At 39.1% G+C, this 230,686-nt stretch carries 169 protein-coding genes, 1 tRNA gene, 6 pseudogenes and 2 CRISPR repeat arrays (2 of these 178 running past the window's edge); of the genes and pseudogenes, 85 read left to right on the top strand and 91 right to left on the bottom strand.

The window, feature by feature from the left end; translation table 11 throughout:
- From H6G59_RS01920 to dndC, 5 genes are all read right to left on the bottom strand, one after another.
- On the bottom strand, window positions 1-941 hold the 5' portion of the coding sequence (locus H6G59_RS01920; RefSeq protein ID WP_190711476.1) for an AmpG family muropeptide MFS transporter. 352 nt of this gene lie to the left of the window's left edge; 941 of the gene's 1,293 nt are visible here — the first part of the coding sequence; it begins with the start codon at window positions 939-941; its stop codon lies beyond the left edge, outside the window.
- 94 nt (window positions 942-1,035) lie between these two features.
- Complete coding sequence (gene dndE, locus H6G59_RS01915) at window positions 1,036-1,431, bottom strand: DNA sulfur modification protein DndE (RefSeq protein ID WP_190711475.1); 396 nt, start codon at window positions 1,429-1,431, stop codon at window positions 1,036-1,038.
- Between the two features lie 59 nt (window positions 1,432-1,490).
- On the bottom strand, window positions 1,491-1,865 hold the full coding sequence (locus tag H6G59_RS01910) for a four helix bundle protein (RefSeq protein ID WP_190711474.1): 375 nt from the start codon (window positions 1,863-1,865) through the stop codon (window positions 1,491-1,493).
- 53 nt (window positions 1,866-1,918) lie between these two features.
- Complete coding sequence (gene dndD, locus H6G59_RS01905) at window positions 1,919-3,907, bottom strand: DNA sulfur modification protein DndD (RefSeq protein WP_190711473.1); 1,989 nt, start codon at window positions 3,905-3,907, stop codon at window positions 1,919-1,921.
- Between the two features lie 150 nt (window positions 3,908-4,057).
- Complete coding sequence (gene dndC, locus H6G59_RS01900) at window positions 4,058-5,674, bottom strand: DNA phosphorothioation system sulfurtransferase DndC (RefSeq protein WP_190711472.1); 1,617 nt, start codon at window positions 5,672-5,674, stop codon at window positions 4,058-4,060.
- Window positions 5,675-5,971: 297 nt separating this feature from the next.
- Here dndC and H6G59_RS01895 point away from each other — a divergent pair, with 297 nt between their 5' ends.
- Both H6G59_RS01895 and H6G59_RS01890 read left to right on the top strand, forming a co-directional pair.
- Window positions 5,972-7,573, top strand: a complete 1,602-nt coding sequence (locus H6G59_RS01895; RefSeq protein ID WP_190711471.1) for a DGQHR domain-containing protein — start codon at window positions 5,972-5,974, stop codon at window positions 7,571-7,573.
- A gap of 102 nt (window positions 7,574-7,675) precedes the next feature.
- Entirely contained in the window at window positions 7,676-8,881 is a 1,206-nt protein-coding gene (locus H6G59_RS01890; protein WP_190711470.1) for a DNA sulfur modification protein DndB, read from the top strand.
- A 12-nt stretch (window positions 8,882-8,893) separates the two neighbouring features.
- On the opposite strand, the gene H6G59_RS01885 is transcribed toward H6G59_RS01890, so the two are convergent.
- The 8 genes from H6G59_RS01885 to argF all read right to left on the bottom strand — a co-directional run bounded on the left by H6G59_RS01885 (window position 8,894) and on the right by argF (window position 18,113).
- Window positions 8,894-9,367: a DNA phosphorothioation-associated protein 4 gene (locus tag H6G59_RS01885; protein ID WP_190711469.1), complete on the bottom strand. Its 474-nt coding sequence runs from the start codon at window positions 9,365-9,367 to the stop codon at window positions 8,894-8,896.
- Between the two features lie 103 nt (window positions 9,368-9,470).
- A complete protein-coding gene (locus H6G59_RS01880) occupies window positions 9,471-11,369 on the bottom strand; it encodes a DUF3370 family protein (RefSeq protein ID WP_190711468.1) in 1,899 nt (632 codons plus the stop codon).
- 113 nt (window positions 11,370-11,482) lie between these two features.
- Complete coding sequence (locus H6G59_RS01875; protein WP_190711467.1) at window positions 11,483-12,124, bottom strand: Uma2 family endonuclease; 642 nt, start codon at window positions 12,122-12,124, stop codon at window positions 11,483-11,485.
- Between the two features lie 5 nt (window positions 12,125-12,129).
- Window positions 12,130-14,205, bottom strand: coding sequence for an AAA family ATPase (locus H6G59_RS01870; RefSeq protein WP_190711466.1), 2,076 nt, complete (start codon window positions 14,203-14,205; stop codon window positions 12,130-12,132).
- On the bottom strand, window positions 14,202-14,375 hold the full coding sequence (locus H6G59_RS01865; protein WP_190711465.1) for a hypothetical protein: 174 nt from the start codon (window positions 14,373-14,375) through the stop codon (window positions 14,202-14,204). The genes H6G59_RS01870 and H6G59_RS01865 overlap by 4 nt, the downstream gene beginning before the upstream one ends.
- A 268-nt stretch (window positions 14,376-14,643) precedes the next feature.
- Entirely contained in the window at window positions 14,644-16,116 is a 1,473-nt protein-coding gene (locus tag H6G59_RS01860; RefSeq protein ID WP_190711464.1) for a DNA phosphorothioation system restriction enzyme, read from the bottom strand.
- Window positions 16,117-16,414: 298 nt separating this feature from the next.
- Window positions 16,415-17,020, bottom strand: a complete 606-nt coding sequence (gene lexA / locus H6G59_RS01855; RefSeq protein WP_190711463.1) for a transcriptional repressor LexA — start codon at window positions 17,018-17,020, stop codon at window positions 16,415-16,417.
- Between the two features lie 172 nt (window positions 17,021-17,192).
- Entirely contained in the window at window positions 17,193-18,113 is a 921-nt protein-coding gene (gene argF, locus H6G59_RS01850) for an ornithine carbamoyltransferase (protein WP_190711462.1), read from the bottom strand.
- 310 nt (window positions 18,114-18,423) lie between these two features.
- On the opposite strand from argF, the gene H6G59_RS01845 reads away from it, so the two are divergent.
- Window positions 18,424-18,495 (top strand) — tRNA-Thr (locus H6G59_RS01845).
- A gap of 395 nt (window positions 18,496-18,890) precedes the next feature.
- A CRISPR array of direct repeats spans window positions 18,891-19,362; the repeat unit is 37 nt; unit sequence CTTTCAACCCACCCCTAGTCGGGATGGTAGTTGAAAC.
- Between the two features lie 501 nt (window positions 19,363-19,863).
- Here the strand turns inward: H6G59_RS01845 and cas12k are convergent.
- Window positions 19,864-21,774, bottom strand: coding sequence for a type V CRISPR-associated protein Cas12k (gene cas12k, locus H6G59_RS01840; protein ID WP_190711461.1), 1,911 nt, complete (start codon window positions 21,772-21,774; stop codon window positions 19,864-19,866).
- 163 nt (window positions 21,775-21,937) lie between these two features.
- On the opposite strand from cas12k, the gene H6G59_RS01835 reads away from it, so the two are divergent.
- Genes H6G59_RS01835 through H6G59_RS01825 form a run of 3 tightly spaced genes read left to right on the top strand, consistent with a single transcriptional unit; the run spans window position 21,938 to window position 24,885 of the window.
- A complete protein-coding gene (locus H6G59_RS01835) occupies window positions 21,938-22,111 on the top strand; it encodes a hypothetical protein (RefSeq protein WP_190711460.1) in 174 nt (57 codons plus the stop codon).
- A gap of 60 nt (window positions 22,112-22,171) precedes the next feature.
- On the top strand, window positions 22,172-23,692 hold the full coding sequence (locus tag H6G59_RS01830) for a class I SAM-dependent DNA methyltransferase (RefSeq protein ID WP_190711459.1): 1,521 nt from the start codon (window positions 22,172-22,174) through the stop codon (window positions 23,690-23,692).
- Window positions 23,683-24,885, top strand: coding sequence for a restriction endonuclease subunit S (locus H6G59_RS01825; RefSeq protein ID WP_190711458.1), 1,203 nt, complete (start codon window positions 23,683-23,685; stop codon window positions 24,883-24,885). Before H6G59_RS01830 ends, H6G59_RS01825 begins: the two co-directional genes overlap by 10 nt.
- Before the next feature lie 30 nt (window positions 24,886-24,915).
- Here the strand turns inward: H6G59_RS01825 and H6G59_RS01820 are convergent, their stop codons facing one another.
- Entirely contained in the window at window positions 24,916-26,124 is a 1,209-nt protein-coding gene (locus H6G59_RS01820) for a DUF6575 domain-containing protein (RefSeq protein ID WP_190711457.1), read from the bottom strand.
- Window positions 26,125-26,149: 25 nt separating this feature from the next.
- Window positions 26,150-26,566 (bottom strand): hypothetical protein, encoded by a 417-nt coding sequence (locus H6G59_RS01815; protein WP_199331883.1) that lies wholly within the window; start codon window positions 26,564-26,566, stop codon window positions 26,150-26,152.
- A 232-nt stretch (window positions 26,567-26,798) separates the two neighbouring features.
- Between H6G59_RS01815 and hsdR the strand changes: the two genes are divergently transcribed.
- Window positions 26,799-29,153 (top strand): EcoAI/FtnUII family type I restriction enzme subunit R, encoded by a 2,355-nt coding sequence (gene hsdR / locus H6G59_RS01810; RefSeq protein WP_190711550.1) that lies wholly within the window; start codon window positions 26,799-26,801, stop codon window positions 29,151-29,153.
- Between the two features lie 37 nt (window positions 29,154-29,190).
- On the opposite strand, the gene H6G59_RS01805 is transcribed toward hsdR, so the two are convergent.
- The 6 genes from H6G59_RS01805 to H6G59_RS01780 all read right to left on the bottom strand — a co-directional run bounded on the left by H6G59_RS01805 (window position 29,191) and on the right by H6G59_RS01780 (window position 34,571).
- Window positions 29,191-29,715: a TniQ family protein gene (locus tag H6G59_RS01805; protein WP_190711456.1), complete on the bottom strand. Its 525-nt coding sequence runs from the start codon at window positions 29,713-29,715 to the stop codon at window positions 29,191-29,193.
- Entirely contained in the window at window positions 29,715-30,551 is an 837-nt protein-coding gene (locus tag H6G59_RS01800) for a TniB family NTP-binding protein (protein ID WP_190711455.1), read from the bottom strand. Before H6G59_RS01800 ends, H6G59_RS01805 begins: the two co-directional genes overlap by 1 nt.
- A 56-nt stretch (window positions 30,552-30,607) precedes the next feature.
- Window positions 30,608-32,359, bottom strand: coding sequence for a Mu transposase C-terminal domain-containing protein (locus H6G59_RS01795; protein ID WP_190711454.1), 1,752 nt, complete (start codon window positions 32,357-32,359; stop codon window positions 30,608-30,610).
- A 572-nt stretch (window positions 32,360-32,931) separates the two neighbouring features.
- The gene (locus H6G59_RS01790) at window positions 32,932-33,297 is read right to left on the bottom strand and encodes a hypothetical protein (protein WP_190711453.1); all 366 of its coding nucleotides are present in this window, start codon (window positions 33,295-33,297) and stop codon (window positions 32,932-32,934) included.
- A gap of 3 nt (window positions 33,298-33,300) precedes the next feature.
- On the bottom strand, window positions 33,301-33,930 hold the full coding sequence (locus H6G59_RS01785; RefSeq protein WP_190711452.1) for a hypothetical protein: 630 nt from the start codon (window positions 33,928-33,930) through the stop codon (window positions 33,301-33,303).
- A complete protein-coding gene (locus tag H6G59_RS01780; protein ID WP_190711451.1) occupies window positions 33,927-34,571 on the bottom strand; it encodes a hypothetical protein in 645 nt (214 codons plus the stop codon). Before H6G59_RS01780 ends, H6G59_RS01785 begins: the two co-directional genes overlap by 4 nt.
- Window positions 34,572-35,294: 723 nt before the next feature.
- Between H6G59_RS01780 and H6G59_RS01775 the strand changes: the two genes are divergently transcribed.
- Together H6G59_RS01775 and H6G59_RS01770 are read left to right on the top strand one after the other, a co-directional pair.
- Complete coding sequence (locus tag H6G59_RS01775; protein WP_190711450.1) at window positions 35,295-36,404, top strand: EamA family transporter; 1,110 nt, start codon at window positions 35,295-35,297, stop codon at window positions 36,402-36,404.
- A 76-nt stretch (window positions 36,405-36,480) separates the two neighbouring features.
- Window positions 36,481-37,545 (top strand): Rieske 2Fe-2S domain-containing protein, encoded by a 1,065-nt coding sequence (locus H6G59_RS01770; protein ID WP_190711449.1) that lies wholly within the window; start codon window positions 36,481-36,483, stop codon window positions 37,543-37,545.
- 110 nt (window positions 37,546-37,655) lie between these two features.
- Here the strand turns inward: H6G59_RS01770 and H6G59_RS27795 are convergent, their stop codons facing one another.
- From H6G59_RS27795 to H6G59_RS01755, 4 genes and pseudogenes are all read right to left on the bottom strand, one after another.
- The gene (locus tag H6G59_RS27795) at window positions 37,656-37,757 is read right to left on the bottom strand and encodes a DUF6887 family protein (RefSeq protein ID WP_422601649.1); all 102 of its coding nucleotides are present in this window, start codon (window positions 37,755-37,757) and stop codon (window positions 37,656-37,658) included.
- A 417-nt stretch (window positions 37,758-38,174) separates the two neighbouring features.
- Window positions 38,175-39,650, bottom strand: coding sequence for an alpha-amylase (locus H6G59_RS01765; protein ID WP_190711448.1), 1,476 nt, complete (start codon window positions 39,648-39,650; stop codon window positions 38,175-38,177).
- Between the two features lie 151 nt (window positions 39,651-39,801).
- Window positions 39,802-41,391: an NCS2 family permease gene (locus H6G59_RS01760; protein WP_190711447.1), complete on the bottom strand. Its 1,590-nt coding sequence runs from the start codon at window positions 41,389-41,391 to the stop codon at window positions 39,802-39,804.
- A gap of 534 nt (window positions 41,392-41,925) precedes the next feature.
- Window positions 41,926-42,190: pseudogene (locus H6G59_RS01755) on the bottom strand (Uma2 family endonuclease); the annotation flags it as partial.
- A 171-nt stretch (window positions 42,191-42,361) separates the two neighbouring features.
- Between H6G59_RS01755 and H6G59_RS01750 the strand changes: the two are divergent.
- Both H6G59_RS01750 and H6G59_RS01745 read left to right on the top strand, forming a co-directional pair.
- Window positions 42,362-43,602 (top strand): annotated as a pseudogene (locus tag H6G59_RS01750) (ISL3 family transposase).
- A 15-nt stretch (window positions 43,603-43,617) separates the two neighbouring features.
- A pseudogene (locus H6G59_RS01745) lies at window positions 43,618-44,361 on the top strand (Rpn family recombination-promoting nuclease/putative transposase); the annotation flags it as partial.
- Between the two features lie 135 nt (window positions 44,362-44,496).
- On the opposite strand, the gene H6G59_RS01740 reads toward H6G59_RS01745, so the two are convergent.
- Window positions 44,497-45,633 carry a cob(I)yrinic acid a,c-diamide adenosyltransferase gene (locus H6G59_RS01740; protein ID WP_190711446.1) on the bottom strand — a complete coding sequence of 379 codons (1,137 nt, stop codon included), beginning with the start codon at window positions 45,631-45,633 and terminating at the stop codon, window positions 44,497-44,499.
- A gap of 592 nt (window positions 45,634-46,225) precedes the next feature.
- Between H6G59_RS01740 and fraC the strand changes: the two genes are divergently transcribed.
- From fraC to H6G59_RS01725, 3 genes are all read left to right on the top strand, one after another.
- The gene (gene fraC, locus H6G59_RS01735; protein WP_190711445.1) at window positions 46,226-46,783 is read left to right on the top strand and encodes a filament integrity protein FraC; all 558 of its coding nucleotides are present in this window, start codon (window positions 46,226-46,228) and stop codon (window positions 46,781-46,783) included.
- A gap of 57 nt (window positions 46,784-46,840) precedes the next feature.
- Window positions 46,841-47,851 (top strand): septal junction protein FraD, encoded by a 1,011-nt coding sequence (gene fraD, locus H6G59_RS01730; protein ID WP_190711444.1) that lies wholly within the window; start codon window positions 46,841-46,843, stop codon window positions 47,849-47,851.
- A 75-nt stretch (window positions 47,852-47,926) separates the two neighbouring features.
- Window positions 47,927-48,706 carry an ABC transporter permease gene (locus H6G59_RS01725; protein WP_190711443.1) on the top strand — a complete coding sequence of 260 codons (780 nt, stop codon included), beginning with the start codon at window positions 47,927-47,929 and terminating at the stop codon, window positions 48,704-48,706.
- On the opposite strand, the gene H6G59_RS01720 is transcribed toward H6G59_RS01725, so the two are convergent.
- Complete coding sequence (locus H6G59_RS01720) at window positions 48,689-48,910, bottom strand: isopentenyl pyrophosphate isomerase (protein ID WP_190711442.1); 222 nt, start codon at window positions 48,908-48,910, stop codon at window positions 48,689-48,691. The genes H6G59_RS01725 and H6G59_RS01720 overlap by 18 nt on opposite strands.
- Window positions 48,894-49,790, bottom strand: coding sequence for a carbohydrate ABC transporter permease (locus tag H6G59_RS01715; RefSeq protein ID WP_190711441.1), 897 nt, complete (start codon window positions 49,788-49,790; stop codon window positions 48,894-48,896). Before H6G59_RS01715 ends, H6G59_RS01720 begins: the two co-directional genes overlap by 17 nt.
- Before the next feature lie 49 nt (window positions 49,791-49,839).
- On the opposite strand from H6G59_RS01715, the gene purN reads away from it, so the two are divergent.
- The 5 genes from purN (at window position 49,840) to H6G59_RS01690 (ending at window position 54,657) form a co-directional block, all read left to right on the top strand.
- Window positions 49,840-50,490 (top strand): phosphoribosylglycinamide formyltransferase, encoded by a 651-nt coding sequence (purN, locus tag H6G59_RS01710; RefSeq protein ID WP_190711440.1) that lies wholly within the window; start codon window positions 49,840-49,842, stop codon window positions 50,488-50,490.
- A gap of 69 nt (window positions 50,491-50,559) precedes the next feature.
- Complete coding sequence (locus tag H6G59_RS01705; RefSeq protein WP_190711439.1) at window positions 50,560-52,002, top strand: phosphoglucomutase/phosphomannomutase family protein; 1,443 nt, start codon at window positions 50,560-50,562, stop codon at window positions 52,000-52,002.
- Window positions 52,003-52,277: 275 nt separating this feature from the next.
- The gene (gene rdgB, locus H6G59_RS01700) at window positions 52,278-52,856 is read left to right on the top strand and encodes an RdgB/HAM1 family non-canonical purine NTP pyrophosphatase (RefSeq protein ID WP_190711438.1); all 579 of its coding nucleotides are present in this window, start codon (window positions 52,278-52,280) and stop codon (window positions 52,854-52,856) included.
- Between the two features lie 453 nt (window positions 52,857-53,309).
- The gene (locus tag H6G59_RS01695) at window positions 53,310-53,564 is read left to right on the top strand and encodes a PleD family two-component system response regulator (RefSeq protein WP_190711437.1); all 255 of its coding nucleotides are present in this window, start codon (window positions 53,310-53,312) and stop codon (window positions 53,562-53,564) included.
- Between the two features lie 43 nt (window positions 53,565-53,607).
- Window positions 53,608-54,657 carry an AI-2E family transporter gene (locus H6G59_RS01690; RefSeq protein WP_190711436.1) on the top strand — a complete coding sequence of 350 codons (1,050 nt, stop codon included), beginning with the start codon at window positions 53,608-53,610 and terminating at the stop codon, window positions 54,655-54,657.
- Between the two features lie 172 nt (window positions 54,658-54,829).
- Here H6G59_RS01690 and H6G59_RS01685 read toward each other — a convergent pair whose 3' ends face one another.
- Together H6G59_RS01685 and hetF are read right to left on the bottom strand one after the other, a co-directional pair.
- Entirely contained in the window at window positions 54,830-55,168 is a 339-nt protein-coding gene (locus H6G59_RS01685; protein WP_016953382.1) for a P-II family nitrogen regulator, read from the bottom strand.
- Window positions 55,169-55,861: 693 nt separating this feature from the next.
- Complete coding sequence (hetF, locus tag H6G59_RS01680) at window positions 55,862-58,342, bottom strand: cell division protein HetF (RefSeq protein ID WP_190711435.1); 2,481 nt, start codon at window positions 58,340-58,342, stop codon at window positions 55,862-55,864.
- A gap of 1,538 nt (window positions 58,343-59,880) precedes the next feature.
- Here hetF and H6G59_RS01675 point away from each other — a divergent pair.
- Window positions 59,881-60,207, top strand: coding sequence for a thioredoxin family protein (locus H6G59_RS01675; protein ID WP_190711434.1), 327 nt, complete (start codon window positions 59,881-59,883; stop codon window positions 60,205-60,207).
- On the opposite strand, the gene H6G59_RS01670 is transcribed toward H6G59_RS01675, so the two are convergent.
- The 3 genes from H6G59_RS01670 to H6G59_RS01660 form a co-directional block, all read right to left on the bottom strand.
- Window positions 60,194-60,427, bottom strand: coding sequence for a hypothetical protein (locus H6G59_RS01670; RefSeq protein ID WP_190711433.1), 234 nt, complete (start codon window positions 60,425-60,427; stop codon window positions 60,194-60,196). The two genes, H6G59_RS01675 and H6G59_RS01670, sit on opposite strands and share 14 nt — an antisense overlap.
- A gap of 74 nt (window positions 60,428-60,501) precedes the next feature.
- Complete coding sequence (locus H6G59_RS01665) at window positions 60,502-62,328, bottom strand: S8 family peptidase (RefSeq protein WP_190711432.1); 1,827 nt, start codon at window positions 62,326-62,328, stop codon at window positions 60,502-60,504.
- Window positions 62,329-62,396: 68 nt separating this feature from the next.
- Window positions 62,397-62,840, bottom strand: a complete 444-nt coding sequence (locus H6G59_RS01660; protein ID WP_199331882.1) for a BLUF domain-containing protein — start codon at window positions 62,838-62,840, stop codon at window positions 62,397-62,399.
- A gap of 445 nt (window positions 62,841-63,285) precedes the next feature.
- Between H6G59_RS01660 and H6G59_RS01655 the strand changes: the two genes are divergently transcribed.
- Window positions 63,286-63,702, top strand: a complete 417-nt coding sequence (locus H6G59_RS01655) for a hypothetical protein (protein ID WP_190711431.1) — start codon at window positions 63,286-63,288, stop codon at window positions 63,700-63,702.
- 197 nt (window positions 63,703-63,899) lie between these two features.
- Here the strand turns inward: H6G59_RS01655 and H6G59_RS01650 are convergent, their stop codons facing one another.
- Entirely contained in the window at window positions 63,900-65,735 is a 1,836-nt protein-coding gene (locus H6G59_RS01650) for a PAS domain-containing sensor histidine kinase (protein ID WP_190711430.1), read from the bottom strand.
- Between the two features lie 200 nt (window positions 65,736-65,935).
- On the opposite strand from H6G59_RS01650, the gene thiD reads away from it, so the two are divergent.
- Window positions 65,936-66,766, top strand: a complete 831-nt coding sequence (gene thiD / locus H6G59_RS01645) for a bifunctional hydroxymethylpyrimidine kinase/phosphomethylpyrimidine kinase (RefSeq protein WP_190711429.1) — start codon at window positions 65,936-65,938, stop codon at window positions 66,764-66,766.
- A 117-nt stretch (window positions 66,767-66,883) separates the two neighbouring features.
- Window positions 66,884-67,507, top strand: coding sequence for a hypothetical protein (locus H6G59_RS01640; protein ID WP_190711428.1), 624 nt, complete (start codon window positions 66,884-66,886; stop codon window positions 67,505-67,507).
- 144 nt (window positions 67,508-67,651) lie between these two features.
- Here H6G59_RS01640 and H6G59_RS01635 read toward each other — a convergent pair whose 3' ends face one another.
- Complete coding sequence (locus H6G59_RS01635; protein ID WP_190711427.1) at window positions 67,652-68,578, bottom strand: hypothetical protein; 927 nt, start codon at window positions 68,576-68,578, stop codon at window positions 67,652-67,654.
- A gap of 119 nt (window positions 68,579-68,697) precedes the next feature.
- Entirely contained in the window at window positions 68,698-69,492 is a 795-nt protein-coding gene (locus H6G59_RS01630) for a type 1 glutamine amidotransferase (RefSeq protein WP_190711548.1), read from the bottom strand.
- A gap of 207 nt (window positions 69,493-69,699) precedes the next feature.
- On the opposite strand from H6G59_RS01630, the gene H6G59_RS01625 reads away from it, so the two are divergent.
- Window positions 69,700-70,110, top strand: coding sequence for a hypothetical protein (locus H6G59_RS01625; RefSeq protein WP_190711426.1), 411 nt, complete (start codon window positions 69,700-69,702; stop codon window positions 70,108-70,110).
- Window positions 70,111-70,198: 88 nt separating this feature from the next.
- On the opposite strand, the gene H6G59_RS01620 is transcribed toward H6G59_RS01625, so the two are convergent.
- Both H6G59_RS01620 and lepB read right to left on the bottom strand, forming a co-directional pair.
- Window positions 70,199-70,984 carry an MOSC domain-containing protein gene (locus tag H6G59_RS01620; RefSeq protein ID WP_190711425.1) on the bottom strand — a complete coding sequence of 262 codons (786 nt, stop codon included), beginning with the start codon at window positions 70,982-70,984 and terminating at the stop codon, window positions 70,199-70,201.
- A 390-nt stretch (window positions 70,985-71,374) separates the two neighbouring features.
- Window positions 71,375-72,028: a signal peptidase I gene (gene lepB / locus H6G59_RS01615; RefSeq protein ID WP_190711424.1), complete on the bottom strand. Its 654-nt coding sequence runs from the start codon at window positions 72,026-72,028 to the stop codon at window positions 71,375-71,377.
- A gap of 247 nt (window positions 72,029-72,275) precedes the next feature.
- Between lepB and H6G59_RS01610 the strand changes: the two genes are divergently transcribed.
- A complete protein-coding gene (locus tag H6G59_RS01610; RefSeq protein WP_190711423.1) occupies window positions 72,276-73,595 on the top strand; it encodes a dihydroorotase in 1,320 nt (439 codons plus the stop codon).
- Here H6G59_RS01610 and tsaE read toward each other — a convergent pair.
- Window positions 73,581-74,036: a tRNA (adenosine(37)-N6)-threonylcarbamoyltransferase complex ATPase subunit type 1 TsaE gene (tsaE, locus tag H6G59_RS01605; RefSeq protein WP_190711422.1), complete on the bottom strand. Its 456-nt coding sequence runs from the start codon at window positions 74,034-74,036 to the stop codon at window positions 73,581-73,583. The genes H6G59_RS01610 and tsaE overlap by 15 nt on opposite strands.
- Here tsaE and H6G59_RS01600 point away from each other — a divergent pair.
- Window positions 74,036-74,221 carry a hypothetical protein gene (locus H6G59_RS01600; RefSeq protein WP_190711421.1) on the top strand — a complete coding sequence of 62 codons (186 nt, stop codon included), beginning with the start codon at window positions 74,036-74,038 and terminating at the stop codon, window positions 74,219-74,221. The two genes, tsaE and H6G59_RS01600, sit on opposite strands and share 1 nt — an antisense overlap.
- Here the strand turns inward: H6G59_RS01600 and H6G59_RS01595 are convergent.
- Window positions 74,183-75,556, bottom strand: coding sequence for a gluconeogenesis factor YvcK family protein (locus tag H6G59_RS01595; protein ID WP_190711420.1), 1,374 nt, complete (start codon window positions 75,554-75,556; stop codon window positions 74,183-74,185). The two genes, H6G59_RS01600 and H6G59_RS01595, sit on opposite strands and share 39 nt — an antisense overlap.
- A gap of 268 nt (window positions 75,557-75,824) precedes the next feature.
- Between H6G59_RS01595 and ruvC the strand changes: the two genes are divergently transcribed.
- Window positions 75,825-76,352, top strand: a complete 528-nt coding sequence (gene ruvC, locus H6G59_RS01590; RefSeq protein WP_190711419.1) for a crossover junction endodeoxyribonuclease RuvC — start codon at window positions 75,825-75,827, stop codon at window positions 76,350-76,352.
- Between the two features lie 241 nt (window positions 76,353-76,593).
- Here ruvC and mads8 read toward each other — a convergent pair whose 3' ends face one another.
- The 8 genes from mads8 to H6G59_RS01550 all read right to left on the bottom strand — a co-directional run bounded on the left by mads8 (window position 76,594) and on the right by H6G59_RS01550 (window position 93,704).
- The gene (gene mads8, locus H6G59_RS01585) at window positions 76,594-82,098 is read right to left on the bottom strand and encodes a methylation-associated defense system ATP-binding protein MAD8 (protein WP_190711418.1); all 5,505 of its coding nucleotides are present in this window, start codon (window positions 82,096-82,098) and stop codon (window positions 76,594-76,596) included.
- Between the two features lie 3 nt (window positions 82,099-82,101).
- Window positions 82,102-83,772 (bottom strand): methylation-associated defense system protein MAD7, encoded by a 1,671-nt coding sequence (mads7, locus tag H6G59_RS01580; protein WP_190711417.1) that lies wholly within the window; start codon window positions 83,770-83,772, stop codon window positions 82,102-82,104.
- A complete protein-coding gene (gene mads6 / locus H6G59_RS01575) occupies window positions 83,772-87,911 on the bottom strand; it encodes a methylation-associated defense system protein kinase MAD6 (RefSeq protein ID WP_190711416.1) in 4,140 nt (1,379 codons plus the stop codon). Before mads6 ends, mads7 begins: the two co-directional genes overlap by 1 nt.
- The gene (mads5, locus tag H6G59_RS01570; protein ID WP_190711415.1) at window positions 87,911-89,332 is read right to left on the bottom strand and encodes a methylation-associated defense system restriction endonuclease subunit S MAD5; all 1,422 of its coding nucleotides are present in this window, start codon (window positions 89,330-89,332) and stop codon (window positions 87,911-87,913) included. The genes mads6 and mads5 overlap by 1 nt, the downstream gene beginning before the upstream one ends.
- A complete protein-coding gene (gene mads4, locus H6G59_RS01565) occupies window positions 89,329-89,970 on the bottom strand; it encodes a methylation-associated defense system protein MAD4 (RefSeq protein ID WP_190711414.1) in 642 nt (213 codons plus the stop codon). The genes mads5 and mads4 overlap by 4 nt, the downstream gene beginning before the upstream one ends.
- Complete coding sequence (gene mads3 / locus H6G59_RS01560; protein WP_190711413.1) at window positions 89,967-91,235, bottom strand: methylation-associated defense system AAA family ATPase MAD3; 1,269 nt, start codon at window positions 91,233-91,235, stop codon at window positions 89,967-89,969. Before mads3 ends, mads4 begins: the two co-directional genes overlap by 4 nt.
- Window positions 91,232-93,262 carry a methylation-associated defense system DNA methyltransferase MAD2 gene (mads2, locus tag H6G59_RS01555; RefSeq protein WP_190711412.1) on the bottom strand — a complete coding sequence of 677 codons (2,031 nt, stop codon included), beginning with the start codon at window positions 93,260-93,262 and terminating at the stop codon, window positions 91,232-91,234. The genes mads3 and mads2 overlap by 4 nt, the downstream gene beginning before the upstream one ends.
- A 61-nt stretch (window positions 93,263-93,323) precedes the next feature.
- A complete protein-coding gene (locus H6G59_RS01550) occupies window positions 93,324-93,704 on the bottom strand; it encodes a helix-turn-helix domain-containing protein (protein WP_190711411.1) in 381 nt (126 codons plus the stop codon).
- A 169-nt stretch (window positions 93,705-93,873) separates the two neighbouring features.
- Between H6G59_RS01550 and H6G59_RS01545 the strand changes: the two genes are divergently transcribed.
- The 6 genes from H6G59_RS01545 to H6G59_RS01520 all read left to right on the top strand — a co-directional run bounded on the left by H6G59_RS01545 (window position 93,874) and on the right by H6G59_RS01520 (window position 103,250).
- A complete protein-coding gene (locus H6G59_RS01545) occupies window positions 93,874-94,584 on the top strand; it encodes a hypothetical protein (protein WP_190711410.1) in 711 nt (236 codons plus the stop codon).
- Window positions 94,585-94,693: 109 nt separating this feature from the next.
- Window positions 94,694-95,539: a TnsA endonuclease N-terminal domain-containing protein gene (locus H6G59_RS01540; protein ID WP_190711409.1), complete on the top strand. Its 846-nt coding sequence runs from the start codon at window positions 94,694-94,696 to the stop codon at window positions 95,537-95,539.
- Complete coding sequence (locus tag H6G59_RS01535; protein WP_190711408.1) at window positions 95,536-97,728, top strand: Mu transposase C-terminal domain-containing protein; 2,193 nt, start codon at window positions 95,536-95,538, stop codon at window positions 97,726-97,728. The genes H6G59_RS01540 and H6G59_RS01535 overlap by 4 nt, the downstream gene beginning before the upstream one ends.
- On the top strand, window positions 97,721-99,319 hold the full coding sequence (locus H6G59_RS01530; protein WP_190711407.1) for an ATP-binding protein: 1,599 nt from the start codon (window positions 97,721-97,723) through the stop codon (window positions 99,317-99,319). Before H6G59_RS01535 ends, H6G59_RS01530 begins: the two co-directional genes overlap by 8 nt.
- A complete protein-coding gene (locus H6G59_RS01525; protein WP_190711406.1) occupies window positions 99,316-101,244 on the top strand; it encodes a TnsD family Tn7-like transposition protein in 1,929 nt (642 codons plus the stop codon). The genes H6G59_RS01530 and H6G59_RS01525 overlap by 4 nt, the downstream gene beginning before the upstream one ends.
- 32 nt (window positions 101,245-101,276) lie before the next feature.
- Window positions 101,277-103,250 (top strand): TnsD family Tn7-like transposition protein, encoded by a 1,974-nt coding sequence (locus H6G59_RS01520; protein WP_190711405.1) that lies wholly within the window; start codon window positions 101,277-101,279, stop codon window positions 103,248-103,250.
- A gap of 616 nt (window positions 103,251-103,866) precedes the next feature.
- On the opposite strand, the gene H6G59_RS01515 is transcribed toward H6G59_RS01520, so the two are convergent.
- Complete coding sequence (locus H6G59_RS01515) at window positions 103,867-104,406, bottom strand: hypothetical protein (RefSeq protein ID WP_190711404.1); 540 nt, start codon at window positions 104,404-104,406, stop codon at window positions 103,867-103,869.
- 242 nt (window positions 104,407-104,648) lie between these two features.
- Here H6G59_RS01515 and H6G59_RS01510 point away from each other — a divergent pair, with 242 nt between their 5' ends.
- From H6G59_RS01510 to H6G59_RS01500, 3 genes are all read left to right on the top strand, one after another.
- Window positions 104,649-105,242: a cytochrome b/b6 domain-containing protein gene (locus tag H6G59_RS01510; protein WP_190711403.1), complete on the top strand. Its 594-nt coding sequence runs from the start codon at window positions 104,649-104,651 to the stop codon at window positions 105,240-105,242.
- 88 nt (window positions 105,243-105,330) lie between these two features.
- A complete protein-coding gene (locus H6G59_RS01505) occupies window positions 105,331-106,071 on the top strand; it encodes a molybdopterin-dependent oxidoreductase (protein ID WP_190711402.1) in 741 nt (246 codons plus the stop codon).
- 157 nt (window positions 106,072-106,228) lie between these two features.
- Window positions 106,229-107,668 (top strand): bifunctional orotidine-5'-phosphate decarboxylase/orotate phosphoribosyltransferase, encoded by a 1,440-nt coding sequence (locus H6G59_RS01500; protein WP_190711401.1) that lies wholly within the window; start codon window positions 106,229-106,231, stop codon window positions 107,666-107,668.
- Between the two features lie 53 nt (window positions 107,669-107,721).
- Here H6G59_RS01500 and H6G59_RS01495 read toward each other — a convergent pair whose 3' ends face one another.
- Window positions 107,722-109,701, bottom strand: coding sequence for a transglycosylase domain-containing protein (locus H6G59_RS01495; RefSeq protein WP_190711400.1), 1,980 nt, complete (start codon window positions 109,699-109,701; stop codon window positions 107,722-107,724).
- Between the two features lie 892 nt (window positions 109,702-110,593).
- Here H6G59_RS01495 and H6G59_RS01490 point away from each other — a divergent pair.
- On the top strand, window positions 110,594-110,848 hold the full coding sequence (locus H6G59_RS01490; protein ID WP_127052907.1) for a hypothetical protein: 255 nt from the start codon (window positions 110,594-110,596) through the stop codon (window positions 110,846-110,848).
- Between the two features lie 159 nt (window positions 110,849-111,007).
- Here H6G59_RS01490 and H6G59_RS01485 read toward each other — a convergent pair whose 3' ends face one another.
- On the bottom strand, window positions 111,008-111,154 hold the full coding sequence (locus tag H6G59_RS01485) for a hypothetical protein (RefSeq protein ID WP_190711399.1): 147 nt from the start codon (window positions 111,152-111,154) through the stop codon (window positions 111,008-111,010).
- A gap of 159 nt (window positions 111,155-111,313) precedes the next feature.
- Here H6G59_RS01485 and H6G59_RS01480 point away from each other — a divergent pair, with 159 nt between their 5' ends.
- The 5 genes from H6G59_RS01480 to H6G59_RS01460 all read left to right on the top strand — a co-directional run bounded on the left by H6G59_RS01480 (window position 111,314) and on the right by H6G59_RS01460 (window position 115,651).
- On the top strand, window positions 111,314-111,553 hold the full coding sequence (locus tag H6G59_RS01480; protein WP_190711398.1) for a hypothetical protein: 240 nt from the start codon (window positions 111,314-111,316) through the stop codon (window positions 111,551-111,553).
- Window positions 111,554-111,784: 231 nt separating this feature from the next.
- Window positions 111,785-112,546 (top strand): bifunctional 2-polyprenyl-6-hydroxyphenol methylase/3-demethylubiquinol 3-O-methyltransferase UbiG, encoded by a 762-nt coding sequence (ubiG, locus tag H6G59_RS01475; protein WP_190711397.1) that lies wholly within the window; start codon window positions 111,785-111,787, stop codon window positions 112,544-112,546.
- A 460-nt stretch (window positions 112,547-113,006) separates the two neighbouring features.
- Complete coding sequence (locus H6G59_RS01470; protein WP_190711396.1) at window positions 113,007-113,537, top strand: DUF3122 domain-containing protein; 531 nt, start codon at window positions 113,007-113,009, stop codon at window positions 113,535-113,537.
- An 89-nt stretch (window positions 113,538-113,626) separates the two neighbouring features.
- Window positions 113,627-114,241 (top strand): CP12 domain-containing protein, encoded by a 615-nt coding sequence (locus H6G59_RS01465; protein ID WP_190711395.1) that lies wholly within the window; start codon window positions 113,627-113,629, stop codon window positions 114,239-114,241.
- Window positions 114,242-114,790: 549 nt separating this feature from the next.
- Window positions 114,791-115,651, top strand: a complete 861-nt coding sequence (locus H6G59_RS01460; RefSeq protein ID WP_190711394.1) for a rhodanese-like domain-containing protein — start codon at window positions 114,791-114,793, stop codon at window positions 115,649-115,651.
- A gap of 9 nt (window positions 115,652-115,660) precedes the next feature.
- Here the strand turns inward: H6G59_RS01460 and H6G59_RS01455 are convergent.
- A pseudogene (locus H6G59_RS01455) lies at window positions 115,661-116,072 on the bottom strand (Alr5209 family pentapeptide repeat protein).
- A gap of 223 nt (window positions 116,073-116,295) precedes the next feature.
- A complete protein-coding gene (locus H6G59_RS27550; protein ID WP_277924613.1) occupies window positions 116,296-116,421 on the bottom strand; it encodes a hypothetical protein in 126 nt (41 codons plus the stop codon).
- On the opposite strand from H6G59_RS27550, the gene H6G59_RS01450 reads away from it, so the two are divergent.
- A complete protein-coding gene (locus tag H6G59_RS01450) occupies window positions 116,408-116,923 on the top strand; it encodes a tetratricopeptide repeat protein (protein ID WP_242038750.1) in 516 nt (171 codons plus the stop codon). The two genes, H6G59_RS27550 and H6G59_RS01450, sit on opposite strands and share 14 nt — an antisense overlap.
- Before the next feature lie 209 nt (window positions 116,924-117,132).
- Here H6G59_RS01450 and H6G59_RS01445 read toward each other — a convergent pair whose 3' ends face one another.
- Window positions 117,133-117,870 carry a phytochelatin synthase family protein gene (locus H6G59_RS01445; protein ID WP_190711392.1) on the bottom strand — a complete coding sequence of 246 codons (738 nt, stop codon included), beginning with the start codon at window positions 117,868-117,870 and terminating at the stop codon, window positions 117,133-117,135.
- Between the two features lie 83 nt (window positions 117,871-117,953).
- On the opposite strand from H6G59_RS01445, the gene modB reads away from it, so the two are divergent.
- The gene (modB, locus tag H6G59_RS01440) at window positions 117,954-119,756 is read left to right on the top strand and encodes a molybdate ABC transporter permease subunit (RefSeq protein ID WP_190711391.1); all 1,803 of its coding nucleotides are present in this window, start codon (window positions 117,954-117,956) and stop codon (window positions 119,754-119,756) included.
- 96 nt (window positions 119,757-119,852) lie between these two features.
- On the opposite strand, the gene H6G59_RS01435 is transcribed toward modB, so the two are convergent.
- The 3 genes from H6G59_RS01435 to H6G59_RS01425 form a co-directional block, all read right to left on the bottom strand.
- Window positions 119,853-120,641, bottom strand: coding sequence for a DUF362 domain-containing protein (locus H6G59_RS01435; RefSeq protein ID WP_190711390.1), 789 nt, complete (start codon window positions 120,639-120,641; stop codon window positions 119,853-119,855).
- A 27-nt stretch (window positions 120,642-120,668) separates the two neighbouring features.
- Window positions 120,669-120,923 (bottom strand): TIGR03643 family protein, encoded by a 255-nt coding sequence (locus H6G59_RS01430; protein ID WP_190711389.1) that lies wholly within the window; start codon window positions 120,921-120,923, stop codon window positions 120,669-120,671.
- A gap of 172 nt (window positions 120,924-121,095) precedes the next feature.
- Complete coding sequence (locus tag H6G59_RS01425) at window positions 121,096-121,875, bottom strand: ABC transporter ATP-binding protein (RefSeq protein WP_190711388.1); 780 nt, start codon at window positions 121,873-121,875, stop codon at window positions 121,096-121,098.
- A gap of 225 nt (window positions 121,876-122,100) precedes the next feature.
- Here H6G59_RS01425 and H6G59_RS01420 point away from each other — a divergent pair, with 225 nt between their 5' ends.
- Together H6G59_RS01420 and H6G59_RS01415 are read left to right on the top strand one after the other, a co-directional pair.
- The gene (locus H6G59_RS01420; RefSeq protein ID WP_190711387.1) at window positions 122,101-122,424 is read left to right on the top strand and encodes a hypothetical protein; all 324 of its coding nucleotides are present in this window, start codon (window positions 122,101-122,103) and stop codon (window positions 122,422-122,424) included.
- Window positions 122,425-122,619: 195 nt separating this feature from the next.
- Window positions 122,620-123,213: a Spy/CpxP family protein refolding chaperone gene (locus tag H6G59_RS01415; protein ID WP_190711386.1), complete on the top strand. Its 594-nt coding sequence runs from the start codon at window positions 122,620-122,622 to the stop codon at window positions 123,211-123,213.
- Between the two features lie 127 nt (window positions 123,214-123,340).
- Here H6G59_RS01415 and H6G59_RS01410 read toward each other — a convergent pair whose 3' ends face one another.
- On the bottom strand, window positions 123,341-124,345 hold the full coding sequence (locus H6G59_RS01410) for a FecCD family ABC transporter permease (RefSeq protein ID WP_190711385.1): 1,005 nt from the start codon (window positions 124,343-124,345) through the stop codon (window positions 123,341-123,343).
- Window positions 124,346-124,597: 252 nt separating this feature from the next.
- Here H6G59_RS01410 and H6G59_RS01405 point away from each other — a divergent pair, with 252 nt between their 5' ends.
- Entirely contained in the window at window positions 124,598-126,073 is a 1,476-nt protein-coding gene (locus H6G59_RS01405; RefSeq protein WP_190711384.1) for a tetratricopeptide repeat protein, read from the top strand.
- Window positions 126,074-126,365: 292 nt separating this feature from the next.
- On the opposite strand, the gene H6G59_RS01400 is transcribed toward H6G59_RS01405, so the two are convergent.
- Entirely contained in the window at window positions 126,366-127,865 is a 1,500-nt protein-coding gene (locus tag H6G59_RS01400; RefSeq protein WP_190711383.1) for a phytoene desaturase family protein, read from the bottom strand.
- Between the two features lie 77 nt (window positions 127,866-127,942).
- Between H6G59_RS01400 and H6G59_RS01395 the strand changes: the two genes are divergently transcribed.
- Both H6G59_RS01395 and H6G59_RS01390 read left to right on the top strand, forming a co-directional pair.
- A complete protein-coding gene (locus H6G59_RS01395) occupies window positions 127,943-128,746 on the top strand; it encodes an ABC transporter ATP-binding protein (RefSeq protein ID WP_190711382.1) in 804 nt (267 codons plus the stop codon).
- Between the two features lie 108 nt (window positions 128,747-128,854).
- Window positions 128,855-130,396, top strand: coding sequence for an MlaD family protein (locus tag H6G59_RS01390; protein WP_190711381.1), 1,542 nt, complete (start codon window positions 128,855-128,857; stop codon window positions 130,394-130,396).
- Window positions 130,397-130,666: 270 nt separating this feature from the next.
- On the opposite strand, the gene H6G59_RS01385 is transcribed toward H6G59_RS01390, so the two are convergent.
- A complete protein-coding gene (locus tag H6G59_RS01385; RefSeq protein ID WP_190711380.1) occupies window positions 130,667-130,963 on the bottom strand; it encodes a DUF3288 family protein in 297 nt (98 codons plus the stop codon).
- 333 nt (window positions 130,964-131,296) lie between these two features.
- Here H6G59_RS01385 and H6G59_RS01380 point away from each other — a divergent pair, with 333 nt between their 5' ends.
- Entirely contained in the window at window positions 131,297-133,741 is a 2,445-nt protein-coding gene (locus tag H6G59_RS01380) for an ATP-dependent Clp protease ATP-binding subunit (RefSeq protein ID WP_190711379.1), read from the top strand.
- 234 nt (window positions 133,742-133,975) lie between these two features.
- Here H6G59_RS01380 and mtnB read toward each other — a convergent pair whose 3' ends face one another.
- The 17 genes and pseudogenes from mtnB to H6G59_RS01295 form a co-directional block, all read right to left on the bottom strand.
- A complete protein-coding gene (gene mtnB / locus H6G59_RS01375) occupies window positions 133,976-134,599 on the bottom strand; it encodes a methylthioribulose 1-phosphate dehydratase (protein WP_190711378.1) in 624 nt (207 codons plus the stop codon).
- A gap of 5 nt (window positions 134,600-134,604) precedes the next feature.
- Window positions 134,605-135,186, bottom strand: coding sequence for a 1,2-dihydroxy-3-keto-5-methylthiopentene dioxygenase (locus H6G59_RS01370; RefSeq protein WP_190711377.1), 582 nt, complete (start codon window positions 135,184-135,186; stop codon window positions 134,605-134,607).
- A gap of 33 nt (window positions 135,187-135,219) precedes the next feature.
- Window positions 135,220-136,101: an alpha/beta fold hydrolase gene (locus tag H6G59_RS01365; protein WP_190711376.1), complete on the bottom strand. Its 882-nt coding sequence runs from the start codon at window positions 136,099-136,101 to the stop codon at window positions 135,220-135,222.
- Between the two features lie 127 nt (window positions 136,102-136,228).
- Window positions 136,229-136,705, bottom strand: coding sequence for a DUF3237 domain-containing protein (locus H6G59_RS01360; RefSeq protein ID WP_190711375.1), 477 nt, complete (start codon window positions 136,703-136,705; stop codon window positions 136,229-136,231).
- Window positions 136,706-137,135: 430 nt separating this feature from the next.
- Window positions 137,136-137,900, bottom strand: coding sequence for a Coq4 family protein (locus H6G59_RS01355; RefSeq protein WP_190711374.1), 765 nt, complete (start codon window positions 137,898-137,900; stop codon window positions 137,136-137,138).
- Between the two features lie 99 nt (window positions 137,901-137,999).
- Window positions 138,000-138,677 (bottom strand): methyltransferase family protein, encoded by a 678-nt coding sequence (locus H6G59_RS01350; RefSeq protein WP_190711373.1) that lies wholly within the window; start codon window positions 138,675-138,677, stop codon window positions 138,000-138,002.
- Between the two features lie 142 nt (window positions 138,678-138,819).
- On the bottom strand, window positions 138,820-138,969 hold the full coding sequence (locus H6G59_RS01345; RefSeq protein ID WP_190711372.1) for a hypothetical protein: 150 nt from the start codon (window positions 138,967-138,969) through the stop codon (window positions 138,820-138,822).
- Between the two features lie 138 nt (window positions 138,970-139,107).
- Window positions 139,108-139,977: a class I SAM-dependent methyltransferase gene (locus H6G59_RS01340; RefSeq protein ID WP_190711371.1), complete on the bottom strand. Its 870-nt coding sequence runs from the start codon at window positions 139,975-139,977 to the stop codon at window positions 139,108-139,110.
- An 89-nt stretch (window positions 139,978-140,066) separates the two neighbouring features.
- Window positions 140,067-141,473, bottom strand: coding sequence for a cytochrome P450 (locus tag H6G59_RS01335; RefSeq protein ID WP_199331880.1), 1,407 nt, complete (start codon window positions 141,471-141,473; stop codon window positions 140,067-140,069).
- 1 nt (window position 141,474) lies between these two features.
- A pseudogene (locus H6G59_RS27190) lies at window positions 141,475-141,633 on the bottom strand (IS4 family transposase); the annotation flags it as partial.
- A gap of 163 nt (window positions 141,634-141,796) precedes the next feature.
- Window positions 141,797-143,260: an NAD(P)-binding domain-containing protein gene (locus H6G59_RS01325; protein WP_190711369.1), complete on the bottom strand. Its 1,464-nt coding sequence runs from the start codon at window positions 143,258-143,260 to the stop codon at window positions 141,797-141,799.
- Between the two features lie 99 nt (window positions 143,261-143,359).
- Window positions 143,360-145,978: an aminotransferase class III-fold pyridoxal phosphate-dependent enzyme gene (locus H6G59_RS01320; RefSeq protein ID WP_190711368.1), complete on the bottom strand. Its 2,619-nt coding sequence runs from the start codon at window positions 145,976-145,978 to the stop codon at window positions 143,360-143,362.
- Between the two features lie 93 nt (window positions 145,979-146,071).
- Window positions 146,072-147,115 (bottom strand): 3-oxoacyl-[acyl-carrier-protein] synthase III C-terminal domain-containing protein, encoded by a 1,044-nt coding sequence (locus tag H6G59_RS01315; RefSeq protein WP_190711367.1) that lies wholly within the window; start codon window positions 147,113-147,115, stop codon window positions 146,072-146,074.
- Between the two features lie 127 nt (window positions 147,116-147,242).
- Window positions 147,243-149,270, bottom strand: a complete 2,028-nt coding sequence (locus tag H6G59_RS01310; RefSeq protein WP_242038749.1) for an AMP-binding protein — start codon at window positions 149,268-149,270, stop codon at window positions 147,243-147,245.
- A 126-nt stretch (window positions 149,271-149,396) separates the two neighbouring features.
- Window positions 149,397-150,518, bottom strand: coding sequence for an acyl-CoA dehydrogenase family protein (locus tag H6G59_RS01305; RefSeq protein ID WP_190711365.1), 1,122 nt, complete (start codon window positions 150,516-150,518; stop codon window positions 149,397-149,399).
- A 57-nt stretch (window positions 150,519-150,575) separates the two neighbouring features.
- Window positions 150,576-151,559, bottom strand: coding sequence for a Rieske 2Fe-2S domain-containing protein (locus H6G59_RS01300; RefSeq protein WP_190711364.1), 984 nt, complete (start codon window positions 151,557-151,559; stop codon window positions 150,576-150,578).
- Window positions 151,560-151,596: 37 nt separating this feature from the next.
- Window positions 151,597-152,739: a DUF3419 family protein gene (locus tag H6G59_RS01295; protein WP_190711363.1), complete on the bottom strand. Its 1,143-nt coding sequence runs from the start codon at window positions 152,737-152,739 to the stop codon at window positions 151,597-151,599.
- A 942-nt stretch (window positions 152,740-153,681) separates the two neighbouring features.
- Between H6G59_RS01295 and H6G59_RS01290 the strand changes: the two genes are divergently transcribed.
- From H6G59_RS01290 to H6G59_RS01220, 10 genes are all read left to right on the top strand, one after another.
- The gene (locus H6G59_RS01290; protein WP_190711362.1) at window positions 153,682-155,565 is read left to right on the top strand and encodes a fatty acyl-AMP ligase; all 1,884 of its coding nucleotides are present in this window, start codon (window positions 153,682-153,684) and stop codon (window positions 155,563-155,565) included.
- Complete coding sequence (locus H6G59_RS01285) at window positions 155,552-157,159, top strand: acyl-CoA dehydrogenase family protein (protein ID WP_190711361.1); 1,608 nt, start codon at window positions 155,552-155,554, stop codon at window positions 157,157-157,159. The genes H6G59_RS01290 and H6G59_RS01285 overlap by 14 nt, the downstream gene beginning before the upstream one ends.
- Before the next feature lie 140 nt (window positions 157,160-157,299).
- Entirely contained in the window at window positions 157,300-157,578 is a 279-nt protein-coding gene (locus H6G59_RS01280) for a phosphopantetheine-binding protein (RefSeq protein ID WP_190711360.1), read from the top strand.
- Between the two features lie 275 nt (window positions 157,579-157,853).
- On the top strand, window positions 157,854-159,182 hold the full coding sequence (locus tag H6G59_RS01275; protein WP_190711359.1) for a hypothetical protein: 1,329 nt from the start codon (window positions 157,854-157,856) through the stop codon (window positions 159,180-159,182).
- 3 nt (window positions 159,183-159,185) lie between these two features.
- Entirely contained in the window at window positions 159,186-162,071 is a 2,886-nt protein-coding gene (locus H6G59_RS01270; RefSeq protein ID WP_190711358.1) for a type I polyketide synthase, read from the top strand.
- Window positions 162,068-169,000 (top strand): SDR family NAD(P)-dependent oxidoreductase, encoded by a 6,933-nt coding sequence (locus H6G59_RS01265; RefSeq protein WP_190711357.1) that lies wholly within the window; start codon window positions 162,068-162,070, stop codon window positions 168,998-169,000. Before H6G59_RS01270 ends, H6G59_RS01265 begins: the two co-directional genes overlap by 4 nt.
- Before the next feature lie 76 nt (window positions 169,001-169,076).
- Window positions 169,077-170,372 (top strand): lipase family protein, encoded by a 1,296-nt coding sequence (locus tag H6G59_RS01260; RefSeq protein WP_190711356.1) that lies wholly within the window; start codon window positions 169,077-169,079, stop codon window positions 170,370-170,372.
- 466 nt (window positions 170,373-170,838) lie between these two features.
- Window positions 170,839-176,448: a LamG-like jellyroll fold domain-containing protein gene (locus tag H6G59_RS27020; protein WP_199331879.1), complete on the top strand. Its 5,610-nt coding sequence runs from the start codon at window positions 170,839-170,841 to the stop codon at window positions 176,446-176,448.
- Window positions 176,449-176,725: 277 nt separating this feature from the next.
- Window positions 176,726-178,516 carry an ABC1 kinase family protein gene (locus H6G59_RS01225; RefSeq protein ID WP_190711355.1) on the top strand — a complete coding sequence of 597 codons (1,791 nt, stop codon included), beginning with the start codon at window positions 176,726-176,728 and terminating at the stop codon, window positions 178,514-178,516.
- Between the two features lie 175 nt (window positions 178,517-178,691).
- Window positions 178,692-180,536, top strand: a complete 1,845-nt coding sequence (locus tag H6G59_RS01220; RefSeq protein WP_190711354.1) for a tetratricopeptide repeat protein — start codon at window positions 178,692-178,694, stop codon at window positions 180,534-180,536.
- A gap of 183 nt (window positions 180,537-180,719) precedes the next feature.
- On the opposite strand, the gene H6G59_RS01215 is transcribed toward H6G59_RS01220, so the two are convergent.
- On the bottom strand, window positions 180,720-181,043 hold the full coding sequence (locus H6G59_RS01215) for a YnfA family protein (protein WP_190711353.1): 324 nt from the start codon (window positions 181,041-181,043) through the stop codon (window positions 180,720-180,722).
- A gap of 456 nt (window positions 181,044-181,499) precedes the next feature.
- Here H6G59_RS01215 and H6G59_RS01210 point away from each other — a divergent pair, with 456 nt between their 5' ends.
- Entirely contained in the window at window positions 181,500-183,347 is a 1,848-nt protein-coding gene (locus H6G59_RS01210) for a porin (RefSeq protein WP_190711352.1), read from the top strand.
- 196 nt (window positions 183,348-183,543) lie between these two features.
- On the opposite strand, the gene H6G59_RS01205 is transcribed toward H6G59_RS01210, so the two are convergent.
- Entirely contained in the window at window positions 183,544-184,425 is an 882-nt protein-coding gene (locus H6G59_RS01205; protein ID WP_190711351.1) for a succinate--CoA ligase subunit alpha, read from the bottom strand.
- A 12-nt stretch (window positions 184,426-184,437) separates the two neighbouring features.
- Here H6G59_RS01205 and H6G59_RS27545 point away from each other — a divergent pair, with 12 nt between their 5' ends.
- Window positions 184,438-184,566, top strand: coding sequence for a hypothetical protein (locus tag H6G59_RS27545; protein ID WP_277924612.1), 129 nt, complete (start codon window positions 184,438-184,440; stop codon window positions 184,564-184,566).
- A 170-nt stretch (window positions 184,567-184,736) separates the two neighbouring features.
- Here H6G59_RS27545 and H6G59_RS01200 read toward each other — a convergent pair whose 3' ends face one another.
- Entirely contained in the window at window positions 184,737-185,960 is a 1,224-nt protein-coding gene (locus H6G59_RS01200) for a succinate--CoA ligase subunit beta (protein ID WP_190711350.1), read from the bottom strand.
- Window positions 185,961-186,681: 721 nt separating this feature from the next.
- Between H6G59_RS01200 and H6G59_RS01195 the strand changes: the two genes are divergently transcribed.
- Both H6G59_RS01195 and H6G59_RS01190 read left to right on the top strand, forming a co-directional pair.
- Window positions 186,682-188,718: a hypothetical protein gene (locus H6G59_RS01195; protein WP_190711349.1), complete on the top strand. Its 2,037-nt coding sequence runs from the start codon at window positions 186,682-186,684 to the stop codon at window positions 188,716-188,718.
- Window positions 188,719-188,811: 93 nt separating this feature from the next.
- The gene (locus H6G59_RS01190; protein ID WP_190711348.1) at window positions 188,812-188,997 is read left to right on the top strand and encodes a hypothetical protein; all 186 of its coding nucleotides are present in this window, start codon (window positions 188,812-188,814) and stop codon (window positions 188,995-188,997) included.
- Here H6G59_RS01190 and H6G59_RS01185 read toward each other — a convergent pair.
- From H6G59_RS01185 to H6G59_RS01175, 3 genes are all read right to left on the bottom strand, one after another.
- Entirely contained in the window at window positions 188,982-189,878 is an 897-nt protein-coding gene (locus tag H6G59_RS01185) for a shikimate dehydrogenase (protein ID WP_190711347.1), read from the bottom strand. The two genes, H6G59_RS01190 and H6G59_RS01185, sit on opposite strands and share 16 nt — an antisense overlap.
- Window positions 189,879-190,112: 234 nt before the next feature.
- Complete coding sequence (locus H6G59_RS01180) at window positions 190,113-191,234, bottom strand: RNA-guided endonuclease InsQ/TnpB family protein (RefSeq protein ID WP_190711545.1); 1,122 nt, start codon at window positions 191,232-191,234, stop codon at window positions 190,113-190,115.
- Between the two features lie 326 nt (window positions 191,235-191,560).
- Complete coding sequence (locus H6G59_RS01175) at window positions 191,561-192,007, bottom strand: Hsp20/alpha crystallin family protein (protein ID WP_190711346.1); 447 nt, start codon at window positions 192,005-192,007, stop codon at window positions 191,561-191,563.
- 494 nt (window positions 192,008-192,501) lie between these two features.
- Here H6G59_RS01175 and H6G59_RS01170 point away from each other — a divergent pair, with 494 nt between their 5' ends.
- A complete protein-coding gene (locus tag H6G59_RS01170) occupies window positions 192,502-193,416 on the top strand; it encodes an alpha/beta fold hydrolase (RefSeq protein WP_190711345.1) in 915 nt (304 codons plus the stop codon).
- Between the two features lie 66 nt (window positions 193,417-193,482).
- Here H6G59_RS01170 and H6G59_RS01165 read toward each other — a convergent pair whose 3' ends face one another.
- Window positions 193,483-194,196 carry a hypothetical protein gene (locus H6G59_RS01165; protein ID WP_190711344.1) on the bottom strand — a complete coding sequence of 238 codons (714 nt, stop codon included), beginning with the start codon at window positions 194,194-194,196 and terminating at the stop codon, window positions 193,483-193,485.
- Window positions 194,197-194,873: 677 nt separating this feature from the next.
- Window positions 194,874-195,833, bottom strand: coding sequence for an aldo/keto reductase (locus tag H6G59_RS01160; protein WP_190711343.1), 960 nt, complete (start codon window positions 195,831-195,833; stop codon window positions 194,874-194,876).
- A gap of 167 nt (window positions 195,834-196,000) precedes the next feature.
- Between H6G59_RS01160 and mtnC the strand changes: the two genes are divergently transcribed.
- From mtnC to H6G59_RS01125, 8 genes and pseudogenes are all read left to right on the top strand, one after another.
- Entirely contained in the window at window positions 196,001-196,708 is a 708-nt protein-coding gene (mtnC, locus tag H6G59_RS01155; RefSeq protein WP_190711342.1) for an acireductone synthase, read from the top strand.
- Window positions 196,709-196,885: 177 nt separating this feature from the next.
- Complete coding sequence (locus tag H6G59_RS01150) at window positions 196,886-197,905, top strand: tRNA dihydrouridine synthase (protein ID WP_190711341.1); 1,020 nt, start codon at window positions 196,886-196,888, stop codon at window positions 197,903-197,905.
- 52 nt (window positions 197,906-197,957) lie between these two features.
- Window positions 197,958-198,053 (top strand): annotated as a pseudogene (locus H6G59_RS27180) (IS5/IS1182 family transposase); the annotation flags it as partial.
- 206 nt (window positions 198,054-198,259) lie between these two features.
- The gene (locus H6G59_RS01145) at window positions 198,260-198,481 is read left to right on the top strand and encodes a DUF4327 family protein (RefSeq protein WP_190711340.1); all 222 of its coding nucleotides are present in this window, start codon (window positions 198,260-198,262) and stop codon (window positions 198,479-198,481) included.
- Between the two features lie 582 nt (window positions 198,482-199,063).
- On the top strand, window positions 199,064-200,419 hold the full coding sequence (locus H6G59_RS01140; RefSeq protein WP_190711339.1) for a diguanylate cyclase domain-containing protein: 1,356 nt from the start codon (window positions 199,064-199,066) through the stop codon (window positions 200,417-200,419).
- A gap of 1,116 nt (window positions 200,420-201,535) precedes the next feature.
- Complete coding sequence (gene ppsA / locus H6G59_RS01135) at window positions 201,536-205,168, top strand: phosphoenolpyruvate synthase (RefSeq protein WP_190711338.1); 3,633 nt, start codon at window positions 201,536-201,538, stop codon at window positions 205,166-205,168.
- A gap of 721 nt (window positions 205,169-205,889) precedes the next feature.
- A complete protein-coding gene (locus H6G59_RS01130) occupies window positions 205,890-208,430 on the top strand; it encodes a PAS domain S-box protein (protein ID WP_190711337.1) in 2,541 nt (846 codons plus the stop codon).
- 164 nt (window positions 208,431-208,594) lie between these two features.
- Window positions 208,595-208,744 carry a hypothetical protein gene (locus H6G59_RS01125; RefSeq protein WP_190711336.1) on the top strand — a complete coding sequence of 50 codons (150 nt, stop codon included), beginning with the start codon at window positions 208,595-208,597 and terminating at the stop codon, window positions 208,742-208,744.
- A 187-nt stretch (window positions 208,745-208,931) separates the two neighbouring features.
- Here H6G59_RS01125 and cas6 (H6G59_RS01120) read toward each other — a convergent pair whose 3' ends face one another.
- Together cas6 (H6G59_RS01120) and H6G59_RS01115 are read right to left on the bottom strand one after the other, a co-directional pair.
- Window positions 208,932-210,065 carry a CRISPR-associated endoribonuclease Cas6 gene (cas6, locus tag H6G59_RS01120; protein WP_190711335.1) on the bottom strand — a complete coding sequence of 378 codons (1,134 nt, stop codon included), beginning with the start codon at window positions 210,063-210,065 and terminating at the stop codon, window positions 208,932-208,934.
- 43 nt (window positions 210,066-210,108) lie between these two features.
- A CRISPR array of direct repeats spans window positions 210,109-210,966; the repeat unit is 37 nt; unit sequence GTTTCAGTCCCCTTGCGGGGATTAGTTATGTGGAAAC.
- A 277-nt stretch (window positions 210,967-211,243) separates the two neighbouring features.
- The gene (locus tag H6G59_RS01115) at window positions 211,244-212,572 is read right to left on the bottom strand and encodes a TIGR03985 family CRISPR-associated protein (RefSeq protein ID WP_190711334.1); all 1,329 of its coding nucleotides are present in this window, start codon (window positions 212,570-212,572) and stop codon (window positions 211,244-211,246) included.
- A gap of 216 nt (window positions 212,573-212,788) precedes the next feature.
- Between H6G59_RS01115 and H6G59_RS01110 the strand changes: the two genes are divergently transcribed.
- From H6G59_RS01110 to H6G59_RS01060, 11 genes are all read left to right on the top strand, one after another.
- The gene (locus tag H6G59_RS01110; RefSeq protein WP_190711333.1) at window positions 212,789-213,094 is read left to right on the top strand and encodes a CRISPR-associated protein Csx3; all 306 of its coding nucleotides are present in this window, start codon (window positions 212,789-212,791) and stop codon (window positions 213,092-213,094) included.
- Window positions 213,095-213,155: 61 nt separating this feature from the next.
- Entirely contained in the window at window positions 213,156-214,073 is a 918-nt protein-coding gene (locus H6G59_RS01105; protein WP_190711332.1) for a CRISPR-associated protein Csx3, read from the top strand.
- 12 nt (window positions 214,074-214,085) lie between these two features.
- Window positions 214,086-216,401 carry a type III-A CRISPR-associated protein Cas10/Csm1 gene (gene cas10, locus H6G59_RS01100; protein WP_199331878.1) on the top strand — a complete coding sequence of 772 codons (2,316 nt, stop codon included), beginning with the start codon at window positions 214,086-214,088 and terminating at the stop codon, window positions 216,399-216,401.
- Window positions 216,398-216,961 (top strand): type III-A CRISPR-associated protein Csm2, encoded by a 564-nt coding sequence (csm2, locus tag H6G59_RS01095; RefSeq protein ID WP_190711331.1) that lies wholly within the window; start codon window positions 216,398-216,400, stop codon window positions 216,959-216,961. The genes cas10 and csm2 overlap by 4 nt, the downstream gene beginning before the upstream one ends.
- 2 nt (window positions 216,962-216,963) lie before the next feature.
- Entirely contained in the window at window positions 216,964-217,953 is a 990-nt protein-coding gene (csm3, locus tag H6G59_RS01090; protein ID WP_190711330.1) for a type III-A CRISPR-associated RAMP protein Csm3, read from the top strand.
- Complete coding sequence (csm4, locus tag H6G59_RS01085) at window positions 217,950-219,023, top strand: type III-A CRISPR-associated RAMP protein Csm4 (protein ID WP_190711329.1); 1,074 nt, start codon at window positions 217,950-217,952, stop codon at window positions 219,021-219,023. The genes csm3 and csm4 overlap by 4 nt, the downstream gene beginning before the upstream one ends.
- Window positions 219,007-220,371 (top strand): type III-A CRISPR-associated RAMP protein Csm5, encoded by a 1,365-nt coding sequence (gene csm5 / locus H6G59_RS01080; protein ID WP_190711328.1) that lies wholly within the window; start codon window positions 219,007-219,009, stop codon window positions 220,369-220,371. Before csm4 ends, csm5 begins: the two co-directional genes overlap by 17 nt.
- Window positions 220,365-221,129: a CRISPR system precrRNA processing endoribonuclease RAMP protein Cas6 gene (gene cas6, locus H6G59_RS01075; RefSeq protein ID WP_190711327.1), complete on the top strand. Its 765-nt coding sequence runs from the start codon at window positions 220,365-220,367 to the stop codon at window positions 221,127-221,129. The genes csm5 and cas6 (H6G59_RS01075) overlap by 7 nt, the downstream gene beginning before the upstream one ends.
- A 39-nt stretch (window positions 221,130-221,168) precedes the next feature.
- Entirely contained in the window at window positions 221,169-222,302 is a 1,134-nt protein-coding gene (locus tag H6G59_RS01070; protein WP_190711326.1) for a putative CRISPR-associated protein, read from the top strand.
- A 319-nt stretch (window positions 222,303-222,621) separates the two neighbouring features.
- Window positions 222,622-222,771 (top strand): hypothetical protein, encoded by a 150-nt coding sequence (locus tag H6G59_RS01065; RefSeq protein ID WP_190711325.1) that lies wholly within the window; start codon window positions 222,622-222,624, stop codon window positions 222,769-222,771.
- Between the two features lie 183 nt (window positions 222,772-222,954).
- Window positions 222,955-227,598 (top strand): GAF domain-containing protein, encoded by a 4,644-nt coding sequence (locus tag H6G59_RS01060; protein WP_190711324.1) that lies wholly within the window; start codon window positions 222,955-222,957, stop codon window positions 227,596-227,598.
- Here the strand turns inward: H6G59_RS01060 and H6G59_RS01055 are convergent.
- Window positions 227,592-228,008 carry an ATP-binding protein gene (locus tag H6G59_RS01055; protein WP_190711323.1) on the bottom strand — a complete coding sequence of 139 codons (417 nt, stop codon included), beginning with the start codon at window positions 228,006-228,008 and terminating at the stop codon, window positions 227,592-227,594. The genes H6G59_RS01060 and H6G59_RS01055 overlap by 7 nt on opposite strands.
- A 633-nt stretch (window positions 228,009-228,641) precedes the next feature.
- Between H6G59_RS01055 and H6G59_RS01050 the strand changes: the two genes are divergently transcribed.
- Complete coding sequence (locus H6G59_RS01050; protein ID WP_190711322.1) at window positions 228,642-229,844, top strand: SpoIIE family protein phosphatase; 1,203 nt, start codon at window positions 228,642-228,644, stop codon at window positions 229,842-229,844.
- A 4-nt stretch (window positions 229,845-229,848) separates the two neighbouring features.
- Here the strand turns inward: H6G59_RS01050 and H6G59_RS01045 are convergent, their stop codons facing one another.
- Both H6G59_RS01045 and H6G59_RS01040 read right to left on the bottom strand, forming a co-directional pair.
- Window positions 229,849-230,175, bottom strand: coding sequence for an STAS domain-containing protein (locus H6G59_RS01045; protein ID WP_190711321.1), 327 nt, complete (start codon window positions 230,173-230,175; stop codon window positions 229,849-229,851).
- Between the two features lie 280 nt (window positions 230,176-230,455).
- On the bottom strand, window positions 230,456-230,686 hold the final stretch of the coding sequence (locus tag H6G59_RS01040; protein ID WP_190711320.1) for a glycosyltransferase. The gene runs 1,803 nt beyond the window's last position; the window shows 231 of its 2,034 coding nt (coding positions 1,804-2,034); the start codon falls outside the window, past its right edge; it ends in the stop codon at window positions 230,456-230,458.

The raw sequence follows: 230,686 nt of genomic DNA, 5'->3' as shown, positions 1-230,686 counted from the left end.
ACTTGTGCAAGTACAAGATAAGCTAAGTTGCTGACTGCTTGCAATGCTCCAAATACCCAAAGTGAGCGATTCAGACCAATTTTACTCAAAAATGCTCCACCTGCCAGTGTGCCAACAATGGTGGCTATCAATCCCATGCCGCCTTGAATTGCGCCAATGTCAGTTTGGGTGAAGCCTGTTTGTAGTAAAAACGGCGTGGACATATTGTTGACAAAGGAGTCGCCTAGTTTATAGAGGACGATAAATAGCAGGGTTAGTAAGGCTTGGAGGATTCCTTGACGCTGGATAAATTCCCCAAAGGGTAAGATGACAGCTGCGGTTAAGGATTCTGGGGGACTGATTTGTTTGGGTTCTGGTGCAAATAAGGTGGCTATGATGCCTATTCCCATGCCTATTGACATCAATAAGTATACTGTTGACCAGGGGATGTTATCGGCGAGAATTAGGGCTAAAGAGCCTGTGAGTAATAGGGCGATGCGATAACCTAAGACGAATACTGCTGCACCTGCACCCATTTCTAGTTGTTCGAGAACGTCGGTGCGGTAAGCGTCAGCGGCGATGTCTTGGGTGGCACTGAGGAATGCGATCGCAACGGCGTTGATGGCTAACAGTTGTAGGGCTTGTTTGGGCTGTTGTAATGCCATGCAAGCGATCGCTATTAATAACCCAATTTGAATTGCAATTAACCAACCCCGTCGTCTTCCTAAAAATGGCAACGTAAACCAGTCTAACAGAGGCGACCAGAGAAATTTTAATGAATATGGCACACCTACCAGGCTAAATAAGCCGATGGCGGTTAAATCTACGTTTTCAACTGTCATCCAAGCTTGTAAGGTCTTGCTGGTCAAAAACAAGGGCAAGCCGGATGAAAAACCGAGTAGTATCAAGGCAGCCATTTTCCGGCTACCGAAAACTTGCAGTAGCGATTTGACTGGATTCATTAGTTTAAATTGCCTTCTCACCTGAGAGAGTTGCAGCTATCTTGCCATATTGGCTATGTCTTTTCTTGCCTACACGCCAATTAACATTGCAAATTCAGGATTGTACTTTCTTTGTGGCTAGTTGAATTAAATCTTCAATTTTCTTGATGTTCTGATCCCCTGCTAGATAACCAATTCCACGATGTAAATGTAGGCGAAATTGCGTAATTAAGGTTTCTCTATCTGTATCTAATCCGTCGTTATAGCAGCGTTGTTTCAGGGCTAAAAGTAGAATATCAGATATTTCTCCACCAAAGACGCGCCATGTCATTTCGACGTTGCTATCTTGGGGTATAGGTACGGGTGAGGGTGGGGTTGTTTCTGCGAGGGAACGACAAAACGCCCACCGACATAATATGTTCCATTGGTCGATTTTTGTGCTGCGTTTAAGTTTGAGAAGTTGTTCTTTGGCTGTTTGGGAAAGTTTAATTCTTTCTATTGGTGATTCCATAATTTTGGTGATTGGTGATTGGTGATTGGTAATGGGTGATTGGTGATTGGACAGGAAAACTATTTATTACTATTTCCATTTCCCAATGAGTTTAAGTAAGCATTTAGCTTGGGAGAAAGTTCATCTATTAACGGTTTTAGAATATTTACTTGTTCAACTGTTAATAATTTACGAACATAAGAAAGCCGCATCCAATGAATTGTTTCATTTAGAGAATCTCTAGCTATTTTAATAAAACGCTTATTGTCTTGAATGTTGTAACGTCCTCTACCTTCTGGTATATTTGCTCCAATGCTATCTGCTGAACGAACAATCTGCTTACCAATAGTATCTTTAGCAAAATTATCCCATCCCATAACTACTTTCCAAATTTCATTTGCTAATTTTTCTGATAACTTATAAACTTGTAACTCTTCAAAATCCGGTCTTCCCATATATTTTATTTCACCCAATCACCAATCACCAATCACCAATCACCAATCACCAATTACCAAAAATAACCAGGTTTAATTGTTGTTTCTCTTTTACCAGAGTTGTATTGAAGTAGGTATTCGCGGGCTATGGCTTCGGTTTCTTGCAGGTTTTGATATTCTTTTTTGCCGATTTCGGTGTCGGTGGAAAGGAGGATGACTTGATGACTGGCTGAGGGAAAGTATCTTTCTACGAGGTTGTTACGGTGGGAGGAGTCGAGTCTTCCTAGCGGTGTATCAATAGCTACTGGTAAACGTCTTCCTGATACTTTGGCTAATCCCCACAAAAATGCGATCGCTAATAATTGTTTTTCACCAGCGGAAAGTCGATGTTTGGGAACTGGTTTACCATTTAAATCATATAAAGATAATCCAAATGTTTTACTATCAATAGCAATGCGATGTACTAAATCAGATTTATGTAATAAATATAGAAAACAGTTTTTTACTTCTTCTTCTAATTTATTCAGTTTTCTCAGAGTCAATCTTTCTCGAAACACTTTTAATGTTTGTTGAACTCTTGCAGCCGAATCAATAATGTGTTCACTATTTTGAAATTTAATATTTTCTACAGTGTATTCATTTAATTCTTGCCTCAATTTTTTTATTTCTGTATCTAATTCTATCACTTTCTGAGTCATTGTTTGTGACTGAGATTGAATTTTATTAAATTCGTTTTGTGCCTCTTTTACCGCTTTTTGCAATTTTGTATATTCTTCTGGTGCAGCCGCAGTTTGTACTTGTCTTTCTAAAGTGAGTATTTGTTCTTCATAATTATTTAATTCATCTAACTGCTTTTGGGCTGTACTTTCGGCAGCTTGCAAACGATAAGTTATATTGTCAAGTAAACTTAAACTTTCTTCATCTCCATTTAACCAAGTGTTTTCTGTTGAGACATTATTTGTATATAAATTATTGATATCTTCAGCTAAAAAACATTGAATGTTAGTAACTTTATTAGATTCTAGATTTAATTGTTGCAACCAATTAATTAATCTTTCATCTCTGGCAATTAATACATCTTTAGCTAATTGGATTTGTTGATTTTTCAGTTCTTTTTCTCCCTGTCGTTGGACTTGTGATAATAAAGGACTAATTAAGGCTAAAGGTAAAACATCAGATGCTAGTTCACATAAGGATTCACGAACGTTATTTGCAACTTTGATTTTCTCTGCCCTTTGTTGTTCTAATTGGCTACGTTCAGCGGCAATTTTACCACCTTCATTCACAAATTTATCTAAAGCTTCTTCATGAATTTTTTCTAATTCTGTAACTTCAATATTTAGATTTGCTAATTTTATCTGATTGTTTTCGTATTCTGCCTGTTTTTCATGGAGTCGGGTTTCAATTTCTTCTAACTTAGCTAAATCTTTGGTATCGGCAAATTCTCGTTTTTTGCGATTTACTAAAATCTCTAAATCAATTGCTAATTTATCTGCTAATTCTAAACCCAACAGTCCGTTAATAGCATCAACAACTATGGGCGGAGGTATTTCTTGTTCAGCAAGTTCTTTAACTTGTTCACCGTCAAAGAGGAATAAATTAGAAATCCCTAAAGGTAAAATATTTTCTATATATTCATCCCAGATATTAGCTAATGAATCAATTGGCCAAGTTTCATCATCACCTAAAATGCCTAAATGATCTTTACCGTCTTTAGGATTTTTTTCCCAAGTCCGCACAATACGATATCTGACAGGTTTATCTTCTTCGATATGTTCAAAAACTAATTCAATTCTGGTTTTTTCTGTAGGGGTACTTTTACTATTAACACATTGGGTTAAAAAATCACTATAACTGATATTTCCCCTGGTTGAACATTGAGCGCGTTGTCCATATAATGCCAGACGAATGGCATCCATGAGGGTGGTTTTTCCGCCACCATTCATGCCTCCGAAAAGGATAATTGGGCGTACATTATCCTCATCAATTTGGGGGTTGAGGTTGATGACTTGCTTACCGGAGTATGGACCGAAGTTTTGTAATACTAATTCAAGGAATATCATTATGCGATTTTGGATTTTAGATTAATCTCGTTCCCTGACTCTGACAGGGAATGCTTTCAAGAGGCTCTGCCTCTGTTATAATTAGTTGAGTGAGGTAGAACCTCAAGATTGGCATTCCCAGCCAGAACCGCCCCTTATTCTAATCACCCGTTATTCCCCATTATTATCCTTTTGTGCATATTTGAAGTTAGCCCAAGTTTGTGGTTTACTCTCTTCTTTTTCCGGGGCATCTCCTAAACTTAATTGCTTGAATTTTTCCCGAATTGTGGCAACATCACCATCTAAAGCTGCTTGTCGTAAATCCCGTTTTAAATGAGCATTTTCAATAGCTTTTTCTGGAGAACGGGAACTTGTATCAAAGCATTTTTCTAGGCTTTCGTAGATACCCACACGGCGCATTTTTTTCTTAAATTGGCGTTCTGTATCTAATAGTCTTGCCATTAATTCTAAGTGCATTCCGTCACCGTCACAGATTTCTTCTAATACTCCCCATTCATCACTTCCCAGGATGCTTTGGTCAGCACCAGGACGCGGATCTTTAAATACTTCTCCCGTAACCTCTTGATATATGCGGGGTAAGCTATCATCAAATTCGTGTCTTTCTTCTAACCATATTCGGCGAATTTCACTCAATTCTTCTATAGTAAGTAGGGTGATGTCGCGCATATTTTCTGGTGCTGTTTGACGAATTTGCTTTTCAACTGTTAGCAGCTTTCTTAACCAATCTTCCCGCGCTTCTTTAAGATATGGACCAGGAATAGGTTCAATAGATACTTCACCGTCTAAATTACGCTCATATAGTTGGATACCTCCACGTCTACGGCGAAAATCTCTCCGGTCACGATTTTCTTCTAAATCTAATTCTTTGCGAAAATCTAATAATGGTTGCATCCATTCTTTTTCTTCATCATTTTGAATCATTGCTGTTAATGATTTATCTTGACTAACAAGGGTACAAACCCAGCAACCAAAACGAGAACTTCCACAACTAGGAGTAGTTGTATCAACAACTAAAGGACATTCATTATCAGCAGATGCACCTCGATAAATAGCAAATAATTCCTTATTACTGTATTTCCAAGGATTTTCCCATTGCATTAAATAAATCCATACATCATCATTTTGCCAATCTTCAATAGGACTATAAACCAGAGAGTTTGGTAAATTCATGTTAGGACTGAGGTGATCTCTCACTCTCTGAGTTTCTAATTTTTTCATTCTATTGGCACGTTTTACGCTTTCAGCTTTGCGAGTTCCCAATACAACAATTGCTTCTCCATTGTTGCGAATAACATCACGAATAAAGCGATTAGAAGGATTAATTTTAAGACGTTCTGTACACCAACGAAATTTTCCTCTTGGGGCTGGATAACCTTTACCAATTAAACCTACCCAGAATGTTTCTTTAAAATCTGGTCTTAATAGATGGGGTTCCAATGGTAATCCTTGCGCTTGCGACTCAGATTTCATTTGTTCTAGAGAATTACGTACCCAAGCAGCAATAATAGGATTTTCTACCAGTGTGTCTGTAGTAATGACAGATATTTTTTTCGTTCGCTTTTCTGGTGGGAGTTGTGCGATCGCATTCCACACAAGCTGTAAGGTAGCAGTGCTGTCTTTTCCACCCGAATAGCCTACAACCCAAGGTATCTGATCTAAACAATACAATTCTTGAATTTCTGTAGTCAGAACTTGAATATCTTCAATTAAATCTGCTACAGTATGGCTTTGCTGATTTTCATTTTCTGGCTGTTTTGCTGTATTCATGGTTTTCATTCCTTGCTGAGATGCATATTTTTATCAATTCATTTGTTACTCTATTTAATTTACAAGCACCTTTGAGAACAAAATTTGTTGGCACACAAACAGAGTCCGCAGAAGCGGACTCCAATAATCATATTTGTATAATAGATAACTATGTATAACCACGACCTACAGTTGGTTTTGGTTAGGTGATCAACTTCCTAATATAACATTTTTTAAGACTTTTTAAAAAATGAATCATCATACCGAATGTTTTAAACAAGATAAGCTGTTTTATATACTCTAGTTTTCAAAAATTATATGACTGACAGTACAAACGAGCTAAATAGTCAACTCGCTAACGAGTATCTAGAACGAGAAAATAAGGATAAACAGGTACTAGCTTTATTGCTAGAGAGGTTTTTAGAGAAAAAAGACCAAATTCTTGTCCAAAAGACAGAAATGGGTGGGACTGAGGCTTATGTAGGTTCTGTGACACTGGAATGGTTCGCGGGACGGGTACATTTTGCGTCTGGTTTACCCCTGCTGCAAAAAAAGTACAACCCAGAGACAGAGAATATTGAAATTGATGCTGATAGTATTGATGAAATTCAACAACGCCCTGTTGATTGGTCGCGTCAAGCACCGTTAGTACAGTATTTAGCAGCGAGAAAAAATCATAAATTTCCGGCTGTGTTGGTGGTAATTAATCAACCTTGGGTAGATAACCCCAAAGCAGCGGAGTGGGATAGTCAAGGACGGGCTAAAAAAGCGACTACTGATTTTATACCTTTAGATAAAGATGGTAAAGTCGGTTTGCTGAATATTTCCGAAGACAATGTGACAATTTATGCTTTAGATGGTCAGCATAGATTAATGGGTGTACAAGGTTTAATGGAGTTAATTAAATCTGGTAAACTCCAACGTTATAAAAAGGATAAAACTGCTGATGATAGTTTTATTACTTTGTCAGATTTGATTGAGAAATATCAAGTTGAACCTGCTTATTTACAAAATTTACGTCAAGAAAAGATTGGAATTGAGTTTATTTGTGCGGTGAATACTGGGGAAACTCACACGGAGGCTAAACGACGGGTAAGATCAATTTTTGTTCATGTCAATTTAATGGCTGCACCTTTAACTAAAGGTCAGTTAGCACAATTAAATGAAGATGATGGTTTTGCTATTGTAGCGCGAAAAATTGCGGTGACACATCCACTATTAGAACAAAAACCAAATCGAAATCCCCGTGTTAATTGGAATAGTGCTACAGTAGCGGCTAATTCTACAGTTTTAACGACTCTGCAAGCTTTACAAGATATGTCGGAAAGGTATTTGGGGCAAAAGTTCCCTCACTGGAAACCTTTGGAAAAAGGGTTAATTCCCATGCGTCCAGAAAATGAAGAAATTCAGGAAGGAATTGCAGATTTTAGACTACTTTTTGATAATTTAGCTAATCTTCCCAGCTATAAAGTATTGGAACACGAAGAGACAACTGTTTTGCGTCGCTTCTATTTTGAAAAAGATGGTGGTGAGGGAAATATGTTATTTCGTCCAGTTTCTCAAGTTGCTTTAGCGCAAGCTTTGGGAACTTTGGTATTTAAAAAAGGTTTTGCTTTGACGGATATTTTTAAGAAATTGGAGAAATTTGACCGTCAAGGGGGTTTTAGTGGTATGGAATATCCTCAATCTTTATGGTATGGGGTTCTCTATGACCCCAATAAAAAGCGGGTACAGGTAGTAGGAAAAGATTTAGCTGTGAAGTTATTTATTTATATGTTGGGAGGAATGACTGAAAAAATGGAAGTTACTGCTTTACGCAAGGCTTTAGCTAATGCTAGGACTATTGAAGAACAAACTATAGGTTTTGATGGTAAGCTTGTCAAGCCGCAGGATGTAGGGCTTCCAGTTATACTGAGTTAGATAAATTAGTGAGTAATATCACCCTGTAGTTTTTACGGATGTTAAAAACCACTGAAGTTGTTTACTATGTTTTTTGACATCGCTAAGTGTATCAGCATTTATATGACTCTATTTAACGAAGACGACAACAACGATATTACTCCTGAAGTGAAAGCTCAGTTTAGCTCATTTATAGAGCCATTCTTTTCTAAATACCATCGTGAACGCTGTTATCCAGGTTTGATTTTTCGTCACGGTAAGCGAAAAATGCTACAAATTAATATACCACCTGGAGATTTTCCTGCGCTTTTAGTTATAAAACCTGCTACTGAGAATGATCCTGATTCAGGTAGACAACGCCCAGAAGTACCAGGCCATGCTGATGAGATCAAAAATTATATTATCGAGCAAGCACAAAAAGGAAAACCTTGGATTTTGGGAACATTGACAGCAAATGTAGCTCTAGGAAAAATAAATATTCTCGAATTTGGTAGAGGTATTTGTTTAGTTGTAATTCCTCGTGGAGTAAAGTTAGAGATTACAGATGGTCAACATCGTAAGAGTGCTATTCAAAAATTGATTGAAGGTGATACAAGTGACTTAATTAGTGATGATGATTTTCCAATTACGCTGGTTTTAGAAGAAGACCTTGATCAGTGTAAAAAAGATTTTCTAGATATGGCTCAAACGAAACAACTAGATAAAGCTTTGCTATTGTCATTTGGTGTATCTGAAGGTCGTATTGGTATTACTAAAAAATTGGTAGAACAAGTACACATCTTTCATAATAAGACAGATAAAGTTCATGACAATCCCCGTGTCACAAAGGGATTTATTTACACAAATAACTATATAGCCAGGGCTGTGAGTTGTGCTTTTACTAATAATCCTGAAGCAGAACTTAGCGACTATGATGTAGCTATATCATCTAATTCCCTGGCTAATTGTCTCAATGAGTTTTTCTACGAATGTAGTAATACTAGATATGTTTCTGTAAAAAAAGCAGAAGATTTAACTGTTGCTGAGATCAGGAAATTTAAGGATGAATGTCTATTGGGTGTGAGTGTTGGTCTGGAAGTTCTGGCTAGATTACTACATTTAACTTACAATAAAGACAGCAATTATTTTGATGAAACAAAAGTTTCTCAACTCGCAAAGATAGGTTGGACAAGAGATAATGAGATTTGGGAAAATACTTTAATTAGAATAGATCCTAATCCTAAAAATCCGAATAAGCGTTATAAACTATCTACAGGTGCAAATGCAGTAACGGATGCAGTTAAAAAGATTAAATATGAATTAGGATGGACAGATAACTCTTCCTATTAAATATACTCTAACTCAACTGAGGAATTTACTTAAATCAAATTCCTCGTCTTCTTTTATATTATTTGTTCTTTCATAACTGAGAAATAGTAAAATTCGTTCAGAATAATCTACTGCACCTCTTAACTCATTTTGTAATATTTCTAGTCCACCATTAGCGTATTCTTCAAAAATTTCATTGCGTTGTTTTTCGTATTCTTCCTCATGAGGAGATAAAATTATAATATCCTGAGTTTCTGTAATTCCTAGTAATTTAATTAATATATCATGTCCCATTGTGGCAAAATATTCTAACCGAATCGGTGCTGGTTCACGTTTAGAAATTTCCTCCAAAGGAACACGCTTTTTATACTTAGCACCCAAAGCAGCAGCAAAAACAATCACATCAGCGAAAGTTTGAAAAGGTCCAGTTCCGCCATCAGCAGAAGTTAAACTTTTCACCAAATCAGCTTTATCCTTAGCAACCCTGATTCTACCAGTTTCCGGCATAATATAAATATCTACACCCTTAACATATCAAAACAAACCTCATTTACTAATACTACACTCTTGCACTCCTCTCTGCGCCTCTGCGTCTCTGCGTGAGACAAAATTACCCCTCAGTTTTCACAGTCAAAACCTGCGGAGGAGTAGAATCAGGAGGATACAAAAAATCAACCTGAACTTGTCTTTTTTCACCCCCCGCTAACCGCAACCTTACCAAAACTTCCCCAGGTTGTCCCCGTCGCTGTACCAAATGCAGATAGCGCGTTTTTTCCCCACCATTATCATCCGTATAACGCACCCGCACAGTACCCCGGAAAAATATTTGTTCCACTTGTGGCTTCAAAAACAACAATCTATCAGTACCACCTTCATCCTTAACAGGTGTTTGGATTGATACAGATACAGTTCGAGATTGACTGCTAGAATTATATAAAGGTAAGGTCAGATTATATTCTACACCGTAGTTGCTATGGGCAAAATAAGCCGTATCACCATAGCGTCTTAACATTTCCGCACTCTGTATTTGTCCTGTGCTGAGTGTAATTAAATGAACTGTTCCTAAAGGATAAGAAAAAGCCTTTCCCGGTTGAGGTAAAGTTAAATTAGCGACATTTGCATTATCTGTAATATTTGCTTCCCATTTTGTCCCTTGGGAAACACCAGCAACGCGACTAAATACCGTTGGTTCTCTGGGAGGGTCTAAAGGAGTGGGAATGGGGTCACGCTTTCCTGCTAAACTGCCAGTATCTAATAGCTGTAACCATTCTGCTAGACTGGGAGAGCGATCGCTCCTCTTTGCTAAGTTTGCCATAAAAATCGGTTTATTGCTACTCAACCGCATCATCACCGTGCGACCATTAGAAGAAGGTGCTTGCACAGAAATAGGTAAACTAGCTAATATTTGACTTTCACCCGGCTTTATCACCACTTTTACAGGAAATATCTCTTGCTTAACCCCTCGCAGCACATCACTCATAGTCCGACTACCAGGGCCAGCATAAACCGTACCTTGGGCATTATCCACTATATCCGGCAGATTAATAAACGGTGCTTCCCGTGAAAGGTAACTAGCAGCTTGTAAAACTTCCAAAGTCACCGCTTCATTACCTGGATTATAAACAATAATTCCCTGATAAACAGTACGATTTTGAGAAGTAGTTTCTGCTCGAACAATGTGATGAGAAAACACATCAAATCTACCTTGAAAAGGATAATTTAAATGTGCTTCCTGGCTTTTTTTCCCTTCTGGAGAAAAAGTAGAAAGTAAAATTCCATCCGTATCCACAAGTTCAGGACTATTACTATTAAAAGTAGGAATAGAATCTAATTTTCCTGGTAAAGCGCGTACCTCTTGCGGTTGTACTTCCACACCAGCAATATATTGAGGAGGGACAGCATAAATATTTAACGCTCGACACATTAAAGCAGCAACTTCACCTCTCGTAGCAGTTGCTTGAGGTTTTAACTTTTTAACATCAGGATAATTAACAACAATACTATTAATAGTTCCCGCAGCTATAGCACTTTGAGCATAACTAGGAATTAACTTAGCATCTTCAAAATAACGTTGTAATATCTGATTTGGATTAGATACAGAATTATAATTTTTCCCCCCAGCAACAACCCCAATAATTTGCGCTCTAGGAATTGCTTGATTAGGTTGAAAAATATTCCCTGGATAACCAGAAAAAAAGCCTTTCTGATAAGCAGTATTAATTGCTTTATATCCCCAATAACTAGGAGATACATCGTTAAATATAACCGAATCCCGTCTTATTGGTGCATTAGGAAAAGCATTTAACATTAAAACCGCTGCTTCTGCGCGGGTAACAATTGCATTAGGACGAAAACTACCATCAGGATAACCAGTAAGTAAATTCCTTTCTCCTAATTGTTGAATACAATCTTTCCCCCAATAGCTTTGAGTATCAGAAAAAGCCAAAACACGAGAAGGTAAAAAACTTAAAGCCAAAGTAATTATAAACAAATAATTTCTAACTAACACTCGTTGCACCCTATAATTAATAATTAACCGCTGATAAACATAGATAATATTATCACATACAAATTAACAAACATTGCTTCTTTTTGCCTCTCTGCGACTCTGCATGAGACATATCAACTAAAAATTCCCAACAACCAACGATTCACCTCACCATCATCTTGAGTTAAACTGCGTTGAATAGCTTCTTTAACAGTAGCTATTTGTAAACCTGGTAAAACCTTTGACTCCTCAATTCTCCTACTTCCACCATCAGATATTTCAAAAGCAATAATATCATTATTATTAGCATCCATCACCCAATATTCCTTTACACCTAATCTTTCATAAAGTAACCGCTTAAACCCTAAGTCATCATTTACAGAAGAAGCAGCAATTTCTACTACTAAAGTCGGTGCTGCTAACTCATTAATATTGACAGGAGAATTAGTCAAAGGGGGAAATATTATCTTATCCCCAATATAAAAAGCTAAATCAGGTTGACATTCTCCTTCACTTGTTCTGCGAAAACTGGTATTTACCCATCCTTTAATTTTAATATTTTTCAATGTCGCATACAGATTAACAGCATTCGCAACAACATTATTATTGTTTCCATGAATTGAACCAACAGGTGACATTTCTACCCTCATGTAATTTTGATAAAAATAAAATTTTCCTTGCTGATAATCAGGATGTTTAGCAATTTCCAGAAATTCATCCCAATTTACGTTGAACCAGGTATCTGTAACGATATTTGGTAAATTAGCAATAACCATGAAATCTACCTCTCTCTTTCTACTTCAACAATTTCCGTGTATTCAAAACCATTCAAACTCTGTCGAACCAAAGCATATCTTTCTCTCCCCAACTCAATAAAATCCTGTTCACAATTAGGCTTAGAAGAATAATAAACTAAAACATATTCCTTCCCAATTTTATCAGCAATTTCCTCCTCAACCTCCACTCTCCACTGAGTCTTAGTCACCAACACAATTAACTGATTTGCTAACTTAGGAATAGTTCTCGCAATGTGACGACGGGAATTAGCATCTAAACTTCCAAAAGGAGAATCCATCACAATCGGAAAAGTGCTACTATCAGGAACCATCATCATTTTTCGCTTCTCACTCCAGTCGCGCACCTTATCAATAATACTAGCGATAAAAGATAAACTGAGAACTTGATTTTCTCCCGTAGAAGCTGCAACAGGTGCTTCAATTCCCGTCGTATTTTCCACCAAACTCAATTCATACTTTTCGCTAATCTTGGGAACGTAGGGAGTAAAAGAAATTTCTGAGAAAATTTCCTGTACTCGCTGTTCCAATTGCAGACGAAACTGATTTTCTTGACGGTTTTTAACTTCCGCTAACCTTTCAATAGCATCTTGAGTAGCGTTAATGCGACGCTGTGCTAAAGATTGCTTTTCTTCATTTTGCTTTTGCTTAGAAATTTGTTTTATCAAAGCATCAATATCTGTTTTGAGATGAGAAACTTCCTGTTGATTTGCACCTTGTTCTCGATTTAATTCATCAATTTTGGCTTCAATTTCATCAAGACGTTTTTGTAAACTGCTAATTTCTTCATTGGGATCTTTTCGCAGTTGTTCTTGAATACCATCTAATTCTAGTTCAACTTGGGATAAATTTTCCTTTAACTGCTTAATTCGTGCTTGTTCCCTATCCGCTTCCTCCCAAAATGAAATTGCTTGTTTATCAATTTCATCAACTTGTGCGCTCATTCTGATTGCGGTTTCTTCCACAGTTGAAGAACCTGCTTTTTTCATTAAGTTCTTGACATGAAAATGAGTATGAGTTCCTTCCTTTAAATCAGCACCACAAATACAACGTCCAGTATTGAGTAAATCATTGACAAATTCCCGCGAAATTCCCGCTGTTAATTCACCTTTTTGTTTTAAATCTGTGAATATTTCCCGAAATTTAGCGGTTGTTTCTGATAATAGAACTGTATAGCCTCGTGCGGAAATCACTTTTTTCAAATTTTCCCGTGTTTTCTTCAATTCTTCCCGCAAACTATCTCTTTGAGATTCTAAATTTTGCTTTCTTTCCTGTAATTCTTTAACAGCACTCAATTCTCGTAATTTATTACTTACTTCTTTTTTAAATGTCTGTTGATGTGCTAATTCTTGATTTATTTCCGTTTGTCGTTTATTGATAATTTCAATTTCCAGTTCTTGCTTCTCTTGCTGAGTCAACAACTGTTTGGTTTCAGCGTCGCCAATATTTTTTAACTCAGTTTCTAAACTCTTTTTAGCATCTTTCAGGTGTTTAATAGAAAGTTCAATTACTTCCACACCTAAAAAAGTTCTAATTGCTTCTGCAATTTCTGCTTTATTATCAGAACGAACAATTTCTTCAATGCGTTCACCGTCAAAGAAAAAATATTGATGTAAACTTGCTGGTAAAATCTGGGTGATGATTTCCTCTGGTAACTGATTGGGAATTTTCCATTGGCCATCATCTCCACCTAACCACATAGTTAACTGAGTTTTACCGGCTTCAATGATATCACTTTGATTTTTATAAACCCGACAACCACGTTTAGCGCGGTAGCGGATACTTTCATGTTCCCAACCAATTTCTACTGAACATTCTACAGGTTGACTCGGTTGAGATTCCGCAATTGCGCGTTTATTTACTAACTGTTCTGTTGACGCAAATGCAGCACTAAATTTTTCATATAATACCCAGGTAAATGCATTCAAAATACTGGTTTTACCCGCTCCATTACTACCATAAATCATCGTAGTATTTCTAACATCTCCACCAGCTAAAATTATCTCTGGAGTTTTCCCATAAAAAGAACGAAAATTACATAATTTAATTGAAGTTAGCTTCATTGCACTGCTTCCTTCACAATAGTGAGAATATCATCATTAATATGACCTTTACTCTTTCTATCTAATCGACTTTTTTCTAATCTCCATACCTTCTCAATAATTTGTTTTACCTCTGGTGGTGCGCTGCTGATTGGTTCTTGAACATCATCAATATTTGCTTCTGGTATCATCTCAAGTTTGCAATAGATTTTTCTCCTATTTTAACCAGTTTTGATACTATGAATACAACTGTAAATTTACGTTTAATTGCAAAAAAATTCCTTTTTTTTGGGTTACAGGGGGTTGACTTGCGGCGCTAGGAGTGATATTTTTATAATGGAAATGCGTGCTTTTGTAAAAATTTTGCTTAAGCTCCATTATATTAATATAGCACATTGCCGACTGCTTTTAGCAATACCTTTCCAGAATTTTTTGCGCCGCCGATAAATCATCTGCGTTTTAAATATCCAATAACCCATAACGCTTTTGTAAAGCCAGTAATTTCATCCTTGCTTCTCCAGCATTGTCAGCCAAATCAGCAAACTCAACAAAACGCCGCAATTCTTTCCTTAACAAATTCCGTTCCACCTCAATAGTTTCTCGATCCAAATCAGGAGGTAAAACAATCATATCAAAAATCGTCGCTCTATCCTTACCAGGATGAGGACGTAAAACCCTTCCTCGACGTTGGATAAATTGACGGGGATTGCCTGAACTTGATAAAATTACCGCAGTTTGAATAGCGGGAATATCCACACCTTCATCTAAACAACGAATCGCTACTAAACCTTGTAATTCTCCACTTTCAAATTGACAGCGTAAAGTTTCTCGTTCTTCTAAAGAAGTTTGTGCGGTGTAGGTGCTGACTTTATAACCTAATTCTACCCCCAAAATTTTAGAAACAGCTTTAAGTTGACGCAAAGATGAACGCTGTCCCGTATCTTGAGAACCATCACTACAATAAAATAGAGTATGGCTTGTGTCTTTGCGAGTTTCCATTAATTCCCGCAAAGCTGTTAACTTATTTTCTGCTGTACCAATTAACCTTGCGCGTTGTATTAATAAGGATTTTATATCTTCGTTGTCTTCAAAATCTCCATTATCTCGTTCTCGATATAATAATGAGCGGCCGATTTTTTTTGTTAACTTAAGATAGGCAATACTTTCAGCCTCTGTCAATTCTACCAAAACGGGATAATAAAGATAATGTACCAAAGCCCCTTGTGCGATCGCATCCTGTAAACTAAACTCAGGTTGGAGAACAGAACCGAAATAATCTAATAAAGATTCTGTTCCCCCATCATCAAAATACCTTTCCGGAGTCGCAGATAAAGCCAGTCGCAAACCTATCTTCCGGGGTAAACTTTCCTCTAACTTAGGTGCGCCCAAATTATGGGCTTCATCACCAATAATTAGAGTTTTAGCAGGAAAATATTTAAGTTGCGACTGAAACCCATCACCAATTAAAGTCGAGTTAGTGGTAATTACCGTCACAAAACCTTGAGAACCAGAACGCAGATTATAAATTTGCGTTGATAATTGACTTTGCCAACTACGTAAATTCTCGAAAGCCAAAATCGGCTCCAAGTTAAATTTCTCACATTCCCTAGCCCATTGGCTAACAAGATGACGATAGGGACACACCACCAACAAGACTTGTAACCCGATCTGCTGATACAATTCACAACCAATAGCCAGTGCCGTAATAGTCTTACCACTACCAGTAGCCATTTTTAAAGTCCCCCTGCCATTATTAGCAAACCAGCTAGTAATAGCTTCACGCTGATATCCCCGCAATTGCAGAGATAAAGGCATTTTTGGACATCCCGGTAATGGCTGCTTAACGTGATAACTGCCCTTTTTCTCCCCCACATAAGGTAACTTGAGAGAGAAAGAAGGCAATTTCTGCACTGGTTTTTGCGTCAGGTACATAAGGTGACAGGTGATAGGTGACAGGTGACAGTGAAGAAGATGGTAGTTAACAAGTGACAGTAAAGAAGGTTATATAGGCATCCGATTTGATTCTTGAATAGATCTAAGCATTTGTAGGGTGGGCAATGCCCACCGTATCATGGTTTTGGTGGGCAATGCCCACCCTACGTATATTTCAAAAATCAAATAGTAGTCCTATAGTTGATAAGTGACAGTGAAGAAGAATTTTGTATGATCTTTTTCCTCTTACCTCTTCCGTCTGTAACCTTTCACCTGTTAAGAGTCACCTTTTTTATTCCTAGTGATAATCCCGCCAAACACCTATTAGAGAACCTTGTACCTGTACTTGCATTGCTGGTACTTCAATGGGATTGTACTTAGGATTTGCCGGTTTGAGAGTCACAAGATCATCGTGACGATAAAAACGTTTTAATGTTGTACCGTGTCCGTCCACTCTCGCCGCCACAATAGTCCCATTTTTTAACTGATTGGGTTCTACTACCGGACGCAAAAATACCACATCACCATCAGCAATCAAATCTTCAATCATGCTATCACCAGCAACCCGCAAAGCATAACTATGGGCAGGTAATGATAAGTTAGCCAAGTCTAAATGTTCAACAGCATCCGTAAAAGGTTCAATTAATCCCCCAGCAGCAATAGTACCTAAAATCGGCACACCGAGCTTAACAGAACGCAAAACCCGAATCGTTCGCGCCTTACCTTCCTTCCATTCAATATATCCCTTATTGCGTAAATGCTCCAAACGGCTTTGAATGGGCGCTGGTGACTTCAGGTTCATACCTTGCATCATTTGGCGGATAGAAGGCGAATGCTGATTCATTCGGATATATTCTGTCAACCATTCGTATAATTCTTGTTGAGCTTCTGTTAGCCTTTCCATAATTTTTTCGGGAAGTAATTACAAATGTCTCTAGAACATTAGTACTACAAAAATCTTCCCTTAACAAGATAGAAGCAAAGATTAATCATAATTGGGGAGGAGGTAATTGGTAATAAATAATTGGTAATTGTTATTTCTCTTACCCATTACCTATTACCCATTACGGAGAAGGCTATTTAGCCCCTAAAATACTAGCCAGTAAAGCTTTTTGAGCGTGTAATCGGTTTTCCGCCTGATCCCAAACTTTTGATTGAGAACCTTCGATTACTTCCTCAGTAATTTCTTCACCGCGATGGGCTGGTAAACAGTGTAAAACAATTGCCGCAGGATCTGCAAGACTTAATAACTGCTCAGAAATTTGATAAGGCTGGAAAATAGGGAAACGGTTATCAGCTTCCGCCTCTTGTCCCATACTTGCCCAAACATCAGTGTAAAGTACAGATGCACCTTTAGCAGCTGCTTCTGGATCATGAGTGAGAACAACTTCAGTTTTATTATTAGCTATTGTCCTCGCTTTTTCCACAATTTCTGCATCTGGTGCATATCCCGAAGGAAAAGCCACCCGCACATTCATTCCCACCAAAGCACAACCCAACATCAGAGAATTAGCGACATTATTTCCATCACCCACATAAGTCAAAGTTAAACCAGCCAAAGTCCCAAAACATTCTTGAATTGTCAATAAATCAGCTAAAATCTGGCAAGGATGTTCTAAATCTGTCAGTGCATTAATTACAGGACTTTCGGCATAGTTGGCAAAAGTTTCCAAATCCTGTTGGGCAAAAGTACGAATTGCAAAAATATCCAGATAACGATCTAACACCCTTGCAGTATCCTGAAGAGGCTCCCCACGACTCACCTGAGTCACATTAGGATTGAGATCGATTACCTGTCCACCCAGTTGGTACATGGCCACTGTAAAGCTCACTCTCGTGCGAGTTGAAGCTTTAGAGAATAACAAACCCAACACTTTATTACACTGCAACTTTAGCTGTTGCGACTTCAGCAGAGTTGCCAATTCCAGAAGTTCTTGCAGTTCTGTGGAACTAAGATCCGCCAGACCTAATAAATCTCGTCCGATCAATGCTGCCATGCTGATGATGTTTAAATAATAATGATCTGTGTCTGTGCCTTCACTCAGCCGCCTCAAAAGGGATACAGTCTTAAAACTGTACCAAATATTGTTACTTTGAGCTACAGAATGGAAGTCAGCTTTGGTGATGAATAATATTAGGACTCATAGCAAATTCCCCCTGTTTGCTTACGCGTTCCCGCATCCTTGTGCTTTTGCTCAGGAAGTAGCTATAGTGGGGCGGGAAATTTTTTATTTTAGACTCTAGACAAATTTCAGATTTATGATATGATTGTTAATCAGTGAGTGCTTAAAGCTTACTTCCCAAAACGCCAGCATAGCACAGTGGTAGTGCATCCGACTTGTAATCGGAAGGTCGCGAGTTCAAATCCCGCTGCTGGCTCTTGTCGAATAACTAATTATTTGTCGCCGTTAACAGATTAATGTCGTTATTAACAAATTAATGTCTCCGTTAACGAATTAGTGTCGTCAAATCATTATCGGATACTGTTAACAAATTAATGTCGCCGATTTGATTTGGTGTTGACTCCACTACACTTCTAGTATACGGAAAAACTTGAACAATTTGAGCGCAGTGCCTACCTAAGTCGAAGTTTAAGGTAGTGTACATTCGCAAATATATTTAAGGACTATTTTTGCAAAGCCCAATTGTTACATTTTAATCATCGTGATAAATGATATATATGTTTCGTTCTATGCTTGTAGGTTTTAATACGTTTACAAGTCGGATGCACCTTTCAACCCTCTCCTCTGTCACAAAATTCGTGTAAACCAAAGACATAAACCCACCCCTAGTCGGGATGGTAGTTGAAACCTTTCTAACCTTTTCATCGCATCCAATGCGGATTTAGTCTATCAACCCACCCCTAGTCGGGATGGTAGTTGAAACCCCAAATCAAATGCGATCGCCCAACGTATCCCGCATTCTTTCAACCCACCCCTAGTCGGGATGGTAGTTGAAACAGCACTAGTAAAGGAATAGCCTACTTTAGTAGAATGCTTTCAACCCACCCCTAGTCGGGATGGTAGTTGAAACTTTTTGCAAGATGAGAGAAATCCAAATATTATTCTTTCAACCCACCCCTAGTCGGGATGGTAGTTGAAACTTTTTGATAAAGGAGAATAGAGACTAATGCTATCTTTCAACCCACCCCTAGTCGGGATGGTAGTTGAAACATTATGTCGTCAGGGGTATGGATTAAATATTAAGACCTTTCAACCCACCCCTAGTCGGGATGGTAGTTGAAACCGCGCCCGTCTAGACCCTTGCCAATACAGGTTTCCAGATGCGATTTTGGCAAACCTGTTAAAAAATCTGTTTTTTTGCTCTCAATGGAGGATATTCATCACTCTTCAAATGAGTCAAATTAATACTGGACAAGGGATTCAAGGTTTTGGCAGATCCCCAGGGTTTTTGCCCCCGCTTATGGTTTGCCAAAAAAAAAGATTTGGGAGGATTCCCCCGACGAAGGGGGTGATTCAGTAGCCACCACTGTGGAAATCCACACCGTTATAAAAACGACTACGGCTAAACGCCTTACTCCTTATTACTGGGAGCGCACCTATCCCATCTATAGAATCCTACAGATGGCAGCATCAGAAGCGGGCAGCTACCAGGGTCAGAAAGCATGACAGTCTTCCAACTGCCAAACTAACCCAGATTTTTCACAGTACAGAGGCTCAAAAGAACATGAACTGCGGCGCTATTCTATCCATATTATATTTTCAAGGTTCGAATTCGTAAACTAAGTTAGACTGGTTTGATAGTTTGACGTTCTTGGTAAGCTAAAACACCTAAATCTCGCGCTTTTTCCTGTGGACTGCCTCTGATTGGTTGTGTCCCAATTTCAATGGAGATTCCAGCTTGTACAGCTTGTGATTTGATACTTTCAATTAATCTTCCATAACTCCAACGATGAATGTTAATTCGATATTCTTTAGCGTATTTTTGTTGGCCTTCTTTGTAACCAGGACATCTGTTCTCTGCTCTGGATTGAATTTCACTGCTGATTTGCTCCCGCATATCGCGGAGTTTTGGTAAAACTATACTGCCAGCTTGATATTTTTTAGCGATCGCAATTATCGCATCAGCCAACAATCTATCCACATATTGCCCTAATTCTGATTCACCAAAAGAGTTGGGTGCATTTTGTTTTTGGGCTTTGTGGCGTTCGTGAGATAGGCGTTGCTGTTGTTGTCGCTGACGATTTAGTAAATTATAGTTTTCCCCAAGTAGTTGTTTGACACTGCGATAAGCCATAACTTCATTTTTAATAACATCTACCACCGCTACTGTGACTGGTTTTTCTAGTCCAAAACTCACACCTATGAGGATAGAAGATTTACCTTGATAATTAGGTTTGCTGGGACGAGGAAAAGGGTTATTAATTCGAGTTAGTGTTGATTGCTGACGAGTAATAAATGCTTGTTGTTTATCGTTGAGTTCATCTTTCTGTTTTGCTTTATTTAAAATTTCGGTAATTGCTGTAACTTTCTCGTGAACTACCTGTTTAGTTCCTTCACAAGTCATCATTCGAGTATCTAAATAACAATAAAAATTTAGTTGATTTACTTTCCAATCTTCACCTTTTTCTTCACCTGGCAACCAAGAAATTCTTCCTGAGCGTAAAGTAAACAAACTACTTGAGTGCTGCCTTTTACTATTGCGTAGAATTTCTTGATCCTCTAAAAAGCGTTGGAAGTAGTGCAAATGACGTTTATCGCAGTAAATCTCAAAAGTAAGTTTTCCCAAGCCATTGAACCGCACAAAGAGACGATTCTTATCATTTTTTAACCATGTCATATCCTCGTTAGATTCATAAGCTACAGGAAAGGGAACTTCAGCAGTTTTTCTTAAAAGTGCTGCTTGCCATGCTTTTGCTTCATTTTCATTTTGCGGAACATTGAAGGTAGCAATTTCTAAGGTTTTTAACCATTCTTCTCCTGTTAAATCTCTACCTTTGGGAATGCGACTTTGGAGTTGATCTTTTAATCGCTCAATTTCTATTTCTTTTCTGCGCTTATTTCTGGTAAATTCTTCTAGGTTTTCATCCACTTCACTAATTTGACAGTTATTTTTGAGTAGATATGCAAGAGCGCAACGAGTAAGAATATCTTCTGTTTCTTCGTAAGTATTTAAAAGAATTTTGAAAATTGAAGATGTTTTGGATTTTGTGGCTTTTTTAGTCTTTTTTCCCTTTTTCTGGTTGTCATTTTGATCGGACTGAGGGGTAAATTTGGTAAAAAGTTCAGTGGCTTTAGTACGGATTACTTCTAAACTAGATTGACTTTCTTGTTCTAGTTCTTGATCACTTTTGAGCATTTTTAGCCAACGCTGTTTCCCTTCTATTTGCTGCTTTCTGCGTTTCTGTAAGGCAAACCAGGATTTATACAGATAATCAACTAAGGTAATCGCTGAGGTGTAAAAACGTCCAGGCTGTCCAGTAAAAGGTTCTTGAGTTTTGAGGGAATTACCCAGTTTTTTAAGTAATTCAGCAGGTATTCTCCCTTTTTCTAGCCAGGTTTCAAATTCTGGGTGTTTTCCTATCTGTAGCAAAATTTCATTGATGAATGGTGTATTTTTTTCAGTCATCAATTCCCATAGTTGACGGAGGCTGTCTTCTTCAGCAACCAAGCGACATTGAATTGTAATAACGCTCATGGTGTCTTTGATTTTGTGGATTTGAGAAACGTGACATGATTGTTGATTATTTTTTTACTTCCCCTAATTATAGCGCAATGACGCAATAGCGCAATAGCGCAAAAGTTTTTTTTCTCAAATACTGTGCAAAAATAGAAGCCGCAAGCTTGAGCTTCAAATAAGGATGGCAGAAGAAACTAGAGAGGTGAGGGGAAGAATCCCCAAAGAGTTAAAAATTGCGTTTGAAGTTGCCTGTGCGCGTCTGGAAGTGACGCAAACTGCGGCTTTAGAGGAGGCGATCAGAGATTGGTTACAAAAAAAAGATTCCCCTGCGGGTGACAAGTCACAGAGGAGTTAAATAGCTATGCTAAAAATTAATGAAGTATTCGTAAAATATAATTCCTGAGATTAAACCTAAATGTTTGAGCAAACTTTTAAAAATATTGATGATGTTCTCTGGAAAGAGGCGGGGTGTACTACGGAGTTAGATTACACTGAACAAACTTCATGGTTATTGTTTTTGAAGTATTTGGATGATTTAGAACAGGAACGATTTGAAAAAGCGGAATTAAGTGGCGAATCCTATACGTTTATTATTGATCAAAAACATCGTTGGTCAGTTTGGGCAGCACCAAAAGATAAAAATGGTAAGTTAGATCATGATCATGCTTTGACTGGTGATGATTTGATTGATTATGTAAATGATCAGTTATTCCCTTATTTACGGAGTTTTAAAGAACGGTCTAGCGGTTCAGATACGATAGAATATAAGATTGGCGAGATTTTTAGCGAGATTAAAAATAGGTTTCAAAGTGGTTATAGTTTGCGGGATGCACTGGAATATATTGACGAATTAAGATTTAGATCCCAGCAGGAAAAACACGAGTTATCCCATCTCTATGAAGCGAAAATCAGAAATATGGGAAATGCGGGGCGTAATGGTGGAGAATATTATACCCCACGTCCTTTAATTCGGGCAATAATTCAGGTGATCAAGCCGAAAATCGGGGAAAAAATTTATGATGGTGCTTGTGGTTCGGCGGGTTTTTTATGTGAGAGTTACGATTATTTAAGACAGGGTAAGTTAACTACTAAACAACTGGAAATACTGCAAAAAAATACTTTTACAGGGAAAGAAAAGAAAAGTTTAGCTTATGTTATTGGCATCATGAATATGATTTTACATGGGATTGATGCCCCGAATATTATTCATACTAATACTTTGACGGAAAATCTAAGCGATGTTCAAGATAAAGATCGTTTTGATGTGATTTTAGCTAATCCTCCTTTTGGGGGGAAGGAACGAAAGGAAGTACAGAACAATTTTAATATTAAAACTGGAGAAACAGCGTTTCTGTTTTTGCAGCATTTTATCAAAATGTTGAAGGTTGGTGGTAGGGCGGCGGTAGTGATTAAAAATACGTTTCTTTCTAATTCTGATAATGCTTCCCGTGCTTTGCGTCAAGAGCTTTTGAGTAGTTGTAATTTACATACTATTTTAGATTGTCCTGGGGGGACTTTTATCGGGGCGGGGGTGAAAACTGTTGTTTTATTTTTTGAAAAAGCAGAACCTTTAGACGCTATTCAGACAACACCGATTTTTAATCAAGGGAAGTCTATAAATGAACAAATGGCGACTAAAAAGATTTGGTATTATCAATTAGATCCGGGGCGAAGTTTGGGGAAAACTAATCCTTTAAATGATGATGATTTACGGGAGTTTGTGGAGTTACAAGCTACTTTTGCAGAGTCGGAAAAGTCTTGGTTATTGGATGTTGCTGATATTGATCAGGAGTCGTTTGATTTATCGGTGAAGAATCCGAATAAGGGGGAGGAAGTGAGGTTAAGAGAACCGCAGGATATTTTGGATGAAATTGCAGTTTTGGATCTGGAAAGTGCGGAGATTTTAGAAAGTATTGGGGGAATAATATGCAGTTGACAGTTGATAGTGGACAGTTGCCAGTTGGTTGGAATGTAAAATATTTAGATGAACTTTGTGAAAACCTAGATAGTAAAAGAATACCTATAACAAAATCTTCAAGAAAATCTGGCAACATTCCCTATTATGGTGCTTCAGGTATTGTTGATTACGTTGCTGATTATATCTTTAATGAAGATTTACTTTTAGTATCTGAAGATGGAGCAAATCTTTTAGCTAGAACTTATCCAATAGCATTTTCTATTACAGGTAAAACTTGGGTAAATAATCATGCTCATGTACTTCGATTTAAGGAAAACATAACACAGATTTTCGTTGAATTTTATTTAAACTCTATCTCTCTTGAGTCTTATGTAAGTGGTATGGCTCAACCAAAACTTAATCAAAAATCACTTAATTCTATTCCTATTCCTATTCCCCCACTTCCAGAACAAAAGAGAATTGTAGCGATATTGGATGAGGCATTTGAGGGGATTGATAGAGCAATAAGCAACACTGAAAAAAACCTGAGCAATGCACGGGAACTATTTGAAAGTTATCTAAATTCTATTTTTAGTCCAAAAGGTGAAGGTTGGGAAGAGAAGAAGTTAGAGGATATTTGCAGTATTACATCTAAACTCGTTGATCCTCGACAACCAGAGTTTATTGATTTACCACATATTGGCGCAGGTAATATGATTTCTATTACTGGGGAACTAATAGAGGTTAAAACTGCCAGACAAGAACAACTAATATCTGGAAAATTTCTTTTTGATGAAACTATGGTTCTCTATAGTAAAATTCGTCCTTACTTGATGAAAGCTTGTAGACCTGAATTTAGTGGGCTTTGTAGTGCAGATGTTTATCCACTACTTCCTAATAATGAAGAATTAAACAGAGATTTTTTATTTTATATTCTTATGAGTCGAGATTTTACAAATTATGCAATTTCAGGTTCAGACCGAGCAGCAATGCCGAAGGTAAACCGAGATCATCTTTTTAGATATAGTACATGGATTCCTAGTATTTCAGAGCAAATAAATATTGCACAAAAAATTGATGACTTATTTACTGAAACCCAACGCCTTGAAAATATCTACCGTCAAAAAATCGCTGCATTAAAAGAATTAAAACAATCCATCTTGCAAAAAGCATTTACAGGGGAATTAACAGCAGACAACCCGAAAACCGCAAAGGGGAAAATTGCAGCATGAGCGATTATTTAACGCAATCACGTAATCATCTCAAACTTGTGTATTTTCTGATTCTGCCTCTAACTTTAAACTTAATAATTCATACTCGTGCTTTTCCTTATTAAGAACAGTAGAGACAATTGCATACTCTTGAATAGTTGCAACATAAACTGAATCTTCTTCAATAGATTTTACATCTTTAATAGCAGAATCAGCTATAGAACATTTATATTTTTTTCGAGAACTTACCTCTTGCAAAGTAGTGGTTCTAGTATTGTAATTAATCTGAGTTAATTTCACTTTGACACAAATTTCTGTTTCTGCTCTTAGTTTAGTATTGTTAATGACATCAATCACCTTAGATATAGTTTCTTGCTCTATTTCTCCCACTTGTACCTTTTGACCAGGGGAAGCCCAATTTATTTGTAATTTACTTATGCCAATCCTGGTTAAAGCCATTAACAACTCAGTATATTTAAAGGCAGTTTTCTTTTTGAGAATATTTAGTTTAGCTGGTAATTCTTCTGAATTTGCTCCTAAATTTATTAGTTGTATAAATTCTTTTAAGCATTGTCCCAAAAAAGATTCTCCTAAACCTAAACTATCTTCCTCATACACAGTACCTTCTAAACGCATTCCAAATGATCCACTAAATACACCGGACATGACAACTTGAGTCTTTTGCTTGACTTCAAACGGTATAATGTGACTTTCCGATTTTCCTGATTTTATTTGTCCTATCGCATCAATTGTTTCTTGCAATGAAGATAAAATTGACCCCAGATCACCCACAGGAGCTTCCTGAATATCTTTATCTGGAAATTTTAAAACAAAATCTATAATTTCTCTTCTTTTCTGCGTAGAAACTACTTCAATATTTTCACTATTCTGAAATTCAGATTGAATAAATTGTCCTAATTCTGGTAAATAATCATCTGGTATTTCATCACATTCAACATTTTTAACGATGACATTTATTTCATCTTCATAAGGAATTTCTACTTGATAGACAAAAGCATCTTCTGTCTCAGCAAATATATGTCTAAGCTCTACTTCACCTTTAATTACACTCTGAAAACGAGATGAAGATACAGGAGCATATAGCCATACTTCAGCTAAATCTGAACTATCTACACAAACTACAATAAAAGTTAATCCTGATTTATTTTTGCAAGAAAACAATACAGGTTTATCATAAAAGTCATAAACTTCTATGATTGCAAGTTGTCCTAATATTGTCCTTTCCGGCAAAAAACTCATGGCTATAAATGTAGTTATCAGTTAATTATGTTTTACTAGAGTCTTCTTTATTTATATCAATTAATTCAAAAAATTGATCAGGTGCAGTATTCTCAGGTATCCACCAAGTATGATGGGATTTTCCATTTTTTGATGGAGTGGGTTTAATTTGTCCTAGTTCTTCATTCAAAATTCCCTTAGAAATGTTCATACTCTTAAAACGTGGAATACGACTAGAGAGGTTTTTAGCATCATCCAAGGATGAATAAACTGATACTCCACAGGTTTGACATTCGGATGCGCCCGGAGGACATTCCTTATTTGGATTTTCTTGCCGCCAAGATAAAAAATCTTCTGGTAGGGGTTTTGGATGAGCCTTTTTAATAAATCTGTAGAATTCTCCTGATGCAGTATTGGATTCTGATGGAGGACATTGATCTGGGAAGTTTTTTGGATATATCATCCTTTCGTTTTCAAGTATAATAACAAGTCTATTTATAATTTATTTACTAGACTGACTACCATGAATCTACTACAAAGTGACATATAATATCTATGAAGTTTTGAACAATTTATTTTTGCTTATAAATAATCAATAAGATTATAGGATTTAAAATTAGTATTTATTATTACTCAAGTTATATTCGTGTATAAATAGGTCTTAATAGAAAGTCATATTTTAGATACGAGCCATGATGAACGAAGCCGAAACCCGCGCCGAATTAATTGACCCTGCCTTAACTGCTGCTGGTTGGGGAGTAATTGAAAATAGTCGCATCCGTCGAGAAGTCATCGCCCCTGGTCGCTTAATTGGCAACGGTAAACGGGCTAAAGCAGACATCGCTGATTATGTATTAGTTTATCGTGGTGAAAAACTCGCAGTTATTGAGGCTAAAAAACGCGATTTACCGGATACGGAAGGTTTAGCACAGGCGAAAAAATACGCCGAAAAATTAAAAACTCGCTTTGCTTATTCTACCAATGGTGTTGGCATTTACCAAGTAGATATGCACACGGGTAAAGAAGGTTATATTAACAAATATCCCACTCCCGATGAACTATGGGAAGCTACCTGGCTGTTGAGCGAAGTCGAAACCAGTGAAGCGAATACATGGCGTGATCTTTTTGCAACTATTCCCTTTGAAGATAAAAGCGGTACGTGGGAAGCCCGATACTATCAACATAATGCTATCAAATATGTTTTAGAGGCGATCGCTCAAGGACAAAACCGAATTTTATTAACAATGGCCACTGGTACAGGTAAAACTTTTATCGCTTTCCAACTGGCCTGGAAACTCTTCCAAAGCCGATGGAACTTGAGCTATAAGCCCACACGCCGCCCCAGAATACTATTTTTAGCAGATCGTAATATTCTCGCAGACCAAGCCTTTAACGCCTTTTCTGCCTTTGCTGATGATGCCCTAGTTCGCATAGATCCCGAAACCATCAAAAAACGGGGTCGAGTTCCCAAAAATGGTAGTATCTTTTTTACAATTTTCCAAACCTTCATGACAGGAAAAGATGAAGAAGGTAAACCCACCCCCAAATTTAATGACTATCCCCCCAACTTTTTCGACTTTATTATTATTGATGAATGTCACCGAGGGGGAGCAAGTGACGAAAGCACCTGGAGAGGAATTTTAGAATACTTTTCACCTGCGGTACAATTAGGACTTACTGCCACACCCAAACGTCAAAATAATGCTGATACCTACGCTTATTTTGGCGAACCAGTTTATACTTATGCCTTGAAAGATGGGATTAATGATGGGTTTTTAACTCCCTTTAAAGTGAGGGAAATAGAAACTACTTTAGATGAATATATTTACAGCCCTGATGATGATGTCATAGAAGGGGCGATAGATGATGAAAAAACCTATACAGAAACAGACTTTAACCGCATTATTGAAATTGAAGAACGGGAACGCTACCGAGTGCAACTATTCATGGAGGAAATAGATCAAAATCAAAAAACTATTGTATTTTGTGCTAACCAAGATCATGCCCTAGCGGTAAGAAATTTAATCAATCAAATGAAGATTAATAATAATTCTAATTATTGTCATCGAGTGACAGCTAATGATGGCAAATTAGGAGAACAACACCTGAAGAATTTTCAAGATAATGAAAAAAATATTCCTACAATTTTAACCACTTCGCAAAAACTTTCCACCGGGGTTGATGCTCGCAATGTGCGGAATATAGTCTTAATGCGTCCTATTAATTCCATGATTGAATTTAAACAAATTATCGGTCGTGGTACTCGGTTATATGATGGGAAAGATTATTTTACTATTTATGATTTTGTGAAAGCCTACGAACATTTTAACGATCCAGAATGGGATGGTGAACCCCAAGAACCTGTAAAAGTTACCAACAGAAAAGCAAGAGAATTACCACCAAATACAGATCAGAATACCCCAAAAGAGAGAACAGAAAAAACAGAAGATACCACACCTAAAATAATTAAAGTTAAATTAGGAGATGGTAAAGAAAGAACTATTCAACATCAAATATCTACCAGCTTTTGGAGTGTAGACGGTAAACCCATTACCGCCGCAGAATTTATAGAAAAGCTCTTTGGTGAAATTCCCGAATTGTTTAAAAATGAAACTGAATTAAGAACTATTTGGAGTCGTCCAGATACTAGAAAAGCCCTATTAGAAGGATTATCAGAAAAGGGTTATGATGCAGAACAATTAACAGAAATTAGCCGTTTAATTAATGCTGAAAAAAGTGATTTATATGATATTTTAGCCTATATTGCTTATGCTGCTGTACCTATTAGCCGTCGAGAAAGGGTTTTGGCTCATAAATCCTTAATTTTCTCTAAATATGTAGGTAAACAACAGGAATTTCTTGATTTTGTGTTAGATCAATATATTAAAGATGGAGTCGAAGAACTGGATCGATCTAAGTTACCCCAATTATTAGAGTTGAAATATCATACTATTCATGATGCCATTAAAGAATTAGGTAGCGTTGCTAATATCAGTGAAGTATTTATAGGATTTCAGCAGTATTTGTATTCACATGATATAGCAGCTTAATTGGGCAGGTTGCTACAATTAAGCACTTTTGTAATGTTTAATCACGTTTTTGCCGTTTAGCCATCGTTGGAAAAGGCAGGAAACAATGAGAACATTCCCCTTGTACCCAATCTGCGGGAATAGGGAAAGGGGTTTCACAATTAGTACATTTTATTAGTAAACGTAAATTGTGGCGATGCCTTTGGCCGGCGTAGCCATCGCACCTGATTTTATCCTTTAACTGCCACTCAACCCGATGACAAGGAGATTCTGCATAACAAGCAGCACATAACCTAATTGGTCTAGGCTTCATCGTCATTCCCTGAGAGGGGAGCATTTCCATTAATCTATCAGCATTAATTCCCACTACAGAGGACAAAGCCTCCAACTCCTGTCGAGTAGGAAAGGGATTAAAATACAACTTTTCCCAACGTAAAATAACTGCACCGAGTCCAGTCAATTTACCTAACTGGGTAGAGGTTAAATAATTTTCTCGACGAAAGCGACCTAAGAAATGACTTAAACTTTCTCCATCCAGGGGTTCTACCTCAAAAAAACGAGGTTCATCCGCAGCAATTTCCATTATTCAAACCAATCTAAAACTTCAGTTAAAGTCTCTTTATCTATTTTCTTCAATCCTTTTCTCAAGGCTAAAATTGAAGCTCTTCTCAATACCCGATCTACTAAACCAATTTTTCCACTTGTTTTTTGATACAAAGGTAATAAAGTTTCATTTCTTGTGAGATTAGAAGGGAGAGGCAAACATAAAACTTCTTCTTCCCAAATTTTTACTAATTCAGAAAATCTTTTCTCTGATACTAATGGTAATCTATAACATTCTATAAATCGATCATGAATGTAAGGCTCTTTTTTAATTAGATTATCCAAACCATCCGTACCTACAAGAACAATGGAAATTCTCAGCAAGTCGTAAATTCGGGCAATTTCACTAAAAGTATTCAACTTGAGAAAATTTGCTTCATCAATAATTAGCATTTCCACTTTAGATTCTTTGAGTAGTCTTTGTACCCGTCTTCTGATATCAGTAAGTTTTCCCGTAGTTGACTCATATTTTAAACTTTCCAGAATCAGAACTAATAATTCACCCGATGAGCAATCTCCTGGAACTTGCATATACAAAACAGGTACAATATCTTTTTTCCCTCCTCTTTTTTGTGGCTTATTTAATAGTCTATATACATCACAAGTAACCGACTTACCTGCTCGTGGAGGTGCAACAATGCGACCACATTGTTTAGAAAGACGCAAACCATCTAACCAATCATGTATTTTTTGTATATGCTCTAATTCCACAATACTGGGAGTCAGGAGACGTTCAATTTCTGGCTGTAATTCCTCTGGAATTGGTTCATCTCCCCATAAATTTTGTACCCATTTCTGCCAATAATCGTCTTTCATAATTTGTGTTGTTTGGATAGGTATTAATAGAATTAATCTGTGAATTGAATTAAAAACTACTCATCATAGTCTTGACGTAGTTGTTCATAGTTGAAAACTCTAGGTCTTCGAGATTGTGGTGCTTGGGTTTTAGGCGTTTCTTCTGGAGTTTCTACTAGTTCTGTATCACTGAGATTGATGGGTTTATAAACAGGATAAACTTGAGCCTGTTCTTCTTTTTTGCGTTCCTTCTGAGTCTTTTTCTTTTGCTTGATGAAAGTATCTCTATCGTGTATCTCTGCCAAAATGGATTTATTGCTGAGTGTTTTACCCACAGAACGCACTTTTCGACTAGCAGCTTTCGCCTCTTCTAAAGATAACTGCTCTGTTTCCCAATCCAACGCATGAGCAGCAGAAAGAAGCTCTTCCTTACCTTTATCTATTCGATAAACCCAAACAGTTGTAATATCCCTGGGATCATATCTGAGTACAACACTTTCCCCAGCGTAAGCTGCTAGGTAATCTCCTCGATACATAATATTTTCAAAGCTGAGATATCCGCCTTTGTAAATACTGCGTCGAGTTTTTTTCATCAAACAGACATCTAATTCGCGCTCCTTCACCATTTTGGGTAGAGCAGGTAATCCTGCTTCCCATCTTTGAAACCTTGATTGCTCTTTTGTACGTGCATCAAGACGCTGATTATAGTTGTCAATAATGTAGCGAGCTAACAATAGGTGCAGTTCCCGTAAAGTCAAGCAAGCTTCTTCTTCTGCCGTCTTAGGGCGTTCCTGAATATTAGAGCCTAAATAGCCATAGAAACCAGAGAGAAATTCTGTATTGATAGTGCCAAAACTACGTTCTTCAATACCACCTTCACTGGGGCGATCGCGTAAATGACACTCAAAACCTAATTGGAAACCAATCTGTTTTAAGTGGTCTGAGCGAAAATCTCTGCCACCATCAGTGAAAAGATTTTCAGGTACACCATAAGTTGCCCATTCACAATGAAGTTTGTATTCTGTACTATACTGCTTTGGCAAAATAGCATGGCGTAATGCTAGGGCTACCACTTGAGAGCTTGGTGCATCAAAGCCCAAATGAATACCCATGATACAACGAGAGTAACTGTCTGTAATTTTGGTGAACCAAGGGCGAGACAAAGGCTCACCATATTGATCCACCAACATGACATCTAATTTTGTATGGTCACACTGCCAAACATGATTACTATGATGTACATCTAAGGTTTGCCCATCACGAGTTTGATGAGATACTCGTGACCCCCGCCATCCAACATTCCGTACTTTCTGTTTTTGCTCTTTCCGCTCAATAATAGGGTTAAGAACTCTGTAAACTGTCATGTGACTGGGGTAATCTTCTAAACCTAGCTGTCCTGCTCTGACTTGTACTCTGATTGCTACTTGAGCCGGAGTCATTTTTTTACTACCCTTATTACCTTCTTTAAAAGTGCTGATAATAAATTTTTGCCACTCAGGATCTATCCGATAACTGCCTTTATCATTTCTCTCAGTGTCAACAATTGCAGATAGACCGTCTTGTTGATACTTCTTGACTAGACGCTGAACTGTTCTGACAGTCTTACCCAGTTTTTCTGCTGCTACTCTTAATTTCTGACCATAGGTTTTGCGATCGCATGGTTCAAGTAGACCTTGGATCACTTCCATCTTGAGTTTTGCTTCAGCCGAAAGTTCGGTAATAATTACGTTTGTTTCTTCTGGTTCATCATCCTGAATTTCTTCTAAATCATTGTTGTCATCAAACGGCAGATATTCTTCGTCTTGATTAAAGATAGGTATTTCATCCATAGTGGGACTCAGACAAAATAGTAATTCGCTATTGTGCGGTTATATGCAATCTTCCTGGGGTCATTGACTTATCAATGACAGTAAAGGAGGTATTTGCTAATACTATTGTACTAACATTTGACTATGATATCACCTCTTACCCTAAAAAGCGACAGTTAATTTGTTATGAGACTAAAAAAAATTTAGAATTAGGAAAAACTGAAAAAGCGACACACAATATGTTATTATTCTAGACGACGACAATTAAAATGTTAAGTATCCAAGTAAATGTTTCAATAATAAAAACGCTGTAAACACTTATGTGGTAATAATTTCAGCGTTTTTAACTTTAACGACATTATTTTGTTATAACGACAAATAATTTGTTACTCGACAATTGTCCAACGCGTCTACCCATCCCTAGATGAAGGTAATGCTATGGTTTCCGTGTGGTTGGATGCGATTTATCATATGCAACGTCTTCTTTTGCAAGAAAATACGAAAATTGCCAGAATAATAGTGATTTAACTCACAAGTTGCCTTCAATTCAATACAAAGTCTTTATAGGTTAACTTTAAATATGAGAGTAACAATTAACTAGGCTGATCTTTGGACGGATAAATTTCTACCTCACAGTTAGTAGCTAAAAATTTAGCAATTGATTTAGTCTTCTTTCCTAAAATTATACCATGAGCATCATTACCATCAACAGGATCATGTTTTACCTCTAGACCTTTCTCTATAACTAATTCCGCAGGTATAGAAACTACTGCATTTTTACCTATTTTTTTGGCTCTATCATAACTTTCTTCTATCGTTGTTAAACACAATATATCAACAGACATTTCATCATCTTTAAAAGCTGCTGATGTTGGTCTTTTTTCATCCCAATCAAATTGACCAGGATGAAGCCATCTCAACAGCTTGTCAGAAGAGTTAACTTGATGAAGTTTAGCCATTTATCAATAATCAAAATTAAATAGCCAATCTAGTATAGGATACAACTCATCTAAATTGAACTCTCCTTCAACTTCTGAATCACCTTCAGTCTTCAAAAATTCAAAAGGATACTCTGCTGAAATAGGAACATAAAGTTCTAATTGCTTGTTTGAAAAGCGTTTACCAGACCATTCAAATAAAATCATACCATCCGAGCAAGGAGCAACAAATGGCTCAATCTTGTCAAAATCAATGTTTCTATCAATACAATAGCTGCGAAGGTGGGAGTAAAGAGTCAGGGATAAATCAACCTGCTGCTTAGAAAACTTAGAGGCATTATAACCATCCCATTTATCATCTAAATCTGATAAATGAATAATTCTTTGATAAGCATTTTTATTTTTTCTCCAATCAAATTCTTCTTGTTTGCGTGAATCAATAAATAATGAGGCATTATTTATTGCATAAACGCCACTAAAAGATAGATATTTTACTAAAGCAGCTTTTGCAGCAGGTGAAATCTGAGGAATGCCAGCATTTTTAAATGTAACAGAATAAATAATAGGAATCTGTCTGCCAATGCTGCGGATGGAAGCGGTATCAGGCTGTTGTGTGTTTTTAATGTAGGTGTTGTCCCAAGTGCTTGTGTTCATAATTGTTCCTGGAAGTCAACTAAAAAATTTTCTTCAATGAAACAAATAAATTTATTTAAATCAGACTGATATGATTGTATAACTTTTTTGAGATGTGTGGTTTTTTCTTGAAGATTAATACCTATTAATTGTCGGTGGAAATTAGCCGCAAAAGTCATAATCGCTGTTTGCTCATTATTAGGTAGATTTTGCATTAAAGCTTCCTGAATAGCAATAGTGAAATTACTGTCTTCAAATTGATAAACAAACTGAACAACTGTATTAGGAGATTTTCCTTGAAAATTTTTCCATTTACCAGCAGCTATCAATTTAGTTAAAACAATATCTTGTTCTTTATCTTTTTGTTCAATCAAAATATGAGCATTAACATTAATGCCTATTGCTTGATAATTAAGATTAGGAACTACATCCACAAATTTACTACTAATTTCTGGTATTTTATAAATTTTTTCAGTATCAATAAACTCCCCAAATGAAATTTTTTCTGGTTGAGCTACAATATTAACTCCATTTTTATAAACAACTTGAGACACAGGAGGAGTACAGATTGGTGGCATTGCTAACTCCCAGTCATTAGGTACAATATGGTTGTACTTCAAAAAGTCAGGATTTAAAATAGATGGGTTAGCGTTTTCTGCCACCAATACCATTGAAAAGTCTCGAACCTCCACATTTTTACTGAGCATTAGATAACCCAACCTCACTATAAGCCAAGGACGCTAAAGCAGAGCTATACTATCCCTTCCTATCAAGCAGTTGTGCCAACACTACTCAAGCATAGGAAAAAATCTCGGCTACTGCCTCAATGCTATATCTATATCATCCTAAGAATGCACCATTTTGCGGAAAAATTGCAACGAATTTTAAATACATATTAAACAAGGGCTTGATGCTTTGGCAATTCCCCATAAGTCTGAAATGGCTGTAATAATAGACTTATAGACCTAATATCGCTAGTTTTTAATCTTAATCTAGCATATCAAAATTTCCATATCTACAGGAGAGGGCAAGCGATATCTACAGGGGAAACGCTAACGCTTTCAATATCCTACATTTTCTTCTGATGTTCTACCATCTCCCCAAACGGAGTAAAACACCGCTGACACCACGCATCAACCCACACGCCCGAATCTTAAACCCAGCCCCACAACCTTAGCCAAAGCCTCCGAGTGTTTGCTGAGTGCGATCGCTCTGGAAACATTCACCTAAACAAACCTGGTCAACTCCCACAGTATTTTTCTTCTCAAGAAGTTGTAATGTTGTACAGTCTCAGCATAATTTCAGTTTTCTATAACCATAATTTAATCAGCACAGCCGAGAATAGTATTGATAATTAAAAGTATTTTCCTTACAGTGGTGTTATTGTGACCAGACAGAGAAGAAAATATCCTTTTATCCCCAAAATTCCAGGTCAAATCTATCTCTGGCTGGCAATTCTGATTTTTGGAGCCTCTAGTGCAGTTACCCGCAAACTAACGCAAATCGGCGCTCAACACTTCATCGATGGTCGAAATCCGATTTCTCTGTGTAATGTTTTATTCGTAGGTAATCTCTGCGCTTTAATAGTTTTTTTACTAATTTATGGACGACAGTGGAATAAAGCGACTTTGCAGCAGCTGTCAAAAAAAGATTGGTACTTACTAACAACGGTAGCTATTTTATCTGGAGCCATTATTCCCGGCTTAGTTTTTCAGGCATTAGCAATAACAAGAGTCAACAATATCATTTTGATTGGCCGCTTGGAACCACCTTTAACTATGGCTTTATCAGTGTGGTTACTGCGGGAACGAGTGAATCGTTGGGACATTATGGGAGCCTTAGCTGCATTTATTGGTGTCACCCTCACTATTCTCCTTCAACCACCAGGAGCAGCAATGATGAATATGGAAGATTTAGGAGTGGGTATTGGCGAAATATTAGTAACATTTGCTGCCTTGATTTCTGTAGTTTCCACAATAATTGTCAAAGGCTGGCTTGCCCATATCCCCCTAGGAATCTTCAGTATCTTTCGTACTGCTCTAGGAACTGTAGTATTTTTCTTGATTGCTTTAATTCTCTATGGTAGCGACCATTTCAAAGATGTATTCTCACCTTTTCTGTGGCAGTGGATGCTTGTTTATGGTGCGGTAATTGTCGTGCTAGGTCAATCATTTTGGCTCAAAGGCTTGAGAGCTTCTACAGTGTCAGAGGCTTCCTTAGCCGGCTCTTTTACACCTATTGTGGGTATTCTAGCAGCTTATTTTGTCCTGGGAGAAGCCCCTACCGTAGCTCAATATATCGGTGGTAGCTTGGTTTTAGTTGGCATATTGTTGAGCCACATTGGTATCAGACTTCAGAGCGATCTGCTTGCAGCAGCGCTGAGTCCCAAGGGGACACGCTTACGCGAACGCTATCGCAAAACTGCACCTAAAAAAGTAAATTCTCTTCCAGCAGAACAAGAAGTAGAAACTGGGATGGGATTTAAAGGAATATAGAATTTATCTGCAAAGAATACTTGTTGTCTATTACTATTGTCAGATATATTGCCTTTAGTTATACGTTTTTTCTATTGTGATAGATAACAACAACCTTTTACTACGTAATCTTTGGTACTATGCCCTACCTAGTTATCTCCTGAAACCAGGTAAAATGGTGGCTCGGATTTTCTTAGGAGAACCAGTGCTACTGATGAGAAGCCAAGATGGCAAGGTTTCTGCTGTGCGCGATATTTGTCCTCATCGGGCTGTACCCTTAAGTTGTGGTCGATTCGATGGGCAAGAAGTAGAATGCTGTTACCACGGTTGGCGCTTTAATCCTGCTGGAAACTGTGTAGCGATTCCATCTTTATTGCCAGAGCAAGATACGAATTTGAGTCGCTTCGATGTGCAATCATATCCTATCCATGAGACTCAAGGCAATATTTGGATATACATGACAGATGGGGATAAATCTCAACCCAGTGCTTCAGAAATGGAAGTTCCCATAGTTCCAGGTTTTGCGGAACAACAACCCCAACTAGTTGAGGTAATGCGGTTTCCTTGTTTTATTGATCATGCGGTGACAGGTTTAATGGACCCTGCTCATTCTCCTTATGTACATCGGGTCTGGTGGTGGAGAAGCGGGAAATTACATGAAGAAGTCAAACAATTTGATCCTTCACCTTACGGGTTTACAGTCCGACGACATAAGTTGTCAGAGAATATGGAGAATATGAGCCGATTATATTGGTTAGTCGGTGGTGGTATTCCCGAAGTAGAAATTTCTTTTCGTTTACCAGGTGTGAGAATAGAAGAAATTACCTTTGGTAAACATCGACTTTGTAATTTGACAGCGGTTACACCGATTTCTGATACAGAAACTGAGGTAACTTTTGTTCTTTATGGGATGCCTAGTTGGTTAACTGTATTCAAACCTTTGATTCATGTATTAGCGCGGAAATTTCTAGATCAAGACCGAACAGTGGTAGAAAAGCAGCAAATTGGACTCAAATATGATCCAGTGCTACGATTAATTAAAGATTCGGATATGCAAGCCCAATGGTATTACCAGTTAAAGAGGGAGTTTGCTCGCGCAACTTCTGAAAAACGGGAATTTGTCAATCCTGTTAAGAGTGTTTTACTACGATGGCTTGCTTGAAGAACAATTAAAAATTAAGCATCTTGAATATCAATTTTTTCTAGCTTTTCTGCAATTAATTGGTTAAATTGCTCTATAAAATTTATATCAATTCCTGGCTCTATTTGTAGTTAGTCCATATAGATATAAAAAGCCCCTTGGTCTTTAGGATGCATTTTTAGATATTTCCTTAACTGTTCTATAGTCATTGTATTAAAGTTAATATTTGTCATAATTACTAAGAATATATTTTCAAAATTCCTCATAATCAAATCCATTATCGTTTCTTATTCCCATACTCAGAATTCCAGAAGGCTCTGCCTTCCTTGTAACAGCAGAGTCAGAGACGCTATGATAGCATTCCCAGTCAGAGACTGGGAACGAGATAAATCCGCTGTAAATAGACTAGTACCGCTTTCTCGGAATTAAAAATTAACAATTAAAAATTTAAAAAGTAGATTAAACAGGCTTTTTCAGTATTTTTAATGATTGCTTAACTTACGCCGTGTTGTACTAGTATTGTAATAGTAATAGTAGGGGTTTAGCAATGCTAAACCCCTACCTTATGTAATCAAACGATTAAACATTTTTGAAAAAGTTAATTTTTTAAGGTGAGTATTTACCCTGGTTATGTGGGTGAATAACTATTATCAATCTTGAATCCACACCGAAACTGAGCCACCTTGACAAGGGAACTCAGCCCAACCCTCTTCATTCGTATAAACAGGTTCTTGAATATGTTCTGTCAAGTCGTAAAATTTGGTATTAGGTTTACCAACTTCCATCCATTTACTACCACCAGATCCATTACTCATAACTACAGCCAGCCCTTTGGGATGTTCTGCATCTCCTAGTCTTGTCCAGCCGATGACATTTTGGTCATCAAAATAGTCATATTGTGGACCATAGGCAAGATTCTGACGAGCATAGAGAAATTTGTCAATTAGCCCACGATGAGAAGGAATAACAATGTTGTAATCGTTGCCGTCTCTGCCCTTGTCTTCATATTCTGCACCATAATAGTCAGCATAGAATACGCAAGGATAGCCTTCGGCACGGAGGAGAATCAACGCATAAGCCAAAGGTTTAAACCAAGGTTCAACAGGCGATTCTAAAGCTTGTAATGGTTGGGAGTCGTGGTTTTCAACAAAAGTGACAGCTTGGGTGGGTCGTTCCTGCATTAATGTCCCATCCAGAATACTCCGCATATCATAATCACCACCTGCTTTACTAGCACGGTGGAAATTGAAGTGGAGGGGAACATCAAACAAGGACATTTTGTTCTCAACAGTATCGAGATACCAGTGCAATGAGGTGATATCGTCCTCCCAATATTCACCCACTGCAAATAAATCTTTACCCACATATTGCTTGAGTTGATCCAACCATTGGGGAAAGAACCAAGCAGAAATATGTTTAACGGCATCAATACGGAAACCATCGACTCCCGTAGTATCAAGATACCATTCACCCCAACGAGTTATTTCTTCTCTGACTTCCTGGGATTGAAAGTCTACATCACATCCCATCAAATAGGCAAAGTTACCTTTTTCTAAGGCAACATAATCATCAAATTTTTTACCATCAAATAAATAGATAGTATTTTGCTCTTGGGAATAATCATCATAATCTACAGCATCAAAGTGCCACCAATGCCACTGAAAGTCAGAATATTTCCCTTGACGACCGGGAAATGTGTAATGGGTGTAAGCATTGATCTCTCGTTGCTCACCTTGAGGATGAAGCCGATTATGATCGGAAAATGGTGTCGCTTTAGCTACTTCGCTCTTGTCCCCTCCCATTCTGTGGTTGAGGACAGTGTCTGCGTAGACTTGTAAACCCTGTTTTTGAAGTGCTTGAATAGCATCTAAATACTGTTGGCGATCGCCATATTTAGTTCTAATTGTCCCTTTTTGATCAAATTCGCCCAAGTCGTACATATCATATACGCCATATCCCACATCATAACCACCTCCTATTCCTTTATAGGCTGGTGGTAGCCACAAAGCCGTAAAACCTGCATGAGCTAATTCTTGAGCTTTGTTTTTCAGATCATTCCACAGGATTAAATCAGGATCGATATACCAGTGGAAATACTGCATCATTGTGCTGTTGATTTGGGACATTTAGCTGATTTCCTCAAATTGTTCACAAAATAATGGCGAAATATGAAAAGCTCATTCATTCAGTGTTTTGGATAGTCTGAGCTTTTTAATTACTCCAATAGTTACTTGCTGTTTTACGGGAAATCGCTATTTTTTTGGAAAAATTTTAGGATTATTCGTGTTTATGTCTTGTTTGCCAAGAGACATAGAAAAACAAAATAGCCAGCAAAACATAACCTACAGCCCAACTACTACCTGTTCCCCAACCCAAATTAACAACCGTATCTGCGATCGCCCACTTATAGCTGTGCATTAAACCTACCCAAGATAATACAGCACCTCCCAATGACCAATAAGCAGCTTGACGAAAATCTCGTTCAATAATAAAAACAGTGATAGCGGCTAATATCATCGCTGAAAAAATAAACCCCTGTTCTAAAGCAAAAGCCCCATGAATATAGGTATCACTCAATTTAAACTGCTCAATTAAAGCTGGTGTAAATGGCTTTTCTGGAGTGCCTAAACCCGCCGCCCGCAGGGCATTTTTAGCTATTAAAGCCCCCCACCCGGCAATACCTGGTAACAAGCCCACAACGACGGCTGGGGCGTGGTGAGAGGGTGTAGCAGTGAAACTTTGGGCAACTATCACAATCCCAATCCAGAGGACAATTGCCATACCTGCCTCAATGGGGACAAAATAGGCAAATAGGGCGATCGTGCCACTTAAACACAGAATGCCCATAATGACACCGTTAGCGATCGAATAACCCACTCTTGCCCCTAAAGCCTTCCATCCAGGATGACCGATATAGATAGTTGTGGGGAAACAAGAACCGAAAACCGCAGCCACAATAGTACCAATACCGTTAGCAGCTAAAGATGGTACAGCTGGAAAAACATCTCCCGCAGCTTCAGCACTTTCTAAATTTTGAATACTTCCAACGAGGTTAAAGAGTCCCATTGGTAAGATGATGCTGAGGTATTCTACTAAGACTGTGCGACTTTCCCAAAGTTGTCCTAAATATAAACTGGGGAAATAAAAACCAATGGGTGCGATCGCATCTGTAAATTTAGCATGATCCCAACTCACTAAACCTGTTCCCCATGCTAGGGTAATTCCTAACAACACAGCTAATAAACCTCCTGGTATGGGAAAACGCACTTTACCGAAGTAAGTAACGAGGATGACACCCAGGGGAACTAAACCGACGACTGGGTTAGCAAAGGTGCGAAATAAAAAGCCAATAGCAATAAACGTAATAGCGATACCACTGAGGGTAGAAAGCATAGCTGCACGGGGAGCAATGCGACGCAGGGGGTTGACGATAAAAGCACCTAAAAGTTCAATTAAACCTGAACCTAAACAAGCTACAATACCTGCTTGCCAAGCTAATTCTGACGCTTGTTCAGGAGAGACTCCTTTGGCTATTGCTGCTAACCTCACAGGTAACATGACTAGAAAAATATAGGCAAACAGACTTACGGTGTTGATACCATAAGGAAGGGCGGTAATATCATCACGTTGTTCTTTGGTGCCTTGTTCTTTTGCTAACCAAGCATAATAAAAGTTACCAACAATTAAACTAAAAGCTACACCGGGTAAAATGCGTCCGTAGACTAGGGAAGGTGGGAAACCTAATACACCTTGACATAAACTGACAATTAATAATATTTGAATAAAGTTATCAAGTACCAGTCCAAATAAACCATCTATATCTCTGCGAACAAACCAACGCGGGGTTTTTGGTGTTGGGGTTTCCATGTTTTGTAAATTTTGCTGTTTCTGGGTTTAAGGATATCAGGAAATGGATGTTGTCTGAATCAGGATTTAAGGATTTACAGGATTTACAGGATTTTTTTTGGCATAATGGAAATAAAGAAACTGTGAATGCATAATGATTACTCAATTAATGGTTCAACCCTCATCCCTAATATCTTCTGGTATTAGGAAAGAAAACTAAAAGAAAGGTTGATAAAACAGTTAAATGTGGCGGATGTAGAATCTGATTTTGGTTAATAATAAATAATTTTTATATCATTTTTGAAATTATTGGTTTATTTAAGAAGAACTGTGTATGATACAGTTACCAGCAGTTTGCCTATACAGGTAAGTTACACAAAATTTAAAACGCAATAATCCTATGAATATCAAATTTTTTCATGCAGATGATTCATCTTATTTTTTTCTTGATCGGTTGCTTATAGTACCGTTTGGGTATAATTATGTTAATAAAAAACCAAGTCCTAAGGAAAGATTGATAGAACAGTTAAGAAAGCTGGGTGTAGAACCTGATATTTAATAGACAATTGGTAGCATTTCAGCTACCACAATTTCTAAATCAGAAAAATCTAAAGGAGATATTTTTTGATGTTCTGTGATAATTTCTTGATTTTGATAACCTTCAGGTGTGGGATTTCTAAATACAATTAATTCGCGTTTGACTACATCTAACACCCAATAATCTTTAATTCCTGCTTGAGAATAAGCTTTAGCTTTGATTTCTTTCTGTATCTAGTTTTAAACTACTATCTGCAACTTCGATAATTAAATAAATTTGGTTCTTTCGGATATTTTATGGTAAAAACTAAAATAAACAGAAATTAATGTCTAAAATTTGTAAGCATGGAAGCCCAGAATTGAGTAGATACAAAGATTCATAGATTTTCATATATGTTTAAAAACTGAAATGATATAATTATATATATCAAAAACAAAAGTTGTGGCGATAGTTATGAAATTTCCTGTAGAGAAAATCCTGAATCTTCCAGAGATGAAAGTGTTAGATTGCCTTCGCGTAGCGTCTCGCAGAGAAGAAGTGGAAGGAGCAGGAATAATCATCACAATAGAAAAAGCCGACAACGATTGTACCTGCCCTAATTGTGGACAGACTACTTACAGTATACACCAAAATCATTGGCGAATGATTCATGATTTACCGTGGGGTGAAAAATCTGTTTTATTAAAAATAAATCGTCGTCAATTTAAATGTCATAAGTGCAAAAAGGTATTTAGTGAAAACTTGGACTTTGTAGAAAAAAGTAAAGGATATACGAAAAGATTAGCCACTAACATTGTAGAACAAGTATTGAATAGCAACATTCAGAGTGTCGCCAAAAGAAACGACCTCAGTGATGAAGAAGTGGAATCAATGTTAAAAAGGCAAGTATCGCAAATACTGAATATAAATTTAAGTCAGGTCAAAAGGTTAGGTATAGATGAAATTGCATTAGTGAAAGGGCAAGGAAATTATTTGGCATGTTAGTAGATTTGGATACTCGCAAACCCATAGAAATAGTGAAGTCAAGACGGATAGAAGAAATACGTGAAGTCATTGTAAATTGGGGAGTTCAGGTACTTGAACAAATCGTTGAAGTCAGTATTGATCTCTGGTCGCCTTATAAAAGTTTAGTAGAAGAATTAATGCCTAATGCTAATATAACGGCTGATAGATTTCATGTTATGAAACAGGTAAATGATGAATTAGATAATATGCGTAAAAATGAAAAGAAAGCAGCAATGTCTTTAGAGGATAAATCAGAAAGACAAAGAATATTAGCAGGATTAAATAAAAGCAAATATAGTCTGATTAAAAATGAATATTCCTTAAACGAACAACAACAGGGAAGATTAAAATCTGTTCAGGAAGTATCGCCCACTCTCAAAAAAATGCACTCCTTGAAAGAAGAATTTAGAGAAATATTTGAATCTTCTCAATCTTGGGGAGACAGTATTATTAATTTATTAGATTGGATGCACGATGCACTATCATTCTTTCCTAAAACTATAGGGACAATGATTAGATGGTTTGGAGAAATAGTTGGTTATTTTGATGGCAAAACTACCAGTGTTACTGTCGAAGGTATTAATAATAAACTCAAGTTGATTAAACGACTTGGATATGGCTTTCGCAACTTTAGCAATTTTCGATTACGTAGTTTATTAAACTGGCACTTTAGTATTAATTCTCCATAAAAGAGACGCAAGAACCAAACAATTAAAGTCTTAAAAACCGAATTGAGTATAGAACCAATTCGCGCTGATTTTGTCACCTTCTTACAAACAGAAAATCGCATTTTACATATTGAATTTCAAACCAAACCACAATCTAAACCTCCCATTCCTTTTAGAGAGTTAGACTATTCAGTGAGATTAATCCGTACATATCAAGTTCCGGTTACTCAAGTCGTGATTTTCTTACAAGAAACAGATGATCCAATTGTTTTTACTGAAGAATATGTTAACGAAACAACACGACACCGTTACCGTGTAATCAGAATGTGGGAAGAAGAACCAGAATTATTTTTGCATAATCTGGCTTTATTACCATTAGCACCATTAACTCGGACAAATTCACCCCAAGGTTTATTATCCCAAATTGCCAATAATGTTGCTAAAATTGCAGATAGGGAGACTAAACAGGATATTGCAGCTTACACAGAGATTTTAGCAGGTTTGCGGTTTGAAAAAGATTTTATTCGTCAATTATTGAGTGAGGATCTTATGCAAGAATCAGTAATTTATCAGGATATTTTGCAGAAGGGAGAAGGAAAAGAAGCAGTTAAATTTTGTCTGATGTTACTTAATCAACGTTTTGGAGAACTTGATTCTGAAATAGTGGAAAGAGTTAAAATCCTACCTGTGGAACAGTTAGAAAATTTAGGTGCAGCGTTGTTTAATATCTCTGAAGTTGCGGATTTAGTAAGTTGGTTAAATCAAGAAGAACATCATTAATAGTGATTTTACAATTCGGGGTTTAGCACTGCTAAACCCCTACACATCTGGGTTTTTTGTAATTTTACGAAAGTCCATTTTCCACCCGCGCTTAGTAGAAATACAATGGAGGGCGCCGGGTCGGCGCCCCTACAGTTAAAAATCAACTCCTCGCTTCAGTTCTACACCTTGATTTGCATAGTGTTTGTGACAATAAACCTCAGAGTGAATACTGGCTAAATCAAAATATGCAGGTTGATTTTGACAGCGACCGGTAATAATAACTTCCGTGTCTCTTGGTTTACGCAATAAAGCTTGAACAATGGGATCAACAGGAAGTAATTCTAAATCAACAGTAGGGTTGAGTTCATCGAGAATGATGGTTTTATAGATTCCAGATGCGATCGCAGTTTTGGCAATTTCCCAACCTCTCTGGGCTTCTATATAGTCTAATTCTTGCCGAGAATTACGCCAAACAATCGCATCACGTCCACAGCGTAAATGATCCACCACTTCAGGATAAGATTGCTGCAAAGCTGCGATCGCTGCATCTTCAGTATAACCACTACCACCCTTCAACCACTGCATAATTAATACACGGTTAGAACCGGGATGATTAATTCCTCTCCCAATCGCTTTTAAAGCCTTACCCAAAGCACTAGTTGACTTACCTTTACCCGCACCAGTATAAATTTCAATTCCTTCAATTAACAATTCTGCTGCTGTCGGGTGATGGTGAGGTTTCATTTCCGAGTGCAAATCCGCAATATCCAGTAATTCTTGTGGTGTCGCTCGTCCAGTAGCAATGATTTCCAATTCCTGGGGTTTAAATTTTAAAGTTTTTACTACCTCATCGACAGGAAGCAAACCCAAATCCAAAACCGGGTTAATTTCATCTAAAACCACAACCGAGTATAACCCTGATGCGATCGCACCTTTAGCCACATCCCAACCCCGCAAAGCTTCCTCTCTGTCAAAAGGGGTAATCTCATCATGTCCAAAAAACTCGGCTCTACCCGTGCGAACCTGATCAATCAAATGGGGAAAACCACGCTGTAAAGCTGCGATCGCTCCATCTTCATCATAATCCCGTTCTGGGCCTTTGAGAAACCGCAGCAGTAGAACGCGATTTGAATCACTCGGTGCATTGATTCCCAACCCAATCGAGCGCAAAACCACCCCTAAAGCCGCTTGGGACTTACCTTTGCCAATACCATCATAGACGTGAATTTGGCCAATGAGCCGTTCAGAACGCACTTGTGCTGTGCGAATACCGATGCCATTTCTTGTCATTTCTGGAAAAGCTGTAACGTCGCAGTCTCCTATTTTACCTAAACTAGCACTGCTTCGCGGAATTAAAGCAGAATTCAGGAGTCAGGAGACGCTTCGCAGACCTCCGGTTCAGGAGGAGGCAGTGCGGTGGACGGGTTCCCCGGCATAAAGCAACTGCCGTTCAGGAGTAAAACTGGCTTGGTGTATAGGTTTCAATTTTGATTCTGTACCTCATTGATCTGCAATCTGCTGTAAAAATTAAAAATTAAAAAAGCTTATTGCAAATACTTTTCAGAAATTTTGTAGCTGGCTTCTCCGTAAGTGCTTAGTCGCTTTGTTGACAGTATGTTGTCCTAGTGTGTAGATAAAACTATTGCCTGTTCCCTATTCCCTTCTTTGATGAGATAATTGCCACCAACATCCGTATCATCTCAGTTATACTCTACATTTAACCCAGACTCTTGACAAATGCTACATTTTAGATTTAGGTTGCTCAGTTAATCCTTTAAGCCTGATCAGCGAAACAAATCTTTAATTCAACATCTCTAAATTCTCATCCTTTCGTGGGTGGCTTCAATCCCAAATCCCAAATTTATTGAACTTATTGAACTTTATGCCTGAAGAATTATCACTTCCCCGAATTTTACCCATTGGTGCAATTGTGTTTGAAACTTTGTTCTTATTAATGGCCATTCCCATAGAAGGATACATTCTCCATCTCTGGCTAAAATTTGACAAAAAAACTAGCATCTTTTATGCCATTGCCATGAATGTTTTTTCCAGCGTCATTGGCTGGAATATATTTTTCCTAGTAGAGCCAATATTACCCGTACCAATTAAGTCAGAATTAATTAGCTATGTGTTTTTTAATAATTTCAAAAATCTCGGCACTCAAAGCTATCTAGTCATCACTGGTTTTATTATATTTTTTAGTACTTTTTTAATTAAGTTTTTTTTATTAAAAACCTTAATTGTTTCTTTGGGTGAATTTACCAATACCAAAAATGAAGACAATACACTACTCTCTCAACGCCAAAGATTAAAATTAACTAACAAAGCCAAATTACGAAACACCAATTTAATTACTACTACTTTAATAGCAAATTCTCTTAGCTATAGTGCGATCACTATAGTTATATTGATTCGCACCTACTCTGGAGGATTTAAGTAATTAAGGAGTTACAAAAAAGCCATCAAAAAGCTTAGATTTATAAATTAGAGGTAAAACATGAATTCATCATTGTTTAAAGAAGTCATTATTCTCTTTAAATTTGTTCAAGACTTCTTCTTAGGAATCCAAAAACTTTTAACGCCTCCCAAGGCTTTTTCTTGGCAAACACTAATCTATTTAAGTGTTTTTTCTTGGGTAATGTCATATTTTTCTCTAGGCTATATAAGAGATATAATTGCATTTTCAGGTTGGGTCTTCTTAATGGCAGGTACAGCCTGGTATACCACCGACGATCCCTTAAGAGTTCCCGGAACTTTTATGCCAGTAGGAGCATTGATAACTGGATTCTTAGTCAGTGTATTTGCTTTTAGACAGGATCTGAATTTAGTTACACCTAAAACCATAGTTTTTTGGCCAACAATTTCTGCAATCATTACCGCAATACCAGAATTTTTTGTAGGCACAGGTACAAAATCAAAAGCTACTCTTCCTAAACAGCAAGACCGCCAAAAAATAATCATTTTGATTGCTTGGTCAATGCTAATAAGTTGTTGGCTTCAGTTTTACTTTGTCATGGATAAATGGTTAAAAGAATATCCCACTTTACTAGTAGATAATTTTCAACGTAGCACCTTTGTAATTAAACTAGAGCCAAAAGCCAAAACGCCCCAAAATGGAGCGATGATTTTGAATAAAATTCAGCCTTTAATAGAAGAACAAATAGTGACGCGACCTTGGTCAGAAGTAGAGAGATGGCTATTAGAAGCAAACCAGCAAGTAGGAAACTTGGGTAAAAGAATGATCGACAAAAACCTGGTAAAATATGAAGAACAAGAACTATGGCGGGTTGAACCCCGTGTAGTCAATGTCGATTCGGGATATAGATTAGATATCCTCAGTATCTGGACAGGGCCTAGTGCAAATGCACGGGGTTTTTATCTCCAAAAATCCTGTCGTATCCAACCAATTGCAGCCGTCAAGCAACCAGAGAATAAAAACGCAGTTGCAGGAATTGAATGCGATCGCACCAGCAAATTTTTCCTCGGCGCACCACCACCACAGCAGTAGAGGAGATGGGGGTGATGGGAAGGCAGGGGGAGAATTACACTATTATCAATTACCAATTACCAATTACCAATTACCATGAATATAACTAGAACCTTTGTGATGTCAAAAAATGTGTTTCAGGAAGTGATACGCGATCGCATCCTGTACATCATTGGTTTTTATGCACTCATACTTGCTATCGCTAACCGGGCAATTTTTGAATTTGCAGCCACAACCCAAGACAAAATATTTTTAGACTTTGGTTTAGCAACAATGAACGTAATCGGTTTAATTGTTGTTGTTTTTATAGGTACAGGATTAGTTAATAAAGAAATTGAAAAGCGCACTATTTTAATGTTAATTGCCAAACCCATAAGTCGTAGTGAATTTATCACTAGTAAATACTTAGGTTTATCCGCAGTTCTAGCTGTAATAGTTGCCGCTATGACAGCCATTTATCTGGGATTTTTACAAGTTGGTAAAATGTCTTATCCAATTTTCAGTATTTTGATTGCTGCATTTTTCTTGTTTTTGCAGTTAACCTTAATTACAGCAGTAGCTATCACATTAGGAGTTTTTACCAGTTCTCTCATAGCCACAGCTTTAACATTTGCCGTCTATTTAATGGGGAATATTACCCAAGATTTAGTCGCACTTGGTCGTTTGAGTCAAAACCCAGGTGTAGAACGCTTCACACAAGGTTTATATCTTATACTCCCAGATTTATCTCGTTTAGATTTGAAAAATGATGCTGTCTATGGATTGCAAGCAATACCTGACACAATGACATTAATTGGTAATGCAGGCTATGGCTTGATGTACAGTTTCATGCTACTAGCAATTGCCATCTTAATCTTCTTACGACGAGAGTTTTAAATAATTCGTAATTCGTAATTCGTAATTCCTCCTCATCTCCGTGTCTCCGCGTCTCTGTGTCTCCGCGTCTCTGTGTCTCCCCATCTCCCCATCTCCCCATCTCCCCATCTCCCCATCTCCCCATCTCCCCATCTCCCCATCTCCCCATCTCCCCATCTCCCCATCTCCCCATCTCCGCGTCACCGCGTCACCGCGTCTCTTCATCTCTCCAAGTTCTTAACTGCAAATAAACTAGTAACAAAGTAACAATTAATAACACCGTGGCCGCAGCTGCGGCATAACCAAAATCAAATTGACCAAAAGCTTCTTGGTAAGTGTAATAAACCAGCAAATTAGTAGAATTTAAAGGGCCACCACCCGTAATCACATAAACAGGCTCAAAACTTCGTAATGTAAAAATAGCAGTCGTAACAGTGGCAAAAATTAAAGTCGGTTGCAGTCCGGGTAAAGTAATATGCCAAAATTGTTGCCAAGCATTAGCTCCATCTAATTCTGCTGCTTCATAACGACTCAGAGGAATTGCTTGCAACCCAGCCAAAAAAACCACCATATTGAAACCTATTTGTTTCCAAATACTAAATAAAATGATGACTGGCATTGCCCAAAAAGTATCTCCTAACCAAGATATTTCTGGAATAGAAAATATCTTTAAAAGCTCATTTACAGGCCCCGTATTTTGAAACAACCAGCGAAATCCCAAACCAGCGGCCACAAGAGAGGTAATTGAAGGTAGAAAATAAGCACTTCGTAAAATTAAGAGCCAAGCTAGGGAGCGATTTAATAACACTGCTATTCCCAAGGGAATTACCAAACTGGGAACAAGGCTACCAAGAGTAAAATAAACTGTGTTAAAAATAACTTGCCAAAAGTCAGAGTTTAGTAACAAACGCCAATAGTTTTTGAAGCCAACCCAATGAATGCCATTAGAAGTGAAAATACCCGCAGTAAAACTGAGATAAAACAAATAAGCAATTGGCCAAATTATAAACACTCCTAACAAAATCAGTGCGGGTGTTAGAAAAACCCACGCAGCAACTGTATCATTATCTAGTAGTTGCAAACGGGAAGAACGGAATGTTTTCATGTCAATATTGGTGATTAAATGTTTATCTATGTGATTTTATCTACATTTTATGAGTCAAGATTCTCCCATTGATGCTGCTAGTCTGATTTCTCCTGATATTTCTAGCCAACAAATACAACTAGGCACTCCCTTGAAACTGGGGATTATGGCTTCTGGAAATGGCAGCAATTTTGAAATAGTTGCCCAAGCTATCGAGGAAGGAAAATTAAACGCCCAAATTCCAGTTTTAATTTACAATAATCCCGACGCTAAGGTAGCAGCAAGGGCAGCAAATCTAGGTGTGGAAGCTGTACTTTTAAATCACCGAGACTACAAAAACCGCAAAGACTTGGACAGGAAAATTGTGCAGACATTGCGGCAGTATGATGTAGATTTGGTAATTATGGCAGGCTGGATGCGTCTGGTGACAGAAGTATTAATTGATGCTTTTGCTCACAAAATTATCAATATTCATCCCAGCTTATTACCTAGTTTTAAGGGGGTTCGGGCTGTAGAACAAGCTTTAGAAGCTAGGGTAAAAATTACTGGTTGTACTGTGCATCTCCTGTGTTTAGAAATGGACAGTGGTCCGATTTTGATGCAAGCAGCAGTACCTGTACTCCCAGATGATACAGCAGAAACACTTCACGCTAGAATTCAAGTTCAGGAACATCGAATTTTACCATTAGGGATTGCCCTAGCTGCTCAAACTCATTTGTAATTAACATCTTAATTACGTAATACCTTGTATAAATGCTAAAATCCTCAGTTATAAATTTAGGATATCTCCATGCCAGTTTTAACTAATCCAATCAAGTTTGGTACAGATGGCTGGCGAGGCGTGATTGGCGAAGAATTTACCTTTGAACGCCTAGCCTTAGCAGCAACTGTTGCCGCCAAAGTGTTACATAACACTTATTTTTCTACGGTTGGTAGTCGTACAATCATTGTCGGTTACGATCGCCGCTTTATGGCTGAAGAATTTGCCCGTGTGGTTGTTGATTCTGTTACGGCTGCTGGCTTTGATGTACTATTTAGCGCAACTTTTGCCCCAACTCCAGCATTTAGTTGGGCTGCTAAAGAACTCAATGCTTTAGGGGCGCTAGTGATTACAGCCAGTCATAATCCTGGTGCATATTTAGGACTAAAAGTTAAAAGTGCTTTTGGCGGTTCCGTACCACCGGAAGTTACTAAGGAAATAGAAGGGTTGTTAATGGAGGAAGTTCCACTTGCAGCTACCCCAGGGAAGGAAGAGAAGTTTGATCCCTGGCCAAGTTATTGTCGAGCATTAGAAGGTAAAGTTGATATTGACAAAATTAGGCAAGCAATAAAATCTGACAAATTAACATTATTTGTCGATGTTATGCACGGCGCAGCGGCTGGGGGACTAGCAAGACTATTAGGGGAACAAGTAAAAGAAATCAACAGCAACCGTGATCCCCTATTTGAAGGTGGTGCGCCAGAGCCTTTACCTAAATACCTTTCTCGGTTATTGACAGTAATTAAAAATTATGGGGAAACCAATAAATCAGGTTTAACTGTGGGGTTGGTATTTGATGGAGATTGCGATCGCATTGCCGCAGTAGATAAAGACGCAAATTTCCTCAGTTCCCAAATATTAATCCCCATATTAATTGACCACCTCACCCGCAGGCGTAACTTTACCGGCGAAATCGTCAAAACAGTTAGCGGTTCTGACTTAATTCCCCTTGTTGCTAAATTACTGAATTTGTCTGTATTTGAAACCGCAGTTGGTTATAAATACATTGCTGACCGAATGTTAGCTACAGAGGTATTACTAGGTGGTGAAGAATCCGGTGGCATAGGCTACGGTAGCCATATTCCCGAACGAGATGCCCTACTATCAGCATTGTATGTGTTAGAGGCTGTTGTAGAATCCGGTTTGGATTTAGGTGAATATTATCGCCTCTTACAACAACAAACTAATTTTAGTTCAACCTATGATCGCATAGATTTACCCTTAGCCAATATGGACGTGCGAGGACGGTTATTGCAACAATTGCAAAGCCAACCTTTAACAGAAATTGCTGGTAAAGCAGTAATTGATTGCAAAACAATTGACGGTTATAAATTCCGCCTCGCTGATCAAAGTTGGTTAATGATTCGCTTTAGTGGAACTGAACCAGTTTTACGTCTCTACTGCGAAGCACCCACATTAGAACAAGTCCATCAAACCCTTGCTTGGGCAAAAACTTGGGCTGAATCTAATTAATGAGTAATGGGTAATGGGTAATAGAATCAACAAACAATTACCCCTTACTAATGACTAATAACGTAAGAATTCAGGAGTCAGGAGTCAGGAGACGCTACGCAGACCTATGGCTTACGCCACGCTGCGCTATCGGTTCAGAAAGCTTATGAAATGAAGAATAGAGAGAAGCAAGATTTTATCAAAATCATTAAATTTGACTCGAAAAGTCTTTATTCTCCTGACTTAGAGAAGTCTCTATCCTGAATACTTACCTAATAACTAATAACTAATGACTAATGACTAAATTACTCGTAGTAGCCACAGGAAATCCCGGTAAGTTAAAAGAAATGCAAGCTTATTTAGCTGATTCGGGTTGGGAATTAACTCTCAAACCCGAAGATTTGGACGTGGAAGAAACAGGGGAAACTTTTGCAGCAAATGCTTGTCTCAAAGCCTCTGAGGTTGCTATAGCTACGGGAAATTGGGCGATCGCAGATGATTCTGGTTTAAAGGTAGATGCCCTCAATGGTTCACCAGGTGTATATTCTGCCCGTTATGGTAAAACAGATGCGGAACGGATTTCTCGGTTATTACGGGAATTAGGCGATACACAAAATCGTCAAGCACAGTTTGTCTGTGCAGTCGCAGTTGCAAATCCTCAAGGGGAAATAGTTTTGCAATCTCAGGGTATTTGTAAAGGTGAAATTCTTTATTCAACCCGTGGTGATGGTGGTTTTGGTTATGATCCCATTTTTTATGTCCCAGAAAAACAATTGACTTTTGCCGAAATGTCACCGGAGTTGAAAAAGTCAATTAGTCATCGTGGTAATGCTTTGAAAAGTTTAGTTCCGCAGTTGGTGAAGTTGGTGGGGTGAGGGTTTTTTGGGGTTATTCGTTTTCTATCGGGGATGTTTTTAACGAACCGCGTATCCCTGTTAAGTAGGTGGACGGGGAAAAACAGAAATATGTAACGAAAAGTAAAATTGGCTCAAAACCTCTTCCCTGTTCCCTTGTCATAACGACAATTTTCAACGCCAACCTACTTAACATGAGCTAATTGTTTTAATTCATAGCTCTAATTTACTATGTTAAAAATTTAGTTTTGTCAGTCCAATTCATTATTATAATTTATCGTAATAACCGATTGTGACAGTTAAGGGTGCGGAATGTGGGTTACTAAGATAGCTTAGACGGAGCGAATTTATTACCTAAACCTTGCCTTTGATAGATGCCATATAAAACTCAAAAGGGCATAACCTTAAGTTAGAGAAATTTGATCGCAGCGCTTAGTGTTTCTTTTACAAGCAAACATTTTCATGAGAATTCTGATGGTTGAAGACGATAATTTGCTTGCTCAAGCTGTAGCAACGGCTCTTGTCAAACAAAATTATGTGGTTGGACTTTGTCAGGTAGTACGTAACCATCCGTACAGGAAATTCCTGCCAGTGCTGTTCCTGGTTGATAATTTATCAGCAGATATTGTTGAGCAAATATTTGCGAGCGGTGCTGATGATTGTGCGAACAAAATTATTAAACAATCACAACTAATCACTCGAACATTGAACCGTATAAAGCGAAGATAACTATTTAAAAACATAGATTTAGTAAATAAAAATAACCAAATATATGAATAAACCTGCAAAACAGCCAACTAAAAAAACTTTTTGGAGTAAGTTTAGTACAAATACACTAGTTCGCTTCTTACTATTTACTGCTTGTGGTTGGGTATTAGTAAAAGTTTTCTGGTATTTCAAAAATGTAGTTTTTATATTTACCTTTGCGACAATTTTAGCACTCATTCTTAACTATCCTGTGCGCTACTTAGAAAGGTTTGTGAGGCGAGGTTTTGCCTTGGGTACAGTCATGGTTATCAGTTTATTAACAATAATTTTCCTATTTGTATTTGTTGGTAATACTTTGGTTACGCAAATACAAGAATTAGCAGGTTTACTATTACAAATTATTAATTCTAACAACAATCCTGTTAATGAATTACAAAGTGCATTAGCCGCTCGAAATATTCAAATAAATTTAGAGGCAGTAGAAACACAAATTCGCAACTGGGTTGTGTCTGGTATAAACATTACGTTAGGCTTTTTGCCCAATTTATTAGAAAGTTATGTCGGATTTATCATTATTATTGTAGTTGCCTTTTTTATGCTGACTGATGGAGAAGAAATCTGGCAACTGATTCTTAATAAGATTCCCGATAATCAACGCGAACGCTTTGCAACAGCTATTCAAAAAAACTTCATTGGTTTTTTGCGAGGTCAATTGCTAATATCATTTATTCTTAGTATTGCCACTTTTTTAGTTTTTGCACTTTTTCTTGTTCCATTCCCATTCTTGCTAGCTTTGACTGTGGGAGTTTTTGACCTGATTCCCGGTATCGGAGCTACGCTAGGAGTTAGCTTAGTTTCTCTAGTTATCTTAGTACAAAGCGGTTGGATTCTTAGTATAAAAGTCTTAATAACTTGCATAGTTTTGCAACAAATTCAAGATAATTTGATTGCACCTCGTGTAATGCAAAGCACAGTTCACTTAAATCCCATAGTGGTATTTTTTGCTCTTTTAGTTGGTAGAGAAATAGCTGGTTTATTAGGAGTATTTCTTTCTATCCCCATTGCTGGAGTAATTGTGAGTTTGTTAGAAATTGAGGAATTACAAGCTAATTAAAAAAATAAAATTTTCGATTACGTGAGATGCCTGAATTATTATGCGCGAAACCTCAGAAGTTAGCTATCACAATCAAACCACAAAAGGCGCTGCTGATGTTAGAGATGAAGAAAAATCTTGACGATACCTCATCCCCTAATTCAACAACGCCTACTCTCTAACAATTCAACGCTTACACGGCTTCCGTGTTCTTTTCCCCAGTCCGAATCCGTACAACTTGCTCAACAGGGGAGATAAAAATCTTACCATCACCGATTTCACCAGTCCGGGCTGCGGCGATAATTTTATCAACCACCATATCTACTTGGTGATCTTCAACGACGATTTCCACCTTCAGTTTTTGCAGAAACTCAACGGTGTATTCCGAACCACGATAGCGTTCAGTTTGACCTTTTTGTCGTCCAAAACCACGGACTTCAGAAATAGTCATCCCCACGATTCCCGCATTAACTAGGGCAATTTTCACCTCATCCAGCTTAAATGGACGGATAATAGCTTCGACTTTTCTCATTTTTTCAATTCCTAACTTCTAAGAGCATCGTTTATAGAAAAACTCGGTAAGTGTAAAACTCAGTCCCTTTAGGGCTGAAATCTAAGCAACACTTCGGCAGTCTCAGTGACCACTCGTGAGACTTTAGTCTCAGTGATATCAAATCCGTTTGAACAACCACGCTAAAAATAAGCTATAAACATTTTGTTACAGGATTGAAACTATGTGCATTTTACCGGATTTGTATCACTCGTGATATAATCATCCTGTCAAGGTGTAACTCCTTTAGCATCGTGAAACAGTTAAGACATACTTTCAGCTAAGAATTCCAGATTAGTTGTCTAAAGCTGTAAGTAGGGCTTGCTGTTCGTGGAGCGTGCCGTTAGGCATATAAAGATAGAACCTAGATTAATCAAGGGATTGAGGTTGGAAAAAGGGAAACAAGGTGCAAGGAATAGACATCAAACCCATCAAAAACTGGTCACTTTTGTCCCAAAACAACTATTTAAAAGCTGTTTCTAATTCTGACTCCTGAACCGATAGCGCAGCGTGGCGTAAGCCATAGGTCTGCGAAGCGTCTCCTGACTCCTAATCCCTAACGAAAAGACTTTTATGCCTACGGCACGCTACGCGAACAGCAAGCCCTAACTATAGAGCTACTTGTTTAACTTGAGGTTGATGTATTGTATTTCACCACTGCTCAGGTGTCTAGACTCACTGACTCTGTTCTTGAAGGAGCGATCGCCAATCTGTAATGGCTTGTTCCGTCCACAGCCAATTCTGAGCCAATTTATCGATCGTAAAGTTGACTGGTTCGTTCTCAATCACAGTTTGACGCAGCTTAATGGCTTCTTTAATATATTGCCCTTGTTTGGCAGCAGATTGGTTATTTGCAGATTTATACAAACCCAAGGCTAACCCCGCATAGGAAGTTAAAGCCTCCTGGGGCATAACTAGATTGGGAGATGGTGTTGCTGTCGAAGTGGGATTCTGGGACTTGAGGGCTAAATTCAAAGCCTTGAACCAAGCATCATTAGCCCGATTGAGATTTCCCTCCGCATAGTAAGCAAATCCCAAAGCATTGTTATATAAAACCGAATCTGGCTGATCCCGCACGGCAATTTCCCAGTAACGACGGGCATCATCAATGCTATATTTTTTATCGCTTGTTTGGGCAAATTGCCAAGCTAATCGACCACGTAAAAAGTTGACAGATGGCTCATCAATTTGTTTAGCGGGAATCAGCGCCAAAGCAGTTTCTGCTGAAGCTAAAGCGCCACGATTCAGTAGTTCATCTACAGCATCCAGCCCAGGTTGTAAATTCCCTTGACTCAATTGTTCTGTAGCCGTAGCTGTGACAATTCCCGTAGGTGACTTTGTTAAGTCAATGGGTACTTGTTTACCCTTAACAAAAGTCTGAGTAGGAATAGGTGGGATTTCCGAAACTACCGACCTGCGATGATACCACCACCAATTTAAACCAATAATCAGTGCGATCGCACTTGCACCCACAATGCCCAAAATTGGCCACAACCGACGCTGACGGCGACGTAGTTGCTGCATTGGTGGTAATGTGGGTGGTAGCTGAGAATTTCCTTGATTCCCTACCACAATTGGAGCATTTGGCACAATTTCACTAGGCTTATCTACTAGCCAGGCCTCTAAATCCTCATTCACCTGTGAAGACTGGCTGGCAGGGCTATGATTGTCCCGTACTGGTGGCTCTAGTTCCTCAGTTATGGAAGTTTCTTCAGTTGAGGCTTGGGGATTACCTATCTGACGAAACAAATCAGCAACAATTGCCGAATCCTCATCATAACCAGGGTTATCATACTCAATCTCATCCAAAAGATCCCCCCACGTATCATCCCCTAGCCAATCTAACTCAGAAGCATCCCGTCCTAAACCAGAGGGCATGATATCCTCCATAGCTAAAGGCATTTGGGGATCATCTGTCACCCCCGAATACATCGAATTAGCAGATGTTCCCAGGGATGACTGATATTCATTGAGTACCTCAGAACTGGCAAACAAACCAATTTGCGGGGTAAGAAAGCCTTCAAATTCCCGCTGGAGATACAACATCGGTAAAGCCCAGTACATCTGGTGAGAACCATAGGCAGAAATTAAGCCCTGACGCACCCTACTCACACACAAATCCAAGGGATAGCCTTGGCTTAAATTGCGGTAAAACAATTGTGTTAAAGTCAGCGCCACTTCATCAGGAATCCGTTCTGACATAGCCAAAACGCTCCTTAGACCTCTTTTCACCAAGCTTTCAGTTAGGTTGCGTTCTCCCGTCTCCCCAGAGGTATCAGACTTAGCTCTGTATGCTCCCAAGCAGGAGTTAAACACTGCCATTTGAATATTATTATTCACCAGCAAGCCGGCTAAATCATCACCGCTGAGGGTTTCTGTTAAGCCAGTTCTGCGACTGACTAGATAAATTTCCCCCCCATTAGCCCCCAAGTTACTATGACCAGAGTAGTGCAGAACATGATATCGTCCCTGTTCTAGGGCTTGGGTTAACTCTTCTCTTCCTGGTTGATCGAGGATAGTCAGTTCAATTTCTGGGACATAATTGCCATTTTCCGTCCGGGAGCTTTGGCGATGAAGTTCTGCTTGCAGGTCAATTGCTTCTTGTTTGAGCAAATCAAGACGCACTTGATCAGTGGGGGAAGAAATGATCATCAATACTTTCACTCCACTTTCTTCCTGTGGGGTGGGAAGGTTGCGTGTTGGGAGTCGTGATGTGGAGTGAATTCCGCTTTGATAACGCGAAAAAGTGATATAAGGCCCAGTAGCTAAAGGACGATCGCCTGCGTGCATCACTTCCCAAGGTAAACGCGCTAACCTAGTATCTTTGAGTCCCAAACGCAAACGCAGTACCTGCTGCTGATTCTGGGCAATTCCTTGGGCAGTAATCCAACTATCTCTCAGAGTTCCTTGAAATAGTGCATTATACAATTGCTGACCCAGCGCCACCAAGTTCACAGAGTTCCTAGCAATGACATCACCCTGTAACACTAACTGTAATGGGTCATTCATCAAATGTCCTGCTGCCGCTAACCACTCAGCGACCGGCCAAGTCACCAGTTCTTCTGCCAATGGCACCCCAGGCGCGACTTGTTCCGTCCGCACCAAGTAGTCATTTTGCCCTACTGGAGTTACGGAAATGTGAAATTCCTGGGTCACAACTTCTCCTGTTTGCCTCCTAAATCCACTTTAAACTGCGAAAGTCTCTAGTCTGGGTTTTCCGCTTGCTGATAATCTAGATGCTTATTGTCACAGAATGTTTCTGATTCGGCGTGGTTTCGCTTGTTTTGCTGATAGAACTTTATCCGGATGGGATTACTTCAGACTAGAACACTTTATTGGTAGATGCACCTTGATCTTCAACTCCCCTGGTAGGCTAACACCCGCCTAGGGGTTTTTTTAATTTTGGCAAAAAAAGTAATCTCTGACCCAAGAATTTCTTCTCACACAATAGTAGTTTCAAATCCTGATAACTAACTCCCCTAACCAGCTAACAACGACAGGAATTTTTTCCGTAAGTGCCATACAGCGACATTTGGGCAAATTCATCCGGAGCATAGTGGTTCAACTCAGAACGTTTAATTGGTAGATGCACCCTGATAACTAATCTCCCCTAGCTGGCTAACACCTCTGGGGGTTTTTTCTTGAGTTCACACACAACAAATAACGAAGATACAACCCAATTGATCCGGAGCATGATATTAAACTCAGAACATTTAATTAGTAGATGCACCCTGATAACTAATCTCCCCTAGCTGGCTAACACCTCTGGGGGTTTTTTCTTGAGTTCACACGCAACACCCATGATGCACTTTAATTGTTCCGGAGCATGACATTAAACTCAGAACATTTAATTGGTAGATGCACCCTGATAACTAACCTCCCCTAGCTGGCTAACACCACTAGGGGTTTTTTGTGGTTAATATCAATCATACTACCGCTCAATCAAATCTAGATTAATCTCCAAATTATTGTTTGTAATGGGTCTAGCACTACAGAAATCAACGGTAATTGATCAGGATTGAAAATCCAGAATCCAGGATAAATAATAATTTATCTATACTTTATCTGAAGTAATTCCACCTTAAAACCAGTAAGCCAAGTTAGATTTGTATAGATTTAGAGGTGGCTTTTTTACACCTTAATTCTTAAAAACTTTATCCGGATATTGTCAGTTAAACCAAGAACATTGAATTGGTAGATGCACCCTGATTACTAACTCCCCTAGCTGGCTAAGACTAACTGGGGGTTTTTTCTTAATAAATAAAAACCAACTGACTGGGGAAAAATTATCCGGAGGATTGTGCCACACCTGAGAACATTTAATTGGTAGATGCACCCTGATAACTAAGCTCCCCTAGATGGCTAACACCTACTGGGGGTTTTTTCTGGATAAAAGCTGGTTTTGGATACCATCTGATTCACACTGGGCTGTAGCAATATTATTTTTTTAGTTGCTACTTGCTCTGTTTCCCCCAGTCTAACCCTGTTTTGTGCTAAAGGTAAAGCCCCGTTTCTTTCCTGCTTTCATTCTATTTTGATCCGAAGCTATGACTCTAGAATGATCGCCGCGATATATAATAGGACTCTTAATTATTTTTATAGAATTAATGTCTTTGTGTTGTATCTTGCCATCTGTTATCATTTTATGACATTACAAGAAATTTTGACAAGAAAGCTAGAGATTCTAGAGCGATATGAGTTTATCTGTGATTAAGTTCTCTTCAGAAGAATGCGGCATCTGCCACAAGATGTCTTTTTATGACAAAAAAGTAGTTGAGGAACTGGGTTTGCTATTTATCGATGTGAAAATGCAGGATACGGCGACTTATCGCCAATACCGCCAGATTTTGTTACGCCAGTATCCTGATAAGTCACAAATGGGATGGCCTACCTATATTATCTGTGATTCACCTGAAGCCGAATTTCAGATTATCGGTGAGGTTAAAGGGGGACATCCTAAAGGGGAATTCAGAAGTCGGATTCAAGAACTGTTAGATTCTACTGCTGCTAATCAGAACTAATTACTTCAAAGGATTTTACCTCTAAAACAGGGCCAATCATGGCAATTGTCATGACATCTTCCCGTACCTGTCCTGTAACTTTGGCTTTTTGTCCTGATTTGAGTAAGCTTTTATCAGCACCTTTGAGTATTTCGTAGGTAACGCCTTCGTCTGTAAATAACGCCCATGCGCCCATACCAATATTACGACGTTCGATAGTACCTGTAACTGTAATAGTCATTTGTTATTTGTTAGAGAATAGGGAATAGGGAATAGGCAAGAGTAAGCAATTACCTCTTACCCATTACCCATTATTTAAGCTGTTTGTTTCTCGTCTTTCAATGCTAAACGTACCAGTCCGTAACAAAGTAGGGCATTAACGATGAGGAAAATACGGGCTAATTTACCATCTCCTAATCCCCAAACTGCGGGATCATAAATGGCACTGACTGTTAAACAGGCGGCTATTCCCAAGCTTGAACCAATGGCAAACCATTTCCAATTGGGATGTCCTAACAGTAATACTATCAACGTTAGGGGAATTAGCACGGAAGCAAAGATGGGATTTAAAGCACCTGTTCCCTGTATACTGTTGCCTAGTTCAGGAATGGAACTACCCAAAACGCGGAAAGGCCATTGGGGAAGATCAAAGATATAAATTCCTTTGAGGAAGAATAACCCAGAACTACCAAAAATTAACCCACTGGATAAAGGCCAACTCCAACTGAAGGGGAAGTAAACCCGTAAGAACCAAGCGAGGAGATAAGAACCTACTACCATGAATATTTTAGGTAATAGTGCGATCGCTCCGCCATCTATCCAAAAACCGGGGTTGATATAGCCGTTATCCCGTAACCACCGGAAGAAATCAGGAAAACTGATTTGTCCTTGGGTTGCTAGTTTAACTGCGGCTTCGGCGTTAAGTTGTCCAGCGCCATAATAGTTCAAACCGTCATCTTGAATAACTCTGGCTGATTGTTGGAGAACTTTTAAAATTTCATCTGTGTCTGTAACTCCCGCTGCTTTAATTAATGCTGCCACACCGGCAACGTGAGGGGAAGCCATGCTGGTTCCTTGGAGTCCTAAAAATACACCTTCGCCATTTTCGTCAATAGTTTCTTGGAGAATTGAGCCGGTTTCACTCCCCCCAGGGGCTGAGATATCTACGCCAGCACCATAGTTGGAATATTCAGCTTTTTCTCCATCTGGGCCAAAGGCGGAAACGCCGATTACATGGGGGTAACGGGCTGGATAACTAGCGCCATTAGTGCTTTCATTTCCGGCAGCGGCAATGATGACTACACCTTTTCTGTGGGCATATTCGATGGCTTCTTTCATCAGTTGGCTTTCACCACCACCACCTAGACTCATGTTAATCACGTCTGCGCCTTTATCGGCGGCAAATTTGATGGCTTCGGCAATATCGGCAACTGTTCCTGAACCATAGGCATTTAGCACTTTTAAGGGCATGAGGCTGGCTTCGTAAGCCACTCCAGCTACACCATAGTTGTTATTGGTGGCTTGGGCTACTGTACCCGCTACATGGGTTCCATGTCCGTTGTCGTCGTTGGCTACTTCGGTGTCGTTGACAAAGTCGTAGCCTTTGACGAATTTTGTCTCGGCTAAGTCGCGGACTTGGGTAATGCCGGTGTCAATAACCGCAACTTTAATACCACTACCTTTGGTTAGATTCCACGCGCCTTCTATGCCAATTTTGTGCAGGTTCCACTGTTTGCTGTAATATTGGTCGTTGGGACCAATTAATGAAGGATTGACTGGTTCGTTTTCTAAGGCTGTGGCTTTACCTTCGGGAACTGTTTTATAAATGTAATTTGGCTCGATGAATTCTGTGGCTTTAGCAAAGGGAGATTTTCTGAGGTTTTGCAACCGTTGGCCATCGCCTTTGATAATATACACATTGTCCGCTGCTGAATATTTATTATCCAGTTGCGGTGTAACATTATATTGTTGTGCGATCGCTTCTAAATCCTTTTGAATGACGGTTTCTCCAATATCTTCCCGAAAATCTAGCAAAATTGTCTCAAAGTCACCTTTAGCTGCCAGTCCCTGAAAATTCAGAAACCCAAATACAGCAGCAGTCAGTCCGATGACAAACAAGCACAATAATATAAGTTTTTTCATCACCGCTTCTTGTCAGTTTGCTCACTACGATAACTCATAATAGGAAGTATTAGGGATCATCCCTGGCATTAAAACGAGGCAGCTTTGTCATACACTGTAACCAGTGCTTGCATAAGGTTAAGACACTGCTGTGAAGTCATGGTGTGTGGTTGTAAGGTAGTAGATGTAGAATACTTTAAAATCAAATTTCTCACTTCCTGAGAGTTTAAATTGCTAAAATTTACTGCTTTCATAGACCAAATACCAAAAAGACGACTTTCGATGGGGATACATTCAATCAATTCAGGTGTATGATGGCGGGTGTCAAGGGCAATGCGATGGTAAGTTTTACTCACTATTTTGCGATCGCCTTCCAATATCTGCAAAAATATTGAATCACCATAACAAAGCAGTCCTGTAATCCCGTCTGATTGGTTGTTTCTCTCGGATTTCTCCATGATATCTTTGAGATCGTGATATCCGAGATCAGGTTTTGCATAACTACTATAAATTAGGCGGTATAAATTCATCATTGCTCCTAGTTGTTTTGTATAATAGCTTTATTGTCTATTAACTTGGCATTACATCCCTCTCAATACCAATATTATTGATTAAATTTTGAGTCTTGAGTTACTTGTAATTACTGAATTTCCTAGTATCTAATCCATTAGAGTTGTTGGCTATATTAATATTGCATATAGCGGTAGCCAAGTGAGTGAAATCCGAAATAATTCTTGAAATCATTTTCCACTCAGGACTTTGGTGTTCTGATCTAATCAAGAACAGTTATAATTTCAAAGGATTGGTCTATTTATGCCAAACTATATTTTTCAATTGGTGTTTGGCAGATTTTAGAGCCTGAGTATTGATTGGGAAGATGGGAGAGATGACGATAAACTCTACCCTTTTGCCTGTTTTCTAATTAGAAATTACGAATTACGTTGGCGTAGCCTGCTGTAAGCACTATTACGAATTATTATGGAACGTGGTCTTTTATGGTTGCCTTTGTTAGTAATATTTTTCTGGTTAGCTTGGCAAGGTTCACAGGAATATCAGAAACTTGAAGCTTATCGAATTTGGGCAGAACAATTTGAACGCTCTAAATATGATATTTATGCAGTATTAGCTCAAAAAGATAATGATATCACTTGGGGAAAACCTACAACGAAAGGACCAATTGCATTAGAAACTTTTTCTTTATTGGATGTTCAAGAAATCCGCTTTTTAGTAAATGGTAATACAGTAGATATAGAAAATCCACCCCAAAAAGGTCGTCAAATTGAATTAGAGTTTTTATTGAATACTACTAAATCAATTCGTGTGCCGTTTACAGAAATTCCCCTGGCAGCAGAATGGGGTAAGTTTTTGCAAAAGTATCCGGCAAAATTCATTTGATACCAATTTTATCTGAGGCTGCACATAATTCTGAAATCTATGGATTTATCTGTCTTTATCCGCGTTTATCTGCATGCATCCGCGTACCCTACGGGAAGCAAGCCACAATTATTCTAAGCAGCTTCATATTAATCTAGTATGACAGACTACTAGGGTAATAAGAAACATTAGCTGATCAAGCTTAAAGTGAAACGGTATTAAGATTTAGACTTGTTTTGATGTACGGGAATCAAAATCATAAACTCCGTTCCTTGTCCAAGAGAAGAAATACAATTTAATGTTCCCCTATGTCGCTCTGTAATAATCTGATAGCTGATAGATAAACCTAAGCCTGTACCTTTACCTATCTCTTTGGTCGTGTAAAAAGGGTCAAACAACCTTTTCTGAATTTTTTCTGATATACCCACACCATTATCAGCAACGCGGATCATTACTTGTAGGGAATTTGCCATTTCCGTGGAAATACGAATCTGAGGACGAGATGGAGTATGTGTTGATTCTTCTGTGGTTTTAGTCTTAACAATTGAATCTTCTAATGCATCAATAGCATTAGCTAAGATGTTCATAAATACTTGGTTAAGTTGTCCAGGATAACACTCGACTAAAGGCAGATTCCCATATTCTTTAATCACCATGATTTTTGGTAAATTAGCTTTAGCTTTGAGCCGATGTTCCAATATCATTAATGTACTGTCAATACCTTGATGGATATTAGTAAGCTTTAATTCAGCTTCATCAAGACGGGAGAAGGTGCGTAAGGAAGCAATTATTTCACGGATACGTTCTGCACCAACCTTCATAGAAGAGATCAGATTTGGTAGGTCTTCCATCAAAAAGTCAAGGTCAATATGTTCTATTTGTTCTTGAATTTCTGAGATAGGATCAGGGTAGTGGATTTGATAAAGCTGTATTAACTTCAACAATTCTTGGGTATATTCATTAGCATGGACGATGTTGCCATAAATAAAGTTAACTGGGTTATTGATTTCATGAGCAACTCCAGCTACTAATTGACCCAAAGAAGACATCTTTTCACTCTGGATAAGTTGGGTTTGGGTGTGTTTAAGTTCTTGCAGCGTTTCCTCTAATTCCAGTTTTTGCTGTCTGAGTAGAGCTTGTGATTGCTGCTGTGCTTCCTCTGCCAGTTTACGTTCGCTAATGTCTCTTGTAATACCTTGCAATTCTACAACTTTACCATCAGCATTAAGTATAGGTGAGCTATTGGAGAGAATCCAACGGTAACTACCATCCTTGCATTTGGTTCGTAGCTCAAGTCCAGCTTGCTTTTTACCTGTTTGCACAATTTTATCAAAAAAGGCTGAACAGACTTCTAGATCATCAGGATGAATTAGGGGTGTGAACGGCTTACCAATGAATTCTGAGACTTCATACCCAAAAATATCCGTGAAGTTGGGGGAAAGATATGTCAGTGTGCCATCTGGTAAAAATGAGTAAATCACATCATTGGCATTTTCTACCATACTGCGGAACTGAGCCTCACTTTTTGCTAAGGCAGTTTTTGCTTCTTGATAAGGGGTAAAATCTTCAACTATTAACAGGAAACCCGTGAGCTTACCATTGGAATCAGTCAAAGGGGTGTTGTACCACTTACAGGTAATAATTCTACCTTCTTTGGTAATATTTATGTTGGTAGAGCGATTTCCCCTCGGTTGCTGTAATAAAGCTGATAAAATTTGATTGACTAACTCTCTGGCACTTTCTGGTACTATCAATTCTACCACATTGCGATTGAGTACCTCTTGTTGAGTATAACCAAAGATAGCTTCAGCCGCAGGATTCCACCGGGTTACTTCAAAAGCTGTATTCAAGTAAATCACTCCCAATGGATTACGCTCAAATAAAATAGATAACTCTTCTTGTGATTCTTTGAGTTCTGCTTTAGTGCGCTGAAAGTTAACCCAGAGCTTATACTGCTGTTTGATGGAACGACTGGAAAGGGAGAGGGCTGTTTCTAGTCGCTCAACATAATTACGTAAGTTAGTTAATTCTTCTTGCAGTACTTGTGTAGACATACTGAAGTGTTAATTCCTATTAATATTTTAAGATGGTAATTTAAACCTTGTTTTTATTTTTGTAGCCAAGCTATTTTTTTAAACATCGATTAATTGTGAAAATACCCAGATAATTAGAGGATACAACAATTAATTTCTAATTATTTCTAATAATTTCTAAATTTTACTAATAGACCTGTCCGAAAAAGTGGAAAATTTTTATGAATACAGTCGAAATCTTAACAGTACCGGTTGCTTTAACTATTGCTGGTTCTGATAGTGGTGGGGGTGCGGGAATTCAAACTGATTTAAGAACTTTTGCCTTTCACTGTGTTCACGGTACGAGTGCTATTACTTGTATTACAGCCCAAAATACCGTAGGTGTGAAGCGAGTTGATGCGATCGCTTCTGAGGCAGTTGTAGCTCAAATTCAGGCGGTGGTAGAAGATATTGGTGTGCAAGCTGCAAAGACGGGAATGTTGCTGAATCAGGAAATTATCTCGGCTGTAGCCCAGCAAATAACAGCGTACAAAATTGATAATTTAGTAGTTGACCCTGTGATGGTATCACGCACAGGAGTGCAATTAATTGATGATGATGCGGTGCAAACCCTGCGGAATACTCTGATTCCCCAAGCAGCTATTATTACACCAAATCGCTATGAAGCGCAGATTTTAAGCGGGTTAGAAATTGCTTCATTAGAAGATATGCAAGCAGCAGCAGAAATTATGCACAGGGAATTAGGAGTAAAGGCTGTTTTAGTCAAAGGTGGGGGAATGTCTGGGAATTTGCGGGGGGTAGATGTGTGGTTTGATGGGGAAAGGTGGGAAACTTTAACAACCAAGCAAGTAGAGACAAAAAATACTCATGGTACTGGTTGTACTTTATCAGCTGCGATCGCTGCTAATTTAGCTTTAGGAAAAGACCTGTGGACAGCAGTGCAACAAGCGAAAGACTATGTGACAACTGCACTCACTTACTCCCTAAATATTGGCAAAGGCCAGGGACCTGTAGGACACTTTTTCCCGTTGTTGCAAATTCATGGTATCTAGTACAAGGAAGCAGATTGGATGTGTAACAACTTATTCTGGGGTATAGCCTCCGGGATAACTTTACTCTGATAGTATATTTTGTTAATCTAAAGACCTTATTTTGATACGAATATTGAGATGCGAACAACTACAGGTCATGTTCACAGTCAACCACCTACCCCCAGCTACTCCACCTCTGTACCCCTTTATGTGTACCGGGAATTGGCAACCGAGTTACAAACAGTACAGAACAAATTAGATGTAGTCACCACTCATAATCAGAAATTAGCCCAAGAAAATCAAATCTTGCGTCAAGAAATTCATAAAGTTGTTCAGTCTTGTTTAGAACTGCAAAAGTTGGTGGCATCTTCTGCTACATCTGCTTCTCAACCAGCCCCCCGCAAGACAGAAGTAAAATCTACACCCAATTCTCAACAAGTAAGCCGTACTAATACAGAGAGAAAATCTGCACCTAAGCCCCCAGTTGCAGCCGCACCGCCACATCAGTCCGTTTCTCCTCCAGCTAAAAAAAGCCGACGTGAGGTTTTCTCTGTACCGATGATGGATATGAATTTCCCCGTATCAGAAGCAGTATTTATAGAAGAACAGGAAGTGCGCTATTATGCCACTCCAGAATCACAGTCAAAAGGACTAAATAGCTGGTGGTTAGTGATAACTATTGTTTTAATTATGGTGACTGGTTTTGGTGCTGGGTATTTAGTTGTGCGTCCTATGTTGCAAAACCAGAATCAGACTCGTTAGCTATCTGAAATATTGGCAATATGATTAAAGCTGTTGTTGGGTAGCGCGATCGCTTAACCCAACGTACAATGTTGCTAAATGAAAAAAGACTTTTAAAACATCCTCTGAACACAATCAGGTTTAATTTACATTAAAACGCTCCGGCTATTTGTCTATTTCTCCTTCAACGGCTGGGGAAGTTTTTTTCAGAATTGGTTTTTGAGGAGGATTGCTAGTAGTAGGCTCCTGTCGATTATCCTTTTTAGATACTGGCATTACTGTAGGTTTATCCTTTCTGGATGCTTGTAATGCTGTAGCTTTATCCTTTTTAGACGCTTTGAGAAATTTTGGTGCAGTTTCTTGGGGTAAAGCTAACAGCGCCACAAAACCGAAGACATTCCGTTGGGGTAAAAATTTGGCCTTCAGGGAGACAAAAACTGGTCTTCCTTGGTCTTGACTTTTATCTGCTTTAGGATTAAATCTAAACGGCCGGACTGGTGCATCTTTCCACAACAAAGGCAGATGGCTGGATTTCATAAATTTCACCTTTTTGGCTGGTTCTGCCTGTTTGATATATTCCAGCCTTTCACGAGTAAAGTTACGGAAAACAGAGATACACGGAGTAGGACAGACAGGAATAAACTGCCATAGTCCTGAGAATTTGAACTCTAGATCTTCCAACTCCCCAGAAATTGTGTGTTCTTCTTTACCTGTATCAAAGCCAACCAGTTGAAAAGCGATGCTGTGGGGTTGCTCCTTTTTGGGGAAATGAATTACCTTGGGATAAACAACCAATCTGTAAGTATGGTTGCCAGTATTTTCTATTTCTTTGGTAAGAGCATCAAATACTCTCCGTTTTTGGGGAATATAGAAAAGTTGGTATTCGGAGCGACCGATGGTAATTGTGTTTTTGCCATCAGCATTTAAGTTGACTTCCCCAACAATTATCCCAATAGCTTGAAATATCGCTCCCGAATCTTCAATATCTTGCTGTTGCTCGGTATCAAGGTTGACTGGTTCCTGGTCAGATGGGGCTTGAGGTTCAGGAATAGGAAGGGTAGGCTCATTAGGTTCAGGGTTGTTAGATGCCATAATTTTTATTCTTTTGACAGATGGAGAATTCTTTGAGCCGTAAGTATTTGACACGCTGATCTGAATTCTACAGGCGCGATCTTATCACACTCCAAATTTGGAAGCACTGCAACAAGCATTTAACAACTCACTTTCAACCGCTTGAACATAGCTAACCGTCCTTGCATCGCCAAGGTATCATCTAAGGATGTAAGTTGAATTTCTTGTTGATACTTTAACCGCAGGGCTGTTTGAATTAACCAGTCAGCAACAAAGGGATTCTTGGGCAACAAAGGCCCGTGGGAATAGGTAGCAATAGCATTTTGATAAAATGCGCCTTCTGTTCCATCTTCACCATTATTACCCAAACCGTAGACTACACGCCCCAAAGCTTCAACTTTCCCTAGTTTAGTGCGTCCACCGTGATTTTCAAAACCGACTAAATAGGGTTTGGTTCCAGTCATGGCTTCCAGTTCTTGTGCTAGACGAGAGGCTGTAACTTCTATGACTAAGTTACCAATGCAACGTTTGCTATTTTCTCCAGGATGAATAGAAACTAAATCTAATATTCCTAAACCTTCAATTCTCTGTCCCAACCCTGGTTCGTAATAATGTCCTAGAAGTTGGGGAGAACCACAGGTAAAGACTCCTGGTGTGCCATTTTCGATTTTTTCCCGCATGGCATCAGCTTTTGCCCCTTGTAAGTCGCGCATGACTATTTCTTGCTGACGGTCTTGTGCGCCTCCACCGACGATCACATCTACTGATTTTATATCTTCTGCGGTGGAGTTTTGGTCTAGGGGTAAAACAGTGACATTGTATCCCCGCCATTGGGCGCGGCGTTCTATAGTGATCACATTTCCGCGATCGCCATAGGTACTCATTAATTTGGGATATAGCCAACCAATAATAATTTCCATCTGTGCAGAATTGATAAAATTAATGTGGGTTCAATGTTACCTTATTTTTTCTATTTCCCCAGACTTTTAGCTATTTTGTATTGTAGGCAACAGTTTTTTTGTTACTTTGTCCTGATAATATTTAAGGGTTTCAGCAAAAAGTCGCCCTGTTTCTGTTGAGATTACAGAAAGCATCAGATTTGTTCAACAACCAAATAAATTAATTAATCAACTAATAAATATATGGATTGTAAAACCGCTACTTTAGTTTATCAAACGGAAAATCATCTAGAAAAAATTAGGGAGATTTTTCCTGAAGCTTGGCAATTTTTAGAAGCACAAGCTTTTGCTTATGTGCAAGGTAAAGCACACGATTTTGATTCCGCAGTTAAAGCTTTAGTTGGGAAAACCAATTTTAAGTTTAGAATGGTTCACCGTGATGATCAAGACCAATTAACTAAAGATCTGGGTGAGTTATTGGGTGATATCACTTCTCGCTTATTGCTAGAAAAGCATTTTTCGGAAGTTGTTGGTCAGAGGGTTTTCTTTAGTACAATTTGCTGTAGTAGTCATCTTACTACCGACCACGAATTAAGTTTGGAGGAAGTTTTACCTCTCCAACGTGCCGCAGTAAAATTGCAGTTAACCAATTAAGATGCAGCTGTATAGAATAAAATTTTCAGCACAATTACCACAGATTACCGCAGATAAATACAGATGAATTAATGCGTTTAATTCTAAATTACTGCGGCAAAATTTGGACTTTACTACCAACTTGCAAAGTTTTCCCAACTTCTGATGTAGGTACTTTAGTATTCACACTCAATCTGTAAAAATGATTAAATCGGGATGCAGCTACCCACGGGGGCATAGTTGCTTGCCGTTTTTGCACAAATATTTTTTGAAAGTTGGGGTAAACTGCTCCTAAGTAAGAATTGCGAGTGGGGACTATACAACGTTGACAAGAGTTTACCCCACAAAAAAGCACATCTCCCACTTGAAAAGAGACAGTTTCTTCGTCAGCAGTAAACAACCGATCTTCCCAAAACGCAGGTACACCGTCAATTTCTATATTGGCACGCATCCGGCGACGCATTTCATCTACACTCACACCAGGAAACCAAGAAGCTACTTCTATCAAGGTTGCTGTACTAATCACAGTTGCACCTGGTGACTCTGTATCATCGGGAAAACCCAGATTGGTGTTTTGCTTTAAGGTGACAGCAAAGCCGAAAAAATCGCTTAAAGTTGCTTCTATTCTTTCCTGTTCCTCATCAAGATGAAAAACTTGTGGTGAATTGCTACCGGGGATTTGTAGGTGAACAAATCCGTCTTCTAGAGAAAATTCTGCCCGTAATGAATGGATTTTAGCATGGCGCTTGCCATTGACAAATTTGTTTTGTTCGTCAAAGATGGCAAACTCGCGGTCATACTGAAGTGCGCCACTAGGTAGAACCGTCGCTGCTTCTACTTCCACACCATCCAATGACTTAATTGGATACAGTAAAATCTTTGCTAAGTGTGACATAGAAATAATTCGTAATTCGTAATTCGTAATTCGTAATTAGGGTTTGCTGAAAAAATGCAAAACGCAGATAAATCAAAAGTTTGAGGCTGATAAATAGGAAAAAAGTGCAAGGGTTTTGAAGGGTATACGTGAAAAAGTGTGCATTTTTTGGTATTTCGAGAGATGGGAAAGGAATTTTCAAACCTCCTCCTGACTCCTGACTCCTGACTCCTGACTCCTGACTCCTATCCCCTCACGGAAAGACTTTTATGCCTACGGCACGCTACGCGAACAGCAACCCCTAATTAAGTTTTGTAACGGAGATTTAGCGCCAAATCGGAGCGCCAGAAATCGGTAAAAATTATCACATTCACCGCCATAGTAGAAGACTATGGCGGAAGTATCTATAATTTAAGGATTTGCAGAAGGGTATAAGGGCGACTTATCCAGAGTTCCAATATGATTCAGAGGCCAGAAACGAACTATGGCACGACCAATAATATTTTTCTGAGGAACCAGACCCCAACAACGTCCATCATAACTACTAGCACGGTTATCACCTAAGACTAAGTAGGCATCAGATGGGATAGTTTGGGGTGTAGCTAAGTAAGGCGGTTGCTGACCTGATGTGCAAACATCAGTAACTGTAGCCTGAGAAGAGGATAGGTAATTATTTTCCTGGAGAGCTTTGTTGTTAATATAGACTTTGCCATCTTTGATTTCTACTTTTTCTCCAGGTAAGCCGATGATACGTTTAATGAAGGCATCATGATATTGTTCTTTTTGTAGTTCCTCCGTTGGAGAAAATACTACTATATCTCCTCGTTCTGGCTTAGTAAATTTATACTTCACCTTATCGACAATAATCTTGTCTGCTTCCCACTGGTTTGGTGTACCATGCAGTGTTGGTTCCATGGAACCAGAAGGAATCCAACGTGCTTCGGCAACAAAGGTACGAATTCCCAAGGCGAGAAAGACACTCAAGATAATCGTTTTACCTAGCTCTACGATCCAGGAATTATCGGGTTGTTGGCTAGAGTTGTTATCAGACACTTGATTTTGCATGAAATTACTTAAGTTTAAAGGTAACAGGCAATTACTTAACTCATCGAGGGAGACTTTATTTATTAATCTTAACGAGAGAAGCTTGTTTTCCTAACAAGATGACATGGAGACAAAATGATTCATAAATATGAAAATAAACTTTTTTTCACCGATAGTGCAGATTGACTATTGCCTGGGCAACTGGGTTTATCTTAAAAAGAAAGTTATCTATCATCAATAAAGCTCTCTACTTAACGCTGGTAAATCCATGTCATCTCCAAAAAGTTTACTAATTCGCCAAGCACGCTTGATTCTACCCAATGGTGAGTTGATGATTGGGGATGTGCTGACTCAGGGGCGGCAAATCGTCGAGGTAGCTTCAAAAATAGCTCCTACGACACCTACCCAAGAGATTGACGCACAGGGGTTAACTTTGTTGCCAGGGGTAATTGATCCGCAGGTGCATTTCCGGGAACCGGGACTTGAATATAAGGAAGATTTGTTTACTGCTAGTTGTGCTTGCGCGAAAGGAGGTGTTACTTCCTTTTTAGAAATGCCCAATACACGACCTTTGACCATTACACAGCAAGCTTTAGATGACAAACTAGAACGTGCCTCAAATAAGTGCTTGGTTAATTATGGCTTTTTTATTGGCGCTACGGCTGAGAATTTACCAGATTTACTTTTGGCAAAGCCGACACCGGGAATTAAAATTTTTATGGGGTCGATGCATGGTGACTTGCTGCTGGACGAAGAGGAGGCACTGGAAGCGATTTTTGCCCAAGGAAACCGCTTAATTGCTGTTCATGCTGAAGATCAACAAAGAATCAAGCAACGTCGTCAAGAATTTGCTGGGATTGATAATCCGGCGGTGCATTCTCAAATTCAAGATAATCAGGCTGCGCTATTAGCAACGCAATTGGCCTTAAAACTTTCTAAAAAATACCAACGTCGATTACATATTCTGCATATGTCTACGGCAGAAGAAGCCGAGTTATTGCGTCAGGATAAACCAAGTTGGGTAACGGCGGAAGTAACGCCACAACATTTGTTGTTGAATACCAGTGCTTATGAAAAGATTGGGACATTGGCGCAGATGAATCCACCATTGCGATCGCTCCACGATAATGAAATACTCTGGCAAGCTTTGAAAGATGGGGTAATTGATTTTATTGCCACTGACCATGCACCACATACCTTAGAAGAAAAGGCGCAAACTTACCCTAACACCCCTTCCGGAATGCCCGGTGTAGAAACGTCCCTGCCTTTAATGTTAACTGAGGCCATGGCAGGACGGTGTACTGTTGCCCAAGTAACTAATTGGATGTCCAAAGCTGTAGCTGTAGCTTATGGTATTCCTAATAAGGGAGAAATTACCCCTGGTTACGATGCTGATTTAGTGCTGGTAAATTTAAACAATTACCGCCCAGTTAAGCGAGAAGAACTTTTAAGCAAGTGTGGTTGGAGTCCTTTTGAGGGGTGGAACCTGACTGGCTGGCCTGTTACCACCATTGTCGGCGGTGAAATTGTCTATGACAAAGGCCAAGTAAACACGCAAATTCGCGGTCAGGCTTTAACTTTCTTGTAAGAAATTTATCTGACAATTAACTGTAGTAATTTCTGCTTGACGAGTGCCTTCTTGCCCATAAATCAAACGCACAATCAGATAACTATCGGGCTTGTAGGGCATTCGTTCTGCCCACTCAATAGCGACAATTCCTGGTGTGACTTCCATCCCTTCCCAGTAGCTTTCTAAGTTCAAACCTGTAACTTCTTGAGGTTCTAGGCGATATAAATCCAGATGATAAAGGGGGATGCGTCCTTCTGTGTATTCATTAATCAGGGTAAAAGTAGGACTAACAATAGAGTCACTGATACCTAAACCCTTGCCAATCCCTTGCACCAAGGTAGTTTTGCCAGCACCTAAATCACCTTCTAGTAAAATCACACTTCCAGCAGCTAGGGTTTCCCCCAAGGTAATACCTAACTGCTGTGTGTCCTCTTTATCAGCAAGAAAAATTTTAGTCATTGGTCATTGGTCATTGGTCATTGGTCATTGGTCATTGGTCATTGGTCATTGGTCATTGGTCATTGGTCATTGGTCATTGGTCATTGGTCATTGGTCATTGGAAACTCTTAATTTTCTCCGCGTCACCCCATCTCCCCGTCTCCCCATTACTTCCCATGCTGCGCTCCACTGTACCACTTCAATAAAACCTTAGCTAGTCTTTGCGGGTCGTGGCGGACAAAACCAGTTTCATCTTCATACAATATGTTAGCTGGTACAATCCTGCGTCCTAGCTGGGTGACAAGTTCTCTATCTAAGAAGACGGGATGGGAATTTTGTTGGGCGTAGCGAATCAGGGCTTGGGCGGAAGGTGTTTTTTTATGAACTAGTACAGCATCAAAAAGCCTTCTGTTACCGCAAGCAGCATCGATGGCTTGAATATGTTGACCAACAGTGTAGCCATCAGTTTCTCCCGGTTGGGTCATGATATTGCAGATATAGATGCGAGGTACTTTTGTGGCTGCGATCGCATCGGCAATTTCTGGAACTAACATATTTGGTATTAAGCTAGTGTAAAGACTACCCGGCCCAATAACAATATAATCAGCTTCTTTAATTGCCTTAATTGCTGAGGGTAAAGCTGGCGGATTTTCAGGAATACAGCCAATTTTCACAATTTTTCCCCCTGCTTTGGGAATGCTAGACTCACCCTCAATGCGGCGGCCATCTGTTAATTCTGCCCAGAGGCGGACATCGCTGAGGGTTGCAGGTAAAACTTGTCCTCTCACAGCCAGCACTTTAGAACTAGCAGCAACTGCCCTTTCTAAGTCTCCAGTAATATCAGTCATGGCAGTTAAAAACAAATTACCAAAACTGTGACCTGTCAACCCGTCCCCCGCCCGAAAGCGATATTGAAACAATTCTGTTAATAACTTTTCTTCATCTGCTAATGCAGCCAAACAGTTACGAATATCCCCAGGAGGTAAAACGCCAAATTCCTGACGCAAACGCCCAGAAGAACCACCGTCATCAGCTACAGTCACAATAGCTGTAATATTAGCACTGTAAGTTTTTAAACCTCTAAGTAAAGTCGAAAGTCCAGTACCACCACCAATTACCACAATTTTTGGACCCCGGTACAAGCGGCGATGGGCTAGTAGCACATCTATGAGTTCTTCATCATCGCCTTCAGGTCTTAAGACTTGAGTAATTGAACTGACAGTGCGGGATTGTCCCCAAAGTACTAACAGCACGCCGCACAGCAAGACTAAAGGTCCGCTGATGTAGTTGGGTAAAATGTTGGCGAGGAATCCCAGAAAACCCCTCAGCAATTCTATCGCCCAAAAAATGGGGGTTAGCTTAATCCAAATAGCCAACCCCAAACTCGCCAAGAAAACCCCCCCAACACTGATTAGTAACCAGCGTTTTACCGATAGTCCGGGGGATAACCACTTGAACCACTGGTTAACCCGATGGGAAGTGCGGCTATGGGACTGTTGTTGTAGGGCGTTGAGGGCTTGTCTAAGAAAACCGATTGACATACCTAATAGGGAACAGTGGGACAAACAATGTTTAACAGAAACTCTACACCACCTGGTTTGAAGACCAAGGCTGGAAGCATGAGATTTTTCAATTCCTTTATATTTGGAGCCAGTCCTTAAAGTTACCAGTATTCCCAGTTATACCAATGTAAGATTTGAGATTTTGGCTTGATAATACTCATTGTGGCAATGTTCCATCTATGAGCAACAATACCATTTTTGATTATCACGTATTAAACAACACCCTGGTTGGCTGAAAACGAATTTTATGGAAAAGCGAATTTTAGGATTAGATCCTGGACTGGCAATTTTGGGATTTGGGGCAATTAGTTGGACACAAAGTCAAGGTAAAGTACAAAACACAACGGTAAAGATGCTTGATTTTGGCGTGATTCGGACTTCAGCAGATACGGAGATGACAGAACGCCTATGTACTTTATTTGACGATTTACACACCCTGATGGAGGAGTTGCAACCTGATTTAGTAGCAATTGAAAAATTATTCTTCTATCGTATGGCAAATACTATCGTTGTTGCACAGGCTAGGGGTGTGCTGATGTTAGTTTTGGGACAGCGCAAGCTTCCTTATGTGGAATTTACCCCGGCTCAAATTAAACAAGCTTTAACAAATTATGGCAATGCTGATAAGGCGGAAGTGCAAGATGCGGTGATGCGGGAGTTGGATTTAGATGAGATTCCAAAGCCTGATGATGCGGCCGATGCTTTAGCGGTGGCGTTAACGGCTTCGTTTCAGTTGTTGTTGTGTAAAACGAGAATAAAGTCGGAAACTGAATAATAAAGTTGGAAACTAGAGAATAAAATTGGAAACTCACTGTTAAATAGAGCTTGCTGAAAGACAGCAAAAGTATTGCCAGATAAGGATTTACGATGATTTTGAACCCACGAAGTGCAAGATTATTGAACTCAGATGTCTAAAACCCTTGCATTTTTACCCGAAATAACGGTATAAATTTCAGAATTCATCAACCAAACCTTCATTTTGCAATCCCGGTGACATCTAGATTCAATTTCTAGAATTATTCAGCAAGTTTTAACTGGAGATTAACGGCTGTTTTTGTGCTGCCACCATGTTGGGTTACTCTAGGACGACACCGAATTTTAATCGCTCCTTTGGAAAAGGCATCATCACTAGCCTTACCCGACCAAATATAAGCTTCCCCAGCACCAAGATGACTCATATTTTCTGAAGTTAGAGAATTAAGTGCGACATTAGCTTTTTGAATATGTTTCAGCCAAGCAGGTGAGTTAAATCGGTGCATTATTATATGCGAGGATAACTCAATGAGGGATACAGGAACTGATGGTGGGTCTTGTGAGGCAACCATTATGCTAGTACCCTTGTGCCTCATTTCTCTAACTACCTCTATTAATCCATCTACAAGGTCTGGACTTTCTATATATTTGTGAGCCTCATCAAAAACAACAAGCTTATTAAATTGCTGTCCGTTATTAGTTGCCTCTGAAAGAATTTGCAACAACACAACGAAGAGTCCCAACGCTTCGTCTTTTTCAATAAAATCATCTCGTAAATCCACGATTATTAAGCGACCGGGAAGAATAGTATCAGTCAGCCGACGGCTATCATCAATATATTCAGCTGCAAATTCTAATCTAGTTCTTGCTAAATCTTTTAAATGATCTGATAGAGAAGAGTTTTCTACGCCTTGGAGAATTTCTTGAAGAGTTATTTGGTCGCGTAATCTTCTCATAATTTGGTTGATTTGACGCAAATACATACTTTGGCTACCAACAGCACCCATCAAAAATTTCCAGTGTGTAGCTTTTAGTTCTGATGCAGCAAAGGTAAGAGGAAGAACTTCTATATTTGGGTACTCAGCTTTTCTTTCTTCAAGTTTTGCAGAGGGAACAAGAATTACGACATCGTTAAGCGCGGCTGGTTCTGCCCCAAATCTTTCCCTTAACAGAGCTACCTGAGCAGACTCGGAGTTGGGAGAAACCATTGAGGTAAACTCTGGTTTGTAATCTTGGGTTTGACTGTAATGGAAAATTACAGTTGCTAAAGGACTTGGTAAAATATTGATATTTGAAATGGGCATACAAGCCATTTCAACAATGCTCCCTAATGTATAACTTTTTCCTGCTCCCTGAACTCCAAAAAGGCTGATGGTATGAGTTTGATTCAAGTCTAAGGCAACCTTACGCCCAGACGTTTCTCCTAAAATTCCATACTGGGGTGTTGGAGATTGAACACCAAGCATTATGTCATAAGTCAGTTCAGTTTGACGTGTATCATCAGTCTCTATATCTGGTGGTAAAGGTAAAACAATATTTTCTGGTGATTTAATAATCTCAACACGTTGGGAGATATCTTGCTGTTCTTTTTGTATTTCAGGTTCTACTTTGTAAGCTTCGATTTCTCTATCCAAATTTGAGGATACTTCAAGAGAATTTTCTGTTGATCTAACTAATAGAGTGGATATTTCAGGCTGTTCTTGTTTTGGGGAAATATTTTGTTCTTTATCCTTTGTAAAATCATCACAAGTTGTAGAGCGTTCCCTTGATGGGACAAGAAAAGCGGCTGAAACTAGACGGGGTATTGAGTCTGTAACTTCTCTTTGTTTTAACTCATGTTGAATTTCTTCTTGCTCAGAGTGTTGAGTGATTTGTGTGAGGGCTGGTTCTGCTAAAGCAACCAATTCTTCAATTAAATCAATACCGATGCGATGAAATTCAATTCCTCGGTCATACTCTGGTGGTTCAGTTCCCGGTTTTTGAAAATCAAAAATTAGCGCACTTTGAGTAAATTGCAACGTATAACCATCTTCTAAAGTTGTTAGTAGACTTCTAGCTTCATTGGCAGCATCTTTATCGATTACTCCATATCGTAAAGATCGGTCTAAGTAAAATTCCAATATAGTTGCAAACTCACGAATTTTTAGTAGAAAGTCTGGTCTTTCTTGTAGTTCAAAGTGTAGACATAAAACATTTTTAGATTGATTAATTTGTTCTGAAATTTCATCTTTCAATCGATTGAAATCACTAACACTTCCCACTTGTGCATAGCATTTTACCTCAACCAAATTACAAACTATAGTTCGAGTTGTGATATTTAGATCGAAAAGTGCTAAATCTGTCCTTTGAAGGGTAACTGAGTTACCCAAAGCTTCTGCTTGGTGCTTTGCTTTTTGAAATAGTTCTATATGGGCATCAAGCGGTAGTATAATTTGGTTTGATAATGCTCCTTGATACTGCAAAAATAGACGAGCTAAAGCTAACCCAAGTGCCTCTGTTTGCTGGTTAGCAGATGAAATTAGTTTTAATGCTAGTCGTCCAGAAAGCGATCGCATCTGCTCAAGGATAAGCTGCGTATTCCTTTCTTTTGCTTTTAATCCGTGTCGCTCTAGTACCTGGGACAATACTGATTCCAGTTCTGATAAAGAGCGCGAGGTAATGACCAATCGATGTCCAACACTAGCAGTAGAATCAGGAACATAGTCAACCAAGTAAGGCGGGCGATCGCTCTGACCACCATGATCAAAAAATTCAATGCCGATATTACGATCAATGGTGAAGACCCAATCACAGACATTATGAATATGGTGCAATAATTCCCGTTGTTCTGCATTTAGACCCAACGTTACCACCGGACGATTTTCAAAAGCTGGTATCCCTGTAGCAACAGTAGCAGTTGCGCCGGATATTATTTTCGGTAACTCAGCCAGTAAATCAATCAAGCTTTCTGCACCAGGAAGAGGAAGTGCTTCTCCATGAGAGGGTTGTCGCCGCCAGAAAGTGCCGCTTTCATCATCTTGGAATTTAATAACAAAGTCTTGAATTAGACCATGTAGTGATGCGATTTCTTTTGATTGGAAGGGTGGTGCTGAACCAATTTCTTTTGCAGCAAATAAATCTATCAGTATGCTGATGTGGGCTTGGTATTTATTTTCTGATTTTGGGTTACGAAAATCATTAACGGAATGAACTGCCAAACTTAACTTTGGAAATAAATAACTTCCACTAGATGTAGAAAAAGCATCAACTACTTCTGAAGTTATGTTGGCAGTTGGTGTAAGGAGTTGTTCTATGGCTTCACCAACTCCTGGTGCTTCTGGGTCAGGGACAAATAAGCGAATTTCGTACCGTAAATCGCGAAATGCTTCACGCTTTTGCAATAAAATAATGGCATCTGCAAGGATGGTGGCACGACCTGAGTTAAAGGCATTAATAGTGAGTGTGCGGATATAAGGGTTTTGTGCCAAATACCTTTCAATCCGAGAAGCTAAAACCTCAGCATTCACCGCAGCACCAATGGTAGGTTCTGGTAGTCCAAAAGCTGCACAGACTTCACCTAACAAGCCGCGTGTGTTTTCTTCGGTTGATGAGGCATATAGCGACCAAAAGAAATTAATATTATCAACGGTAATAAAAACTCTGCCATCAGTTAGGGGTAAACTTGGGGGTACATTTAAAGGTACAAACCCCCGGAAAATACTATCTCGCGCAGAAGTCACATATTCTTCTTGCCCATTGTAGGCAGCAGTAATCCAGGATTGTGCAACTTGACTCCATGTAGTTAGCCATAAGGCACGTAACGGATGGTTTGGACCCAGTAATATAGCTTCCCGTGTTTTTCCCCGGAAGTCTATAACTTCTAAGCGCACGGTATCTACCAAAAGTAGTTTTTTCAAATCACTTAGAGACTGCCCGTCTGAACCATTGCTTTTTTCTACTTTACGGCACAAGTCAACTAATATTTCTCTGTATGCAGCAGCGTACTCATAACAAGAGTCTTTCAAAGCAACAAAATTAACTGCCTGAGAAATAAGGTTCTTATTTCCTGAAAGAATGGCGGCGAAATAATCAGCGCGGGTTGATAAAAAACTTGATGCTAATGCTGATTTTGGAAAATCAATAATATCTTGTGAGGGAGAACTAATTTGACCCATTTTGACCTGTAATTTCCAACTTACAGGACTTTGTGGAAATGTTAATATTGCCAGTTCTAAATCCTTTAAGCAAGGTGCTATGGGGATACGAAATTTGCCATCCCGACCAAATTTAACTTCTAAAGCTTCTTGGGCTGTGCTGCGAGTTTTGCTAGTTTTTTCTGCCCAAACTACATCTTTAAGAGTAACTGCTTTGGGATCACGATGCTCGGAAATAGCTGCAAACTGAAGTTTCAGTTTAGCGTGTTCTAGGCTTGTTTCTTCAGAAAACTTTATTTCTGGTGGTTCTGCATCAATTTCAGCATTGGGAAGTACATAAAATAATTCACTTTCATAAGGCTTGATCTGGACAAGAGTTGAACTATTATCTGGTTCAGCTAAAGGTATTGGATCATCATTCTCTGTCCAAGGTAAAATCCTAATAAAATGCCAGCCTTCTTCAAATTCAAATTTATCGAGTTTATCAAAAGTAACACTTTTATTTTGGCTTTTTGTTGTCCATACTTTAACTTTTTTAGCACTTCCAACAGTACAACCATCTTGTGTCATAATTTGAATGCTAAAATGAGCTAGCCCTTCTATTTGTCGAGGGTGAGGATCTACCTTAAATTCCACTTTAAATTTTTTCTGCTCTTTGGGAACTAATACTTGTTGACCAATTAGGCTTTGTAAATTTTGATTAGTTTCACTATCTTGAACAAATCTTAGCCCAATATCTTGAACTTCTATCGATACTTTATCAGGACTAACTTCTTCCTGAAATTTCCATTTATCAAAAGAAATATCCCAATTTTTTGGATTTACTACAACTTGCTTAGTCCAGATACGAGGGTCTTCTAAACCTACTTCTACTAAAAATTCAGTTAATCTATTTTGAAGTATTTTGTCTGTTAACTCTAAATCTAAAACTCTACCTCGAATCGATTTGTCAAAATTTAAGGTAAGTTTTTGCATCGATTCTAAATTCTTGCGAATTTTAAAAGTGGTAGTTGTAGGTTCATCAAACAAATGAAAATCTGGAACCAAGCCCAATTCATATAATGCAGCACCAAGGGTATCTCCATCTATTCCATTAATCGCTGCTGTTTGTAAAAAACGCGCTTGTGTTACTGCGTTAGTCCAACGCCATTTTTCTTGGGTTAAATACCTCAAAATTTCTCTAACATAACCTTGTAGAGGTGCCGGAACTTGCTGAATTAGTTTTTGAACCAGTTGCTGATAAACATCAGCTAGAGGAATTTCTTCAAACGATGCAACATTGAAGGAATCTTCTGCATTTGTTTGCAGATTAGCTGGTAAAAAAATAAGTAATGGTGGTCGCAATGACCCATCAGGTAAAGGGTTGCGTAGTTCGATTAACTTGGTAGATGAAATATATAAATCTGCATCGTCAATATTTTGACCGTTACCATTCAAAATAAAAATCTGTGCTTCTGGAACTTCTTGGCGCAAGCTGCGTGTCAGTACCATCATTAGATGTGAGTCTAAATCTGCGACTCGCATACAATGACCTTCGCTGCGTGAAGTAAGAATATCTCTCAGGCACGGCAGTAATAATGATTCTAAGGCTTGAGTTAATTCATTATCCTGAAGTTCCTGAAAACCTTTACTCATTTGTTACCTCCCTGAGTTCTCAGTAGTTATCGTATAACGAGGAGTCACTGTTTGGGTAACATAGGCATCCGAGAGGTCTTGGAAAAATCCAATTTCCCGCAGACGAGTTTTAAAAGCTGTAACATTTTTTCGCAGTGCCTGTTGATCTACAATGCTGGGTTGTCCGAAGCCATCACTAGGGGGTAAGCGGTCAATGTAGAGTCCGTAGCGATCGCGTAGCAATGTTAGCAGTTCATCAACTCTAATTTCACGGGTCACAAAGCTTGTTCCTTGAGGCTCTAAAACAGCAATTTGTAATAATACTTCAAGTAATCGACTTCCCAGAGCAAACCAGCGTGGGCTACCTTTGGCACGAGATTGACGTAGTAAACCTAAATCACTATTTTTTAATAAAAAAGCATCTAAGCATTTGATAATCGCCTCACGATGGTAACTACCTCGAAGAGCTAATATTATTTCTATATAAGTATCAAATTCTCCTAAATTCATATTAATAATGCGCTGTACTTCTGGAGGAATAGAAAATTCTTCTCCTTGCTTATACCTTTCTATCAGAGGCGTGACTCTTGATTTAAAATAATCCTGTCGCTCTTTATTTTTAGAAGAATGTAAAAGTTGTAAAACTTCTCCAACAGAGAAATAATTGCCAGCAGGTGATAACTTATTTCTTGTTTTTAAATATTCAGCCATTTCATCCAATTTTTTAGTAATGAAATGAGCTTCAATATAGCCAGGTATGCGGCGGTAATGAGTATCTGCACTATGACGAGCCAACTCAGTCATGTGGGGATTGCTGGGGTCGCCCATATCAACTACTAGTCCAACACGGTGTGGACAATCACCATGCGGTGAAGATATTCTAGGGTTTACCGGACAGCGATCGCACGTTGGGTCACTTCCACGCCGCTTTACTAACGCGGGTAAAAGTTTCATCAGGCGCAAATGGTAAAGGGCTAAGTGGAAAGACAACAGCGTTTTCAGGTAATCCACCAGAACTGACCGAGGCATATAATTTTCATAGGTCAGCAAACGAAGAATATCATCTACGAGTAAGTCTGCTTGACCAATACAAAGGGGCGAATATCTTTCAGGCTCTCTGGAACGGTCTTCAGCATCTTTTTTCACCTGATTATCAAAATGTAGAATTGCCTGAGTTTCTACGTCAATTCTCTGGTCTGAAAGCAGAATGCGGTCAGTTTGTTGGTCAAGTCCAGCAAATAGAAAATCCTTCAAAGCATCCCTGGCAGCTTGACCCAAACCTTGACGGGCGTGATAAATCATCCAATAAATTTGTTCAGATGAACCATAATCTCTAGCGTGTTTAGTATTTCTATATTTATAAGCATTGCCATGTAGTGGTCGAGGTGATACAACAGCTTGGTTAGGTTTGCCTCGATTAACTAAATCCAATAAATCAGTTTCTAGCCATTTATAAACAATATCCTTATAGTCAGAAAAGCCAACAAATTTATTATGATTTTCTTCTTCTATAAATTCTTCTAAAAATTTATCTATAGTCAATATAATGCTAGAACTTCTAACTCTACCTGGATAGCCATCAAATTTCAATCGGGGAAAAAAGTTGAGTAAAGCTCTGTCGATTTCAATATGCTTGTAGTCAACATAAGTTATTTTGCCAAGTGCAAAAGCTTTGTCTTTTTTATCGAGTCCCATTAAATTCCCTCTTGGACTTGTGACAGCGATAAATTACCAGCTTCATCGCGGCTGATATTATAAAAATCTTGTCCAGTTTCTGTGAGCAGAACTTCTCTATAAGGGGCTGAAGCCAAGACGTTCTTGAATACCGCTAAACTCCGGTAAAACCCCTGCTGTTCCTCAACACTGGGACGATAGCCATCATCAAGTCTTTTGAGCATTTCATATATATCCAAGTTTATACTTAACTCTGCATTATAGCTCATCAAAGAATGATACTGAAGGAAGAAGGCTTGTGGTAAAAATTCTATGAAAGCAGTAATTCCTCCAGCTTCACATAGTTGGAGGCTAAAACTTTGACTATCAAATACACGGTAACTGCGAATAGTACCGTTATTGACTTGGCGGACTCTTAGGGCTAGTTTATTCCCAAGACGAGATGGGTTTCTCAGACCTTCACCCCTGTTGATAGCGCGTAAAAGTGGTTGCACTTCCTTGGTTGGGTCTTCCTGTTTTGTGACTAACTTCAAAAAATATTCAAAATGACGGTAGGGTAGCATTTGTTGCCATCTTGAATCACGACGCTCAAAGTATTGCCGCCGTCGTAGCATAGCAATATATTGCTTGTATGCTTTTTGACCATTTTCTTCGATTTTACTTCGATAGTCACGGGGTAATTCCTCAAAAGCCCTTTTTAACAAATGGTCATCATTACGGCTGCGATCTGAGAAATTAAACCGTCCCATGTCTTTAGCACCAGGTTCTAAAAAGGCAAAACTGCGGTCAAGGTTGGGATTGCTGGTTTCTCCAATATCAATTTCTCGCAGTAGGGAAATTAGGCGATCGCCTGAACCTCCCATACCTCCCATCCAAGAATTAAAATAAAAACCATCAAGGATGTGTTGTCGTGCTTCAGGAGTGCTTTGGCGATACAATTCGTGAACTTTGTCGCAATCCCTTGTTCCCGCCAGCATAAAGGCTAAAGCTGAACGTAAATCACGCAAGGTAATGTGTAAGCGTCCCCGCAGGTGGGTAATGGTATATAAAGTTTTGAGCCTTTCAATCACCTTGGGACTAGCTTTCTCATCCATGAAGGTTTGGGCATTGTGATAGATATAACACCTTTCTTTCAAGTCGCAATTACCACAAGCTTGCCAGAAGCGTGATTCAGTCATGCGGCGGATTAATCTATCAAAAATTGAGTTATTTTCTTCACCCAAGTTTGCAACTACTGAGCGAAGATTAAGGTTGATGACCGCAACGCCTTCTTCTGGATCTGCACCTTTTATCCCATTCTTGACGATTTTAGTGAGTTGGGGAAAGCGGTTTTCATGTTCAGATAAAAAGTCAACTAAGCGACCTTCATTAATTGCAATTAATCGTGTTTCGTTGGTTTGCCAAACTTGTGTATTTGACCCTTGGAATGGGGCTAAAAATTCTAACAGTACCTCGTTATTAACTTTATCGCCTTCATCTTGGCTACCATCGTAATTGGTAAAGAAAGTTCGTCCTCCTATTTGGAACTTGGAACCGTTTAGTCCTCGTTGCAATTGAGCGTTTTCTTTCTCTGCTTGCTTTTCTAATTGTTGAATAAAGGCGGTTTTACCATCACCCGCATTACCGGAAACAATCACCAAGTTAAATTCACCTGCTAGAATGGCAGGTTGTAATGCTTTATCTAAAAGTGTGGGTACATAAGTTAGTTCGCCTATTTTATCCAATCCTCTTGTTCCAGCATTGGTTCGTTGACTCTGGCTGTACAAGGTAAGCAGATGGCTAACAAAGGGATTGAAATTAGGTTTAGAAGTATCTGTTAAGGTCTCTGGTAGAGATTCAGTTGTTAGTTGGGTAGGTTGAGACACCTTTCTAGGGTGTTTAATTGCATCTAACGCCTCAGCGAATTCCTTAGCAGAAGAAAATCTATCAACCCTGTGCGGTGCGATCGCTTTCATCAAAAATTGCACTAATTCATCACTCAAATCCTTACAAGTAGTAAAACTACGGGGATCACGGGGTTGCTTGTCTCTCCTTAGCCTGGGGTCTTGGTCGTCGAAAGGATATTTACCTGTAATGCACTCATAGAAAGTAATTCCCAGTGCGTAAATGTCGCGGTCAATTTTTTGGGCTTGATCAATTTGGTCTAAATCTAGAGTCAAGTCAAAATCTGGTGGGATATATGCCCTAGTTCCGCCGCCTGTGGTGACTTCATCTCGTTCTGAGACAGCAACGTTAAAATCAATGATGCGAACTCCCTTATCTGTCCAAAGCAAGTTGGAAGGCTTGATGTCTTGATGATAAACACCATTTTTGTGCAGATGTGCTAATCCTGCGGCAGTTTGCAGCGCAATTGTTACTGCATCTTTCAAGGAAAGGGCTTCTGTTTCTAAGAGTTTTTCGACATCTTCACCATCAATATAATCAAATAGGATGTACGGTGTATCATCTGGCAATTTATGAGCAATAATAACTTTTACAATATAAGGATGTTCGGGAATATGTACGAGTGTTTTGTATTCTCGCGCTAAACGTTGGTAAATTGATTGCTTGTCACGGGTGATAAGTTTCATTACTAAATCCCTATCACCCATCGAATCAAATACTTTGTAGGCTACACCAAATCCACCTTGACCGAGACGCTTTTGAATAATAAATAGCTCGTCAAGAATATAATCTGCGGGTAAATTCTGCAAGTCTATTTCAGCTAAAGATTTAGGTTTTTCTTCCGTGTTGGGCTGAGGTATCACTGGTGATTTGGGTGTAATGATATTGTTGAGTTCCACCAGTGTAACTGCTGCACTTATAAACCGTTCTTCAGGGTCAAAAGCGCAAAGTTTCTGCAACCATTCATCAATACCTGTTGGGAGGTCTGGTTTATAGGTGGATGGTTTCTCTGGAAAAATACCATCACAGTCAAAAACTTGAGAAATATTCTCAAAAGCTGTTTGTCCAGTTAATAATTCGTAAAAGACCAACCCAGCCGAGAATAAATCTGAGGCGATACTGGCTTGGCTGGGGTCGCGGTAACATTCAGGTGCTTGGTAGTTATAGTCAAGCTCATCTACAATATCTTCTGCAATTGTACTGCTGCGGTTTTTTGTCACCCTGGCATAGTCGAAACCAGTCAGCCGCGCATTCCCATCAGGTGTAACTAATATAGCATCTAGTGTCAAGTTGCGGTGAATAACTTCGTATTTGTGAGCGTGGTCAAGGGCTGAGAGAATATCTTGGATGATGCCAATTTTTTGATCAAAAGTAAGTGCTAAATTGGGTTTTTTAATGTGTTGGCTGAGGGGTTCTGCGGCTATATCTTCTATAACTAAAATGAATTTATCTTCTGCTTCGGTAGGGAAAAATTCTGTTAATTTTAAGATGTTTGGATGTCCAGGCATCAGTCGTATCGAACGGTAAGCATTACTAATCAGATTGCGTTGGCGATCGCGGATGCTTTGTTCTTGGTAGGGGTCAACTTCATAAACACGCAGTCGGGCTATTCCGCCGCGTTTACCGAGAAAAATATGCTTGGCGCGGTATTCTGTATATTTATCTGGGGTTCCTCCTAGTTCCTCTTCTATTTGCCATTCACGGTAAATAGGAGGGGCAGATTTGGGACGGGCTTTACCGACAATTGCTTGTTCAATTTCAGTATGAAATGAACGAATATCCTGCAAACGATGGCTAGGAATATGACCTTTGCCTTTGAAGTAAGTCAGGCATTTTTGATTGAGGTAAGTGATATCATCCTCATCAGAACTCCCATGAGCCTCGACATGAGAGTTAGAGGCTGTCATTAAAATTGCGGCGTGGACATGAATTTGTTTGAGGTTTGTTTTTGTGGGATGAGCATCGCAAATTAAATCCTTAATTACCTTAGCATTGTGTCTGTACTTTGCTAATGGTGCGCCAATATGGTCGCGTCCTTGTGGATACCATTTTGAATTATAAATATCAATTAGTCCGGGGATACCTTTGACATCAACTATAAATATGCTATGGGGGGCAATTATGGCTAGGTCAATTTCATATTTTTCTTTGCCTTGAGGGATTTCAAAGTTATGAATTATTGTGTAGGTATCGGGTAAATTATCACGAAGGAATTTAATAGCTTGCCGTTCAGAATCGTTGACAGATTGACCAATAGCGATGACTTTAGTAACCATCAAGCACCTCCATCACGTATGGCATTATCTACTATTGCTCTAGCTTCATTTTCTAAATCACACGCCTCGTCACGAAGTTCTATTGCCTGTAAAACTTTCCTGCCTAACAATTTGCGTGTTTCATTATCTGTCCAGGGAATTTGTATTTTTCTAATACGCTTTTCATCTAAATGAGGAATACTTGAACCAGTTGCTTCTCTTGTAAGCAATCTAATACCATATTCAGTATTTAACACTGCAAAAATATATCCTTGGTCAAGTTTTGAGTGAGGAACAATTCTCACCATATTATTTGTACAAGCAAAGCCAGATAAATATCTACCAACTGCGACAGGACGACCAATTAAACCTCCAATTTGACCAGAATCTTGAACCAAAATCATGCCATCGCGGAGAACTAATTTATCAATGTCTGGCAATTTTTTTGATAAATAACGGTTAGAAGTAGGTGCGAGAACATAAATATCTGCACCCGTGAGATACGCATAACCAAATTTAGGATCTTCAGCATAAAATCTCTTGAATATATTAGGTATGTATAAATCTTCTGTAATATCACCAATAGTCACTAATTGTGCTGGTGGCAATTTACTAAATTCTTGGTATGCCTCTTCATTCCACTTAGCGTAGTAATAAGCATCAATGCGTTCTAGCATTGAAAAAGAAGATGCAGAAGTTATGCTAGGACTACTATACTTATATCGTGGTGTGGGAATTTTTAATTTAAAATGAGCAATAACATCTTCACTAGCTTCGGCTAGTAATTTAGATGCTAAAACTCTATTACTTGCAGCTTTATTAACTAAATTATGTGCTTTTTCTTCAATATCTTTGTCTAATCTCGGTACTGGTAAATCAGCTAAATGCTGAGGTTCAATACTTTGAATAATTGAACCGTAAGTTCCTGAGATAACAAGAGGAACTCCAAATTTACTACTGAGATAAGCATATAAGTAACCTGGCAAAATTTTATTAACGTCAGGGGCAACTCTCATAGCGTGTTCAGTACAAGCCATTCCTGCCATATCTGATCGTACATAGACCATTCTGCCAATAGTTCCAGAACGGGTGATGAGAGTCCATCCTTCCTGAATAGCAAAATTTGGATTAGCTGCTACTTGCTTTTTTGACAAAAGAGATAGAGAAGAAAGATCAGCAGCAAGAATATCTGTACTCCCCAGGAAAGGAACACCATAAGCTGGATCATCTACATATTGACGACGCTCACGACCAGCATGAAAAATTCCGTTTAGACCTCCCTTTGTAACTGCATGCAAAGGTTGTAAGGATTCAGGTGGCAGCTTTTTAAGTATTACCTTCGCTTCAAACGCCCCAGAAAGATACGGTGTACAATCCAAACGCCGCCCGTTATTTTCCATCCAAGAAGACATGACAGGAAAGTCAAGCTTTGTAACTCTCATCCTTGACCCTCCTCCAATGGAAACCATTGCTGCATTTTACTACACAACATTTGAAATGCTGTATCTGTACATCCTCTAACAGAAACTTTGCTAGTTATATTTTTATATATTGCTGATGAACGAGGTTTTTTTGAGAATCTCAAAGCATCTTCAACAGCTTTCTTCGGATCAGCAGGTTTCAACGCAGCAGCATTCCATAAACCTTTTTGTTCTAACCAGTTTCTTAAAGAGATATTTTGTCTAAACCCAAATTCCTCTTCTACATTGGGATTATCCTGTAGTATCCAAATCTCTAATTCTGGGTCAATTACAATTACCACACAATTCTTTTCATCCCAACCCGTCTCAATCAAATTCGCCATGATATTATCAGAAATTCTTTCTACTCCTGGTGAGCCATCCCAAGCATTATCTAACACTACAACAGCATAGCGATGAGTTTTTTGATAAGGGCGAATTAATTCATGAGCGCGGGTATAAACACCTGGGTCGCTACCAGGTTCGACAATAATGTCTTGTTGTGGGTCGAATTCAAACTGCCGAATTCCCAAACTTCTATGGAATTGCGCTCTGGTAAAAAAACCAGTAAAAGCCGCCTCCATATTTTTATCAGCAAGCAGGAAAATACAATCTCTCATCCCAGTACCCCTGCTGCAAACAGGGAACCAAGGTCGATACTTCCCTGCCAATCTTGTAAACGTGGATGTTTATTTCCGGGAATAGCTTCTGCACCATTTTCTCTACTACTTCGCATCGCAATCACAGATTCTAATTCAGTATATGCCAATACGACAGGAGAATGGGTAGATACCCAAACTTGAGAATCATACACCGAACTCAAAGACTGCAATATTATCTCAATTGCTCTAGGGTGAATACCATTTTCTGGTTCTTCCAAGAAAATGAGACGATGTGGTTGGGGTAGATAGGGCAAAATAGTCAGTGCCAAAATATGCAGGGTTCCGTAAGATAATCCAGAAGAAGTAACAACATGATCACCCCAATACGATAATTTGAGGTAGGCGTGATAATCTTCTTCACGTTGAATGGCTTCTATTGCCACAATATTAGGCAAAGCCATTTTGACGTGTTCTACCCAAGACTCAAAGAACTCTGGCTGTTCCTGCTGCAAATTCATCACTAACCAAGGTAGATTAGCACCATCTGAACGCAAGGTTTTAGGCTGACCCGGCGGACAAGCTCTCCGCAGCACTGACCAACTTGGTTCATAACGCATTACGCCTTTTTCTAAAAGATTTCTAAACCAAATAGACGCAGAAAATTTATCGAGATCACGGGGTAAATTTGCTAAAGCTAATTCTTGGGGTTCCAGTCGCAAACTAATCTTAGTGTTACTTCGGTCTTCTTGTTTCAGAATTGTTGCTAAACCAGATTCTCGCTCAATAATTGTTTGCCAGTAACGAGGACGTTTACCTCCTATTCCCCAGCCTTCTTTGGGTTCAGAAACCTTCTGCGGAACAATATATAAAAATTCATCAGTTACATGAAGCTCAATATTATTAAAAATTTGAAACCGAATTTCATATCTAATACTTCGAGGATGTCTATTTTTATCTTTTAGAACCGTGGGTGGTGCATCTGCGAGCAATTTAATAATAATTTCTTCAGGTAAATCAGCTTCTATGGCAAAACCAAAATAATTCCCTCTGCCATAATGCAGCAACTCTTGTAAATTTTGCGCTCTCGGACTGCCACCAATAGAAGGAGATTCTAAAAAAGCTGGGATTAATCCCTGTGAGAGAATTTCGCCCAACAATAAAGGAATATCAAGCAGCGTACTTTTACCCGTGCCATTTGCACCAGCCAAAACATGATATTGACCGAGTTTAATATCAAGTCGGTCAAAGCAGCGATATTTAAATGCTTCTATTCGAGAAATCATATACCTGGAGTTGGGTATTGTTGACGGAACTCTCGATATTTTTCGGCAATTACAGGCAAGTCATCATCGAGTATCTTTCTTTTTCTTTTTAAAGAACGTTCAATAATACGTTCTCCCTTCCGATATCTTTCTATTTCCTCTTTTAGCTCCACAATTTCTTCACCATCAGGAGTCCGTTTATAAAGCGTATTTCCTCGACGGTCAAATCCTACCTTCTCTGCTACTGCCATAAATACAGGATAGTCCGTCTTACCTCCTAAATCCTCAGCCCTAATTTCCTCTTTGGTTTTCTTCTTCAGAAACAGCAAACTTGTGAGAATATTTACATTCGCTTCTACAATAAATGCTTCCACTGGAATATCCACACTAGCTAAGACCCAAGAATGACGCAGAATCCACCACCGAATATATTCGGCTCCAGGATTGCCCAAAATGCCATCTGGTAAAACAATCCCCATCCTTCCCCCCGGTTTTAGCCAGTTCAGACAACGCTCAATAAACAATACTTCCGGCGCAACACTCCCCTGAAGTCTGCCAGTTCTGCGAAAACTACCATCCTCCGTCCGTTCCCAAGCGTAAGCTAATTCAAACTGCTTGAGTGTATTTTGATCCGTAATCGGAATATCAGAACCAAAAGGCGGATTAGTCAACAACACATCAATTGATTCTAGGGGAATTTCTTTTTTAGCTGGTTCTAACCCGTCTAAATGCCCGTTGGGAAAATCCACAGAATTGATGTGATAAAGATGACCCCTGCCATCTCCCGCCATTACCATATTCATCTGGCAAGCTTTAATTAGAAACGGGTCAAAATCCGCACCAAACACTTGTTTCTCGGCAAACTGGCGCAGGCGTTGATTGACAGATAGAAATTCCTCTGTAGTCTCTAATCCTACTGGCACATTCGCTTCTTCCCGAAACTTCTTGACCATATATCCCAGCACTGCCACCAAAAATCCCCCAGTTCCACAGGCTGGGTCTAAAATTCGCTCATTTTCCTTGGGGTCAAGCATCTCCACTGCCAGCTTGATAATACCCCGTGGCGTGAAGTATTGGCCGCGATCGCCCCGTAAATTCGCACCAACTATTTCTTGATAAGCTCCACCCTTGGCATCCACATCAGTGCGTGTAAAGTCATACTTTGCCAATTCAGAAACCATAAAAGCAAGGGCGCGGTCAGAAAGAGTAATTTCCTCATTTCCCCGGAAAAGATTGCTGTAATTCTTTTTCACCTCTTCAAACAGAGGTATAAGCCGCTTGCGGATTTCTTTACGCCCCTCAGTATCGAACTGCTCCTTCGGCCCTGCCCAAAATCGCCGTTGACCGCGAGGTGATTTCTGCTCATCGTGCATTTTACAGAAAATCAGGTATAGGAACTGCCAGAATGCTGCATCCTTGGGCATTCCCTCATTTCCGTGAATGAAATTATGACATCGCCGGAAAGCTACTCGTAGCATCTTTGGATCAGCCTTACGGGTACGCGCATTAGACACTACTTCCTGTGTGTCCAAAGACTCATCAGCAGGTGGCCAATCTCCTATCGGCTCAAACCTATCTTCAAACCTTGTTCTTTGCTTCTCTAAATAAAAGAACTCTAAACCATTCGTCCACAAACCATACTTACAGGAGTTAATATGCTCCATGATGGTTTCTAATTCTTCTAAATCCTTGGCTGCTTGATCGTAATCTCGAATCCTAACCGCATTTCTGCCCACCTTCGGTTCTGGGCGACAAACCACCACCCGACTTAAATTTTGAACTGTATGCTCCTGGTCGTGGTGAAAAATAGCAATATCCAGCTTTTTCCGCTTCCCGTTAATAGAAACCGGAAAATCAGCCGCCATATCTTCCACCGAAATTCCATACTCATGAAACAACGCCCGTGCAATCCGTTGACGCACCTGTTCTTTTGGCGTATCCTTGAGACTTTTCTCACCACTAATAAAGTCAAGGATATAACCATCAGAAATAGTGGAATCTTCTGTATTATCTTCCAAATCAGGAATCGGCAACTGTTTTGCTTTCATGTGCTAATAAAAATTCTCCTCGTATTCCTCCTCACTTACGGCGGGGAGAGCTAGGCTTGAGTTACTCAGATACAGTGAGTATTGTATCCGAGGAAGTTTCTCCTAATATATCTCGCTTAATAAAATGCTCAACTTTACCAAGCTGCTCGTCAGAAAGTTCCTGAACCATAACCAAACGAACTAATTCTAGTACCTTTGGTCTTTCCTTCAGCAAAGTCACTACATCTGGGTCTGTGGAAGGACAAAGCCGAAATAGTACATCAGGATCAGCCGCTAAACCTTTTGCTAATGCTTTTATAACCTCCGGCTTTGGCGGATGCTCCTTACCCCGCTCAATGCGACTTAAGTAAGCAGGCGAGATACCTACCATAGTAGCCGTTTCCCGAAGTCCCAGATTTTGAGCCTCTCGAAGCTGCCTGATTGTTTCACCAAACTTGCTCATCCCTCCAATCCTTGTTGTCTGTTATGTAACACTAAACATTTTTAGCATCAGCCGTCAACGGTATTTGATTAGGTAGCAATTAAGAAACTAGCAAAGCGATCGTATATTTCTGGCTATTGCGAAGATAAGAAGATAAAAAGAACATCCTCAAAAAATAGCAAAATTCCCAATGTCCAAAAGAACGGATTTAGACAAAAATCAAATCATCACATTACTTCGTTCAGCACTTGTTGAAGGAGTTACAGAACTTAATAGTATTCCAGAACTACTTCAGCCGATTCTTGAAGAAGAGTTATGGCAAGAACAAATTCTCCCAGATACTGGAGAAGTTGTGACAATGAATTCTTTTGTTGATTTCATAAAAACTCCTCCACCAGCAGGACTAGGAACAAATTTTGAAACGCTTTGGCAACTGTGTTCCCATAACCCATTACTTCTGGATCTCCTAGACCGCGCCGTACAGAGACCAGCAGGATCACCTGAAAAAAGTCAAAGACTTGTTGGTCAAAAAATAATTGTTGATAATATACACAATTTTGGTAAGATAGAAAGACCGACTGGTACTAGCAAACAAGCTGGACTTCGCCAGCTTCGTAAGAAAAATCCAGAATTACACGCTAAAGTTCTGGCTGGTGAGTTAACTGTTAATGCTGCTATGGTTCAAGCCGGATTAAGAACTAACCAAGTAACAGTTTTTGTACATCCTCGTCGGGCAGTGACAAAGCTTAAAAAAATCTTTCAAGAGGAGGATTTCATCGAACTAGTAGCATTACTTATGTCTGTCTTACCGGAACAAAAGGATATAGTGGCAGAAAAATTTAAACAAGTTCTGGATGAAAAGCAACTCGCAAAAATTAAAGATTTTTTAGCTTCTCTTTGAACTAACCATTAAGTAGCCTTCCATTTCAGACAGAACTTGTATACAGGCAAAGTGCTTTTGATATGACGTACAAACTGAAGAAAACCGCAATTTAACTGGGGGCAATTGAATGGCTAAAAGAAAGAGAACAAAAACTGAGGCTGTCATTGATAGACATATCAGCGAAGGTCGTGGGCAAGGCAGAGGTTATGAGTACAAACCCTGGCTACTGGTTCAAGATGTAGCATCCCAAGGTCTTGCCAGCAGGATAAAGGGTTGGAAAACCAATCGAGTCCACCATCTACTCAGCAACCTTGAACTTAATTATTTCTACATACTAGAATGGTCGCCCATTATCTGTGACATCCGGGAGCAATATCCCCTACTACCTCTAGAAGAAACATTAGCGATCGCTGAAAAGAACGGTATACCCCATCCTAAAGACCCCAAAACTCAAGATCCAATGGTGATGACTACGGATTTTCTTATTACTGTGCGTCAAAAAATAGGAGTTATTGAACAGGTACGTACGCTTAAATTAGCTAAAGATTTGCAATCAGAGCGTACACTACAAAAATTAGAAATTGAGCGTCAATACTGGCAGTCTAGAGATATAAATTGGGGAATTGTCACAGAACATGAAATTCCTGAAAGATTGGCTAGAAATATTGATTGGGTACACCCTTTCTTCAGTATTGAAGACTGTTCCTCCATATCGGAATCTGAGATTCGTCGAATTACAACAGCACTTACTTTGAGAGTAGTCGAAGAGCATGACTCTCTAGCAAGTATAGCTGCTGATTGTGACGACCAACTTGGATTTAAACCAGGTATAGGACTCTCTGTTGCTCGCCATTTGATTGCTAACCGATGGTGGTTGGTTGACATGAATAAATCAATTAACCCTAGTGAGCCATTAGTTCTCCTAGCAAACCCATTGGTACAGCTACACCAAAAATTAGGGGGTGTGGGATGAACCTTTATGTAAATATGCTGCTGGAGTGGGAAAACACCGATACTGAAATTTATATTGAGCGTGTACTTTGGATTGATTCATCTGGTACGGATGTCGTAACAATTGAGATTAGTAACTCAAAAGCTCTCCCAAAATGGCAAAAATCCAAGGAATTGGAAACAGCGATCGCATCTCAAGAAATTCGTATCCTCAAGATTGACCCTTATATGGGGTTACTTCGTCCTGAAAATACAATTTCAGATAAACACTGCCAACGTAGAGACCGAGCATGGGAAGTGATTGCCCCACTGGTTGAGGGTGACATTGAGCTAATTTTTAATGCCCGCGATCGCGGTCAACTTATAGAAGCTACAGTCGAACGCACAGGTTGTATAAAAAAGACGATTTATAATTATCTACGGCGTTATTGGCAAGGTGGACAAACCAAAAATGCCCTTCTTCCTCTGTTTGATAGGTGTGGTGCAAAAGGTAAGGAAAGAAAGGTTTCTAACTGTAAGCGTGGTCGTCCCAGTAAACTCTCAAAAGTAACTGATATACCCCTTGGTATCAACGTTAATGACGATATTCGGAAATACTTTTCCCGTGGTATCGCCTTATTTTACGAAACACAACAAGGAAGAACTTTAAAAGATGCTTTTCAGAAAACCTTGGAAAAGTTTTTTCATCAAGGTTATGAAATGCAAAATGGGGTATTAGTTCCTGTACTACCTCCTGCCAGTGAACTACCCACATTTGCTCAGTTTCGATATTGGTATGAAAAGGAACGAGATATTAGTCAGCAAAAAATCTCCCGTGAAGGCAAGCGTAGATTCAATTTACGTCATAGGGCAGTGCTTGGAGATTCAACGCAAATGGCATTTGGTCCAGGTTCAATTTACCAAATAGACGCTACTATCGGCGATATTTATCTAGTCAGTTCCTTAGACCGAAACCGTATTATTGGTCGCCCTGTGATTTACTTTGTTATTGATACTTTTAGCAGACTGATCACAGGCTTTAGTGTCAGTTTAGAAGGTCCGAGTTGGTTGGGTGCAATGTTGGCTCTGGAAAATGTAGCCACCAACAAAGTAGCTTTTTGTGCTGAATATGGCATTGAAATTGATGAAGCTGATTGGCCTAGCCATCACCTTCCTGAAGCTATCCTGGCAGACAGAGGCGAACTAGAAGGTTACAATGCCGATAATTTAGTAAATGCTTTAAATATCCGAGTATCGAATACACCTCCATACCGAGCAGATTGGAAAGGTATTGTAGAAAGAAATTTTCGTTTAAGTAACGACAAGATGATTCGTTGGATGCCAGGGGCAGTCAATCGAGTAAGAGAGAGAGGTGATAAGGACTATAGGCTTGATGCAATTCTTGATCTCCAAGAATTTAGAAAACTTATTATTTTATCCATTCTTGACCATAACAAACTCCATCGGATGAATTGGTATCGAATGAATGAATTTATGATTCAGGACTACGTTGAACCATACCCAATTGAACTTTGGAATTGGGGAATTCAAAATCGAGTTGGTCACTTACGCCAAATTGCACCTGAAATTGTTCGTTTGAATTTGTTACCTTCTGCGGAAGCTTCAGTTACTCCTCAAGGTATTTACTATCAGGGCTTAAATTACACTTGTGAACTTGCTATACGAGAACAGTGGTTTGTTAAGGCTAGAGTAAATGGCAGATGGAAGATTCCCATAGCTTATGATCCACGCAGACTTGACATTATCTATTTGCGTCGTGATGACACGAGAATATTAGAACCTTGCCAATTAAGCGAAACTCAGAAAACATTTCGAGAACGGGATTGGTTTGAAGTTATTGATTACTTCGAGCTACAAAAACAATCACAAGAAGCAGCTTCTACTCGTCAACAACAGCGAAAAGCAACATTTAATGCTCAGGTAGATAATATTGTTACAAAAGCTAAAGAAAAGACTGAAAAAGCACTTACTGGTCAAAGTAACCGATCGCGTGTTCAAGGTATTCGGGAAAATCGCAAGTTAGAACGTGAACATGAACGTGAAACTCAAGCCTGGAAATTAGGAACAGAAGAAACTCCGGCTCAACTAGGGGAAGTAATTCCCATGCCTCTAGCTACCGAACTTGAAGAAAATGATGGTGGGTATGTAGCTCCACCAAAGCCCATTGATAAGCTACGTAGATTAAGGGAGAAAAACTGGAATAATGACTAACAGTGATATGACACCATCTGTCTTGGTTGGTAAAGGGTCAGTTGTCAAAGCCTCATACCGCGACCCGTTAATTGCTAGTTACCGGAATAATCCTTTAATTGAGGCGCTACCAGCAATTCTTGCGGAAGAAGAAGCGATGGGGCTTCTAGCACGTTACCCAAGTTATAACAAAGAAGAGCGATTATTGCCCAATCATTTACGTTTACATTTAGTCCAAAATGCAATTCAATTTGTTGAACCACTACCAATTCATTTAGATTTGGAACAACGTTTTTCGCGCATGATTCGCTCAGGCTATCAGGCACGTAATCCATTAACAGCAGAGTTTAAGCGAGATTTTCAAAAACGAATTGATGCTCTGAGTTCTACAGAAATTACTCCAACTCATCTGCGTTCAACAGCCACAGGTTTCACAATTATTGGTATTAGCGGTGTCGGCAAAACAACTGCTGTAGAAGCCATTTTATCGCTCTATCCCCAAATTATTATTCATAGCCACTATCAAGGACAAAATTTCACATTGATGCAAATTGTTTGGCTAAAGCTTGATTGTCCTTTTGATGGCTCGATTAAAGGTTTGTGTTTAAATTTTTTCCAAGCAGTTGATGATCTTTTGGGAACTAACTACTCGAAAAACTATGGTGGAAAACGTTTTACAGTCGATCAATTGATACCATACATTGCTCGTGTAGCTTCACTACACTGCATTGGGGTATTGGTAATTGATGAAATTCAACACCTGAGCGAAGCTAAAAGCGGTGGCTCTCGCAAAATGCTCAATTTCTTTGTTCAACTTGTCAACACAATTGGCATTCCTGTTGTTCTCGTAGGAACTTATAAAGCGATGTCTGTTTTGAGTGGTGAGTTTCGTCAAATCCGTCGCGGTAGTGGTCAGGGCGATTTGGTTTGGGATAGGATGGCAGAGGATGATGTTTGGGAGCTATTTGTTGAATCACTTTGGCGATATCAGTATCTCCAAAAGGTATGCCCGCTTAAACCAGAGCTATGCCATGCCCTCTATGAAGTCACTCAGGGAATTACTGATTTTGCGGTTAAAGTTTATATGTTAGCTCAAATTAGGGCGATCGCTACAGAGAAAGAGAGCATCACCGAAAGTATTATTCGATCTGTTGCTAAGGATAGTCTTCGATTGGCACAACCTATTCTGTCAGCCTTGAAAACAGGTGATATTAAATTCCTCCAAAGTGTTGAGGATGTATACCCAATTGACCTCGCTTCTTTTGTTCAAGAGGCCAGCAAAAGTACAAAAGTTGTCGGTAAAATTCGTTCTTCACCCGTAATTCAAAAAAATCTGGTAGACGATCAAGAAGATATCAGCATTAATGCTCAAAATCTAGCTGTTGACTCTTCCATGCCAGAATCGGCAAACATAACAGATGTTGCTACTCCTACCCACACAGAAACGAATAAGAAGCAGAGGAAATCTCGTAACACAACTTCAGAAATTGATGGCTTAGTCAAAGTTGTAGCTCTTGGTGCAAAAAAAAGAATTACTGCTTATGAAGCTCTTAAGCTAGAAGGTTATATCCGACCTGCTACTGAATATCTTAAGGAGGAAATGGTAGGATGATTGGTTTTTTCCCAGATCCTTATCCAGATGAATTGTTATATAGCGTCTGTGGACGTTATCAAAATTATTTACAATATTCTAGTCAAAAGAACTTAATGCAAGACCTGTTTGCAAGTGTACACGCAAGAGCAATAATTGATTTACCTACTCACATTGGCTATCTAGTTGATTCCCTTCCAACAGGAAATAATTACACTGTTGATAAGATTATAGATGGTTTAACATTATTTCCTTTTTATAGACCTTTCATATCCCATGCAAATATTCAACAGTTTCGAGAGCAAATGAAAGGTGATGGAAATGGACTTCACTACCGTCTAGGTCTTACAGCAAGTACGATTCGTCCACCAAAATATTTACAATTTTGTCCAATATGCGTCTTAGAAGATAGAAAAAATTTTGGTGAGTGCTACTGGCATCGACTTCACCAAATACCAGGTGTACAAGTATGCCCTACTCATATGGTTTTTTTGGAAAAAAGTAGTGTTTGTATTAGTGGACAAAATAATCATCAAACTTTTATTGATGCTCAACAAACTATTATACATACACAAACATTACAATCCCTAGATTTATTAAACATTCAACATCAACAACTTCTTAAAATATCTCAAGATGCGGATTGGCTTCTAAAACAGAATGCTGTAGTTTCAGATATTCATAAAATTAAGAATCGTTATCTTTATTTACTGGCTGAACAAGAATTAGCTACTTATGGTGGTAAAGTTCATATTGCTCAACTACTTGACGCATTTAAAAGCTATTATTCCCCAGAAATATTAAAAATGCTTCAATGTGAAGTTGATGAGCAGAGTCATGGAAATTGGTTATCTAGGCTAGTTAGACTACCAAAGGGTAGCCAACATCCATTGCGGCATTTATTATTAATACAATTTTTTGGGTACACAGTAGAAAGTTTCTTCCAATTGCCTAGTGATTTTCAACCCTTTGGCGAAGGACCTTGGCTTTGTGTAAATCCTGTTTGTACTCACTTTCAAAAACCATACATTCAATCATGCCAGGTTTATTACTCCAATAACGATGGGACTCCTATAGGTTTATTTAGCTGCGAATGTGGCTTTGCTTATACTAGGAAAGATTTTCAGAAATCAGTTAAAGATAAATTTAGAGTCAGTACAGTTAAGTCTTACGGGTATTTATGGGAAAATACTTTAGCAAATCTTTGGGCAGATACATCACTTTCTGTTACTGCAATTGCTAACAAATTGAAAGTAAGTACAGAAACTATTAAGCATCATGCTGTTAGATTGGGGCTTTCATTTCCACGATTAGGTGCTAAAAGAGAGACAAACATAGGCTCGAAGCAGTTTTCAGATAGCCAAGAAGAAAAGTTCAATGAACCAAACAAATCAGAGCTTTACCGAAAAGAGTGGCTTACTCTATTAAATAACAATCCTAATTCAGATCGCGTATCTTTACGCAATCAATGTTGGCGAGTTTACTCATGGTTAAGGAAAAATGATTCTGAGTGGTTAGAAGCTCATCTACCACCTCGTAGAAGAAACAATGGTTCCATTTATGTCAATTGGGAAATCAAAGATATTCAACTTGCAGAGGCTGTAAGACAATCAGCTGAACGGATGAAAAATAGTCCATCGCGTCCTGTGAGAATAACAGCAAGGATGATTGGTAAAGACATCAATCAACTTTCAGCAATCCATAACAAAATTGATAAATTGCCACTGACAGCGAAGGCTTTATCTGAAGTAGTAGAGACAAGAGAAGCGTATACTGTTCGCCGCGTTTGGTGGGCAGCAGAATACTTTCTTCAGGAAAATAAATTACCAACTAGATCGCAATTAGAACATTTGGCAGGTATACGTCACGGCAACGAACTAACTGACTTACCAAAAGTACAAGAAGCCATTGAAGCAGCATTGGATTCTTTCCCTTCCAGCCTTTAATAATTCTTAAAATTTTAGAGTAAAAGAATATAATGCTTGGTTACTTCCCTGAAGCATATCCTGATGAGTTGTTCTACAGTATCTGCGCTCGATTTCAAGATCGGGTAAGATACCCCAGTCAAAAAGCAACTGTGGAAGACTTATTCCAAACAAAAAATGCGATCGCTATTTTTGATTTCCCTAGCAGGTTGAAAAGGCTTGTTGATACCTTACCCCCACAATCAGGTTATACCGTTGACTATTTCATTAACAATCATACTCTCTTACCTTTTTACAGTCCTTTCCTACCACCAGAGCGAGATCAACTAATTCGTGATGATATGAGTGGTGATAATGGGGCAAAAATTCACGCTCGTTTGGGAATTGTTGCGGGATACGTGGAAATGCCTTCTCACCTACGCTTCTGTCCTTTGTGTGTAGAGGATGATAAAAAGCGTTTTGGCGAATCTTATTGGCATCGTCTCCATCAAGTTCCAGGTGTTGAAGTTTGTCCCACTCATTCAGTGTTTCTAGAGAACAGTGATGTATTAACTCATAATCGCAGACTTGCATACGAATTCCTGGCAGCAGAACAGGCAATCCAAAAAGCAGTTCCTCGTCCAATAGAACCTTTAGATCCTGTTCACAAAATTTTGCTCAACATTGCCAAAGATATAGAGTGGCTTCTCAATGATTGCCGTTTTGTACCAGGGTTAGAAGATTTATATCAAAAATACCTGTCTTTGGTTAAGAATAATCCAGAATTAGTAACTCATGCAGGTAGGATTCGGGTTCAAGAGTTATTGAGACTATTCCAAAATCACTACCCTGCTGAGGTGTTAGAACTGCTTCAATGTCCACTTGATGAGCAGATTCGTGATCATTGGCTCGCTCAGTTGGTTCGCTTTCCGAGAAGAGTTCACCATCCCCTACGCCATCTTTTGTTGATTCAGTTTTTAGGATATTCTGCCCAAGAATTTTTTGAGTTACAAGAAGCCAAGAAACCTTTTGGTAATGCACCTTGGCCATGTCTAAATCCTGTTTGCCAATATTTTCAACAGCCCAAAATTCACGAATGTCAAATCACGTATAACCAGGAAAATCACAAACTTACAGGCACATTTTCTTGTATCTGTGGTTTTGTTTACTGTCGAAATGCACCAGAACAATCTTTAGAGGATCGTATTCAATATTCAAGAATCAAGGTTTATGGTTCTGTTTGGGAAGAATCATTAAGACTTCTTTGGCATGACCCATCACTTACTCTCAAAGAGATAAGACCATCACTTACTCTCAAAGAGATAGGACAGCGTTTAGGAGTAAGTGTGAAGACGGTGCTTCGTCAAGCAGATAAATTGAAGCTTACTTTCCCCCGACCTAATACTACGGCAAGAGCAAAAAATTTGTGTCCATCTCTCAAGCTTCGTGCAACAACTTATGAAGTGGCAACAGATGTGATTGAATCATGCCGTCAAAAGTGGCTAGATTTAATGGCAGTAAATCCTGATTTGGGAAGAACGCAATTAAGAAGTAAAGCACCAGCAGTTTATGGTCAGTTGTACAAATATGATAGGGATTGGCTAAATGAACATCTACCACCACTACAAAAAAAGAATGGTACTCCAGATGTGGATTGGGAGATTAGAGACATTCAAGCAATGGCAGCAGTGAAAGTTGCTGCTGAGAACCTCAAGGAAGATTCTGGTCGTCCGGTTTGGATTAGTCGAACTGCGATCGCTAACTCTCTAGAACATCCTATTAGTGCTTGGGTGAAAAGACACCTTCAGAGATTGCCACTAACGGCAAAGGTTTTAGGGGAAGTGGCTGAAAGTAGGGAAGAGTTTGCAGTAAGAAGAGTGAAGTGGACAGCAGATAGATTTCGTCAAGAACACCTGTGTCCTCAAGAGTGGGAGTTAGTACGTCGTGCTGGGTTACGTCCAGAGGTACGACAGTTACCTGTAGTCAAGGAAGCAATAGCTACTGCTCTGAAAAATCTAAACTTGTTAGTAAGCAATATTGAAACTTAGGGTAAATCTACAGACCATTACCAATCAGGATAAAGGGAGATCAATAGTAAGGATGACTGAAGTTACGGGAGATAGATCCAGGATGACCAAAGACTATTTCAGAATATCGGCTCTTGGCGAGGATTTTGGCAGTTTCCAACTTTATTATTCGGCATAAAAAGCGGATGCCATATCAGTTATCCTCCAGTTTCCAACTTTATTTTTCAGACCATGCCTCATATAGAACGAAAACTCAGGGCTTTTACACAATCTGAGTTTCCAACTTTATTCTCGTTGTACAACTAGTGAGACTTAGACAAATATCGAAGAAGTAAGGATTCCTGTCTAAACTGGAGGTATTAAAGAACTTGAACAGGTAAAATAGCGCCGCCTAGAGATACAGCGGATTCTTTTGTTATCAGGTACATCATAGCCCCCTCATCGCTTGCTCTTAGGGGGTTGGGGGTGGGGTTCTTGTACCTCATGAGACTGGGAAGTGCTGTAAATCGTGCGTTCATTCATCTTAAAACCTCGCGTTTCGCTTATCTTGAAGCTAAGATATGTGATGGCAAGATTATACCGCTAACCTACTTAATCAATAAAAATATTTCCCCAAAGATGGGGAGATTAAGAACTCTTAGCTTTTCTTAGCCACTGAATTACAAGATTTCCACATTAATTCAGCTTCAGATTGTGAGAAAATTTGACTTTTGCTATTTTCACAAATGAGCCTAGTTTTATCCAACTCTTTGTATACATATAGATGAAATTCAGGACTAGTAGATATCACACTACTCTCATATAAAATACTTGTGGGTGTTTCGATGAGAACTCTTTTTAAGACGTTAACATCATTAGCCCTGACTTCTTTTTTCAATTCTGCAACTGAGTTACGATTAAATATGCTTTCATCTGATATCGATAATTCAATTTCAAATTTATTATCTGCTTGAATTTTTATATTACCCCAAGATCCTTTCATTACCTTTGCTCCTTGAGGTGCTAGTAAGGTAAATTTAGTATTCTCGTCCATAACCTCTAAAAGTTGCATTTGAGGGTTATTTGTTTGTGCGATAGCTGAGGGACTGGGTTGTTGAATGTTTAGTCCAATGGTCAGATTTGATACAAAGCTGGTTAAAAAGGCGACTCCAAACAGCAATGGATTGATTTTGTGCATTTTTCCTGGCTGTAAATTGTGGTGATCGAGGTAAGTTGTGTAAGTTAAAGGCAAAGTATTTTTTTGTACACATTACATTATTCCAAAAAATGGATAAGAATTGCACTGGAGGCGATTTTTTCTTTAGTGAGTAAGGTTGTTAATGCACCGCTCATTATAGTAATATAACTAAATATTGTAGTTTTTTTAAAATTTTTAATTTCTTAAGTAAATCATTCTCAAAATAGCGAAACATATCTGATATGAATTCTCCTGCAAAACCTCAAAAATTACCAACTCAAGCCATAGGCGCTAAAATATTTCACTCTGTTAATATTATTAGTCTCTTCCTTATGCTTACCAGTGGACTACAAATTTACAATGCTAATCCTGTATTTGGTGGACGTGCAGGTTTACAAATTCCCCCCATTTTCACTTTAGGTGCTTGGTTAGCAGGAGGTAGACACTGGCATTTTGCCGCTATGTGGATATTTTCACTCAATCTTTTATGGTATGGAATTTATATTTTAATTACCCGACGTTGGCGACATAGATTTGTAGGCAACAATGATATTAAAGCTTTACAAAAGACTCAAAATCCTCAACGTCTAACTTATGCTTGGCATCGTATCGTTTACACATCTATTATTCCTATATTGTTGTTGGCGATATTAACAGGAATAGGAATGTATAAACCTGCTCAATTCCCTTGGATAGTTGATATATTTGGAGATTGGCAAGCATTAAGAATTGTGCATTTTGCTTCTGTACCATTGGTAATAATATTTGTAATAATTCATTGGCGTTTAGGACAAAAAGCGGGAGGAGATAAATTGATTGAATCTATGTTTTGGTAACTCAAAAAATACTTTTATCTAATTTTCTTCTTTCTCTCTGCGTTCTCTGCGCCTCTGCGGTTCGTATAAAAAAACCAGAATCAAAACTGTGAAAAATACCAACAAAAAACAACTAATTCATATCCCTACACCCCAACTAACACGTCGTAAATTCCTACAAATATCAGGAATTTCTAGTCTAGGTGGTTTACTTAGTGGCTGTGGTACACCTGCACTTGAGGATTTAGTAGGTAAACTTTCAGAACCGATAAATCAGAAAGTTGAAAAATTAATCTTTCAGCCGCAAAAACTTGTTCCAGAATTTTCAGCTAGTCAAATTGAACCAGAAGCTTTAATAATTAATAGTTTTCGCAATACACCAATTATTGATTTAGACAAATTTCGTTTAATTATCGACGGTGAGGTAAATAATCCCCTCAGCCTCAGCATGGCAGAAATTCAAGCTTTACCTTTGACTTCTATGATTATTCGTCATGTTTGTGTCGAAGGTTGGGCTGCAATCGTACAATGGGGAGGTATACGCTTACGTGATATTATTACTTTAGCTCAACCGCAGGCAAATGTTAAATATGCTTTTTTTGAATCAGCCGATGGTTATTATGAAAGCTGGGATATAGCTTCAACTACACATCCTCAAACTTTGTTAGCTTATCAAAAAAATGGTGAAAAATTGCCTGTAGAAAATGGTGCGCCTTTGCGTCTAGCTGCTCCAATTAAACTAGGTTATAAACAAAGTAAATGGGTAACACGAATTACTTTAACTAGCCATTTATCAGCTTTTAAAGGTTATTGGGAAGATCAGGGTTATGAATGGTTTGCTGGATTATAAGTAGTAAGACTGAATCAAAGAAAAGTTAGTAGTAAGGGCTTTAGCCCTATCAAATCTAGCAAGAGATTCCTAACGTACTTCGTACTTCGCTAAAGCGTAAAACTCAATTCATTCTACCATTTTCTAACGCAAAATCAAATTTATTAGGCAATTTAAAATGTTTTTTGTTGATAAATTAAATTGGAATATTTGCGAAAATCAAAGCTTACTATTTGTAGGACTTGATCCCAATCCAGAAATGCTCCCTGCGCGTTATCAATCACTGGAGATTATCGCAGGTTTGGAGAATTGGTTACAATTTATAATTGCAGAAACGGCTGATTTTGTCTGTGCTTATAAACCAACTTTGGGATTTTATGAAGCTTTGGATGTTCCTGGTTTAGAATTATTAATCAAAACTTTAGCCTCTATACCAGCCCACATTCCTATTATTTTAGATGCTAAACATAGTGATTTAAATACTAGTAGTATTTTTGCCAATACAGTATTTACAAAATGGCAGGTAGATGCTATTACTCTCACTCCTTATACTGGACAAGATCACGTAGCTCCCTTTTTGGTTTATCCTGATAAAGCTGTGTTTATTTTATGTTGTACTTCTAACCCAGGTGCCGCAACTTTACAACAATATCCTCACAATAAATCACCTCTTTATTTGCAGGTAGTGCAGGAATCAAAAAACTGGGGAACTCCAGAACAATTAGGCTTGGAAGTAGGAACTACAAATGCTGAAATTTTAAAATCTATTCGCTCAATTGCTCCCGAAAGAATAATTATGGCGCGTAGTATTTGGGCTGAGGATGGGAATCTGAAACAAATTTTAGCAGCGGGTTTAAATAGTAACGGCGATGGTTTGTTGATTCCTGTTCCTCAAGATATGTTGGGTAGAGAAAATTTATCTGAGGAAGTTCAATCTTTACGGACAGAAATTAATCAATTCAGAAGTGAATTTATCCAAGATGCTTCTACTTGTGATGTGTGGCTATCTGATATTGATGTTAAAGATAAACATCCTCATCAAGATTTGATTTTACAACTTTTTGATATTGGCTGCATTATGTTTGGGGAATTTGTTCAAGCTTCGGGTACTACTTTCCCTTATTACATTGACTTACGCAAAATCATTTCTAATCCTCAAGTTTTTACTCAAGTTCTCAGTGCTTATGAGGAAATTTTAAAAAATCTCACTTTCGATAGAATAGCTGGTATTCCCTATGGTTCTTTACCAACAGCAACTGGTTTATCTTTACGTCTTCATTGTCCGATGATTTTTCCTCGTAAAGAGGTGAAAGCCCATGGTACACGGAGAGTAATTGAAGGTAACTTTCATCCTGGGGAAACCGTTGCAGTCGTTGATGATATTCTCATCAGTGGTAAAAGTGTAATGGAAGGTGCAGAAAAGTTAAAATCAGCAGGATTAAACATTAATGATATTGTGGTTTTTATTGACCATGAGCAAGGTGTAAAAGATAGATTAAAAGAAAATGGTTATTGTGGTCATTCTGTTTTAACTATTTCGGAAATTGTGAATATTCTGCACGAAGTAGGAAGGATAAATGATGAGCAATTGTTAGCTTTTAGGGAAAGTGAGTATTAATGAAGTAGGAAGAAAATGCCCAACCAAATTAACTAGGTTTGATGAGGTTTAGGTCAGGTTTTCGGAGCAGACAGCCGCTTTCTTAATCGACGTGGTTTAGTATTTTTAATTGGCTGAGGACGAGAAAACTTAGAAACTGGCTGGAAGTTTTCTACTGGCACATTTTGAAGTGCCTTTTCCATAAAATCTCGCCAAATAGGAGCAACCATACCTCCACCTGTAGCACGACGAGCTAACTGTTTATTATCATCTCTTCCTACCCAAATTGCAGTTGTTAACTGGGGTACTGTACCAATAAACCAAATATCCTTTTCTGAGGAAGTTGTGCCTGTTTTTCCCGCAGATGGGCGGTTGATAATAGCGCCTGTACCAGTTCCTTCTTTAACTGCCGATTGCAACACATCTAAAATTGCAGCTGATGCCCAAGGATTAAGAACTAGCTGAGGCTTTGGGGTATTATCGAGTAAAATATTGCCAGTACTATCACTGACACGAGCGATGAGGGTTGGAGGCGATTTCCAGCCATAGTTAGCAAAAGTCGCATAAGCACTAGCCATTTCCAGTGGTGTGACACCAATTGCACCTAATGGCAAAGAAGTTACAGGTTCCATCGGACTGTGAATTCCCAATGTACGGCAAGTTTCGATAACTTTATTGATTCCTATCTCTTTGCCAAGTTTAACCGCAGGGACATTACGAGACAGTGCTAAAGCATTACGAATTGGTATTGCACCCTTAAAAGTATTATCGTAGTTGCGCGGAGAATAGACACCTCCTTCAACATCTGGGTAGCTGATTGGGGAATCGAATACTGTTGTCTCTGGTGTAAATTTACCACTAGCAAAGGCAGTGTAGTAAACAAATGGTTTAAAAGCAGAACCAGGCTGACGCAGTGCTTGAGTTACTCGGTTAAATTCGCTGGATTTTGAGTCTACACCACCTACCAATGCTTTGATAAATTGAGTGCGTGGATCAATTGCAACTAAAGCCATTTGATTTTTTTTCAAACCTTGGCTTTCAAGAGTTTTATGCCATTTATTGATAGTTTCTTCTGCCTTTATTTGTAAATCTGATGATACTGTGGTTTGCACACGCATTCCACCTTTAAGAACAGCATCATGCCCAAACTTTTTAATTAATTCCTGCGTTACAGTATTGGTGACATCAGGAAAAATACTAGCTTGAAATGACTTGATTTGACCAAGTTTAATTTTCTCTTGGAGACCATCATCATATTCTTGCTGGCTAATCCATCTTAATTCCCGCATCCTTCCTAATACTTGCCTTTGTTTTTGTTTGGCCAAATTCATGTTTACAAAAGGGCTAAATTGTTCTGGAGCCTGAATTAAACCAGCCATCATTGCTGACTCACTCAAAGTCAAATTCTCTGATGATTTATCAAAGTATGTCTGTGCTGCTGTTTCTACACCATAGTTGTTATGTCCCCAATAAACTTGATTGAGATACATTTCTAAAATCCGGTCTTTATTGATAATTTGCTCTAAGCGAATTGCTAACATCGCTTCTGCAATTTTGCGACTTAAAGCACGCTCCCTAGATAAAAAGATATTTTTCACCAACTGCATGGTGATTGTAGAACCTCCTTCTTTGACACCACCTGCTACCCAGTTGACTAATGCAGCACGTCCGATACCTCCGGGGTCAATACCGTGGTGGTTGTAGAAATAACTATCTTCACTGGCTAATACTGCTCGTTTTAAATTTGGAGAAATTTTATCTAGCGATACAACTTTTCTATTAGCTTCCCCATGTATACCCACTAATAACTTGCCTTCGATGTCATAAATGTAAGTTGTTTCTGCTGGTAAATAATTTTGTAATTGTTTGACATTTGGTAAATTGCGAGAACTCAATAATAAACCAACCAGTCCTCCAGCAATAACAGAACTTGCCAGCATACCGATTGAAAATAAAGTACCACCTGTGATCAGACCTACTCTTCTCCAAAACTCGAATTTAGGTGAAGTCTGAAATTGTGGCTGTTCCTGTTTAAAAGTTTCTGATGAAGACATATCGCAATCAGATTTGATTTATAAATTTTTCGTTGGGGCAGGGAATAGGGAATAGAATTCGATAAGATTTAGGTGTACTGAGTTTTTAAGCGCAAAGGGCAGGCTGCATCAACAAAAACGCCAACAAAAATCAAATAGGAGTTCTAAAGCACCCTACAAATACTTAGATTTTTTCAAAAATCAAATATTATTCCTATATAATTACTTGTTGTGTGTGAACAATTGTAATTACTTATATTTTCATCACTCTTAAAACATTAACATCTGACAAAAGTTATAAAAAATAGAGTATAAAAAATAGATTCAAAGGTTAGCTTGTAGGGATTAGATGTTTGAACTCTTTTGACAAAAAATATACAGCCTTAATTTGCCATCAAAGTATTATTTAAGTAAATTTATAAGTCTTAGATTAATCGGAGTGTTGATTTCTTTACTGTTCGGAACTTATATTGCTTTTAGGTTTGTTAATTGCTGTACCTGTGGCGGGTGTGATCAAAAACACGATAGATGCGGTATCTGGTGAGGTTGGCATCTAATTAACGGATATTATTTTGCTTATATATATCACTAGAAAAACTAATAGCTGGATTTGCAGTTATTTGCCAAAATCGTAGTTATTGCTACATACAATCGTAAAAACCGTAGATAACATTAGAAAAATATCGCACTAGAAGAAAACATTTGAGACAACCATTTTTGTTCTCTGTTTATCTTCATATCTTGCGGAGAACCGCATATAGGAGTCTATCTTCTTCAGAAATTTACCTGAGTTTAATAGTCTTAAATTCTTCTGGCCTGATCTTTTAGGCTATAAATTACCCCACAAGATTGAGACAGGTATTGACAAAACCCTGTTATTATGCCATATAAGCTAAACGCAAAGGAGTTTACCATGCATCGACAAATGTGCTGGTTATCTAAGTCTGGCAGTGATGGAGAAAAAATATTGCATTTGCAGACTTCACCTGGACAACCTTGGCGGCCTTACACAGCATTTGGGCAATTTTCAGTTCCAGATTATCAAATACCCGGTGGTTCTAAAGGTTGGGCAACTTATCAAAAATTGTTAAAAGCAGGCTGGACATTGGTGCATAGCGCACGGGCTAACGAGTTCAGCAGCAATACAGAGTCAATAGTGCAGAATTAATAGCCGCTGGGGTAGCCATGCACGGTTATGAGCCGCGCCTTCTAGAGTACCATCTTCTGGAAGTGCGATACCTTCGGTGAGCGTAGCTATCGCTCGCATTACCATTTCCCCAAGGTGAGGTTTCTTTAATTAAGCACTAAAGTGCTGACTATGAATCTATCAATCGCGAAATACTGCTGGCATATCTGCCGACTCAACTGTATGGACAATACCGCCATTGCAGATAATTTGAGTTGCAGCCAAATCTGATAACTCTTCATCGTTGGGTTCTCCCTGGGAATGCACCTGAACTGTTTGAGTATCCAAGTCATAAGTAACCTACTGCTGCTGGTTGAGGGTTAATTAACTTATCAACCCTTCCCTAATAACCCTCTTCTATCACTCCAAGCCCTATCAGAGGATAGAACACTTACGAGAAATTAAAAGCTAGTGTTATGGAATCACCTGCTCAGAAGGTACAAATCCATGACATCAAAAACCCCTCCAGACAATCGGCAAGATGATGCTAAGTATGACCCTGAAGATAATCCTGGAACCGAAACCACTGTACCAACTACGGAAGAGGGCGATACTCCTCTCGATGAAAGATATCGCATGACTGGTCAAGAATCAGGTACTGATGTTCGTCCTGGTGCTGAACCTGAAGCGGCTGGTGGTACTGTCACAAGACCTGGTCTTCCCAATCAAGGGACAGAGTCTCGGTGAAAGAGAAGCAGGGAGGGGAGTGTTACGGCTCCCCTAAAATTTTGAGCATATTGTGTCAATCGACCGAAACAGTAAAGCCAAGGTTTTGACTCAACAAGTGCGTGCAATGGCTTCTCTTCGAGAGGCTCCCTCGACTTGGGGAAGCAGATGTCTGCAATTATGTTATTTATTAGGAGGGCGCGACTCCTCCCCGACCAAAAAGATACCGGGTTTCCGTTGCGCTATTGTTTTATGAAAAAGAATGACTTAGACTACTATGATTTAAATGCAGATAAATGGTGGAAAGAAGGTGAAACTTTATATCTATCCGACCATCTCAATAACTATAGGTTTGAGTTTTTCTCAAGATATGTCAGCAATTGGCAGGGAATAGAAGTTTTAGATATTGGTTGTGGAGGTGGATTAGCTTGTGAATTTTTAGCAAAACAAGATGCTACAGTATCTGGTATTGATTTATCTTTAAATTCTATTAAAATTGCTCAAGACCATGCTCAAAAAAATCACCTGGAAATAGATTATTGCTGGGGAGTTGCGGAAGAACTTCCCTTTGAGCAAAATAAATTTGATGTTGTTTTGTGCTGTGATGTTTTAGAGCATGTTACCGATTGGAAGAAAGTTGTTTTTGAGGCTTACAGAGTTTTAAACCCCAAGGGTTTATTTTTATTTGATACAATCAATAAAACTTATAAGTCTAAGTTGATAATGATTTGGCTTTTGGAATACATTTTCCAGCAATTACCACAAGGAATGCACGACTGGAATAAGTTTATTAAACCTTATGAATTAATTAATTTCATGAACAATACTGGCTTTGCAGATATTGTAATTAAAGGATTTGATATGACTGGAGGTGGAAGCTTGAAAACACTTATAAATATCTTTTTAAGAGGTTTAACTAGTAAACAAGCTCAAAAATCATCAGCATTATTTGATATCCAAATCAATCAAGATAGCTCTGTATGGTATATAGGCAAAGCAGTGAAAGTTCGGTAAAAGTCTACATAAAATTAGACATTACCCCGAAATATAAAGCTTTTCTCTGCATCCTGGAGCGTGATGAAATCATAGCATCATCCAGCAGTACCGAAAATTCACCTAAGTTTCCTCACAAGTTTCTCAAATTCTTCTTCTAACATTTTAAATGTGGGACTCGAAATTAATTGGCTCTCGTGAGGACGAAACTATTCTACAAGCAGCGCAGGATGCAGAAATTCACATTCCGATTTAAGGTTCAAGTGTTGCTGAAATGAAACATAATCGCGGCAAAATTGACTTTTTATTATAGCAGGAGTCAGGAATAAAACCCTCTTGTAGTGAGAGTTTCATTATCAATTGATGTCCTAACCACCCTGGCCACGGCTATAACTGCACGCAATAAAAAATAATGAATGAATTTTTTAGTCATTCTCAACCAATATCTAAACCATAAATGACTCACCAATAAATAACTCTTATGTTACACCATGTTCGACATTTCTTTTGGCAAATTATCATAGTGGTAATACTAACAATATTGATATTACTAGGTTTAGTAAATTTATCAACTGAAAAAGTAATTGCTGCTGTTACTCAGTTAGAAAACCCACCAGGAGAGGTTATTTATCGCTCACAAGTAAAATTAGATGATCAATCAGGAAAAGTTTGGCAAGTTGTCTTATTTAAACAAGTTTATTCTGATCAGCAATTTCAGACAAATCTTCGCTTAATTGGTTTTCCTGGTTCTACTGATTTAATTCATCCCCAACCTTTAAAAATTACCTCGACCACAGGTAAAGTTTGGAATGCTGTTGATGTATTTTTAGATGAAGCCCCAGCACCAACTATTGGTCAATATGATTTGACTCAGATATTGCCCCAATTACCTTCAGAATCTTTAACTTTATCAATACCTCTTCCCGGTGCCAAATTCATTAATATCTCAGTTCCTGATTTTGTAGTTAAAGAATGGCAATCATTAATAACAATTGAAAAGGCAAAAATATGACTCGGTTAAAATTAGCAACGATTTGGCAATGATTAAGTTTGGTTAATACCATTTTCAATTTTTTATTTTCAATTATTTTGAGGTGACTTATGTTAACAGCAGCAGATATGATGACTAAAGATGTGGCGATGATTCGCAGTTCTGCAACAGTAAAAGAGGCAGTTGATTTAATGCGAGCTAGAGACTGGAGAGCATTAATTGTAGATCGTCGCCACGAACAAGATGCTTATGGAATTATTACAGAAAGCGATATTGTTTATCAGGTAATTGCTTATAGTAAAGACCCGAACAAAGTCCGTGTTTATGAAATTATGACTAAACCTTGCATTGTTGTTAATCCAGAATTAGGTTTAGAATATGTAGCTAGATTATTTGCTAATCATCATCTTCGTTGTGCGCCTGTCATTAGTGGCGAACTATTAGGAATAATCTCACTTACTGACATCCTAGCGCAGAGTAATTGTCTAGAAGAACCTCGCTCAATTTTGTTAGAACAAGAATTGCAAGATGAAATTAAAAAAGCTCGTCTTGTTTGTGCAGAAAAAGGCATAAATTCCACAGAATGTTCATCAGCTTGGGATGTGGTGGAAGAAATACAAGCAGAAATTGCCCACCAACGCGCCGAAAAACCTCTCAAAACTGCCTTTGAAGATTACTGTGATGAATATCCAGAAGTCGCAGAATCTAGAGTTTATGATTTGTAATTCGTAATTCTGAATTACTAAACACCAAAAAATGAATGATGACCAGGATTAATGTTCAAAATTACAGCAGATTGCAGATCAATGAGGTACAGAATCAAAATTTAAACCTAGACACCAAGCCAGTTTTACTCCTGACTCCTGACTTCTGAATTCTGCTGTATCTAATAAATCCTGCTATATCACGTTCTGATGATGGATTACTTGACATTTTCGTTCGCGGAGTGTGCCGTAGGCAAATAACCCCAAAGAGTCAAAGCTGTGCTTTATCTCCCCTCCCTGCTTGCGGGGTGGGGTGTTAGGATATGTGGGTATATGATAACTATTTAACGGGACTTGATATTAATCTTTTAATCCTAAAATCCTGAGCCAATTAACTATGAAAAAAAAGTTTGGCGAGAGTAATCTATTCTGAATTCTTGCTTAAAAATAACGCAGCCACAAAAGTTATCTCGTAACATTTAACTTTCATTCTTCTGTGATTTGCATTTCAAAACGCAAATCTGCCGGGGGCGATAATGCCTAATAGTACAAGAACAGAAGCATGAAAGCGTGAATACAAAACTCCTCATTTCTCTCCAAGAAGTCACGTCACTTTTAGCAGAAAAGTCATCACAGACTGTCATTATCGATACGCGAAGTCAAGAAGATTATGCTATTTCTCATATTCCTCAATCTATAAATATTAGAGATTTTTTCACCTATCTTTTAGACAATTCCTCACCAGCAGGATTAAAGGAATTGCAAGAGTATTTTGCAGAAATTATGAGCAGGGTAGGAATATCTGGTGCGGAACGGTTAATTGTTTATGAAGATGCTTTAAATAAAGGTTATGGTCAATCTTGTCGAGCCGCTTTTTTACTGAAGTATTTGGGTTGCGAGCAGGTATCTATTTTACATGGAGGATATAAAGCATGGCTCAAGGCTGGATTCACGACTACCGATGAATTACCATTACGTGAAAGCAGCATATTTAGATTGCATCCCAACGCTGACATAATGGTGACTACTGCCGAGATGTTGGAAGCAATTGACAATCCAGCAATTATTAAATTAGATGTGCGCGACAGTTCAGAATGGCTTGGGCTGAGTTCTTCTCCCTACCATCCTGACTTTTGTCCCCGCAAAGGTAGAATCCCTAACGCAGTATGGTTAGAATGGCATCAGCTGATGAATTCTGAATCGGAAATCCCCACGTTTCGATCGCCAGATGAAATCCGAGAAATTTGTCAGTCAGTAGGTATTACTTCAGAGTCTATTGTGTACATTTACTGCTTTAAGGGTTCAAGGGCTGCTAATACTTTGATAGCCCTAGAACAGGTAGGAATTTCTGCTAGAAATTATTTTGGCTCTTGGAATGAATGGTCTCGTGACTTTTCACTACCAATTGATAGCAGAGTAATGACTGTGTAGTCTGTGCTTCTACGCTTCTTTAATTTGTAATCCCACTTGTAAGGGATCAAAATTTTGAGGAAAATGAGTGGTGCGTTGGCGTAGCCTACCGTAGGTAATCGCAATCGGCTTTTTCCATTTTCGCTCCCTTAAGATCAGCTTGACGGAGATCGGCCGAAAATAATAAGGCTCCCCGAAGATCAACATCTTGCAAATTAGCTTGACTAAGATTGGCAAAACTGAGGTCACAGCCTCTCAGGTTAGCACCATTGAGATTAGCTTCACTCAAGTCAGCGTAACTTAAATCAGACCCTTTGAGATCAACACCTTGCAAGTCGGCATTGCCCAAATTCGCGCCACTAAAATTGCGTTTCCCTTTTGCATAGCTCTCGATGAGAGTCTCGGCAGTATTAATGATCTGTTGAGAATTTGTTTCAGACATAGAAGCGCCTCACAGCTTGTCTCATGATTACCGTAGTCGAAACTCATGAATGATGTTTTCCACCACACCTATTAATGATATAGGAATCCGGAATGTTATTGTTGACATGATGCGGTCACTTTTGTGAAAGCGGCAAACTGTTAACACTATTTCTACTTTACTGAAAATACGTTTGGGATTATATAATTATGAAATTTGCTTTTTCTAGATCTTCTTTATTAGCTTATGCATCATCTATTTTACTCTTAGGTTTTTGGATAACATTAGTTGCACGAATACCAGCTTCTAATGCCTCTACTGAGTGCCAAACTCTTATGCCACCATATCTTAATACAATGGACGATTTCATAGGCATGGGACACTTTCAAGAGGACTGCCAAAAAGACTCACTCGCTGCGGTTTCTTCTTTCACGCAGGCAATTCGACTAAATCCTAAAGCTGAAGAACCCTACTATCATCGTGCCAATGCTTACCATAACGTTGGGAATTACAAAGCAGCAGTAGCAGACTATACGGAAGTAATTAGGCAAAATACAGGTAGATTCGGTTTTAGTAGTGGCGCATACTGGAACAGGGCTAGGGCTTACGAAAAGTTAGGCGAAAAGCACAAAGCAATTTCAGATTTGAATCAAGTAATTAGTAAAAGTGCTTCTTCTGCTGATGCATACTCTTTGAGAGGGAATATGTATCGGGATTTAGGAAATAAACAAAGTGCGATCGCAGATTATAAAGCAGCCGAAAACCTTTTACAGCAATATTTAAGTGGGGCTTTCGGAAGTGGTCTCCAAGATCCTCTATATCAAGAAATGCTGGAGAAAGTCAGATTTGAATTATCACAGCTAAATTCTTAACCAGAATAGACTATTGGTTATGGTAATTATACCATGATTAATTTGTACAGTGCTTAAGTCCTAGAGATATAGCCGTGGACAGGGTGGTTAGGACATCAATTGATAATGAAACTCCCACGACAAGAGGGTTTTACTCCTGAACCGGAGGTCTGCGAAGCGTCTCCTGACTCCTGACTCCTGAATTCTGCTGTATCTATGAAAAACCATAATTATTTACTCACAAATACAAAACCTCTAGTCTTCCCAGAAGCTACGTCAACTGTACTCATCGCTTTCCACAAATCTGCTGTTTTTACCCAAACAGGTGGATATTTATAGCGAGAAACATCCATAATCAAAAATCTATCTGTGACTTCATTATATGCGGCTAAAGGGGAAATATGACCGCCTCTTTCTTGCCCGATTTCTTTACGTAAATAATTAACTAAAACAAAATTATTTGGTTGTTTTAAGTTCTCGGCTGCTAATTTACGAAACTCTTCTAAACTGCTATTACTTCCATAATAAACTTGGACTTTTACACCATCATAACTTGATAATAATCCTCCTAACTGTTGTAAATTCATTCCACTCCAGGCAACTTTTTTTTGTTCTATGACTTGTTGAGTTTTTTCATTACTAAAAAAGTTATCTTGGGTAAATACTTTAAATTCTCTATACTCTGGAGTTTCCGGTGCAGGAATTTTTAAACTGTTTAACACCATCACAATACTTGCAACTCCACAATAAGCAAGATTATCTTGAGTGACAAACTGCATACTTAAAGGGAAAAAATCAGCCCGCGATTTACTTTCAATTAACAATTTTTCACCTTCAGGAGTATCAAACCCAATTAATTTTTCTGGAACAACTAAGGTTTGTGCGACAATATTCTCCCCAGATATGCATAATCCGATGATCAAAGCCGCAAGGTAAGTGTGAATGGTTAAATGTTTGTGAATTTTCATATTTGTCTGATTCTAAAAAAACGGTAACAGGCTTTTTCTCTGGTTTAGGTTATAATACCAACTAAGTTGGAAATACATAAACTATGCCACAGGATTTATCACCCCTCTGGATATCGCTGAAAACCTCATTATTAGCGACCTTTATCACTTTCTTTTTGGGTATCGGTGCTGCTTACTGGATGTTGGGATATCGCGGTAAAGGGAAATCTGTAATCGAGGGTATATTCGTCGCACCGCTAATTTTACCACCTACGGTTGTTGGTTTTTTGCTGCTGCTATTTTTTGGTAAAAATGGACCAGTTGGTAAATTGATGGAACCATTTGATGTCACCATCGTGTTTACTTGGTATGGTGCAGCCATTGCCGCAACCGTGGTTTCTTTTCCATTAATGTATAAAACTGCATTGGGAGCTTTTCAACAAATTGATGCTAATTTATTGCGGGTAGCGAGGACATTAGGTGCTAAAGAATCAACAATATTTTGGCGCATTAGTTTACCTTTAGCATTTCCTGGGATTGTGGCAGCGACTACCTTAGCTTTTGCCCGTGCTTTGGGTGAATTTGGTGCAACCTTGATGTTAGCGGGTAACATTCCTGGACAAACCCAGACGATACCAATGGCGATATATTTTGCTGTAGAAGCCGGTGCAATGAATGAAGCTTGGTTTTGGGCAATTGCTATTATGGTAATTTCTCTATCAGGAATTATTGTGGCTAACTTATGGCAAGAATTCCAGCACAAAAGCAAACCCCAGGAAAAATCAGAAACAGGAGAATTAGAGAATCAATCTTTATCTTCACCTATAAAATATTCTACATCTGGTTTATTTCTAGATATCGAAAAAAGACTAGCAAGTTTTCATCTTCAAATTGCTTTTAATACCGATGATGAACCTTTAGGATTATTAGGAGGTTCTGGTGCGGGTAAAAGTATGATTTTGCGCTGTATTGCCGGAATAGAAACACCAACAAAAGGGCGGATATTGTTGAATGATCGAGTATTATTTGATTCGGAAAAAGGTATTAATATTCCTAGCCGCGACCGCCATATTGGTTTTTTATTCCAGAATTATGCCCTTTTTCCACACATGACTGTAGCGCAAAATATTGGTTTTGGTTTACCCAAGGGATTATCTAATGGCAATATAAGGTTGGAGGTAGAAAAGCAATTATCAGCAATGCGATTACAAGGATTAGGCGATCGCTATCCGCACCAACTTTCAGGAGGACAACAACAACGAGTAGCCTTAGCTAGAGCTTTAGCAAGTCAACCAGAAGCATTACTTTTAGATGAGCCATTTTCTGCCCTAGATACACATTTACGTAGTCAGTTAGAACAACAAATGACAGAAACTTTAGCTGATTATTCGGGTGTAACTTTATTTGTTACTCACAACATGGAAGAAGCATATCGGCTTTGTCCTAATTTATTAGTATTAGAACAGGGAAAAGAAGCTCATCATGGTTCTAAATATGAAATTTTTCAGCATCCTGCTAGTATGAGTGTTGCTCAAATTACTGGGTGTAAAAACTTTTCTCATGCTGTGGCGCTATCACCACAAAAAGTAGAAGCAATTGATTGGGGTTGTACTCTCAAAGTTACAGAAACAATTCCTAACAAATTATCTCACATTGGTATTCGCGCTCATCAAATTACCTTTAGCAACAACCCTAATCAAGAAAATACTTTTCCTTGTTGGATAGCAAGAATCAGCGAAACACCTCACCGAATGACTTTATTTTTAAAGCTACATTCACCTGCTAATCATGCTCATGATTACCACTTACAAGCTGAAGTTTATAAGGAAAAATGGGTGACAATTAAAGACCAATCTTTTCCTTGGTATGTACATTTAAATCCCTTACAGTTGATGTTGATGGAGTAAATATAAGTTTAAAAACCTGATTATTTAGTAGGGTGGGCATTCCAACCATGATTGAGAAGATGCAAGATGTAAATGAATATAGTAAAAAGCGATTACTTAACCTCTGAGACTTTCAATAGCATCCAAATAATCTGCTATTGTTTCTCCACCAATTTCACAAGCAACACGGTCAACTGTCAGCATATCTTCACCAGCAAATACCTTACCTAATTCTATAGATTTACCTTTATCTGGTTTCCAATCAGCACTAACAAACTTGAGATTACCATCCACAACCGCACCATTAAATAAATGTCCAATAGTGAAATAAACATCTTGCAAAATTAAAGGAACAGAAGGACGGTGTAATTGTCCTCGTGATTTTGGACTTCTGGCTTTATAACGACTGCGAGGAAACAACCCATACAAGTTTTTTAAAGAAGCTGAAATTAAAGGTTTGTCATTAATATATGTGCGTTTGAAAGCACTTACCGAAATTCTACAATCTACTTCCTCTAAAATTGCAGGAGCCAGCATTGTTTTAAACCGAACTGGTTGAGGAGAAAGATTGGGATATTCCTTCAATGGTAATTCATCTGCATCTAATAATTGCATTCCTGCATCTAGCAATGAATATAAACCATTACGACTGGCTATTTCTGGTAGAGAAACTGGTGAACATACACCTTCAACAATTACAATTTCTGCATGAGGATTGCAGGAACGTAAACCTTGAAGTACCGCAGCTAATACTTTCATGCTGACAGTTACAGGAGGTGCAACTGGATAACCCAAATTAGGTTTTACTAAGATCCGTTTAGCATTAATAGCCGCAGTCGGTGGTTGATATATAAATTCATTGGTATCTGTGACTTGAACAGGAAAATTTAATAATTTAGTATTCATGAATTGACTCAGATAAGAAGATTAAGATTAAGTTTTTTGATTATCGGATTTAAAAGTACCCGCAATAAAATCTCGCTTTTTCAAATGCTTAGTCTTCCGCTGAGTTACACGCTCCCTCCACATTCTAAAACTTGATTCTTTCATCTCCCGACGCATTAAAGCAATCACTTGTTTTTCCAGTAGCCCAAATTGAATTTCAATCGCATCAAAAGGGGTTCTGTCTTCCCATGCCATTTCTACAATTCTGTCTATTGTTGCTTGTTCAAGTTCTGGTAATTTCATATTTGAGAAAAAAAGTATAGTTATTAGGACTTACTCACTATCCAAATTAATCATGGTTTTGGTGGGCATTGCCCACCCTACAACTACTTAGATTTATTCAAAAATCAAATTGGATTCCTATATTTATTTTACAATGATGATGATAAATCGGCAATGACTTTGAAAACATCTTCTAAACAACAGCAGAAATAGCACAAACTTGTAACCCGACAGGTGTGTTAATAATTATAGATTCTACCCCAAAAACTTGAGCAATATTAGTTGGTGTTAGCACTGCTTCCGGTGTACCCACTTCCCAAAGATGACCTTGTTTTAATAAAGCAATCCGAGAACTATAGCGTGCGGCTAAATTTAATTCATGTAAAACTGTGACTATGGTTAAATTTTGCTGCTGATTGAGATTTTTTAATAATTCTAATAATTGCAATTGATAATTTATATCTAAATAAGTAGTTGGTTCATCTAATAATAACACCTTCGGTTCTTGAGCTAAAGCTAAAGCCAAAAAAGCCCGTTGTCTTTCACCACCTGATAATTCTTCAATCAAGCGATTGCTAAATTTTTCTAATTGGGTTTTTTTAATTGCTGCTTCAACCTTTTGTCTATCTTCAGAACTTAATTCCCATTGCCACCAAGATTGATGAGGTGTTCTTCCTAAACTCACTAATTGACGTACTGTTAAACCGACAGGAACTGTTTGTTGTTGGGGTAAAAGCGCCAACTTTTGAGCAATTAGATTGGGAGGTTGTGAATGAATTGCTTTCCCATCTAATAATATGACTCCCTGCTGTGGTGAAAGAATTCTACTAATTAATTTGAGTAGAGTAGATTTACCAGAACCATTAGCACCAACTAAACTTAACCATTCTCCAGTTTGCAAAGAAAGATTAATATCTTGAATAATTGGCGAAACAGTATAACCACCTGTGAGATTTTGTAATTCGAGAGGCATTTATTTTAAAATATAAAAAAACAATTGATAGGCTATTCTATTTCTAGCAGAATACAGGAGTTTTTGCAATATAATTACTAGTTAAGAATATTAGATAAACATGACTAAAGTCATGAACAGATTAGTGACTTTTTACCTATATCGCCATGCAACTCTAATTTTATGCTTTAAGTAGGTTGGAATAAAACAACCCTAAAACTAATTTCATTCTGAAGAAAACTCACTATGAATTTACACAAATCTCTTATCTTACTTGGTACACTTGGTTTAATAACACTAGGTAGTGTAGGCATATCTCCAGCATTAGCTGCTAATCCAAACAATTATAGAAATCAGCGGCAAGAAATTCGTCATAGACGAGACAATAATCACAGAAGAGACGATAATTACAGACGAGACAATAATCACAGACGAGACGATAATTACAGAAGAGACGATAATTACAGAAGAGACGATAATTACAGACGAGACAATAATCACAGACAAGAAACTCGTAGAGAAAGAGAATTTCGCTACCAAAACGAATTTCGTCGAGAACGTCGATATTAAGGTAGACTATCGTTCCTAATATTTTTACTAATTATTGTTATTACCATCTCATATCGACTTTATTTAAGTAGATAGAGATGGTACTTTTTTAAAGTTGTTAAACGCAGCTATAATTTTTGGAGCTAACCCAAAAATAACTGATATAAAAAGAGTATGCCTCTATTAGATTGAGATGTATTTATGGAGTATCAATTCATGAACTATAAACGGATGTTGAGTATTTTTGCTATGCCCGCAGCGGTTTTATCCATCGCTATTTTGACTACAGGATGTCAATTATCTTCTCCTAATCGAACTTCTTTTCCTAATGATTCTACGGGAAATGGCAGAAATTATCGCTCATCTGAAAATGGCACAAATGATAACTCATTTGAAAATGGTACAAATGATAACTCATCTGAAAATGACACAAATAATAACTCATCTGAAAATGGCAGAAATTATCGCTCATCCCAAAGAGATATAAATAGATATCCAGAGCAAATATCAGAACTCAACTTAACTGACAATCAAAAAGCACAAATAAGACGAATTAGAACGCAAAATGAAGCGAAAGTAGTTGCACTCCTATCTCCCGAACAGCAAGAGGAATTTGAATCTGCTGATAATAGTAGTGATAAATTGTCAATGAGTAGACTGCGATCGCTAAATCTGTCAGCAAATCAAAAAAAGGCAGTTAATCAAATTATACGCAATCAACGAAAACAAATTCAAGCCGTTTTGACTACAGAACAGCGAGAAATGATGAAACAAAGACGTATGTCTCCCAGAGAAAATACATCTTACTAAGAGTTACATCAGATTGACCGTGTAATTATCCGGGATTAATTTTTGATTTTCATTGCGTGTAATTGCTGATTAAATAATCTCTGCGTCCATCCTCATCCTCATCATAAATATTCAATGAAACTGAATATTAAAACTTGTTAACATCACCCGAACGACGATACAGCAACCAAATAAACAACGGTGAACCCAACAAAGCAGTCACCGAACCGACAGGAAGTTCTACCGCACCTAGTCGAGAAAGTAAATCTGCAAACATCAATAACCATGCACCTGCTAAAGCTGAAAGTGGTAAAACAAAACGGTGATCTGTTCCCACAATTAAACGTACACCGTGAGGAACAACCAACCCCACAAAACCGATTAAACCACCGATACTAACAGCACCTGCGGCTAATAAAGTAGCAATACCACCAATTAATAAACGCGATCGCATTAACGAAACCCCCAACCCTACAGTCAAATCGTCACCCAAAGCCAAGACATTGAGCGATCGCGCCAACAAACATCCGCACAATAAAGCCACAATAATATAAGGACTAGCTGTAGAAATTTCCGTCCAACCACGACCATTTAAACTACCCACTAACCAACTTAACGCAATTTGTATCTGTCCATCTTCCGCCATTAATAACAACGTACTTTGTACAGAACCAAACAAAGCACTAACAGCAACCCCTCCTAAAATCAATCTTTCCACCGAAATTCCCCCACCAGCGCGACCGAGGAAAATAACAATAGCAGAAGTCAAAATTGCCCCCAACCAAGCTGCTAAAGGAATCGCTATAGGGAAAACTTGCAAAACAATCATAATAATGACAATTAGTCCTGCACCAGCAGAAATTCCCAATATAAACGGGTCAGCCAAACTATTACGTAACATTCCTTGTAAAAGTGCGCCAGACATTCCCAAAGCCGCACCCACAATTAACGCCGCCACAATGCGAGGTAGCCGTAAATCCCAAAGAATAGTTTGCTTAATTGGGTCGCCTTGGCGTAGAATTGCTTGATAAAATTCCGATAAATTTAAAGGAACTGCACCTTGAGAAAGAGAAACTAATAACGTTATTACCAAGGCGCTAATCAGAAGTAAAATTGCCCAGAATAGGCGATATTTTGTGAAAATTGTCTGCATTTTTTATTTGCAGTAGAGAGTGTAACATTCAATAAATTGAAAAATAGATTCTGTTTCAGGATGAAAAAAGATGTAAATCATGATTTGACCATCTTTCATTTCCGAAAATCACATTTATATTCTAATACAGTTTAGGTGTTGCCAGAAAAATAATGAAGGTAGCCGAATTTAACAAATATTAGATATTTTTGCTTCTGGATGGGGAATACTAAAATTAGATTCCTTCTGACATTCCAGCAAATTTATACCGATATGGACTGGACAACACCACTCAAAGCCCAACAGACTGATTTTATTCAAAGACTGAAATCTAGTGACTTCCTGCATTGTGACAAACAAGGCCAGCATAGTGAACTAACTGTCATATCTGGAGAGAGGTTAAAGCAATTACGGGATTTTTGCTGGGAGATGGTGAGGAAGTATAAACCCAATGACCCGAAAAATTACTTTATTAACAACATGAAGGGAAAACTGGGTGAGGAAGTTGTCAAAACCCGGTTAGGTAATTTTGTCACAGAAGTTGACTATGAAAAGCGCGTTGGTGGTGATGGAAAAGTTGATTTTACCTTGGCTTCAGACCCAGAAGTGGGTATTCAGGTAAAAGCTCGTAATGGTAAATTTGATGAAATTAAATGGACAATTAGCCAAGAAGAAATTGAAAAAAATGCGGTTCTAGTTTGTATTTTAATTCAAGAAGAAGTGAGCGAGGCGCAGAATGAATACAATTTGATTTTGGCAGGATTTTTACCAACTAAGATGATTACATCTATTGATGGTAAAGCCTTGGTAGGGATAGATGAGTTGCTTTACTCTGGAGGTTTACGCTGCTATTTAAAGAGTTTGGCATCTTCTGAAGCTGATGAATATATGCGCTTAGGTAATGAGTGTCGTGACAGAGAAGATTATCGAGGTGCTGTTAATTATTATTCTCAAGTATTGCAACTGCAACCAAATAATGTAGATGCTTACAACCAACGGGGACGTGCCATGTATTATTTAGGAGATACGCAGGGTGGAATTGAAGATTTTAACCAAGCTATTAGGATTAATCCTAATTATGCTCATTCTTATTACAGACGAGGTGTTGTTCGTTCTGAATTAGGAGATAAACAGAGTGCAATTGAAGATTACACTCAGGCTATTAAAATTGATCCTAACTTTGCTTATGCTTACTACGTCCGAGGAATTGCCCATTCTAAATTAGGAGATAGACAGAGTGCAATTGAAGATTACACTCAGACTATCAAAATTGATCCTAACTTTGCTTATGCTTACTACAAAAGAGGAGTTGCCCGTAATGAATTAGGAGATAAACAGCGTGCAATTGAAGATTACACTCAGGCTATCAAAATTGATCCTAACTCTACTGATGCTTACTACAACCGAGGAATTGCACGTTATCAATTAGGAGATAAACAGAATGCAATTGAAGATTACACTCAGGCTATCAATATTAATCCTAACTTTGCTTATGCTTACTACGCCCGAGGAATTGCACGTTATCAATTAGGAGATAAACAGCGTGCAATTGAAGATTACACTCAGGCTATCAATATTAATCCTAACTTTGCTTTAGCATACAACAACCGAGGAATTGCCCGTTCTAATTTAGGAAATAAACAGAGTGCAATTCATGATTTCCAAAAAGCAGCAGATATATATAAAAGAGAAGGTAAGGAAAAAAACTATCAAGATGCTATGGAGCGAATCAGAAAGTTGCGCCAATAATTAATTGATGTCAACAGTTTAGTAATAAAAAATGTAGGTTAGTTTAGGCAGTCGTAACCCAACAAAAAATAATCAATGTTGGTTTTCATGTCTTCAACCCAACCTACATTACAGCAGTTTTCACATCATTACACCAAACTCTTAATTACTCTCCGCGCCTCTGCGTCTCTGCGTGAGAAAAATAACCCATCATCACCCACCCAAAATCTCTCTAAAACTCTCTTCCCTTCGCTTCCTTCGTGTCTATCTCTTCGGGACGTTCCGCGTCCGCGAACGTGGTTCGTTTAAAACCCTACAAAACCTCCAACATCTGCAACACACTCACCAACGTATTCGCACACAAAATCCCCGACGCAGCGACAGCAGGAACACCGATTCCTGGTAAAGTACTATCTCCCACCCGATATAAACCCTTGATCGGCGTATGTGTCCCAGGAAACATCCCCTTACCCGCAGCAATAGCTGGGCCATAGGTTCCCTGATAGCGTCGCAAATAATGAGCATGAGTTAAAGGTGTACCAATAAGTTCCAACACCACACGCTCACGAATATCCGGTATAATTCGCTCTAGAGCGCGGTATAAAGATTGCGCTTTTTCCCGTTTCTGGTTTTCATAATCATCATTGCGTTCCCAACCCTCATAAGGTTCCAAGGTATAAGCATGAACCACATGATTTCCTGCTGGTGCTAAAGAAGCATCCCAAACACTAGGAATGGAAATCATGCAAGTATTCCCAGCCACAGTAATATCTTGATGAGAATCATGAACCACCACATGATGTCCTGTTAAATTCTCCAACCCTTCCGCCTTGATGCCTAAGTGTAAATGCATAAAGCTTTCAACTGCTGGTGTATCTAAAGCCGCTTGACGATAACTTGCGGGTAAATCTTCAGGATGTAACAGGTGATTGTAAGTATCCCAAAGAGTAGCGTTAGAAATTACTATTGGTGCTTTCAAAATCTCACCAGATTTCAATTTCACACCAACCGCTTTTCCTCCTTCCACCAAAATTTGCTCAACATGACAACCCAAACGCAACTCACCACCCCAACGTTGCAAACCTCGCACCAAAGCATCAACAATCGCTTTACTACCTCCTAAAGGATATTCAACACCAGCACGGCAACGTTCACCTAACATAAAAGCTACCTCTGGGGCAATTGTTCCTTCTGCCTTTAAACCAGATAAAAGAAAGCATTCTAGGTCAATTAGTCGCTTTACCCAAGGGTCTTTGATAGTAGCATTCATGACACTACCAACAGAAGTTTGTACAATTGGCAAATTGAACAACATTTTCCCCAAATCTGGTAAATAACGTTGTAACAATAGTGGTATAACTTGCCAGTCAGCCCTCAGTGCTAGGGTGGGAATACCTTTCATTGCGTCGTAAAGCCCTAACAGACGTTGTTCAAACTGCTGAAATTCTTTAGCACCTTGAGGCGTGATTTTTGCCAACTCCTGACGGTAAAGCTCCCCATTGCTATAAACTGCAAAAGTGCCTTCAGGAAAGTGATAATGTCCTAAAGGATCATAAGGTATAACTTGGAGAGATTCACCAAGCACATCCAGAAGTTGTTTAAGGGGATTTAAGCTGTGGGATTCGCTAAGACCACAATAAAAAGAGGGGCCAGAATCAAACTCAAAACCTCGTCTTTTAAAGCTGTGGGCTGCACCACCGGGGATTGTGTGACTTTCACAGACAATTACCCGTTTTCCATAACGAGCAAGTAACCCAGCCGCACATAAGCCACCGATACCGCTACCAATCACTAAAATATCAATATCTTGCATATTTGTCAGTTGTCAGTTGTCAAAAAATATTATTAATTACCAATCACCCATTACCAATCACCTATCACCTATCACCCATGACAAATGACAAATTATCAATAACTAAACCATTAATTGAACTGAAAGGCATTTCTAAATCCTTTGGTAAAAATCAGGTTTTAGATCATGTCGATTTGACAATTGAGCGAGGGGAAGCACTAGCAATTATTGGACCGTCGGGAACGGGTAAATCGACGATTTTAAGAATAATTGCCGGGTTATTACAGCCCGATGAAGGAGAAATTTATATCCAAGGAGTACAGAGAGATGGGTTGATTGAAGACGGTGCAGATGCTGTAGGAATTGGGATGGTATTTCAACAAGCGGCCTTATTTGACTCGTTGACAGTAGAAGAAAACGTGGGATTTTCATTGTACCAAAATTCCAAATTAGAGCGATCGCACATTCGCCAACTAGTAAATGAAAAATTAGAGATGGTGGGTTTACCAGGAATCGGTCATCTTTACCCAGCAGAACTTTCCGGAGGGATGCGAAAACGGGTCAGTTTTGCCCGTGCAATTATGTCTAATCCCCATAATCCCGCAGATAGTCCAGAAGTTTTATTGTACGATGAACCCACAGCCGGACTTGATCCCATCGCCTCAACGGTCATTGAGGATTTAATCCGCAGTTTGCAATGTACACAAGGTGTCTGTAGTACTTATGCCATTGTTACCCACCAAGAAAGTACCATTCGGCGCACAGCGGACAAATTAGTATTTCTTTATCAAGGTAAAGTGCAATGGCAAGGTAAAGTGAGTGAAATAGATCACACTGACCATCCTTTGATCAGACAATTTATGAGTGGGAGTATACATGGACCAATTCAGATAGCCGGTTAATACAATCTGGGATTTTAGATTTTAGATTTGGTATTGTGAAATATTATTCTTAGCTTTTCAGAGTTCCATTTGTCGCCAATCAGGACTAGTTTTTCAGGGGAGGGAAAAATGCAGAATCTAATTAACAGCTTCACATCTAGACGAACATTAAGAGAAGGCTCAGTGGGATTGTTACTTCTACTGGGTTTAGGCGCATTTGGGATAATTTTGCTGTGGTTGAATAGAATCACCCCTGGACGCAGTTCTTATAAAGCTGTAGTCGAATTTGTTAACGCTGGGGGAATGCAAAAAGGCGCACCAGTTCGTTATCGTGGTGTAAAAGTGGGTAGTATTTCCAATATTAAAACGGGAGTAAATGCCGTTGCAGTGGAAATTGAAATTACTGATCCTAACTTACTAATTCCATACAACTCATCGATTGAGGCAAATCAAAGCGGATTAATTAGCGAAAGTATTATTGATATCACACCAAAAGCCAACTTACCTACTGAAACAGTTATTTCTAAACCTCTAGACAAAGATTGTAATGCCAGCCTGATTATTTGCAATGGCGCTACTAACTTAAAAGGTCAAATTGGTATCAGCGTCGATGAACTGATTCGCCAATCATCTGATTTTGCGGCTCAATACGGTGACGAGAAATTTTTTAACAACGTTAATCGACTTTTAGTCACCTCTGCTGATGCTGCTACTAGTGTTGCTAATCTGAGTCGAGAACTCCAAACTGTCAGCAAAAGCTTTAAAGGACAAATAGGTACATTTTCTAGCACTGCTGCTACAGTACAACAGGCAACAAATCAACTGACGGCGACTAGCACAAAAACCGCAAATCAATTAGGTGTAACAGCCAGCGACTTTAGTGTAACTGCCAAACAAGCCAGTCGTTTGCTGAATAACTTAGATGACTTATTGACAACAAATCGTTCTTCCCTAGTTGGTGCTTTAAATAATATTACCCAAACCAGTAATCAATTACGTCAGACAGTTACCAGTCTATCCCCGGCGGTTAATCGTCTCACAGAAGGGGAATTATTGAAAAATTTAGAACTTTTGTCTGCTAACGCCGCCGAAGCTTCAGCTAATTTAAAAGATGCTTCCAAAAATTTAAATGATCCTAAAAATATTGTTCTTTTGCAACAAACCCTAGACTCAGCCAGGGTGACATTTGAAAATACACAAAAAATTACATCTGATTTAGATGAATTAACGGGAGATCCCAAATTCCGGCAAAATCTTCTACAACTTGTGAATGGTCTCAGCAAATTGGTTTCTTCTACACAAGATATGCAGCAACAAGCAAAGGTAGCTGTCACATTAGACTCTATTAAAACATCTTTGAATCAACCAGAAACCCTAACTCCTACACCAACTCTGAAAGCATTTTTAGATAAACCCAAATTTGTAACTCCCACACCCACCCCGAAACCATTTGTAGAGCCACCCCAAGTTGTCACTCCCACCCCCACCCCGAAAGCATTTGTAGAGCCACCCCAAGTCGTAACTCCCACACCCACCCCGAAAGCATTTGTAGAGCCACCCCAAGTCGTAACTCCCACCCCCACCCCCCAGGAAAGGGAGCAGGGAGCAGGAGAGCAGGGTGCAGAGGACGCGGAGATGGGGAGACGCGGGGACGCGGAGATGGGGAGATAGGGAGATAGGGAGATAGGGAGATAGGGAGATAGGGAGATAGGGAGATAGGGAGATAGGGAGATAGGGAGATAGGGAGATAGGGAGATAGGGAGATAGGGAGATAGGGAGATAGGGAGATAGGGAGATAAGGAGATAGGGAGATAGGGAGATAGGGAGATAGGGAGATAGGGAGATAAGGAGATAGGGAGATAGGGAGATAGGGAGATAGGGAGATAGGGAGACGCGGAGAAAATTAAGAGTTTCCAATGACCAATGACCAATGACCAATGACTAATTCCAATCTTGCTCTTCTTTTTTGCCGCGACTTTTATAAATTCCGCCCACTTCGTGTAGCTGGCGAGTTTTTTCCAACAGTTCAGTTTCCGTTAAACCCCAGCGTTGCAAAACTTTATCTAGGTCTTTTTGGATGTCCCGTGCGCCTGGAAAGCCTTGATAGCGAATTTTCAGCCTAGCCAATTCGGCCAAATTGTAGTCCGTTGCCTCTTGAGAGAGTAAAATATCAATAAAGGGTCGATCGCGGTTGTAAAGGGGATGTTGCTGATCTTTGCTTGGTGAGGTTTCTGTCATCTTCAGTGAGAGAGTAGTAAGTGCTTAGTCCTAAATGCCATCCTGAGTTCTCAGTTTAGTTGAAAGTAGAACAGTTCCAGAAAAATCATTTAATACGGAAAACAATAAGTCTACTTTACAACATTTAATCAACTCAGCACTTACCACTAGGTACTCAGCACTCGGTACTCGGTACTGCTAAAGACGGCAACCACACCCTAGCTCATACGGCTCTCACCACTGCCATTCAATCTTAAATAAAGATACATTATCTTTAAGAAAATACAAGAAACTTTACATGAGGGTGAATTTATATCACCCACAGTACAAGCAGCAAGGGAGCAAGAACCCGCTATGTTTGAACACTTCACTTCCGAAGCCATTAGGGTAATTATGTTAGCTCAGGAGGAAGCACGCCGTCTGGGACACAACTTTGTAGGAACGGAACAAATTCTCCTGGGTTTGATGGGAGAAGGAACTGGGGTTGCTGCTAAAGTGCTGGCCGAGTTGGGTGTTAACCTCAAAGATGCACGTCGGGAAGTAGAAAAAATTATTGGCCGAGGTTCTGGTTTTGTCCCACCAGAAATTCCGTTTACACCCAAAGTAAAAAGCCTTTTCGAGCAATCATTTAGAGAAGCTCATAGCCTGGGACACAACTACATAAACACTGAACATTTATTGTTAGGTTTAACTGAGGCTGGGGAAGGAGTCGCCGCCAAAGTACTACAAAATCTGGGAGTTGATTTGCACGCTATCCGCTCGGCTGTCATTAGCCGTTTAGGTGAAGATGTGACTGTTTTTGCGGGCGGAGGGAAGAGTTCCAAGCGTACCCAAAACTTAACCATAGAAGAGTTTGGCAGAAATCTGACTAAACTGGCTCAGGAAGGCAAGCTTGACCCTGTAGTTGGTCGTCAACAAGAAATTGAACGCACGGTGCAAATTCTTGGTCGCCGCACCAAAAATAACCCAGTCTTGATTGGGGAACCAGGAGTTGGTAAAACTGCGATCGCAGAAGGTCTAGCTCAACGTATCATTAACCAAGATGTACCTGAAGTTTTGCTCAACAAGCAAGTCATCAGTCTGGATATGGGTTCTGTAGTTGCGGGAACTCGCTTCCGTGGGGATTTTGAGGAACGGCTCAAAAAAATCATGGAAGAAGTTCGCACAGAAGGCAATATCATCCTCGTGATAGACGAAATTCACACCTTAGTCGGTGCGGGTGGTACAGAAGGTGGTTTAGATGCAGCAAACATCCTCAAACCAGCTTTAGCAAGAGGTGAACTCCAATGTATCGGCGCTACCACTTTGGATGAATACCGTCAACACATCGAACGTGATGCAGCCTTAGAGCGTCGTTTTCAACCAATTATGGTCGGAGAACCATCGGTTGCAGAAACTATTCAAATTCTCTATGGTTTGCGCGGAGCTTATGAACAGCACCATAAAGTCCATATTTCTGATGCTGCGGTAGTAGCTGCGGCTGAGTTGTCAGATCGTTATATTAGCGATCGCTTTCTCCCAGATAAAGCCATAGACTTAATTGACGAAGCTGGTTCCCGCGTGCGCTTGCGTAACTCACGCACCTCCACCGACAAGGAACTCAAACGTGAATTAGTTGGTGTTACCAAAGCCAAAGAAGAAGCAGTTAGACTTCAGAACTTTGACAAAGCTGGTAAGCTGCGTGACCAAGAAGTAGAAATACAAGCTAGACTCTACACCGAAGAAACGCAACAAAACGCTAAAGCCCCCATTGTTGACGAAGAAGACATCGCCCAAATCGTAGCTTCTTGGACAGGCGTACCAGTTAACAAACTCACAGAATCAGAATCAGAGTTACTGTTACACCTAGAAGACACCCTCCATAAACGCCTAATTGGTCAAGAACAAGCCGTCACCGCTGTTTCTCGTGCTATTCGTCGCGCCCGTGTTGGCTTAAAGAGTCCTAACCGCCCCATAGCCAGCTTTATCTTTTCTGGTCCTACCGGTGTTGGTAAAACTGAATTAGCGAAATCATTAGCCGCTTACTTCTTCGGTTCCGAAGACGCGATGATTCGCTTGGATATGTCCGAATACATGGAAAGCCACAACGTTTCTAAGTTGATTGGTTCACCTCCTGGTTATGTTGGCTACGACGAAGGCGGACAACTAACGGAAGCTGTGCGGCGCAAACCATACACAGTGTTGCTATTCGACGAAATCGAAAAAGCACACCCTGATGTATTCAATATGCTGCTGCAAATCTTAGATGACGGACACCTCACCGACGCAAAAGGTCGGAAAGTGGACTTCAAGAATACATTGATTATCTTAACTTCCAATATTGGTTCTAAGGTAATTGAAAAAGGCGGTATGAGTTTAGGCTTTGAATTTGATAATCAAGCCGACGCTAGTTATCACCGGATTCGCAACTTGGTAAACGAAGAACTGAAAGCTTACTTCCGTCCAGAATTCCTCAATCGTGTTGATGACATTATCGTCTTCACTCAACTTAACAAAGCTGAAGTCAAGCAAATTGCTGATATCATGCTCCTCGATGTTGCTAGTCGCTTGACGGACAGAGGAATTAAACTCGAAGTTACCGAAAGCTTCAAAGACCGGGTAGTAACCGAAGGATATGACCCCAGTTATGGTGCTAGACCGTTACGCCGAGCAATTATGCGCCTGTTAGAAGATTCTCTAGCTGAAGCACTTCTGGCTGGTCAAATCCTAGATGGAGACACAGCCATTGTTGATGTAGACGATGATGGTCAGGTAAGAGTCAGAAAAACAGAAACACGCGAATTACTGACTGTTAGTTAACGCTGGTTACATCTGAATACAATTTGCAAACTACTTGGTTCAGGGGTAAGGGGTAAACCTTTACCCTTTTCCTTGAGGTGGCAATAATTTAACCAAGTTCCAGTCCAATTTTTTGACCCGAGTACCGTGGGTTTAAATCCCCCTGTTCAATAACCGACAAGTTTTGGGTCGGGGTCTAAATTCCCGTCACAAAACTTAATTACGAATTACGAATTACGAATTACGAATTACGAATTATTTAACGGCCACCATGTAGCGAAAAATATACTCCGCTATCTCCAGATAGTTGCTCACACCTTCTAGTGAAGAAGCCCATACAGTAACTCCGTGGTCGCGAATGAGCAGAACAGGCACCTGCGGCATTTTGGTCTTAAAGCGAGTACAAATCTCATCGGCAATCCGAGATACTTCTAGATGATTGGCAAAAATCGGTATTGCCACCTGTGGGTTCTCTTCCCAGACTCCTAGACCTTTAAGCATTTCCAGTGGTGGCAAAGGCAGAGTATCACCCATTATCAAGCGAGAGACCAAGTTGTTCTCAATGGAGTGGACGTGGTAGCAGGCTTGGGCATCTGGAAACAGGCTGTAGATAGCTGCATGAATGCTCGTTTCAGCTGATGGGCGTTTTTGAGTATGAGACTGCTGAGGGGCGAGGTATGCCTCACTCCTACAGGTATCCAAAGTCATAAGCACAAAGTCATCAGTGATTAGCTGGTTTTTGGGGCGGCCACTGGCAGTAATCCAGAAGTTGCCATCCGGCATTCTCGCCGAAAGATTGCCAGCTGTTCCTATCATCCAGCCCATCTGATAGAACTGACGGGCAGCAGCGATAAGAGTAGGGCGCGGATCAGTATTCATAGGATTTAGGATTTTAGTAGAGATTGCGATCGCAAATCTACTGAAGCGGCGCGGAAGCGAATTTCCCTATCAGTGTACTCAGGTACCCAGCCCTCTCTACTTGTGAAGTAGCGCACAGCTTTAATCTGCCGTAATGCTGTCAGATAAAACCAGTGTTCTGTGCCGGCTGGCACGTTGATATAATCCTCTGGCTGCACCGTCAGTTCTACTTGGCTGCCGTCAGGACGCACAAACCCAAAGATGCCCTCACCGGCAATGATGTAACGCACTTCGGGATCGGCGTGAGTATGGACTCGATCAAATTTGGATAGCATAGTGTCAAGATTGGGGACGCTTGGATGCAGCGCAATCAGGTCGCGCTCCTGATAGCCAGCATTTGTAGCCAACTGCTGGAAGTAGATGTCAAGCGCTTTAAGTACCTGCTCTTTTTCGACATCACTTAGGATGTCCTGAGCCAGCAGATCCCTCAGTTCCGGATCATCCCCTATCTGCCAGCAATTGATCTGGACATTCAGAGGAGCAAGCTCACGTACAATGTCACTCAGTTGAGTGTATGTAGTACCGTCTTCAAGTCGCAAGATAGCCATAGGAAACCTCGGTTGTTATAATTTCTGCGTCGCTCATTCTGAAACTACTGATCCAGTAACAGGAACAGCAAAACTTGTAATCAACTGCGCTAGAACTTCAGGTTGATCTTCAGGTACGAAAGTACGTGATTTGGCAACAAGCTCTAGTCGAGCATGAGGGAAAGAATTTTTGAGGCGTTCAGCAAGGTTATAAGTAAAGAATGGATCGTCTTCACCCCAAACAATTAAAACTGGCTTGTTAAAATTGGGAAAGGAACGGGCTGCTTCAAGAGTGTAACGATTTGAAATACCACGCACAGCTTTGGTTAGATCGTGACGCACGCCAGAAAAACGAATTAGCGGTGTAAAGTATGCGGACTCTTCTTCTGGTTCCAAGCGTCTATGTGCAAGTAGCCCAAACAAGGCACGTCTAGCTAAACCCCAGCGCATTAACTGTGCAAGTGCAAAGATAAAGCCTGGTATGTGAACAGCATACAAGAGGGGAATAAAAAACTGCGGTGGAAAGATTTCAAGAGCATCACAGTTAGTCAATACAAGACCTGATATTTTTTCAGGGTACTGGCTAATGACTAACTGGCATATAGCACCGCCTGTATCGTTGCCAACTAAGGTGACATGATCTAAATCGAGGGCTGTAATAAAATCTGCTACTAAACGAGCAATACCAGGTGGAGTTAAGTCGGTGTCGGGGTTCATTGGTTGGATATGAGCGCCTAGCGGTAAGTCTGGTACAATGCAGCGAAACTCGCCTTCGAGTAGAGATACAACATCACGCCAGAGTCCTCCGTTAACCAAAGCCCCGTGTATAAAGATTAATATCGATCCCTGACCGCGATCGCTGTAGTGCAGTATTCCTTGAGGTAGCTCGACAGTTTTATATTCTTGGATGTGATTTTCTTGAGCGTCAAAACTCATGTTATCCTCCTGTAAGTGAAAAAATATCAAGCTTGCTTTTTCATCTTAGACTTAGAATCTATGGCTAATTCGTCAAGAAAATCTCAAGAGAACTAATAATAGCCGCGTAACAATCTCGTTGCAATACCTAATTCACTGCAAAGACTTCATGAATTACGCCGCCGTCACCGGTGCGCCCCTTGCCGATTGCGACGATATTATTCAGCCATGCGTACCGCTCATCACCTGTCTCGAATAAAGGATTGATCCTGAGATAGTATCGCTCCTCTGCACCCTGCGGATCGTCCGGCTTGAAATAATCCATAAAATACTCAAAGTTTTCTGGGCTTGTGACCATCCGTCCGCCATAAGTCATGAGAATGATCGCCCCATCATGCGTCTTGAGGCATTGACGAACGTCGATTGCGCCAGACCCATCAGCCCGCACTCTAGACCAATCGCCACCGGACATCGAGATAACCTCACCTTTGAGTTTCGGTCCCTCGAAATGTCCGGACTTGGCCATAAAGATCATGCGATGCCCATCGGGGCCTTGTCCGACATCCATCGGCGGTTGAATCTGTATTCTTATCTCGAACAAGAATTCGGTCTTAAGCTCGGACATCGGTATCTCCTTGGTGTGCATTGCTCCCGGTTGCTGGCTCAACCCAAATGTTTACCTGGGTATTAACCTGCTATTAGCAGCCTGATTATACAAGTGTTGGATACTGTTGGCGAATTATTTCTTAACATTGGAATATCCGATAAACCCGTTGTTGTGGGAGATGTTGGGTTTCCTTGCGTCAAACGCCACTCGTTTCAAGCCGGGAAACCCGTCCACAACGGTGGCTCCCCAACCTACGAAAAAATTAGGGTTTGAACTATTAAGTTATATTTCGCCAACAGCATCAATGTTGGTTATAAAATTCAAACTAGAAAGCAGTATTATTATGGAGGCAGCGAAGATGCTAGTCTCTCAAAAGAGTAGTGTTTTTGTTACTACAAGAGTGGGCGCGTAGCGTTTGCGCTGAGTTTTCTAAAAGTCTGCGGATAAGTTAGGCTGCTGCCAGTGGTAAATAAGGCTCTCTATATGTTACAGGAGCGACATTTAACTCCGCTCTCCACTCTGCAAGCGGCTTTTCCCAAGCCTCTTCCCACTTCTGCGCCAAAAAGGGTTTTGCCTGACGCGCTACATTGTATGCCTCGTGAACGATAAGCATATAAGTATCTAAATCTCTGTGCATCTTGATATTATTGAGAATATCTCCGGCGAGCAGTATCGCTCCCAGCGGATCTCGGTTTTGCGCGTACTGAAATACTGTAATTCCAACTCCCCCAAAAAGAGTGAGTCCATATCCTGAAACGGTATGCCAAATATCATGGGTTTGTCGCATACGCAAACTGTAATAACTCACGTCATCTAGAACCTCGACTTTGGGATAAAAACCTGCGGGATAGTTTACTGCTTTTATGTTAGAGGCATAAGCATAGCCTAAGGAATCTTCAGGCAGTTTGATTAATTCTTCTACATTGTAAGTCGGTCCAATATATCGTTCTTCAAAAATTTGAGCGATTTCAGGAATAGACTTGAGATAGGTAATCTGGGCAGCACGAACTTCCTGGTTGGCGAAGGCATCCTCAAGATCAAAAATTCCCTGAATATCTACTCCGTTACCAATAAAGGAAAAGAAAGCTTGCAGACCTTTCAGAAGTTCTGGAGACGTAAAAATTTGCAGAAGTTCTGGAGTAAGACTTTTCAGAAGTTCTGGAGTAACCGATAGATTCATATCGGTATCAATAATGGATGAAAGTGTTGACATAATGAAACCTCAGATAATTGAATTTACACAATAAATTTTATAGCAGGATCGCAGAAATACTGAACGCTAATACAAAACTTTATCTTTGTATTCTTCACGTTAATAAATAAAAGGAATTATCCGCTTTGTTTGCTGACAATAGTTTGTCCATTGTTCATTAAACTCTTGCTGAAGTAAATTTTCTTCATCATAAATTCGCCATGCCAGCAACAACATATATACCCCAGTCATTACCAGCCCCACAACTGAAAGATAGATTAGTGAAACTCCTAAAACCCAAAGAACCAAACCAAAATAACGGGGGTGGCGTACATAGCTAAATGGTCCATCTGTGACTAATTTATTTCCTTCTTGAATTGTCACATTGAAAACGAATTGTTTACCGAGGTGCAGTGGACCCCAAGTGGAGAAAATCAGACCAATTGTAAACATTACTACCCCAACATATCTTAAATAATTTTCAGCTTTAATTTGCCAGAGGTTGTGGCGATCACAATATGGCAAGAGGCTAAAAATGATCACGTAAAGAAGCATACTCAACCATAAAGTGATGTTTTGGCGAGTTATCAGTTTATCTTTAACCGCGTCACTCACAAGATTTTGAGGTATAAACCAGGCATAGACGATACTTATCAAAGTTGAACCAACTAAGAAAATAACTCTGGCTGGATTTGCCAAAAATTCTGTTAAGTTATCAATACCCCAACCTAAAAGTGGTATACCAATTGACAAAAAACCATAGATTAGTAAGCTCAAAATAGATTTAAATATGCTCATTATCCAACTCCTGAATATTTGATACTTATGCACCAATCAACAAAATATAGCAATCACAATTTATTTGTGAGAAAAGCATAAACGACTTAGGATTGCTAGAGCAGAGGGTAGAGGGCAAAAGTAAGGAAGCAGGAAAAATAATTTAAACTTCTATATTCCTGATTCTTGCCACCTGCTTTACTTCCGATTGTGAATAACTAGAAAACCTTTGGTAAAGGCGAAGTATTCGGATAGAAATATTGTGCGATCGCCATAAATCATTGCCCGAATGCTTTGCCTCCACAGAAAACATATTTACCCTTTTTTGTCAACCTTTACTTCTTGACCGACGCTCTAGGGTTAAATTGCGCCATATTTAGCGGCTAACGGATTAGATGCGCTACGTAATCTAGTATGACTGAGATCATCTCAGCTGACTACCGACACTCTATCAAGACAGGGCTTCAAATGAGAAAATTACGTAACGATATAAACCTTGACGGCTGAACCACTCCATAGTTTGGGTAAGAAACATATCAACTTCAGTATCCCATCCCGGAGGTGAGGCTTTACGCATTACTCGACCAGAAACCGGGTAAGTAGGCAATGTATTCACGGTAATGTCGTGTTCATGCACAACACGATATCCTGTCTTTTCAGCGAGTTTCTCATAATCGTGCAAAGTTACGCTATTTTTCAGGTTAAGGTTATTTTGACTATAAGTGCTAGGAAATAAGCCATTAAACACAAAATCTAACATCCCAATCCAAGGCATAACTATATCTGCCGGGGTGAAATCACAAATCGCTAGATAACCACCTGGTTTCAGTACCCGTTTTGCTTCTTTAAAGAAAAGCTCTCGACTGGGAAAGTGAAAGATACACTCAACAGCTAAAACCACATCGAAGGAATGATTCTCAAAAGGCAGCTTACAGGCATCTGCTTTGACAAATTTAACTTTGTTAGTTGCAGCAGGAACAACAACTTCTCTGGCTCTGGCTAGCTGGCGCTCATCAATATTCACACCAACTAAATCCATATCTTTGTATCTACTATTAATCGTGGCTATCGTGCCGCCAAATCCACATCCTACATCTAAAACTCTTTGATTGTCTGTAATTTTAGCTGCTTCACACATTTTCACAGATAAATTTTCTGCTGCTTGCCGAAAGTCTTCAACAGAACCATCTGCTAAACTGTTTGAGTCCCAATAACCCCAATGGACATGATGCCCAAAAGCTTCTGTCACTTCTTGATTTCGTTGCTCAATTGAATCAAGCAAAATATTGAAATAGCGGAGTCTATTTGTTTGGTCTGACATTTTATTTTGATCCTTGAGATAGAATACTGAACTTGGGGTTGATGGTAGCTGCGGTATTAAGTTTGTTGACAGAATTAACCACAATCCTATTAGCGGAAACCAGTCATAACTAAAGGGACACCATTGGAGGGTGCGATGCTGCTGATGAAATGAAGTACTGGTTTAATGGGTTGATTATCAGCTAATTCTAAATTGTATTTAGATACAATTGAAGCTATTACTAGTTTCATTTCTAACATAGCCAAAGCATAACCCAAACAAAACCTCGGACCACCACCAAAAGGGATAAACTCGTAAGGAGTATATTGACGTTCTAAAAATCTTTCTGGTCTAAATCGTTTTGGATTTGGATACAAATCTTCTTGCTGATGGACTGAATAAATAGAAGGATAAAATGTTGTCCCAGCTTCAAAAAAACGACCCATTATTTCCATATCTTGTTTAGCAGTACGGGCAAAAGCAAATGGCAATGTTGGATAAAGTCGCAATGTCTCTTCACAAACAGCCGTTAAATATGGCAACTTAGATATCTCAATGGGGTCGGGATTTTTCCCTAAACTATCGATTTCTTGCAACAGTTTTCTTTTTACTCGGGGGGATTGTTCGAGCCAGTAAAAAGCCCAAGCTAAAGCTGTCGCGGTAGTTTCGTATCCAGCATATAACAAAGTCACCAATTCGTGTTTTACATGTTCATCGCTCATTGTCTGACCGTCTTCATAAGTTGCTTCCAGCATTAAACTGAAGATATCATCACCAAGTTTTTCTCTGTTAGTTCGCCTATCTTCTAATTCAGCTTGAAGAAGTTTGTCAATTGTTTGTTTGGTTTTGATAAAATGACCCCACGGACTCCAGGCTCCTAAGTCTACTTGCAGAAATCTAACGTACAGCAAACTCGATTGCACTGGAGCATTAATGAAATCTATCCAATCCGTTATAACCGACATAAATTGTTTGCTTTTTCCCCCTTTACTGAAACCAAACACTGTGTGCATCAATGTCTTGAGGGTAATCTCCTCCATGACACTTCTAGCAATGAAAGGTTTATTTATTTCCCAGTTAGAAGTAACACTATCAATAATTTCACATATTTTTTCAGCATATAATTTTACTCTATCTCCATGAAAAGCAGGCATAAGTAATTTACGCTCTCTTTTATGCTCGGAGCCGTTCAGTAATATTATGGCGTGATCGCCACATAATGGATGCAAAATAGCTTTTGTATCTGTATCTCCGATATCAAAAGATTTAGCATGTGTACTAAAAATTTCTTTAATTCCTTGAGAATGACCTATAAATACCAATGGAGAGAAACCAAATGGCCTAATAGTAAACATATAGCCATATCTATTTACGCATTCTTCTACATACTCCAAAGGTCGAACGAGCAAATTCATTAACTGAAATAATTCAGGTTCTTCTGGTCCATTTGGTAATTTATTTTTACTAATAAAAGGCTGCAATATCGTGTTCATAAATGTGTTCATATTTTTAATCACTTCTATTTAATTTAACTACTCTTAAATCTTGGTAGTCAGCGGCAGCAAAACAATTAATAGGGTGATCAGTCAAACCTTTTTGATGAGCAACAGAAAAATGATAAAGACCACAATAAATCATTTCTAAAGAAATACGCTCGACAGGTAAGGATAATTCATTGACTGGATTTGCCAAAAATTCTGTTAAACCATCAATACCCCAACCTAAAAGTGGTATACCAATTGACAAAAAACCATAGATTTAAATACGCTCATTATCCAACTCCTGAATATTTGATACTTATGCACCAATCAACAAAATATTAGTGTTTAGTGTCCATAACCTACTTCCGAACTAGCTTGGGTACTTTTTTGATCCAAGACGTAGCGCCTTCCCATTTATGAGGTCCATTAAGCCTGAATTGTGTGGCCATCATTGGACCGGCGAAAATTTCCTTAAGAATTGTCCAGTTTTCCCAAATTTTAGGTAGGGCGTTAATTTCCTTGGCGATATCATCCATGTAGTCAAAAGCTGAAATACGCAAGCTACGGTATGCACTGTCAAGCCAGCCTTCTTCCTGATGTTTTCTGTGTTCTTGGATTTGCGCTTCCATTGCTGCTTTTGATGGTAACTCAACTTCACCAGAAATAACTTTAGAAAACCAACGTGCTTGCAATTCAGATGTGGGAAATATGACGTTTCCGTAAACAAATCCAATAAAACCACAGTTGGGTAATTCTGGGGGAAATACCATCTTATAAAGATTTAAGTTTTTTTGATGGTCTTCACCTAAATATTCATCCATAAAAGGAATTTTAACTTGGTAGCCTGTTGCATACACAACCATATCTATTGATTCACTGCTACCATCTTCAAATACAACCTTATTTTCTTCAAAATGTGCAATATTTGGTTTTGTTTTGATTGCTCCCAGTCGGATGCGGTTTAAGGCATCTTCGTTAAAAACAGGCCCAGATTTCTCTGGACCAACATTTGGCTTCACACCACAAGCCTGGTGATCTAACATAATCGGGTAAAACTTTTTAATGTGAACCAAAGATAAAATTTTGTGACGGAAAGGGATATGTTTATTCAGGCGAGTAACGATAAAATCAAAGGGTATTCTTTCGCAGTATCTGGGAAGTAACCAACGATTTTTACGATAACTCCAAATTGCTTTATTAGAGCTATAGGATGCAGTGACTGCAATATCAACTCCGCTCGGTCCATTGCCGACAATTAAAACATTTTTACCTGCAAAAATCGAAGGTTCTTTATAATCCTTGGAATGGATTATCATTCCTTGAAATTTTTCTTCGCCAGGAAAATTTGGCCATCTTGCCTCATTATAAATACCACTACAAATAGCGATCGCATCGAAATTGAAGGTAGATTGACCACCAGGATAGCTGACGCTAACTTCCCAATCATTATTATCCTTTCTGGAAACCTTATCTACTGTTGTATTGAATTTGATATGTTTCCTAATATCAAAGTGGTCTACATAGTCATTGAGATAGTCAAGAACTTCTGTATGGTTAGGAAACTCACTGGAATCCATCGACATAGGATAATCGGAGAAAACACTAACATACTTTGAGTGTTGAAAGTGAACTGTACTAAAAGCCCTGCCGCTAGTATTTTTAAAGACCCAAACACCACCAACTTGATCGCTGCTTTCAAAAACTGTAGGTTCGTGACCATCTTCAAGCAGACTTTTTGCTGTAGCAATACCACTAGCACCAGCACCAATGACAGCAACTTTACATTTACGAGTAGAGTGTGGGGAAGATTTTAGTAAGTTCATAAAATAATCTTAGTATTGTTTGAAAAAGGGTAAATAAGGAATAGAGAAAGGAGAGTACGCTGCTTATCTCTCCATTAGACTTTATTTCTGATTCACTAACTAAAGTGTAAAGAAACCATCCTTGATCATTTCCTGCAAACTTAACTCGAATGCTGTACCAATAAGCTCTAAGTCTTCTTGGGTATGGGCTGCGCTCAACATTAAGGTGTGGAGTTCTGGCATATAAATGCCGTGTTTACGCATATAGTATGCTAAAGCTAAATTGACTTTAAAATTACTACCAGCTTGCTTTTCTCGGAAGTATTTTGCAGATTTGTGACTAAATGTCAAAGAAAAAATCGAACGATTTGCTTTTACTTGGATTGGGACATCGTGAGCGTGACCAATTTCCAGGAGTTTTTGTGCCAGCCAATTGGTGTTATTGTCAAGTTGTACATATATTTCTGGATGTTCTTTGAGATAAGTTAATGCAGCTATTCCGGCCAGACAAGTCATTGAGTTTCCACTCATAGTTCCGCCAACAAAGGCTTTCTTTTCATAGTCAGAAAAGGGGTCTTGAGAACTTTTACCAATGTCAATCAGTTTCTTTTTACCAACAACTGCACCACAGGGAAGTCCACCTCCAATGACTTTACCTAAACAAGTCAAATCAGGGAAAATTCCTGCCAAGTTTTGTACGCCACCATAGGCTACCCGAAATCCCGAAACAACTTCATCAAAAATTAGAGGAATATCTAACTCGGTACATATTTGTCTCAGTTTGGTGAGAAATTCAATATCGTAATTAGCTAGTAATGAAGGCATAGGTTCGCAAATAACACAGGCTAACTCAGATGCTTCTGAGCGCAATCGCTCTAAACCTTCAATGTAACCATATTGCAAAACTAGAGTATTTTTGACCGTAGCACTATCAGTTCCTTGAGTTCCGGCAATCGGCTGAGGATCGAACTTTTCACCTGTAAAGCGGAACCAAGAACTGACCATTCCTTGATCTGAAAATCCGTGATAGTGTCCCTCGAACTTCGCTACTCGATCTTTTTTCCTGTAAGCCCGACACAGACGCATTGCTTGTAAAATCGATTCTGTTCCTGAGTTGGAGAGAATTGCTTTCTCCGCACCCGGTAAAGCCTCAACCAGCATTTCGGCTAGTTTTAATTCTGCTTCATGCCCAATGGCGTTGACAAATCCGTTGGACAGGGATTCAGAAATTGCTTGGTTAATGGCAGGATGGGCGTAGCCTAAGAGATGAGGACCGTAACCGCATGATATGTCTACGAAAACATTTCCATCAAAGTCTTCAATTTTGCTTTTATCAGCCTTTTTGACAAATACTGGATAAGTGCTGGGGAAAAAATAGCGGTTAATGTGAGTAGGTGCGACTAAGGAATTATTGGCGCGATCGCGCATTGCTAAAGAGGAAGGAGACGTTTTTTGAAAATAAGCATCGAAAGTTTCTTTGACTGCCGGACTGATATAAGGAGAGTAACGGTCTGTAAACTTACGTGCATTACTCCAGATGTCAATATTTGGATCAATTTGACTTGCAAAGCCTTCGCAAGATAAAAACACCAACTCAACTTTTGTAAAATTAGTTGTGTACCGGGCGCGATACTTACGCAATATCTTGCTCACATCTTGAAAATAACTAACTGTTGACCATTGAGTGGTACTGATATCAAAGTGATATTGTAAAACGCTTTGAATTTCTTGCTCGTACTGACTCAAATTTTGAATAATGTAGTCTTTATCTGTGACAAAGTGCTGAGTAAAACGCTCTACAGCTACATCCCATTCTTTGCGAGTACAAGCGTAGTAAAAAGATGATAAACCCCATTTTTCATCTTCACTCAGTTGCACAGTAATGCCATAGTCTAGAAGGATAATCGAGCCATCTTTTGTAAAAAATACATTTCCAGGATGGGGATCACCGTGACATAAACCATGCATATAAAGCATAGTATAAATAGTATCCTGGAAACGTTGAGCGAGAATATTTCGTTTTAAATCAACTTTGTGAACATCTCTTCCTGGAATTCCTTCCATGAACTCCATAAACAATAAGTTAGATGTAGAAAGGTCTTGAATAACAGCAGGAACTATGACATAAGGATGATTTTTAAAGTTGGTATATACCGCTTCCTGCTTTTGAGCCTCCTGCTTCATATCTGCTTGAATAATCAGCAAATTTCTTAATTCTTGCAGACGCTTTGGTAAACCTAATTCTCGTACAGATGGGACTAAAAAATCCAGGATAAAAACGAATAACTGGATAATATCCAGATTTTGTTTAAGTTGGTTACGAACATTTTTCTTAACAATTTTAACAGCCACTTTTTGTCCACTTATTAAAGTGGCGCTATGGACTTGAGCAATCGAAGCACTAGCTAGTGGCTGAAAGGAAAATTCACTAAAAACTTCTTCAAATGCCAGAGGCAAATCTTTAGTAATGATTTTCCTTGTATCAGCTTCATTCATATAAGGTACATTATCTTGCAGTTCGCGTAATATTTGTACCCAATTTTCTGGAATCAAATCAGCACGTGTCGCTAAAATTTGTCCAATTTTGATATAAACCGGTCCCATTTGGAGGAAGTAGCGGTAAATCCATCGCCCTTGTTTTAAGCTTCGCTCTTCTTTATTACTACCTACAGTAGTAATAAAATATCCACAGAGGTAAAAGAAAGTTACGCCAACAAATTTGAAAAGTTGCAACAACATTAACTGTTAAACCTCTTATTAATTAATCATTTGCTATTTTCCAGGAAATATGAAGAGGTAGAGAGATGGAATACCCCTCTTATTAGCTCTTAATTAATAGATGAACGAATAGGCAGCAAAAGACATACCTGCACTACCAAGCAAACCAGCAATCCGATCTCCTCGCTGAATCTTTCCTGCTGCGATGGCTGAAGCAATGCCAGTGGGTATAGAAGCAGAAACTAGATTTCCATAAGTTGGATAAATATGCCACATTAGATGCTTCACACCTAATGCTTCGGCAACTTTGTCCCACTCTCTTTTTGAAGATGCATGGGGGAAAATTGCCCGAATTTCGTCAGTCGGAGCTTTTAAGAGTTTAAATATCTTAATCGACTCTTGATATGAATTGGCGTGCAACTCAACTCCAAAAGAGGTAAATTTGTTAACGCCATTTAAACCAATACGCTCAGAAGGTGTGCAATAACCTTCGTATCCATCTAAAGGTACGTTGCACAGATCTGCCAGGTCTGGACGAGATTTAAAGTGAAATTCCCATTCTCGATCTGGATCGTAGGAAACAATTGTTGCTGTCGCTGCTTCTCCCAAAGTATAAGCTGGAAAAGACCATTCCATAGCTTCAATATTGGGCAGTTGGAATACACTAGGAAAAACAGGCCCACCAAAGTGCATATTACACTCGGCGTTAACTATTAAAGCTCGTTTATAACGACCGCTTTGAAGTAGTGCGTAGACTATGTTCAAGGTACGAGTCCAACTCATGCAAGCATCGAGGATATCAAAACACTCTGCGTGTTGCAAACCAAGACTAGCAGCAACGTGGTAGCCTGCTGCTGGTTCTATAAATCCTCGACCAATACCTGTATAAACCAGTAAATCTATATCGTCTTTATCGCAGTTTGCCTCCGTAATTGCTTCTTGAAAAGCACGATTTACTAAATCAATCGGCTTTTCGTCTTTGTCTAACCAGTAACGGATATCTGAACCTGAATAGCGAAGGAAATAGTTGATTTTACTTAAAGCTGTCTTTAAATCTCCGGCAAAGATGGGTGTGCTATATTCCTCAATCAATGCCAAAATATCATCATTTGTCAGTTTCTTTGTCGGCAAAGCCGCCTTGATTGCTTCAATTTTCATGTTATTTTATAGAAAGAAGACAACAATTGTTTTCGGTTGTTCTTCGGAAGTTATAGTTTTTTTATAACTTCCTTATATAAGAGGAGCGTAAAAAATTGCTCAAGGTGAAAGGATTTATAGAATCCAGCTATGATGCAACTTTAGCGACAGAAAAAGCATTTTGAGATTGAGAAATTTGCTTGGCTAATGCATCCATCGATGGAGAATCCCACAACCAATCAGGAACAATTGAATAACCAAGCCAAGTTTCTAAATCTCCATGTAAATTCATACTATCTAAGGAACTAAGACCGTAGTAAGTTAGAGATTGATTGGGATCGATTTCTTTTATATCTAACTTTTTCTCTTTGGCAATCCACGAAACCAGCCAATCTTGAATACCTAATTTGATGATATTGGATAAGTTATTTTGCATGGGAGATTTACCTTCATTGATTACTTGTTGGTTTGACTTATCTTTCCACTCTCGTACTACATCTAATTGATTATTGAAAAATTGAGTGCGACAAGCCTGACGTTGAATTTTGCCACTAGAGGTTTTAGGAATACTACCTGTTTTTAGTAGTAATACAGCATATATCTCTAATTCATGTTCTTGAGATACTGCTTTGCGTATAGCTTGAATTACTTCATTAGCGTCCAACTTCCGCAGGTAACTACGCTCGATTTCACAAACAATTACAAGTTTTTCTTGCTCATTCTCATCAATGGCAAAGGCTGCACTATATCCTGAACGTAGGCTGGGGTGACTTTTTTCTGCTGTTAGCTCGATATCTTGAGGATAATGATTGCTACCTCGGATGACGATCAAATCCTTAATTCGACCTGTGATAAATAACTCGTCATCTTTGAGAAAGCCCAAATCACCTGTTCGCAAGAAGGGACCTTCTCCATTATCAGTTAGATAAGCTCCGAATGTACGCTGAGTTTCTTCAAATCTTCCCCAATATCCCTGAGCAATACTAGGACCTGATACCCAAATTTCACCAACTTGACCGGATGGAGATTGAGTGAAAGATTCAGTATCTACAATTACAACTTTTGCGTTTAATACAGTACTACCACATCCAACTAATGTCCTTGCAAACGGTTCGTCTGCTGATGCCTCCACAATTAAATTTTTGGCTAGTGAATCTGCTTGAACAGTTAAAATTGTTGACGAGTTATTCTTTCTCGCAGACGACACTTTCAGTGTTGCCTCCGCTAGTCCATAACCTGGGTAGAAAGTACTCCAACGGAAACCATAGGGTGCAAAAACTTGATGGAATTTTTCCAATGTTTGCTTTCTTACTGGTTCTGCACCATTTACAGTCACCTCCCAGGTACTCAAGTCTAGATTTTCGCGTTGTTCTGGTTTGATTTTGTCAGCGCATAAATCATAAGCAAAATTTGGTGCGCCACTGTGAGTAGCTTTGTAGTCAGAGATTGCTTTTAGCCATCGAACTGGTTTTTGAATAAATGAGGCAGGTGACATAAATATACATGGAAACCCATTGTAAATTGGTTGAATCACCCCGTATATTTGTCCAAAATCATGAAAGTGAGGTAACCATGATACGAGAATACTATCAGTTCCTGTTTTCCATGAAATGGCTATTTCTGCTGAGTTCTCTAAAGCATTCTTATGACTAATCATTACACCTTTCGGTGTTGAAGTAGAACCAGATGTGTATTGAAGATAAGCAATAGAAACACTGCTGACTGATTTTGACTCCCATTGATCAGCTATATTTTCATCAATTTTGTCGGTTGCTAACCATTGTAGTTTTTTCAAATCAGGAGCATGATTTAATAATGTTTGTACATTAATAAGAGATTGATGATTTGTCAAAGCAATTTGTGCTTGAGAATCCTCCATAATTGCCTGAATCCGAGACATATTTCGGTTATTTCTCGGCGGATAGAGAGGAATCGCAATTAATTCTGCGTAAAGACATCCAAAAAAGGCTGCTATATAATCAAGTCCCGGTGGGTAGAGTAATAAAACTCTTTCTCCTGAAGTGGATATATTCTGCAAATATACAGCAATAGTTTTAGCTTTAGCATCTAGTTGTTGATAAGTTAAAGTTGACTCTAGACCTTCTTCATCTTCTAAATACGTGAAAGCTATTTGATTTGGTTGATTTAAAGCTCTATAGCGTAAAAGATCAACCAAATTGGAGAAACTGTTGTTGCTTATACAATTGCTATTTGTAATTGTTGTAATTACTTGATTCATGGGAATTATTGAGAGTGAGTAGTCGTTATGTTCAGCTGGACGTGGAGTTCGCGTCTTGTGAAATTAAGGCATCACTAAAGATCCACCCGCTAAATAGTCATCTAAATAAGGTGCCATACTCAGCCGTGAAGGTGGATGAAATGCAAGCGCTCTGGAAGCTGCTAACAAATAGGCAACTTCTCCAGAATTAATAAATGCCATGCCACCCATTAACTCTGCTGATGTTTCGACAACTCGTTCTATAGCACGTTGCACTGAATAACGAACAAATAAGGCTTGTGCAATTTCACCGTCACTTGACCAACCAAGCATAATCGCATGGGCGACAGCTTCAAGTGAAGCCATTGCTCCTTCGACTTCAATTGCCACCAATGCGCGTTCGTTAGGCGTACCTCTACGTTCGGCAATTACCCGCTCGACGAGGGCGCTGGCTGCACCTAGATAGGAAGCTGATACAAATAACTCAAACCAAACAAACGCCCTAGCCATGATGCTTCCTAAGTCCTCTGGCTTACCTAAATAGAAGATAAATTCCTCTGGGACAAATACCTCGTTTAAAATTACTTCCTCGCTTTCTGCTCCACGAAGAACCCAAGTATTCCAAAAAGGTTTACGCTCGATCCCTGGTGAATCAGCGGCGATGATAGCTAACGCTAACTCATTTCCATCTCCTGATTTACTCTTAACAATGACACTTGCGGTCAGAAAATCCATTGATGCAGATAAACTACAAGGCTTTTTGCTACCACTAACAAGTAAACCATCAGCAACTCGCTGTGATGTCATGGTGGGTACCAATATACTTGCACTTGTTTTTCCTTCAGCAAAGCCTGAAGCTAAATAGAGATTGTTCTCAGCAATAGCCCGAACAAACTCTCCAACTGATTCATCAGCAAGGCTGTCTAGGAAAGCTATGACTGTGCAATGATGCATATTTGCCGCAAGGGCTAAGGAAGGTGAACGACTAGCAACTGCTCGCTGAATATGGGCGAGTTCCAAAGGTGTAACACCAGATCCTCCATATTCCCGTGGAATCAACAATCCTGGACCGCCAAGTTCACGGAAAATTTGCAGAGCGGGACTTCCCTGATCTTCCAAGTCCAGAAAAGATTTTTCTTGAAGTCGATGATCAAGGGTTGGTAAAAACTTTTCGAGAGTAGCACGTTCTTTTTGTAAAAAATGCATTTTTTAGATTAGATTTTCCTTGAAGAGTGAATAACGATTTCTGTCGCATCTGAAAATTTAGTAAAATTGTTCAACCCACTGTCGGAATTGGTTGATGCTGTGTTCTTCTTTGTAGAGAGGGGGATTCTCCAGAAAAATTTTGTGATCCCACACCATTGCATCTTTATCAACTTCTTCGCAAGCTTTTTTCGTTAGTAGTTCTACCAAGAAACGGGTGATAGGGACATTAATAAATTTCTTCAATTTTGTTACGCATAGGGCTTCGGCATTTTCTTTATCAATTGGCGTATGCATACAAACAAGTCGCCATTCTAGTACTGTTTTTCCATTGGCTTTGAGAGAGACAAGATTTCGATTGCAACCCAATCCATACTGTTGATATGTAGTATGGAATTCGTTGATACCAAGCAACCTAGATATAAGGGGTATCCGAACTTCATAAGAGGCAATATGAGTACGTATCAAACCATCTACTTCCAGAGATTCGCTGAGGACTTTACCAAACCTTGCTCCATGTAAATGGCTGAAATGTGCAGTATCTGAATTATTTTCGGCAATTTCTTGTATGGAGCAGGAAACGTTGCGTTTATACATTTGAATTGCAGATACCCACTCTCCAGAAGAAAATTCAGGAAATTCGGGCATTTCCCAAGTAGGAGGTTTTCCTTCACTGTGGTAGTAGGCGTAAACTGTACCATTAAGTTCAGCTACTGGCCATTTGCCAATTTGAACAGTTGGATTATTACCAGTGTGAGGGTAAGGAACATGATTGCAGTATCCTTCTTTGTGCCAAATCCAGCCGTGGTATGGACATTGAATACCTTCACCTCTTACCTCTCCTCCGTGACCTAAATGCGCTCCCAAATGGCGACAGTGAGCATCAAAGACACAGGCTTCACCACTTTCTGTGCGGAAGAGAACGATATCCTTGTTGAAGTAACGTAGTGGCTTAACTTCACCTGGACGCAGGTCTTTACTAAAACAAACACGATACCAGCTATTAGGAATTGGGTGAATTCGGAAATTTTGATTTAAGCACATAATCCTGACTCTCTAAATATTACCTCAGTTATCTCTACTAACTAATCCCAGCTACTGTGCTAATTTCTGCAACTGGTTTTTTTGTTTTGTTAATTTGCGCTATCTCAAAACTATAAGCGAACGCTAGATCATCATGATAGAGAGAGTCGCTTAACTCCTGATCACGCTGGAGAACATCTTCTAAATTAGATGGAATTAATTGCTTATTTAGAAAATTGCGATAGCATAATTTTCCTTGGTTTGCACCTGTTCTAACTACTTCGTTTATTAAACTTGTAAAAGTCGGTGTGTCAATACAACTTGTGACATCTGATAGTGAATACTTGTCGATTGAATGCTCTGGCATTTTCTTCATATATTCGATCAAATTGCCTGTCACAATCTCGAATTTGGTTGTGGCTTGACGTATGGCATGGTAATTTTCCTCAAGTAAAAAGTGAGGAAGACAACGTTTTCCCTGATATTCCAGATATTTACCATAGAACATGAAACTAGTCCAGTTATTATCCCGGACTAAATGATTATTGAAAGTGTGAGCCAATCGTTCTATTAAGTAATCCCCAACATTTACATTCATTTCGACTAAATATTTGGGATCGTTGAGGATGATTTGGATTGACAAGGGTGAAAAGCCGACACGAATCATCAGATCCCAGAGAAAACCAGAGATATGTTTATTGAAAATTTCACGCTGCTCTTCTAAGTTGGCAGCGCGAGCAATTTGATCCAGTTGTTTACCATAAAGTACACGCATTAATGGTGCAACGAATCTAACGTAAAATAATTCATGACGACCTGTAAAAAGAATTCCTTTGTCAATTGCCCACCGATTGGCACTAAAATAAGCAAATGCTTGAGGAGATATTTTATCTTCAAATGAGGAAAATATCTCCCACCGATTACTGCAATCTTCTACACCAAAAAATTTCAGCAGCATATCATACGATAAAGTGCGAATGGCTGCTAGTTTCAATTCGAGCAAATAATTTTGACCAGGTGAAAAATCTACAGATGTTAACGATTTGGGATTGCAGGCAAGAAGGCTAAGAGTTCGGCAGCCGCTGCCCGTGACAGCAAGTACTCTATCATTTGATCTAATATCTAAAGCTCGTAACTCCGAGTATGAATCTTCATCACAGGTACTGTATAGTATCCACTTTTCTTGATTAGATTTTTGCATAAAACCTTCTTCTTTGGTTGGCTTGATGAGAGCAATATTCGGAGCATTTGTATTGTGTCATATGCTCGACTTCCTCAAATTGAGAAGGTCGAGGGAGAGGATTACTGTTCTCCTCCTTTCTTCGGCAACCGTTTCTGTAGTAGGAGTGTAGGGTATGTAGCCCGCGAGTTACCATTCATTATTTATTGGCACTTTTACCACCACCACCTCCAAACTAATCATGACTATTTTTGTGTATCAATTGGCTTTTGAGTAGCAATGATGTTCGGTAGGGTTGTGGCTATTCGTATCTCGCGTAACTCACGTTTTTATTACATTAAACTACCTGTTCTACTTCGTCTTGTCAACGACTTTTCCCTTTGCCTAGGTAGGGCGTTAATCCCATGAATACTGTTGGAAATCCGTTCCCATAAGACTTTCGTCCTTTATCTCATCCTATGTTCCATCATTACGGGAAATGATATCAGCCGATTCGCCATGTATCAAAATGAATATAAAAAACTTAACCTGTATAAAAAGAATATAAAAAATTTAATTTGTTTTTCTAAAGGGGTATATGATACCATCACACAGATTGGACGTATATTTTTCGATATGACCAATCCTCAATTATGCGGGTTCATTCTCAATAGCCGGGAGAAACATTCGTTATTTTTCATGGTTATTGCCTAGCGATCGCTAATTTTACTGGGAACTTAATATTGCTAATTTTCGGTATCTAACAAAATTCCATTGCTCCCGTTTAGTTTGGAGTGGTGGCAAATTGATTTGGATGCCTCCTGGTGGATTCGTAACTTTAGAAAAAGTGAGTTTGGGATGTCAAAGTGCCGACAAAAGGCATCAAAGAAGCTAAAAACAGCAAATTTTATGAGGATGAAAGCTGAATATTGAAAACAGATTGATTTTGATTGCGTTACTTTCCAACCCGTAAAATACTGGCTTATGAATGTTCGTTGGAACGATTTGCAAAACCCTCTAGAGAGATTTTCAACATTAATAGAACTATTGATCTATAGAGCGCAAAATCAGCTAGAGCAAAAGGCTTACACATTTTTGCAAGATGGAGAAACTGAAGAAGTCAGCTTGACTTATCAGGAATTAGACCAAAAGGCGCGGGCGATAGCATTCCATCTTCAGTCTCTAGGAGTATCTGGCGAACGTGCTTTGTTATTGTATCCACCTGGTCTAGAGTTTATCACCGCATTCTTGGGGTGTTTGTATGCTGGTGTTGTCGCAGTTCCTGCATATCCACCTCGTCAGAATATGAATTTTTTAAGATTGCAAGCGATCGCTACAGATGCTCAAGCAACTGTAGTATTGACTACTTCAAACTTGTTAGCCAACTTAGCCAGTCAATGGAACCAAAATCCAGAATTGCCAACTATGCACTGGTTAAGCACAGATGACATCGACAGCAATCTCAGTTCCAATTGGCAAGAACCAAAACTAGATAGGGATACTCTGGCGTTTCTCCAATATACTTCTGGCTCGACGGGAACACCAAAGGGAGTAATGATTACTCATGGGAATTTGCTGTCCAACGAAAGATACATCAACATCGGCTTCGGACATACAGAGAAAACAATTGTTGTTGGTTGGTTGCCCTTATTTCACGATATGGGATTGATTGGCAATGTATTGCAACCCCTATATTTGGGTCTACCTTCCATTCTCATGTCACCAGTAGCTTTTCTGCAAAAGCCTTTGCGTTGGTTGCAAGCTATTTCTCGTTACAAAGCCACTACTAGTGGTGGTCCAAATTTTGCCTATGATCTTTGCGTTCGCAAGATTACTCCTGAAGAACGTTCTAGTCTTGACTTGAGAAGTTGGGAAGTTGCTTTCAACGGAGCCGAACCAGTCCGGGCTGAAACATTAGAGCGCTTTGCTAACTATTTTGCCGAGTGCGGTTTCCGTAAAGAGGCATTTTATCCCTGCTACGGTATGGCGGAAACGACTTTATTCGTGTCCGGAGGTTTGAAAACATCTCCCCCTGTTCTGTACCAGGTAGAAGCAGCAGCCCTTGAGGAAAATCAGGTGGTAGCTGCTAATTCTGAACAAGGAACTAGAACAATTGTTGGCTGTGGCCGAACCTGGTTAGATGAGAAAATTGCCATTGTCGATCCCCAATCCTTAACTCTGTGTCCCCCCAGTAAGGTGGGAGAGATTTGGGTGTCAGGTTCTTCTGTGGCTGCTGGCTATTGGAGACGACCAGAGCAAACAACCGCAACCTTTCAAGCTTATCTGTCAGACACAGGTGAGGGACCGTTTCTCCGCACGGGAGACTTAGGCTTTTTGCAAGACGAAGAGTTGTTTGTGACAGGAAGACTAAAGGATGTGATTATTATCCGTGGACAAAATCATTATCCCCAGGATATTGAGTTAACGGTTCAAAACAGTCATCCAGCACTGCGATTGAATTGTGGGGCAGCCTTTACAGTAGAGCAAAAAGGGCAACAGCGATTAGTTATTGTGCAAGAGGTAGAGCGAACCTCTTTGAGGCGGTTGGATATAAAAGAGGTCGTCGGCAATATCACCGAGGCAGTGATAGATCACCACGGGTTACAAGTGTATGCCACAGTTTTGATTAAGCCTGGAAGTATTCCCAAGACATCTAGCGGCAAGATTCAGCGCCATGCTTGTCAGCGTGGGTTTCTAGATGGCAGTTTGAATGTGGTGGAGAACTCTAGTAAAAGCTCTCATAATCAAGATAAATTGCAACAGTTGACAGATGATGTTAACTCCCTCTTAACAAAAGTGCAGGAAGTTAATCCTGATTTGAAAAGAGTGAATATCAAGGAGGGTGCGAAAGCTAATGCACTTCAATAGCCATAGTCAGTCCTGGGAAAGTTCCAGTCGTCAACGTGCAGAAGACATTATCTATTGGTTACGAGACTATGCCCAAAGACGAATTAATTCCAGGCTCATGGACGAGCGAAGGTGTATAACTCCTCATATCGTTCTAGACTTTGGCAAAAAGGGCTTATTAGGAATGCTCGTCCCTCAATCATCCGGGGGTCTTGGCTTAACTTACCGTGATATGTTTCAAGTTGTAGAACAACTGGCAGCTATTGATCTCAATTTAGCTTCATTTGTTGGTGTCAACAATGCTCTAGGAGTCTATCCAATTCTTAAGTATGCTACACCTGAGATCAAAGAAACCTATTTACAGAACTTAGCTGAGGGTAGAGATTTAGCAGCCTTTGCTATTACAGAACCATGTGCAGGATCTAATCCTAGAGCAATTAAAGCTGAAGCTCATGCAGATGGAAATGGCGGGTGGTTACTGAGTGGAACCAAGATTTGGAGCGGTTCTGCATCTTGGTCAACCATGATCAACACTTTTGCTCACGTTATAGATGAACAAGGCGAATCTTTGGGAGTGACAGCCTTTAGCATACCAGAAAATGCTCCAGGATTGAGGCAAGGTGCTGAAGCACCCACTATGGGAATGCGAGGTATGGTTCAGAATACCGTTCACCTTGAGCAGGTAAAAGCCAATCGTGAAAATGTCTTAGGTGAAATTGGTTTAGGTTTTGAGGTGGCTCAGGACGCAATGCAACTAGGGCGATTGGGAATTGCTGTTATGTGTATTGGGGGAATGAAGCACTGCGCTCAACTTATGCTTCGTTATGCAACTCGTCGCTCAATTGGTATGGAACGGCTAATACATCAACAAATTACTTTGCAACGTCTTAGTGATTTAACAGCATCAATTGGCGCGGTTGAGTGCTTGGTGAACAAAATCACTACCCCGCTAGATGAAGGAAAGTCTGTTCCTCCAGAAGCTTATCTTGTCACAAAGATTATTGCACCCGAATTAATGTGGCAAGCCGCAGATAATCTTGTTCAACTACTAGGGGGACGGGGTTATATTGAATCTAATATTGCACCCCAAATTTTCAGAGATGCTCGTTTGTTTCGGATCTTTGAAGGGCCTACTGAAACTTTACAAATGCACTTAGGCTTGTTAGCTTTATACCACCCCTCTCAACTTTGTTCATCTCTGAAAGAGTTTCTAGGAGCGACAGCAATCAGCGATAAAATACAACACACGGCTGAATATTGTGCCTCTTATCTAAAAAATCAAAACCTAACTCGGAGCAGTAATAAGAAACTGAGTAAAATACTATCTCAAAAGTTGGGTGATGTAGCTGCATGGGGATTTGTGGTTGCTTGCATACAAAAATCTTATCAAACTCAGCCATCAAATGAATTAAAACGTATAGAACAGTGGGGGGAACAAAATTTTCAGGCAAAAATAGCTAATGCTATGAATGGCAATCTATGCGAAGAGATTGTACTGGATACTAATCAAATAGAAAATCTGATTAATCAGTATACAGTAATGATTGGTAATGTTGAGCAGAATATGGCTGGAGAAGAAGATAAACTTGACGAATATCTTTGTAACAACGTCTAACACAATATAAAATAAAGATGAAGAAACTAATGCCGCCGGATAATCGAAATTAACATATCATGACTTAAAACAAAAAATTAAAAAATCAGAAAATACGAATTTTAAAACAGTAATATATACCAAAAATTGAGGTTTTTAAAATGACGCAACTTTTTGAAGACAACAAAGCAAGTGAACAAAGCGAGCAATTTACATCACTAAAAATTAGTGATTGGTTAGTTGCCTATATTTCGGATTTGCTGGAAATTGAACCCGAAGAAGTAGATGTAGAAACTACTTTTGCGCGTTATGGTTTAGATTCATCAGCCGCAGTGATTTTAACAGGAGATTTAGGAAATTGGTTAGAAAAAGAGGTAGAGCCAACAATCATGTATGATTACCCAACAATCGCCAAGTTGGCAGAATATTTGGCTGAATAAAACTAAAGAACTGTAAGAGGATGTTTGAGAAATCATAAACTCAATAACTTCTCTCTTACAAAACAATGCCTTGATTCTGAGATTATTTTACCTTCTCTTGCTATAGCAACGGACAGGACGGTTAGGATACCAACTGAGTATAAAACCTAGATACCAAAAGACTTTTCCGAGTGTTAAGAGTCACCTGCTATATTTAGGGAGATTTGATATTAAACAAGATATGTGACAAACATTTAATAGCCAAAATCAATTAAAACATAAAGCAGCAATAAATCATGATTACTAGCAGTCAAAATTCATCCACATCTCAAGTTAATAAAGTTATCCCTCTCTTGGAAAAGAACTATGGGAATAACCTTGACTCCGACTACACTGAAAAAATAGAAGAATTAGATAGAAACTTTAACTATAGTAGTAACAGCAGTGCTTACTGGAGTGAACCAGAACATTCAATTCTTTATGGTACACCACTCTATGAACAAGCTTCACAATCTCAAAAATTGGCACTCAATCACTTGCATTGGGTTGCATTTTACAAAAGAGTTGCTGATAGTGAAATCGAGACAATTCATTACAATACAATCACAGCAGATTGCCTGATGGCTGCAAATAGTGATTATAAAATGCTTGTGGAACTGTTAGCTCATGAAACTTCCCAAGAACGCCACCACATTCATGCTTTCTACCAAGTAAATTATAAAACAACAAAATCTTTGCTAGGTAAAAAAGCTCTCATTAATCCTGTCTCAGAACAGGCTTCTTTGCATAATCAGAAAAGTTTTAAAGTTTCAAATTATCTATCCTCTGCTGCCAACTTGATAGCGACGATGATGCTCAAAGGCAAAGAGCAATCTAATTCTGAAAATACCAAAGATGGAAAAGATGCCAATAAGCCTGAGTCATTTCCTACCAGTGGCTTTGTGCATGGGTTTTCAGGACAATCAACTCAATCAAGAAAACAGTTTTTTTCTGATAACTGGGGAAGTTATCCATTCTTAGCAGCGAATTTTTATGCTGTGCGCTACATGGCTAATCTACTTCTAAAAAATCACGAATTTGGTATACATAATTACTACAAAAAATTGCAGAAAAACAATGAATTCATCGCGAGTCCCACAGCTATATCTCATTATCATTTTTTAGATGAGTCTTTTCATACAACAACTTCGCTATTTATGGCTAGAGACTTTTATAAGAATTTACCTAAACCATCGACCTATGAAAAATTAATTGCAAATTTAGCTATATTACAGACACAGCAAGAAAATTTTAATGATATCTCTGGAATCTCAACCAGTCGCTTCTTGAGTGATGGTAATGCCATAATTTTTCTTATGAAACTTTTGCAGAGTCCTGTATTTGATATGTCATCTCAGGAAGCAATGCAGTGGATTGAAAAATGCCTATGTCATGAGCATGAAGGATTTCATGTCAATCTGAAGGTACGTAATAAACTGTTATCAGAATTACGTAAGTTTGCAGAGCAACTAGACTACTTGTGGCCTGTAAATCGGGAAATGCGGGTGATGGCTTCAGGAGGTTCAATTAAGAAAGCAATCAAAAATAATATCAAAGCCTTTAATCAGTTTTCTATAGCAATTTAAAAAATGGAAAAAATCGCAATTATAGGAGTTGGTTGCCGTTTTCCAGGTGCTGATAATCCATCATCTTTCTGGGAACTTCTAGCTAATAAAGTAGATGTGATTAGGGAGCTATCATCACGACCTTTTGATTGGGACTCCTTGCATGAGCATTCCGTAGTCCCTACCACTGGCAAATCAAAAAGCATAAAAGGTGGCTTTTTAGAACAAGTAGAGTACTTTGATCCTAATTTTTTTCAAATTTCTCCCAGAGAAGCAGAACGTATAGATCCTCAGCAAAGGTTGCTTTTGGAAGTTGCTTGGGAAAGTTTGGAAAATGCAGGAATATTACCATCTACGGAACTTAGTGGTACTCAAACGGGGGTTTTTTTAGGTGCTACTAACTATGACTACGGTGTCATCTTAGCCAAAGAAAATGCTCAAATTAACGCTTATAATGCAGTTGGCACGAGTTTGGGGATTATTGCTAATCGCTTATCATATTTACTAAATCTACAAGGACCAAGTTTAGTCATAGATACTGCTTGTTCTTCATCACTGGTAGCCATTCATTATGCTTGCCAAAGTTTGTTAAGTGGAGAGTCTAATCTGTGTCTGGCTGGGGGAGTTAACCTAATTTTGTCATCAGAAGCAACAATCTCCCTCTCTCATGCCCAAATGATGGCAGCAGACGGTCGTTGCAAAACCTTTGATGCTGCTGCGGATGGTTATGTCCGGGGAGAAGGATGTGGAGTTGTAGTCCTAAAACGTCTTGCTGATGCACTGAGGGATGGAGACAATATTCAAGGAATTATTAGAGGTTCAGCTGTTAACCAAAATGGACTCAGTAATGGACTGACAGCCCCCAATGGGCCTTCTCAACAAGCAGTTATTCGCCAAGCTTTAGCCAAGGCTGGGGTTAAACCATCACAGATCAGCTATGTCGAGACTCAAGGTACGGCAACACCTTTGGGAGACAGCATTGAGGTGAATTCTCTCAAAGCGGTGCTGATGGAAGGTAGGGAAGTAAATCAACCTTGTTGGATTGGTTCAGTCAAGACAAATATTGGTCATTCGGAAGCAGCTTCTGGGATTGCCGGGTTAATAAAAGTAGTTTTATCGCTACAACATGGTGAGATTCCGGCTCATCTGCATCTTAAAGAGTTAAATCCTTACATTAAAATTAAAAACACTCCTATTCAAATTCCCACAGAACTCCAGCAATGGCCAGCCCAAAAAGAACCTAGATTAGCCGGGGTGAGTGCCTTTGGTTTTGGCGGTACGAATGCTCATGTGATTTTAGAAGAAGCGCCCCCTCAAGTCAAAAATCAAAATTTGCAGGAGCGTTCAAGTCATTTATTAACCATATCTGCAAAAACTGAGCCAGCTTTACAAGCATTGGTCAGTCGCTATCAAAGTCACCTTCAGGCTCATCCAAAACTAGAATTAGCAGATATTTGTTTTACGGCGAAGGTCGGGCGATCGCATTTTCAGCACCGTTTAGCAGTTGTAATTAACTCAAAAGAGCAACTAATCGCACAACTAGCCGCTTTTGAAACAGGAAACCATACTACTGGATTGTTCAGCAATCAAGCAAGTAAAAAGCCGTCGAAAATCGCCTTCCTATTTACTGGAGAAGGCTGCCAGTACATCAACATGGGAAGGCAACTCTACCACACTCAGCCCATCTTCCGCCAAGCCATTGAGCAGTGCAATGAGATATTACGTCCCTATCTGGAACATTCGCTGTTAGAGATACTATATCCTGACCAAGCCGAAGAACAAATTGCATCATTATTATTAGAGCAAACCGCCTATACTCAACCAGCGTTATTTGCCTTTGAATATGCATTGTATCAACTTTGGAAATCTTGGGGTATTCAACCAAATGCAGTCATGGGGCATAATATCGGCGAATATGTTGCAGCAACTGTAGCAGGGGTTTTCAGCTTAGAAGATGCACTCAAACTCATTGCCCATCGTGGAAGATTGATGGCAGAATTTTCAGCCATAGCTAATCAAGTCACATACAATCAGCCGCAAATATCATTAATATCCAACGTTACTGGTAATCTGGCTGATGAGGATATTGCAACAGCACAATACTGGATCAATCATGTATCTGGTGCGGTGCAGTTTGCTAAAAGTATGCAGACATTGCATCAACTTGGGTATAAAGTATTCTTAGAAATTGGTTCAAAGCCCATTTTATTGGGCATGGAGCGTGAATGCCAACTTGCCAATGAGGGTATGTGGCTACCTTCTTTGCTTCCGGGGATGGACGAATGGCAAGTCATGCTCTCTAGTTTAGGGCAGTTGTTTGTAGCCGGAGTCAAAGTAGATTGGTCAGGATTTGACCGTGATTATCAGCGGACAAAAGTTGCACTACCCACATATCCATTTCAAAGAGAGCGATATTGGATTGACACAGGTACTATTCAGCCTCAAAAGCAATCTCTGCCAAAAAAGCTCGAAATAGAACAACAAGCAACAAAAACATCAATTTCCAACCAAAATGCCAAAATCTTACAACAGATAGAAACGGCAGAGTCAAGCGATGCCTTCGGCGAGCGCAGCGATCACTTGACTCTATTAATAACTTATCTTCAGGAGCAAATCGGCAGGATTTTAGGATTTAAAGGCTCTCAATTGCCGAACACAGAGCAAAATTTTTTTGAAATGGGCATGGACTCTCTCATGCTTACGGAATTGCGAAATCAGATTCAAACGGATTTGAATTTAGATATTCCTATTAATATTTTTATGGAAGGGGCAACTATTGTCACCCTATCAACTCAGATCAACCATCAACTAATTCCGATAAATGTTACTCAAACTGTGAAGGCAGAAAGTAATGATCAATTTCAGCTAGTGAACGTCAAAAATAGTGATTGGATTGAGATAGAAATATGATAGTAGAATTTTTACAAGACCTTTCTTTGAAAGGAGTTAAATTAGGACTTAACGGAGAAAAACTACGTATTGGTGGTTCCCAGTCCGTCTTAACTGCTGATGTCATTGCTCAACTACAACAGCACAAAACTGAAATTTTACAGATACTCCATGATTCCCCAGATATTTTAAATGTTTATCCCCTCTCCTATGGCCAACAAGCCATGTGGTTTCTGTGGCAATTAGCACCAGAGAATGGATTTTACAATGTGGCATTTACCTGTCGTATCTGTTCCTCTGTCAATGTTACGACTTTGCAAAAGACTTTCCAGACTTTAATTGAACGTCATCCACAGTTGCGTAGCAGTTTTCCCAAACAAGGTAACAAGTCAGTTCAAAAGATCCATCAAACCCAGTTACCAAACTTTCAGCAGATAAATGCTTCTACTTGGAGCGAGCAGGAACTTCATCAGCAGGTTTTTCAAGAATCCCAACAACCTTTTGACCTGGAAAATGGGTCGGTAATGCGGGTGAGTTTATTTACTCGCTCTGAACAAGAACATATTTTGTTACTAACAGTACATCATATTGCCATTGATGCGTGGTGTCTTCCATTACTGATGGAAGAAATGATCATGACCTATCCTGCCCTAGAGTCAGGGGTTGAGCCACCTCTGACTCCTCTGAAGAACTCCTACATAGATTATGTGCGTTGGCAAAGAGAATTGTTGACAAGTAATCAAGGAGAAAAACTTTGGAACTACTGGCAAAAACAACTGGCTGGAGACTTACCTGTACTCAATTTACCAACAGACAGACCACGACCATCTATACAAACCTATAACGGCGCTTCTCATAGATTCACACTATCTCCAAAGCTGACAGAACAACTCAAACAGTTAGCTCAAAGAGAAGGTGCGACTCAATCTATGGTGCTGCTGGCCGCATTTCAGATTCTCCTCTATCGTTACACAGGACAGGAAGATATTTTAGTTGGTGTTCCTTCTTCCGGTAGAACTAAATCTGAATTTATGCCACTAGTTGGCTACTTTGTTGATCCAGTTGTGGTGCGGGTGAATTTCTCAGAAAGTCCCAGTTTTCAGGAGTTTCTCTCTCAAATTCGCTCCTGCGTATCGGAAGCATTAGTACATCAAGATTTTCCCTTTGCTTTGCTGGTAGAACGATTACAATCAAAACGCGATCCCAGCCGTTCCCCTATATTTCAGGCTTTATTCAACTTTGTTTTGCAAAACTTACGGCAGTTTCCCTATAGCCAGCAACTATTATTAGGTGGTGAAGTAGATCGAGAAGGATTTAAATTAAAACCTTATGAAATGTCCCAGATGGAAGGACAGTTTGATCTAGACTTGATGATGTCAGAAGGAAGTTCAGATCTAGTTGGGTTTTTCCGGTACAACACCGATTTATTTGATGAACAGACTATTGCCCAGATGGCAGGTCATTTCCAAAATTTATTAGCAGGAATTATATCCAATCCCCAGCAAAAAGTTAGTCAACTACCGCTTTTATCTCAAGCAGAACAAGAGCAGATATTAACGGTATGTCAAGACCCTGCTATCAAGGCTCAAAATAATAAATTTATTGATCATGAATGGGCAGATAATTCACCAATTTATGTATTAGATAATCATCAAGAATTGCTTCCTTTTGGTGTAGAAGGAGAGATTTATATTGGTTATATTGGTGATGCCCATTTAAATATAAATCACTCTATCACTGAGGTTCTGGAACATCCTTCACTAGGAAGTTTGTTGAGAACTGGAACATGGGGTCGTTTGCGCCGAGATGGATCTCTAGAGGTGCTGGGATTAATACAAAGGCAAGCCTGGATTGGAGGACACCGGATCAATTTCCAGACAGTAGAGCAAGAGTTACTATCAATTTCTGGTATAGAAGATTGTTATGTTCTGGCGCGGGAAGGGAAACTCGTTGCTTACGTGGTTGGCTCAAAATCCTTATCAAATGAGTCTCTAAATGCTCACTTGCAGGCTAACTTGCTCGGTTATATGTTGCCAGTTGCTTATGTGCAAGTATCTAATTTGCCGTTAACAGCAACAGGGCAAATTGATGAGCAGGTTTTGACATCTTTAGAAGTGATTGATACTAAACTTATAGAAAAATGGCAGCAACAATTAAACAGCCATCCCGAAATTGATCAAGCAGTAGTAATTGCGAGTTCACGTCACACATCTTCACCTCCACCACTCCACTTAGCAAAACTACTACCACCAGGAATAAATAACACAGCAATTTCCTTACCGATTGCTGAAACCGCCTCTGTTGTTGGTCTTGTATCTACAGAAACACCACAATTGACAACACCTGCGATTAGTGATGGTGGTTCGCTGAATATTCCAGAAGATGCTCCCCAAACTTTAACAGCAGCATTAATTCAAACAGCAACTCGATCCAAAAATCAAGGTATTACTTACATCTCTGCAAAAGGCGAACAGGAATTTCAGACATACAGTAACCTATTAGATGAAGCTAAACGCATTCTTAACGGCTTGCGAAATCAAGGCTTGCAACCAGGACAACGAGTTATTCTGCAAATTGCATCTCTGCGAGATTATTTTCCCACTTTATGGGCGTGCATTCTGGGAGGAATTCAGCCTGTAACTGTAGCTGTAGCCCCCACTTACACAGAGAAAAATGCAGTTGTTAATAAGCTATACAATACATGGGAATTACTCGAACACCCATGTATTTTAGCGAGTGATTCTCTAATTGAACCTCTGGAAAATTTGCCCTCATCACTAGCCCTACCAGAATTAAAAATTTCTTCTGTAGGAAAGTTAAGAAACTACTCACCAACCTCAGAAATTTATCCCTGTCGTCCTGATGATGTAGCTTTCTTACAGCTAACCTCTGGTAGTACGGGAGTTCCTAAGTGTATTCAAGAAACTCATCAAGGTATCATCGCTCATATCCATGCAGCTAAACAATTTAATGGATATGAAACTGAAAATGTTAGCCTGAATTGGTTGCCTGTTGACCATGTTGTACCGATATTAACGTGCCACTTCAAAGATACATATTTGGGTTGTCAACAAATCGAAGTAGAAACAGCAGTTATCTTAGCTAACCCCTTAAAATGGTTAGATTTGATGGAGGAATATCGAGTTTCTCACAGTTGGTCACCAAACTTTGGATTTAAGTTAATTAGTGATGCACTGACAAAAACTCCTGGTAAAAATAGGGATCTCTCTTCAGTTAAATTCTTGATGAATGCAGGAGAACAGGTCACTCCTAGAGTTGTACGAGAATTTTTGAATTCCGTTGCACCTTTTGGTATTGCTTCTCAAGTTATGCAACCAGCTTTTGGTATGGCTGAAGTCTGTACTTGTATGACTTATCAAAATCAGTTTAACGAGCAAACTGATATTTATCGAATTAAAAAATCTTCTGTTGGCGGTCAGTTAGAAAAAACAACAGATTCTAGCGTTGATGTGATTGAGTTTATTAACCTTGGTCGTCCAGTTCCGGGAGTGCAAATTCGCATAACTGATGATAAAAATTACCTTTTACCAGAAGGTGTAATCGGGCGTTTTCAGATTAAGGGAAAAGTCGTCACTCCAGGTTATTTAAGTAATCCTCAAGCTAATGCAGAAGCTTTTGTTGGAGATGGTTGGTTTAATTCAGGAGACTTGGGTTTTATTCTGAATGGTCATTTAGTTTTGACCGGACGAGAGAAGGAAGTCATTATCATTAATGGAGCTAATTATTACTGCTATGAAATCGAAGATATTGTCAATAGCATTGCAGGTGTAACTCCCACCTATGCAGGTGCTTGTGCATTCTCAAATCAAAAAACAGGAACTGAAGGATTAGCCATTTTCTTTTCACCGGAAAAAACAGAATCTCAACCTAATTTAGAAGTTATTCAAGCCATCAAAATAGAAGTTGCGGCTCAGTTAGGAATTACTCCTTACTATGTGATTCCTGTAGAAAGTCAGGAATTTCCTAAAACCACAAGTGGCAAAATTCAGCGTTCTCAACTGAGAAAGAAACTAGAGTCTGGTGATTTTAATTCCCTAATTCAAGACATCGACATTCTTCTAGGCAAAAATACAATTCCTGATTGGTTCTATGAGAAAGTTTGGTGTCAAAAACAAGCTCGAATTAATCCTCTTTTAAATGTCAAACAAGCGGTGATAGTCTTTGTTGATGATTTAGGATTAGGACAATCAGTTTGTCAAAGACTGGAAGCTCAAAATTATCCTTGTATTAAAGTTGAGGCAGGAAATAATTTTGCTCATTTGAGCAGTGAACATTATGTGATCAATCCTGCCCATGAAGAAGATTATCACCATTTAATAAAATCATTAATAACTAACAATTATACCATTGGTCATATTTTCCACCTCTGGAATTATGAAACCTATAATGATGGTATTCCCAACCTGGAAACTCTTGAGGTTAGTCAACAAAAAGGACTCTATAGCTTACTGTTTTTAGTGAAAGCAATAGAGAAGTTGCATGAAACAAAAGAGCGTATACAGTTATTGTTTGTAGCTAGTTGCAGTCAATTTATTTTACCAACTGACGCGATTACATATCAAAAAGCAACAGTTTTAGGCTTCCTCAAAACTATCCCACAGGAAATACCTTGGTTAGACTGTCGTCATATTGATCTGCCTATTGCTGCGGTGGAAATTAATAGAACTTATTTACTGGCAGAGTTTTCTGTTTTAATTCCAGAATCGGAAGTTGCTTACAGAAATGGACAAAGGTTAATTCCTCGTCTAAAAAAGACAGATTTTGCAGAACAAGAACAGCAAGAACTTCCTTTTAAACACGGTGGAGTCTATTTAATTACTGGTGGACTTGGAGGCATTGGTGTTAAGATTGCTAAATATCTATTAAAGCATTACCAAGCCCGTTTATTATTAATTGGTCGAACACCTTTACCAGATGAAAGCACTTGGAAGAATTATCAAGAAGGTGAAGATAAACTCTCAGCCAAAATTCAAGCATATCAACAGTTAAGACAACTTCCAGGAACAGTTCTCTATCAAGCTGTTGATATTTGTAATCTGGATGACATGAAACAGACCCTTTATTTGGTATCATCCGAGTGGAATACTCAAATTGATGGAGTAATTCATTTAGCAGGAGGTTTGCCAGAACACCTAATCGCGTCGGAAACGAAAGAAAGTTTAGTCGCTGGCTTGCAACAGAAGGTAATGGGAACTTGGGTACTCCATCACCTGCTGCAAAATCACCAATCTGGTTTTTTCATCCATTTTTCCTCAGTCAATAGTTTCTTTGGGGGTACAGGTGTGGGTGCTTATGCAGCAGCCAATAGTTTTCTAGAAGCCTTTAGTACTTATCAAAGACAACATAGTTCCTGGCAGAGCTATTGCTTGAGTTGGAGTATGTGGGACGAAACGGGTATGAGTCGTGGCTATCCCATGAAAGATTTGAGTAGAGCTAAAGGATTCGATGCTCTTTCGCCCTCCCAAGGAATCGATTCCTTGTTAGTAGCGTTAGCACATCGCTCTAACCATCTTTTCATCGGATTGGATGCTGGCAAGTCGCATATTCAGCGATTTACATTAGATTGTCAAAGTTTACAGCAATTAACAGCCTTATTCACAGCCAACACTCGCGAATTATCCGTTGAGCAATTGCAAGTATGCGATCGCTTTGGTACTCCCACTCGCTGTAATTTCGTCCAACTGGATGAAATGCCTTTGACAGATGCAGGGGAAGTTGACCTCAAACAGTTAACTCATACTTACACGGGATTGAAGGTTTCTGAACAAACAGAACCTCGCAATCAAGTTGAACGTCAGTTAGCTGAAATCTTTAAACAAGTACTAGGTCTGGAAAAAATAAGTATCCATGATAACTTCTTTACACTAGGTGGTCATTCGGTACTAGCAGCGCAAATTGTATCTCAGATACAGGAGACTTTTGGGAGTGATCTGCAACTGTGGGTTCTGTTCCAGTCTTCCACCATTGCAGAATTAGCCCAAATTATTGAAAAGCCGGATCAATCATCAGGAGAACTGGCAAATGGTAACACGGATATTGAAGATGCTCTCAAATCTTATCCCTGCCTAGTCCCCATCAAACCAGGTGGCAGCAAGCAGCCTTTTTTCTGGATTCACCCGATGGCTGGTATAGTCTTTCCCTATTACCCTGTAGTCTATCAGCTTGGTTCTGATCACCCTGTCTATGGGATACAAGCACCAGGATTGCAGGGAGAGAAACAGCCTTTGAGGCGAGTTGAAGACATGGCTGCTTATTACATTGAAGTCATCCGTTCAGTTCAACCTCAAGGCCCCTACTTACTAGCTGGCTGGTCACTAGGAGCCTACATTGTTTATGAAATGGCTGTTCGTCTCAAACAAGCAAATCAGGATGTGGATTTATTGGTACTCTTTGATTCTCCTCCTGATTTGAAAACAGGCTACAAAGCCGAAGATCTCTGGAGAATAGCTGGTTTAATAGTAAGTGTGCCGGATATGTGGCCGTTGATCTACGATTACATTATCCAGGTCAGAGCAACTGAACCATCATCTTTGCAGCAATCCAAAGCTGCTGATCAGACTAAAGGTTTAATCAAAGGGATGCTGTCATTTTTGGGTCATCGTGGTGCTACCCAAAATCCCCAGATCATAAAAAGATGTGAGCAAGTTCGTGTCATACTTCGTCTATGGCAGATAGGGATAGCGAATGGTGACGCTTTATACCGCTATAAAGCACCATCTTATGATGGCAAAGCTATCCTTGTGAAAACAAGTGATATCCAGCTTGACCAAGATGAAACTTGGGGTTGGGGTGAGTTAGTAAAAGGTGGTGTCGATGTACATAACGTACCCGGCAATCATCTTACCTTACTACGACATCCCCATGCGTCTGCGATCGCAGAAATACTAACACGATACCTTGATTGTATCCCCGATACAACCTCTGGTTAGATCTGATTAGAATTGACTAGTGCAGTTCTAGTTTATACCCGATCCTCATTAAAATTCATAAAATGGAGACCTCACAATGACTACATCGTTGAAGTTGCGTAAAGGCTTTAGTTTTGATGAAGCTATCCTGATGACAACTCTGTCTAAGTATGCCTATGATGTTTTTCAGTATGATGATAGCAGTGTTGACGATGTAGAGCTAAAGACAGTTTACCAGGCTCTTTATAAAAACCAGGGATGGCAGTTAGTCCACACCATTCGTAACGACCAGGCCAATACTCGGGGACTAATTCTCAAAAATACGCAATCGGGAGTGGCACATCAGTACGCAATTGCCTTCCGAGGTTCAGCAGGTATTGATAAAGGAGCCGTCAACTTGGATAATGTAGTTTCTGATGTAGATTGGAAACTGACAGATTACGGCTCTTTGTCTGTCCAACGTGCAAAAGTCGTGCGCGGGTTTCATCTGGCCTTTGAGTCAGTGGCTGATGAAATTCAATGCTTCTTCAGAACTCTGCGGGGCGAGTTAAAATCAGCAGATTTACGGTATCTCCATGATTTACCACCCCTGCGAAAATTTGCCTGCATCACCGCTATGATAGATGCGGGAGCAATTCTACTGGGTACAGAGTTTGAACAACAAACTCAAGATTTAATTGCGAAAGTGCTTGCTGACGGTGAAGTGGATAACGATGAAGAACTAGAGAAAATTTTTCAATTTGTAGAAGAGGAGCTTGTATCTAAGCAATCACCCTTAACAGAAACCATAGAGGTATGGTCAACAGGTCACAGTTTGGGTGGCTCGATGTCTGAACTGGCTGCTCTGGCTCTGCGACGCTGGTTCGGTTCTGTTGCATCTGGGGGATTGCTGATCAAAGTTTATGCGATCGCCGCCTGTAAAATTGGAAATCAAGCGTTTGTAGATTTCTACAACCAGCAAATAGGAGCAGAACTGAGCTATCGCATCGAAAATACATTGGATAATATTCCAACTATTCCCCTCAATCCTCCCCTCCCGATTTCTGCGATCGCTCCTGAAGGACTACAGATCGGTAATTTTTTCATTGGTGAATATGCTAACGGTGGGGAAGCGATTACAGTGACGGGATTCGGTAGTGGTCAAAGCGCGTCTATATCCTTTGGCGGACTTTTCAGTATCCCGTTTAGTGTTCCCTTTCCACACAGCCCTGAAACTTATATTGAATTATTGCAGGAGCAGCAAAAATTTTGGAGTCAGTTAGCTCGTCCCGTGAAAGATATTGCACGTCCTTTTTTGGTCGAAATACTGCGTGATGAAAATAAAATAGATGTAGAACTCGATCGAAATACCAGCAGCGTCCATAGTAATGAAGATATAACTATCATCAAGTAAAAGAGACTGAGAATGAGGAATTGGATCAAATTTTTGACTCTAATTCCTCCCATATTTTAGGAACTCTTCTAGTCACCAAGGTTTACAGACTTTTCTGTGCAGACAAGTGCAATATCATTGAATACAGATGTCTAATATCGTGTTCGGTTAAAGACTTATAGTTAGGGCTGACGCGGGGACGCGGGGACGGGGAAAGTTTTTTTAATTAAGTAATTAAGCGAACATGATATAAAACCCTTGCTTTTTCACCATAAATAACTAGACATCTGGTGAAAAATATTGTAGAGCCGAGAATCCCTACCCAGGTCACGTCTCTACAAGGGTTCTAGGATACGCATATTTCATTTTTGGAGATATCTACTGTATAAATTTCAGAACTAATCAACCAACTCTTGATTTTTCAATCTCTGTGACAGCTAGATTCAATTTCTATACTTATTCAGCAAGCATTGAGGTAATGAGCATTATGTCAAATAATCTGATTTCCAACCAATCCGTGTTAGCGTTTGATGGACAAGATGATTACCTACTTATTCCCAACCAAAATGCTATTAACTTTGATCAAAATCAAAATTTCTGCATCGAACTGTGGTTAAAAGTTGGCACAATTGAACCCGGAGCTAATACGATTTTTGATGTCAACATTATTGAAAAATGGCAAGGCAGTGCTTTTCCCTATTCTATTCGTTATAGTTCTAGCAAGGGAACAGTCTATGGCTCTCGCTATGATGGAAAAAATCCCTCGCTTTCCTCGAAAATAGTGGTTAATGACGAAAAATTTCATCATGTAGCTTTTGTGAAACAAGACTCCCAATTGTTCTTGTATGTTGATGGTATTGAACAAAGCCAAACCCAAGATACAACAATTCAATCTACACAAAATAGTTCTCCTCTATATGTAGCGGCGGGTACTTCTATCAGCAAAGGAGGAGGAACTCGACGTTTTTTCGCAGGACAAATTGCTGATCTTCGCCTGTGGAATATTCCTCGCACGCTAGAAGAAATTCAGCAAAATATGAACTCGCGTTTGGTGGGAAATGAGCCAGGATTAGTCGGTTATTATCCCTTGAATGGGGATGGTAATGATAAAACTAGCAATGCTAATCATGGCACAATTAACGGTGCTACTTGGAAGCAAGAAGAACTGCCAATTCAAGCGGCAGTCAATGATGAAGTAGCTACTCAGTCGCCAGGATCTAAGTTTGCCAAAGTCGGTTCCATAGGTGGCTCAATATCAGGGATAGATTTTAAATTGTTACCTGACAACACAGCCTCAAAATCACGCTTAAAAAGCGTTTTGCTGAATGAAGCTTGGGCAATTAGTAGACTTCAAGTAGAATACGAAAATATCATCTCTACTTCTGCGGAAACTTATTTTTCAGCAATAGTTGGAAGTGGTGGCGGTAACAGAAAAGAAGTCTCTATACAACCAGGAGATTATCTTACTAAAATAAGTGGAACTTGGGGACGGCAAGCACCAGGATATCCTAAAGAAGAAATTATCACCATCCAATTTGAAACCAAAAAAGGCATTAAATCTCCAATCTTCGGCGGAGGCAGCGGAAGAACAGAAGTCGAACCTTTTGTTTTAGAAGCTCCAGAAGGGCAAGAAATTATTGGTTTTTTTGGTTCTCATGGCGGTTCCCAGGATTTGTTAGTGCGCTTGGGAATTTATTGCCAACCGATTCTACCAGTAACGTTGGAAAATTTCCAATCTGTGCTGACCTTTGATGGGATAAATGATAATCTTACCCTGCCTAAAGGTTTTCCCACTATTGACAAGGCAATCACCATCGAATTTTGGGCTAAAGGAGAAAATAGTGTTACAGAATCCACCAGTGTTATTGAAGCTCATAATGCCCAGAATTCTCGCGTTTTAAATGTTCATTTACCTTGGGGAAATTCTTGGATTTTTTGGGATGCTGGTAATGAAAATGGGTATAATCGCATCGACAAAGGAGTTAAATTAGAAGAATATAATAGCTGGATACATTGGGCTTTTGTCAAAGATGTTACCACCGGAAAAATGTACATTTATCGCCAGGGAGAAATCTGGCATCAAGGTGAGGGAAATACAAAAACTTTAAGCGGAATTGAAAAATTTGTTATTGGGTCTTATGTAATTGGTAGTAACTATTGGAAAGGCTCTTTAACAGAATTTCGTATCTGGAATACTGCACGAACGCAAACAGAAATCAAGCAAAATATGAACTCCCGTCTGGCGGGAAATGAGTCAGGATTAGTCGGTTATTATCCCTTGAATGGGGATGTTAATGATAAAACTAGCAATGCTAATCACGGCACAATTAATGGTGCTATTTGGCAGCAAGAAGAACTCCCTTTCCTATTAGAACCAGCAATTACGGTTACACCCCCTCAACCCACACCAGTTATACCACCTCAACCGACTTCTGGAAGTGAACCATCTAAATTAGAACCAGCGATTATTTCTAGCAAATCATCTGTTTTACAATTTGATGGTCAGGATGATTATGTAGAAGTTCCTTACAGTCAATCCCTTAATCCTAATGTATTTACTGTTTCTGCTTGGGTAAAAGTTGTTGGAGGTGAGGGAACTTGGCGTTCTGTGATTACATCCCGTGATGCAAGTCCCTTATCAAAAGGTTATATTATCTACGCAGGAGATAATAATAAGTGGCAGGCTTGGGTTGGTAATGATACACAGGCTTGGGAAATTGTTGCTGGTTTAGACGTAATTCTTAATGCTTGGACTCATATAGCAACTACCTATGATGGCAAACAACTGAAACTTTATGTCAATGGAACAGAAGTTTGCAGCAAAAATGTAGGTTACGCACTTAATACCCAATGTCCTTTGCGAATCGGTGCTGGTTTCACCGAAGCAAATCCGCAATATTTCTATCCTGGTCAAATTGCAGAAGTTGGTGTGTGGAATAAAGCCCTGACAGTGATAGAAATTCAGGCAAAGATGAATCAGCATCTGACAGGAAATGAGGATGGTTTAGTTGCTTATTTGCCCTTGAATGAAGGTTCGGGTAATGTCGCTACTGACAAGACAGGTAAAGGCAATAATGGCACAATTAATGGTGCTATTTGGAAGCAAGAAGAACTGCCTTTCAAATTAGAACCAGCGATTATAGTTGCACCCCCTCAACCGACTTCTGGAGGTGAATCATCTAAATTTACCCTCCCCGATAAAATAGCACTGCAAGCTAATAATGGTCAGTATGTCTGTGCCGAAGCAGGTGGCGGAGGTAAAGTAGTAGCTAATCGCTCTCAGATTAATGCTTGGGAAACTTTTAAAGTTCATAATTTAGGCAATAACCAAATAGCACTGCAAGCTAATAATGGTCAGTATGTCTGTGCTGAAGCAGGTGGCGGAGGTGAAGTAGTAGCTAATCGACCAACCCGATCAACTTGGGAGACTTTTGTCTATGTTGATCGATCTAATCTTTCTACTTCAGTGAAGACAACTGGAGGTGAAACTCCCCAACCCATACTAGTTATACCACCTCAAGCGACTTCTGGAAGTGAACCATCTAAATTAGAACCAGCGATTATTTCTAGCAAATCATCTGTTTTACAATTTGATGGTAAGGATGATTATATAGAAGTTCCTTACAGTCAATCCCTTAATCCTAATGTATTTACTGTTTCCGCTTGGGTAAAAGTTGTTGGAGGTGAGGGAACTTGGCGTTCTGTGATTACATCCCGTGATGCAAGCCCCTTATCAAAAGGTTATATTATCTACGCAGGAGATAATAATAAGTGGCAGGCTTGGGTTGGTAATGATACACAGGCTTGGGAAATTGTTGCTGGTTTAGACGTAATTCTTAATGCTTGGACTCATATAGCAACTACCTATGATGGCAAACAACTGAAACTTTATGTCAATGGAACAGAAGTTTGCAGCAAAAATGTGGGTTACGCACTTAATACCCAATGTCCTTTGCGAATCGGTGCTGGTTTCACCGAAGCAAATCCGCAATATTTCTATCCTGGTCAAATTGCAGAAGTTGGTGTGTGGAATAAAGCCCTGACAGTGACAGAAATTCAGGCAAAGATGAATCAGCATCTGACAGGAAATGAGGATGGTTTAGTTGCTTATTTGCCCTTGAATGAAGGTTCGGGTAATGTCGCTACTGACAAGACAGGTAAAGGCAATAATGGCACAATTAATGGTGCTATTTGGAAGCAAGAAGAATTGCCAATTAAAGTAGCAACTCAGCCGCCCGTCTCTAAGTTTGTCAAAGTTGGTACCAAAGGTGGCTCAATATCAGCGACAGATTTTGAATTTTTACCTAAAGATACAGCCCCAAAATCACGATTAAAAACATTATTTATCAATGCACTTTGGCCAATTTGCTCGCTTCAGGTTGAATATGAAAATATTGCCTCTAGTTCTGGAGAAACCTATCGTTCAGCCTTAGTTGGCAATAGCTTAGGTACAGAAGGAGAATTTTCCCTACAACCAGGAGATTATCTCATCAAAGTAAGCGGAACTTGGGGAAGTCAAGCACCAGGATATCCCAAAGAAGAGATTATCACCATCCAATTTGAAACTAAAAAAGGAGTTAAATCGCCAGTTTTTGGGGGGAAAAGTGGAAAACAAGAAATTGTTGAAGCTTTCGTTTTTGAAGCACCAGAAGGGCAGGAAATTATCGGCTTTTTCGGCTCTCATGGGGGACCGCAAAATTTTTTAGTGCGCTTGGGGATTTATTGCCAACCGATATCTATTCCTGAAAATCAGCAACCAAGTGAACCAGTAAAACCTCCTGAATCCTCAGTTATTCCTGAGAATCGACAACCCAGACAACCAGTACAACCTCCTGAACCCTCAGTTATTCCTGAAAATCGACAACCCAGTCAACCAGTCTTGAAGTTGCGTAAAGGCTTTAGTTTTGATGAAGCTATCCTGATGGCAAATCTTTCTAAATATGCCTTTGATTTTTTCGAGTATGATGATGACAGTGTTGACGATGAAGAGCTAAAGAAATTTTACAAGGCTACCTATAAGAATCAGGGATGGGAGTTAGTTCACACCATCCGTAATGATGACACGAATATTCGGGGACTAATTCTCAAAAATACTCAATCGGGAGTTGCTCATCAGTACGCAGTTTCCTTACGAGGCACATCCGTTAATGATAAAGGTACGGTCAACTTGGATAATATAGTTTCTGATGTAGATTGGAAACTAATTGATTACGGCTCGTTGGCTGTGCAAAAGGCAAAAGTTGTGCAAGGGCTTCATCTGCCCTTTGAGTCAGTAGCTGATGAAATTCAATACTTCTTCAAGACTCTGCGGGGTGAGCTAAAACCCTCAGATTTCCGCCGGCTCAATCACTTACCTCCCCTGCGGAAATTCGCCTGCATTACTGCTTTGGCTAATGCGGGAGCAATACGACTGGGATCAGAGTTTGAGCAACAAGCTCAAGATTTAGTTGCGAAAGTCATTGCTGACGGTGAAATTGATAACAATGAAGAACTGGAGAAAATTTTACAATTTTTTGAGGAGCAGCTTTTATCTAAGCTATCACCGTTAACTGAACCTATAGAGGTATGGTCAACTGGTTTCGGCTTGGGTGGAGCCTTGAGCCAAGTCGTTGGTTTATCGCTACGACGTTGGTTCGGCTCTGTTCAAGCTGGGGGATTTCTGATCAAAGTTTATGCGATCGCATCACCTAAAATTGGTAATCAACAATTTGTAGATTACTATAACAAGCAAATAGGCGCAGACCTTAGTTATCGCATCGAAAATGCTTTAGATATAGTTCCCACATATCCTTACGATCCTCCCTTCCCCATCTCTGCGATCGCTCCTGAAGGACTACAGGTCGGAAACACTTACATTGGCAAGTATGCTAACGGTGGCGAAGCGATTACAGTGATGGGATTAGGTAGTGGTCAAAGCGCGTCAATCTCCCTTGGCGGACTTTTCCGTATCCCGTTTAGCGTTCCCTTTCCACACAGCCCAGAAACTTATATTGAATTATTGGAGGAGCAGCAAAAATTTTGGAGTGAGTTGACTCGTCCTGTCAAGGATATTGCACGTCCTTTTCTGCTCGAACTGCTACGTGATCAACAGAGATAAATATGTCAATCCCGCTCAAAAAATTAGCGACTTAAATGGTAATAAAAATACCAGCAGCGTCAATAGTGATGAAGAGATAACTATCATCAAGTAAACGAGACTGGGGATGAGGGATTGTTGAAGCAAATTTTTTGCTCTAATTCCTATCCTGTTTTAGGAATTCTTCCAGTCTCTGTTACCAGAGCCGCATTTCTTTCACTACCAAAATCTGTATTTTTTGGTGGTGGACTTCGTTGTTTCATACCTTATACTACTCTTATGAATTTTATACTTAAAAATGAAACACAGTACAGTACCATTACCAGATAATCTTGCCGCTATTGCTAACCACAGCCAGCCGCCTGGGAAACTTTGGTCACGTCGCTTGACTATTTTAAATTCGTTTTTCTCGTTCGCCATCCTCCTGGTCTGGGACTGGCTAACTCGGCGCTTGCTACGGAATCAGCAGCTACGAGCCAAAATCTTAGTGCAGAAGCTGATTCAGTTAGGTCCAACATTCATTAAGTTGGGACAAGTACTTTCTTGTCGTCCCGATCTTATACCACCTATTTATGTGGACGAACTTGCAAGTCTGCAAGACCAATTGCCTCCCTTCCCTAATGATCAAGCTTATAAGGTAATAGAAGAAGAACTCGGATGTCCCTATGACCAAATCTATGCCGAACTGAATCCTGAACCTGTAGCATCAGCTTCTTTAGGACAAGTTTACAAAGGAAAACTCCAGACAGGTGAAATCGTTGCTGTCAAGGTGCAACGTCCTGGAATCATCGATATTCTTGTTCTAGATATTTACTTGCTACAGCAATTATCAACTTGGATACAAAAAAATATTTCATTCATCCACACCAATATTAGAGCTTTGACCGATGAACTTGCTAATAGTATTTTTAAAGAAATGGACTATGTTCAAGAAGGTTTAAATGCCCAGAAATTTGCTCAACTCTACGGTAATTTGCCGCAAATTTATGTACCACGTATTTATTTAAAATACACCACGAGCCGAGTCCTGACAATGGAGTGGGTCAATGGCACAAAAATCACTTCAACAAAGGTAATTCGCACCCAAGGATTAGAGCCTGCTGATTTAATTTCTCTAGAATTTAAATTTTCTTTACAACAACTCCTCAACGGTGGGTTTTTTCATGCTGATCCTCACCCTGGTAATATACTAATAACTCCTGATGGGAAATTAGCTTACCTGGATTTTGGCATGATGAGCGAAGTTGAACCAGAGACGCGTGACTTTTTGATAGTCTTCTTTTTACATTTAATAGCTGGTGATTTTGCAGCCCTTGCTGAAGACCTTGTTTTATTAGATTTTCTACCCCCACAAACTGACTTAGTTCCCTTAATTCCCAAACTGGCTCTGATGTTTGGCAATATTCGGGAAACTACTCTCGCTGAATTTGGCTTCAAGCAAATTTTTGAGAAGCTATTAAGTTTAATTTACGAATATTCCTGGCAAATTCCTAAATTCTACGTGTTGGTTTTTCGATGCTTTGCCACCATAGAAGGAATAGCTCTCAAATTTAATCCTGATTTTCAGGCTTACAAAGTCGGATATCCTTATATTGCACAATGGTTATTAACCAAGCAATCGCCCCTATTATGGAATGCCCTCAAAAATTTATTGTTGAACAACAAGACTATCCAATGGGAGCTAGTGTCAGATTTATTAAATAATATTTCTCAAAGTGATGATTTTAACCTCCACCTGATATCAGAGCGAATGTTAGAGTTTTTATATTCTCCTCAAGGAAATTCAGTACGTTATGCGCTAGTTGAAGAAGTTGTTACCAATCTAGAAAATCTCTCAAACGAGTCTTTTGAAGAGATGATGTTTTGGACGACAGCAATAATTAGTCCTTTCCCTTCCCCGACAAGACTAAATAAAAGTTGGCAGAATATCCAGCAATTTCTAGGTAAATTTTTACTCATTACCCCTTTTAATTTTCTCTCTATCTATGAATTATCTAAACTGTTTTTGCGACCAGAAGCCCAGAGTTTAAGACAGGAAATACTTAATCAATTAGGAAGGCGAAAATTAATGCGTTCCATCCAAATCTAAGAGGATGTCTGAAAAGTTTTGAGAAGGTGATTTTGATTACGCCAGTTGCTTAAACATTAAACGAATCATAGCTACATAAATAAAAGCCTCTGTTGTTTCAGGTAAAATCTCATAGTCCTTTATCTTGTGGATTACAATAGAATGAGAATTGTTGTGATGTTTCTTATTAGCTAAAGTGTCAGACTCCCTATCTTTGCGCGATCATTACCTCGTATTAATTGATCAAATTGTTGAAACCACTCTCAAGGGTAAAATTAGCTCTGTAGAGCAGGTATATCAAATATTACTCAAAGGTATCACGAACGGTACAGGGGAAGTGTTTGAGTTAGCTTTGAGCGATCGCTTGAATACTATTCAAACCCAAGTGGACAACGAACCAGACGAACTCAAAAAATCTAAGGCTACACGCAGCTTAAGAGCCATTAAAACCATTCAAACACAATGGCAACGCTGGCAAGAACAAAATAAAGCTACAGAAGTTATAATTTTGGCAGTCCGCGAAATCACTATTGCCAGAAATGATGAGCGTTTAGGGGTATTCTTGCGTTTGATTGATCCTAATCAAAAACATACCTTAAATTTATCCCAATTACAGCAGTTAGCCAAATCCTTACAGCAATTTGGTGCAGCTAATGCCGATTTAGCGGAAATATCCACAGGAATTACGCGTGGTGTTGCTTCTTGGCAGCGAATTCAAGAAAACCTACTGAGTTGGATGTATGAACAAAAAGGTTCTCTAGGATTTGGTGGTGTACCGGGAGAACGTGGCCCTTGGGCAAGTTGGGCAAAGTTAGTCAAAAGCGAACTTCCCGCAGCATTTTTCCGCACCTTAGCACTTGAGCAATCTGCAATTGAATTTATTCAACAGCAACAGCAAATCACCCTGACCAATTGGGTAGAACTAGCAATAGTTTTACAGTTCCTACAACGGGGGTTAATTAGCTGGTTTGATCAACAAGCTTATGATATCCAAGCTGGCCCCAAATTATCCATATCTACATTTTTGACCTTTGCCGTCATTTGGAGTCAATTAGCGATCGCTTTTCAAACCCAAGCACTAGCATACAGCAATGGAGCTTCACAAATCATGCTCCAAATTCTGAGAACCTTTGCCCAGCGTCCTTATTTCCCTCTCTACGGTGGGATTTTTGCTTCCTTTTCTGGTAGTTCTTTGCGAGATGCTCTCGATTATTTAGATGAACCCTTGCGTTCTGTAGAAGGAACACAGGAAAAAGCCCGAATTTTGACTCTTTTAGGTTACTCTCAACGAGCTTTAGGCAAATATCCCCGCTCGATTAATTTTCATCAGCAAGCTTTGGAAATAGCCAGAAATGCCAAAGATAGCTCTTGTGAAATTGCCAATCTCAACCACCTCAGTCGTACCTACGTCCAAGAAAAAAATTATGCCGAAGCAATTAACTATAGTCAAAGAGCATTAATCTTAAGTAGGCAAGCAGGTGACAAAACTGGAGAAGCCAACGCCTTGGTAAATCTAGGTTACAGCGAAGTTATGCAAGCCCAACAGTTGGAAAACATCGAACCAGAAGTATATGAATCAGCAATTAATTATCTAGAACAAGGTTTAAAGTTAGCAGAAAAATTAGGCGATATTCAAAGTCAAGCTTTATGTTTTAGCAGTTTAGGAATTGCCTATTTAGTAATAGAACAATACGAAGCGGCTATTAAATATTTAGAAGTAGGTTTTAAAACAGCACAAGTTTCTGGTGATTTGTATCTCCAAGGGCGGAATTTAGCTTATTTAGCAGAAGCTTATTATCATCTTCAAAATTCCGATAAAGCCATTTATACTGGTAGTTTAGGAATGTATCTACTAGAGCAAATCTCTTCCCACGAGTGGCGACAAGCCGCAGGTTTATTAACAATAATCAAAGGACAAATTGGGGCTGATAAATTCCAAGTTCTATTACAACAAAATCGCCCGAAAATGATTTCTGTGATTGGTGTAGATGGCTATGATCATCTTCCCAACTTGTTAGAAAAATACAAGGAAAATATGTAATACCGTGAAGATGCGCCTAACTATTTTGGAACATAGCGAATTATATTGAGAAAACCTCTGCGTACCTTTGCATTAACCTCCGCGTACCTTTGCGTTGAAAAAAGATAGGATTTGCCGCAACTATTGCTACACCATGCAAGCTATCACATACAATTGGTCATTTCTACAACGCTAAGTCTTGTACTAGCGATGTGGACTGAACAGAATTAAAATCGTTCCCAGGAGAGAAATTGTCACACCAAGTACGTCATATCTATCTGGTTTGACACCTTCAGCCAACCACAACCAAAAGAGAGATGAAAGGATGTAAACACCACCATAAGCAGCGTATACTCTGCCTGCATTTGAAGCATCTATTTTGGTGAGAGTAAAAGCAAAGATAATTAGAGCGAAAATCCCTGGAAAAATCCACAAGATGCTTTTTCCTAATCTTAACCATGCCCAAAATGTGTAGCAACCAGAAATTTCTCCTAGAGCCGCAATTAAGAAGAAGATAAATGTTTGCATTTTTAACAAAAATTACAAGCCAACCTACTATATCAATGTAAGAAATAGAATAAAAGTAGATACTAATACCATTTATTTATGAGGTTGCGCCCAATAAAGTCATCAAATAACGTTTAAATCAAAAGTAAATGGGATTATCTTTCTGGTGCATCTATGGCTACGCCACGCAAGCTATCACACAGAATTGGTAGAGAACCCATTGGGGATTTTTTATAATTTGGGAGTAACAAGATTTAACGGAGAATGACATACTCAAGTAGTTTGAGTGATTCCGACCGTTGCCAAAGGCTACGTAATGCGTAATTAAAAATTTATGTGACACAAAATCTTCACTTAATTGTATTATGCCATACAATACCCAAAAAATTGTGTATCTAAGTTTTCATAGATACCAGATTTTTGTCCAGTTTTTACACATTGTCTAATGTATAATTTATGCGATTATCACAAAAACATATGAATATCTTCAAAATCCTTTCCTGTGCCTTGCTAACTATTGCCTTTCCCAGTGTATGTTATGCATCTGAAGAAGCACCGATAGTTTCTAATACCCAAACCGCGCCGAAGGAAGTTGCAGAAAAACCTAGCGTTGTGATTTTACCTGTTAGTAATCCTGTTAGTAATCAGGCCAAAGATTTACAGCCGGAGGTTCCCTTAGTATTTTCAGCAGAAACAGTCGCACAGACAGAGCAAGAACAGCCATTAGCGGCTCCCAATCCCACCAAAGATGTACAGAGAGTAGCTCCCCGTTCTCCATTGCAAGAACAGCCCACCAAATTGCATAACTTGGAAACAGCCAACCAGCTGAAAAAAGGAGAAGTTCAGGGAGAAGCGGGTTTTCTGCAAGTTTTACCAACCGATGATTCTGTGTCGGGGACGGGTTTGCAAACCTATCAAGTTGATATCGACTGGGGAGTAACAGATAACTTCCAAATAGGTTTTACAGGTGATATTTTTGATGATTATGCAAAATGCGAAACTAGAGGCAATTGCGGTGATTTGACAACCGTAAGTTATGGAACAAAGTTAAAATATCGATTAATCACTTCAGAACGTTTGGCTGTCGGTGTGATGGGTACGGCTCAGTTATTGAACTTATCTGCGAGTTCAGAGCTTTTTGACAATCCCTCACCAAACAGTTCGAGGGGAAACTTTTCTGTTACCAGACCAGTGGGAGCTTTGCAGTTTCCCGCTACTTATAACGTATCTCGAAATCTGCAACTGCATCTGACTCCGGGAGTGGTTTTCTTCCCGGAAACAATCAGGGGAGCGAATTTTTTTGGGACGTTTTTCAACATTGGGACGGGATTTAGCTGGCAAACTTCAGAAAGACTGAATTTGTTTGGTAATATTCAAGCGCCTTTTGGTTCTGGAGGCAATACTTTTAATTCCAAAGACCGCTCTATCTCTCGGCAGTTACTGTGGACTGTAGGTGTAGATTATGCTGTTAATCCCAGACTGGGAGCAGAGGTTTATGCTACTAACAGTTATGGGACAACACCGACGACTGGCTTGCTGGCCTTTTTTCCTGATGGTGATGAATTCCAGCTGGGGATTCGCTTCAAGCACGTGATTGATTTTGGACAAGGATACGCAGCTAATTTTGACAATCGCCCCCAAGCACCGCTTTCTTATCGGGATCAGACGCTTCTGTTTGATGGTTTCACACTTGCCAGCGCTAACACTTTACCAACTGGGAAGTTTCAAGTTAGAGGAGGGCTGGGTACTCATGGTAGTTCCAGTTTTGCCCTGGCCTATGGCTTGACAAATGATGCACAGTTAGAACTTATGGTTGATCAATTTGGGGCAAGCGATCGCATTTCTGCTCAAGATGTATCTGGTTCGGGTGTCAAAATTGGCGGTGCAATGAAACTACGGTTTTTGAATCAAGCACAAGGCGATTCCCTGTCTCTGGGTTTTAAACTTGCAGGTATCAGTGAGACAACTTTCAAAGGTCAATCTTTAACCGGCAGTTTATATACAGAGTTGCCCATTAGTTATCAACTCAGTCCCCAAACTTCCATATCCATTAATCCCAAAGGCGGATTTTTTGGGAAAGTTTCCCGCATTGGGGTAGGTATTGGGATTAACCAGGCTATTTCCGATAAACTGCAATTGATTGGAGAATATACGCCCATCTTGAGTGAAGGAAGAGATGTTTGGAGTACTGGCTTACGCTTTTTACCACAAGCAGGATTGGCATTTGACGTTTTTGCCAGTAACGCCATTGGACAAGGTGGTTTGGGAACGGTGACAGCCGAACCAGATACTAATTTTGGTGTCAGCATCAATTGGGGAATTTGATGTTCTTGCCAATTCCTGATTTGATCATCAATTAACCAAATACCGTGGGTTTAAGTCCCCCGGTTCTATAACCGGTAAGTTTTGTGTTGGGGTTAAATCCCCATTACAAAACTTAATTACGTATCCCTAGCGGGACCGTAGGCTCTATTACGAATTACGAATTACGAATTACGAATTACGAATTACGAATTACGAATTATTTAATCAACTTTTTCAGCAATTCAGGAATTTGAGCAGGACTTTCGGCAACTGGAATTTGTGCCGCTTGAAAAGCTGCTAATTTACTCTTGGTTGTCCCAAAATTAGTATCGCGTCTCACAACAGTTGTTCCCGTTCCCATCTGTCGCCAATTCTTGGTTAGTGGTGCGTGTCTACCTGCAATGTAGGCAATTACTGGTTTATCAATAGCTTCAGTTATGTACTGCGCTGCGGCTTCTTCACTTCTACCTCCTGGTTGACCGACTAAAACGATCGCTTCGGTGGTTTCATCTTCATCCAGAATTTGCAGCCATTGGAGGAACGATGAACCAACTATCGCATCACTACCAATGCTGACACTAATCGATTGACCTAAACCAGCTTTGGTTAATTCCCAAGCCACTTCATAGGTAAGAGTACTGCTGCGACTCACAATCCCCACTCGTCCAGGGGTATAAAATTCACTAGGTTGCGTACCTAAGAGAATTTTGCCGGGGACGATAATTCCCGGACTGTTGGGGCCTACCACTAAGATTTCACGAGTCTCAGTTTTGCGGAGTAGTTGCACCATATCTAAAGGTGGGACACCAGCGGAAATAATAATTATCTGCACAATATTAGAAGCGATCGCTTCTAATGCTGCATCTAGCACTTGGTAAGGGTGTACACAAATAATTGTGGTGTCAATTGTCCCGAATTTGGCTGTCACCTCCTCTACTAAGTCAAAGACTGGGAGATCGTACATTTGCTGTCCCCCACATCCAGGATTGACACCAGCTACCAAATTAGTGCCATATGCTTTCATTTGAGCAATATGAGTTGCTGATATAAATTCAGAGAACCCTTGAATTAAAACTTTGCTGTCTGGCGTTAAGTTCATAAAATTTAGTCATTGGTCAATTGGTCATTGGTCATTGGTCATTGGTCATTGGTCATTGGTCATTGGTCATTGGTCATTGGTCATTGGTCATTAGTCATTGGTCATTGGTCATTGGTCATTGGTCATATCATGTTCGCTTAATTACTTATCCAAAAAAAACTCTCCGCGTCTCCCTATCCCCGCGTCCCCCTATCCCCGCGTCACCCCATCCCCGCGTCACCCCCTCTCCGCGTCATCCCCTCTCCGCGTCGGCCTTAATTATCAGTCTTTAACCGAACACGATATCATTGGTCATCAGAAACGAAAGCGTACTATTTTCTGTAAGCAGGTAACTTGACTAGACGGACTGCTTGGGACACAGCTTCATCTAAATTTTCTACTAATATCAGAGTGTCACTCTGGGTTTTGAGTGCGGCTAAATATGTTCTGGCGCTATGGAAATCACTACCAGCAAGACGGACAACCAAGCGTGGGATGTGTAACGGCTTACTTTTACTGCCATTGGTGCTTAATACCTGAGATTGGAGTTCCCTGGGGTCTAGTTGTAGGAATTTGGCAATGATTTCTGGCATTTGCGACACTTGAGGAATAGTACCCAGAAAGTTAATCAGAATCACTTGAATGCTTTTATCAGCAGCTAAGATTTTCAGCCCTGTTTCTAAGCGATCGCTAAAGGTCGTTGGTGAGGTATCAGTTAGAAAAGAATGTCGTAAATTTAAAGAAATGCCAGGTTTACCACCAGCATTGGCGACTGCATCTAAGGTTGTCAATACTGAACCAGTACCATTGCCTAAGATACCGATTTTACCGTGCATTTCTACGCTATCCCAGTCACCCAAAATACCGTTACTTTTATTTCTACTATTACGACTCAACATCTTGGCCGCCATTTGGGCTATTTCTGGATGACGGTTAATCGCCCGTTGGTTGACTCGGACTTTACCATTGAGCGCCATCACTTGTCCAGATGCGCTGACTGCTAGAGGATTTATCTCTACCAAGTCTAGGTCTTTCTGCACAAATAACTGGTACATTTTTTCGACAATGTCGCTGATTGACTGCATTAGCGACCCCTGCAAGCCCATTTTTAACCCCAATCTTCGAGCATAAAATGGCGAGAATTCTTGTTCTACAACCACATATTGCATTTTCTCCCCTGGGGATTCCCAATCGATATCCGGTTCTTTGCAACCTAAAAGCACTGGACGGCAGAGGGCTGTGTCTAAAACAACGGCAAGATAAAATTCTTCTTTGGCATCATACTTTGATTCTGCTAGTAAAACTTCTGGCAATTCTCCCCAAATTGGTAAATTAAAGATATTTTGGGCAGCTGCGATCGCATCAATGGTTGTTTCTACAATCCTCACTCCACCAGCTTTGACCCTTTCATCTGCGTGTACTTGCGATTTTAGTACGATCGGATAGCGAATTTTTAAACGTTTTAAATCTGTAGGATGGTCAATTCGTTGGGATGGTAATACAGGAATGCCCATCTTTCCAAACCATTCTTTAACTTGGTATTCCAATAAATCCATTGACACACACCTTGTATTAACAATTCCAAAGTAGGTATCTGGTGCTGTCTTATATGTTATACAGCACCTAGATTACATAAACACACTTTGGTTGACTAGAAAAATTTATTTAGCACCAATCAATCAATTTTATCTAATTCGGCAGAAGTGGTAAATTCATTTCCCAAAGCAATGACTTCTACTATTTGGTTGATTAGACTCGATCTACCTCCTGTTGTCAACTTGCCCGTCTCTAAAATTACTGAACTCTTCTTGTATATTTTTCCTTAGATAATTTATACTCGCATTTGGATTGTTTAATTTATCATCTAGCGGTATAAAAAACTAGAAGGATAAATAATCACTCCTCTGGTGCTTTCTGGTAACATATTGAACTTTGTGTTAAAAAGTTGTTCTATGAGATGTGAAACTGGGGATGGTGGGACTATGCATCTGTATGTAAAAAACGCAAGTACTTTATCTGAATCTGTCCAAAGGATTTTGGCTTTTAGATTGGGGATTTGGGATTGACCCCAACAACTTTTGTTACCGGGCTTCGGGATTTTGGATTTTATGAAATCTAAAATAGCAGTGTCAAATATACAGCAGAATTCAGGATTCAGGATTCAGGAGTAAAACTGGCTTGGTGTATAGGTTTCAATTTTGATTCTGTACCTCATTGATCTGCAATCTGCTGTAATAAAAACTATAAAACTATATAGAAAATTAGCCGTACCACTCTATGAAAATAGCATTCCCACAAGAAGATATACAGCTTTTAGCAAGTATTTTACAGGAACAATTACTGCTAGAAGTTCCATCTGGCAAGGCTTTCCAGGTTAGATGCGCTGTCCAAAATGACGAATTAATGGTTTTGACTCAACATCCTCCAGGTGTGACGGTTGATACCCAAAAAATATTTGCGGTACTAGAGGAAGCACTCCAGTGGCAATCTCAATATCACGGTCAAAGGGTACAGTTTTATGTCAGGGTTTCTGGAGAAAAGCTACCCTATGCCAAACAATCCCTCACGGTGAAGGCTAAGGAGATACAGTCAAGTGAGGAGATGAAGGGAATAGAAGCAAGCGATACTCTCAAGCCGAGTGCTGAAGCCAATATCCTCATTTTTCCACCTCCGAATCTTCCCAAAACCCCATTTCTGGGAACGGACGACCACATCTCGGAGAATCCCTTTTCTTCAATTCAGGATGACCACATCTCGGAGAATCCCTTTTCTTCTTCAATTCAGGACGACCACATCTCGGAGAATCCCTTTTCTTCAATTCAGGATGACCACATCTCGGAGAATCCCTTTTCTTCAATTCAGGATGACCACATCTCGGAGAATTCATTTTCTTCAATTCAGGATGACCACATCTCGGAGAATTCATTTTCCTCAATTAAGAACGACTATATCTTAGAGAATTCATTTTCCGAGACTCCAATTATTGATGAAAATTATTTGGAGGACGAAGATAAGTTCGACCCCTTTGCAGGTGGGCAAAATTTATCAAAGAGCAAAAAGTTATCACTTCCACCTTTACCTATCCTCTTAGGTGCTGTATTGGGGGTGACTGTCATCTGCGGTGGTGGTGCTTTCTTTCTGACTCGTTCCTGTGTGATTGGTGGATGTCAAGAATTACAAATTGCCAAACAATTCCAAAGCGAGTCTCCGCAACTAATGCGGCAAGCCAAATCAGAAAAACAATTGTTAGCAGTGCAACAACAACTAGAAACCACTCTCTCTAGTTTAAAAGTAATTCCTCAATGGTCTCCTCGCTACCAGCAAGCTCAGGAACTCGCTTCAAGTTTTTCTGAACAGTCAGGAAAAATTAGTTTGGTGGTAAAAGCTTTACAGGCCGCAGCTGCGGCAGAGCAAAAAACTCAAACTCCTGCCAACAGCCTCGAAGAATTACGCGCTCGACAAAGTTTATGGCGACAAGCGATCGCTCCACTAGAGTCTATCAAATCTGGTCACGAACTCTACGGGCTGGTGCAGGGAAATTTGCCCAGTTATCAACGCAATTTACAAGCTTTAAATCAGCAGTTACTCAAAGAAGAAACATGGCTGAAAAAACTAGCCACAACAAAAGTTTTAGCTGATGCCAATATCCAGCGCGAAGCTACTGCTAAATCCGGGAATGACTGGCAAAAGGTGAAATCGGATTGGCTGAAGGTGGTCAATACTTTAAAAAGTATTCCCCAAGGTAGTACAGGACACCAAGAAGCACAAAAATTACTCACAGAGTATCAACCGAAATTCAACTTTGCAAGCGATCGCGCCAAAAAAGAAACTGATGCCTCTACAATCTACCAACGAGCTTTAAACATAGCTAATCAAGCTAAAGTCCAAGGACAAAAAAATCAATGGCAGGAATCTGTAGATTCTTGGAATCAAGCTTTGGATCTGGCTAACAAGATTCCCCAAGATAGCTTTTACTACAATCAAGCACAATCCCTCATTCCACCCTATAGGACTGCGCTGGCACAGGCAGAAGAAAAATTCCAACTCTATGGTAATTTGACAAAAACTCGCGCTGATCTCAACACCACTTGCGTTAATGGAATACGGTTTTGCGTTTTTAACATCGAAAACAAAGGCATTATCGTCCGCTTAACCCCGGAATATGACAAACAACTAGAAAGTGACAACCCTAATATCCAAAGTCACTTCCAAGCCTTACGAGACGCTCTAGGAGTAGTTGGTGAAAATGCTCAATTACCCCTATTCATCTACAATTCCCAAGGACAAGAAAGGTATATGAAGATGCCGCAATAGAGGTCAGGGGGCAGGGACAAGAGGACACGGAGACACGGGGACGCGGGGACGCGGAGATATGGGAAAAGAAGACACGGGGATAGGGGGAAAGAGTTGACTCTCAGAAGACAATCTCTCTTTGTCACCGCGTCTCCCTCTTTAAGAGCGTCACCGCGTCCTCTTCTTCCCCATCACCCCATCACCCCATCTCCCCATCACCACGTCACCCCATCACCCCATCACCCCATCACCCCATCACCCCATCTCCCCATCTCCCCATCTCTCTATAAACCCAAATGATTTTGTAGTGCTTGGCGCATTTCTTTTACAGGTACTTTTTCCTGTTGCAACCAAATTTTTAAAGCTGCTGCACCTTGTTGAACTAACATTTCTAAGCCATCAATGGGAATTGCTTTTTGTTTTTCTGCTAGTTGGAGAAACCGAGTCGGTTTAGGAATATAAATCAAATCATAAGCAATAACATTGGGTGATAAATACTCCATTTCATCTACACTTAAAGGCGAATTTTCTATATGGGGATACATCCCGATGGGGGTGGTATTTACTAGCAGGTTCGCTTGGGGAATTAGCTTTGGTAATTCTTCCCAAGAATGCACTTGAAATTTATCTGCAAAGATTGAATTCTGCCAACTTTGCCGGAATTGTGATAATTTCTGCAAATTTCGCCCCACCACATGAATTTCTGCCAAACCTAGCTGAATACAACCTGCAACAACTGCTCTCGCTGCACCACCATTACCTAAAATTACTGCCGTTTTTTGACTCCAATCTTGGTGATAAGTAGTTTGTAAAGGGGCAATAAACCCTTCTACATCTGTATTTGTTCCCACCCACCCGTTCCCTTGACGAGTCACGGTATTGACTGCACCAATGGCTTGAGCAATGGGTGAAATTTCTGATAAAAAAGGTAATATAGCCTGTTTGTGGGGAATTGTAACACTAAACCCGACCACACCAATGGCTGCAAAACCTGCCAGAGCAGTTTCTAAATTTTCTGGTGCAATAGGAAAAGGCAGATACACATAATCTAATCCCAATTTAGCCAACGCGGCATTGTGCATCACTGGTGACAAAGAATGCTCTACAGGATGCCCAATCACTCCTAAAAGTTTAGTTTTTCCAGTAATACTCAGGCAATAATTATTATCTTCGCTATTCATAATTACAATGATTTGCTGCTACTAAATCAGGACTTACGCAACTGACATGGCTTTATAGGGTGCGTCAGATGTCAAAAATATGTTTATTTGCAGGATTTAATGACACCTGCGTCGTCACGCAAGCTATCGAGTCTGATGCACCCTACAGTAGATATTTGGTGTGACACTTCAGAATAAAACAAAGCAGGAATAGATTGACGTACTCCCCAGCCTAAAGGCATGGGGATTCTAGGCTCAAACAGCAATTGCAGGCATAGCCTGTCTGACATCGCCTAACCTAATGGATGATGCCCCAACCATTTGAATATTAAGTGCTGCGTTTTCGTCTCTCCCGTTAACTGATTGACATGACGGACAACGCCACTCTCTGAGTGATAAATCCAAGTTTTCTAAAACGTGGCTACAACTAGAGCAAGTTTTACTACTGGGATACCACTGGTCGATGAAAATAACCAAGTTATTTTTCTTTTTAGCAACCCATTCTAAGATTTGTAGAAACTCACCAAACGCCAAGTCCGATATTTTTCTACCCCAAAGTCGCTGCATTCCCTTGAGGTTTAAAGTCTCAAAACACAGTACATCAAACTTGTCTGTTAACTCATGGGCTAACTTCCAGAACCAGTCACGCCGACGATTAGAGATATCTTCATACTTGCGTACTAAATTCTTTCTTGCTCGTTCTCTGTGGGATGAGCCTTTTAGCTTTTTAGAATGTTGCCTAGCCGCTTTGGTCATGGCATTTAGGGACTGTTTGAAAAACTGGGGAGACTCAATCTTAGTACCGTCTGAGCAAGTGAGAAATGTTTTCAGCCCAAAGTCAAAGCCAGCAATTCTACCCGTCTTAACTTCAACTTCTGAGCTACCATCATCAACAACAACGACCATAAACAATTCACCCAAGGTCGTGCGTTTAATAGTTAAGGTTTTGACTGTTCCCTCAATCTCTCTAGACTTCCAAAATTGATAAACTTTACTACCAATTTTTACCCTATTACCACTCAAAAACTTATACCCTGCTTGCTTAAGGGTGAAGGATTTGTACTTTTTAACCTTCTTGAATCCTGGTGGTCTTACTCCTTTCTTGTTGTGCTTGAAAAACAATTGATAGGCTTTGTCAATGCGTTGACAAATATCTTGCACTGCCTGCGATCCTACCTGCTGCCAAAATGAATTACGCTTTCTCAATTTGGCAATGTGTGACTGAAGTTTTGCACAACTCAAATACTTGCCATACATCCGGTAGTAGCGTCGATGGAGGGCAATGCAATGGTTATAAATCACCCCAGCAGCGTTAATTGTGCGCTTGAGGTGTCTATTCCGCTTGTGTTGATAGAGCTTAAACTTCAGTGTTTTCATATCGCCCATGATACCATAAATGGGTAGCCGGTGGATAGCAGCATGAAAGAAAGACTGAGTGTACGGGTTGACCCTCAAAGACTTGAAAAACTGAGAAAGGTCGCCAAACAGAAGCGAAAAACTATGACTCAAATGATTGAAGACTGGATTGATAGGTTGCAGGAAGAAAAGCCGTCCTAGAAGGACGGGGCTTTAGACCCAATTTTTCGGTAAAGAAGAAAACCGTATTCGTATCATTTTGCCAAAAAAATAGCCTAGTTGTATTCAACAACTAAGCTAAATTTTCAATATTACACTATCCAATCAACCCAAATAATCCTTCAATTTTAATTTTGTTCCAGATTGATTTTGACAACTTTGCTCTTTTCTGCAACCATCTTAGGTAAAGTTAAATGCAAAATACCATCTTTATAATCAGCAGTGACTTTGGTATTTTGGATGGTTACAGGCAGAGGAATGACACGCTGGAATTTACCATAGTAAAACTCACTTCTGGTTTTAGCTTTGTCTTCTGACTCAGTTTTAAGCTTACGTTCTCCACTGATAGAAACTGCATCTTCTGTGACTTGAACATCCAAGTCTTTCGCTTCCATACCAGGAACTTCTAGTCTCAGGATAACTGCATCATCAGTTTCAGTTATTTCAGCAGCAGGAACTCTGGACACAGTACTTAAATCTTTCAAACTAGCTGGTGCTAAATCATCAAACAAGCGATTAAAGCGACGCTCTAAAGTTTCAATTTCTTTCCAGGGGCTGTAACGAACTAGTGTCATATACCTCTACCTCTGCTTCTTAGTAGTTTTTTTAATGAGTTGTTAATCAACTCTTTGATTCCCATATTAGGGATAATTCAAAATAACGTAAATTCGGTTTTTTGCACTTTTCAAATAAGGATTACCGTACCAATATTTCAGCATATAAAAAGTTCGGTTAACACGAATGTTTCTAGTTCGGTTAACACGACTTATAGCAATTAAAACTTAAAATTTTGCAAGGATAGGATTTGGGTTTCCTGGTTTCAGCTTGGTATTACTTGCCATTCGAGTATTAGATATAGCATTTCCTAGTCTGCTGAGGTACAAATTTATCTGCGTTTATCTGCGTCTATCCTCTTCTATCTGCGGTTAATTCTTTCTTCGGTGTACCTCACTTGGATGAGAATCGCTATAATTTTTGAGAAACGGCTTATTTTATCAAACCCGCTACTCAATTAGTAAATTGACTGCTAATCTAAGAATATTAACAATACTTAACATTTCTTCGTAATATGCAGATAAATATAGCACCCTCTACAACCCCAATATCTGGCCAATACTGGAAATGGCGAGGACACAAAGTTTACTATGTACAGGCGGGAGAAAAACAACCTCAGCGTCCCCCCTTGCTGTTAGTGCATGGCTTTGGTGCTTCCACAGACCACTGGCGAAAGAATATCACAGGACTGTGTGCAGATTTTCAAGTTTTTGCAGTAGACCTTTTGGGATTTGGACGTTCAGCAAAGCCCAAGTTACAGTATAGTGGCGACTTATGGCGCGACCAACTGCGAGATTTTATTAGTGAGGTTATTGGTGAAAAAGCAGTATTAGCCGGTAATTCCCTTGGTGGTTACGCTTGCTTATGTGTTGCGTCTCAATATCCTGATAGTGTCGCTGGTGTAGTCTTACTCAATAGTGCAGGCCCCTTTTCTGAACCAGAAGCAATACAAAGCCAAATTCAGCCTTCTCAAAACCCTGTACAGCAACTACTCGGTCAAACTGTAAAATGGGCTTTTCAACAACGTTTATTCCAGTCTTTATTATTTCAATATGTGCGTCAACGTTGGGTAATTAGACGCACTTTAGAAAAAGTTTATTTAAACAAAACTGCAATTACTAATCAATTAGTAGAAGAAATTCAGCGTCCTGCTTATGATACAGGTGCTTTAGATGTGTTTATTTCAGTTTTTAGCACTCCCCAAGGAGAAAAAGTCGATGTTTTACTTAAGGAATTAAATTGTCCTTTATTGTTATTATGGGGAGAAGCAGATCCTTGGATGAAAGCGCGAGAACGTTCTCAAAAGTTTCATCAATATTATCCCCAATTAACAGAATATTTCTTGACGGCTGGTCATTGTCCCCATGATGAAGCGCCTGAACAAGTAAATCCGCTCATACGTGATTGGGCTTTATCTCTTACTAAATAAAATCAAATCTGTTGTGTTAAAATATCAATTTGAATGAATGGTTTTCCAGGAAGATGAACAATTATTTCATTCAAAAATATAAGTTTTAATCTCTTTCTCTACTTGTTCACTAATAATCTCTGTTCCCATACTAGGTTGATCTAGATTAACCCTGATAAAGTTTGTTTGATCTACTTGCGTAAATTGTTTATCTTGATTGGAATCTTTAATAATTTTCAGAAAAATTGCGTTTTGACTAGCAACCACTACCGAATTAACAAGTGTGGTATTATTAGGGGTAATTTGCAGCAAATTTTTACCTGATAAATCAGAAATATAGCCAATAATAGCATCTTGATTATTGATTTGGTCATCGTTATTTGTATCTTGGTCAATGATTTGATATAACCAAAATCTTGTTGTTGGTTTTCCTGCTGATTTGATTTCCAATAAATCAAAAGAATTGATAATTGCTTTTTTATTTAATAAAAGATGATTTTCACCAGTTTTCTTATGATAAAAAATCATATTGTACAATCTATTCTCTCTTTGATAAGAACGAGAAAGATTTAAATCAATTTCTTTCTCTTGATCCTGCTCAACGAGATTAACTGGAATCAGAATATAATCTGATGCTTCTTTAATAATGAAATCACCGTAAATAATGTTTGTTTTTGGGTACAATTTTTCTGCTGCTTTTGCTGGTTGCGCTTTTCTATCAATTTTGGTTTCACAGGAAAAAGAAAATGTGGCTAGAATCATAGCTGTTGTCATCTTCCACAAAAAACGAGATTTTCTCATTTAAAGCTCCAGCATGGTAATAACTTGGATATGTTCCAACAGCAAATCAAATTATTTTATAATACAGCAGAATTCAGGAGTCAGGATTCAGGAGACGCTTCGCAGACCTCCGGTTCAGGAGTAAAACTGTCTTGGTGTCTAGGTTTCAATTTAGATTCTGTACCTCATTAATCTGCAATCTGCTGTAAATACTATAAAAACCTAAAAACCTGGTCGAGGTTGACCAGGTTCTAGCGAATTCAGAAGTTTCAAATTGTTAAGGTTAAGTGAGTAATTGAAAGTCAATAACTAGGGTGGATGTTAAAACTGGCAAGTTCAGCATTTTATTCGTTTTTCCGCTTAGGGATTTGGCTCGACCTTGATAAAAGGTGTTTTGGCCACTTTATTGTATCTGCTAAAACTTGCTTGGGCTGCTGACAGGGGACACTAAGTCATTGCCCGGTGGGTTGTTTGTAGTTAGTTTTGTGTCCTTATGAATATAATTTAGCATTGGCTATTTGAGATGCAATCCTTTGTTTACTAAACTTGATGTTTTGTTTCATTTAGCAACATAAATAAATACCCTATCGTTTTTAGGGCAGGGGGTAGGGTGCAAGGAGAGGAAAAGGAGTTTTGATGGGAGTGAAATTGGATAATTTATTTTTTGGAGTTCCCTAATCTGAGAATCTTGAGCCTAATCACCAATTCCACATAACTGATTGTTCATCAAGATGGTCGGTGACAATGCGTCCAATTTTATCTATTTCTGCAAGTGCTTCAGCAGAAAGTTTAATTTCCAATGCTTGGGCGTTGGCTATTGCTTGCTCAGGATAACGCGCACCTGCTATGGCATTTGTTTGAGGCTGGGCAATCAACCACGCCAATGCTAACTGAGCCAAGCTACAATTATGGTATTCGGCTATGGGACTAAGTTCATTTAAGGCTTGTTGAGCGCGTTCAAAGTTTTCGTCTTGAAATAATTTATTTTTAGCTCGGTTATCGGCTGGATCAAATTTATGCCCAGACAGAAATTTACCGGTTAACAATCCCTGGGCTAAAGGTGAATAAGCTAATATTGAAATGTTGTTTTCAACACAATAGGGCATAGCATCTTTTTCTACTTGCCGCCAAAATAGAGAATAGGGTGGTTGTAGACTATCAATCCGTCCATATTGGGCTGCTTCTGCTAATTGGTCACGAGAAAAGTTAGAAACACCAATGGCTCGAATCTTACCTTGTTCTTTAAGGTGATTTAAGGCGCTCATGGTTTCTGCAATTGGCACAATTTCACTATTGAATGCACCGGCAGGCCAATGAATTTGATAAAGGTCGATGTAGTCTGTTTTCAGATTTGTTAGAGAACGTTCACAAGCTTCTATTACTTGTTGATATTTGAGATGATTTGCAAAAACTTTTGTGGCATATTCCACATTATCCCGCACATCAGCTAGAGCTTCAGCTACAATCTGTTCAGAATGCCCTTCGCCATAAACTTCAGCGGTATCTATTGTGGTGATTCCGGCTTCGTAGGCGGCACGGATGGTTTCAATGGAGTCGTTATCTTCAATTCCCACCCACATTTTTTTTCCGGCTTGCCAAGTACCCATGAGGATGGGTGTGATTTGTACGGTTGATGTACCCAGTGTGCGTTTTTTCATGGTTTCTCTCTAATTCATTTCTCTGACTAGTTTTATACTTTAACTCTGTCAACTGTGGTTAAGCTTTCGTTACATGGTTGTAAATTTTCCCACCGACTTACTTAGGAAAGAAATAAAACGAGTAAAGTATTTCAATGGCGATTTGACTGCAATAAAGTTTCCCAGCTATGACAGTTACTTACCAAGGCAACCGACTTAAAATTATTCTGACCGACATTGAGGGTACGACAACCGATATTAGTTTTGTACATGAAGTTCTTTTTCCATATTCTGCAAAACATTTATCAGACTGGGTATATAATCACTTAGAATTGCCAACGGTATCGGATATCCTGCAACAAGTCAGAGAAATCAGTGGCCAATCAAATCTTGATGTGGAAAGCTGCCTGAGTCAGTTGATGATTTGGCACACTGAAGACCGCAAAATTACTCCATTAAAAACCCTGCAAGGTTTAATCTGGCAAGAAGGGTACAAAAGCGGTGATCTGAAAGCCCATGTGTATCCTGATGCTGTTGAATGTCTTCAACATTGGTATGCTGCGGGTTTAACACTAGCTGTCTATTCTTCTGGTTCTATTGCTGCTCAGAAACTATTGTTTAAAAACACTTTAATGGGGGATTTAACTCCATTATTCTCTATGTACTTCGATACAACTACAGGCAACAAGACCGAAAGTCAGTCCTACCTTACCATTGCAGATGAATTACTTGTCCGCCCACAGGAAATTTTGTTCCTGTCTGACTCTTCAAAAGAGTTAGCTGCGGCCAGCGCTGCTAATTTCAACGTTTGTGGGTTAAATAGACACACAACGGCTGTAGCTCATAACTTTATGTATGTGAAAAAGTTTTCGCAAATTCCTTTAGAAATATTATAAGATAAATGTCGAAAACCCCGGAATAAACACCTAAAAATCCAAAAAGTTTTTAGATGTCAGTGTCTTTTAAGCCGGGGGACGGCAGTTGCTATAAGTGGAAAGTCCCACCTCTGGGCTTGATGAAGCTCAGTAACCGTTTTTTGATACAGTGATGCTTTGTTGAACCTCTTCATTTCTATGTCCCAGGTATCACTCCCGCAATCGCTTCAGAAAGACCTACCGCTCACCGCTCTTGCGCCTATGCAGGATGTGACAAACAAGTGGTTTATGAAGGTCATTGCCCACTACGGCAGTCCTGACTACTTCTTCACTGAGTATTTCCGTGTCAATGATACCTCACGGCTCAATCGTAACATTCTGGCAGCCATCACCGAAAACGATACAGGTCGCCCCGTTTTTGCTCAAATGATTGGCGAAAGCATTCCTGATTTGGTAAGAACAGCAAAGGAACTCTGCAAATATAATATCGCAGGAGTAGACTTGAATATGGGCTGTCCAGCGCCGAGAATCTATCGCAAAAATGTTGGAGGTGGATTGCTACGAGAACCGGAAAAGGTAGATCAGATTTTGGGAGAACTGCGTGCTGCTGTGAATGATAAACCTTTAACTGTGAAGATGCGCGTAGGCTTTGAAAATACAGATAACTTTTACTCCATTCTCGATATAATCAATCGCCACAACATTGATTTGCTGAGTTTGCATGGTCGCACGGTAAAAGATATGTACCACGGGGTGGTGAAATATGATTTGATTGCGGAAGCGGTCAAACGGGTTGATTGTCCAGTGCTGGCTAATGGCAATATCAACTCGGCGAAAACTGCCCTGGAAGTGCTTTCTCAAACGGGTGCGGCGGGTGTAATGGTGGGACGCTGGGCGATTGGGAATCCTTGGCTTTTTAATCAAATTCGGCAAGCTTGGCGAGGAGAGGAGATCACAGTGGTTCCTTTAGCAGAGGTACGCAACTATATTGATCGTTTATGGCAAACTCCTACAGCGTCAACTATACCAGAGCGATCGCGGGTAGCCTACCTGAAAATGTTTCTTAACTATATTGCTTTGAGTGTTGACACTGAAGGTGATTTTCTGCGATTGATGCGACGGGTGCAGACTGAGGGAGAAATGTTTAATTTGTGCGATCGCTTTCTCCTTACTGAAGGAACGAAAACTTTAGCCCTAGCACCCTCCTTGAAGGTGTAACTATGACAACTATTTAGTTCAGGTTTATCAGTGGAAGTAACCTGAAGGGTGTCGAAGACTGAGTAAGGACTATGAGATTTTACCTGAAACAACAGAGGCTTTTATTTATGTAGCTATGATTCGTTTAATGTTTAAGCAACTGGCGTAATTAAAATCACCTTCTCAAAACTTTTCAGACATCTGAATTTAAGAATAGACCTCTCGCAGCAATCAAAACCGATAAAACTGAGTCTAGTAAAAATTAATCTTGTCATGGTTCACAAAATTCACCAATTTTTTGATAAATTTAAAGTAGAGACAATAATTTATTAAAGTTGTCTTTTAATTCCTTGCTTGAAAATGAGGTTACAAGGTATGGATACCGCTATTAAATATGACATTGGAATGATAAAGGAAGAAGCACATCAACTTGTGAAAAAGGGACTTCTTAACCGTCAACAGCCAATTTATACTCTTTGTAAATATCTTCCTGACCGTGAATGGACTTATTTTGAGTATGAGCTAGAAAAAAACGAATATTTACTCAGAGACAGGATTATTGACCTGCTCGGTTGTGAAGATTGGCAAGAAGATTAAAACAATACTTAGAATCAATAACAAATAGACAACATCTGCAATCAATTTCAAATTTAGATATAAACTCTCAAAACATACAACCCTTGAATTAATTCGAGGGTTTTCTACTCGAAAAGTATGCAAAATAAGTAAGTCAAATAATTCGTAATTCGTAATTCGTAATTCGTAATTCGTAATAGTGCCGACCGTCCCGCCAGGGATACGTAATTAAGTTTTGCAACGGGGATTTAGACCCCAACACAAAACTTGCTGCCTGTAGAGGTAGGGGAATTAAACCCCAAGAATTAGTTAAACTATTTAAACTATCGGCATCATTTTTCTTTCTTGATATCAGACCCATCCTCCTGGATTCGACAGAATTTTTTGGGTTAGGCTCTTCTATAGCCATTCTTGCTGACGTGATGAGGCCAGGTATTGACTGGAGTTGTTGTCATAAATAAGCCACTTTCATTTGCGTCATCGCATGCAATTCACAAAATATCTTCCTGTCGAGGTATGATCTTCATATTTCATTTTATTATAATTGTTTGGATTAGTGCCATTGCCGATCAGCAATATTAGAGTTACGGGGCAAAAGCTTATATGAAGACATTCCAACCTATCAAGACAGAAGTTACGCAAATTTCATTTGAATCATTGCAATTAATGGAATGTCTTCCTGTTGGAGTGTGTTATTTGCAGCGTGATGGCATAGTCAGTTTTTGGAACTCATGCCTGGAAGATTGGACAAATATTTCCAGAGAAGAAATTATTGGGAAAAATCTGCTTTTATATTTCTCTCATCTCAATTGTCAAGATTATGTCGAACAATTGAACCAAACTTTGCAAGCTGGAAAAGTGACTGTTTTTTCACCCCAGTTGTACCCGCATTTTTTCACTTGTCTAACTAAAGATGGAAGGTTACGTTCGCTACAAGTAACAGCAACGCCAATTGCAACCACAAAAAATACAGGTTTTGATGCCTTGCTGTGTGTGCAAGATCTGCCTAACTCATTAGATATTGGTTATCCGTGTCTGGCTAATCAAAAATTACAACCAAGACAAGTAACTTACCCGCAGATGTTTGAAAATAACCGAGCGGTGCAAATATTGATCGATCCTCTTACCCTGGAAATCTTTGATGCTAATCCAGCCGCAAGTCAATTTTACGGATATAGCCGCGAAGTTTTACGACAGAAAAAGCTCTCAGATTTAACTGTTTTAGTAGATGGTGATCCTATTGCCAACAAAGCCTTAAAACAGCTGGCTTATCCGGGGAATTTTTTATATTTTCATCAGTTGGCATCTGGCGAAATTCGTCAAGTTGAAATTTATTCCAGTCGGATTAATATCGATAGACAGAATCTACTCTACTGTATTATTTCTGATTTGACAGAGCGTTTGCAGGTAGAGGCAACTCTTCGGCAAGCTAATTCTGAATTACGACGTTTAGTTAATATGGATGGATTAACGCAAATTGCCAATCGACGATGTTTTGATGCCGTAATCAATTTAGAATGGCAGCGACTGCAACGGGAAAAAATGCCTTTATCATTAATTCTCTGTGATATAGATTATTTTAAAAACTATAACGACTGTTATGGTCATCAGGCAGGTGATGAGTGTTTGCGACAAATTGCTCAAGCGATCGCACGAACTTGTAAACGTCCGGCTGATTTGGTTGCTCGTTATGGTGGTGAAGAGTTTGCGGTTTTGCTTCCTAACACCCCTTTAGAAGGAGCAGTTTATTTTGCTCAACAGATTCAACAGCAAATAGCTAGCTTATTTATTCCTCACCATCATTCTTCAGTTAACGATTATGTGACATTAAGTATGGGCATCGCTAGTATTATTCCAGTTCCAGATTATTCACTAGAATACTTAATTAAAAATGCCGATATTTCACTATATGCTGCTAAAAACCAAGGGCGCAATACATATTCTTATATGGGATCTTGAGAGTAAAAAATTTAGTATAGACAAATTATTGACTCCTATCTACTCATGAATAGAATATCGTTCACGCAAGTATACTGATCAACCTATTTTTTTTATTGAATTACTATAGGGGTTTTACCTAAAATTATCTCTGACAAGGAACAGTAAAGACTCTGAGTAAACACTGGCATTTCTTGCCAACAAGTACGGCAAAACCAGTATGTTTCATCTCTGCGTATATGTTGTAAAAGTAAATTAGAACAACAGGGACAATAATTCATCTATTTCTCAAATCCGGTTTTAAAATGTGTAGATCTATTTAGGGTAGCCATGAAAACAACCCAGAGATATGAACAAGCAAGTGTTTATAGTTCTAAACTATAATTTACAAATATGAGGAAGTTGTGAGATAACTTTAAATAACAATATATTTTTTAAGAATTTTTCATTAATTCTGGAGGGTTTAAATAAAAAGCAACTAAGAACCAGCAAGTATGTTAGAGGATGTTTGAAAAGTATCAGAATTAATCGAGATCCCCCCTACCCCCCTTATAAAGGGGGGGCTAAATTCTTCAAAGTCCCCCTTAGAAAGGGGGATTTAGGGGGATCAGCGGGTGTCAGATCCAACACGAAAAAGTTTTCAAACAATCTCTTAGACGCGATCTCTCTTGCAAAGTTCAGATAGCCGGAAACCGGCGGACTTGGTGCTAAATCTCAGTTACAATACAAAACTTAATCACATCACTTAGGCATAGCCTGCGATCGCTAGTATTACGAATTACAGCAGAATTCAGGAGTCAGGAGTCAGGAGTAAAACTGGTTTGGTGTCTAGGTTTCAATTTAGATTCTGTACCTCATTGATCTGCAATCTGCTGTATTTTAATAGTCATACCAATTCTATGTCAGGCTGTGCCAAATAAATTATGTAGAGACGTGATATATAAAGCGCATCTATGGCTACGCCAAGCAAGCAATCATAGAGAAACAGTATCAGTTTGTCTCTACGTAATCGTTATATCCTCACAAGTTCCTCATATTTGACGTATATAAAAATAATGGTGTAATTCACAAGTAGATCAATTTATTTACTAAAAACTTCTTAATAAAATAGTTGTAGCTTTTAAAGGACTCGACAATATGCTAGAAATACGAAAAAATCAAGAAAATGATCGCCTATTATCCAAAGAACAAGCACTAGTTTTACCTTTTAATGCCGTGGGGATTGCAGATATTCCCTTCGTGGGTGGAAAAAATGCTTCCTTAGGAGAGATGATTCAGCAACTGAGTCCCAAAGGAGTAAAAGTTCCCACCGGGTTTGCTACCACCGCTTATGCTTATAGATTTTTCATTACTGGGGCAGGTTTAGAAGCTAAATTGAGAAAGATTTTTGCTTCTTTAGATGTAGAGGATATAGATAATTTGCGGCAGTGTGGACAACAAGCTAGGTCGCTGATGCTCAACACGCCATTTCCGCTAGAATTACAACAAGCGATCGCACAATCCTATCAAATTCTCTGTCAAGAATACGGTGAAGATACCGACGTTGCAGTGCGTTCTAGTGCCACAGCCGAAGACTTACCAGATGCTAGTTTTGCTGGACAACAAGAAACCTATCTCAACGTTCACGGACTTAAAAGCCTATTAGAATCTTGTCATAAATGCTTTGCTTCCATTTTTACTGACCGTGCTATTTCTTACCGACAAATCAAAGGTTTCGACCATTTCGAGTTAGCCCTTTCCGTCGGTGTACAAAAAATGGTACGTTCTGATTTGGCTTGTTCTGGTGTCATGTTCTCCATTGACACAGAAACAGGTTTTAAAGATGCGGCATTAATTACTGCTGCTTATGGTTTGGGTGAAACCGTCGTTCAAGGTGCAGTTAACCCAGACGAATATTTAGTATTTAAACCAACTCTCAAACAAGGATTTAAACCAATTCTCCAAAAACGTTTGGGGACAAAAGAAATTAAAATGGTTTATGACTTGGGAGGGATGAAATTAACCAAAAATGTCTCCGTTCTTCCCTCAGAACGCAACCAATTTGCCCTGAATAATGACGAAATTCTCCAACTAGCAAACTGGGCTTGCATTATTGAAAATCACTATTCCCAAGTCCGTGGTATGGATACGCCAATGGATATTGAATGGGCAAAAGATGGGGTGACAGGAGAATTATTTATAGTCCAAGCTAGACCAGAAACAGTACAATCTCAAAAATCGAAAACCGTTCTGAGAAGTTATCACCTCAAAGAAAAAAGTGCAGTTTTATTAACAGGTCGTAGCGTTGGGGAAATGATTGGTCAAGGTAAAGCCAAAGTTATTCTTGATGCGAATCAAATTCAACAATTTCAAGCCGGAGACGTGCTAGTTACAAACCGCACAGATCCCGACTGGGAACCAATCATGAAAAAAGCCAGTGCTATTGTCACCAACTCTGGTGGGAGAACCTGTTTTGATGGAGATACAAAAATTATCACCAATAAAGGTTTTATGACCATTCAGCAAATCTATGAACAAGGATATCAAGGATTATCAACTTTAGCCCTCAACACCAAAACCCATCAAATAGAATGGAAACCAATTACAGATGCGATGAAACGTACATCTCAAGTAATTGGTGTGAGTGTATCTCAAACTGGGAAAGTTACAGATAATATCCTGCGCTTAACTCCTGATCATAAAATGGTCAATCTTCGTAATGGTGAATATACCAAAACTGAGATTCAAGAAATGTTAGATAGTCAAGAAATGGTGCTTGTATCTCAGAATATTCCTAAATTAGGTAACAACAAAAATCAAGAAGCTGATTTGGCTTATCTTATCGGTGGAATAATTACAGACGGCTCAATTTATACTAGTCGAACTCATGGAGAAGTCCAGTTTATTCAAAAATGTTTACCAGAAAAACAAGCATTCATAGTAGCTATGAATGAAAAAATGAGTACTGTTTATGGTAAATCTTTTGCTACTTGTGAAAAACCAGTATCTTCAGGCTACATACGAGGAAAACAGGTAAAAGGGCAAGCTACAGCTTATCGTATTTATTCTAAAGCCATCGCCTACGACTTAAAAGAAAAAGAGCAACAGATTACTCAAATTCTGCTCGAAAATACTCCAGAAGTTTCCTATCAATTTTTAGGAGGTGTAATTGATGGTGATGGTTGCTATGCTAACAACCGCATTAATATCTATATCTCTGAAGAAAATTTACTACAGGCTGTCATTATTGCTTGTCTGAAAATTAATACTGTTCCTCAAGTTACCAAAAATCGTCACATCTACAATGTGCAGATTGTGGAAAAATTAGAGCAAATTTTACAATATACCCAACGAGTCAAAGGAGATGTTAATCGCATAACTATTCAAACCCGTTTCTTTGCTACTAATCAACTATTTGGTGACAATGTCACAGGTCAAATCAAACTTAGAAAAGATAAAAATATCCTGATTTCCGATAAACAACTCCATGAAATAGGTCAATTTGAGCAACTTCTCCAAGGTGATATTCGGATGCAACGAGTTGTTAAAGTTGCAGATGCAGTAGAAGCAGAAGTTTATAATATTACTGTTGCGGATCATCATAATTATCTAGTTTTTACCAGTAAATACACTCCTGTAGTGGTTTGTAACTGTCATGCCGCAATTATTGCTAGAGAAATGGGAATTCCGGCGATTGTTGGCTGTGGTAATGCGACGACATTATTACAAACTGGACAAGAGATTACCGTGAGTTGTGCTGAAGGTGAAACAGGCAAAGTTTATGCAGGGTTATTGAACTTTGAAATTCAAGAATTAACACTAGATAACTTGCCACGTACCCGCACCAAAATTATGATGAATGTGGGCAATCCAGAAGAAGCATTAGGTTTAACCGCAATTCCTAATGATGGTGTAGGTTTAGCAAGGATGGAATTTATTATTGCTAACCACATCAAAGCCCATCCTTTAGCATTACTGCATTTTGATGATTTAGAAGATGAACTTGCTAAATACAAAATTGCTGAATTAACTGCCCAATACGAAAATAAAGCCGAATTCTTTATTGATAAACTAGCACAAGGTATTGGGACAATTGCCGCAGCTTTTTATCCTAAACCTGTAATTGTCCGGTTGTCGGATTTTAAGAGTAACGAATACGCAAACCTCCTAGGTGGGAGACAATTTGAACCCAAAGAAGAAAACCCAATGCTTGGTTGGCGTGGTGCTTCTCGCTACTATGATCCCCGTTACCGCGAAGGTTTTGCCTTAGAATGTGAAGCCATGAAGCGGGTAAGGAATGAAATGGGTTTAACCAACATGATTTTGATGGTTCCCTTTTGTCGAACTCCCGAAGAAGGAAAACGTGTACTGGCAGAAATGGCAGCCAATGGCTTGGTAAAAGGCGAAAATGGCTTAGAAGTTTATGTGATGTGCGAGTTACCCAGTAACGTAATTTTAGCTGATGAATTTAGCCAAGTCTTTGACGGCTTTTCTATTGGTTCCAATGACTTGACACAATTAACTTTAGGACTAGATCGGGATTCTGAGTTGGTAGCACATCTGTTTGATGAACGCAATCAAGCTGTCAAGAGAACAATTGCCAAAGCGATCGCTACTGCAAGACAGTTTAAACGCAAAATCGGTATCTGCGGCCAAGCACCCAGCGATTATCCAGAATTTGCCCGTTTCCTAGTTGAAGAAGGCATAGATTCGATTAGTCTCAACCCTGACTCTGTACTCAAAACTCAGTTAGAAATTGCCGCAGCGGAAGGTAATATCATGTCCGTTTGAATACTTATCATTAGGAGAGACGCGGAGACGCGGTGATGGAGAGATGGGGAGACACGGAGACACGGAGACGCGGTGATGGGGAGAGTTTTTTTGATATAGCAACGGACAAGGCGGTAGTTCACGAACCAATGCTAAAACTTAGACAATAAGAAGCTTCTAGCACCGTTACCTGTCATAGCCATCCGTTTTGATTGGTTAATTGATATCATGTCCGCCTAATCACTTATCAAAAAAAAATCTCCGCGTCCCCGCGTCTCCCTGTCTCCGCGTCAGTCTAAATGATAAGATGACTGGACTAGACAGGTAATAGGGAACTGGCAACGTATTTTTTCAAAAATCAAATATTATTCCTATATATTACAAAAATTATTAAATTAGTTAATCTCTGTAAAATAAGAGATCATCTAACCCTTATTTAAGAATAGAATAATTTTGATAACTAAAAAAATAAATCAGTTTCATAGTTCAGTGATTAATTTATCCCCTATTCTTTACTAACTCTGTAAAATTTCGGATTGATCTTCATCAATAAACTTGCTATGGACTGGCGGCTTGGGTGACATCTTGCCTTATTGTCAATAAACTAGTGCAGCTTTGCAAAAATCACTATCCAGTGAGGTTCAACTCCAAAGCTTGTTTAGAGAATGTTTTGATTTTTAATTTCCAGAACTGGTACTAGCCACCTTTTAATCAACAATATAATTAAAATCGACCATTAATTATGCAATTCAAGAATCAGCTAATTGATTTGCCTTCTTTACATAAACTGATTGATCATTATCCCTTGAAGATTAGTCCTAACAGTTATGTAGTCGATGCTATTATTTTGATGAATCAAGAACAAAGTGATAGCTGTGAACTTGCCAATTACCCAACATCATTTCCATCCAGCAAATTGAGTAAAAAAGTAACTAGTTATGTTTTGGTGGTAGAGGGAACGCAGTTACTAGGAATATTTACTATTAGGGATGTACTGAGATTAACCGCCTTGGGCATGGATTTATCCAGGGTAAAAATATCTGAAGTGATGACGCAGCAACTCATCACATTGAAACAATCAGATTTTCGGGATATATTGACAGTTTTGTTACTTTTGAAGCAGTATCAAATTCACCATTTACCGATTGTTGATGATGAAGAAAAATTGGTGGGAATAGTAACTGAATCAGGTTTGTTACAAGAGTTGGATTTAGTCAAAATATTAGGTGTGATTGAAGATGAGCTTTGCGGGAGCAAACAAACAGAATCAGTGTGGCGTGGACTTACCGATGAGTTAGAACAACGGGTGGCAGAGCGCACAGTAGAATTGGTAGCTGCTAATCAATCTCTGCAACAAGAAATCAATGAGCGCAAACAAGCAGAAGCAGCACTCAGAGAGAGTGAAGAGCGACTGACTTTAGCTTTAGAAGCCGCCAAAATGGGTATATGGGATTGGGATATAACAAGGAGTAACTATCTGTGGTCTCCCAATATGGGGCCACTCTATGGACTACCCAGCAACACATTATGTCCAAATATTGAAAACTTTCTGAATTTAATCCATCCTGAAGACCGTGAATCTTTTATACAAGCTGTAACTTGCTCCATTGAGCAAGGAAGCGAATTTGGCATCGAATATCGGGCAGTTTGGCCTGATGGTAGCCTACATTGGTTAAACAGTAGCGGAAAAGTCTGCTATGACGAAACAGGTCAGCCGACGCGAATGATTGGAACAACTAGAGACATATCTGAGCGCAAGCAGACGGCACAGCAAATTTACGAACAAGCTGCGCTATTAGATATCGCTACCGACGCAATTTTCGTGCGAGATTTCCAGATGGATATCTTATTTTGGAATCAAGGTGCAGAGCGGATATATGGTTGGCAAATCCATGAAGCTTTGGGTAAAAACCTGAAGGATCTTTTTTGCTCCACCAGTTCTTATCAACAAGAAGCAGCTGCGCTGAAAGCTGTAATTAAATATGGCTCTTGGCTGGGTGAGTTATGTAAAGTGACTAAATTCGGTCAGGAAATTATTGTTGAAAGTCGCTGGACATTGATGTTTGATGGTGAAGGGCATCCCAAATCAATCCTCATTGTCGATACTGACATTACAGACAAAAAACAACTCCAAGAACAGTTTTTCCGTACCCAGCGACTGGAAAGTATTGGTACTTTAGCAGGTGGCATTGCCCACGACATTAACAATATATTGACACCCATTTTAGGAGCCGCGCAAATACTCAAAGGTAAATTCAGCAAAAATCCAGAACTCCACCAGCAAATGCTGACAATCATTGAAAATAATGCCAAACGCGGTGCTACTTTAGTCAAGCAAGTGTTGTCTTTTGCGCGAGGATTTAAAGGAGAACGCACGATTGTACAACTTAGGCACTTAATTGGGGAAATTATTCAAATTGCTAGGCATACATTTCCCAAATCTATCGAATTTGTGACACAAATATCGGAAGACCTTTCGGCTGTTTCTGGAGATGTCACCCAATTACATCAAGTGATTATGAACTTAGTAGTTAATGCCCGTGATGCTATGCCAGAGGGGGGTATTCTCAATATTTCGGCGCAAAATATGTACATTGATGAAGCTTATACCCGGATGCATCTTGAGAGCAAAGTTGGTAATTACATTGTGATTACTATCATGGATACGGGAATTGGGATGTCTCCAAGTATCCTAGAGAGGATTTTTGAGCCATTTTTCACCACCAAAGAGGTAAGTGCTGGTACAGGATTGGGTTTATCAACGGTGCGTGGGATTATTAAAAGCCACGATGGGTTTATTACAGTTTCTAGCCAAGTTGGTCAAGGAAGCAAATTTAAGATCTTCTTGCCAGCTGTAGAAGCCCCTCAAAATCAGGCTCTAGATCAATTGGAAATGCCGCTAGGACAAGGAGAGTTGATTTTAGTAGTGGATGATGAAGCCCAAATTCGAGACGTAGCTACAATCATCCTGGAAAACCACAATTACCAAACTATGACTGCAAGTAATGGAATTGAAGCGATCGCTCTCTATGCCCAACACAAACAAGAAATTAGTGCAGTTTTGATGGATATGATGATGCCAGAAATGGACGGGATCACTGCTATCCGCACCTTGCAAAAAATAGACCCAAAGGTACAAGTTATTGCTTCTAGTGGATTAAGTACCACAGATGTATTGCCTCAAGCCGATGAAATGGAAGTGCAAGCAGTTTTATTAAAACCCTATACTGCCAATCAATTATTGCAAAACTTAAACGACATATTCAGAATGCAGAATGGTTAGCTATTTCCAGGTCTAATACCCTTTCATATCATGTTTGGTTCCAAACTTACAGCAGATTACAGGTAAATGATGTACAGTAATATAGCAGAATTCAGGAGTCAGGAGTCAGGAGTACGGCACGCTACGCGAACAGCAAACCCTAAATAGGGAAAAATTCTTTTATTATGAATGTTAAACCCCAGACCGAAAAAGACAAGATACAAAGCACTATACAGATAAATCAAGAAACCGAAAAAGTTTTATGTGTTCATTGTCAACGCACTGCTACAAACGGTAAATGTAAAGGGATTTGTGTGGCTGATAATGACTACTAAGATTCTAGGATCAAAACAAATTAGATGCGTTTCCCCTGCCCAAACGAAGCAAAACACCTCACTTGCATCGCATCGTTCCCTGTTTAACATTGGTTGAAGTTGCTATTCCCCTTCCTCCCGAAATCTTTGAAACCTAGAATTGACAAGGCTTTTCAGCTTCTATTTCCGTTTTCGTAGGGATCTCGGCTCAATGCCTATCTTTAAGCGCCCGACGAGCTAGTTTGACGTAGGTTTTCACTGTGGTGTAAGGTATTTCTAAATCTTGAGCTATTACTTGTAATGATTCCCCCATTTCTCGCCGTGCTAAAATTGTTGCCCAGGTTGTAGCGATTTTTTCGGTGCGTTCTCCTCCTGTGCGTTTGCGTTGTGCTGTGAATATTGTTGTTAATTCCTCAATGCGTTCTGGGAGTAAGTTTGTGATCATTCCAGAGGATGTCTTTAATTCTGGTTCTATCCATTCTAAGCAGGTTTGTCCGAGTCCAAAAGTAGTTTTGTGGCCTGTTCCACAGTAGGGAGCAAGTTGGACTAAGGCATAAAATAATTGGGTAAACTCAATGTTAGTTAAAGCACTTTTACTTAAACCCAAGGAAATTGCCCCTGTAAAACCAGTGACTGAACCTCTTTTACCAGCTGCGACTTTGACTGATTCTAAGCGGTGTTGATGAATGATGACGTTTTCATCTATCCAGTTTAGAAAAGCGTCTTGTTCTATGGACATTCCTGAAAAGTCGTTCCAGCGTCTGAGGTAACTATGGAAAAGATTGACGGGAACAGGAAGGGGGAAATGATGCCCTTTGCGACGAAAACTGGTAGGAGAAATAAAACTCAGATTAATGTTTGTGTGGTTTCCTATAGATGATTGTAGTAGTTGGCTATAAGTAGTTGGTGAATTGACAATACTTATCTGTTTTACTTGTAAGGAAGCATCCCTTAATTTCAAAGTAGTTGGAGGTTGGTTTAACCACTGACTCAAGAACTGAACTACTGGTTGAGAAATGGCGTTAATCTGCCAACGATATATATGATTTGCTTGTAGTTGTAGTTGTTTTCCGGTGGGAAGTAATTGACCTTCGAGGGCAGAAATGTTAAAAGGTTTTTCTGATTCGCCATCATGCAGATATGCTGAAAGGTCTGGGTTAATTTGCCGCACCTGGTCTAGAAACCAAGCATGAAGTCCAATGGTATATTGCGAGTATAGGAATGTGGAATTGGTTACTTCTAGGTCAAAGACTAAACCAACTAATTCGGTGTTATCTGCCCATACTAGAGGGGTGTTTTTTGATGGGGTTTTGCGTTTGCTGGATGTAGCTGCTCTTGGCATTTTTTTTTGATGCTACATTATTTGATGCTCAATATTTTACTCTGTTTCAGTCCCCTTGCGGGGATTAGTTATGTGGAAACATGTGGTGGCGGCTCACTTGAGCTAGTCTCCTTAGCTGTTTCAGTCCCCTTGCGGGGATTAGTTATGTGGAAACTAGCTTTAGTAAACACTCTATGTAAGGCAGCTATATGTTTCAGTCCCCTTGCGGGGATTAGTTATGTGGAAACCTCTCTTCATCAGTTAATTCTTTTTCGTTGTTAGTAGTATGTTTCAGTCCCCTTGCGGGGATTAGTTATGTGGAAACTCTTGGATTTCCCTATTCCTGAAATACCTTATATTCCTAGTTTCAGTCCCCTTGCGGGGATTAGTTATGTGGAAACGGCAGATGAGCCATCATCTTTTGTGTAATATATTCTGTTTCAGTCCCCTTGCGGGGATTAGTTATGTGGAAACTTAGACTGCTCAATTGATCTGCCAATTTCTAACAATCCAAGTTTCAGTCCCCTTGCGGGGATTAGTTATGTGGAAACGTCAAAGCCAGAAGAATTGATAATGGCGAAGAAATGTTTCAGTCCCCTTGCGGGGATTAGTTATGTGGAAACACGCAGAAATAGCGATCGCTCTCGCTGGCGAAATTAAGTTTCAGTCCCCTTGCGGGGATTAGTTATGTGGAAACGAGGGCAGAGGCTATAAGAAATGGCGATGTAGATCCGTTTCAGTCCCCTTGCGGGGATTAGTTATGTGGAAACCTGGACAAAGTTCTACAATATTCCAATTTTGAGTTTTTAAAGTTTCAGTCCCCTTGCGGGGATTAGTTATGTGGAAACGCAAATAAATCATCCTTAGTTAATTCAAGAAAACATTGTTTCAGTCCCCTTGCGGGGATTAGTTATGTGGAAACCCCGCTATCTGAAACATAATCTGGGCGCGGAATCCAGAGACGATTTTGGCAGACCTCTCAAAAAACCTCATTTCAGGCTTTGGGTTAACTGCCAACTGAAACTAATGAAACGCTGAAAGTATTTATTTGTCAAGGTTCTGGCGATTTGGCGAATCCCTGGGGTTTTTGACCTCGCTCTAGGTCTGCCAAATTTATCCTTATATTAAGAGTAAAATTTAGCAAGTTACTTGTCAAGATTTATTTGTTTACAAATAGTGAAGCATTCATTATTGACTAATTATATATGATAAAGCCCTATTTCTTTGGTAATATCAGCAGCTACTCTTTGTCTTAAATCATAAGGTAACAGAATTTCTACTTTCGGTCGCCAAGCTCGTAAACGCATAGTTACATTATTATCTCCATGTCGATATTGAAGACTATAATAAGCATCTTTTGGGGAACGATTGGCAAAAACTTTTAATAATTCTGATTTTTGTTCTGAATTAATTACAGAACTTTGAATCAAACTTTTCGCTTTTTGGTAGCCAATCAATTTAAAAGTGTTATGCCGAGAAGTATCCTGAATATAGCGGTCATGATAATCTCGCTCAAATCGTAGCAGCATTAGTCGAGATTCCAAATAAAAATCAAATCCTAATGCTTTATCCATTTGCAATTCTATTTCTTCTGGATTTGGCAAATTTCTCTGGTGATAACGCTGTTGTAAACTCTTGGGAATGCCAGGATTTGTCCATTCAATTGGTGTAATATTTTCGATTCTATCTAAACGAAAGTTATACCAATCTGTTTTTCTATCAGGACTTTCGCCAAAAGCGCACAAATAAACTGCACGTTGCACATAGTAAATACAGACTGGATAAACCAAACATTCTACAGAGTCTTTTAATCTGGCACTATTATAAATTAAACTGATTGGTGGAACTGGGGTTTGTGACCAGAGTTTTCGCAGTTCATCCTGCCAATTTTCTACTTGGTCTATGGCAGTCACAACATAGTCTAGTTTAAAAAAGAACCGCTGGACACCACCGATTTTTTGAGAGAGATTCTGAGCAATTTCTGCTAAATCTTCTTGATTAAGAAAATGTAATTCATTACTATTCTGTTTGGTGGTGATGGGACGAGAAGGTAAAGATTTAACTCGATGATATTTTTGCTCTCGAATTTCTAGCCAACCTAATTCTTCTAAAATTTGTAAATCCGCTTGTAAGGAACGACGAGTTACCCCAAATAATCTTTTTTGCAGAATTTCATCTAAATTAGAAATATTAACATGGGATAATAAAGAATACTTCCATTCTTGTTGATTCAATCCAGTTTTAGTATCAAACAACCAGTCAGCGGTAGTTTTGGCACAACGACAGTTAGAATCATGGAATTGAGGAATTGCTTCTCCTTTGGGGTGTGTGGAACTGAAGAAAGCATTTTTCCAATCTGCTAAGGTAAAACCATCCTCTAAGAATACATGGTCTTGACCTTCTCCATATAAAGAACGTAACCACACCCACAAACGAACTGCACGCAGTAGGTTTTGTTTGAGAGAACCGCGTGCTAACCATTGCAACAGTTCTGCTTGGGGAATATCAGAAAAATTTTGCTCAGACACTTATACTAAACACGGCTAGGAAATGGACTTTGACAAGATTACGAAAACCCCAGATGTGTAAGGGTTTAGCATTGCTAAACCCCTACCTATAGAATCAAATGATTAAGCCATTTTGAGCATATCTAGGACTTGGGGATAATTCCAGCATAAACCAATCTGGAATAGGCTGCTTCCAATGCCATGTATGATGTGATAGTTGCTTACTGGGTACTGGCAATGACTACTTACAAGATTGAGTTAAAAAATGATATTTTGCGGTTGAGTTTTGGTGAACCTGCCCAAAATGACCAAATTGTGAAAGATGCGGCTGCACGGCTTGAGGAAATGGCGCAGTCAGGAGAATTAACAGGGGGACAACTGCTGAGAATTAATGGACCCGTTTCTATTCCTGTAGCTTTTGTGTTGGCACATAAATTAGCTCATATTTACGGTGCAATTGGTTTTTTTGACCCAAAATTACGTAAATACGTGATTTGCATCACACACAATCCTGCATATAAACTGGGAGACTTAATTGATTGAAGTTTTAGTTAACTAAATTACAAGGGTCTTGTCTTAATTATTTTCTAATCAGCGCCATTTAATGAGTATTTACCATATCAGTTTAGACGGTGATGTTTTAAAGGTAGGATTTGGCGCTACCTTGACTACAGGTGATGAAATCGTCCGTGATGCAGCTACCAGGTTGAATGAGATGATTGCTTCTGGGGAATTACCGGGGGGTTCACTGATTAAAATCAACGGCAGAATTACAGTATTAGTGAGTCAGGTATTAGCAGATAAGTTATCAAAATTGTATGATGCGATCGCTGTTTTTGACCCGAAGATTGGTGAACCAGGAATAGATAGATATGTAATCACGATTAGTAAAAACGCTGATTATCAAGTTGGGGATACTTTGGATGTGGTGCGAACAAAGCAGTCATCAAGTATCAAATTGGCGATTTGCGGATTTGCGAATACTGGAAAGACTTGCTTCCGGGAAGGTCTAAAACAAGCGTTGTTGCAGATTCCTAATGCACCGGAATCCTATGTAATTTCTGGGTGTCCAGATGGGGATGGTTCATGGTATGGGGAAACCGCACGACGGGACGCAGATTTAGCTAATAAGTTAAAAACGGAATACAAAGCAGGATTTACACCGGAGTTTGCAGAACGCAAAGCACAGGAAGTCAGGGGGATTAATACACCGATATTTGTGTTTGATGTGGGGGGTAAAATTTCCAATGCTAATCGTTTGATTATGAAGGAAGCGACTCATGCGGTGATTTTGGTGAAGGATGAAACTGAGATTGCACCTTGGCAAGAGTTATGTGATGAGTTGGGTTTGTCGGTGGTGGCCATTGTTCATAGTGATTATGACGGTGTATGTGATGTGATTTCACAGGAAACGCCGATTCTGAAAGGTAGTGTGCATCGGTTAAAACGTGGGGAGGATGTTTCTAGTCGTGCGATCGTTCGGGCTTTGGCTGGGGTTTTGGTGGGGTTGTGTAGTGAGTAATAGGGAGTTTTTATGATGACAAGTTCTGAAAAGGTTGCATTACAGGTTGTTCAACAAGCGATCGCACTTTTGGCAAAATGGGCTGATGATCAGGTTCAGTTACCTTTTGAATTTCAAGTTCTTAATGAGAACGAACAAAAAGCAGTTAACGATGCTAAAAAGCTTTTCGGTTGGACAGAAGATGCAAAAGTTGGAATACTAAGCTTGTTGTTTGACAGTGTAAACTTATCTGATGAATCTAGAAAAAAAACAACACAACAGAAATATCACCCACTCAAAGCAATTAACAATGACGATAAAGAATATCCTGATATTCCTTATCCCTTAAATTCTGAACCTAGCCCCGAACAACAAAAAGCTTTCAAAGCAGAGATTAATAACGAATTTGCAAAGTATCTCCAGCATAACGGAAAAAACTTTTCTTTATTGATGCTGATATTAGAAAAATTTGGCTCATGTCTGAGTTTTGGTGAATCTGATGTAGCTTTGGTGGACATAGCCAGAACAACAGCAGCCGTTGCAGTAGCTTTATTGAATAATCCTACTCAAGAAATTAGTTTAATTGCGGGTGATTTATCAGGGATTCAAAAATTTATCTATAGCATTTCCTCCGAAGGGGCGCTGAAGTCATTAAGGGCGAGAAGTTTCTATTTGGAATTAGTTACAGAAGAAGTTGTACAACAATTATTAGAGCAACTTAAGTTACCAAGGACAAATATAATTTATGCAGGTGGTGGTAACTTGTATATTTTGGCATCTGGAACCGCAGAAAATCAAAACATTGTCAAAAACATCCGACAGCAGTTTAACGAATGGCTTTTAAAAGATTTTCAAGGTAAAGTATTTCTAGCTTTAGACTGTTTAAAATTTCCCGTTACCGAACTTAAAGATAAATTTGCTGAACATTGGTCAAATGCAACCAAAAATCTAGCTGTACATAAATCTCGTAAATTTGCTGAACATGAAATTAGTGAATTTATCGCCCCACGTTATAGTCATGAACCTTGTCGCATCTGTCATCGTGATGATGTAGAACCAGAAAAATTAAAACCTCTTAACAAATATGAACCAGATTCAGTTTTAGCTTGTGTAAATTGTCGAAGTATGTTTGATTTAGGAAGTCATTTGTTGGACGTAAAAGCAATTGTGCGCTCAAATAATAAAAGTGTTAGAAAGGGCTTATCTACACTCTCGTTTAAAATTAATTCTAGAGAAATCCATTATCATTTATTCAAAAACCTGGGAGAAATAAATACTGATTCTGATATAGTTTTGTTAGTGAACGATTGGCAGTTAGAACATTATCAATTTAAGAATTTTCAAAATGTTTCTCTCCTGTTATTAGGTAACTATGCTAAAGAAAGTGAGGAAAAGTCTGAAAATTCAGAAGAACCAAGAGGTTTTATCCGTGCTGGTGAAATGTCTGAAAAAGCGAAAGGTGCTAATAGAGTTAGTTATCTACGAATGGATGTAGACCGATTAGGACAAATATTTGCAAAAGGTTTAGGTAAAAAACAAACTTTAACCAGACTAGCTGGGTTATCTCGCCAAATGAGTTATTTCTTTAAAGTTTACCTCAACAGTTTGGCAGCAGATCGAAAAACCAACATTTCTGATAAAATTAAACAATTAACACCAGATAACCAGCGGTTAAATTTACTATTTATTTACGCTGGTGGGGATGATTTATTTATCAGTGGCGCATGGAATGAAATTGTAGAATTTGCTTTTGATATTTATCAGTCATTTCGTACCTATACAGGTAATAATGAAGATGTTACCCTTTCAGGTGGAATTAGTATTGATGATATTAAATTTCCGTTATATCAAGCTGCAAAAAATTCAGGAGAAGCTGAAGAATCAGCAAAAGGAAATGGTAGAGACAGTTTAGGTTTATTTGGTCAAGTTTTCAAATGGAATGAATGGCTAGGAATAGAGAATATTAATAGTTTGGATGTTGACGTCAAAAAATATCTTGATTCCGAAGCCAAACCAAATTTATTCGGTATATTCCCTTTTGTTGAGAGATTAGAACAGCAAGATATTGGGGTGAATTATGCCCGTAATTTTGTCCGTAACCTGCTCATCACTGCACAAATTCAGGAACAGGCGTTAGAAAAGTTTAAAGAAAATAAGAAATCAGAGGAGGCTTTAGGAACTCGTTATTATTTGCATTTGCCAAAGATAGCTTATACCCTAGCGAGATTACCACAAAATGTATTACAAGATAGCGATTTTCGGACTTCTCTCAAAAATCCGTATAACGCGCCTTATTTTCGCGCCATAGCGACTTGGATTGAATTATTAAATCGTGGATCATCATTATGAATAACCTGAATAAACCACAACCTCCTAATACAAGAAATCCTGGACAAATTGTCAAACAGTCAGACAAGCAGTCAAATAACTCATCTCAATCTAATTCTCGTGTTAATCGTGAAAATAACACCAACATCGTCAAAGAAATTAAGGATGTAATTGGTAATAGTGATTTTCTGAAAGATTATCCTATTCGTACTTTAGTTCAACAAGCTGAACATTTAGGATATTATCTAAAAGAACAAAGACTAGAAACTAATCAAATTCGTAAGTTTCTTGATGCTATCAATCAAATTAAATATATTTTGGCATTAGATGATGATGAAAAAATCAAAAATGCCAATCCAGAAGAGCAAGAAAAGTTAAGGTTTAACAAAATTGAAACCGAAATTGTTCTACTCAAACCCAAATTAGCTTATGCAGCAGCCAGACAAACAGCAGTTAAACCTTTAAATGAGGTCATGAAATTTGCTATTGACAGAGTAAAAAGTCCTCAAGATTTTTACCGTCTTGTTCAGTTCATAGAATCCATAATTGCATATCACAAAGAAGCAGATAGTAGGAGATAATTATGCCAGTATCATACGAACAAACACCCCTAGTTGGTAAAGTAACTCTCACTTGTGAACTCACTGCCAAAACTGGATTGCATATTGGTGGTGGTGGCGAAAATTTAGATATAGGTGGACTAGATAAACCTGTGATTCGTGATCCTTTAACCAAGTATCCTTATCTCCCCGGTTCATCAATCAAAGGTAAACTCCGCGCCACATTAGAACGATTATTAAAAAAACCTCTCAATCGCACAGGGGGAAGTGGGACATGGCGCTATGAAAGTGATGATTTAGTTGATGGTTTTACGGAGATAGAAGGTCATTATTATCCCATTCGTTATGAAGGTGCTAGAACTTGTCAAATTAGTCGATTATTCGGTTCTACAGGTGGCTCTAATTTTTGGATACCAATAGAAAGCGCAAGAAATGAAGGTTTGATTTTTGATGAAATTCATACTCGTATAATTGAAAATCAAAACTGCGTGAAAATTAATCGCGGACGTAATGCACCAAGTCGCCTAATTATCCGTGATTGTCACCTATCACCAGATTCAACAGAGAAGTTGAAAAAAGTTGACACTGGTTTATATATGACTGAGTGGAAATTTGAAAATGGTATTGACCGAGTAACAGCAGCAGCAAACCCCAGACAGGTAGAGCGTGTACCAGCAGGTTCACAATTTAATTTTGAGTTAGTTTATACTGTGGAAAATCCAGATCCAAATGAAGCGGTTGAAGATTTGCAAAATATTGCGATCGCATTAGCTTTTCTCGAAGATGACGCACTGGGTGGACATGGTTCTAGAGGTTACGGAAAAGTCAAATTTGAAAACTTTAAATTTAACTATCGTAGCTTAGAACAATATCGCCAAATGGCCAACGCACCCCAAGGAACATCAGCTTTACAAACCTTAGACACCATTCCCCACACTCAAGCACTGTTAGATAACTTCAGAGCCTTACGCGAGTATATCGAACAACGATTATTACCAGGAAATGAATCATGAGTGTTTGGAAATTAGTAAAACTCAATTTTGGACGTAATTTAGCTCATTTTGGGGAACTGGGAATTGGAATGGAAGAGACGAGCGATCGCATTCGTTCCGATAGTTTATTTAGCGCCTGGGTAAGTATATATGCGCGGTTGTTTGGCAAAAAAGCCGTAGAGGAATTATTACAGCTATTTCCCACAGACAAACAACCCCAACTCATACCCCCCTTTCGCATCAGTTCTACATTTATCTATCGACAAGTGGGGAAAAATACAATTTACTATCTTCCCCGTCCTCTGAAATTTCCCATTAACTATCCAGATGATGATTTAGCATTTTTTAAAGCCTACAAAAAACTCAACTATTTACCTTTAGAAATCTGGCAAAGATGGTATCAGGAAACAGGATTCACCACAGATGATGCTCAGGAATTAGAAAATCACACCCCTGATAAAACCGAAGGAGAACTAGCAACAGCAGAAACATTTAACTACAGCAAAGCTTGCAAAATTGAACAACTCCCTAAAATAGCCATAGATAGAAATACCAGAGCTACAAACATTTATCATACAGGCTTTGTTCAATTTGATTGGGAGAAAAACCCTTCAGGTTTATACTTTCTTCTAGAACTCTCTCCAGAAGGTGAAAAATTAGCCGATAAACTTCAAGCTGCTTTATATCTTTTAGGAGAAGAAGGAATTGGTGGAGAACGTTCTAGTGGCGCAGGAAGATTTGAACTTAGCTGGTTAGAATTACCAGAAAATTGGCAATCTGTAGTTAATTTTCACGCTGGAAATCATCATATCCTCATGAGTTTATTTTGGGATTCACCTATCAAACCTGAATTTTTAGATCAAGCCAGTTACGAAATTCAAGAAAGGGGCGGTTGGATAGCAGAAAGTCAGTTACGTCGCCAAATGGTAAGAATGTTTAGTGAAGGTTCGGTTTTTTCTGCACCACCAAAAGGAAAACTGGTAGATGTAAAACCAAAGGAATTCACAAAACATAGTATTTACCGGAGTGGTATCAGCTTAAGTTTACCAATTAAAGTACAGGGAAAAGAAAATCATGCTTGTTGCTTCTGAATCTGCACTTAAAAAACCTGACTTTTATCAATCAAAACGGATACAGTTAACTAGTCCACTTTTACATATTGGTTCAGAAGTACAGAGATTAAATCCATTTGAATATTTACAAACTACTGAAAAAATTTATATTCCTAATCAGGAAGCCTTAACAAAGGCATTGCATAAGCGCGGTAATTTGCAAAAGCCTAAACCTTGGGAAAGAATTAAGGATTTGAATTCAGGAAAAGCTTTAGAAGTATATATTCGAGCAATTGAAGACAAAGATGATCAGAAAATAGCAGAAATCATCGAGTTAGCTTTGGGTGATAAATGGTTTGAAAATCAAAGTGTCTTTCCTGATTATGGAATCATAAACAAATCTTTTGGACATAGAGTTAATCATGAAATACGTCCAATAATCCGTAATGCTTTTGGACAATTATATATTCCTGGTTCATCAATTAAAGGAGCAATCAGGACTGCAATTGCATACTATATGCTTAAAAATAAACCAGCACGACTTAGTAATATTGAGCAACAACTTCAAGAAAGGTTAACAATAAATGGAAAAATCGGTAGAAGCAAGAAAAACTTAGGTAATGAACTGTTTATGAAAGATTTATTTTCTAACTTTTGGTTGACCTATCAAGATAGACAATTTAACCACGAAAGTGAAGCGAATACAGACCTCATGAGAAGTGTAAAAATTGCAGATACTCAACCCATGTTAAAAACTGGCAATATTAACTTATCTTTATTGGATGAAGTGATCATTTCTAGTTACTACAGAGATAAAACTTCTATACCACAAAAAAATATAGCAAAATATCGTGGTTCTATTTATGCTGAAATGATTCATAATGTAAAAACCGAATTTAGAGTTAATATAGATGGCTACATAGATGAATATGAAGCTATGACGGGAATGTTATCTTGGTTTAGCCGAAATGATGGAATAAAAATTCCATTTCAAACCATTGAAGATATCTTAAATATCTGTAAAGAATTTGCTCAAGAACAATGGAGTCATGAACGAAATTATTGGCAACAAATACAAAATGAATTAATCAACATTAATGGCAGAAAAATTAACCTAAACTTTGATATAATTAATGAATTTTATAAAGAATTTGACTGTCCTTTTAACTTGCGATTAGGATGGGGAAGTGGAATATTAGGAACTACAATTGGGTTACATCTAAATGAGACAACTAGAAGAGGTATTCTTGATGAATGTGGTAATCCTCAAAATCGCGCTCCATCATTTAAAGCGCCCAAATCCAGACGCACTGTAATGAATAAGAATGGAGAAATAGAATTTGCTCCTGGATGGGTAAAGCTCGAAATATTATCAGATATATGCTAATTCAATCAACCTTTACATTAACCGTATCTACATCAACAGTATTACCTCGTTCCTATAGCTTGGAACTTGTAAAGCAACTGCATCAACAGCTAGGTTTAGAAATGGGAAGCGAGACTATACCCTCTCTTTCCTACTCAGGAATAACTGGCTTTTACTCCATATCCAAAGATTTTATTACATTCCATCCAGAGGAATTTTACAAACTATCTTTGTGTGGATTGAATGAAACATCAGCAAAAGCAATTTCTCATTTAAATATTGGCGATTCTTTAGAATTTCTCGGCGCGAAGTTTGAAATCATCAATCGTGGAGATGAAATAACCAGCTATGAAGAACTCTATACAAACTTAGTAGGAAATGAACCAGAACCAGTCAGACGCTTTGAACTGCAATTTATCACTCCTACAGCTTTTTCCCAAGGTACAACCAACTTACCCCTACCTCTACCTCTACCTACATTAATGTTTCGCAGTTGGTTAGAACGCTGGAATAATTTTGCACCTGTTTATTTAGGAGGTGATGAATTAATTGCTTATCTTAGTAACGCAGTTGTGATTAAAAATCACAAAATTCAAACGCGAACTTATCAATTACATAAAGGGTTTGTGAATGGATTTATTGGGGATGTAACATTACAAATTTTCCAACGTGCTGATCCTTTATTGGCAAATGTGGCTAATTTATTAGTTGAATATGCACGGTTTTCTGGTACGGGGATGAAGACACGGTTGGGGATGGGAAAGACAAAAAGCATTTGAGAAAATCAGTTATACAAACAATTATCAGGAGATTTTAAAATGGTTAAAACAGTTATATGTTCAGTAGGAACAAGTGCTGCAAAATCTTTAGGAATTCACCCAAGAGATTTAATTAATTGGGTTAAAAAACAAAAAAGTATAGAAGATGCTGCTGAAAAAGTATTTTCTACCTTTCGTGAAATTCTTCCTGAAGATGAAAATTTGAAGAACAATTTATCTGCTGAAGTTCACTCTCTTTTTAGGATTGGGATTACTAATGAAGATAGAGTAATTTTGCTTGCTTCAAATACAGATGATGGGTATTGCTGCGCTCTTGCAGTTGAAAAATATCTCAAATATTACCGGGATAACATAGATGTTAAAACTGAAAAAATCCCAGGGCTGCAAGTTGTAGATGCTGAATTGTTCAGAAAAGAAGGTGTTGTTAACTTTGTGAAACGTATTCTTAAAGAAGTTGAAAGTTATGATGCAAGTAATATTATTCTGAATCCAACTGGAGGATATAAAGCTCTAGTTCCTTACACGGTTTTGCTAGGTATGTTGAAAGGAATTAAGTGTGATTACATATTTGAACAGTCAACTAAATTACTAGAATTACCTCCGCTTCCTGTAGAATTTAAGCGATCGCAATTTGACATCTATAAAGATTTATTTGAAAAAATAGAGCGTGAGACAGAAATCTCTCAAGAAGAATGGGAAGAAAGAGTTCCTTATGCAGAAAGAAAAATGTTGGAATCGCTAGTTGAGTTTTCTAATAATCACGTAACTATTTCTGCTGTAGGTTTTTTGTTTCTTGAAGAAATGCGTAAACCTTCTGTATTAGTTCCTTTTCTTTCACAAAAAGCTATCAGAGATTGTTTTGATAACCTGGCACAATTAGATGACTGCGATCCATTTCGGTTTCTATTGCGGGCTGCTACTTCTAAAGATAGTTTTTCGCAATATGAACATATTAATGTTGGAAATGGATTGCGTTGGCTCAAGCCTGGTAGAACAACAGATCGCTATTTAGTATCTGTGGAAGGTTGGCGTTTATTGGTTTGGAGAGCAATTCGTGAAGATCAGGAAGGTGCTGACTATGCAAGTAAGGTTAAAGTTAATCCTGATAGTGAGCGTAGAGCATATTCTCCTTTTATGCGTGTAGATTCTGACAGCTACTACGAGTTCAAATAAAGAAAAATAGCGATCGCACCCTTCCTATTTGCCAAAACCCTCAACCTCGACTTCCCCAATAAGTTAATCTACGTCGTACCCCTGAATTAAGACAACTAGAGTTTCTGCATACTTAATCCCCGCAAGGGGACTGAAACAGGAATCCTGAAAAAGACTTATTTTTTAAAATTGCAGTTTTAGTTTCTGCATACTTAATCCCCTCAAGGGGACTGAAACACGGGTGCGTAGGCTGGAGGTTTATGCGTATCGGCTCAATAAGTAGGAGTAGCAGAGGAAAATAAGCGAAGCAAGGTACACACAGTGTCATAAAATAGGACACATGACGCAAAATCTGATTTCCAAGAACTTTTCAGAACTAGATTTGCTGCAAACCATCGAGCCAAAAGGGATTGCAGATGAATCGATGCGTCATACAGTAGAGCTATTACTCAACTTAATAAAGCAATTACAATCAAAAGTAAAAGGCTGAGAGTCAGTGAATCAACTCACAAGTGACTTACTGGAGCATTTATAACTACCAATTAAATGTAAAAACGCTCTTAATCCCTTTGGTTGCTCATCGATGCCCAAATAACTCTTTTCCCGAAATATGGAGGGGATACAAAATATGTTTATGTCCACAATTATCTAAATATAAATTACACATTTTTGTATGAAAAGACCATTACCTGAGCATGAATCACAAAGATTAGAAGCACTTTTAGAATATAAGATTCTAGACACCCCACCCGAAGAAGCGTTTGACGATCTTACTCAACTAGCTTCATATATTTGTGGAACTCCTATTGCCTTGGTTAGCCTAGTCGATAAAAATCGCCAATGGTTCAAATCCAAAGTAGGTTTAGAGGCATTAGAAACATCTCGTGATATTGCATTTTGTACTCATGCTATCCGACAAAAGGATGTTTTTATCGTTCCTGATGCCACAATTGACGAAAGATTTGCCACCAATCCCCTAGTGGTATCTGACCCTCATGTCCGGTTTTATGCTGGAGTGCCTTTAACTACATCAGAGGGATACGGACTAGGAACGCTCTGTGTAATTGATCACATACCACGGGAACTAACTCCCGAACAGGTAGAAGCATTAAAAATTTTAGGTCGTCAAGTCATCAAGCAACTAGAAATTCGACGCAATTTAGCTAGTTTGGTACTTGCAAGCCAGGAACGCAAACAACCAAAGGAAATACGCATCCAATTTTTCAAAAGGGTTGCAGCAGGATTTGGATTAGCATCAGCAATTTTAGTCATGATTGGTGTTGTTTCTTATCAAAATACGAAACTATTTATTAAAACTAGTAATCAAGTCATAAAAATCCAAGAGCAAATAAACAAGCAAGAAAGATTACTATCTTTAATTAAAGATGCTGAAACTGGACAACGTGGTTACTTGCTGACAGGAAAACAGTCTTATTTAAAACCATATGAAGAATCTGTTGGCAAGATTAATCAAGAACTTCAAACTTTGAAGTCTTTAACAGTAGCACAACCATATCAACAGCAGCAAATCGTCATTCTGGAACGTTTAATAGCAGCTAAACTTTCAGAACTCAAGCAGACTATAGACTTCCGCCAACAGAACAATTTGGAAGCAACCTTGCAGTTAGTGCTGACCAATCAGGGACAGTCTCTCATGGATGATATCCGCAAATTGATCCATGATATGGAAGATGAGAGAAACAAAGTGCTGAAGCAAGAGTCTGCGATAGCTAAAGCTAATGGAAAACAGACAATTGTTAATGTGGCGATTGCCATTTGTTTATGTTCTATTATTCTGGCCTTAGTCTACTACTTCATTTATCAAGAATTTACCAAACGGATACGAACAGAGGCAGCACTGAAAAAAGAACGCAACTTTATCTCAGCAGTCCTAGACACAGCCAGCACCTTAGTTATTGTTCTCGACTCACAAGGGCAAATTGTTCGCTTCAATCAAGCCTGTGAGCAAGTAACGGGTTACTCATTTGATGAGGTGAGAGGTAGGTATCTTTGGAATTTGTTCATCCTTCCCGAAGCAGTAGAGTCCGTCAAAGTATACTTAGGGCAGTTACGAGATCATAAAAGTCCTAAGGAAGTTGAAAACTACTGGGTAAGGAAAGATGGAAGTTTGCGATTGATTAAATGGACAAACACCACCCTAGAAGACGAAGAAGGGACAGTAGAATACATTATCAGTACGGGTATTGACATTACCATTCGCAAACTAACTCAACAGCATCTAGCGGCACAATACGCAGCAACCAGCGCCTTGGCAGAGTCGATCACTATTAGTGAGGCTACTCACCGGATATTACGAGGAATTTGCGAGAATTTAGGTTGGGATTGGGGTGAAATTTGGCTAGTAGACCAACAAGTAAATGTTTTACGTTATCTTGATTGTTGGTATAGAGAAACCCCAGAACTACAAGAGTTTGAAGCAATCACCAAACAAACAAACTTTGCCCCAGGGATGGGTTTGCCTGGTCGTGTCTGGGCTAGTTCTGAACCTGTTTGGCTGACTAGTGTTATTGATGATGCTCACTTTTTGAGAGCAAAAGCTGCGGCTCAAGTAGGACTGCAATCAGCTTTTGCTTTTCCTATATGCAGTGGAAACGAAACTTTTGGAGTCATAACTTTCTTTAACAAAAAAAATCAGCAAGAAGATGCAGATTTGCTCAAGAGTATGATGTCCATTGGTAAGCAGATAGGTCAGTTTATAGAACGCAAGCAGGCAGAAGAAAAAGTTCAACGCCAGAATTGGCGATCGCAATTGTTAGCCGACATCACCCTGAAAATTCGCCATTCTCTACAAATCGATGAAATTCTCCAAACCAGTGTCACAGAGGTGCAGAAGTTACTGCAAGCCGACCGTGTACTGATCCTAGAGTTACAGGCAAATAGCTCATTAACAGCACTAAAAGAAGCATTGATTCCCAGCATCCCTGCGGTTCTGGGACAGAATATTGTTGATCCTTGTTTTACAGAACAGTACATCCAAAAATATCGTCAAGGAAGGATTAGCAGTATTAATGATATCAATCAAGCTAAAATCCAGCCTTGCCATTTGGAATTGCTGCAACAGTTTCATGTCAAAGCTAACCTTGTCATTCCCATTTTCCTCAAAGATAAATTTTGGGGGCTGCTAATTACCCATCAATGCCACAATTCCCGGAATTGGACTACCTGGGAAATTGAACTTTTAAAATCCCTCGCTGACCAAATTGGTATTGCCTTAACTCAAGCCAAATTGCTCCAAGCAGAAACTTTGCAAAGACAAGAACTCGAAGTTGCTCGTCACCAAGCTGAGTTAGCTTCTCTTGCCAAAAGTAGCTTTTTGGCTAACATGAGTCATGAAATCCGCACCCCGATGAACGCCGTTTTGGGAATGACCGGCTTATTGTTAGAAACACCTCTCAATCCAGAGCAGCAAGATTTTGTGGAAACAATTCGTGTGAGTGGAGATGCTCTCTTATCCCTGATCAACGAGATTTTGGATTTATCCAAGCTTGAAGCCGGGGAAATGATGCTCGAAACCCTAGATTTTGAATTATCCACTTGTATTGAGGAAGTTTTGGAATTACTCGCTCCCCAAGCCCATAAAAAAGGATTGGAAATTGCAGCCTTGATTGATCGCAACGTCCCCACTCACCTCCAAGGAGATGCAAGTCGCCTGCGGCAAATTTTGATGAATTTGATCAGCAATGCTCTCAAGTTTACCAGCGTCGGAGAGGTAGTGGTGCGAGCAGAACTGAAATCAGAAAACTATAATACAGCTACGATCCATTTTGCCGTTACAGATACCGGTATTGGCATTAGCCCAGAAGATCAAAACAAACTATTTCAACCATTTACCCAAGTAGATGCTTCCATTACCCGCCAGTATGGTGGTACAGGTTTGGGATTAGCCATTTGTCAATATTTAGTGAATTTGATGGCAGGAGAAATCGGGGTAAAAAGTCAGATAGGTAAAGGATCTAAATTCTGGTTTGAGCTACCTTTTACCAAACAGCCACAGCCTATTTCCCAGCTTCAAAACTGTGAGCTACTCACTGAGCGCCGCTTATTAGTAGTCGATGACAATGCTACTAATCGTAAAATTATCTACCACCAAGCTACTTCTTGGGGAATGCAAGTGGAGGAGGCTAGCGATGCGACTACTGCCTTAAAGGCTTTAGAGATAGCTGCCGAACAAGGGAAGCCCTATGATATTGCTGTGATTGATATGCAAATGCCCCACATAGATGGCTTGACTTTGGGAGTGCAAATTAAGGCAAATGCAGCTATTACTAATATCCCTTTAATTATGTTGACTTCTACTAATCAAAGAGATGAAGTACAACAAGCTTTAAACATAGGATTTGCTAGTTATTTGGTTAAGCCGATCAAGCCATCCCGGTTGTTGGATACAATTATGAATATTTTGAGCAACCAGGCCAAACTAGATTATGTGGAAGTTCTCAAAATTGAGCAACCGTCTGCGAAGAAGGCAGGTAAACAGATAGCTAGTTCTGCTCAATCAAAGCTAAAATTACTAATAGCAGAAGATAATTTGATCAATCAAAAAGTTCTCCTCAAACAGCTTCAGCAACTAGGCTATGATGCCGATACTGTAGCTAATGGTCAAGAAGTTTTGCAGTTATTGGATAAAATTCCCTATGACTTAATTCTCTTAGACTGCCAAATGCCAATTCTAGATGGTTTGGAGACTGCACGACAAATTCGTCGTCGGCAAGCAAGCTCATTTGCAAGCGGTCACCAACCTGTAGTAATTGCTATCACTGCTAACGCCATGAAAGAAGACCAACAAAGCTGTCTAGATGCTGGCATGGATGACTATCTGAGTAAGCCAGTAGTTAAAGATAAGTTAGCAATGGTACTAGAACGTTGGAGTCAGGTGATAGTTACTCAACAAAAAACAATGATTTCAGTGCCAACAACGCCAACAATTTCTGGCACAGATAGTAGTTTGCTCGAGGGTTTAGCAATTAATTGGGATCATCTACATCAACTTTCAGAAAATAATACAGAATTTGAGTTTGAGCTATTAGAAATGTTCGTGGAAGATATCCCGTTTCATGTAGAGACAATCAAAGCCGCAATAGCAATTAATGATTATCGAAAACTGGGGCAAGAAGCCCATCATATTAAAGGCTCTAGTGGTAATATAGGAGCTACAATCATCCAGCAAACAGCAGAGAAACTAGAACAAATGATTCGTAGTCAGGATCTTACTGGTGTAGATAAATTAGTAGCTGATTTAGAAGCATCGCTTCAGGGAATTCAAGCCTTTTTAACCAAGAGAAATCAATCTCAATAAGATTTGCTCATAAATAAACAATAACGGTTATCTGCTATCTGTTCATAGGTCAATTTGTCTGCAATTGCAGATATAATTTTCAAACCTCTTCCCCGTTCTTTATCATTATCCTCTAATTCTGGAGTATCTTGTAATTGTTGAGCTAAATCAAAAGGTTGGCCAAAACACCAGATGCGAATTTCTATGTGTTTATTGAAGCGTATAGCTTCCAATTCAATGGGAGTTAAAGGGGATAAATTCTTGTGTCCATGTTCAACAATATTTATAAATCCTTCTATAAGTATTGTTTGGAGTTGCCACCAAATTTGTTGATCTGGAAAAGGAGGTTGATTAATCTGCTCAAACCAAGATAAAATTTCAGCAGCAGCATCTAAATCTGTATTTACTTTCAAAAAAATTTTACATTCCATTGTTAACCTCTAAAATCATGTCCGGTTGATTATTTATTATGCGTGTGTGCATAAATCTAAACAATTTACCCTTGCTTTTCTGCTGTCTATGTGTTGAAAAACAAGTTATTTCCATAGAATGGAGAACATTACAAAATTTTGACAATTGACCTATTGACATGACAGATATATTTTGATAGGTAATGTAGGATGTTAATTCACATTAAACAATCATAAAAAAGTTCTGTCTTTTTATAGAGATCATTTAATAATTGTTTAATTTACAAAAAAAAGGGAACTATTAATAGAAAACAGGGCATAGAAAGTGTCTTATTCCCTAAAACTTTAGTTCTGAGTTTAAAGCCCAGTCAGAAAAGAAAATTTGTTGAAAACGTAGCCCGAACAACAAAACCTCCAAGTTTTCAATCTCACTCTTTTAAGGGTAGGTTTCACTATTACAGCACTTTGCAACTAAATGAGGTACAGAACCAAGGATTCACAAATCTAATTATTCTTCTTCCTCCTGCCTCCTGCCTTCTGCCTCCTGCCTCAAAACCAGTGACTTTGTACTTCATGCAAAAGAAAACTGCTGTAAGAGTTCTCTCGGAAATTTTTAGTCTTCAATAAATAATTATTCAATTTATTTGGCTACATATGTTTAAAATACTTGTTATTGATGATGATCCCATATTAAGATTAGCATTAAAAAAGTCGCTCCAAAATCAGGGTTATGATACTACTGTAGCTAGTAATGGCAAAGAAGGAATTACACTAGCAAAACAATTACGTCCAGCGCTGATTGTCTGTGACTGGGTAATGTCGGAAATGGATGGTTTAGAAGTATGTCGGTATATTAAAGAAGATCCAGAGTTGGCAACAACATTTTTTATTCTCCTAACTGCAAAGGGAGCGGCTCCAGGAGAAGAAGAGGAACGAGTCAAAGGACTTGATGCAGGTGCGGATGAGTTTGTCTCTAAACCAATAGAGATGAATGAATTGAAGGCAAGAATCAGAGCAGGGTTAAGGCTACACCAGTTAAATCAAGATTTGCAGGCCAAAAAGCAAGCTTTAGAGGAATTAAATCAAACTTTGCAACGCCAAAAGCAAATTTTAGAAACTGAACTAGCTGAAGCGGCTGATTATGTGCGATCGCTTTTGCCAAGCCCACTGGTGGGTACAGTAACGATAGAAGCTTTATTTGTACCCTCAGCACAGTTAGGGGGGGATTGCTTTGATTACTACTGGATTGATGATGAGAATTTAGCAATTTATCTATTGGATGTTTCCGGACATGGAGTGGGTTCAGCACTATTGTCTGTTTCTGTATTGAATGTTTTGCGATCGCAGTCCCTACCCAATACTAACTTTTATCGACCGAATGAAGTCCTCAAAGCACTCAATGACAACTTCCAAATGAGTAGTAATGGAGAAAAATATTTCACAATTTGGTATGGAGTTTATAATCCCGTTAAACGTCAACTAGTTTATGCTAATGCTGGACATCCACCAGCTGTACTGCTATATGGCAACAACACAAGTAGCATGAATATTAAACAACTAACCTCTTTGGATTTACCCATTGGCTTTGTGCCAGATATCAACTTTGATATTGCTGTTACAGAAATTGAGGAAAACAGCACTTTATATATCTTTAGTGATGGTACTTATGAAATTCAACAGCCAGATGGTACTATTTGGGGGTTAAATTCTTTGCTTAATTTACTGAGCAAAAGTAGCAAGACAAATCTTCCTGATCTCAACGAAGTATTAGCTCAAATTATGGAATTGAGCAGTAACCCCCATTTGGATGACGATTTGTCTTTATTACAAGTCAAATTCGGCACGCATCAAATATAACGGCTTATTGTGTTGTCATAACTTGGCGTTGGAATTCTTCCCTATCTTCAAGAATTTGCAGAATTCGATCTACTTTAGTGAGTTCAAATATCATTTTGACTTGAGCATTAATGGAACAGACAAACAGTTTTCCATTAGTTTTTCTCAAACTTTGCATTGCCGACACTAAAGCTCCTAGACCAGAACTATCAATAAAGTTCACATCCTTCATATCAATCAGAATTATTTCTGCTCCTGCACTCACAAGATCGTTAATCTGACGACGTATTTCATTACCTTTGGGTGCATTTATAGTGCCTGATGGTTCAAGTATTTGAATTTGAGAATTCATTGTTTTCTATCCTGTTATAGTGTTGCTAACTTTTAGTTAATAAGTAAGTAGGTCTAATTAATTGTTAGATAGTGGAACAGGCTTCTAGCCTGTTGACGGACAAGATGCCCATTCCACATTTTATATTGAATTGCAACCAGCTACTTATTCAATACTGTTCAGTTAAGAGTTTTCGTAGGTTGGGTTAAGCGATAGAGCAACCCAACAAAAACTTATCAATGTATTTTTTTGGCTTAACCGAAAAATATTGATTTAACATTGCAAGTTTTAAGTGCCTATATCAAATTTTAGCATTAGCTTCAACGTTTGTGGGTGGTTGCCAGACAGAGGCATAAATTATAGACCACAGCAGTGATAAGTTATATAAAGCCCATGCACCGTTGACGAGATAAACTAAAGGAGTTTCTAACTGACCAATAGCAAAGCGGTAAAGGCTCCATAATATTCCTAAAATAGTCAAAACTAAGACAACTAGTTGCGGCAAAATGAGCCGGAGATAAATGCCTGATTG

Source organism: Anabaena lutea FACHB-196 (assembly GCF_014698305.1).
Lineage (GTDB): Bacteria > Cyanobacteriota > Cyanobacteriia > Cyanobacteriales > Nostocaceae > Anabaena > Anabaena lutea.
This window is presented reverse-complemented; position numbering and strand designations above follow the sequence as displayed.

What these genes read in the sequence shown, in the direction of transcription:
- cas6 (WP_190711327.1), top strand. Translation starts at nt 220,365, where the DNA reads ATGCTAATTCAATCAACCTTTACATTAACCGTATCTACATCAACAGTA.
- H6G59_RS01060 (WP_190711324.1), top strand. Translation starts at nt 222,955, where the DNA reads ATGAAAAGACCATTACCTGAGCATGAATCACAAAGATTAGAAGCACTT.
- H6G59_RS01405 (WP_190711384.1), top strand. Translation starts at nt 124,598, where the DNA reads ATGGACTGGACAACACCACTCAAAGCCCAACAGACTGATTTTATTCAA.
- cas6 (WP_190711335.1), bottom strand. Translation starts at nt 210,065, where the DNA reads ATGCCAAGAGCAGCTACATCCAGCAAACGCAAAACCCCATCAAAAAAC.
- cas10 (WP_199331878.1), top strand. Translation starts at nt 214,086, where the DNA reads ATGATGACAAGTTCTGAAAAGGTTGCATTACAGGTTGTTCAACAAGCG.
- H6G59_RS01110 (WP_190711333.1), top strand. Translation starts at nt 212,789, where the DNA reads ATGACTACTTACAAGATTGAGTTAAAAAATGATATTTTGCGGTTGAGT.
- H6G59_RS01050 (WP_190711322.1), top strand. Translation starts at nt 228,642, where the DNA reads ATGTTTAAAATACTTGTTATTGATGATGATCCCATATTAAGATTAGCA.
- H6G59_RS01280 (WP_190711360.1), top strand. Translation starts at nt 157,300, where the DNA reads ATGACGCAACTTTTTGAAGACAACAAAGCAAGTGAACAAAGCGAGCAA.
- H6G59_RS01870 (WP_190711466.1), bottom strand. Translation starts at nt 14,205, where the DNA reads ATGAAGCTAACTTCAATTAAATTATGTAATTTTCGTTCTTTTTATGGG.
- mads7 (WP_190711417.1), bottom strand. Translation starts at nt 83,772, where the DNA reads ATGGGACTCGATAAAAAAGACAAAGCTTTTGCACTTGGCAAAATAACT.
- H6G59_RS01515 (WP_190711404.1), bottom strand. Translation starts at nt 104,406, where the DNA reads ATGCACAAAATCAATCCATTGCTGTTTGGAGTCGCCTTTTTAACCAGC.
- H6G59_RS01835 (WP_190711460.1), top strand. Translation starts at nt 21,938, where the DNA reads ATGGCAGAAGAAACTAGAGAGGTGAGGGGAAGAATCCCCAAAGAGTTA.
- H6G59_RS01325 (WP_190711369.1), bottom strand. Translation starts at nt 143,260, where the DNA reads ATGAACTTACTAAAATCTTCCCCACACTCTACTCGTAAATGTAAAGTT.
- H6G59_RS01385 (WP_190711380.1), bottom strand. Translation starts at nt 130,963, where the DNA reads ATGACAGAAACCTCACCAAGCAAAGATCAGCAACATCCCCTTTACAAC.
- H6G59_RS01665 (WP_190711432.1), bottom strand. Translation starts at nt 62,328, where the DNA reads ATGAAAAAACTTATATTATTGTGCTTGTTTGTCATCGGACTGACTGCT.
- H6G59_RS01380 (WP_190711379.1), top strand. Translation starts at nt 131,297, where the DNA reads ATGTTTGAACACTTCACTTCCGAAGCCATTAGGGTAATTATGTTAGCT.
- tsaE (WP_190711422.1), bottom strand. Translation starts at nt 74,036, where the DNA reads ATGACTAAAATTTTTCTTGCTGATAAAGAGGACACACAGCAGTTAGGT.
- mads6 (WP_190711416.1), bottom strand. Translation starts at nt 87,911, where the DNA reads ATGGTTACTAAAGTCATCGCTATTGGTCAATCTGTCAACGATTCTGAA.
- H6G59_RS01530 (WP_190711407.1), top strand. Translation starts at nt 97,721, where the DNA reads ATGACTAACAGTGATATGACACCATCTGTCTTGGTTGGTAAAGGGTCA.
- H6G59_RS01805 (WP_190711456.1), bottom strand. Translation starts at nt 29,715, where the DNA reads ATGGAAATTGCTGCGGATGAACCTCGTTTTTTTGAGGTAGAACCCCTG.
- mads5 (WP_190711415.1), bottom strand. Translation starts at nt 89,332, where the DNA reads ATGAGAGTTACAAAGCTTGACTTTCCTGTCATGTCTTCTTGGATGGAA.
- H6G59_RS01270 (WP_190711358.1), top strand. Translation starts at nt 159,186, where the DNA reads ATGGAAAAAATCGCAATTATAGGAGTTGGTTGCCGTTTTCCAGGTGCT.
- csm4 (WP_190711329.1), top strand. Translation starts at nt 217,950, where the DNA reads ATGAGTGTTTGGAAATTAGTAAAACTCAATTTTGGACGTAATTTAGCT.
- H6G59_RS01690 (WP_190711436.1), top strand. Translation starts at nt 53,608, where the DNA reads ATGAATAAACCTGCAAAACAGCCAACTAAAAAAACTTTTTGGAGTAAG.
- H6G59_RS01790 (WP_190711453.1), bottom strand. Translation starts at nt 33,297, where the DNA reads ATGGCTAAACTTCATCAAGTTAACTCTTCTGACAAGCTGTTGAGATGG.
- H6G59_RS01055 (WP_190711323.1), bottom strand. Translation starts at nt 228,008, where the DNA reads ATGGAATGTAAAATTTTTTTGAAAGTAAATACAGATTTAGATGCTGCT.
- lexA (WP_190711463.1), bottom strand. Translation starts at nt 17,020, where the DNA reads ATGGAAAGGCTAACAGAAGCTCAACAAGAATTATACGAATGGTTGACA.
- H6G59_RS01275 (WP_190711359.1), top strand. Translation starts at nt 157,854, where the DNA reads ATGATTACTAGCAGTCAAAATTCATCCACATCTCAAGTTAATAAAGTT.
- csm3 (WP_190711330.1), top strand. Translation starts at nt 216,964, where the DNA reads ATGCCAGTATCATACGAACAAACACCCCTAGTTGGTAAAGTAACTCTC.
- H6G59_RS01675 (WP_190711434.1), top strand. Translation starts at nt 59,881, where the DNA reads ATGAGTTTATCTGTGATTAAGTTCTCTTCAGAAGAATGCGGCATCTGC.
- H6G59_RS01125 (WP_190711336.1), top strand. Translation starts at nt 208,595, where the DNA reads ATGAATGTTAAACCCCAGACCGAAAAAGACAAGATACAAAGCACTATA.
- thiD (WP_190711429.1), top strand. Translation starts at nt 65,936, where the DNA reads ATGAATACAGTCGAAATCTTAACAGTACCGGTTGCTTTAACTATTGCT.
- ruvC (WP_190711419.1), top strand. Translation starts at nt 75,825, where the DNA reads ATGGAAAAGCGAATTTTAGGATTAGATCCTGGACTGGCAATTTTGGGA.
- H6G59_RS01290 (WP_190711362.1), top strand. Translation starts at nt 153,682, where the DNA reads ATGAATGTTCGTTGGAACGATTTGCAAAACCCTCTAGAGAGATTTTCA.
- H6G59_RS01360 (WP_190711375.1), bottom strand. Translation starts at nt 136,705, where the DNA reads ATGTCCGAGCTTAAGACCGAATTCTTGTTCGAGATAAGAATACAGATT.
- H6G59_RS01370 (WP_190711377.1), bottom strand. Translation starts at nt 135,186, where the DNA reads ATGGCTATCTTGCGACTTGAAGACGGTACTACATACACTCAACTGAGT.
- H6G59_RS01470 (WP_190711396.1), top strand. Translation starts at nt 113,007, where the DNA reads ATGTTACACCATGTTCGACATTTCTTTTGGCAAATTATCATAGTGGTA.
- argF (WP_190711462.1), bottom strand. Translation starts at nt 18,113, where the DNA reads ATGGCAGCATTGATCGGACGAGATTTATTAGGTCTGGCGGATCTTAGT.
- H6G59_RS01695 (WP_190711437.1), top strand. Translation starts at nt 53,310, where the DNA reads ATGGTTGAAGACGATAATTTGCTTGCTCAAGCTGTAGCAACGGCTCTT.
- lepB (WP_190711424.1), bottom strand. Translation starts at nt 72,028, where the DNA reads ATGCAAAATCAAGTGTCTGATAACAACTCTAGCCAACAACCCGATAAT.
- H6G59_RS01170 (WP_190711345.1), top strand. Translation starts at nt 192,502, where the DNA reads ATGCAGATAAATATAGCACCCTCTACAACCCCAATATCTGGCCAATAC.
- H6G59_RS01480 (WP_190711398.1), top strand. Translation starts at nt 111,314, where the DNA reads ATGACATCAAAAACCCCTCCAGACAATCGGCAAGATGATGCTAAGTAT.
- H6G59_RS01350 (WP_190711373.1), bottom strand. Translation starts at nt 138,677, where the DNA reads ATGAGCATATTTAAATCTATTTTGAGCTTACTAATCTATGGTTTTTTG.
- H6G59_RS01725 (WP_190711443.1), top strand. Translation starts at nt 47,927, where the DNA reads ATGAATATAACTAGAACCTTTGTGATGTCAAAAAATGTGTTTCAGGAA.
- H6G59_RS01300 (WP_190711364.1), bottom strand. Translation starts at nt 151,559, where the DNA reads ATGTGCTTAAATCAAAATTTCCGAATTCACCCAATTCCTAATAGCTGG.
- dndE (WP_190711475.1), bottom strand. Translation starts at nt 1,431, where the DNA reads ATGGAATCACCAATAGAAAGAATTAAACTTTCCCAAACAGCCAAAGAA.
- H6G59_RS01295 (WP_190711363.1), bottom strand. Translation starts at nt 152,739, where the DNA reads ATGCAAAAATCTAATCAAGAAAAGTGGATACTATACAGTACCTGTGAT.
- H6G59_RS01500 (WP_190711401.1), top strand. Translation starts at nt 106,229, where the DNA reads ATGTTTTTTGTTGATAAATTAAATTGGAATATTTGCGAAAATCAAAGC.
- dndC (WP_190711472.1), bottom strand. Translation starts at nt 5,674, where the DNA reads ATGAATACAGCAAAACAGCCAGAAAATGAAAATCAGCAAAGCCATACT.
- H6G59_RS01740 (WP_190711446.1), bottom strand. Translation starts at nt 45,633, where the DNA reads ATGACAAGAAATGGCATCGGTATTCGCACAGCACAAGTGCGTTCTGAA.
- H6G59_RS01430 (WP_190711389.1), bottom strand. Translation starts at nt 120,923, where the DNA reads ATGAAATTACCAGAACTTGAACAAGCAACAATAGACAGAATTGTAGAA.
- H6G59_RS01340 (WP_190711371.1), bottom strand. Translation starts at nt 139,977, where the DNA reads ATGTCAGACCAAACAAATAGACTCCGCTATTTCAATATTTTGCTTGAT.
- H6G59_RS01315 (WP_190711367.1), bottom strand. Translation starts at nt 147,115, where the DNA reads ATGAAAATTGAAGCAATCAAGGCGGCTTTGCCGACAAAGAAACTGACA.
- H6G59_RS01435 (WP_190711390.1), bottom strand. Translation starts at nt 120,641, where the DNA reads ATGAATACTAAATTATTAAATTTTCCTGTTCAAGTCACAGATACCAAT.
- cas12k (WP_190711461.1), bottom strand. Translation starts at nt 21,774, where the DNA reads ATGAGCGTTATTACAATTCAATGTCGCTTGGTTGCTGAAGAAGACAGC.
- H6G59_RS01305 (WP_190711365.1), bottom strand. Translation starts at nt 150,518, where the DNA reads ATGCATTTTTTACAAAAAGAACGTGCTACTCTCGAAAAGTTTTTACCA.
- H6G59_RS01875 (WP_190711467.1), bottom strand. Translation starts at nt 12,124, where the DNA reads ATGGTTATTGCTAATTTACCAAATATCGTTACAGATACCTGGTTCAAC.
- H6G59_RS01365 (WP_190711376.1), bottom strand. Translation starts at nt 136,101, where the DNA reads ATGAGTTTTGACGCTCAAGAAAATCACATCCAAGAATATAAAACTGTC.
- H6G59_RS01265 (WP_190711357.1), top strand. Translation starts at nt 162,068, where the DNA reads ATGATAGTAGAATTTTTACAAGACCTTTCTTTGAAAGGAGTTAAATTA.
- H6G59_RS01200 (WP_190711350.1), bottom strand. Translation starts at nt 185,960, where the DNA reads ATGGATTTATTGGAATACCAAGTTAAAGAATGGTTTGGAAAGATGGGC.
- dndD (WP_190711473.1), bottom strand. Translation starts at nt 3,907, where the DNA reads ATGATATTCCTTGAATTAGTATTACAAAACTTCGGTCCATACTCCGGT.
- H6G59_RS01145 (WP_190711340.1), top strand. Translation starts at nt 198,260, where the DNA reads ATGGATACCGCTATTAAATATGACATTGGAATGATAAAGGAAGAAGCA.
- H6G59_RS01465 (WP_190711395.1), top strand. Translation starts at nt 113,627, where the DNA reads ATGTTAACAGCAGCAGATATGATGACTAAAGATGTGGCGATGATTCGC.
- rdgB (WP_190711438.1), top strand. Translation starts at nt 52,278, where the DNA reads ATGACTAAATTACTCGTAGTAGCCACAGGAAATCCCGGTAAGTTAAAA.
- H6G59_RS01165 (WP_190711344.1), bottom strand. Translation starts at nt 194,196, where the DNA reads ATGAGAAAATCTCGTTTTTTGTGGAAGATGACAACAGCTATGATTCTA.
- H6G59_RS01830 (WP_190711459.1), top strand. Translation starts at nt 22,172, where the DNA reads ATGTTTGAGCAAACTTTTAAAAATATTGATGATGTTCTCTGGAAAGAG.
- H6G59_RS01885 (WP_190711469.1), bottom strand. Translation starts at nt 9,367, where the DNA reads ATGCCGGAAACTGGTAGAATCAGGGTTGCTAAGGATAAAGCTGATTTG.
- H6G59_RS01105 (WP_190711332.1), top strand. Translation starts at nt 213,156, where the DNA reads ATGAGTATTTACCATATCAGTTTAGACGGTGATGTTTTAAAGGTAGGA.
- csm5 (WP_190711328.1), top strand. Translation starts at nt 219,007, where the DNA reads ATGCTTGTTGCTTCTGAATCTGCACTTAAAAAACCTGACTTTTATCAA.
- H6G59_RS01410 (WP_190711385.1), bottom strand. Translation starts at nt 124,345, where the DNA reads ATGCAGACAATTTTCACAAAATATCGCCTATTCTGGGCAATTTTACTT.
- H6G59_RS01670 (WP_190711433.1), bottom strand. Translation starts at nt 60,427, where the DNA reads ATGACTATTACAGTTACAGGTACTATCGAACGTCGTAATATTGGTATG.
- H6G59_RS01415 (WP_190711386.1), top strand. Translation starts at nt 122,620, where the DNA reads ATGAACTATAAACGGATGTTGAGTATTTTTGCTATGCCCGCAGCGGTT.
- csm2 (WP_190711331.1), top strand. Translation starts at nt 216,398, where the DNA reads ATGAATAACCTGAATAAACCACAACCTCCTAATACAAGAAATCCTGGA.
- mads3 (WP_190711413.1), bottom strand. Translation starts at nt 91,235, where the DNA reads ATGATTTCTCGAATAGAAGCATTTAAATATCGCTGCTTTGACCGACTT.
- H6G59_RS01715 (WP_190711441.1), bottom strand. Translation starts at nt 49,790, where the DNA reads ATGAAAACATTCCGTTCTTCCCGTTTGCAACTACTAGATAATGATACA.
- H6G59_RS01540 (WP_190711409.1), top strand. Translation starts at nt 94,694, where the DNA reads ATGGCTAAAAGAAAGAGAACAAAAACTGAGGCTGTCATTGATAGACAT.
- H6G59_RS01620 (WP_190711425.1), bottom strand. Translation starts at nt 70,984, where the DNA reads ATGTCACACTTAGCAAAGATTTTACTGTATCCAATTAAGTCATTGGAT.
- H6G59_RS01720 (WP_190711442.1), bottom strand. Translation starts at nt 48,910, where the DNA reads ATGAAGAGACGCGGTGACGCGGTGACGCGGAGATGGGGAGATGGGGAG.
- H6G59_RS01070 (WP_190711326.1), top strand. Translation starts at nt 221,169, where the DNA reads ATGGTTAAAACAGTTATATGTTCAGTAGGAACAAGTGCTGCAAAATCT.
- H6G59_RS01390 (WP_190711381.1), top strand. Translation starts at nt 128,855, where the DNA reads ATGCAGAATCTAATTAACAGCTTCACATCTAGACGAACATTAAGAGAA.
- H6G59_RS01260 (WP_190711356.1), top strand. Translation starts at nt 169,077, where the DNA reads ATGACTACATCGTTGAAGTTGCGTAAAGGCTTTAGTTTTGATGAAGCT.
- H6G59_RS01910 (WP_190711474.1), bottom strand. Translation starts at nt 1,865, where the DNA reads ATGGGAAGACCGGATTTTGAAGAGTTACAAGTTTATAAGTTATCAGAA.
- H6G59_RS01660 (WP_199331882.1), bottom strand. Translation starts at nt 62,840, where the DNA reads ATGATGAATTTATACCGCCTAATTTATAGTAGTTATGCAAAACCTGAT.
- purN (WP_190711440.1), top strand. Translation starts at nt 49,840, where the DNA reads ATGAGTCAAGATTCTCCCATTGATGCTGCTAGTCTGATTTCTCCTGAT.
- H6G59_RS01195 (WP_190711349.1), top strand. Translation starts at nt 186,682, where the DNA reads ATGAAAATAGCATTCCCACAAGAAGATATACAGCTTTTAGCAAGTATT.
- H6G59_RS01635 (WP_190711427.1), bottom strand. Translation starts at nt 68,578, where the DNA reads ATGGCATCTAACAACCCTGAACCTAATGAGCCTACCCTTCCTATTCCT.
- H6G59_RS01130 (WP_190711337.1), top strand. Translation starts at nt 205,890, where the DNA reads ATGCAATTCAAGAATCAGCTAATTGATTTGCCTTCTTTACATAAACTG.
- mads4 (WP_190711414.1), bottom strand. Translation starts at nt 89,970, where the DNA reads ATGAGAGATTGTATTTTCCTGCTTGCTGATAAAAATATGGAGGCGGCT.
- H6G59_RS01285 (WP_190711361.1), top strand. Translation starts at nt 155,552, where the DNA reads ATGCACTTCAATAGCCATAGTCAGTCCTGGGAAAGTTCCAGTCGTCAA.
- H6G59_RS01825 (WP_190711458.1), top strand. Translation starts at nt 23,683, where the DNA reads ATGCAGTTGACAGTTGATAGTGGACAGTTGCCAGTTGGTTGGAATGTA.
- H6G59_RS01640 (WP_190711428.1), top strand. Translation starts at nt 66,884, where the DNA reads ATGCGAACAACTACAGGTCATGTTCACAGTCAACCACCTACCCCCAGC.
- H6G59_RS27795 (WP_422601649.1), bottom strand. Translation starts at nt 37,757, where the DNA reads ATGACAAATATTAACTTTAATACAATGACTATAGAACAGTTAAGGAAA.
- H6G59_RS01420 (WP_190711387.1), top strand. Translation starts at nt 122,101, where the DNA reads ATGAATTTACACAAATCTCTTATCTTACTTGGTACACTTGGTTTAATA.
- H6G59_RS01210 (WP_190711352.1), top strand. Translation starts at nt 181,500, where the DNA reads ATGAATATCTTCAAAATCCTTTCCTGTGCCTTGCTAACTATTGCCTTT.
- H6G59_RS01820 (WP_190711457.1), bottom strand. Translation starts at nt 26,124, where the DNA reads ATGAGTTTTTTGCCGGAAAGGACAATATTAGGACAACTTGCAATCATA.
- H6G59_RS27550 (WP_277924613.1), bottom strand. Translation starts at nt 116,421, where the DNA reads ATGAAATCGTCCATTGTATTAAGATATGGTGGCATAAGAGTTTGGCAC.
- H6G59_RS01760 (WP_190711447.1), bottom strand. Translation starts at nt 41,391, where the DNA reads ATGGAAACCCCAACACCAAAAACCCCGCGTTGGTTTGTTCGCAGAGAT.
- H6G59_RS01205 (WP_190711351.1), bottom strand. Translation starts at nt 184,425, where the DNA reads ATGAACTTAACGCCAGACAGCAAAGTTTTAATTCAAGGGTTCTCTGAA.
- H6G59_RS01815 (WP_199331883.1), bottom strand. Translation starts at nt 26,566, where the DNA reads ATGATATATCCAAAAAACTTCCCAGATCAATGTCCTCCATCAGAATCC.
- H6G59_RS01895 (WP_190711471.1), top strand. Translation starts at nt 5,972, where the DNA reads ATGACTGACAGTACAAACGAGCTAAATAGTCAACTCGCTAACGAGTAT.
- mtnC (WP_190711342.1), top strand. Translation starts at nt 196,001, where the DNA reads ATGACAGTTACTTACCAAGGCAACCGACTTAAAATTATTCTGACCGAC.
- H6G59_RS01860 (WP_190711464.1), bottom strand. Translation starts at nt 16,116, where the DNA reads ATGTACCTGACGCAAAAACCAGTGCAGAAATTGCCTTCTTTCTCTCTC.
- H6G59_RS01175 (WP_190711346.1), bottom strand. Translation starts at nt 192,007, where the DNA reads ATGACACTAGTTCGTTACAGCCCCTGGAAAGAAATTGAAACTTTAGAG.
- mtnB (WP_190711378.1), bottom strand. Translation starts at nt 134,599, where the DNA reads ATGAATACTGATCCGCGCCCTACTCTTATCGCTGCTGCCCGTCAGTTC.
- mads2 (WP_190711412.1), bottom strand. Translation starts at nt 93,262, where the DNA reads ATGAAAGCAAAACAGTTGCCGATTCCTGATTTGGAAGATAATACAGAA.
- H6G59_RS01795 (WP_190711454.1), bottom strand. Translation starts at nt 32,359, where the DNA reads ATGGATGAAATACCTATCTTTAATCAAGACGAAGAATATCTGCCGTTT.
- H6G59_RS01550 (WP_190711411.1), bottom strand. Translation starts at nt 93,704, where the DNA reads ATGAGCAAGTTTGGTGAAACAATCAGGCAGCTTCGAGAGGCTCAAAAT.
- H6G59_RS01610 (WP_190711423.1), top strand. Translation starts at nt 72,276, where the DNA reads ATGTCATCTCCAAAAAGTTTACTAATTCGCCAAGCACGCTTGATTCTA.
- H6G59_RS01065 (WP_190711325.1), top strand. Translation starts at nt 222,622, where the DNA reads ATGACGCAAAATCTGATTTCCAAGAACTTTTCAGAACTAGATTTGCTG.
- H6G59_RS01705 (WP_190711439.1), top strand. Translation starts at nt 50,560, where the DNA reads ATGCCAGTTTTAACTAATCCAATCAAGTTTGGTACAGATGGCTGGCGA.
- hsdR (WP_190711550.1), top strand. Translation starts at nt 26,799, where the DNA reads ATGAACGAAGCCGAAACCCGCGCCGAATTAATTGACCCTGCCTTAACT.
- fraC (WP_190711445.1), top strand. Translation starts at nt 46,226, where the DNA reads ATGCCTGAAGAATTATCACTTCCCCGAATTTTACCCATTGGTGCAATT.
- H6G59_RS01140 (WP_190711339.1), top strand. Translation starts at nt 199,064, where the DNA reads ATGAAGACATTCCAACCTATCAAGACAGAAGTTACGCAAATTTCATTT.
- H6G59_RS01655 (WP_190711431.1), top strand. Translation starts at nt 63,286, where the DNA reads ATGGAACGTGGTCTTTTATGGTTGCCTTTGTTAGTAATATTTTTCTGG.
- H6G59_RS01355 (WP_190711374.1), bottom strand. Translation starts at nt 137,900, where the DNA reads ATGTCAACACTTTCATCCATTATTGATACCGATATGAATCTATCGGTT.
- H6G59_RS01180 (WP_190711545.1), bottom strand. Translation starts at nt 191,234, where the DNA reads ATGAAAACACTGAAGTTTAAGCTCTATCAACACAAGCGGAATAGACAC.
- H6G59_RS01625 (WP_190711426.1), top strand. Translation starts at nt 69,700, where the DNA reads ATGGATTGTAAAACCGCTACTTTAGTTTATCAAACGGAAAATCATCTA.
- H6G59_RS01450 (WP_242038750.1), top strand. Translation starts at nt 116,408, where the DNA reads ATGGACGATTTCATAGGCATGGGACACTTTCAAGAGGACTGCCAAAAA.
- H6G59_RS01520 (WP_190711405.1), top strand. Translation starts at nt 101,277, where the DNA reads ATGCTTGGTTACTTCCCTGAAGCATATCCTGATGAGTTGTTCTACAGT.
- ubiG (WP_190711397.1), top strand. Translation starts at nt 111,785, where the DNA reads ATGAAAAAGAATGACTTAGACTACTATGATTTAAATGCAGATAAATGG.
- H6G59_RS01345 (WP_190711372.1), bottom strand. Translation starts at nt 138,969, where the DNA reads ATGTTTTCTGTGGAGGCAAAGCATTCGGGCAATGATTTATGGCGATCG.
- H6G59_RS01400 (WP_190711383.1), bottom strand. Translation starts at nt 127,865, where the DNA reads ATGCAAGATATTGATATTTTAGTGATTGGTAGCGGTATCGGTGGCTTA.
- H6G59_RS01765 (WP_190711448.1), bottom strand. Translation starts at nt 39,650, where the DNA reads ATGTCCCAAATCAACAGCACAATGATGCAGTATTTCCACTGGTATATC.
- H6G59_RS01650 (WP_190711430.1), bottom strand. Translation starts at nt 65,735, where the DNA reads ATGTCTACACAAGTACTGCAAGAAGAATTAACTAACTTACGTAATTAT.
- ppsA (WP_190711338.1), top strand. Translation starts at nt 201,536, where the DNA reads ATGCTAGAAATACGAAAAAATCAAGAAAATGATCGCCTATTATCCAAA.
- H6G59_RS01185 (WP_190711347.1), bottom strand. Translation starts at nt 189,878, where the DNA reads ATGAATAGCGAAGATAATAATTATTGCCTGAGTATTACTGGAAAAACT.
- H6G59_RS01545 (WP_190711410.1), top strand. Translation starts at nt 93,874, where the DNA reads ATGTCCAAAAGAACGGATTTAGACAAAAATCAAATCATCACATTACTT.
- H6G59_RS01890 (WP_190711470.1), top strand. Translation starts at nt 7,676, where the DNA reads ATGACTCTATTTAACGAAGACGACAACAACGATATTACTCCTGAAGTG.
- H6G59_RS01425 (WP_190711388.1), bottom strand. Translation starts at nt 121,875, where the DNA reads ATGCCTCTCGAATTACAAAATCTCACAGGTGGTTATACTGTTTCGCCA.
- H6G59_RS01490 (WP_127052907.1), top strand. Translation starts at nt 110,594, where the DNA reads ATGCATCGACAAATGTGCTGGTTATCTAAGTCTGGCAGTGATGGAGAA.
- H6G59_RS01445 (WP_190711392.1), bottom strand. Translation starts at nt 117,870, where the DNA reads ATGAAAATTCACAAACATTTAACCATTCACACTTACCTTGCGGCTTTG.
- H6G59_RS01510 (WP_190711403.1), top strand. Translation starts at nt 104,649, where the DNA reads ATGAATTCTCCTGCAAAACCTCAAAAATTACCAACTCAAGCCATAGGC.
- H6G59_RS01785 (WP_190711452.1), bottom strand. Translation starts at nt 33,930, where the DNA reads ATGAACACAAGCACTTGGGACAACACCTACATTAAAAACACACAACAG.
- fraD (WP_190711444.1), top strand. Translation starts at nt 46,841, where the DNA reads ATGAATTCATCATTGTTTAAAGAAGTCATTATTCTCTTTAAATTTGTT.
- H6G59_RS27020 (WP_199331879.1), top strand. Translation starts at nt 170,839, where the DNA reads ATGTCAAATAATCTGATTTCCAACCAATCCGTGTTAGCGTTTGATGGA.
- H6G59_RS01685 (WP_016953382.1), bottom strand. Translation starts at nt 55,168, where the DNA reads ATGAGAAAAGTCGAAGCTATTATCCGTCCATTTAAGCTGGATGAGGTG.
- H6G59_RS01215 (WP_190711353.1), bottom strand. Translation starts at nt 181,043, where the DNA reads ATGCAAACATTTATCTTCTTCTTAATTGCGGCTCTAGGAGAAATTTCT.
- H6G59_RS01535 (WP_190711408.1), top strand. Translation starts at nt 95,536, where the DNA reads ATGAACCTTTATGTAAATATGCTGCTGGAGTGGGAAAACACCGATACT.
- H6G59_RS01320 (WP_190711368.1), bottom strand. Translation starts at nt 145,978, where the DNA reads ATGTTGTTGCAACTTTTCAAATTTGTTGGCGTAACTTTCTTTTACCTC.
- H6G59_RS01160 (WP_190711343.1), bottom strand. Translation starts at nt 195,833, where the DNA reads ATGAAAAAACGCACACTGGGTACATCAACCGTACAAATCACACCCATC.
- H6G59_RS01865 (WP_190711465.1), bottom strand. Translation starts at nt 14,375, where the DNA reads ATGATACCAGAAGCAAATATTGATGATGTTCAAGAACCAATCAGCAGC.
- H6G59_RS01150 (WP_190711341.1), top strand. Translation starts at nt 196,886, where the DNA reads ATGTCCCAGGTATCACTCCCGCAATCGCTTCAGAAAGACCTACCGCTC.
- H6G59_RS01595 (WP_190711420.1), bottom strand. Translation starts at nt 75,556, where the DNA reads ATGTCAATCGGTTTTCTTAGACAAGCCCTCAACGCCCTACAACAACAG.
- H6G59_RS01395 (WP_190711382.1), top strand. Translation starts at nt 127,943, where the DNA reads ATGACAAATGACAAATTATCAATAACTAAACCATTAATTGAACTGAAA.
- H6G59_RS01225 (WP_190711355.1), top strand. Translation starts at nt 176,726, where the DNA reads ATGAAACACAGTACAGTACCATTACCAGATAATCTTGCCGCTATTGCT.
- H6G59_RS01045 (WP_190711321.1), bottom strand. Translation starts at nt 230,175, where the DNA reads ATGAATTCTCAAATTCAAATACTTGAACCATCAGGCACTATAAATGCA.
- H6G59_RS01495 (WP_190711400.1), bottom strand. Translation starts at nt 109,701, where the DNA reads ATGTCTTCATCAGAAACTTTTAAACAGGAACAGCCACAATTTCAGACT.
- H6G59_RS01800 (WP_190711455.1), bottom strand. Translation starts at nt 30,551, where the DNA reads ATGAAAGACGATTATTGGCAGAAATGGGTACAAAATTTATGGGGAGAT.
- modB (WP_190711391.1), top strand. Translation starts at nt 117,954, where the DNA reads ATGCCACAGGATTTATCACCCCTCTGGATATCGCTGAAAACCTCATTA.
- mads8 (WP_190711418.1), bottom strand. Translation starts at nt 82,098, where the DNA reads ATGAGTAAAGGTTTTCAGGAACTTCAGGATAATGAATTAACTCAAGCC.
- H6G59_RS01525 (WP_190711406.1), top strand. Translation starts at nt 99,316, where the DNA reads ATGATTGGTTTTTTCCCAGATCCTTATCCAGATGAATTGTTATATAGC.